The organism is Limnohabitans sp. G3-2 (genome assembly GCF_002778275.1).
Classification (GTDB): Bacteria; Pseudomonadota; Gammaproteobacteria; order Burkholderiales; family Burkholderiaceae_C; genus Limnohabitans_A.
Window position 1 is genome coordinate 54,813 of the sequence record NZ_NESG01000003.1, and the last position, 222,857, is coordinate 277,669.

A 222,857-nucleotide genomic window follows, 5' to 3' on the forward strand; every position below is an offset into this window, starting at 1 on the left:
CCGTATTGCGCACCGTAATAGATACCGGCCAACATGATCAGGGCCGCCACGGGGGGCAGCGCGTAGGTGGCGGGCAAGAGCATGGCGATGGTGGCCACAGGGCCCACGCCCGGCAACACGCCGATCAAGGTGCCCAGCAAACAGCCGATGAACGCGTAAATCAGGTTTTGGAAGGTGAAAGCCACCCCAAAACCGAGCGCCAAGTTGTCAAAAAGTTCCATGAATTATTTCTCCTCAACCGGTGATGAAGGTGGGCCAGACGGGGAACTGCAACTTGAGCAGAAGGACGAAAGCCGCGTAGCAACCGATCGACAAGATCGTCGCCAGAACCAAGACTTCTTTGAGCTTGAAGGTGTCACCCGCCAAACTGACCACCAAGGTGGTGCCAAAAATCGCCACGATCAAACCCATGGCGGGCACACCCAGGCTGGGCAAGCCGCCCAACAAAATACCAAACAACACGTTGCCGGCAATGATGAAGACCAAAGGCTTCCAGGCCCATGCACCGATCTTGTCGCCGTCTTGGGTTTCCACCGTCAAGGCTTTGAACATGACGAAGGCGCCAATGACCGCCAACAAAATGCCCAGCAACAAGGGGAAATAACCAGGGCCCATGCGGGCGCCGGTTCCGACGCTGTAATTGGTCGCGCCAATGGCAAAGGCTGCACCGGCTACGGTGTAAAACAGCCCAGCGAAAAAGTCTTTTTGACTCTTGATGTTCACGAGAAATCTCCTCTGATTTGAGTTGAACCCATTGTGTTGGACTAAACAGGGCTTGTGAATGTGGGTTACACCTACGGCACAGCCCCCACGGCTTCATGGTTTACCCTGATGCCAGGGCCTGCCGCACGGGGTTGGGCGGGCTGCGATTCACTTGACCAAGGGCTTGAACACCTTGAGCCACAAAGAGGCGGGCCAGCCCCACTGGGCTTGCACAGCCTCTGCCGCGCGGGTCATGTCTTCGCGGGATGGGCGACTGGCCGTGCGCTGCGCCAGCACGATCGCATTGCCCTCGCGCGTGGGCTTGAAGGCCCACACCGCGTCCTCGCCAAAGGCGGCGCAAATCTTCTCCACGCTGTCGGCATAACTGGACGAGCGGCCAAACAGGTTCACCGTCATGCAGCCTTGCAGGCTGAGCAACTCGCGGCAATTTCGGTAAAAGCCGGGCGTGTCCAGCACCGGGGCTGCGGCCTCTTCGTCGTACAGGTCTACCTGCAGCGCATCCACGGTGCCGCGCCATTCGTCTTTCTGGATTTCCAGGGACGCATCGGCCAGCACCACGCGCAAGCGCTCATCATCTGGCGGCAGGCGGAACCAACCCCGGCAAGCGTGCAACACGCCAGGGTTCAGCTCCACGGCGGTGCAGGTCATCTTGAGTTTTTTGTAGCAAAACTTGGTGATGGTGCCCGCGCCCAGACCCAGCTGCATGGCGTGTGCACCCTTGACTTCGGCAGGCGGGAAAAACAGCAGCCAGGCAAACATGCGCTGCACATATTCCAACTCAATGTCAAAGGGCCGGTCCAGAAACATCGAGCCCTGAATCCATTCGGTGCCCAGGTGCAGGTAACGGATATCGCCGTCTTCGGAGAAGTTGACTTCGGGCAGTTCGAGGCTTGGCGAGGAAGATTTTTTTCGGGTCATGGGGCGTGATGGTACAGAGCGGCCAGCTGGGGCAACACACGGCAGGCATTGGCGGTGGTGGCGGCTGCCAGCTCGGTGAGCGGCAAACCGCGCAAGCTGGCCAGCACCTGCGCGATGCGCGGCAACTCGGCCGGGCTGTTGCGACCCTGCGCTGCACCCAGCGCCCGCTGCTCGGCCGTTTGGTAGAGCCACTGCGGCGGGATGTCGGGCGCGTCGGTCTCCAGCACCAGGGCGCTCAGGGGCAGCTCGCTGGCCAAGCGACGCAGCTGCAAGGAGCGCTCGTAGGTCAAGGTGCCGCCAAAGCCCAGGGCAAAGCCCATGTCCACAAAAGCCTGGGCCTGCTGAACACTGCCATTGAAAGCGTGCGCAATGCCTGAAGGTATGGGGCACTGGCGCAAACCTTTGAGCAACAGGTCGGCCGAGCGGCGCACATGCAAAATCACCGGCAGGCCATGCTTTTGCGCGAGTTGGAGTTGCGCGGTGTAAAACCACCATTGCCGCTCGCGCAGGGGGGGCGTGCACAACTCGGGCACAAAAAAGTCCAGCCCGATCTCGCCCACCGCCACCAGGCGCGGGTCTTCGCGGCGCTCGGTCAAAGCGAGGTCCAGCGCCAGCAGATCATTGTCTTGGGCCTGCGGCACATACAAAGGGTGGATGCCCAAGGCGTACGCATCGCCATGCCGCAGAGCCAACTGCGCCACTTGGGGCCAGTGGGCGGCGTGCACCGCGGGGATCACACAGCGCGTCACGCCTGCGGCCCGGGCCGCTTGGCGCACCGCATCGCGGTCGGCATCAAACTCGGCCGCGTCCAGGTGGCAGTGCGTGTCGATCCACATGGCGCGTCGCCCCCATCAAACCGGCGCTTGCAGCACGCCCTTGACGAGGTGCAGCTGCCGGTCGCAGCGGGCGGCCAAAGCTTGGTCGTGCGTGACCACCACAAAGGCGGTGCCGCGCTCGCGGGCCAGTTGCAGCATCAAGGCAAACACGCCGTCGGCCGTTTCGCGGTCCAGGTTGCCGGTGGGCTCATCGGCCAGCACGCAGGCCGGGTCGTTGACCAATGCACGGGCCAGCGCCACACGCTGGCGCTCGCCACCCGACAACTCAGACGGCCTGTGGTGCAGGCGCTCGCCCAGCCCCACGCGCTGCAACCACCCACGGGCCACGGCAGCCGCTTCGGCGCGGTCTTGGCGGCGAATCCACAGCGGCATGGCCACGTTGTCCAAGGCACTGAACTCGGGCAGCAAGTGGTGGAACTGGTAGACAAAGCCCAGGTAACGGTTGCGCCACTGGCCTTGCTCGGCCGCGCTCAGGGCAGACAGCAACTGGCCCTTCAATTGCACCGAACCTTGGCTGGGGGCGTCCAGGCCGCCCAGCAGATGCAGCAAAGTGCTTTTGCCCGAGCCAGAGGCCCCCACGATGGCCAACGTTTCGCCCGCGTACACCGTCAGATCGACGCCTTGCAGCACCGTCACATCCAAGCGCCCTTCGGTGAAACGCTTGGTCAGCCCCTGCGCCAGAAGCACCACGGGTTTTGTCGTGTCATTCATAGCGCAAGGCCTCCGCCGGGTTGACCTGGCTGGCGCGCCAGCTGGGGTAAAGCGTGGCCACAAAAGCCAGCGCCAAAGAAATGATGGCCACAGGCAGGATGTCGCTGGCCAGCGGCTCGCTGGGCATGCGGCTGATCAGGTAGATGTCGCGCGGCAAAAAGCTGGCGTTGAACAGCGTCTCCAGCGCGGGCACGATCACATCGATGTTGAAGGCCACCAGCAGCCCCAGCCCCAATCCGCTCAGGGTGCCGATCACGCCCACAGTGGCGCCCTGCACCACAAAAATGCCCATGATGCTGCGTGGGCTGGCCCCCAGCGTGCGCAAGATCGCGATGTCGGCGCGTTTGTCGGTCACGGTCATCACCAGCGTGCTGACCAAATTGAAAGCGGCCACCGCCACGATGAGGGTGAGGATGATGAACATCATGCGTTTTTCGACTTGCACGGCGGCAAACCAGGTCTTGTTTTGCTGCGTCCAGTCGCGCACAAAAAAGCCGGGGCCCAAGTTGAGCTGCAGATCCCGCGCCACCTCTCTGGCCTGGTGCAGGTCGCGCAACTTGAGGCGCACGCCGCTGGGGCCTTCGAGTCGGAACATGCGGGCCGCGTCGTCGACGTGCATGAGGGCCAGCGCCGAGTCGTATTCATAATGCCCCGAAGAAAACGTGCCCACCACGGCCATCTGCTTCATGCGCGGCACCACACCCGCAGGGGTCACCTGGCCCGATGGCGACACCAGTGTCACGGGGTCGCCGGACTGCACACCCAGGTTGTAGGCCAGATCGCGGCCCAACACCAATTTGAATTCGCCGGCTTGCAAACGCATCAACACACCGGCTTGCGTGTCACTCGACAGGTCGCTGACCTCGGGCTCCAGCGCTGGATCGATGCCGCGCACCAGCACGCCCTTCATGTCCTCGCCGCGGGCCAACAAGGCTTGCGCGGTGATGAAGGGCGCCGCCCCCAGCACCTGGGGATGGGCTTTCAATCGAGTCAGCAGTGCGGGCAAGTCGGCCACGGCTGCGCCATCGGCGGCGTACACCTCAATGTGCGACACCACACCCAACATGCGGTCACGCACCTCTTTTTGGAAGCCATTCATCACGCTCAGCACGATGATGAGTGCCGCCACGCCCAGGCCAATGCCCATCATGGACACCCCAGAAATGAAAGAAATGAAGCCGTTGCGCCGAGTTGCACGGCCTGCACGCGTGTAGCGCCAGCCCAACAACAACTCATAGGGGATGTTTTTGAAAAAAGACATAGGTCGCTATTGTGACCAATTGACCAAAGCCGGGAAGCACTCGGCCCAACTGGGTGGCCCAGGGTGTTGGATTTCAAAAGTCACCGCCGAGACGGCATGAAGGTTTCAGGGGCGCTGAAATAGAGCCTTGTCAGATTCAAAGACCCGCTTGGAGAGAGCATGAAAACCCGTGTCACCGCTTCCATCACCTTGACAGCAGCCGTGTTGCTGAGTGCTTGCCAGACAGCGCCCGTCAAAACGCCGGAGCCACCGACTTCACCCGAAGTGGTGGGTGAATTCCGCAAGGGCACGGGCTATCTGAACGGCTATCTGGACCGCAAGGTCCTGCCCGACAGCCTGGCCCTGGTGCCACCGCCGCCCGCCGCAGGCTCAGCCCGCCATGCGGCCGATGTGCAGTGGCACCAGCAAACCCGCGCCCTGCGCAACACGCCGCGCTGGGATCTGGCCTACAAGGACGTGAACCTGAAGTTTCCTGAAGCGGCCGGGGTGTTCTCGTGCGCCCTGGACATGCCCATCTCGCAAGAGGCGACGCCCCACCTGAACATGCTGCTTCGCCGCAGCCTGATCGACGCGGGCTTGGCCACTTACAAAGCCAAAGACCATTACCAGCGCAAGCGGCCTTTTGCCGAGCTCGGTGGCACCACCTGCTCTCCCCAAGAAGAAGCCCATTTGTCCAAGGACGGCGCCTACCCCTCGGGCCACGCGGCCCTGGGCTGGGCCTGGGGCTTGATTCTGACCAGCGTGGCACCCGACAAAGCTGATGCCCTGCTGCAACGCGCCCATGCCTTTGGCGACAGCCGGATGGTGTGTGGCGTGCACTGGCAAAGCGACCTGGAAGCCGGGCGCGTGGTGGGCGCAGCCGCTGTGGCTCGGCTGCAAGCCGACCCGGTGTTCCAAGCCCAAGCCCAACTGGCCAAGGGTGAAATTGCTGCCGCCCGGGCCAAAGGCCTGAAATCAGACCGCCAGGATTGCGCAGCCGAAGCTGCCGCCCTCAAGCGCTGAGAAGCCAGGCGGATTTGTCCTCAGGGGCATCGCTCTGAGCCCCCCACATGGCCTTTCAGCGGCTGGCCTTGTCCAGTGCCTGGTCGATGTCCCACAGGATGTCGTCCAGGTTCTCAAGGCCGACCGAGATGCGCACCATGTCGGGCGGCACGCCAGCGGCCAGTTGCTGGGCCTCGTCGAGCTGCCGGTGCGTGGTGCTGGCGGGGTGGCTGATCAGGGTGCGCGTGTCGCCAATGTTGACCAAGTGGCTCATGAACTGGGCCGACTCGATGAAGGTCACGCCCTGCGCCAAGCCGCCTTTCACGCCGAACGACAGCAGGCCCGAGGCGCCGCGCATCTGGCGCTGCATCAGGGCGTGCTGCGGGTGCTCACTCAGGCCGGGGTAGTTGACCCAGGCCACGCGCGGGTCGGCTTGCAAAAACTTGGCCACACCCAAAGCGTTGTCGCAGTGCTTGTGCATGCGCAGGGGCAGCGTCTCGACGCCTTGCAGAATTTGCCACGCGCTCATGGGGCTGAGCGATGCGCCAAAGACGCGCAGGCTCTCCATGCGGCAGCGCATGGAAAAGCCAAAGTCGCCAAAAGTCTCGTAAAACTTCACGCCGTGGTAGCCCTGCGAGGGCTCGGTCATACCGGGGAACTTGCCATTGTCCCAAGGGAATTGGCCCCCCTCCACCACCACCCCGCCCAAGGTGGTGCCGTGGCCCGCCAAATATTTGGTGGCCGAATGCACCACGATGTCGGCGCCCAGCGCCAGCGGGTTGCACAGCAGCGGGCTGGGCACGGTGTTGTCGATGATGAGCGGCACGCCGTGCGCATGGGCGACCTCGGCCACAGCGGCGATGTCCAGCACCACCATGCTCGGGTTGCCCAGGCTCTCGGCATACACCGCCCGGGTGTTGGGGCGCATGGCCGCGGCAAAGGCCTCGGGCCGTGTCGCGTCGACAAACGTGGTGTCGATGCCGAACTTGGCCAAGCTCACGGCCAGCAGGGTGACCGAGCCGCCGTACAAAGCCCCGGCCGCCACCACATGGTCACCCGACTGGAGGATGGTCATCAGCGCCATGGTTTCAGCCGCCATGCCCGAGGCACTGGCCACGGCAGCGCGCCCGCCCTCGAGCGCGGCCACACGCTCTTCGAGCACCGCCACCGTGGGGTTGCTCAGGCGCGAATAGACATTGCCAAAGGTCTGCAGGTTGAACAGGGACGCCGCATGCTCGGCGCTGTCAAACACAAAGCTGCTGGTTTGGTAAATCGGCAGCGCGCGGGCGCCGGTGGCCGCATCGGGGATTTGCCCCGCGTGAATGGCCAGGGTCTCGGGGTGGAATTGGCGGTCGGTCATGGTGTTCGGTCGAGAAAGTTGGCTTGAATGTGGAGGCGCCCACCCGCGTGGGCGAGGGCTGGTTTCACACCAGCCGCCGCGCAGAAATGATGCCCGTGTTCACGCCCACCCAGTTCAGGCCACCGAACAGCCGGGCGTGCTCGATCTTGACGCAGCGGTTGTGCACCGAATCCATCCCGGCCTGCCGAGCCAGAGCGTCGGCCTCGGGGTTGGCCACGCCCAGTTGCTGCCAGAGACATTGGGCGCCGATCTGTATGGCCTGCTCGGCAATGGGCAGCACGTCTTCGGCGCGGCGAAACACATCCACCATGTCCACCTGGAAGGGGATGTCGCCCAGGCTGGCGAAACAGGCTTCGCCCAAAATCGCTTGCCCCGCGTAACGCGGGTTGACCGGCACGATCTGGAAACCGTGCGACTGCATGTACTTGGCGGCGAAATAGCTCGGCCGGTGCCACTCGGCCGACAGCCCCACCACGGCGATGGTGCGGCAGCTTTTGAGGATGCGCCGCAGCGCGTGCAAATCGTTGTGCATGAGGTGCCTCTTTCTCCCAAATCAGTAACGCGCTTGGCCGCAGCGTTTCATTTTCCGTGATGCCCAGGTGGCCAAGAGCGACAGCAAGCCGCACACCGCCATCACGCCCCCGTAATGCCCGCTCAGGTCAAATGCCGCCCCGGCCAGCACCGGGCCCAGCAAATTCCCCAAGGCTGCCCCGCTGTAGAGCGTGCCCACCACACTGGCCACCGAGCGGCCGCCAAAGTAATCCATGCAAATGGCGGGCAAGAGCGAGACGATGGCGCCATAACTCAGGCCAAACCACAGCGCAAACACCACCAGCAGCCCCTGCCCGCCCGCGGCGCCCCAAAGCACATAAGACGCCCCCATGGACAGCTGCATCAGCACCAAGGTCTGCGCCCGGCCCAAACGATCGGCCAACAAGCCAATGGCAAAGCGCCCAACCAGACTGCCCACGCCAATCAGGCCCACCAGCCCCACGGCAAAGGCTTCGCCCAGACCCAAATCGCGTGCCGAGGCCGACACATGGGCAAAGGGGATGAACATCACAGGAGAGGCCAGGACAGTTGCCAAATAGAGCCAGCGAAAAGTCGGGCTGCGCAAGGTCTCGCGCAAGGTGTGGCCTGAAGCCGAGCCCCCAGCAGGGCTTGCACCGGTGGCGGCTGCCGCAGGGGCGCGGCGCAGCAAGGCGGCCGCCATCAAGCCCAGCACCAACACACCCAAGGCCAGCCACTGCATGGCCTCACGCCAAGGCATGGCGCCAATCGCCATGGCCACCAGCACCGGCACCAGCAAGGTGCCTGCGCCCACGCCCGAACTGGCGATGCCCCCCGCCAGTCCCCGGCGGGTGCTGAACCAGGGCTGCACGCTGGCAATGGAGGGGGTGTACACCAAGGCGATGCCCAGCCCCACCAGCAAGCCGTAGCTCAGGTACACCGCCAGCAAGGAGCTCGCCCAGCTGGTGGCCAGCAGGCCCAGGGCGATGAGCGCCATGCCCGCCGAGCAGACGATGCGCGGACCCCAGCGGTCGGCCAGCATGCCGCCGCCCGCACCCAGCACAAAATAAACAAAACCCGAAAGGCCGAAGATCCAGGACACATCGGCCCGCTGCGCTGAGAATTCGGTCGCAAACGACTCGAAAAATGCCGCAAACGAATAGGACACGCCAAAGATCAGCGCCAGGCACACAAAGGTGGCCCACACCACCACCCATGCGTCAGGGGTCTCTTTCATCGCGTCTCCGGTTCTTTTTGTCAGGGATCTCATTGTGCCTTTGAAGCCCTGCGCCCGGGTCCTGGGCTTGTCGGCCCTTGGCGTTCAGGGGCGCGGCCACCCGAACCCAGGCCAACCCTCGTGAATCAGCGGATTCAAATCCGCCCTGCACCCGGCCCATTGTGTTTACCCATAATGAACCCACCACTGCCACAAAGGCTCTCCCATGAACGCCACCGAACGTGACCAATTGCAGCAATTTTTGAGCGCTTTGCGCCAGACCCGTGCTGACCCGAAAGACAGCACGGCAGACGCGCTGATCCGCGAAGCAGTCCGTTCGCAAGCCGATGCCCCCTATTTGCTGGTGCAGCGGGCCATGGGCTTGGGCTTGGCGCTCGATGCGGCCCAAAGCCGCATGGCGCAACTGGAGGCCCAATGCGCTCAGCAGTTGGACCAATTGGCCCAGCTGCAAAGCCCCCCGACCACTGCAGCCACTGCAGCGCCAGCCAACGGCTCATGGATGTCTGGCGCACAGGCCTGGGGCCGAGGGGCAGACGCACCGCCACAGCCCTTGCCAAGCGCCACAGCCCGCTTCACCAGCCCTGCGCCTGTGGCGGCACGGACAGCGGCCATGCCTGCCCCAGCCCCCGCGAGCGCTTGGGGCGGCGGCATGATGGCCCAAATGGCAACCACCGCAGCGGGCGTCGTGGCCGGCGGTTTGTTGTTTCAGGGGGTGCAAAGCCTCATGGGCGGCCCCAAACCCACGCCCGAGTCCAACGCCGCGTCCCCTCTGGGCGAGGCCCCAGATGACACGCTGCCCGGCCTGGTGAACCCGCAGGCTTTGGCAGACGATGCGATCGACGACAGCGCTTGGGACACAGGCGAAGACTGGGCTTGATCCCCCACATGGCAAGCCCCCCTCACCGGAAGACGCAAATGGAACCCCATCGCCCCCCGCACACCTCCAAAAGCCTGGAGGACGTGGTGCTCAAATTCATCGAAAAAAACAACCGCGCCATTTGGGCGGTGATTTTTGCCATCGCCTTGGCGGTGATCTACGGCATGAACGCCGCCTGAAACGGCGCCTCAAGCTCACCCCTTGCGGCCGAGCAAGGTCATTGGGGGGCCTGCGACAATGCTGGCCCATGCACCTGATCATTCCTTACGCAGCCAGCCACACCCTGAACGACCCCGAAATGTGGGCCCGTTTGCAATGGCCCCATTTGCAAGCGCTGCTCGGCCTGATGAAGCGACAGCAGGCCTTGCCAGCGCCCGAGGGCACTGCACTGCACCTGCCGCATGAACGCCTGCAAGCCCAAGCCTTGGGCTGGCCTTTGGATGCCCAAACCTTGCCCTGGGCCGCTTGGCACCAAGCGCAACAAGGCTTGCACAGCACCGCCCCCCAAGCCTGGATGACGCCCTGCCACTGGCAAGTCGGCATGGACCAGGTGGTGATGGCCGACCCCGCGCATTTGCACCTCTCAGACGAGGAGTCGCAGCAACTGCTGCAAGCCATGCAACCCTTTTTGCAAGAAGACGGCTTGCAAGTGACGTGGCACAGCGCCTTGCTCTGGCATGCCCAAGGCGCATTGCTGTCCGAACTGAGCACCGCATCGCTCGACCGGGTGATCGGCCAAAACGTGAAAGACTGGATGCCGGAGCAGCCTGCGGCCCGGCCGCTGCAACGCCTGCAAAGCGAGATGCAGATGCTGCTCTACAACCACCCGGTCAACGACGCCCGCGACGCCCGCAGGCAGCACACCGTGAACGCCTTTTGGCTGCATGGCGCAGGGCTGCTGCCCGAGGGCAACGCGGTCACGGCGCAGTCCGTCACCCTGGCCACCGACTTGCGGTCCAGCGCCCTGCACGGCAGCGAGCAGGCTTGGTGCCAGGCTTGGCAACAACTCGATGCCACGGCCGTGGCCGAGCTGCTGCACCACGTCCAAGCCACAGGCCAAGGCCAGCTCAGCCTGTGCAGTGAGCACACGGCCCACACCTACACCGCTGCACCGGCCGCCTGGCACCACAGCATCACCCGGCTGTTCAAAAAACCTTCTCCTGCAGCGGCTCTTCAAGCCCTCATCACCCTCTGATCGCCCCATGAATTTGCTCACCCGAGATGTGCCCCCCCGCAGCGCCTGGGCGCTGGAACAAGCGGGCATCCACCCGCTGCTGGCCCGCCTGTATGCCGCCCGCGGCGTTCAGTCCAAAGACGAACTGGACGATGCGCTGGGCCTGTTGTTGCCGCCGGCCGGCATGTTGGGCACGCCAGAAGCGGCCAAGCTGCTCGCGGATGCCATGGCGCAAAACAAGCGCCTGTGCATCGTGGCCGATTACGACTGCGACGGCGCGACCGCTTGTGCCGTGGGCGTGCGTGGCCTGCGCATGCTGGGGGCGCAAAACGTCAGCTACTTGGTGCCCGACCGAGTGGTTGACGGCTATGGCCTGACCCCACCGATTGCCGAGCGGGTGCACGCGCAAGGGGCCGATGTGCTGATCACCGTGGACAACGGCATCGCCAGCGTGGCGGGCGTGCAAGCGGCTCAAGCCTTGGGCCTGCAGGTGCTGGTGACCGACCACCACCTGCCAGGCAGCGAACTGCCCAGCGCCGAAGTGATCGTCAACCCCAACCAGCCCGGCTGCAGCTTCGCCAGCAAATCCATCGCCGGCGTGGGCGTGATGTTTTATGTGCTGCTGGCCCTGCGCGCCGAGCTGCGCCAGCGGGGGGTGTTTGACGCCAGCCATCAGCCGAGGCTCGACGCGCTGCTGCCGCTGGTCGCTTTGGGCACCGTGGCCGACGTGGTCAAGTTGGATGCCAACAACCGCCGCTTGGTGGCGCAAGGGCTGCGCCGCGTGCGGGCAGGCGCTCTGCCGCCCGGCATGTCGGCGCTCATGCGTGCAGCCAGCCGCGAAACCGCCAAAGCCACCACCTTTGACTTTGGCTTCGCTTTGGGCCCGCGCATCAACGCCGCAGGCCGCTTGGCGGACATGACGCTGGGCATCGAGTGCCTGCTGACCGACGACGCAGGCCGCGCCGACGAGCTGGCCCGGCAGCTGGACGCCATCAACCGCGAACGCCGCGTGATCGAGGGTGACATGCGCGAGATGGCGATGGAGATGGCCGAGTCCTTGTTTGACGAGGGCGACGAGCCGCCGCCCGCCATTTGCGTGTTCGACCCGGATTTTCACGAGGGCGTGGTGGGCATCGTGGCCTCGCGCATCAAAGACAAACTGCACCGCCCCACTTTTGTGTTTGCGGCCAGCAGCGCGCCGGGCAAAGAGCACGAACTCAAGGGCTCGGGCCGCTCGATTGCAGGCTTTCATTTGCGCGACGCGCTCGACTTGGTGGCCAAACGCGCCCCGGGCGTGCTGCTGCGCTTTGGCGGCCACGCCATGGCGGCGGGCTGCACGATCGCCGAAGAGCACCTGGATGTGTTTGAAGAAACGCTGAACCAGGTGGCCCTGGAATGGCTGGACGCCGCCACCCTGCAACGCCGCCTGGACACCGATGGACCCCTGCCTGCCGAATACCGCCGCGTCGACCTGGTGGACATGCTGCACCACGAGGTCTGGGGCCAAGGCTTTGCGCCGCCCGTGTTTTGCGAAGAGATCGAGGTGGTGTCGCAGCGCCTGGTGGGAGAAAAACACCTGGCCCTCAAAATGAAACACCAAGGTCAGCCAGTCGACGGGATCTGGTTTGGCCGAACCGAGCCTTTGCCCGCACGCGTCAAACTGGCCTACCGGCTCGACGCCGACGAGTGGCAAGGCCAAAAGCGGGTGCGCTTTTTGGTGGAAGGCGCTGAGCTTTGACGGCTGGGCGCTGCGCTTTGGTGGCTTAACGCTGAACTTTGATCGCTGGGCACTGAAATTTGAGGCTGGGCGCTGAAATTTGAGGCTGGGCGCTGAACTTTGATCGCTGGGCGCTGCGGCCCTCTTTGTAGGAGGCCGCCCCTGCGGCCGAATGGCGGCTTGGCTTTTGGCGACCTTTCGCGAGCAGGGGCTCGCTCCCACATGGACACCACCTCAGCTGGCTTTCGTGGCGAAGACCCGCTCTTTGTAGGAGGCCGCCCCTGCGGCCGAATGGCGGCTTGGCTTTTGGCGACCTTTCGCGAGCAGGGGCTCGCTCCCACAGAAATCCGAGATGCTTGGCGCAAGAAGTGGCTCGCTCCCACATGGATACCGCCTCAGCTGGCTTTCGTGGCGAAGACCCGCTCTGGGTGGGAGGCCGCCCCTGCGGCCGAATGCACTTGGCAGCCCAGGCCATCCCTTCGCGAGCAGGGGCTCGCTCCCACTCAAATCCAAGGTGCTTGGTGCCAGAGGGCTTCAGTGCTTGGTGGCGACCTTGGCTTGCAAGGCGTTGAGCACGGGCGTCGAGACCAAGCCCGACACATCACCGCCGAGCTTGGCAATTTCACGCACCAGGGTGCTGCTGATGTGTTGCACGTCCGCGCTGGTGTGCAAAAACACGGTGTCGATTTCCGGGGCCAGGTGTCGGTTCATGCCCGACATCTGGGTTTCGTAGTCGTAATCGGTCACCGAGCGCAAGCCGCGCACGATGACCTGGGCGTTTTGCGCACGCACAAATTCCACGATCAATCCGTCAAAAGGCAGCGCCTTCACATTGGGGCAATCGGCCAAGGCCGCTTGGGCCAGCGCCAGCCGCTCGTCCAAGGTGAACAGGGTGTTCTTGTGGTGCGCCCGGGCCACGGCGATGATGACCTGGTCAAACATCTGCGCGGCGCGGCGGATGGCGTCTTCATGTCCCAAGGTCAGTGGGTCAAAGGTGCCGGAGTAAACAGCGGTCACAGCGGTGTGGGCAGATCGGCTCATGGCGTGTCTCCTTCAGCAGGGATGGCAGTCAATGTGACAGTCGGGTTGGGCACAGACTCGGGCGCAGACGCGAGGCCGGTGCGTTGCAACAAATGCGCATGCACGGCACCGGCTTTGAGGTGGCGCTCGCACTGCAGCCCCAAAGCCCCCAGCGCATCGGCAGGCCAGGCCACCGGCGCTTCCAGGTAAATCCAGCCGCCTACAGGCACTGCCCGGGTGGCCGCTTTCAGGGCAGGTTCGAACCAAGGGCCGTCAAAGGGCGGGTCGAGGAAGACCAAGTCCACACTGCCAGACGGCAGGCGCAGCAATGCGGCCACGCCATCGCCGCGCTGCACACTGACCATGCTGGCTTTGAGGCGGGTGGCGTTGTCTTGCAAATCGCGCACCAGCACGGCGTCTTGCTCGACCATGAGCACATGGGCCGCACCGCGCGATGCGGCCTCTAGGCCCAGCACACCTGTGCCCGCAAACGCATCTGCGCAGCGCCAGCCGCTCAGGTCCTGGCCCAGCCAATTGAACAGTGTCTCACGCACCCGGTCGGGCGTGGGCCGCAAGCCCGGCTTGTCCAGCACCTTCAGCCGCGTGCGCCGCCACTGACCGCCGATGATGCGCACCTCGTTCGAAGGCGGCCCCTTGGGCACCGGGTTCTGGGGCTTTTTGGCCGCAGCATGGCGGGCTGCACCGGTCAGCGGGGGTCGTTTGGATGAGGCGGAGGACATAGCTTGCGAGTGTAAAGGTCCTGGCCGCTCAGGGCTGGCCACCCACCACCACCGTGACCATGCGCTCAGGCTGCAGCACCCGGGCCATGGCGCGCTGCACATCGGCCGCGCTGACGCGCTCGATGTGACGCGTCCAGCTGCTCAGATAGTCCAGCGGCAGCCGGTTCCAAGCGATGTTGGCCACGTTGTCCAGCAGCTTGCGGTTGCTGTCGATGCGCAGCGCAAAACCGCCCACCAGGTTGGACTTGGCCGCTTGCAGCTCGGCCTCGGTCGGGCCCTGGCGCACAAAACTGTGCACCACCTCTTGAGCCACGGCCACGGCTTGTGTGGCTTGGTCAGGTCGGGTTTGCAGCCCCACCGTGAAGGCCCCGGCGTGCAGGCCCGGTGCAAAAGCGCTGTAGACGCTGTAGCTCAGGCCCCTTTTTTCGCGCACCTGCTCCGTCAGGCGCGAGACAAAACCGCCACCGCCCAAGATGTGGTTGCCCACCAGCAAGGCAAAAAAGTCAGGGTCGGTGCGCTTGTAGCCGGGCTGCCCGATCAGCACATGGGCCTGGGCCGAGTCAAAGGGCAAGTTCAAGGTCTGCGCGGCGGCCAAAGGGGCCACTTCGGGCACGGGCGGCAAGCTGGGGCAGCCCGACTCCCGGGGCCACTGGGCCAGCAGGCCTTGCACCAAGGCGTCGGCCTGCGCCCGGGTCAAAGCCCCCACCACGCTCACCGTGGCGCGGCAAGCGCGCAGGGCCTGGGCATGCAGGTTTTTCAGGTCTTGTACACCGATGCGCGCAAGGGTCTCGGGCGTGGCGCGTTGCCCATAGGGGTGGGTGCCATACACGGCCTGGGCAAAGCGCTGCTGCACCAACGTGCCGGGCTTGGTCAGCGATTCGCGGATGGAGGCGCTGATGCGTTCGCGGTCGCGCAGCCACATGGCTTCAGGGAAAGCCGGGTGCGCCATTTGACGCGCAGCCAGCGCCATGGCTTGACCCAGCAAGTCGGGGTAACTCAGGCTGCGCAGGCCAAAGCTCATGCGGTCACTGCCCGCACTGGCCCCAAAACTCGCGCCCAAGTCGGCCCAAGCTTCACCGATCTGGTTTTCGTCCATGGCCTTGGGGTAAGGGCCTTGGCCTTGCGGTTCGGCCCGCGTGCCATTGGCCAGTTGCCCAGTCATGACCGAGGCCAGGCCCGCCTGCGCGGCCGGGTCACGGCGGCTGCCCGCGTCGATGTCAATTTGCACATCGACCATGGGGATGGCGTGGCTCTCGACCAAGTACACGCGGGCACCGCTGGGCTGGACCCAGTGCTGGATGGGCAAAGAGGCGTGGGCCCAACTGGCAGCGGCCCAGCAGGCCAGTGCCAGGGCCGGTCGCCGCAAAGCCAGGGCGTTCAATGAAGGAAACAAAGACATGGGGTGTTGAACTTTCTTGACAAGGCGCTTGAACGGCCAAGCACTTCAATGGCGGGCGCCGGGCAAGGCGCGACGCGCCCGGGGCTGGCCCGACAAAGGCTGGGGCAGCAAAGTGGCCACAGTCAGGCTGTCGTCACCAAAATACTTTTGCGCCACGGCCTGCACCTGGGCGGGTGTGACCTGCCGCAACCGGGCGATCAGCTGAGCCCCGTAGTCCGGCGGCAAGCCCAGCGTCCAGGCGACACCCAATTCGCGTGCTTGGTTGAAAACCGAATCGAGCTTGTAAATCTCGCTGGCCACCCATTGGGTTTTGACACGCTGCAACTCGGCCTCGTTCACGCCTTCGGTGGCCACGCGCTGCACCTGGGCCCGCAAAGCGGCTTCCAGCGCTTGCGGTGTTTGACCTTGCGCGGGCACGCCCTCCAGATAAAAGAACTGCGGCCCTCGGCCCATCAGACCGTTGTAGGCCCCGGCACTGTCGGCCAGCCGGTTCTCACCTTGGGTCAGGGCCCGGTCCAGGCGCGCGCCGCTGTAGCCGTCGAGCACGGCGGCCAGCACCGTCAAGGCCAGGGCATCGTCGTGCTCAGGCGAAGCCGCAAGGCTGGCCAAGCGCGGCACCTTGAAGGCCAGGGCGACATACGACTGCTCGGCCGGCGCTTTGAATTCGAAGCGGCGCAGGCCTTGCTGCGCGGGCTCTTCCCGGGGTTTGCGCTCAGGCACGGCGCGGGTCGGGATGGCGCCGTAGTACTTCTCGGCCAGTGCCTTGACTTGCAAGGGGTCCACATCGCCCGCCACCACCACCACGGCATTGGCCGGGGTGTACCACTTGCGGTAAAAGTCGCGCGCGTCTTGCGCCGTCATGGCCTCCAGATCGCTCATCCAGCCAACGATCGGACGGCGGTACGGGGATGCGGTCAAGGCGGTGGCCGAGAGCATTTCGTGCAACTGGGCGCGGGGGTTGTCATCGGTGCGCAGGCGGCGCTCTTCTTTCACGACCTCCAGCTCTTTGGCAAATTCGGCATCGGGCCATTGGTTGTTGGCAAAGCGGTCCGACTCCAGACGCATCACCGCTTCGAGTTGATTCGACGGAATCTGCTGGTAGTAGCCGGTGTAGTCCTTGGCGGTGAAGGCGTTTTCGCGCCCGCCCAAAGCGGCCACGCGCCTTGAAAATTCACCCACGGCCAGAGTGGGCGTGCCTTTGAACAGCATGTGCTCGAGCACATGGGCCACGCCGCTGGTGCCGTCCACCTCGTCCATGGCGCCCACGCGCAGCCACACCATGTGCACCGCCGTGGGGGCACGGCGGTCGGGCTTGACCCACAAACCCATGCCGTTGGCCAAGGTGAAGGTGTGCACCCGGGCCTCGCTGGCCGCTGGGGGCTTGGCCGTGGCTTGTGCGCTGGCCGGGCCTTGCGGGGCCTGCGCGGCGGCGTTGAAGCTGCTGGTCAACAAGGCTGTTGCCAAAGAAAGTCCCAAGAGAAAGTTCGGTTTCATAGAATGCATGATCCTTGAAATCCACGCCATGTTCAGTTTCTTCAGAAAAAAATCCCCCGCCCCAGAGGTCCAATCCGCCGCCGCGCCTGTGGCTTCGCCTGAATCGGCCCCTGCCCCAGGTGTGATCGCGTCGGCACCCGCCCCGGCCACCACGCCTGAACCGGCCGCTCGCCAAGGATGGCTGGACCGCCTGAAGACCGGCCTGCGCAAAACAGGCGCCAACATCACCACCGTCTTCACGGGCACCCGCATCGACGACGCGCTGTACGAAGAATTAGAAACCGCGTTGCTCATGGCCGATACGGGCGTCAAAGCCACCGAGCATTTGCTGCAAGACCTCAAGCGCCGCGTCAAAGACACCAAGGCCACCGAGCCCTCACAGGTCAAGACCTTGCTGGCCGACGCCATCACCGATTTGTTGCGCCCTCTGCAAAAACCCTTGGCCATTGGCGACCACCACCCCACGGTGATCATGGTGGCAGGCGTCAACGGCGCGGGCAAAACCACCTCCATTGGCAAACTGACCAAACACCTAGCGGACGAGGGCCTGAGCGTGCTCTTGGCCGCAGCCGACACCTTTCGCGCAGCGGCCAAGGAGCAGCTCGCCGTGTGGGCCGACCGCAACACGGTGGAAATCGTCAGCCAACAAGGCGGCGACCCGGCCGCCGTCAGTTTTGACGCGGTCACCGCGGGCCGCGCCCGGGGGCGCGACGTGGTGTTGGTGGACACGGCGGGCCGACTGCCCACGCAAACCCACCTGATGGAAGAGCTGAAAAAGATCAAGCGCGTGGTGCAAAAGGCCGATGGCACTGCCCCGCACGAGGTGCTGCTGGTCATCGATGGCAACACCGGACAAAACGCTTTGGCCCAGGTCAAAGCGTTTGACGACACACTGGGCCTGACCGGCCTGATCGTGACCAAACTGGACGGCACCGCCAAGGGCGGCGTGCTGTGCGCCATTGCCCGCGAAAAGCCGGTCCCCGTGTACTTCATTGGGGTGGGCGAGAAGCTCGAAGACCTGGAAACCTTCGATGCCCGCGAGTTTGCCCAAGCCCTGCTCAGCTGAGCCTGCAAAGCTTCCCCGTTCCCAAGCGCACAGACGCGCCAACTGCGATCCTTAAAATCAGGGAAAACCCGAAGATCCAACGGCGCCCAACGCCGTCCTTTAGCACTCTTCACCAGAGAGTGCTAATATTGGGGTATTCTGAAAGGAGTTCTGGTATGAACATTCAAACTGGTTCGCCCGCCACAGCCATCGCGCTGAGCAACCCTTGGGCGGTCGTGCCCTCGCTCGGCCACTTGGACGCCTACATCTCTGCGGTCAACCGCATGCCCATGCTCACCCTCGAGGAGGAGCAAGAAGCTGCACGACAGCTCAAAGCCAACGACGACTTGGAAGCCGCCCGCAAACTGGTGCTCTCGCACCTGCGCTTGGTGGTCTCGGTATCGCGCCAATACCTGGGCTATGGCCTGCCCCACGGCGATCTGATTCAAGAAGGCAATGTGGGCCTGATGAAGGCCGTCAAACGTTTCGACCCCGACCAAGGCGTGCGCTTGGTCAGCTACGCGCTGCACTGGATCAAGGCCGAAATTCACGAGTACATCCTGAAAAACTGGCGCATGGTCAAGGTGGCCACCACCAAGGCCCAGCGCAAACTGTTCTTCAACCTGCGCTCCATGAAGCAAGGCTACAAAGCCGATGCCGACGAAGGCACGCACCGCGACACCCTGACGCCTGACCAAGTCGATGCCATGGCGCACAGCCTGAACGTCAAGCGGGAGGAAGTGCGGGAGATGGAGATGCGCATGTCCGGCGGCGATGTGTTGCTGGACCCGGCGCCTTCCGACGACGGCGAGCAGGCTTTTGGGCCGATTGCCTATTTGGCCGACGTGAACCACGAACCCACCGCCATGATCGAAGCGCATCAGCGCGATGTGATGGCCAGCGATGGCCTGGCCACGGCCCTCAATGCGCTGGACGAACGCAGCCGCCGCATCGTTGAAGAGCGCTGGCTCAAGGTCAACGACAACGGATCAGGCGGCATGACGCTGCACGACTTGGCCGACGAGTATGGCGTGAGCGCCGAGCGCATCCGCCAGATCGAAGTCGCGGCCATGAAAAAGATGAAGAAGGCGCTGGTCGAGTTCGCTTGACGGCCAACACCTTTTTGCGCGTCTGACGCGCCCGTACCCGGCTCCGACCGGGTATTTTTTTGCCCGCTTTGCGCTAAAGTGCCTGTTGCTTGATTGGAGATTTTTGACCATGTCCCAGCCCACCCCCTCTCGTTTTTCTCGCCGTCTGCTGGCACAAGCCATGGGGACTGTTTTGATGCTGGGCGCCATGCCCACATGGGCTGCCCAATGGCCCACCCAAACCGTGCGCTTGGTGGTGGGCTTCCCGGCCGGCTCCAGCCCCGACCTGACCGCGCGCGCCCTGGCCGAGCCTTTGTCAAAAGCCTTGGGGCAGAACGTGATCGTCGACAACAAAGTGGGTGCAGGCGGCAACATTGCCGCTGACTTCGTGGCCAAGTCCACCGACGGCCACACCCTGGGCCTGATGATCAACGGCAACATGACGATTGCCCGCATCTTGAACCCCAAGGTGCCCTACGACCCGCTCAAAGACCTCGCGCCCATCAGCCTGATCGGTAAAGCGCCACTGGTGCTGACGGTGCCCGCCTCAGGGCCTGGCGTGCCCCCCGGCCAAACCGCCGCCGAATGGCTGAGCCAGGCCCAAAAAGCAGGCAATCAACTGAGCTATGCCTCGCCGGGCGTGGGCACGGTGGCGCACCTGGGCATGGAGTTGCTCAAGACCAAGGCGGGCATTGCCCCCGTGCATGTGCCCTATCCCGGCAACCCGCAAATCATCACGGCCATGTTGGGAGGCCAGGTGCAACTGGCCTTGCTGCCTCCAGCGCTCTCTGCGGCGCAAGTGCGCGGCGGCAAACTGCGGGCCATCGGGGCCTCCAGCACGGGCCGCAGCCCCGTGGCAGCCGAGGTGCCCAGCCTGTCAGAGATCGGCGTGAAGGATTACCAACTTGAAATCTGGAACGCGGTGGCCGCCCCCGCCTCGATGCCCGCGGCTGTGGCCACCAGGCTGTCGGCCTTGGTCAGTGACATCGTGCGTTCACCCGACATGCGCGCCCGTTTGTTCCAGCAAGGCTGGCAGGTGGTGGGCTCTTCACCCGAAGGCTTGCGCAACCGGATTGAGTCCGACACCCAAGCGCTGGGTGACATCATCCGCAACCAGAAAATCGAACAAAACTGAGGCGTCGTCACGGCGTGTGCAAGATCTGGCCATGAGGCCAGGTCTCACTTGCCGCTGAGCAAGATCTTCACGTCGGCGGCCAGCGCCTCGGCACCACTGGCGTGGCGGTTGTACAGCCTGACCCGGCCTTGGGGGTCGAAGGTGAAGCTGCCCGCGGAATGGTCCATGGTGTAGCTGGTCGGGGTTTTGCCCTCCACCTTTTTGAAATAGATCTTGTAGTCTTTGGTCACTTTGGGCAGTTGCGATGCTGTCGGGTGCAGGCCCACAAAGTCTGGGCCAAAATTGGCCATGTAGGCCTTGAGCAACTCGGGTGTGTCGCGCTCTGGATCCACCGTGATGAAAACACCTTGCAATTTGTCTGCATCGGCGCCCAAAAGCTGCTTGGCCTGAACCATTTCCTGCAAAGCAGTGGGGCAGACATCGGGGCATTGCGTGTAGCCAAAAAACACCACCACCGCCTTGCCCGCAAAATCTTTGAGCGTGCGCACTTGGCCGTTTTGGTCGCTCAGCTCAAAGCCTTGGGCGTAATCGGCGCCGGTGATGTCCACCCCCCGAAAAGCCGGTTTGTCTTGGCCACAAGCGACCAAACCGCCCAAGACCGCGGCCACACCCAGCGCCACAGCGGCTCTTGCAAAAACTCTGCGCGACATGTTCGGGCCTTAAAAAATGTAGTGATCCAGCAGCAAGGCAGCAAACAAAGCGCTCAAATGGATCAAGGAAAAACGGAATGTCTTGCGGGCCAACTCGTCAGAGTAAGCACGGTACAAAGCCACGGCATAGCCCATGAAGCCGATGCTCAGCACCACCGCCGCCGCCAAGTACAGCCATGAACTCATGCCATACACAAAAGGCATCAAGCAGGAGGCCATGAGGACGATGGTGTAGAGCAAGATTTGCAAGCGCGTGAATTCATTGCCGTGTGTCACCGGCAACATAGGCAGACCCGATTTGCGGTAATCCTCCACGCGGTAAAGCGCCAAGGCCCAAAAGTGCGGCGGTGTCCACAAAAAGATGATCAAAAACAAAATGAGCGCCTCAGGCCCGACCTGTCCCGTCATGGCAGCCCAGCCCAGCACCGGCGGCATGGCCCCACTGGCCCCACCGATCACAATGTTTTGCGGCGTCAGCGGCTTCAGGATCACGGTGTAAATGATGGCGTAGCCCACGAAGGTGGCGAAGGTCAGCCACATGGTGAGGGGGTTGACCAAGACGTACAGCACGGCCGAACCCAATGCACACAGCACGGCCGAAAACAGCAGCGCCTGGCGGTCGCTCAGCTCCCCTTTGGCGGTGGGGCGCCAAGACGTGCGCTTCATTTTGGAGTCGATGGTTTTTTCAACCAGACAGTTGAATGCCGCGGCCGCCCCCGCCACCAACCAGATACCGATGCAGGCCCACAAGCCCAGCACCAACTCCGGCAGGCTCGGCACACCTGGCACCGCCAAGACCATGCCGATCAAGGCACAAAAAACAATCAACTGCACCACACGCGGCTTGGTCAGTGCGTAGTACTGACGCCATGCGGAATTGGGCAACGGAGCGGTGGCGGCGGTCATGGAACAGACTTTTTGAAAGGGGAAGGAGAGCGTGGATTATCGGTGCGGCTGATGCTCAAGGCCCAGGTCAAGGTGAGGACCATGGCGGCGGCGCCGCCCGTGTGCATCACGGCGGCAAGCATGGGCCAGCCCAGCACCACATTGCTCAGACCGGTGATGAATTGCAGGGCCGACAAACCCAGCAACCATTGGCCAGCGCCAGACAAGCCCGGTTGCCGACGCAAACGCCAACCCAGCCATACCAACACGCCCAGCACCAGCCAAGCGGCCGAGCGGTGCACAAAATGAATCGACGACAAGGCGATGAAGGGCAACAACTCACCCGCAGGGGTATGGCCCAACTCGCGCCAAACACTGAAGCCTTGCCAGTTCATCTCGGGCACCCACTGGCCGTGGCAGGTCGGGAAATCCGGGCAGGCCAGCACCGCGTAATTGGTACTGACCCATCCGCCCAAAGCGATTTGCAGCCACAGCAAGCCGAACCCGAGCCACAAACCCGTGCGCAAAGCCACAGGCAAAGGCCGCGTTCCGGCACCGTCATAGCGCACGGCTTGGGCCATCAACAAAGCCAACAAGCCGATGCCGAACATCAGGTGCAAGGTGACGATCGCCGGAAAGAGCTTCATGGTCACCGTGAGGGCCCCAAAAGCCCCTTGCAAACAAACCCACACCAGCGTGAAGGTGGGCCACCATGGACTGACCGTGTCGCTTCGGCGGCGCAGCCACCACGTCATGCTGGCCAGCGTCAAGATCAGCACCCCCACGCCGGTGGCCAAGTAGCGGTGCACCATCTCAATCCAGGCTTTACCGTGCGTGACCGGCCCGCTGGGCATGGCAGTCTGCGCAGCGGAGATCTCGACTTGGGCCCCGATGGGGGTGGCGCTGCCGTAGCAGCCTGGCCAGTCGGGGCAACCCAAGCCGGAATCGGTCAGACGGGTGAAGGCCCCAAAGAGCACCAAATCAAAAGTCAGGAACAAGGTGATCAGGGTCAAGGCCTTCAAGCGGCTGGCAGAGGTGGCGCCTTGTTGGAGCCAAAACCACCAAGCCAGCGGCAAGGCCGCCACGGCCAAGCCCACCGCCATGAGCTGGAAAACAGGCGCCCAGTTGTACAGGTCCACTTCCGTCATCGTTCAGCGCCCCGCCTGGTCCCAGGACGCAGAGGCTTTGAGCAAGCGCTCCAGGTCACGCTTGGCTTTGGAAGCGCCGGAGACATCCATGTTGGCGGGAAAACGCATCATGAAGTTGCCCATGGGATCGATCACATACAGATGGTCTTGCAACTGTTGTCCGGCGGCCGGTTGAATCCAGCTTTGCACCGTGGCCACATCGAGGCGCAGCACATGGGCCATGTTGAGCGCTGGCAGCAGGGTTGTCGCCACGGGCGCGTCGTCGGTGACAAGCCAAACGCGGTCCAGTCGGTCTTTGTCTCGGCCCAATATTTCGCGCAGCTGTCGCTGGAAATACAGATTTTCTTGGCAACGCTCGGCGCATGCCCCCGAGCTCACCGTCACCAGCAACCACTGTCCTTTCAGACTCGACAAGGGCACCCCCTCGCCTTGCAGGTTTTTGGCCGCCCCTGCAGGCATGTCTTTCTGAGGCTGGATGAGTTCACCATGGTTGCGGCGACCCTCAGGTCGGATCACGTAATAGGTGAAATACGAGGCGATGACCGGCGATGCGCAAATCAGCATCATGGCGATCATTTTCCACCGGCCCATGCGGGTGCGTTGGGCGTCGGCCTGCACCACATCGCCTGGCGAAGGCATGTCGTGCACGGTCATCGCCAGCGGGCTGTCAGTCAAGTCTTTTTTGGCGGCGGGGTTGGACAATTTGGAACCAGACATAAAGTAAAGCGATCAGGCCACTCAGGCCAAACCATTGAAAAGCGTATCCGTGGTGCTTTTCAACACCACTGGCCACCACGGGCCATTCGCGCAGCAAGCCTTCAGACGCGGCGCCCGACTGCAACAAGGTGACTTCGAGCACGGGCAAGCCCGTGACTTGGCGGTACGCCGTCAAGTCGAGATTTTGCCGTATCGGGCCTGTCTCGGTACCGCCGAAGTCATAGAGCCTTGAAGGCCATGGGGCCAAATGCCCCTGCACCTCCACCCCACCTTGGGGCGTGTGCAATTCAGGCAAAGCTGTGCGGTCAGTGAACGAGCGCTGTGCCCATCCGCGTTGCACCAACACCACCGCACCCGTGTCCTCCAACTGCAAAGGGGTCAACGCAAAAAAGCCGGGCTTGCCGTTCATCTGCCGGTTGTCCAAAAACACCGTGTGCGCGGGCAACCACTGGCCTTTGAGTGTCATGCGCCTGTGGATCAAGGCTTGGCGTTGCAGCGCATCTTTCTCGGCCGAACCCAGGCTGCGGCCATCCAGCACGACTTGCGCGGCTTGCTCTTGCTTGGCATTTTGCAAGGCCGTTTTCTCAGCGGCTCGGCCCAACTGCCAAAGCCCCAGTGAAAACGTGATGGCCACGCCCAAAGCGGCCATGCCCAGGACCAGCCATCTTTGCCAAGCTGGGGATTTGTCAGTCATAAGATAATGGGGCCATGAAAATACTGGTTGTCATCGCCTTCATAGGCATTGTGCTGAGCTTGGGCTCGGCTTTGGTTTACATGATGCGTGGCAACACGCCACCTGTTGAGGGCCAAGCGCCCAAAAAAGGCAGCATGGCCACCGCCCTCGCCTTTCGGGTCGGGTTTTCAATTGTCCTCTTCATTTGTGTTCTTGTTTCTTGGAAGATGGGTTGGATCCAGCCCACTGGCATTCCCGCTGGCGCTTGAGCCTTCTAAGCTGCTGAAAAGCTTCCAGCAACCGCCTGCAATCGGCCGCCATTGAATGGCCCATCGCCCAACAAAAAAGCGCCTTTGGGCGCTTTTTTGTTGGGCTGCGGCCAGATCACATCCAGTAAACCAGGATGTACAAGCCGAGCCACACCACGTCCACAAAGTGCCAGTACCAAGCGGCGCCTTCGAAACCGAAGTGACGGTCTTTGGTGAAGTGGCCTTTTTGCAAGCGCAAGGTGATGAACAACAGCATCAACATGCCCACGAAAACGTGGAAGCCGTGGAAACCGGTGAGCATGTAGAAGGTCGAGCCGTAAATGCCAGAGGACAGTTTCAGGTTCAAGTCACTCCAGGCGTGTGCGTATTCGTAACCCTGAACAAACAAGAAAGCCACACCCAACAAGACCGTCATCCACATGAACTTGATGGTTTTGCTGCGATCGCCAACCTGCAAGGCATGGTGAGCGATGGTCAAAGTGACGCCCGATGTCAACAGCAAAGCGGTGTTGATGGTGGGCAACCAAAATGGACCCATGGTTTGGAAGGGCTCCACAAAGCCAGCGGGCGAAGTGGTCGCGCCCGCCACCACGCTGGGCCATGCCGCCTTGAAGTCAGGCCAAAGCAGTGCGTTTTCAAGGCTGCCCAAAGCCGGCACAGAGTGCGAACGGGCCCACCAGAGTGCGGTGAAGAAGGCACCGAAGAACATGACTTCGGAGAAGATGAACCAGGTCATGCTCCAACGGAACGACAGGTCGATCTTGCGGCCGTACATGCCGCCTTCACTCTCTTGAATCGCTTCAGAGAACCACTGGTACAAAACAATCAACCACCAGGCCATGCCGAAAAACAGGCAATACATGCCCCAATCCGCGCCGTTGATCCACTGACCTGCGCCCAGGATCAGGAAGAACAAGCCGATGGCCGCCATCACGGGATGACGCGACGCGTGGGGTACGTAGTAATAAGGCGTGGTGCCGTGTGCTGCTGAACTCATAGGAACTCCTGCTCTCTCTAATTCGAAATCAAACTCTGGGGCTCAAAGGCCGGTCGGTTGGACAACCACCCAATTGACCAAGGCAATCAAACCCAAAACAAACAACAATGCCGCCCCGATGGCCACACCGATGATGTGGAAAGGGTTGAGCTTTTCAATGTCTTGCTGGGAATCGGAATTCTTGCGAAGTCCGACAAACGACCACAGCACCGCCTGAATGGTGCGCAGCCAAGAGGTTTTGTGAACGGGCGCGTTCATGAACCCCATCCTGTCTTGGCGGGCAGTGTTTGCACCGCTGCGGCCAAGGGCGCTGTGGGCGCTGCCGGTGTTTTGCCACCCACTTCAAAGAAGGTGTAAGACAGGGTGATGGTCGTCACGTCTTTGGACAACTTGGGGTCGATCACAAAGGCCACTGGCCAAGACTTTTTCTCGCCCGGCTCCAAGGTGTACTGGTTGAAACAGAAACACTCGAGCTTGTTGAAATGGTTGGCCGCTTGACGGGGTGCGTAACTCGGAATGGCTTGGGCCGCCATCCGGCGGTTTTGCACATTCTGAAATTCGTACATCACCGTGCTCAGTTCACCGGGGTGAACTTGCATGGAACGCTTTTCAGGCTTGAATTCCCAAGGACCACGCACGTTGGCGTCAAATTCGACGGTGATGGTGCGGCTGGTATCGACCTGGGTGTTGCGCAGCACTTCGGCCGCTTTACCCGACTTGGCACTGCCTGGAATTTGGGTTTCGGCAATCGACAGGATGTTGATCCCTGTCATCTCGCAAATGGCCTTGTAGATGGGCACCAGCGCGTATCCGAAGCAGAACATGCCTGCGGTCACAACCGCCAGCTTGCCCACCATGCTCAGATTTTCACCACGCAGGTTCATCTTGGGTCTTTCAGGAATTCAAGAGCATCAACTTGGCCACAAAACCAATCAGCACAGCACATGCGACCGACGCCAAAATCAGGCCCAATCGCACATTGCTTTTTCTTTGTTCAGGTGTCATGGCCATGTCGATCAACCGATCACGCGGGTTGCGGTAGCGTCCAGCTTGGGTGGGTTCTCGAAGGTGTGGAAAGGTGCAGGCGAAGGCACTTCCCATTCCAGACCTTCAGCCGCTTCCCAAGGCTTCTGGGAAGCTTTCTCGCCCTTGCCCATCATGGTTGGCAAGACAACGAACAGGAAGAAATAGACCTGGGCAAAACCGAAGAAGAAGGCACCCACCGAAGCGATCATGTTGAAGTCGGCGAATTGCATGGGGTAGTCGGCGTAGCGACGTGGCATACCGGCCAGACCCAAGAAGTGCATCGGGAAGAAGGTCACGTTGAACGAGATCAGGGACCACCAGAAGTGGATCTTGCCGCGGCCTTCGTGGTACATCACACCGGTCCACTTGGGCACCCAGTAGTAGAAACCGGCAAACAAGGCAAACAAGGAGCCAGCCACCAAGACATAATGGAAATGCGCCACCACGTAGTAGGTGTCTTGCAACTGGATATCAATCGGGGCCATGGCCAAGATCAAACCCGTGAAGCCACCCATGGTGAACACAAAGATGAAGCCCACTGCAAACAGCATGGGGGTTTCAAAAGTCATGGAGCCGCGCCACATGGTGGCGATCCAGTTGAAGATCTTCACAGCGGTCGGCACAGCGATCAGCATCGTGGCGTACATGAAGAACAACTGACCGGTCACAGGCATGCCGGTCGTGAACATGTGGTGCGCCCACACAATGAACGACAAAATAGCGATGGACGAGGTGGCGTACACCATGGAGGCATAGCCGAACAATTTCTTGCGCGCAAAAGCGGGCACGATCTGGCTGATGATGCCGAAGGCCGGCAAGATCATGATGTACACCTCGGGGTGACCGAAGAACCAGAAAATGTGCTGGTACATGACCGGGTCACCACCACCCGCGGGGTTGAAGAAGCTGGTGCCGAAATGGCGGTCTGTCAATGTCATGGTGATCGCGCCAGCCAACACGGGCATCACGGCAATCAGCAAGTAAGCGGTGATCAACCAGGTCCAAGCGAACATGGGCATCTTCATCAAAGTCATGCCAGGCGCGCGCATGTTCAAGATGGTCACGATGATGTTGATCGAACCCATGATGGACGAAGCACCCAGGATGTGCATGGCGAAAATACCAGCGTCCATCGAGGGGCCCATTTGCAGGGTCAGGGGGGCATACAGCGTCCAGCCGGCAGCGGGTGCGCCGCCAGGCATGAAGAAGGAGCCCACCAACATGGCGCCTGCAGGAATCATCAGCCAGAAGCTGAAGTTGTTCATGCGGGCGAAGGCCATGTCAGACGCGCCAATTTGCAGAGGCAGCATCCAGTTCGCAAAGCCCACAAAGGCCGGCATGATCGCGCCGAACACCATGATGATGCCGTGCATGGTGGTGAATTGGTTGAACAACTCAGGGTTGACCACTTGCAGGCCAGGCTGGAACAACTCGGCGCGGATACCCAAAGCCAACACGCCGCCAATCATGAGCATGGCGAAACTGAACAGCAGGTACAAAGTACCGATGTCTTTGTGGTTGGTGGCATACACCCAGCGACGCCAGCCCGCAGGCGCGTGACCGTGGTCGTCATGGGCGTGATCGTGATGGTCGAGAACGGCACTCATCTTGATTTCCTTTGATTTGAATACGGTACGGCTTATTTGCGAGCGGCCAAAACTTCAGCCGGTTGCACGATTTGCCCGGTCTTGTTGGACCAGTTGTTCTTGGTGTAAGTGATCACAGCGGCAATTTCGGTGTCCGACAACTGCTTCCATGCAGGCATGGCGCCATTGTTCTGGCCATTGAGCAGAACCGCGATTTGCTTGGATTTGTCGGCATCCAACACCACAGCGGAACCGTCAACAGCTTTGATCGCGCCAGCACCCTTGCCGTTGGCTTGGTGGCAAGCCGCGCAATTGGCTGCATACACTTTTTCACCGCGCTTGGACAGGTCGTCCAAAGCCCAGACTTTGGCAGGATCGTCAGCTTTGGCCGCTTGTTTTTTCTTCTCACCCACCACCCAAGCCGCATAGTCTTGTGCAGACAACACTTTCACATGGATCGGCATGTAGGCGTGCTCTTTACCGCACAGCTCTTGGCACTGGCCGTAAAAGTCGCCGGTTTTCTCAGCGCGGAACCATGTGTCGCGCACAAAACCGGGGATCGCATCTTGTTTGATGCCGAAGGCTGGCACCGCAAAGGCGTGGATCACGTCATTGGCCGTGGTGATGACGCGCACTTTTTGGCCCACTGGGACCACCAATGGGTTGTCCACTTTGAGCAAATAGTTGTCGCCTTCTGGCTTGCCCGCATCGGACATGGCGCGCTGGCCGGAATCCAAGGTCGAGATGTAGCTCAGGCCTTCGCCCTCACCCTTGATGTAGTCGTAACCCCATTTCCACTGGTAACCCGTGGCCTTGATGGTCAGATCGGCGTTGGTGGTGTCTTTTTGGGCCACCAGCACTTTGGTCGCTGGCAGCGCCATCAAAATCACGATCAGGAAGGGAACGGCCGTCCAAATCACTTCGACCGTGATCGACTCCGTGAAGGTGGCGGGCTTGTGACCGACCGATTTGCGGTGCTTCCAAATGGAATAAAACATCACGGCAAAAACCGCAATGAAGATCACCGTGCAAATGATCAACATGAACCAATGCAACCATTGCTGCTCTTCAGCAATTTTGGTGGCTGCCGGATGCAAATTGAGCTGATTGACCGCAGGGCCGCCCGGCAAATCGTTGACCGCGTAGGCCGCAGTGGCTGCCCATGCGCCTGCAAAGATGCCCGCGCGGGATAGCAGCGAAGCCAATTGGTTGGAAATATTCTTCATGGTTCTCACTAACTTCCAAGACACTGTTGAACTCACACCTCAGGCAAACCGGGCTTCGCCCCTTTTGCCACCAGACATCACGCCGAGCGCAATGCCTTTCTGATTTCTCGCGCCAACACTTGGCGCAACTCGGGCCGCACAAAGCGCCCCACCTGAATCGATCGACCTTGGCCTGACAACTCGATCAAGCTGTGGTCACCCGATTTGGGCTCGACCCTCACCCATTGACGCGCAAACTCTGCACGCTCCAAGCGGCCCGCAGACTCACACTCCACCACCAGCTGGCCACCTTGGATCGAAATCTTTTCACCGTCGGTGGCATGGCGCGCATACATCAAAAATGCCACACCCACCACCGCGATTTCAAGACCTGCAAACGCCAAAACCAGCGTCGCACCCAGATACCAAAAAAACAAACCAATGGCCAAAGAGAACATGCACAAGGACAGGTAGAACCAACCCAGCTGGGTAGGCGTGACCGAACAATTGCGCCGTAACTGCCAATGGATGGCAGGTCCAGACTCTTGAGCAAACTGATAAGTTGGATTTGACACGCGTCAACTTTCAATAAACTAACACGCTGGGAGGCACCAAATGCCTCTGAAACCCGCCGGATTTTACCCGAGAACAAAGGGGGTTTTGATTCATCTCAAACTTTGTCGGAAATCCGGGCACCGCTGCGCAGCATTTGCCGCATCTGATCGAGCCCAATGGCCGCTTGGGCACTGACGGGGACGCGGGGGGATGGCTTGAGGGCGTGCCCGTACACAATTTCAAAGCTCAGCGTCAAACGTCCACCCTCCTCGGGCTTGGCCAAAGTCATGAGCACCTGCTTGAGTTGCGCCAACCACCTGCGCCCACGCAAACCTGAAAAACGCTGCACATGCAGATTTCTCCCCCAACTGCGCAACTCGGCCAGCAGGCGCTCGGGCGTTTCATAGGTGAGCGTGATGCGCTCCATGTCCATCACCGGCTCGGCAAAACCCGCTTCCACCAGCATGTCACCCCAATCGTGCATGTCGGTGAATTCGTGAGCGGGAGCGGGCCAACCCTGTTGTGCATAAGCGTCGCGCAACTCCCGCAAGGTATCGGGCCCCAGGCATGAAAACATCAAGAACCCATCCACCGCCAAAGCTCGGTGCCATGTTTTCAGCAGGTTTTGAGGCTGGGCTGCATGGTGCAACTGCATGTTGGCCCACAACATATGGGCTTGACCTTCTGGTGGCATGCCCGAATGAAGGCGCGGACCGAACCAGCGCTTGGCTTGCCACCATCGGCCTTGCAACAAAGCCTCGGCCGCCAAATCCTGCTCGGGATGCTCGCTGCTGAGCCAGGCTTGTGCCTGGGGGTAGCGCTTTTGCAAAGCCGCGTGGGCGAGCATGCCGCCCTGCCTGGCCCCCCAATGGACCCAGCGCGTGGGCTGCAGCTTGATGAATTCCAGCCGCTCTTGCATGCGCGAGGCCACTTCTTCGTGCAGCCAGGGCGACGCCTCCCCCACACAGCACCTCGCCCACCGGGCAGCGGCAACAGGGTCCAACGAGGGGGGGCGGTCAGGTGCAGACATGGCCAAGGCAAAGAAGGGAAAAGGCCTGCAAACAGCCAGCGTGGTGGTCGGCTTGTGGTCAGGGGCAGGCCGCAGTATATTGATTTCATGCGGTCTCCATGGTTTCAAAGGGTGGTTTCAAAGCTCCGCCGGCTCGGGCCAATGCCATTTGGCTCTGCCTTGCCCAGTCGCTGCGCCATTTGCCAAAACTGGCCCCATGCGCCGGTGTGTGAGGCCTGCATCAGCCGCTTTGCACAACCCCAGCACCGATGCCTGAGCTGCGCCCTGCCCTTGGCTTTGGGCCTCCAACGATGCGGCGCCTGCCTGCGCACACCTCCCCCCTTAGACCTGTGCCTCACCGCAGTCAGCTACGAATGGCCGTGGATCGATCTGATCACGCGCTTTAAATTTCAAGAACAAGCGGGGTGGGACGGCCCGTTGGCCACCTTGATGCTGAGCGCATCAGGGGCCGAAGACGCGCTGGACGCGGCAGATTGGGTGGTGCCCATTCCCTTGTCAACACAACGCTTGGCGCAGCGCGGTTACAACCAGTCTTGGCAATTGGCCAAGCAACTGAGCCCCAGCAAGGCCGATGCCCACTTGTTGCTGCGCACACGGGACACGCCTTCCCAGCGCACCCTGCCCCGAGCCGAACGCTTGGCCAATCTGGTGGGGGCCTTTGCGGTGGAGCCCTTGCGGGCCTCGGCCTTGCGCCACAAAAACGTGGTCTTGATCGATGACGTCATGACCAGCGGCGCTTCCTTGCACACCGCGGCGCGGGTTTTGCGCCAAGCGGGCGCAGCCAAAGTCAGTGCTTTGGTGCTGGCACGCACCGAGGCGCCCGAGGACTATTGAGCGCAGGCACAATACCCCGCATGTTCCATATCGTCCTGGTTGAGCCCGAAATCCCCCCGAACACCGGCAATGTCATTCGCTTGGCGGCCAACACCGGCTGCACCCTGCACCTGATCGAACCCTTGGGTTTTTCCATGGATGACAAACACATGCGGCGCGCGGGTTTGGACTACCACGAGTACGCCGAGCTGCGTCGCCATGCCGACTGGGCCACTTTTTTGGCCACCGAGCGGCCCGCGAGCGAGCGCATGTTTGCCCTGACCACACGCGGCAGTCGCCCGGCACACCAGGTTCATTTTGAGCCTGGCGACTGGCTGGTGTTTGGTTCGGAAACCCGGGGCTTGGCGCCCGAGCTCAGGGCGCAGTTCGCGTCAGAGCAACGCATCAAACTGCCCATGCGCGAGGGGCAGCGCAGCCTGAACTTGTCCAACGCCGTCGCGGTGACCGTGTTTGAAGCCTGGCGCCAAAACGGCTTTGCGGGCGCCTCGGTTCAGGCGTAAATGCGCACCAAGGATTCGGCAGCGCAGACAGGTTTGTCACTGCCTTCCCGCTGCACCGTGACATTCCACTGAAACTGCATGCCATTGCCTTCGATGGGCGTGGCCGAATGCAGGTGCAAATGCCCACGCAAACGGCTGCCCACAGGCACGGGCGACATGAAACGAACCTTGTTGAGCCCGTAATTGACACCCATGCGTTTTTGAGTGACCAAGATGGTTTTGTCAAAAAACTGGGGCAACAAGGACAAGGTCAAGAATCCGTGGGCAATGGGGCCGCCAAAAGGCCCTTTTTGGGCCTGCTCGACGTCGACATGGATCCACTGGTGGTCACCCGTGGCGTCGGCAAACAGGTTGACCTGCTGCTGGGTGATTTCGACCCATTCGGTGATCGCGACATCCTGACCGACACAGGCGGCCAGATCGGCCAAAGTTTCAAAGGTTTTCATGGGGATCACTTTATCCAGCCTGCGCGCGACAGGCTGTCCATGCTGTGACACCTCAGGCGCCAGGGGTTGGGCCACCAGCTGTTGCAGCTGCAAACGCAAATGCGCCAGTTGTTCACGGTAGCTTTGCGCATCGCCATAGTCTGAAAAGCCGTGGTAATGAGGATGGGCATGCACCACACGGCGTGCGTGCTTGATGGGGCACCAATACTGCTCGGTCAAGCCCACCACCTCCCGGGCATACGCCATCAAACCATTGCCATACGAACAATAGGCGCAGTTGATCTTTTCGATGATGTTCAGATAAGCCAAATGGGTTCGGTCGTACACAAAATAATCCGAACGCCGCACCCGCGGCATGTTGTACAGGGGAAAACAAACCCACTGGTACAGCGTGACCATGCCGTCGAGCAGCACCATGGGCAAGAGCACCGGGTAGATCAAAGGGATGGTCAGCAAGTGCCGCCAGTCCGAGGTCAAGACATAGCGCACCACGCCCTCTTTGAACCGCCGCTGCTGGTCCAGCACTTCGTGCTCAAATTTCACTTTGCGCTGGTCGAAATCGGCTTGAAATTGCTGTCGGCGCCTTTGCACCTCTTGCTCAATGTCCGCCTCCAATTGGCGGATGCGGTCCAAAAATTCATTGATTTGAGCGTTCATGATCGACTTTCAGCCAGGGTTGAGGTGCTCGCTGCCCAGCATGGCATGCCCGAAGCCCACAGCTGCATCAGACCACAAGCCCGAAGAGGGCCGTGAAACGCTCAAAGGGCTGGCCAAGTCAAGCTGACCCGCAAGCCGCCCAAGGCCGGGCTGCCATCGACTTGGACCTGTAAAGCGTAACGCTGAGCCACGCGGCGCACGATGGACCACCCCAATCCACTTCCGTCCGCACCATTTCCGGGTACCCGGAAGAAACGGTCACCCAAACGCGCCAAATCGCGGGCGTCCATGCCGGGGCCACTGTCCTCCACCACCAAAGTGGGGGCAGGCGACGCCGCCCAGTGCACGCGGATGGTCGATCCCACCGGGCTGTAGCGCTGGGCGTTGTCCACCAAATTGCCCACCAGCACCCCCACCAAACCCGGCGGCATGGGCAAGGGCAAGGCGTCGGGCGCGTCCAAACTCAAGGTCTGCTGCTTCAAGACGGACTGCGGGCCCAAGTCGGCCAAGGTGTCACGGGTGTCGGCCACGGCGTCACACTGCTCCGAACCCAGCGAAGGCCCATGGGCATCCAGGCGGGCCAGCTGCAGCAACTGGGTCACCAGGCGGGTGGCACGGTCACACCCCTGCAGCACGGCGTCAAGGGCTTGCGCACGCTCTGGGTCTGAGGCCGCGCCCCGGGCGACCTGGGCCTGGATGCGGATGGCTGCCATGGGCGTGCGCAGCTCGTGGGCGGCGTCCGCCGTGAAACGGCGCTCGCCCTCCATTTGCAAGGTCAGCTGGTGAAAGAGCTGGTTCAGGGCTTGAACCAGCGGTCGAACCTCGGCAGAAACCGCTTCGCTCAAAGGCTGCAAGGCCTGTGCGTGGCGCTGCGAAACCGACTGGCTCAATTGCCGAAGCGGCGCCAAGGACTTGAACACCGCGCCCCCAATCAGCAAGGCCAAAACGGGCAAAGCCAAGAGCAGCGGCACGATGGCAGACTTCAAGCCCGCCTTCAAGATGTCTTGCCGCGCCGACTCCATTTCAGCCACCACCACCCGCACACCGCGATCGCGTCCCGCCGTGGCGAAAACCCGCCAAGTTTGACCCGCTCGGTTTTGGTCAGACATGCCGTTTTGCCCCCACGGCGCCAAAGGCTCGAGGGGGGCCTCAGCAGACCGAGACACCAACTCGCGCTCGTGCCAAATTTGAAATGCGACACGCGGCTGGTATTTGTGCAGCACTTCAGCGGTGGTGAAGTCGTCATCGTGTTCGTCGCCGCTTTGCACGGCCAGTACCGCGGCTGTTTGCGCCAAATGGGCGTCCAACAGTTCGCTCAGCTCGTGCGCCGTTCTCTGCCAGGTCAGTACCAAAACCAAGGCCCAAAACAAACCCGTCGCCAGCAGCAGGCTGAGCGTCAAGCGCCACTGCAATGAAGAATGACGCCAAGGTGTCATGGTGCGCTGACGCCTGCCTTGGGGGCATCGGGCTTGACCTGCTGGGGAAGCAAGTAACCGACTCCCCGCAGGGTTTCGATCACATCGGCGCGGAGTTTTTTGCGCAAGTTGTAAATGTGGACTTCCACCGTGTTGCTGCTCACCTCGGTGCCCCATTGGTACAGGTGCTGTTCAACCTGGCTTCGGGTCAACACACGGCCCGCGTGGAGCATGAAAATTTGCAGAACCTCGTATTCCCGCAGCGACAACTCCACCAAGCGCTCACCCAACCAGACTTGGCGTGATGCAGGGTCCATGCGCAAGGCACCCGCCTCCATGATGGGCTCGGTGACCCCATGGGCGCGGCGCACCAAAGCGCGCAGTCGGGCCGCCAGCTCCAGCAGGTCAACTGGCTTGACCAGGTAATCGTCAGCCCCCGCGTCCAGTCCGGCAATGCGGGCAGGCACCCCCTCGCGGGCCGTCAGAATCAAAATGGGTGTGCCCATTTTTTGGCGCCGCACAGCTGCCAAACACTGCATGCCATCTTGGCGAGGCAAGCCCAAGTCGAGCACACAGGCTTGGTAGACACCGGTCAACAGCTCGCGTTCGGCAGCCATGCCGTCACGCACCCAGTCCACCCAAAAGCCCTGCTGCTGCAATCCGGCCTTCAGCCCTGCGCCCAAGAGGGCATCGTCTTCAACCAGTAAAACCCGCATGTTCCCTACCCGTGTGTGTGTTCATCGCTTCAATCGTCATCGGTGCTCGATTGTGGCTTGCCCAGCCCGGGCTGAAGCCAAGCGACGGCCCCATCGGTCTGTACCCGCTCTGAACCTTGCCACTGCAGCGCCCAAAAAGCCAAGACGGCAGCGAAAAGCGATGCAGCCAAAACCCCGTGGTTGGACTTGATCAAATCAGGCCCTGCGCCATCGACACGCCCGGTCAACATGGGCTTGGCCAAATTGCGCCGACGCCCCAGACTGAGCAGCACCACGCCAGCGATATGGGCCAGCACCGCCGTCAGCATGAAGTTGCCGAAGAACTCATGGACGTCCTCCATCCACTCCCCCGTCCATTCTTGGTAGACGGCATAGCCCGACAACACCACCGGCGCAATGGCCAGCAGGACCAGCGCGACCGTCCAGACCATGTAAAGATTTTGCGCCTGGCGCCACTGGATTTGACCTGTGCGCAAGCCCCGCAGCCCATCACCCACACCCCGCAACTTGCCCCACATGGCGGACCAACGGGCATAGCGGGGGCCCATGAAGCCCCACAGCAACCGAGCCAGCAACAAGCCCCCCATGGTGTAACCCAAACTGACATGCACCCGTCTGAAAACTTCACTCTCGGCGGTGATGTAAGCCCCCGCAAAACTCAAAGCCAACAGGGCATGCCAGGTGCGGGTGAAAGCATCCACCGTGCGGCGCGACGGCACAGGCGCGGGCGCACCAGAAACGGTGGCGGTGGCAGTGTTCGACATCGTGTTCAACTCCTCAAATTCAGACCGCATTGCTTGGGCACGCGCTCGTCCATCAGCGCGGAATTCGCAGCTGACGCTCGTCAAATCGACCCGCGTCGGCTTGGGTGTGGCAGGCACTGCATTGGGCGGCGCTTTGGATGCTGCTCCGCTTCCAGACCGCGGCCTCTACTTCCCGGTGTTTTCGGACAAACCAGGCTGAACGCGTGATTCGGTCTTCGGGCGGCTCTTCTCGCACCCGTTTGTAGGTGCCCGCGTGGGCTTTCAACCAAGTGGCAATTTCTTGCACCTGTGCGGGCTCAAGCGATGCGTCGCTGCCGTAATGGTGCGCCAGACCCTTCATGACACGCTGCCAAGAGGCCGCAGGCAACATGCCCGGTGGATAGGGGGTGTGGCAAGCCGCACACTCTTGCTTGTAGATGGGGGGAATTTGGACAGGCATGGTGGGGCCATCGGCACAGGCCGATGCCACCACGAAGCAGGCCAGCCAAGCTGCAAAGCCCTTGTTCACACCGCGCTGTGGGATCATTTCAAGCCGATCAAAAAGGCCAGCACATCGGCTTTTTCAAGCGCCGTGCACTCTCGGGACAACACATCTTTGCAGTTGCGCTTGAACCATTTGTCCGCCTTGGCGCTGTCGGTGAAACGCTCCGCATGGAATGCCGGCGCCAAAGGCGCAATGCTCTTGCCGGTCGAAGCGTGTCGGTTGGGCACGGTGGGCACCTGTCCATGACACGACGCGCAAGACCACTCGCCGCCATGCCGGCGGCCAAAAAATTCTTGCCCGCGGGCGGCTTGCCCGGCTTGTCCAGCCGCTTCTTGCCACCGCTGCAATTGGGCTTGTGGCGTCGTCGCTTGAGCGCTGAGACCGCCCAAAGCCAGGGCAGCACCCAGCAGGGCAGCGCCACACTTGGTTTTTCTGAACTTCATCATGGATTCGACCTTTCTTGGCATCTTCCATCCAAGATTAAAGGTCGAAACTGAAGCGGCCCTGAAGGGACAAGGCACACCAGGGGCCGGCAAACACACCTTGTTTGACGCAGGTCAAACTTCAGGCGGGATCACAGACGGGATCAGGCAGGATCATGCCGCCCACTGCGCCCAGGCCTTTGCGGCCCAAGCGGCAAGAACTCAGGCGGTAGGCGAACGGTCCTGAGGGTCTTGGTAAATACGGCCACCAAACTTCAAGGCCGTGTGCTCACGTTGGGACTGCAGCAAAGGGAACAACATCTGGTGGTACCAACGTTCCTGTCCAAACAATTGGTCATCGACCAAACCCACTTGCTCCGGGTAACGGCGGGTGATGTGCGCACTGCCAAAAATGATGTCCCACAAAAACAGCAAATTGCCAAAGTTGCCTTTGTAGTGGCCAACGCCATCCGCATTGGTGATGGCGTGGTGTGCCCAGTGCGTGGCGGGTGTGGAAATGGTTCGCTCCAGGACCCACATGAGGGGGTGCAAGGCCCGAATTCGGTACAACGGTTCATCCCAACGCCATGCGCAGTGGGCGCCCAAAATCACCAACAACTTCACCACGATGTAGCCCGCATACACCAAGCCACCAAACCCCAAGAAAAGCAAGGCCCCCGCAAACCACAGGCCAGGCATCATCAGGTAATAGAAGAAATTGTTGCGGAACGTGATGCGAATGCTCATGTACTCGGCCGAGTGGTGCGCACGGTGCAAAGGCCACAGGAATGAGGTGTGCGAGAGGCGGTGCCACCAATACTGCGTCATGTCGTCCAGCAGCAGCAAAATACCCACCATGCCCCACCAAGGCAAATCGGCCAAGGCACCTTTGTATTGAGGAAACCAGGCGGCGCCCATTTTGCTGGTCACAAAAATGGCCAAGGGCTGTGTCACGGCCAACACGCTCAGGAACATCAAAATCTCGAGTTTGGTGTCGTTGCCCGTGGCATTCACGTTGTTTTGGTAGCGGCGACTGGCCCACTCCATGGTGGCAAAACCCAAAATGGTGCACAACACCAATGCGTTTTGAATTTGGACAGCGGTCATGTTTTTCCTTACTTTTTCTGTCGCCCAGATGCGCATCATGGGCAGCAGTCAGAAAGGTAACAAATCAATCACTTGGGAAATATCGGTGTATTCCCTCTGGTTTCCTGAATTGCGCCTCTGCCGTTTCAGCCTCTGAGGTAGCGTTTTTTCCAAAACAGGACCGTCAAGCCGATGGCCACCAAGCCCATGAAAAGTTCGGTCATCAAAAGGCCGTTCTCAGAGTGCAGAACCGGGAAATTCTCAAAGTTCATGCCAAAAAAACCGGTGATCAGGTTCAGCGGCAAGAAAATCGCTGTCAACACCGTCAAGGTCCGCATCACTTGATTGGTTCGGTTGCTTTGCGCATTGAAATGCATTTGCACGGCCGTTTCAGCGTTTTGCTCCAACCTGCCCACATGGTGAACCACCCGCTCGATGTGCTCGAGCACATCGCGGCTGCGGATTTTCAGCAATTCCAGACTGTCTGGTTTCAAAAGGTCGTCGGCAGGCCAGGCGTTCAGGGCTTCAATCCAGTCGGAGATGGCGGCCCGCTGGTCTTCACAAATCTCGTCCAGGTAATGCAGCGTCAAACGGGCATTGAGCAAGGCGCTCCAGTCGTTGAAACGGGTATTCGGGTTGAGCAACTCACTTTGCCAATGGTCCAATTGGCGGGTCAGTTCCCGGCGCAGGTTCAAATAACCGTCCACCACACTGCTGACCATGCGCAGCATCAGATCGGCTGGATGGGTCGGCAAACGGTGGAGCGCCTGAGCCGATGACAAATGGGAGGAATTCATCACCTTGCCCACAAAGGCCTTGAGCACGGCGCAATCCACGGGATGAACCGAAATGACCACGCGGTCAAACACCACAAAAGCCACCGGACTGGTGTCGATTTTGCGCAAGATGCTGGGCCCTGAATGCGCATTGGCCCTGTGCAAAATTTCGCCCGGTTTGGACAAATCGGTTTCTGACCGGCCTTGCGCCAGACGGCGAAACACCAACACGTCGTAATCCCCTGTGAAGTCGTAATGCGAAGGCAACTGGTTGTTCAGCACGTCCTGCAGGTGCAGTTCGTAAATTTGGACATCGCACAAGCGATGCAACATCTGCTGGACTTGAGCTTGCATGATTTCAAACTCACGCCTTGAAAACGCGAGCCACACAAAGCCTTGGTCTGGCAAAACGGTGGGCAAAACCGCTGTTTCGGTGATTTGATCCGCGTGAATTGAAAATACTTGCATATCCGTCCTTGACTGCTGACCCACCTGGGCCACAGCCTCTTTTAAGGCAAAGTCATGAAAGTGTCATGACAACTCCGTCCAACTGGCCCCAATTTGTCATCACAGTTTCATGTTGAAACGCGAAATTGGCCCTTTGCTTACTTTTCCGGACCATCATGACCCAAGAAATCACCGAAGAACAGTTGCGCCAATTGCGTGAAGACTTGCTCGACAGCATGGACGAAGAGTTCGAGCTTGAACTCGATGACCGCCTGCTCGATGGCCCCAGCGCCTCCCCGGGCGATGCCCAGGCCCGGATGAGCTACTTCCGTGAACTCCTGCGTCTGCAGTCTGAGCTCGTGATGCTGCAAGACTGGGTGGTCAAAACCGGACACCGCATGGTGATTTTGTTCGAGGGCCGCGATGCAGCGGGCAAAGGTGGCGTGATCAAGCGCATCACCCAGCGCTTGAACCCACGTGTGTGCCGAGTTTCTGCCCTGCCCGCGCCCAACGATCGCGAAAAAACCCAGTGGTACTTTCAGCGCTACATCTCCCACCTGCCGGCCGCAGGTGAAATCGTGTTGTTTGACCGCAGCTGGTACAACCGCGCGGGGGTTGAAAAAGTCATGGGTTTTTGCAACGACGAAGAGTACGAAGAATTCTTCCGTTCAGTGCCCGAATTTGAAAAAATGCTGGTGCGCAGCGGCATCCAGCTCGTGAAATACTGGTTCTCCATCACCGACGACGAACAACACACCCGCTTTTTGGGCCGCATCCACGACCCGCTCAAGCAATGGAAGCTCAGCCCCATGGACTTGGAAAGCCGCCGCCGCTGGGAGGATTACACCCGCGCCAAGGAAACCATGATCGAGCGCACCCATATTCCCGAAGCCCCTTGGTGGGTGGTGCAAGCTGTGGACAAGAAAAAAGCCCGCCTCAATTGCATCGACCATCTGCTCAGCCAAGTCCCTTACCACGAGGTCGAGCATCCGCATGTCGAGTTGCCAGGTCGGGTGCGCAACCCGGACTACATCCGCCACCCCGTGCCCGCTGACATGATCGTGCCTGAGAAATACTGAGCGCCCACATCGTTCAAAGTGGCTGGGCCAGCCTGCTGGTCGAAAAAATCGCCATGGGCTGAGAACTGCCCGATGTCAAAAAGTCACTCAAGTGGTCTGGACCTGCGTGAGGGTCCAGACCATGTTCCCCTCTGCGGTTGGGGTGGTGGGCCATGGCGGTCTAGGCCCGGGTGCTGTGATCTCCCTTGCCCAATGGCTCCCAACCCTGCAACCACTGCACGAACCGCCCAAGCCCTTCTTTCAGGGGCGTGTCGGGCCAAGCGTCCACCAGACTCAAAAGACGGGACTCACTGGCACAGGTCAGAGCCACATCTGCAGTTTGCATGGGCGCGTTTTCTATGATGGGAGGAGTCTGCAAAAGTTCGGACAGCACTTGCACAAAATCGATGACACGAATCGGCCGCTGATGGCCCACATTCACCACTTGCGCACCCAGCCATCGGGCATCTTGATGGGCCAAGGCGGTCACGGCCGCAACGGTGTCGTCCACATAGGTGAAATCGCGCATCAGTTCCCCGGCAGCAAACAGCGTCACCGGCTTTTGTCGCCGAATAGCTTGTGCAAACAGGTAAGGGGCCATGTCAGGCCGTCCCCAGGGTCCATAGACCGTGAAAAATCTCATCCCCAAGCTTTGCAAACCATATTGGGCATGAAAGGAAAAGGCCATGGCTTCATTGGCCTGTTTGGTGGCTGCGTAAAAAGACTGGGGGCGGTCGGTCCTGTCAGCCTCCTCAAAAGGTGCCTCTGATCGCATCCCGTAAACGCTGGATGAGCTGGCATACAGCAAACGCGCAACTTGGTGCCGGTGACAGGCCCATAGAACGTTGGCAAACCCCACCAGATTGGATGCCACAAAATCCTGCGGCGCTTGCATGGAGTGTCGGACGCCGGCCTGAGCGGCCAAATGGATGACACGCTCGGGCCGAACACTTGCCATCCAGTCCAGCAGCGCGGTGGGATGCGCCACGTCGAGCCGTTGCCATTGCACGCCCGACGCTTGTCGCACTGCCGCCATGCGGGCCGCTCGCAGCCGCGAGGCCGTGCTGTTGGGATCAGGCTCCAGGGGGGTGCACCCAGAGTCGTCAGCCCAATCGCAGGCGTGCACGGTGTAGCCCCTTTGCGCCAGGTGCAAGGCCAGCCGCGAGCCAATAAAGCCAGCCGCACCCGTGACCATCCATGGAATTGTCATAAAGATGTGTTTTGATTATTTCCATGGATTTTCAAATGCAAATATGACAGTTGTTCGAGAGCGCCCCGATTCATTGGCGGTTTATTCACCGTTGGTGACACAGACGGCCTGGCTGACTGCTCTGATGTGTATCGCTTGTGGTGTTGGGCTGCACCATTCATCACTCAACCAAGAATGGCTCATCCAGGGACATCAACAGTCCTGGCTGCCTGGGCAATTTTGGCTGTTTGTGACGCAATGGGGTGATGCAGGGCAATGTTTGCTCTTGTTGCTCCTCCTCTTTGCCCACGACAGCGGCAAGCTGGCCTTGGTCTTGAAAACCTGGCTGCTGGGGATCCCAGTTTCGCTGGTGCTCAAGCAAACTTTGAACTTTCCGCGTCCACTGAACGTGCTCGAAACCCAAGTGCTGCACGTGATTGGCCAGCCTCCGCTGTCAGGTCACTCGATGCCCTCTGGCCATGCGATGGCTGCTGGCTCTGTCGCTGCGTTGATGTTTATTTTCATGCGGTCTGATCGAGCTTGGCGCCAAGGGGTGGTGGTCTTGCTGTGCTTGCTGGTGGCGCTTTCGCGGCTGTCGGTTGGCGCACATTGGCCGGCCGATGTGGTCACGGGTTTCGGCCTGGGCGGACTGCTGGTGATCTTGGCCTGCCATTGGGAACGGGTTCAAGCGTGGAGGTTGGATCCCGACTCGCTACGCACGCGTTTAGGGCTCCTCGCTTTGCAAGCCATTGCGCTCTTCTTGGTGTGGATCCCGCCCGTGGAAGGCGTCGGTATGGCCCTGGCTCGCTGGGCCATTTCAGCAGGCGTGCTGGTGGCCGTTCTGACTTCATGGCCGCGAAGCCGGGCCTGAGGACATCGGTGCGCAAAATATCCGCCCAGTTTCGGAAATTCATGGCCGTGCTCCTGGGGCTGGCGTTGGCGTTGAGCCTGTTTGTTTGGGCTTGGCAACAACTTGACCGACCCGATTTGTCGCAATGGTGGCGCGCAGTGCCCCCATGGCTTTGGGCAACCGCAGCGGCGGTCTGGGCATGCACCTTCATTTTGCGCGCCATCAGGCTGCGCCAAGAGTGGCAATGGAAGCGTCAGATCAGCCTGCGCACAGCCTTGCACGTGGTGTTGCTGCACAACTCAGCAGCCTTGCTCATGCCCCTGCGATCGGGTGAATTGGGCTACCCACTGCTGGTGCGAAAAGTCTTTGATGCCAGCTGGCCGGAGTCCTTGCGCAGTCTGCTGTGGTTGAGGTTCCAGGACGCTGTGGTGCTCGCGCTCCTGGTGCTCTTGTTTTGGCCTTTCACGCCCCCGATCGCGGCTGCCTTGATCGCTGCACCCGTGCTCGTTGCCCTGCTCGCTTCTCGCCAGCATTTGGAAAAGTTTGTGCTCATCTGCCACGGCCGGGTGGAGTGGTTGGGCTTTATCTGGCACGGTCGGGACCGTCACGCGGGTTGGCTGCTGAGCCTTGGCAACTGGTTGCTGAAGATCGCGGTGGTCGCCATCTTGTTGCAGGTCATCTTGGCGGAATCGGTCAGTTTGGGCATGCCAGCGAGCGTGTCCGCGGCTTTGGGGGGCGAAATCGCGGCCTTGTTGCCGCTACAAGGCCCGGCCAGCTTGGGCACTTACGAAACAGGGGTCTGGCTTTTTTCCGGCCTGCCACTTGAGCAAGCCCCTTTGCTGGGCATGGTGGCTTTGCTGGTCCACCTGTTTTGCCTGGGCGTCTCCTTGTTGCTGGCCTTGCTGGTGGCGGCTGTGGACGGGCCCGCCTTTTGGCGTTTGTCACATGGAAAAAACCGGCCCGATTCGATTCAAAACTGAACCCTTATGCTGCTTCAAACACCCCCTCACCGCCTGTCTGTGGTGGTCCCCATGTTCAACGAGGAAGAACTGGCGCATGACCTGATTGATGCGGTCCAAGCCGCCCTGATGCACTACCCTCATCCGTGGGAACTTTTGGTGGTCGACGACGGCAGCACTGACGAGACCTGGAAACGCTTGCGCCAGCGTGCCCAACAAGTGGGGCCACACATTCGGATCATCCGTTTGCTGCGTAATTTTCGTCAAACCGCAGCCATGCAGGCGGGCATCGACATGGCCCGAGGCGATGTGATCGTCACCATGGATGGGGATTTGCAAAATGACCCCCTGGACATCCCGAATTTGGTCGACAAATTGCTCCGAGAAGATCTGGACTTGGTCGCCGGCTGGCGGCAATACCGTCAGGATGGACTCTTCTTACGCAAAATTCCCTCCAGACTGGCCAATCGGCTCATCAGGCGTGTCAGCGGACTGCAATTCCAAGACCTGGGGTGCAGCCTGAAAGCCTTTCGCACCAGCGTTTTGCGCAAGATCCGGCTTTATGGCGAGATGCACCGCTTCATTCCCGCTTGGATGGCTACGGTCACCTCCCCTGATCGCATGGCCGAGTTGGCTGTCAGTCATCGCCCTCGAACCAAGGGTCAATCCAAATACGGCATCTCCAGAACCATTCGGGTCCTGGTTGACTTGCTGTCGATCCATTTCTTTTTGAATTTCGGCACACGCCCAGGACACTTTTTTGGCGGATTGGGCTTGTTGGTCAGTGCAGTTGGCACGCTGATCCTGACTTACCTGGCAGCCATCAAATGGATGGGCGAAGACATCGGCACCCGGCCTCTGATGTTTCTGGGTTTTTTCTGCATCGTTTCTGGTCTGCAATTCATCACCACGGGGGTGTTATCGGAAATGTTGATGCGTACATATTTTGACGGGGGACAGTCCCTGGCCTACCACACCAGAGACTTGACAGCCTTGGACGACGAAGCAGGATGGTATGACACACCTTGAATTCGCACCAGGCTGGACTGCCAGGCCACCCCGCTGGGCGATCGCTCTGGCCTTGGGATTGCTGGCTTTCCTTCTGATGGGGCTGGGCCAGGCCCCTTTGTTCGATGTCGACGAAGGGGCTTTTTCCGAAGCAACCCGGGCCCTGCTGTCATCGGGTGATTGGGGCCACACCACCCTCAATGGTTTGGACCGCTTTGACAAACCGATTGGCATTTATTGGCTGCAAGCCCTCAGTGGGGTCCTGTTGGGGCCGACCGAGCTGGCCATGCGACTGCCTTCGGCATTGGCCACCTGGCTGGCTGCGCTCGCCTTGTGGAAATTCATCGCTGGCCCATGGGGCGTTCGGACGGGCGCTTGGGCCGCCATCATCCATGTCACCAGTTTTGGCAGCTGGGCCATGGCCCACGCAGCCACAGCGGATGCGGTGCTGGGCATGTTCTTGATGCTCAGCGCCATCGACCTTTGGCGGTACCTCGAAACGGAAGACTTGAAGGCATTGCGTCGTCTGGCCTTGTGGGTAGGCGCGGGGATGTTGGTCAAAGGGCCAGTTGCCCTCTTGATCCCAGCAGCCAGCCTGCTCATCCATTGCCTGGTATCGGGTCAATGGGGTGTTTGCCGCAAAGCACTGTCCGATTTGCGCGCTTGGATTTACATGCTGGCCATTGCCCTACCGTGGTATGCCTACGCCGTCTGGCGGCACGGCGAGGAATTCGTGAAGGGCTTCATTTTGAAGCACAACATCGAGCGTTTTACCGCACCAATGGAAGGGCATGACGGTCATTGGCTTTACTTCGCAATCGTGGCACCCATTTTGTGGATGCCCTGGACGCCGCTGCTTTTGGCATGGCTGGGCCGCTGGCGAGCACTGTGGGGTCATGCGCTGACCCGGCAGGCTTTGATATGGACTGTTTTTGTGTTGGTTTTTTTTAGTCTTGCCGGAACCAAACTGCCGCACTATGGCATCTATGCCGCACCTGGGGTCGTGCTGTTGTTGACGGCCGCATTGGAGCGCCTGCGCTCTTGGCATGCCGGGCTGTGCGCGTTGTCACTGCTGGGTTGGCAGGCCCTGATGGTCGGACTTCCTTGGTATTGGATAACTTTTCCTGATCGGGTTCCACAAGCACTGACGCACATCTTTCGCCATACCCTAGAGCCTTTGCCTTTGGCCACCATCGCCACAGCCTGGGGTCTGCTGGCGCTGACCCTTCTGATGGGCCACGCCCGAATGGCCCAAATGGCCCGCTTGGGCTTGGCCGACGTACTGTCTGCCATGGCCTTGGTCCAAGGCTCGGTTATGGCTTTGGCCGTCTGGCCATGGTGGGCCAACACCCTGCAGGGGCCCATCAAAACATTGGGGCTAGAAGCGAGGAATTGGCCATCCACAGTGGGGCAAATCGGCGGCAACTGGCCTTCATTTGCCTTTTACAGGCAACAAGCCCTGACACCCAAAGGCAGTCCTGCGAGCTTGTTCTTGGCGCCTGAAGCGCAGCTCCCACCTGGGGCCCAGGTGTGGGCCAAGGACAAGGGCATGGTTTTGTTCCAAACCGAAAAAACAACCACGCCATGAGCATGTCGACCACCCCCAGTTACAACCGCAACCACCGCGCGCAAGCTTGGTCACCCGCCGAGGCGCCTGCTCCATCGGCACACCGAGGCAGGCAGAACCGATGACCTTTGGAAGCTGGATACCCCATGAAACTCCGCCATCGCTCCTGGATTCAATGGGCAGCCCTGTTGCTGGCCTCGTGCCTCAGTGTCTTGCTCTGGCCAGAAATAGACCTGTGGGTGGCACAGCTCTTCCATGAAGAAGGCGGGCTTTTTCCTGCCAGTGATTGGGTTTGGGTCAGGGCCGTTTACGTGGGGGCACCCCGCGTTGGCATGGCCATAACACTTTGCGCACTGGTCGTGATGGCGGTTCGCTGGATCAAACCCGGTCGGGTCAACAGGGGCGTCTGGCGAAAATCTCTTGCTTGGATTTTGGTGGTCACACTGGGTGTGGGGCTCCTGGTCCATGAAGGACTGAAAAATCAGGTCGGTCGACCCCGTCCTGCCCACACCATCGGCTTGGGTGGAGACGCCCCGTTCATACCTGCACTACAAAGCAGTGACCTGTGTCAACGCAACTGCTCCTTCGTCAGCGGTCACGCCGCCATTGGCTTTTGCATCATGACCCTGGGACTGTGGTCAGCGCCCGCATCACGCAGGCGTTGGTGGATTCTCGGGGCAATTGCGGGCACCTTGATTGGTCTGGGGCGGATCATGCAGGGCGGGCACTTCCTGAGCGATGTGATTTTTTCCTTGCTGGCCGTATGGGGCGCCCATTTGTTGATCCGCCAAGTTTGGCTCCATTGGCGCTTTTACCAATTAAGACGCACCTGAATTTTCGAGATTCAAACTGCGTCCAAAAGCCCCCGATGGGATGCCTCAAAGTTTGCTGAGCAATGCTTGACCCATTTGGATGCGCTGCCCCTGCTGGATGCCTTGCGCCAAAGCAAAGCCTTTGGGCACAAAGACCAAAATGGTGGAGCCGTGCTCAAACCAGCCCATTTCTTGGCCCTTGGCGTAATGGGCGTCACAGGCCATTTCGTTCGGGCCTTTGTAGCGCAGGTTGAGCAACACATCCACCGCATGAAAGCGCATGCTGGCCACCAACACCGCTGCCACGGGCACGATCAAGAAAGGCACGCCCTCTTGAGTTTGCAGGTGCAAGACCGCCCGTTCGTTTTTGCAAAACAGCTCTTGTACGCGTGCCAATGCCACGGGGTTCACATTCCAGGTGTCCCCTGAGATGTAGGTGACATGCTGGAGCTGCACAGCATCAGGCGCATGGAAGCGGTGGTACATGCTGCTGGTCAGGCGCAAGGTCAGGTAGGTGCCCCCTTCCAGATCGGCAGGCCAATGCTGGCAGCGCGGGGATGAGCCCAGCAAAGTTTCCAATTGGTAGGGAAACCCTTTGGCCTGAAAAACCTGACCTTGCTTGATCGTGCCGCAGGCCCCCACGATCGCATCACAAGGCGAGGTCATGTAAGCCGGATCTGGGTTCACCACCCGTGCACCGGGCCTGAGTTCGCGCGTGAAACACGCATGCAAGCTGTCAAATTTCTGCGTCTTGGCTTCGCTCAAATCCAAATCACTGAACATGCGCCAAACCGCCATAGACGCTTGAACGACCCAAGGGTGGCGAATTTGGCTCCACCAGCCCATGAATCGGGTCAAGGTGATGCGAGGGATGCGGTTGGTCAGCAAGAAATTCAGGTCTTCTTGCAGCATCCATTTTTGAAAAATTTGCCGAATCTTCATCGTGTTGTCACTCAATTTGAATAAAAAGAAATTTTGTTGTCACAAGGAATTCGACCGTGAACCCCACTTGGATCAGTTTGGGCGTACTGGCGGCCATGGCCCCAGCGCTGCATCAACGACTTCAACTTTCGCGCGCGAAACACCGCTCGCTCGCTGGCCACTCCCGCATGGCCAAGCGCTTGGCGCGATGGCTGCCTGGCTACAGTTTTGATGAAACCGAATTTTTCGGGTGTGATGGCGCGCCTGCCGACATACAAGCGCAGCGGCGCGCCGCTTTTATGGGGGTGGCCGACACCCTGCAAACACGCCATCGCCTCAGCATCGAGGCCACTGCGGCGGCACGCGAGAACATTTCGGACATGCAGTTCATCGCGGCCTACCGCGTCCCGTTTCAGTTCAGTCCCTTGGTTCGAAAGCATTTGAAAGTGGGCTCGTTTTTGCAATCGGCCCAAGGCGTTCAGGTCACTGACTTGGATGGTCAGGTGTTTTACGACTTGACCGGCTCTTACGGCGTGAACGTGTTCGGTGCAGACTTTTACAAAAAGACCATGGCCGAAGGCATGTCGCGGACGCAGAGCCTGGGTCCGGTTCTGGGCTCCTACCACCCTGTGGTGGCGAGCAACGCAGAAAAGCTCAAAGCCATCTCCGGCTTGGATGAAGTTTCTTTTCACATGTCGGGCACCGAAGCCGTCATGCAAGCGGTTCGCCTGGCGCGCTACCACACCCGGCGTAAAAACATCGTGCGCTTTTGCGGTGCGTACCACGGTTGGTGGGAAGACGTTCAACCGGGCCCGGGCAATCCCATGCCCCCGCGCGAAACCTACACCTTGAGTGACATGAGCGAACGCAGCTTGCAAGTGCTGCGCAGCCGCAAAGACATTGCTTGCGTGCTCATCAATCCTTTGCAGGCCTTGCACACCAATGCCAACGCACCGGGGGACTCGACCCTGGTCGACAGCAGCCGCCGAGCCGCATATGACCGTGCGGCTTACACGACTTGGCTCAAAGCCCTTCGTCAGGTCTGTACCGAGCGCGGCATTGCCCTGATCTTTGACGAAGTCTTCTTGGGATTCCGTTTGGCAGCTGGCGGAGCGCAAGCCTACTTTGGCGTGCAAGCCGACCTGGTCACTTACGGCAAAACACTGGGCGGCGGATTTCCTGTGGGCGTGGTGTGTGGCCAAAGCAAGTGGATGCGGCGTTTCGATGAGAAGCACCCGGCTGACATCTGCTTTGCAAGGGGCACATTCAATGCACACCCCGCGGTCATGGGGGCCATGTCGGCATTTTTGGACGAATTGGAAACGCCGCAAGTGCAAGCCATTTACGAAGGCCTGGACGAGCGCTGGAACGCCCGGTCCGCCTTGTTCAACGAGACCATGAACACCCATGGATTGCCCTTGCAAGCGGCCAATATGTCCAGTGTCTGGACGCTCTTTTACACACAGCCCAGCCGATACAACTGGATGCTGCAGTACTACCTCAGGCTGCATGGATTGGCACTCAGTTGGGTGGGAACAGGTCGTTTGATCTTCAGCCTCAACTACAGCGACGCTGACTTTGATGCCGTGCTGCAAAAGTTTGTCTTGGCTGCGCAAGAGATGAAGCGCGATGGTTGGTGGTGGCATGCCCCAGACATCACCAACAAATCGATCCGCCGGAGCATCTTGAAAGAAACCCTGTTTGGCTGAAACAAAAAACCCCGAAGTGCCTGATGAGGGCATTTCGGGGTTGGGCCTTCTCAACGGTTGACGTGCAGGCTGCGGTCCGCGAACCGTTCACCACGCAACAACTGCCAAGGTGCCTTGTGGTACAGGTAAATGTCGTGGAAGGGATCGGTCAGGATTTTCGTCATCCAAACCAAGCCGGTTCGCACATCTTTCAGGAAAAACAAATGCACTGTGCGAAACAGCAAGGCAGCGGCACCTAAAAACAACCACGAGTAACCCACCGCACGAATGAATTCATAGAAGGTTTCGTGCTCAGGAAACACCCCCATCCAACCAGGATTCATGTAAATGGCCAAGGGCAACAAAGCCCAGATGCTGAGCAGCACCACTTTGCGACGCAGGTTATAGCCCACCTTGATCTCTTCCTTGTGGTCGTTGGTGGCTTGGTTGACATGGTCATAACCCAAGGGCTCAAAGAAGAAGTGACCCGCTTGTCTGGACGTCATGGACACCATCCAAGCCAGCAATGCGGCGATCGCGGGATCAATGAACAACAGCCCGTAGGACACCACAAAGGCCATGGCACTCAACAGGTGCAAGGATTGGTTGATCCGACAGTGGTGGTAGTACCGATGATCATCCCAACGCTGAACACGCAATTCTTCAAAAAATTCTTTCACGCTATCACCTTAAGAACAATGGGAATGTCCATCATGCTGAATTCGTGTGAAAAAACAGTGACATCCGCGGCGTATTCAAACGGACATGAAATGTTTACAAATCTGACTTTGTCATCAAGTTGTTAAATGTGAAAGTCAAGATGAGGGCCATGGAAAAACTCATGACCGACCGCATCCTGGTAGAGAATATCGAGCCAGAAAACCCCTCCATGCGCATCGCTGTGGTCACAGAGACTTGGCCGCCAGAGGTCAATGGCGTGGCACTGACCTTGTCCAAACTGATTCATCAACTGAGTCTGCGCAAGCACACCATTCAACTCATCCGGCCAAGGCAAGACAAGTTCGACACCGGCGCTGAGCATGCAGGGTGGTCCGAGATCTTGCTCCGAGGCTTGCCCATCCCCAATTATCCGCAACTCAAATTGGGTTTCCCCAGCAAAAAATCACTCATCAAGGCGTGGACGGCCAAGCGACCTGACCTCGTGCACATTGCCACCGAAGGCCCTTTGGGCTGGTCGGCACTGCAAGCGGCTCGGGTGTTGCGCCTGCCGATCACATCCGACTTTCGCACCAATTTTCACAGCTACAGCAAGCACTATGGCGTGGGGTGGCTGAGCAAACCCATCGTGGCTTATTTGCGAAAATTTCACAACCGGACCCATTGCACCATGGTGCCCACGCGTGCACTGAAAGCTCAGTTGCAAGCCGCTGGGTTTGAAAACTTGCGCATCGTGGCCAGAGGTGTTGACACGCAGCTGTTTCATCCCGGACAGCGCAGTGACACTTTGCGTTCACAGTGGCAAGCCGACGAGAACACGCTGGTGTTGCTGTCCGTAGGCAGACTGGCTGCCGAAAAAAACCTGGATTTGATCGTCAGCGCCTACCAAGCCCTGGCGCAAAACGGACGCCGGGTGAAGCTGGTGTTTGCGGGTGATGGCCCCTACCGCAGCAAACTGGAGACAGATTGCCCAGACGCCGTTTTCATGGGCATGTGCACGCACGCGGAGTTGGCCCATGTGTATGCCAGCGCAGACCTTTTTCTCTTCCCCAGCCTGACCGAAACCTTTGGCAACGTCACCCTCGAAGCCATGGCCAGCGGCACGCCGGTTCTCGCCTTTGACTGTGCAGCAGCCACGGAAGTGATTGAAGACGGCCAAAATGGCTGGTTGGTCCAGGGTGAAGACGCTCAACGCTATGTGCTCAAAGCGCTGGAAATCACGCAAAAGAAATCGACTTTGCACACCGCCAAGTCGCATGCGGCCCAAAGCATTCGACCTTGGGATTGGCAGGAAATTGTTTCCCAAGTGGAAGTGATTTTCCGCAACGCGCTGACCACAGGTTCCAAAGTCTGAAGCGACTGTCAGGCCCTTCGCCGCAGCCAAGGCAGAACGGCCCCCAGCAAAGGCAGCGCCAGCAGCAGCATGATGGGCAGCAAGGGCAATTCCCAAGCCAGCAATGCACTGTACAGGCCCAACATCACCAGAACGCTCAAGTTCTCATTGAAGCCTTGGACCGCGATCGATTGGCCAGGATTCATGATCCTCAACCCCCGATGCTGCAGCAAGGCATTCATCGGCACCAACAGCATGCCACCAGCCCAACCCGACAACAGCAACAAGGGCAAAGCCAAGGGCAAGGCATGAACCAGCGCCATCGTCGGTAAAACGGCTGCCAGAACCAGCCCCCATGGCAATGCGCGACGCGCATTGAATATGCGGCTTTGGTAAGCGGCCATGGTGGCGCCGCCCATCACACCCAAGGCGACGACCGCTTGCAAATAGGCCCCTTGCTGCAAAGTCAGTTCTGCGTTGGTTTGCGCCCACCGCAAAACAGCAAATTGCAAAACAGCACCAGAACCCCAGCACAAGGTGGTGACATGCAAAGACATCCCTCCCAAAGGGTCTGCCCACAGCTGCCGGTTGTGCTTCCAAAAAACAGACCATTGCAGGCCACGCCAGGTCAAGGGGATGCACCGACGCGACTTCAATGGCGACACGCCCATGTTGAGCAAGGCCGACACGCCATAAATGCCGCACACCACCCCAAAGGCGTCACGGACCTGTGTACCCACCCACCACTGCGGTCCTGCGCTCCATGAAAGCCATGACGTTTGACCACTGCCCAACTGCCATTGGATCAAGCCCCCACCCAAAGCGACACCCAGCATCACCGACAAAACCACCGAGACTTCCAACCAGGCATTGGCCTTGACCAGCAAACGGGTAGGAACGGCCTCACTGACCAGACCGTATTTGGCGGGCGCATACAAAGCAGCCGCCAAACCGGTCATGGCAAAGGACAACAGCGGGTGAACGCCCGCCAGAAGCAAAAAGACACCCGTGAACTTCAAGAGGTTCATGGCGGCCATCAAGCGGCTTTTAGGAAACGCATCCGCCACTGAACCGGCCACACTGGCCAAAACGACATAAGACAGGGTGAAAGCGAACTTCAGCAAGGGCGCCCACCAAGCCGAGTACCCTTGCTCCTGCAAAAAAAACACGCCCAAAATCATGAACGCGTTGTCGGCCAGCCCACTGGCAAACTGGGCCAGAATCAAAAAATAGAAACCTTTAGGCATGCAGCGGCGCTGGCAACGCCGAAGCTTCGGTCAATTCGTCTCGAACCAATGAAAAGGACAAGGCCAGGTCATTGCGGCGACCCACGCCTTGGTAGGCAATGCCCCAATCGAGCAGGGCCTCTGGGTTATACAAATTGCGGCCATCCAATATGAGCGCATGCCGCATCACCGCCTTCATGGCCGCGAAATCCGGGTTGTGAAAATTCTTCCACTCGGTGAGCACCATCAAGGCGTCCGCGCCTTCCAGCGCCTGCATGTCGTTGGCAGCCAACTCAAATCGCGCCAACTCACCCTCTTCACCTTCAAAATCAAGGCGCAAGGCTTTCATCGCTTCGTGTGAAGCCACAGGGTCATACGCCGTGACGTGGGCGCCACGCTTCAACAACTGGCGAATCACCACCCGACTGGGGGCTTCGCGCATGTCGTCGGTGTTGGGTTTGAAAGCCAGGCCCCAAATGGCAATTTTCCGTCCCGTCAAATCTTCGCCCATGCGCTCAACCAAGCGTTGCACCAGAATCAACTTCTGGCGCTCATTGACCTGCTCTGTCGCACTGACCACGGCCATGCTTTGCCCATGCGCTTTGGCCGTGCTGACCAAGGCTTGGGTATCTTTTGGAAAGCAGCTGCCACCGTAGCCACTGCCTGCGTACAAGAAGCTGTGGCCGATGCGCGTGTCAGCACCAATGCCTCGGCGGATGTGGTCAACGTCGGCACCCAGCACATCGGCCAAATTGGCCATTTCGTTCATGAAAGAGATGCGCGCGGCCAGCATGGCATTGGCAGCGTACTTGGTCAGTTCGGCGCTGCGCACATCCATCCAAACGGTGCGCGCATGGTGGCGGTTGAAACTCGCATACAGATCGCCCATCATGCGCTGGCTCAGTGCTCGGTGCGGGCCGTCGTCCACGCCCACCACAATCCGGTCTGGCCGCATGAAATCGTCAATCGCAGCACCTTCCTTCAGGAACTCCGGGTTGGAAATCACATCAAACTGGTCGGTTGACATGCCACGATGCAGCAATTCGTGTGAAATGGCTGCGCGCACCTTGTCGGCTGTGCCCACTGGCACCGTGGATTTGTTGACCACGAGCTTGAAACTTTTGAGGTGACGGCCGATGGTGGCCGCCACAGACAGCACATGCCCCAAATCGGCAGAGCCATCTTCGGATGGGGGCGTGCCCACGGCGATGAACAAAATATCGCCATGCTCGACGGCGTCGCACGCGTCGCTGGTGAAACGGATGCGTCCGTCAACCCGGTTACGGGCCAACAATTCTTTCAAGCCAGGCTCGAAGATTGGAACTTCACCGTCTTGCAAAGACCGGATTTTGTCTTCATCTTTGTCCATGCAAACAACTTTGAAGCCGAGGTCTGCCAAACAAGCGCCCGTGACCAAACCCACATAACCGGAACCAATGACTGTGACACGCATGACAACTCTCCTGTAGTTGACTGCATGTTCAATTCGGACCGTGAAATGCCCGTGTCAATTCGATGAAATTGCTGTGAAGCTTGCGTCAATCCAAGCTGTTGGACACGCGGCTGAGCGGTAAACACAACTTGAATGTGGCGCCCTGCCCCACCACACTCTCGATGCGGAGCTCTCCGCCATGGCGTTGCATGACGTGTTTGGCGATGGCCAGTCCCAAACCTGTACCACCCGTTTCACGCGAGCGGCTGCGGTCCACCCGGTAAAAACGCTCAGACAAGCGTGGCAGGTGCTCGGCCGCAATGCCAGGGCCTGAATCTTTCACAGCAAACACAGCCCCTTCGGGTGTCAATGACCACTGCAAATGGATGAGCCCACCCAATGGGGTGTAACGGATGGCGTTGTTCACCAGGTTGGACACCGCGCTGAGCAACTCCGAGCGGGAACCGAGCAAGGCCACTTCTGGCACAGGGTCCATCACCAACTGGTGCACCGGTCCATCGGATTTAGACGCCAACAATTCCGTCAACGCCAGGGCATCGTCATGGACATGGTCCATCAATGGGGGCAAGGGCACCTTTTCCTGAACGCTGGGCGCTTGGCTGCCTTCCAGCTGAGACAAGGTCAGCAAATCGGCCACCAAGGACTGCATGCGCTCGGACTGGACCGACATGAGCTGAAGGTACTGCTTCGTCTCGGCAGCATCCAGTGGAATCGATTGCAAGGTTTCCACAAAGCCGCTCAGCACCGTCAAAGGGGTGCGGATCTCGTGCGACACGTTCGCCACAAAATCCCGACGCATCGCATCGGCTTGTGCCAGCGCGGTGATGTCGCGGGTCAAGAGCAGTGAACGGCCTTCGCCATACGCATGCAGCTGCACCGAGAGTTTCTTGACATTGACCACGGAGTTGGTACGGCCCTCGATGATGACCTCGGAGCTGTGCTCGTCTTGCGCGAAGTACTTGGCAAAGACCGGATCTCGCACCAAATGGACAATGTGTTGCATGCGGTCTTTTTGCGCATCCAAACCCAAGTGGGAGGCCGCCGTGTCATTGCACCATTCAATGCGGGAATCCCCATCCAGCAAAACCACGCCATTGGGCGAGGCTTGGATCGCCAGCAAAAAGTCTTTCAGGCGTTTTTCGTGCAAAGCCGCCTGCTTTTCTTGCAGGCGCAATATACGCTGGATGCGTGAGGCCATCTCCAACCAAATCCCTTGCCATGGGGGGTCGCGTTGCAGGTGGGGGGCACTGAGCCACTGGTCAAGGCGGTGAATGCGCCACACCAAAACCACCGCATGCGCGAACAAAGCCAAAGCCGCTGCAGACAATGCACCGACCGTGCCACCCAAGAACCAGCCGGGCACAGCGGCCACCGCCACACCCATCAAGAGATCAAAAACCGAGAAGATCATTCAAGCCCGAATCAAACGGCGGGGGTGTGTGTGAACCTGTAACCTGCACCGCGCACGGTTTCGATCATGGTGCCGGCCTCACCCAAGGATTCGCGCAAACGCTTGACATGCACGTCCACGGTGCGCTCTTCGATGTACACATGGTCACCCCAGACCTTGTCGAGCAAGGCGCCCCGGCTGTGCACGCGCTCTGGATGACGCATCAGGTAATGCAGCAACTTGAACTCGGTGGGACCCACTTTCAAAGGCTTGTCGGCCCAGTTGACGCGGTGCGTGTCGGCATCCAATTGCAGCTCGCCCATTTTGACGACACCGCCCGAAGCCTCAGGGACGCGACGGCGCAACACGGCCCGGATGCGCGCCAAAAGCTCACGCGGAGAAAACGGTTTGACAATGTAGTCGTCAGCACCCGCATCCAGACCTGCAACGCGATCGGCCTCATCGCCACGTGCGGTGAGCATCAAGATGGGCACCGTTTTGGTACGGCTCGAGGCACGCCAACGGCGTGCCAAAGTCAGACCACTTTCACCGGGCAGCATCCAGTCGAGCAAGATCACATCCGGCAAGATTTCATCGAGCTCACGCTGCGCGGTTTCGGCGTCAATGGCCCACACAGGCTGAAAGCCGTTGTGCCGAAGGTTGACCGCAATCAACTCGGCAATCGAGGGTTCATCCTCGACGATCAAGATGCGAGGAGTGGATCTCATTTCACCGCTTTTTCGATCTCGGTCAGGGCGGTGTGTCGGACATCTGCACCCTTGACAACATAAATGACAAATTCGGCAATGTTCTTGGCATGGTCGCCGATGCGTTCAATGGCTTTGGCCACAAACAACAGATCGAGACTGGCCGAGATGGTGCGTGGGTCTTCCATCATGTAAGTGACCAACTTGCGCACAAAGCCATTGAATTCGGCGTCGATCAAGTCGTCTTCTTTTAAGATGACCAAGGCGGTGTTGACATCCAAGCGGGCAAACGCATCCAGGGCTTTGCGCAGCAAACCCGTGGCCAAATCGGCGGCAATCCGCAATTCAGAGGCTGGCAGGTTACGGGGTGTGCCCTGCTCCAAAATCTGCTTAACCATGCGGGCGATGCGCTCGGCCTCATCACCGGCACGCTCCAGGTTACCGGTGATTTTGGAGATGGCCATCAACAAACGCAGGTCGATGGCCGTGGGCTGACGACGTGCAATGATGGACGCCAACTCGGCATCAATTTCCACTTCGAGCTTGTTCACTTGCTTTTCTGTGTCGATGACCTGATCGGCCACCTCCAGGCTGAACTGTGCCAAGGCATAAACGGCATGACGGGTTTGCGACTCCACCAAACCACCCAACTCCAAGACGCGCGAAGACACGCTCGTCAGGTCGGCATCAAATTGACTTGAAATGTGCTTTTCCATTTTTTGCTCCTGATCAGCCGAAACGGCCAGTGATGTAGTCTTCGGTTTCCTGACGGGCAGGCTTCATGAAAATTTGCTCGGTCTGACCAAATTCCATCAATTCACCCAGGTACATATAGGCCGTGAAGTCCGAGACACGTGCCGCTTGCTGCATGTTGTGCGTCACGATGGCCACGGTGTAGTCCTTCTTCAACTCGCTGACCAACTCTTCGACCTTGGCGGTCGAGATGGGATCCAGCGCAGAGGTGGGTTCATCGAGCAAGATGACTTTGGGCTTGACCGCGATGGTGCGGGCAATGCACAAACGCTGCTGCTGTCCGCCAGACAGGGACAAACCACTTTGACCCAATTTGTCTTTGACTTCGTTCCAGATGGCGGCTTTGGTCAAAGCCGACTCGACGCGCTCGTCCATGTCGGCGCGGCTGAGGTTTTCGTACAGGCGCACGCCGAAAGCGATGTTGTCGTAAATCGACATCGGGAAAGGTGTGGGCTTTTGGAACACCATGCCGATTTGGGCGCGCAGCAAGTTCAGGTCTTGCCCTTTGTCCAGGATGTTTTGGCCATAAAAGTTGATTTGACCCTCTGCGCGCTGACCTGGGTACAGGCTGTACATGCGGTTGAGCGTGCGCAACAACGTGGATTTGCCACAACCCGATGGGCCGATGAAGGCCGTGACACGGTTTTCTGCGATGTCCAGGTTGACGTTTTTCAGGCCCTTGAATTTGCCGTAAAAAAAGTCAAGGTTACGGACCTCAAGTGCGTTCTGCGTTGGTTTCTTGTCAGGCATATGGATTCCTGTGAATACGAAAATGATTTTTGGAATTCGGGGGGGCAATCTGCTTCAAACAGATGTCTTTTCCCTGAAGAACACGCGTGCCAAGATGTTGAGCAACAAAACGGCCAAAGTGACCAGCAATGCGCCGCCCCATGCCAATCGGATCCAGTTGTCGTACGGGCTCATGGCGAACTGGTAAATCACCACAGGCAAGTTGGCCATGGGTTTGGTCATGTCGGTGCTGAAAAACTGGTTGTTCAAGGCTGTGAACAGCAGGGGCGCCGTCTCGCCACTGATGCGGGCGACCGCCAGCAACAAGCCAGTGATCACACCACTTTTTGCCGCACGCAAAGTGACAGAAATAGAAACTTTCCAGCGTGGTGCACCCAATGCAAAAGCTGCTTCACGCAAACTGCCAGGCACCAAGCGCAACATGTTTTCTGTGGTTCGCATGACCACAGGCACGGCAATCAAGGACAAAGCCATGCTGCCGGCATAACCCGAGAACTGACCCATTGTGGCCACTGCGATGGCATAGACAAACAAGCCGATCACAATCGATGGCGCGGACAACATGATGTCGGTCACAAAACGCGTCAACTCTGCGGTTTTGCTGGTGTCACCATATTCGGTCAGGTAAATGCCGGCCAAAATACCCACAGGTGTGGCCACCAAAACCGACAAACCCACCATCATCAGACTGCCGACAATCGCATTGCGCAGACCGCCTCCGTCTGTGCCAGGAGCAGGTGTGTCTTTGGTCAACATGTTCCAGTCCAAGGCGGCAAAACCATTGGAGAACAGCACCAGCAAAATCCACATCAACACCGCGATGCCCAGTGCCATCGCCAACATCGAAGTGGCCATGCCCACAGAGTTGGCCACTTGTCGGCGGCGGTAAAGCCCTTGATCCATGTTCATGGCCATATCAGAACCCCTTGGCTTTTTCAGCCCGATTGATCATCCACTTGGCGAGCGCCAAGACCACGAAGGTGATCACAAACAGCAAGAAGCCGAGTGCAAACAACGAAGACATGTGCAAATCGGCTGCCTCGCCAAATTCATTGGCCAATGTCGAAGCGATCGATGTGCCCGGTGAGAATAGTGAAGTGGGCATGCGGTTGGCATTGCCAATCACAAAGGTCACCGCCATGGTCTCACCCAAGGCGCGGCCCAAGCCGAGCATGATGCCGCCGATCACCCCTTTTTGGGTGTAGGGCAACACGATCGCGCGGACAACTTCCCAAGTGGTGCAGCCCAAACCGTAAGCCGACTCGCGCAAGATGGGGGGCGTGATCTCAAACACATCACGCATCACAGCAGCTACAAAGGGCAAAACCATGAACGCCAACACAATGCCTGCAGCCAAGATGCCCATGCCGTTCGGAGCGCCACCAAACAAAAAACCCACCAAAGGCATGCCGCTCATCAAGTCACGCACAGGCACTTGAAAGTAGTCGGCAAACAAGGGGGCAAACACAAACAAACCAAACATGCCGTAAATGATGGAGGGCACAGCGGCCAGCAATTCGATGGCTGTGCCCAAGGGGCGGCGCAGCCAAACTGGGCAGGTTTCGGTCAGAAAAACGGCAACACCGAAGGCCAAGGGCACAGCCAGCAACAAGGCAATACCGGCACTGGTCATGGTTCCTACGATGGCAAATGCTGCGCCAAATTGCTCATTGTTCACATCCCACTCTGCAAACCAGAGAAAGGGCAAGCCAAACTTGGCAAACGTGGGCCAAGCGTTGACAAACAAAGAAATGATGATGCCTGCCAGCGCAGTCAGCACGATCAATGAAAAAAGCTGCGTGGACCTATGAAATACAGCATCTTGCAGCCTTTGCCGCTTGGCCACGACCAGCATTTGACTGCTGTCTTTTGCTGAAGAAAGGGAGGTTTGCATGCGAGAGCCTATCCAACTATGACCATCAATTTGAAAAGGAAATCCGCCGATTGATCACTGGGTCAACCGACGGATACCTGAACTCAAGGAGCAGAATTACTTCTGAATTTGCGACCAGACTTTGGAGCGGATCTCGTTGGTCAAGCTGTCAGGCAAAGCCACGTAGTCCAGATCGTTAGCCAATTTTTTGCCATTCTTGAATGCCCAATCGAAATACTTCAGGGCTTCAGCAGAGGCAGCTTTGTCGGCTGGGTTCTTGTACATCAAGATGAAGGAAGCCGTGCTGATGGGCCAGCTGTTGGCGCCCTTGGCATTCACCATCGAGATGCCCATGCCTGGCACGCTGAACCAGTCGGCGCTGGCGGCAGCTGCAGCGAAAGTCAGGTCATCTGGGCTGACGTATTTGCCATCGGCATTTTGAACTTGCATGAAGTTCATGTTGTTCTTTTTCACGTAAGCGTATTCCACATAACCCACCGAGCCTTTGACGCGGTTGACGTTGGCCGCAACACCTTCGTTGCCCTTGCCGCCCACGGAAGTAGGTGCTGGCCACTTGACGGTGGCGTTTTTACCAGGACCGTCAGCCCACTCTTTGCTCACAGCGCTCAGGTAATCGGTGAAGTTGAATGTGGTGCCAGAGCCATCGGCGCGGTGCACCACGGTGATGATGTCGTTGGGCAGGTTCTTACCGGGGTTCAGAGCGGCGAACTTGGGGTCGTTCCACTTGCTGATCTTGCCGGAGAAAATATCGGCCAACACAGGGCCAGTGACGCGCAACTCACCTGGCTTGAAGCCATCCAAGTTCACGACCGGCACAGTGCCGCCAATGATCATGGGGAACTGAACCATGCCGTCTTTGTCCAAGTCAGCGCCGGACAAAGGTGCGTCGGTGGCACCGAAAGTCACGGTTTTGGCACGGATCTGGCGAATGCCGCCCGAAGAGCCAATCGACTGGTAGTTCAAGCCGACATTGGTGGCCGCTTTGTAGGCTTCCGCCCACTTGGCATAGACCGGGAATGGGAATGTCGCGCCAGCGCCAGTGATGTCAGCGGCCAAGGCCGATGCAGCCATCACGGTGACACCGACCGCTGCAATGAATGATTTCAGTTTCAACATTTGAACTCCTAGTTCAGAGGGGGGGGATTGGGGTTTCTGGTTGTGCAGAAACTCAGCCGACTTTAAAGGCGAATTATGACAATTTGATGTCACACATACGGCGGCCTTGTTTCAGGGCGCGGCAAATGCCTAACCCGACGGGTCACTGGTTGGGCCAAGATGCCAATCCTTGCAGGGCCAGCAGCAAAGCCTGCCCCGCTTGCTCCAAGGTGCCGTTGTTCAAAATCTCAATGGCCCCAAGTGGCACGTCAAAGGCGCTGGCACGCGCCACCCGCTGTTGGATGTCCTCGGGCGTTTCGCGCCCGCGCTGGGTCAAGCGCTGCACCAGCGTGGCCGGATCGGCGGTGATGTGGACCACTTGCAAACCCGAATGGCTTTGCAGGGCCTGGGGCCAGTGGCCGCGTGAGCCATTCACCATCACCCAGTGGCCTTGCTGCAAGGGGGCCAATTCGGCGTGGCGCACGCCGTAGTGCAAACCGTTGGCTTGCCACGCCATGGCAAATGCCGCTTGGTTTTGCAAGCGCTCAAAACCCTGCGCATCGACTTCTTCATGCGCTTCCCCACCGGCAGATGCGGGTCGGGTGATGGTTCTGCGCGCCCAATGCACGGGCATGTCCACAGGCAAATGATCTCGCAACCAGCCCAGCACACTGTCTTTGCCCGCCCCCGAGGGGCCCATCACATAAATCAACCGTGTGTTCATCCGTGCAAATCCATGGTTACTACCAACTCAAAATCGGCGCCTCGCCGAGGCTCGATGAACAGGGCCATCTGCCCAAAACGGCACACAGGCAGTGTTTCAAAACGCGCTTGTGCGGCTTGGAAAAAGGCCGCTTTAACCTCTGGCGGAGATGTGCCCAGTGGCCCGGTCAACGAGAGGTGAAACTGAAAATGGTCCAGCACCCACGGGTAGCCCCATGCCAGCAGCAAGCGGTCTTGTTCGGGCGTCAGGCGGGCTTGGCGGCGGCGCGCCAACTCGGCATCCGGCAAGGGCTGGGCCAGTGGGTGCAACTGCTGCACACAGGCTGCGGCCATGGCATTCAACTGGGTCACGTCGCCTTGTGGGCGCAGGGCCAAAAACCCGCCGTGGTCGCTCACCTGAAGCGGTGGGAGGTCAAAAGCGGGCCATTGGCTGGCCAGTGCCTGCATGGCGCTGCGCAGTGCGGCCAGGCTTTGCCCATTGGCCAAGGTGAACGGCGCTTTGAGGGTGGCGTGCCAGCCGTAGCGGCGCGGGTCGGCGGTCAGGGCTCGCCATTGGGCCGGGTCTAGGCCTGGCATATCGGGCGGGGCATAAGTCGCCCCACTGGCCGCGCATCGCCCCAACCATTGGCTGCCCGCTTGCCACCAGTCGCTGTGGACCTCGGGCACAAAATACACCGCACAGCGGTAGGGCAACAGCTGCTCAGAGTTCATCGTTTTTCACCGTCAAAGTCACGCGGTCACCTGCAAACCAGGCCAAAGCAAATTCAATGGGCACGCCCTCAGGGTCCACGTTCACACTGCTGACCAACAGCACGGGGCGCGTGTTCACTTGGCGCAGCAGAGTCGCCACTTCGGGGCTGGGCATGCGGGCGCTGATGCGGCTTTCTTGCCGCTGGTAGTCGCTCACGCCATGCTGGGCAAACGCTTCGGTGATCGAACCACTTCGGCCCACAGCATCGGCCAGGCCCGCAAAGCGCGGCAGCGGAAAGTAGCGTTCGCTCACATGCAGGGGTTGTCCGGCGCCCTCCCCCAGCACCTGCAGGCAAAGCAAGGGGCTGCCCACACCCACCTTGAGCGCCTGGGCTTGGTCGGCCAGGGCCAAGACGTGGCGCGACTGCAAAATTTGCAAGCCCCCCCGCACACCCGCTTGTGCCAGGCTGTGCCGGTGGCGTGTGCGTTTGCCCAAAGCCAAATCGACCGCAAAGGCCTCAACAAATGTGCCGCGCCCTTGCGTGGAGCGCACCAGGCCACGTTGGCCCAGATGGGCCAAGGAGCGGCGAATGGTGTGCCGGTTGACGCCAAACTGCTCGGCCAATGCGTGTTCGGATGGCAAGCGTTCACCGGGCGTGTACTGGCCTTGCCCGATCGCATCGGCCAATTGCTGGGCGATGCGCGACCAAAAACTGTCGCGCTCGGGCGGCTCTGAGCCAGTGGCATCGATCTGCGGCAAAGTCAGCACCCCAAAAACAGAACCGTTTGTCATGAAAGCTACACATGGATTGCCTAAGCTGGCCAGGTGTTTAAGTTGTATAGACAAGCTACAGGGTGCCACAGCGATGTTTCAATCATTTGACAATGCCGGCGGGCAACGGCCGACCACACGTCCCGAGTGGATGGCCTTGTTGGCCCGAGCGCCGCAGAAATTGCTCGACGGCGCATTGCCCCAGCAAGGCCGCGCAGCCCCGCAGTGGCTGCGCAAACCCGAAACAGGCTTGATGATGGTTCAGGGCCGCGCAGGCGGCACGGGTGAGCGCTTCAACCTGGGCGAAATCACCGTGACCCGCTGTGCTTTGCGCCTGCCCGGCGCGGACGCACAGGCCCCGGTGGGGGTGGCCTATGTGCTGGGTCGCAACCACCGACAAGCGCAACTGGCCGCGATGGCCGACGCCCTGCTGCAAGACCCTGCAGAGCGGGAGTTGCTGGAAGAAAAGCTGTTGAAACCCGTGCGTGAGCACCTGCAGCAGCACCGGGCCGAGCGTCATGACCGAGCCCAAACCACCAAGGTGGACTTTCTCACGGTGGCCCGTGAAGCCGGCAGTGGTGATGACGAAGGAGAAGACGCATGAACGCCCCCATCATCAAAACCCCCGATTTGCAAAACATCGTGGCCGGCTTCGACCACGAGGCCTTTGGCAGCCAAGCGGTGTTTCGTGTGGCGCTGGATGCCTTGTCGCACCCAGGTCGCGTGTTCGACATGCCCCTTGACACGGCGCTGCCGCGTCAAGGTCATTGCGCCGCCGCGGCATTGCTGCTGGGCTTGCTCGACGCCGACACCACCTTGTGGCTGTCGCCGTCGCTGGCCAGCAGCGATGCGCCTGCTTGGTTGCGTTTTCACACCGGTTGCCACATCGTGACCGATGCGGCGGCTGCGCAGTTTGTGTGGGTGGCGCAAGGTGACGACATGCCGCAGCTGAGCAGCCTGCAGTTGGGCAGCGACGCCTACCCCGACCAGTCGGCCACCTGTGTACTCGAAGTGGACAGCCTGCACAGCGATGGCGGTACTTGGCGCTTGCAAGGCCCCGGCATTCCCACAGAGCGAAGCTTGCGCGTGCGTGGCATGGCACCTGAATTTGCCCTGCAATGGGCCGACAACCACGCCAGCTTCCCCAGGGGGGTGGATGTTTACCTTTGCACCGCCACACACATTGCGGGTCTGCCGCGCACCACCCGCATCTTGCCAGCCACGGAGTCCTGACATGTACGTTGCCGTCAAAGGCGGAGAAACCGCCATCCTCAACAGCTACAAGTTGCTCGCCGCACAACGCCGGGGTGACCCTTTGCAGCCCGAACTCACCGTGAGCCAGATCTGCCAGCAGCTCAAGCTCTCGGTGGACCGCGTCATGACCGAAGGCTCGGTCTACGACCCCGAACTGGCCGCGCTGGCCATCAAACAAGCCAGTGGCGACTTGGTCGAGGCCATCTTTCTGTTGCGTGCCTACCGGGCCACCTTGCCGCGTCTGGGCAGCACCTGTCCGCTGGACACCAGCCACATGCAACTGGACCGCCGCATTTCGGCCACTTTCAAAGACTTGCCCGGTGGGCAGGTCTTGGGCCCGACTTACGACTACACCCAGCGCCTGCTCGATTTCAGTTTGTTGGCCGAGGCCCCAACGTTGGACAGCCCAGCCCCAGAAGTGGCCACGGCACCCCTGGCTGACACAGCCGCTGAAGCGGTGCCTCGCGTGGTGGACCTGCTCAACCAAGAAGGCTTGATTGAAAAATTTGAGCCCCAGGCGGGCGACCCCGCGCCTTCTGATTTGACCCGTGAGCCCCTGCGCTTTCCGGCGGGTCGCGCCACCCGTTTGCAAAACCTGGCGCGGGGCGACGAAGGCTTTTTGTTGGCCATGGCCTATTCGACCCAGCGCGGTTATTCACACACCCACCCCTTTGTGGGCGAGGTGCGCTTGGGGCAGGTGGCGGTCGAGATCGAACCCGAGGAGCTGGGGTTTGCCATCTCGATCGGTGACATCGAGATCACCGAATGCGAGATGGTCAACCAGTTTGGCGGCAGCAAGACCGAGCCACCGAAATTCACCCGTGGCTACGGCTTGGCCTTTGGCCACAGCGAGCGCAAAGCCATGGCCATGAGCTTGGTCGACCGCGCTTTGCGCGCCGACGAATTGGGTGAAGCCATCGAGTCACCCGCCCAAATGCAGGAATTCGTGCTCTCGCACAGTGACAGCTTGGAGGCCTCGGGTTTTGTGCAACACCTGAAGTTGCCGCATTACGTGGATTTTCAGTCGGAGCTGGAGCTGGTGCGCAAGATGCGCGCGCAGGGCCATGCGCCTGAAATGGCTTGCGCCACAGCACCCACAGCCGACACCCGCCTGAAGGAAACACCATGAACGCCCCCAGCGAATGGTCAGCAGTGACTGACCTGCGCAACGCCTTGCCGCAGAGCACCGCACCCGATGTGAACTTCGCTTACCTGGACGAGCGCACCAAACGCATGATCCGCCGCGCCATCTTGAAGGCTGTGGCGATTCCGGGTTACCAAGTGCCGTTTGGTTCGCGCGAGATGCCTCTGCCGTACGGATGGGGCACAGGCGGCATCCAGGTCACCGCCTCGGTGATTGGCCCGCAAGACGTGCTCAAGGTCATTGACCAAGGCTCGGACGACACCGTCAACGCCGTCAACATCCGCCGCTTTTTCGAGCGCACAGCGGGTGTGGACACCACCACCCGAACGCACGAGGCCACGCTGATCCAGACGCGCCACCGCATCCCAGAAAAGCCCCTGACCGAAGGGCAAATCATCGTTTACCAAGTGCCGGTGCCCGAGCCCATGCAGCGCCTGGAGCCCCGCGAGACCGAAACCCGCACCCTGCATGGTTTGGCCGAATACGGCTTGATGCATGTGAAGCTGTACGAGGACATTGCGCGCTACGGCCACATCGCCACCACCTACGACTACCCGGTCATGGTGAACCAGCGTTACATCATGTCGCCTTCGCCGATCCCAAAGTTCGACAACCCCAAAATGCACATGAACCCGGCGCTGCAGCTGTTTGGTGCGGGCCGCGAAAAACGCATCTACGCGGTCCCGCCTTACACCCCGGTGGAAAGCCTGGCCTTTGACGACCACCCGTTTGAGGTGCAACAGTGGAACGCCGCTTGTGCGCTGTGCGGCGCCACCGACTCGTTTTTGGACGAAGTCATCACCGATGACAAGGGCGCACGCATGCATGTCTGCTCCGACTCCGATCACTGCCAAACCCGTCAGGACGAAGCAGGCATCGTAGGCACCCCAGCAACGGACGAGTTGGCGCCATGAGCCTGTTGATCCGCGAAGCCACCGAGGACGACTTGCCCGCTGTGCTGGCTTTGTACGCGCAGCCTGCCATGGACAACGGCAAGGTGTTGACACCCGATGAGGCCCAAAGGGTGCTGGCCCAATTTCGCCAATACCCCAGCTACCGTTTGTGGGTGGCGTGTGAGCTTGCATCCGATGCTGCCAACGACGGCGCCGTGGTCGGCACCTACGCCTTGCTCATCATGCACAACTTGGCGCACCAGGGCACGCCCTCGGCCATCGTAGAAGACGTGGTGGTGTGCGCCGCGCGGCAAGGCCAAGGCATTGGCCAGCAGATGATGCAGCACGCGCAGCAGCAAGCGCGGTTGGCCGGTTGTTACAAGCTGGTGCTGTCGTCCAACCAAAAGCGCGAACGCGCACATGCCTTTTACGAGTCGCTGGGTTTTCAGCGGCACGGCTTCAGTTTTGTGATCGGGATTTGAGATGGACACTCTGGACAACCCCTTGCCTTTGCTGCGCGTGCGCGGTGTGGGCAAAAGCTATGGCGAGCGCGTCGCCCTGCACAGTGCCAGCTTCGACCTCTGGCCAGGTGAGGTCATGGCCGTGGTGGGTGAATCGGGCTCGGGCAAAACCACCTTGCTCAATGCGATTGCCGCACGCAGCCGCCCCGATGTCGGGCAGGTCGAGTTTTTGAGCCGCGACGGTCAGCTGCAAGACATTTACCGCATGACCGAAGCGCAGCAGCGTTTGCTGGCCCGCACCGACTGGGGCTTTGTGCACCAAAACGCAGCCGATGGCTTGCGCATGGACGTGTCGGCCGGGGCCAATGTCGGCGAGCGCCTGATGGGCCTGGGCGAGCGGCACTATGGCCAACTGCGCAGCACGGCGCAAGACTGGTTGCAACGGGTCGAAATTGACGCGGCCCGCATCGACGATGTGCCCCGCACCTTTTCGGGCGGCATGCGCCAACGCCTGCAGATTGCACGCAATTTGGTGACACGGCCGCGTTTGGTGTTCATGGACGAACCCACCTCCGGGCTGGATGTGTCGGTGCAAGCGCGCTTGTTGGATTTGCTGCGCCAGCTCACACGCCAAATGCAATTGGCGGTGGTCATCGTCACCCACGATCTGGCCGTGGCCCGCTTGTTGGCCCACCGCATGATGGTCATGCAGCGTGGCCAAGTGGTGGAAGCCGGCCTCACCGACCAGGTGTTGGACGACCCGCAACACCCCTACACCCAATTGCTGGTGTCATCGGTCTTGCAACCTTGAACCTCAGAGAGCTTTTTATGCTGCACATGAAACAGGTGTCCAAGCGCTTCACGCTGCACAACCAAAATGGGGCCGAGCTGCAAGTGCTCCACCAAGTGGACTTGTCGGTGGGGGCGGGCGAGTGCGTGGTGCTGGACGGCCCCTCCGGCATGGGCAAGAGCACATTGCTCAAACTCATTTATGCCAACTACCGTGCCACCAGTGGTCAGATCGAAGTGCGCCAAGCCAGTGGCGGCGTGCTGGATCTGACGCAAGCGACCCCCCGCGAGTTGGTGCGCATGCGCCGCGACACGGTGGGCTATGTCAGCCAGTTTTTGCGCGTCATTCCCCGGGTGTCGGCGCTGGATGTCGTGGCCGAGCCCTTGATCGAAGACGCGGCGGACCAGCCCGAGGCGATCGAAGCCGCCAGGGCACAAGCCCGTGTGTGGCTGACCCGCTTGCGCATTCCTGAGCGCTTGTGGCACTTGCCCCCCGCCACCTTCTCGGGTGGTGAACAGCAGCGCATCAACATTGCACGCAACATGATCAAACCCCGCCCCATCCTTTTGTTGGACGAGCCGACCGCTTCGCTGGATGCGGCCAACACCCAAACCGTGATCGACTTGATCCATGAGGCCGTGGGCCGGGGTGCCGCATTGGTGGGCATCTTCCATGACGCGCATGTGGGCGCTGCAGTGGCCACGCGCCGCATCGATGTGGCCCAGTTCAGGAGCGCCGCATGAGCCAAGCGATGTTGGGTTCCGCCGTCTTCAAAAATGCCCGCTTGGTCTTGCCCACCGAAGTGGTGCAAGGCAGTGTGGCCGCCCAGGGCGGTCGCATCCATTCGGTGGACCAGGGCCCCGCCTCTGACGCGCAAGGCTGGGACCTGGAGGGCGACTACCTCATGCCCGGTTTTGTCGAGATGCACACCGACAACTTCGAGCGCCACCTCATGCCTCGGCCCAAAGTGCAGTGGGCCGAAATGCCCGCCTTGATCGCGCACGACGCCGAAGTGACGGCTGCGGGCATCACCACCGTGTTTGACGCATTGGGCGTGGGCGATGCCGACCCCGACAGCTTGCGCGGCAGCACCTGGGACACGGTGATCAGCACGATCGAGCAGTGCACCCAGCAAAACCTGCTGCGGGCCGACCACCATTTGCATGTGCGCTGCGAGTTGCCTGCGCCCAACACCATCGATTTGTTCAAGCCCTTTCAGGGTCATCCACGACTGTCGCTGATTTCGCTGATGGACCACACGCCAGGGCAGCGCCAATGGGAAAACATCGAGGTGGCCCGGGTGTACTACACCGGCAAAAAAGGCTGGTCCAACGAAAAGTTTGAACGCCAAGTGGCCTTGTCTGCCGAGTTGCAAGACCGTTATGCCCAGCCGCACCGTGCCTATTTTGTGGATTACTGCCGCAGCCACGGCATCGCCTTGGCCAGCCATGACGACACCACCGTGGCCCATGTGGAACAGGCCCACGCAGAAGGCGCGAGCATGTCGGAGTTTCCGACCACTTTGTTGGCGGCGCGTACCGCGCACACGCATGGCTTGCTCAATGTGATGGGTGGGCCCAACGTGGTGCGGGGCGGCTCGCATTCCGGCAACGTGGCCGCGTCCGAGTTGGCCCGTCACGGCCTGCTTGACATTTTGTCGTCCGATTACGTGCCCGGCAGCATGCTGAGCGCCGTGCTTCGGTTGGTGGACGACGGCATCTTGACCCTGCCGCAAGCCGTCGCCACTGTCTCGCACAACCCGGCGCAAGCCACAGGCCTGAAAGACCGGGGCCAGATTGCCCAGGGCTTGCGGGCTGATTTGATCCAGGTGCGTGTGGTGGAGATGGCCCAAGGCCAACGCCATGCGGTGGTGCGTGCGGTGTGGCGAGAAGGCATTCGGGTCCTTTGACCGCCTGATGCACGCGACCCCAAATGTTTGTCACGCATTTTTCATGCACTGTACATAAACTGACATTTTTCTCGGATGCCCATCTTGATTGATCTCATGCGCCTCATCAGGTGTACGGCCCTGCTGGTGTTGGCTTTTGGCTTGAGCGCTTGTGTGCCACGTCAATTGCTGGTCAATGGTGCGGCCGACGCACTGTCGGCGCAAGGCCAGGCCGAAGAACAAGACATCGGTCTGGCCCGTGAGGCCAGTGCTTTTTATCTGAAGTTGTCCGAGTCTTTGCTGCGACAGTCGCCGGGGCATTTGGCTTTGGCCGAATCGGTGGCTTCAGGTTTCACGCAATATGCCTATGCCTTTGTGGCCTCGGAAGCCGAGCGTTTGGTGAGTCAAGACGCCAAAGCTGCACACCAACTCAACGAACGTGCCCGTCGCCTTTACCAGCGAGCGCACCGCCATGCCATGGCCGCCTTGGTCCTTTCTCAGCCTGGATTGATGGCGGCTTTGGCCCAACCCACGGGCCTGCCCGCTGGGATGATCAAACCCGAACAATTGGGCGTGGCCTATTGGGCAGCGGCGTCTTGGGGGGCCTGTATTGCCTTGTCCAAAGACGATCCGGATGCCGTGGCCGACTTGCCTTTGGCGGTTCGTTTGGCGGAAGGTGTTTGGCGCACCTCGCCCAGCTTTGGCCAAGGCGCTGCGGCCAGCCTCATGGGCAACTTCGAGGCGGCACGGCCCGGTGGTTCCATGGTCAAGGCCGCCGCCTACTTCGACCAAGCCATTCAGGCCGGTGACGGCCAAAACCCAGCCCCTTATGTAGCCAAAGCCGAGGCGATAGCGCAGCCCGCGGGTGATCGTCAAGCCTTTGAAGCCCTGTTGCAACAGGCCTTGTCGGTGAGTGCTCAGCGCATGGATGTGTCCAGCCAAGTGATGCGTCACCGTGCGCAGTGGCTGCTGGACAGTGCAGATGATCTTTTTTGAATGGACTCAATGATGCGTTGGATGCATGGCCCTGTATGGAAAAAATGTGCGAGCGCCTTGCTGCTGGGCTTGCTGCTCCTGAATGCTTCAGGGTCTCAAGCTGCTGAAAAATCCTTGCGCATCGGGTCTTTGGTCCCGAAAAATTCTTTGTACCACCGCCAATTGCTCGACATTGCTGAGAGCTGGCGGACGGCGCAAGGTGCGGGCGCCAAGTTCCTGGTCTACCCCGATGGCAGCCAAGGCGGCGAGGCCGAAATGGCACGCCGCATGCGCATTGGACAGCTGCAAGGGGCCTTGTTGTCGGTGGTGGGTTTGCGTGAAATTGAACCCTCCATCGCGGCCCTGCAGTCAATGCCCCTGTTGTTTCGCAACTGGGAAGAGCTGGACTACGTGCGCGAGAAAATGCGCCTGGCCATGGAAAAGAAGTTTTTGGACAAAGGCTTTGTGGTCTTGGCTTGGGGCGACGCGGGTTGGGTGCGGTTCTTCTCCAAAGAAGCGGCCGTCAGACCCGACGATTACAAGCGCATGAAGTTCTTTGCATGGGGCTCCGAGCCCGACCAGCAAGCCATCATGAAAAGCCTGGGCTACACCCCGGTGCCCTTGGAGACCACAGACATCTTGCCCGCGATCCAGACGGGCATGATCAATGTGGTCCCCTCCACGCCTTACTTTGCTTTGGCCACCCAGGTGTACAACACCGCGCCGCACATGCTGGAGATCAACTGGGCACCGATTGTGGGCGCTTTGGTGGTGACCCGAAAAGCCTGGGACGACATGTCGCCAGCAGTTCAGCAGGCCGTACGCACGGCCAGCGACAAAGCCGGTGCACAAATTCGCACCAAGGCTCGCCAAGAGGTCGAAGAGGCCGTTGACGCGATGAAAAAGCGCGGCCTCACCGTGCACAAGCCCAACGCCGATCAAATGAAAGAATGGAACGAGTTGGCCGACAAGCTGTATCCGCGCATCCGCGGCACCATGGTGCCTGCCGAGACTTTCGATGAAGTCATGGCCCACATCAAAACCTTCCGCACTGGCAAAGCCAAGTGAAGCGTTTGCTGAGCATGGTGCAGCGCCCAAAGCACTGGGCACCGCTGGACGAGACGCTGTCTTCGACCGCATTGCTGTTGATGGTGCTGATCCCGGTGTTTGAAATTCTGATGCGACCTTGGATGGGCCGTGGCATCGAAAACGCCCCGGTGTTGGTGCAGCACTTGGGGCTGGTGCTGACCATGTGGGGCGCACTGGCCGCTGAGCGGCATGGCCACTTGACGACCCTGGGGGGTGGTTTCAGTGGCAAAGCGGTGCATCGGGCATGGGCCGATGGACTGGGCCATGGCCTGGCTGCGGGGGTCTGCGGCATGCTGGCCATGAGCAGCTGGCGACTGGTGGACAGTGAGCGCGAGGTGGCGCAAGTCTTGGCCTACGGTGTACCCACATGGTGGATACAGGCGAGCATGCCGGTGGGTTTTGCCTTGTTGGGTTTCAAGTTGGGTGCCCGCATTGCCCGGGGTACTGTGCTGCGCGGCGTGTTGGGTGTGCTCTTGCCCTTGTGCGGTGCCGGCTTGGCCGCGCAATTCGACGGTGCCTCCGTCCCTTTGTGGCCCTGCGCCTTGTTGTTGGGGGCGGCCTTGCTGGCTGGCGCGCCCATCTTCGCAGTCTTGGGGGGTTTGGCTTTGGCCTTGTTTTGGCAAGACGGCATGCCCCTGGCAACGGTGGCGCTGTCCCATTACCAAATCACCGTGAACCCTTCCTTGCCGGCATTGCCCTTGTTCACCTTGGCAGGCCTGGTGTTTGCCCGCACAGGTGCGGCCCAACGCTTGGGGCAATTGTTTGTGGCCCTCATGGGGCAAGGCACCACCGGCACCGTGGTGGCCAGCGCCGTGCTGTGCTCCTGTTTCACGGCATTTACGGGGGGCAGTGGCGTGACCATCTTGGCCCTGGGCGGTTTGCTGCTGCCTTTGTTGCGCAACGCCGGTTACCCCGAGGGGCGTGGCATCAGCTTGGTCACCAGTGCCAGTGCGCTGGGGGTGTTGTTGGCGCCTTCGGTGCCGCTCATCATGTACGCCATCATTGCCCGTGTGCCCATCAACACCATGTTCTTGGCGGGTTTGTTGCCGGCCTTGGTGATGGTGGTTTTCTTGTTGGTCTTTGGCGGCTATTTGCGGCGTGCGCCTGGGAGCCGACCAAGCGCTGTCCCTGATCCTGCAGCACCCGCGGCCAACACCCTTCGGTTTTGGCCTGCGGCCTGGGCTGCCAAATGGGAAATTTTGGCGCCCGTGGTGGCCATCGGTTCTTTGGTCAGTGGCTTGGCCACACCCACCGAAAGTGCTGCCGTCACCGCCTTGTATGCCATCTTGACGCAAGCTTGGGCGCACCGGGAGTTGGGGCTGCGCTTGCTGGGCAAATGCTTGAGCGAATCAGCCCAAATCATCGGCGGTGTCTTGCTGATTTTGGGCATGGCTTTGGCGTTGACCAATTACCTGATTGACGCGGGCATCCCGGATGCGGCCATAGAGGCGGTGCAAAGCGCCATCCCCAACCAATTCATGTTCATGCTGGCACTGACAGTCTTTTTGCTGCTGGCCGGAGCGCTCATGGAGATCTATGCCGCCATCGTGGTGCTGGTGCCCTTGTTGCTGCCTGTGGCCATGAGCTATGGCATCGACCCGGTGCATTTCGGCATTGTGTTCTTAGCGGCCATGGAAATGGGCTTCTTGTGCCCACCCGCTGGCATGAACATCTTCTTTTCGTCCGCCATGTTTGGCAAACCCGTGCGCGAGGTGGCAACAGCCGTCTTGCCCGCTTTGCTGGCCATCTTCTTGGGCACTTTGGCCATTGCTTCGGTGCCCTGGTTGGCAACGGGCTTGCCTGAATGGTTCAGGGCGTGACATTCAATCTTCCCAAAGGTGTCAAAAGCCTGTCACAAAGCCTGTTCAAACTGCGCTTGTATAGACATCTTTCGGAGTCATCATGGCCTTGCGCATCCAAAATCTCAACAAGCATTTTGCCAACGGCAAACATGCTCTGCGCGACATTGACCTGAACATTGCAGACGGGGAAATGGTGGCCCTGATCGGTGCGTCGGGCTCGGGCAAATCGACCTTGTTGCGCATGGTGGCGGGCCTCTTGGCGGCCGATGCCGGACCGGGTTCTGTGATCGAAGTGAACGGCCATTGCGTGCAAAAAGAAGGCCGCATCGTCGGTGACATCCGCACCATCCGCTCCCAAGTCGGCTTTGTTTTCCAGCAGTTCAATTTGGTGGACCGTTTGCCGGTCTTGGTGAATGTGCTGGTGGGGCGCTTGCATGCCATGCCTTGGCTGCGCGGCGTGATGGGCTGGTTCAATGCGCAAGAGCGTTCGGCCGCCTTGGCCGCCTTGGAGCGCGTCGGCATTTTGGATTGCCACCCACAACGCGCCTCCACCCTGTCGGGCGGCCAGCAGCAACGCGCCGCCATTGCCCGCACCTTGGTGCAGGGTGCCAAGCTGGTCCTGGCGGATGAGCCAATTGCGTCACTGGACCCTGAATCTTCGCGCAAAGTGATGGAAATTTTGTCCACCATTCAGCGCGAAGACGGCCGCACGGTCATCGTGTCCTTGCACCAGGTGGACATGGCCATTCGCTATTGCCCCCGCGTGATCGCCTTGAACCAAGGCCAGGTGATTTACGACGGCCCTGCAGCTGCCCTGACACCCGCTTTGCTGCGTGACCTCTACGGCATGCAGGCCGACGAGTTTTTGAGTGGCAGCGAGCTGCTCGTTTCTGCCCAAGCACAGACACCTGCCCCAACTTTGGCGTGGTCCAACACCTTGGCCCACGCCGCCTGATTCATTCTTTCAACCTCACTGGAGCTTTTACATGTTCAAGAAAACTTTCGCTGCTTTGGCCATTGGCCTGAGCTTCACAGCCGCCATGGCGCAAGAAGTCAATTTCGGCATCATTTCTACCGAAGCCACGCAAAACCTGAAAGCCGACTGGCAGCCCTTGCTGGACGACATGGAAAAGCAAACTGGCCTCAAGGTCAAGGCATTTTTCGCCCCTGACTACGCCGGCATCATTGAAGGCATGCGCTTCAACAAAGTGCAAATCGCCTGGATGGGGAATAAGTCGGCCATGGAAGCTGTGGACCGCTCCAACGCAGAAGTATTTGCCCAGATGGTCAACGCCGACGGCACACAGGGCTACTACTCGCACCTGATCGTGCACAAGGACAGCCCCTTGAAGAACCTGAACGACCTGTTCAGCAACGCCAAAAATCTGAGCTTCGGCAATGGCGACCCCAACTCGACATCGGGTTTCCTGGTTCCAGGCTTTTATGTGTTTGCCCAAAACAAAGTGGACGCCAAAACGGCTTTCAAAATCGCACGCAGTGCCAACCATGAAGCCAATGCCTTGGCAGTGGCCAACAAACAAGTCGATGTGGCCACCAACAACAGCGAAAACCTGGACAAAATCAAAGAGCGTCAACCCGCCAAGTTCAATGAAATCAAAATCATCTGGACTTCACCTTTGATTCCCTTGGACCCCTTGGTCATGAGCAAGAACTTGCCCGAAGCAACCAAGACCAAAATCAAGACCTTCTTTTACAACTACGCCAAGACCGATGCCCGTGAAAAAGACATCGTGATGAAGATCTCCAAATTTTCTGGCTTCAAGGCTTCCACCAACGAACAGCTCAAGCCCATTCGTCAGCTGGACTTCTTTGGCCAGCGTAACAAAGTCGAAAGCGACACCACCTTGTCTGCCGCTGAAAAGCAAACCAAGCTGGCCGACATCGACCAAAAATTGGCTGCACTGAAGTAATTTGACCGCCCTTGATGTTGGCTTCGCCGTGCACCACCTGTGCATGTCGAAGCCACATTTTTATGGACCGCATGTTGGGTCCATTTGATGTGAATTGAGTCCCATGTCCACTGTCACCCATCCCCCACTGCACGATTTGGCCAAAACAGCGTCGCCCAAGCGAAGCTTGACTTGGTATTTTTCGTGGGCACTTTTGCTCTTGTTGCTCGCTGCGTCTTGGAAAGGGGCGGACATGCGCCCTGCCGAGTTGTTCAGAGACTCGGGCAACATGAGCCAGTACGCCGCCGAATTTTTTCCACCCAATTTCCGGCAATGGCGCATGTACGTGGACGAGATGGTCATCACCTTGCAGATTGCTTTGTGGGGCACGGCGCTGGCGGTGGTCACGGCTGTGCCTTTGGCTTTGTTGGCGTCATCGAACATCGTCCCATGGTGGGTGTACCAGCCTGTGCGTCGCTTGATGGATTCATTTCGTGCCATCAACGAAATGGTGTTTGCCATGTTGTTCGTCGTGGCGGTGGGTTTGGGCCCTTTTGCGGGGGTACTGGCTCTGTGGATTCACACCTCAGGCATTTTGGCCAAGTTGTTTTCAGAGGCTGTTGAGGCGATTGATCCACAACCCGTGGAAGGCATTCGTTCGACCGGTGCATCGGCCATGCACGAAATTGTGTATGGCGTGATCCCGCAAGTCATGCCGCTTTGGATTTCTTTCACGCTCTACCGCTTTGAGTCCAATGTGCGTTCTGCATCGGTCGTGGGCATGGTGGGTGCAGGTGGCATCGGGGTGGTGCTCTGGGAAATCATTCGCGGCTTTCAGTACGCCGAAACCTGTGCCGTGATGCTCATCATCATCGTGACCGTGAGCGTGATTGATCTGGTATCCGCACGCATTCGCCAATTCTTTGTTTGAGGTGCACCATGTCCTTGTCTTTGTCGGAAGTGATCACTTTGTTAGAAAGCCGTGGCCAAAACCAGTACGGCATGGAGGCCATCAACCAGCTGGAGCACGCCCTGCAGTGCGCTGACCTTGCTGAGAGAGCCGGCGAATCGCCAGAAACCGTGGTGGCGTCCTTGCTGCACGACTTGGGGCATTTGCTGGCGGCCGAACGAGACGGCCTGAAAGAGCACAACACCCAGCAAGACGATTTGCACCAGTTCATGGCCCTGCCGTTCATTCGCAACTTGTTTCCAGATGCGGTTCTGGAGCCGATCCGCATGCACGTCGATGCCAAGCGCTACCTGTGCTTGATCGACCCCGGGTACTGGGCTGATCTGTCCCCCGCATCCAAGCACAGTTTGGAACAGCAAGGCGGCGTGTTCACCGAGGCCGAAGCCGAAACCTTCATCGCCCAACCCTTCGCAGAAGAAGCGGTGCGCCTGCGCCGCTACGACGACCTGGCCAAGGTGCCCGCCAAGGTGGTGCCCGACTTGGCCCACTACAACACCCACTTTCAACAGGTGGCATTGAGGGCTTGACCTTCTAGATTCACCTGGGCTGGCGGGGCCTGGGCGCAGACGCCGCTCGGTGTCGCGACTTTGTCAAATGGCGTTGATAAATTCAGGCATCCAACCGGAGGTGAAGTTCATGAACAGCGCCCATCACACCTGTCAGACCTGTGCATTTCTGATGCTTTCAGATGCGTCAGATACGCAATTCAAATGTGGTTTTGAGCCTCATGGCCGGTCGGTCCAAGTGCGCCATGTCGCCCTTTACCGTCCCGTTCAACCCAGTGACAGCTGCAGACAATGGCAAGAAAGCGGTTCATCCGCGCTTTCGGAAAAATTCATTTGAATGATCAGCCCCCATTCAAGCGCGGGGCTTGATCACTTTCGGGGTGCATTCTTGGCATAAAAACATGCGCTGGTTCAGCAAGCGTGTGAACGTTCCCAGCGCCCGGGGTCGGTGTTGCCCGCACCGGAAACAACTCATGGTCGACATATTGGCCGAGTCCTGAAATGGCGAGCCCCCCCCTTTGAACTTGTAGCGAAGACCATCTGTCGCCAATATGGAATCGGGTGCAAGCGGGATGACGCGTTTGGTGGGTGTTGGCATGGAGAGACTCCTGGAAAATTCGTGGATGAAGTCAAGCCGCATGGCAGGCGGTGGCCAGCCAAAGTGAATCAATGGCGCGCAATTTCTCGCGATCAAATTTTTCGGACTCTTCCCAATACCTGCCCGATTCAACCCAATAGCCAAGATCATTTTCGGCCTGCAGTGCAAGGCGAACCGCCGCCTGATCGATGCCTTGAGGGTGGAGTGGCTGGTTCATTTGTTCGAGCACGTCAAGCGACATGCGCGGAACAGACAGTCTGGAATGGGGTTGCTGAGACAAATTGACAATTGCACAGCCATCCCGGCTGGCCAAGGCTTTCAATCGCAAAGACTTTGCTTCAAGGCTTTGAAGGGTGACATCGGATCGCAGTGGGTCGGCTGTACCGGTGCCGTAAAAGTGTGTGGCTTGGCCAGACCCATGGTTGTAAACCATGTCGCAACCCACATAAGCAATGACATCTGGGCGCAATGCGCCAAGTGCCCAATAGCCAGCCGTGAAAGACATGGTGCCACCGGCATAGACAAAGCCCCCGAACTGATTTTGAACAGGCACAAAATCTTGGGCCGTGACCACTTTCTTGTTGCCCAGATCCTGCGCATCGGGGTGCTTGTCTGACGGGAAATCTTCTGGATAGATCCAACAATTCCAAGAAGAGCAAGCTTTCCAAGCATTGTTGATCACGACCGTGTGAGAAAACCACGAGGTGTCCCAGTCGGCAACCTGAATCGCATCGGGGGCGCTGCCCACGATCAAGACTTTTTTCAACGTTGACTTCATGAGAATGGCTGTAAAACCCAAATACTGCATGGTCCGACATCAAGATGACACGCCGATGAACTTTGCGTTGCAAATTCGTGCGGCCAAGTCATACAAAAATTCCAATAGAACCCTAAGAGATGGGCAAATAACTGTCATGCCTCCTTCATAAAAACTTCATAAGTGACCGCTGAGTCACCAGGAAAATGGTTTCTTTGTCAAAAAGGTCAGTAGATGCGTGCCATCAAAAAAGTTCGACTCGTCATTGAGCAAAATCCTCAGGAGCAAACGGCTCAAATTTTTTCGCGTTTGATCCTCTCATTGGTAGAGGAAGTGGACTTTTCGATGAAGGACCTCTACCTGTTGGATTCGCCCGATTTCCAATTGGCCATGGACATCCTGCAAGAGTGGCGCTTGGACCGCTATTACATGGGCAAGGCCAAGACCTTCGACATGGCGCAGCAAGCCTTGTCATTGGCCAAATCTAAAAAATAACCTCAAACCATTGCTGGTGAACCAAGGAAACCAGGCCATGCGCATTGCATCGTTTGTGGGACAAAAGGGCGGTGTGGGCAAAAGCACTTTGGCCCGTGTTTTGGCGGTTGCCGCTGCGAGAGAACAGCACAAGGTCTTGATCGGTGATTTCGACCTGGAGCAGTTGACGTGTCTCGAATGGAGTGCCATGCGAATGCGACATGGCATTGAGCCCGACATTGAAGCGCGTGCCTTCAAAAGCTTGAAGAAACTGCGCAAAACGGTCACTGACTTTGACTTGGTGGTGGTGGACACAAGAGGTTTTGCGGACGAGTTGACCGAAGATGTCAGCAAAGAAAGTGACGTCGTTTTCTTGCCTACGGGCACGTCCATGGACGATCTGCGCCCCACCTTGGCCTTGGCCCGTCGACTGGCGAAGACCCGGTCGGTGAGCAACAAGATCGTGATTGTGCTGTCCAAAACAGGCCGCTCTGAACGCCTGCTTGAGCAAGCCGAAGCCACCATTTCAGAAGCAGGTTTTGACATGCTCAATGCCGTTTGGCCTGAACGAGATGGTTTTCAAGCCGACCTGGATGTGGGACGGGCTGGCAGCGAAACCCGCAACCCGCACCTCAAGCAAGCCGCCAAAGAGGTCGAAATGGCCATGATGACATTGGCATTGGGCCAGTCATAGAACGGCTGGCTTTGTCATGCCCCTTTCATTCGGGGCATGGACAATGGTATTTTGGCTTTTTGGTGGGAGAGGATGCGCATGCTGCGTCAAGTCATTGGGGTTTGTTGGCTCTGTTTCGTCGCCACCGTCCAAGCTCAGTCTGCGTTCAGCTTTGTCGCCTTGGGTGATTTGCCTTACGGTTCGCCTGAAAAAGCCTACGGGCCTTACCGGTCCTTGATTGACCGCATCAATCAGGAGGCACCGGCGTTTTCAGTCCATGTGGGTGACTTCAAATCAGGGTCGACGCTGTGCAGCGACGAGGAATTCGCCCATCAGCTGGCGCACTTTCAGCGGTTCAAGGAGGCTGTGGTCTACACACCGGGTGACAACGAATGGACCGATTGCCACCGAAGTAACAACGGCTCGTTTGATCCCTTAGAAAGACTTGCCGCATTGCGGCAAAGGTTCTTTTCACCTGGCCAATCCTTGGGCACAAAGCCCCTGCCCGTGCACAACCAGTCGCTGGACAAGGCGACCCCATTTGCACCATTTGTTGAGAACGTCCGGTGGATGCACCAAGGCGTGTTGTTTGCCACCTTGCACATTGTGGGCAGCAACAACAACTTGGAAAGCCGCCATATCGCTGCAAACCGAGAGTTTTTTGAGCGCGATGCGGCCAACGTGGCGTGGATCACTTCAACGTTTGAACAAGCCCGCCTTCAAAACGCATCTGCCGTGGTCTTTTCGTTCCAAGCCGATGTGTTGGAAAACAAAACACCGTGGGAAGATTTTCCGGCTTGGTCAGGATTTCGAAACAGCATAGGCCAAACCCTGCTGCCGATGGCCAACAACTGGGGCAAGCCGGTTTTGCTGGTCCACGGTGACAGTCACCAGTTCAGGATTGACCAGCCGTTCCAGCTCGACAAGAAACCTCTGAAAAATGTGACACGCCTGATTGTGCCGGGTGCCTCAGATGTCCGCGCTGTCAAAGTGACTGTCCAAGACGCCAGCTTTTCATTTGCCTTGATTGCTCCAGCCCGCTGACCCAACCAGTTTGTGCTTGACGTAGAGAGGCACGAGGGGTGTCTGTCAAAGGCCTTGCTTTGACAGACACACCAAGGCACATGCCTTAGACCGAGAAAGCCAGTGCTGAGACGTCATCGCGACGGGTTTCTTGGCCACGCCACTGGTCCACCACCGTTTTGGTTTGCATCATCAAGGCCTCAGCGCCCAAATGGCGGTTTGACTCCAAATGCTGCAACAAACGGCGCGGACCGAAGGCGCGGCTGTATTCACCACCGGGTTGGTCGAGCACGCCATCGGAGGCCATGAAGAACGTTTGGCAGTTGTCCAAAGGCAATTCGTATTCTTCCAAAGCCGTGTACGGCACTTGACCGGGATAGCCCAAGGCTTGCTTTTCGCCCAACAAACGGACGATGGACGTGTTTTCTTTGGGAACGATGAAGCAATTGGTTCGCGCGCCCGAGAAGGACACGGTCTTTTTCTGCATGTTGATTTTGCACAAACCCGCGTCAAAGCCGTCGTTGGACTGGCAGTCTTCACGGTCTTGGTTGAGCGCGGTGCGCACCAAGTTGCCCAATTTGGCCAGGGCTTCGCCCGGCCCGATATCGGGTTTTTCGGAGTAGATGCGGTTGAGCACGCTCACGACCAACATGGACATGAGCGATCCTGGAACGCCATGGCCCGTGCAATCGATCAATGCCAGGGTGAAGCAACCCTCAAAGTCTTCTTCGGTGCGCCAATACACGTCACCGCCCACCACATCGCGCGGCTCCCACAAAACACCCACCGAGCGCAGACCGTCTTGCAGCGCAACACGGTTGGGCAACAAGCTCGATTGGATGCGACCGGCGTAGTTCACGCTGTCCATCATTTCGGTGTGCAGTTCGGCCAAGGCTTCTGCCCGTGCATGGTTGGCCTCCACCAGGTAGTTGAGCATGTCGGTGTTGATGCCGATGCCGGCATATGCCCCGTTTTCGGTGATGAGAAAACCACCTGTGCTCAGGGACAGACCCATTTCCAACATTTTTTGCGACGCCACGTCGATGCTGGTTTCGATGTCAAAAATCGGAAAGACTTCTTGCACCAGCATCTTGGCGCTGCGGTTTTGGTACACCGAGAAGTGCAACGGGTTCGACGCTGTGGACAACGCCGATTGACGGTCAATCAGGCCAATGGCTTGTTTGTTGGCGGTAAAGACGGGCACGACCAACAGGTCATCGTCTTTTCTGAAGTTGGCGATGATGACACCGCACTTTTCAGTTTCAAGAATGCCCTCTTGCTGGCGCAAGATGGATCGGACTTTTTGCTCAATCATGGGACTGGATTCCTTCTAAAGTGTTGGCCATATCGCGAAGACGAGCCACGAGGCTCAAACGGTCGGGCATGGACAAGTTGCCGGGTTTGATGATCATTTTGTCCAGGCCCTTTAAATCGAGGCGTAATTCAGAGGTGTGTGAGCGGTTGGTGTCGCTCACTTTGACGACGGCATAAGTTTTCACAGGCAAGGCAATGCCTTTGAGTTCCAACAAATCGCGCTCAGACACCTCCACAAAATCCTTCACTTGTGCGTAGGTCTCGTGCGAAATCAAAACGCCACCAGGTTCACATTTGCTTTCAATTCGGGCGGCCAAATTGACCTCGCCACCCAAGATGGTGTACGCCATGCGACTGTGGCTACCAAAATTGCCCACATTGCAGTAACCCGTGTTGATGCCGATGCGCGTGATGAAGGGGTGTTGCAGACCTTCGCGCTCCCACTGGATGTGCAACTCTGCCAAGCGCTCCTGCATTTCGTAGGCCATGCGCACGCAGGCCAAGGCGTCTTCTTGGGGGCCACGGCTGTCTGGATCGCCAAAAAAAACCATCATCGCGTCACCGATGTATTTGTCGATCGTGCCCCCGTACTTGGCGGCGATGTCGGACATTTCCGAAAAGTACGCGTTGATGTAGTGGGTCAAGACCTCAGGCTGGATGACCGAGGAGATGTGCGTGAACCCTTGGATGTCTGAGAAAAATACGGTCAGCAGTTTTCGTTGGGTTTTGATTTCCAAGGACTGGTCGCCTTTGAAAATCGAATCGTAAATTTGCCGGGGCAAATATTTCGCCAACTGGTCGGCCACGCCTTCCAGTTTTTTCTTCTCAATTTCCAGCTCATCTGAAACGGCCTGAAGGCGAAGCTCATTCCTGTCGCTGATCCGGATCATGCGTGAAAAGTTTTTCAGCAATCGGCCGTAATCAGCAATCAGTTTGGCATAGACATCAGGCGTGACCTGCTCAGGCGTATCGGTCAGAAGTTTTTCGCTTTCGATCAATACCGACTGTTCTTTGGCCAAAAAAGAATCGGTCACGCCAGCCTTTCAGTGAGGTTCAAAAAGCCACCATGGCGAACTCGGCTTTGTCGAGTTCTTCCGCGAACTCTTCACCCAGTTCTTGCATGTTGTCGTCGTCAGAGGCGTAGTGCCATTCGATTTTGAATTCGTTGCCACGGGCTGCGGATTCTTCGACCGCCATGAACAAGTCCATCAGCACTTTGGCCGATGAGCTGTTGAAATACTTGAGCTTGAAGGAGAAGACCGCTTTGACATCCACCTTCGTGTCCAAAAAACTGTAAACATGGGACAAGGGGGTGTCGTAAAACTTCTTGGTGTCCTCAGGGTATGACTCACCCTCGAGCACAAAAACGCCAGTGGCAGGGTCAAAGCTCAAATGGGGTGTGCGTGCAGTGGCTGCGATGTCGATTTTTTCCATGTCGGACTCTCTTAAAAGTAGGCTTCGAGGCAAAAGAATGTGAACTCACCGTCCGGCATGGGGACCATGTCGTATTCCCAGTTGCCATTGGCTTCGCGTGCAATGGAGATGAAACCCACACCTGCCCCCTTGGAGCCTTCGGGCGGGCCGGCCTTCAGATGCTCGCGCATCAAGGTGGTCAGTTCTTTGCGGTTGAGTCCGCGAATGCTTTCAAGCGACGCAGAAACACGCTCGACGTTTTCGTTTTTGATGAGGTTGGCGCAGGTGACGAAGCGGGTGCCGTCGGGTGTTTCGCCGATGGTGATCAGACCGTAACGGAGTTCGCCGTCGTCCACTTCATTTTCCGAGCGCCCCTCCGCCAACGCGGCCTCTCGCTCTAATTTGGCACGCTCTTCAGGGCCAATCGTCTCGGCCGAATAACGGATGACGTTTTGCACTTGCTCTACAAAGGTAGAGAAGATGCCGCGCGAGATTTTTTGGTCCGTTTGGTCAATGGCCATCTTGCTTTGCAAGGCATTGCCAATGCCAGACAAGATGCTCTCATTCAAATAACCGCAATAGGAAAACACGATGCCCCGTGATTCCAATTGATGGCGAAGCTCCAAGAAGGAGGCGCCGTTGAGCTTGTGTGCAGTTGACATGGGTTGATCTCATAAACAATGAAGACCCATCAAATTTAATTGTCAAAAATGACACGAAGGTGAAGGGGATATGTCAAAAATAATATGCCCATCTCCTCAGACTGGGCCGTCATGGGACACGTTCGCGCAAGCCTTGTGGCAGTCGACAAAAAGCGAAGCCTGCGCATCCCGGGCTTGTCCATCGACAAAAATCCCAAGGATGCGCAGGCTGATCTGACAGCGGTGTCAGGCCGGTCCCTGACTTCACAGACCGATCACACCACCATCTGTGCGGGTGATCACGATCGTGGCCGAACGGGGGCGACCGGCTTGGCCATAGCCTTGGTTGCCCGGCCACATGCTTTGGGGTGCTTGGCCCGAGGACAAAGGCTTGGACAGTTCACCCGGATGCTGGATGTTCACGAACAAAGTGCGGCCATCTGCGGTCTCGGTGATGCCAGTGACTTCTGCGCCCTTGGGGGCCACCAAAAAGCGGCGAAGTTTGGCTTCTCCCAAAGCCGCACCCACAAAGGTCTCTTGGGTGCCGGATTGCGCCACGCCACCCACCACCATTTTGTTTTTCACGGTCACTTTGCCGCCGTCGCCCACCTGGCCCGGAATGGCCGCCAGCATCATGCAGTTGGTCTCGTCGGTCATGGCGCCATCGTCGGTTTGGATCCAGCAAATGCCAGTGGCCTTGCTGAACCACAAGCCGTCTGGGGAGGAGAACGCATTTTTGGCCGTGAGTCCGGAGATATTGGCGTCGCCCGCATCTTCTTCTGCGCCAAACAAGAAGATGTCCCAAGCAAAGGCTTTGGCGCTTGACTTGTTGTCGGCTTCTTTGAAACGGATGATGTGGCCATTGGGGTTGCCCATGCCTTTGTTGCCATCCAGGTCCATGTAAGCACGTGGGTTGGCCGCGTCCACTTGGGTGGGAGTGCGGTTGGCAGCATTGTTGTTGGTCAATGCGAAATAGATTTCGCCATTGCGGTGGTTGACAGCGCCCCACTCCGGACGGTCCATCTTGGTGGCACCCACCGCATCGGCGGCCAAGCGGGCGTTGACCAGCACATCGCCCTGATTGGAAAACTTGTAGGCACTGTGGTTGGCAATGCGCGGGTCGGCGATGTTCAACTCCAACCATTCGCCTTGGCCTGTGGCGTCAAAACGGGCCGCATACAGCTTGCCTTCGCTCAGGTATTTGTCGCCGGCCAACATGCCGCCGCCCACATCGCGGGGATCCCAGACGGCGGTGCTCACGAACTTGTAGATGTATTCGTTGCGCGAGTCGCAGCCCATGTAAAACGCCAAAGGCTCGCCCGCCTTGGGCACGCCACAAACAGCGGCTTCGTGCGCGAAGCGCCCCATGGCCACACGCTTGGCGGGTGTGGCGTTGGGGGCCAGCGGATCGATCTCAAAGTTGTAGCCAAAGGTGTTGGCTTCGTTGCGGAAATCACGCTCGGCATTGGCACCGGTGGCCGCCAGGTTCCAACGGGCGAAACGGTCGTCGGTGGCCGATACGGTGTGCCAGCCTTGGCTGATGGCTTTTTGCACACCCGCCGCAGGAGCGGCCGATGCAACGCCATAACGGCGGCGAGCAGCGACTTCTTTGGCAGACAGCCCCGTGCCTGTGCCTGTGGCCTGGAAATAAAACGCCCAGTTTTCTTCGCAACCCAAATAGGTGCCCCATGGGGTTTTGCCATGGCCACAGTTGTTCAAAGTGCCGCGCGACATGGCACCGGCAGTGTCCCAGCGTGTGACCATGAAGCTGCGAATTGCATCGATGTGCGCGCGGGGGCCGCTGATGCGCGCAGGCGTTTGGGCGGTGAAGCGGCGGTTCAGCGGTGAGTCTTGCTTGATGCGCCAGCCCTGAGGGGTTTTGACGATCTCCACCACAGAAATGCCGTGGTGGTTGATTTCTTTGAGCACTTCCAATTCCGGGCGTGAACCCAAGTCCCAGGACCCAAACTGGTCAAATTTCTTGCCACTCACGCCATTGGACGTCTGACCGTTGGGGTGCATGAAATGCGCGTCGGCAGAGCTCTCGTGGTTCACACACAGCACGGCACGGCCTGTTTCTTTCTCGGAGTAGCGGCCGTTGGCGTCGATGTAATAAATGTCCATGCCATCGTGGTGATCGCCCACCCGGCGCGACCAGTCGTCGGCTTCGGTGCCCTTGTTGGAGTAAGCGGCCAAGGCCGAATCGAGCGCATCGCCTGTGGCGTGCAAAACGCTGTACTGGTAACCAGGCGGCAGCATCACGTTGTCGAGCAAACTCTTTTCGACAGAGGGGAAACCCAAAGCCGATGGCGAAGCCGCCATGCCCGAAGTCAAGCTGGCACAGCCTGGCAGCATGGCCAGACCTGCCAAACCCAGACCACCGCGCAACAAACCGCGGCGGGCGGGGTTGTGCAGCGATTGGGCCAAGACGTCTTGGAAATGGGGGTTATCAGACGTGTTGAAAACATCATCGGCATGGTTGTGCGACATGGGTACACCTTTCAAAAATAACCATTGGATGTGAGTTCGGTGAAGAAATGATGACAAGGGCTGAGCGCATCAGCCATCGAAAACCCCCTGAAACAGATTGGGAATTTTGACCGTCATCAAACCATCACGGTTCATAGCAAGCATCAAGCTTTTCAACCCAGGAGATCCCGATGTCCAACGACATGAACAACCCGTCCGTTCACTTTGAAGATGTGCTGAAAAAAGCCATCGACAACCCCGCTCGCCGCAACATTTTGCGTGGTGGCTTGGGCCTAAGTGCCCTGTCCTTCTTAGGCCTGGCAGGTTGCGGCGGAGACACCATTGTGAATGCAGCGGCCAACCCAGCCAATGCCCTCAATTTCACAGCCACGCCATTGAATCAAAGCTACGACGGCGTATCCGTCGCCAACGGGTACAAAGTTGAGTTGTTGTACAAACTCGGCGACCCGATCAATGCCACCACCTCCGCTTATTTGAACAATGGCAGCGAAACACCCGCGTCGTTTGATTTTCGCTCTGGCGATCACCACGATGGGATGTACTTTTTCGGTATGGGCAGCAACAGCAAATGGAGCGAAAGTGTTTCGGACAAAGGCATTCTGTGCATCAACCACGAAGCCATCACGCCTTTGTTTTTACACGCCAATGGACCAACCCCTGCGACGGGTAACCGCACCGTGCCCGATGAAGTTCAAAAAGAGTTCCGCCTGCACGGTGTGAGTGTGGTGGAAGTGAACAAGGTCAATGGTGCGTTCCAGGTCAACCTGGCTTCCCCATTCAACCGCCGCATCACCACCTTGACCCCGATGGACATCGCCGGACCTCTGCGTGGCCACGACTTGCTGAAAACCAAGTACTCGCCCACCGGCGTCATGACACGCGGCACGGTCAACAACTGCGCCTCGGGCTACACCCCTTGGGGCACCTACCTGACTTGCGAAGAAAACTACGCGGGTTATTTCAAGCGCAGCAACGTGACGGGCCGCAGCCCCAATGAATTGGCCAGCGAAGCTCGCAATGGTCTCACCAGTTCATCTGGGCGCGAGCGTTGGACTTCGGTGAGCACAGCGGACGATGACTACAACCGCTGGGACATCACCATCACCGGTGCAAGTGCTGCCGATGATTTCCGCAATGCGGGCAACACCTACGGTTTCAACGTGGAAATCGATCCGTTTGCAAGTGGCAGCACACCCAAAAAACGCACGGCCATGGGCCGCTTTGCGCACGAAGGCGCTTGGGTTGCCCCCGTCACTGTGGGCAAGCCTGTGGTGTTTTACATGGGCTGTGATTCGGAAGGCGAATACATCTACAAATTCGTTTCTGCAAACAACTGGAGAGCATCGGACATCAACGGCGGATTGGCAGCAGGTGACCGGTATTTGGACGCTGGCAAGTTGTATGTGGCCAAGTTCAATGAAAACTTCACGGGTCAGTGGTTGGAATTGACCGTGAGCTTGAGTGGCACGGTCTCTGCGCCTTCTTCGACCACATTCACCTTCGGTGACGCATCCGACCCTTACCTCAACACACGTTTGTGCGCAGACAAAGTGGGCGCCACCAAAATGGACCGTCCTGAGTGGGGAGCGGTGAACCCAGCCAATGGTGAGGTGTATTTCACACTCACCAACAGCCGAAGCAAGCGCCCCGTTGCAGACACCAATGCATCCAACCCACGTTCTTACACAGACAATGCTTCGGGTACAGGCAGCACCGCAGGAAACTGGAACGGTCACATCATCCGCTGGCGCGAGAACAACAGCAATCCTGCGGCGCTGACATTTGACTGGGACATCTACGTTTTTGGTGCTGAAAGCGATGACCTGAACAATGCCAACGTGAACCTGTCGGGTTTGACCGCCGAGAATTATCTGTCGAGTCCTGATGGTTTGTGGTTCTCGGAAAAGACCGGCATCATGTACATCCAGACCGATGACGGCCAATTTACCAACGAAACCGACGGCCAAGGCACGACGTGCATGCTTTTGGCGGCCATTCCCGGTCAAGTGGGCGACGGCAGTTCTGTCGCTGTTGTCAACACCGTGGGCGCAGCAACACAGACCGTCACCACCCGCGTGGGCAAAGTGGGCCAACTCAAGCGTTTGCTGACTGGGCCACTTGATTGTGAAATCACTGGCATCACCGAAACCCACGATGGCAAGGCCCTGTTCATCAACATCCAGCACCCAGGTGAGGGCACAGGCAGCTCGTCTTACCCGGGAACGTCTATCAGCAATCCTGTCAGCAGCTGGCCTTACAGCAGCACCGGTAATGGCAACCCCGCCACGCCCACCACCGCCAAAAGCGGACGTCCTCGTTCGGCGACCATCGTGCTGACACGCATCGACGGCGGTGTGATTGGCACCGACTTCACCTTGTCTTGAACCACATCACCATGAGGTGAAAAACCAGCCCCCATCTCGTCTGAGGTGGGGGCTTTTTTCAGAGGCTCACAGGTTTGGTGCATTCACTTCATCGAAACCGCCACTTGACCCCCACTTGCAGCCTGGTGTTTTCTGGCTCGTAAGAGACCACGCGTTGTCCTGCCGCGTGCATGATTTGCACATTGGAATCATCCACCCAAGTCCAGCGCGCATAGGGTTCGAGTTCGCCCTGACTGGTGATGAATTTTTGACTTATTCGAACGTAAGCGCCTTTGCGCTGGGTATGGGTCACATCTTGGAAACGTGAACTCGCTTGCGACAACCGGGACACATGCTCCCCCCACAAGAGCCAACCTGCATCGACAATCCATCGCTGATCACCGACCGATTGCCAACGAACTGGCAACCACCATTGGGTCGACAGTCGGTCATAGCCGACAAAACCCAAACTGCTTGTGCCACGCAAAAAGTTGGCGTGTGTGTGCAATGCCAAGCCGTACTGCCACTGCAGTTGATTTGAAGGTGCTCTGAACGCACGCCATCGGGTGTCAATATTGGGCACGCGGTTCATGCGACCCGATTCCGCACTGCTGTAATCTTGCAGGCCAAGTAGCGCATCGGCCTCCAAGCTGTAGGGACCCCAACTCTGGCTTTGCCAGTGCAAGCCCAACTCAGGGCCTTTCAATTGCATTTTCGCTTCGCTGTAATTCTGCCAACCTGCACTCAGCTGCCAATCGCCCAAAGTGCGATCCGTCTGCGCTTGGGTCGCACCTGCGCAAGCGAGCAACAAAACAGTTGTGCAAAACCTCCGTGACGGATGTACGCCCAACCGACCCACACACCGAACGCAGCCCACCATTGAGAACATGGCTCCCCTTTCAACACCGTTAAACCATTGTGGTGCTTGTCTTTGACCGCTTGACGACAAAGGCCATGCCATACATCGGCAAGGCCTTTGTCCCACCAGTGCACTTTGTCATCCGAATGTCACATTCACCCCTCACAATTCGACTGTCATCGAATTGAAGAAATGGAGTTGCCATGAAAGTCGGAATCAACGGAATGGGCCGCATTGGCCGTTTGGCCTTGCGTGCGGCCATGGGCGCTGCCGAGCGCCAGTCGGACGACCCCCGCGCCGGCAACCGCTTGGAGGTGGTGCACCTGAACGAGCTCAAAGGCGGCGCAGCGGCCACCGCGCACTTGCTGGCCTTTGACAGCGTGCAAGGCAAGTGGCGCGAGCACATCGAAGCCGAGGGCGACAGCCAAATTCGCATCGGCGATCGCACCTTGGGTTTCTCGTCTCACGCCAACCCGGCCGACATCCCTTGGGGTGACCTGGGCGTGGACGTGGTGCTCGAATGCACGGGTAAATTTTTGACGCCCGAAACGATTCAAGGCCACTTGGACCGGGGCGCCAAGCGCGTGATCGTGGCCGCGCCCGTCAAGGTGGGTGATGTGCTGAACATCGTGGTGGGCATCAACCACACGCTGTACAACCCGGCCAAAGACCGCATCGTCACGGCCGCGTCCTGCACCACCAACTGCCTGGCCCCGGTGGTCAAAGTGGTGCACGAGGCCATTGGCATCAAGCACGGCCAAATCACCACCATCCACGACCCGACCAACACCAACTTGGTGGTCGATGCGCCGCACAAAGACTTGCGCCGCGCCCGCAGCGCCATGATGAGCCTGGCACCCACCACCACCGGCAGCGCCACGGCCATCGCCCTGATTTACCCCGAACTCAAGGGCAAACTCAACGGCCACGCGGTGCGCGCCCCGGTGCTCAATGCCTCGCTGACCGACTGCGTGTTCGAGATGAAGCGCGAAACCAGCGCCGAAGAAGTCAACGCCTTGTTTGCCGCTGCAGCCCGTGGCCCCTTGGCGGGCATCTTGGGTTATGAGCCCCGCCCCTTGGTCAGCGTGGATTACGCCCGCGACACGCGCAGCGCCATCGTGGACGCGCTGTCGACCCTGGTGACCGACGGCACGCTGCTGAAAATTTACGCTTGGTACGACAACGAGATGGGCTACGCCTGCCGCATGGTCGATCTGGCCTGCCACATGAACGAGGTCGGTATCTGAGATGAACGCTGCTGAACGCCCCCAGGGCGGCATCACCGCCGCTGAACGCCAATACGGCATCGTCACCGCGGCGTATTGGGGCTTCACCCTGACCGACGGCGCTTTGCGCATGTTGGTGCTGTTGCACTTTTACAAGCTGGGCTACTCGCCCTTCACCTTGGCCTTTTTGTTCTTGCTCTACGAAGGTGCGGGTGTGTTGGCCAACCTGATTGGGGGCTGGCTGGCCACGCGCTTTGGCATTGCCCGCATGCTCACCGTGGGCTTGGTCACGCAGATCATCGGCTTTGGTTTGCTGTCGGCCTTGCAACCGGAGTGGACCGCGACCCTGTCGGTGGCCTGGGTGGTGTTGGCGCAAGGCGTCTGCGGCGTGGCCAAAGACCTGACCAAAACGGCCAGCAAGTCGGCCATCAAGATCACTCAAGCGCAAGCCAAAGACCAAGGCAACGGCCAGCTGTTCAAGTGGGTGGCTTGGTTCACTGGCAGCAAAAATGCCATGAAGGGCTTTGGCTTTTTCTTGGGCGGTTTGCTGCTGGAGACGCTGGGGTTTCAGGGTTCGCTGTGGGCCATGTCGGGTCTCTTGGCGCTGGTGCTGGTGGGAGTGGTGAGCAGCTTGCCACCCATGATGGGCAAGAGCAAGGCATCGGGCTCGGCCAAAGAGCTGTTTGCCAAAAACCCGGGCATCAACGCCTTGGCGGCCGCCCGCGTGGCTTTGTTTGGGGCGCGTGATGTGTGGTTTGTGGTGGGTGTGCCCGTGTTTCTCTACTCCGTGGGCTGGACCTTCACCATGGTGGGCGGCTTTTTGGCGGCTTGGACGATTGGTTATGGCTTGGTGCAAGCGCTGGCGCCACAGATCGTGCGCCGCAGCGCCGATGGCCTGAGCCGCGAGGTGCCCGCAGCACGCTGGTGGTCGGCGGTGCTCACGCTCATTCCGCTGGGCATTGCAGCGGCCATGTATTGGCAAGCGCCGCAGCTGCCCTGGTGGGTGGTGGGGGGCCTGAGTTTGTTCGGCTTCGCTTTTGCCATCAACTCTTCGGTGCACAGCTATTTGGTGCTGGCCTATGCGGGCTCTGAAAAAGCAGCCGAAGACGTGGGTTTTTATTACGCCGCCAACGCGCTGGGCCGCTTCATGGGCACGCTGCTGTCAGGTTTGCTGTACCAATGGGGTGGCCTCCTGTACGCACTCCTTGGCTCAGCCTTGATGCTGCTCTTGTGCTGGCTGGCGACACTGCGTTTGCCCATGGGCTTGCTCACACACACGTCAAACCAAGAAGTCACACCATGAACCCTATTTCTTTGTTCAACGCCATGGACGAAGACGTGGCAGTGAAGGCCTTGGCGGCTTTGGCGCAAAGCTCGCGCCTCAAAGTGTTTCGCGCCATCGTGGGCACAGGCCCCGAGGGCATTCAACCCGGGCAGTTGTCTTTGGCACTGGACATTCCAGCCAACACGCTGTCTTTTCACCTCAAAGAATTGCACCACGCGGCACTGGTCAGCGTGCAACGCGAAGGCCGCTTTTTGCGCTACCGCGCCGATCTGGCCGCCATGCAAAGCCTGATGGATTTTTTGACCGCCCATTGCTGCCAAGGGGTGCCCTGCGGCGACCCCCTCAATCTGACTTGCGAATCGGACAGTTGCTGAGCACCCATCACCCCAACAGGGCAGCGACCAGGGCAGGCTGGAACAAGGTGGAACAGCCCACCCTGTCATCACACCTTCACAATTCCGTCACATAATCTGGCCTTTATCTGTCAACGCTGGTCCCACTGCATGCAAACCAAGTCTCTTTACGCCGCCATCGACCTGGGGTCGAACAGTTTCCGGCTGGAGATAGGTCAGATGGATGCCGGTCAATTGCGGCGGGTGGAATACATCAAAGAAACCGTGCGGCAGGGCAATGGCTTGGATGCAGAGCGCAACCTGACCGAAGACGCCATGACGCGGGGCTGGGAGTGTTTGGCCCGCTTTGGCGAGCGGATTTCCGGGTTCAAACCCAACCAGGTGCGCGCAGTGGCCACCCAAACACTGCGCGAAGCACGCAACCGCGACGAGTTTTTGGCCAAGGCCAAACGCATGCTGGGCTTTCCCATCGAGGTGATTGCCGGACGCGAAGAAGCACGACTGATTTATTTGGGCGTCTCGCACTTGTTGCCTCAGTCCAATGAGCGTCGCTTGGTGGTGGACATTGGCGGTCGGTCGACCGAAATGATTTTGGGCCAGCATGAACACGCGACCACCTTGGAGTCTTACAGGGTGGGCAGCGTGGGGTGGTCCATGAAGTATTTCCAGGATGGTTTGTGGACAAGCGCCGCTTTCAAAGCCGCTGAGATTGCGGCCAAAGCGGTGTTGGACGAAGCCCAGTTGTTGTTCAACCGCCAGCATTGGGACAAGTGCTACGGCTCCTCTGGCACCGCAGGGGCCGTGTCCGATGTGTTGACCGCTGCAGGCTGGCAGGAAGGTTTGATCACACGGGAGGGTTTGGCCTGGCTGAAAGACCGTTTGCTCAAAGCACAAAAGCCCGACAACCTGCGCCTCGATGGCGTCAAAGAAGACCGCAAACCCGTCATTGGCGGTGGTTTGGCCGTTTTGCAAGCGGTGTTTGACTTGCTGCAAATTGACGAGATGCACGTGGCACAAGGTGCGCTTCGCCACGGCGCCTTGTTTGACCTGATTGACCGCGAAGGCATGCACGATGTGCGCTCGTCCATGGTGGACGCTTTGGCGCAGCGCTTTGGCACAGACAAGTTGCAGGCTGAGCGCGTTTCGCGAACCGCCCAACACCTGCTGCAAACGCTGATTCCAGAAACCACGGTCACCCCCGCTGCAGAGCGTCAGCGGTATATGCAAAAGCTCCATTGGGCTTGCCAATTGCACGAAATTGGCATGCGCATATCGCACAGCGATTACCACAAGCACGGTGCCTACATTTTGGACAACACCGACTTGCAAGGTTTCACCATGGACGAATTGCACCGCCTGAGCCAATTGGTCTTGGGGCACCGTGGCAAGCTGCGCAAACTGGAGTCCGAACTCGAGGACGCCAGCTTTGTGCTGCAACTCATGGCGCTGCGCATCGCGGTCATTTTGTGCCATGCCCGCCGCGATCCAGACCTGTCAGGCCTGAGCATGGCGTGCGATCAGCATCGACGCACCACGCATTTGACCCTCCAGTCGGACTGGGCCGAACTGTGGCCGCAATCGGCGCACCTGCTGCGTGAAGAGAAAAATGCCTGGTTCAAAACCGACTGGGGCTTGCAGGTTCAAACGGATTGAAGGTCTGCGCGGCGGCGCCTGCGAAGGCTTGGTGGGTACTGGGGCACGGGGCACTTGCCAAAAATGGTACAACTGTATAAACTGTATGCACCGTTAATTTCGAGAGTTTTTTGATGAACACCCCTACCCCCGCCAAAGCCAAGGTCGCCACAACAACCCAAAAAGCAGCCCCACGCCAAGCCGCACCGCTCAAAGCCGCGAGCCCAGCCACGCCCAGCAAGGCCGTGCGCAAAGCTGCTCCCAAAGCTGCTCCCAAAGCTGCTCCCAAAGCTGCTCCCAAAGCTGCTCCCAAAGCAGCAGCACCCGCCAAAACCACTCAAGCGGCCACAGCACCTGCCACTGCGCCAGTCAAAGCAAAAACGGCTGCACCCAAGCCCTCCGCCAGCCCAGCCAAGCCTTTGAAAGACAAAAAAGTCAAAGTGGTGCGCGACAGTTTCACCATCCCCAAAAGTGAACTTCTGCAAATCGGAGAGTCCAAAAAGCGTGCGCTGACCTTGGGCGTGGAGATCAAGAAGAGCGAATTGATCCGCGCAGGCTTGCAAGCGCTGACCAGCATGAACGATGCCGCCTTCAAGAAAGCGCTGGCCAGCGTGCCCACCATCAAGACAGGGCGTCCTGCCAAGTCCTGATACTCAGAGGCGATCGGAGCAGAGCACGGCCTGCAGCAATGTTTGGCCTTGCCCTTCCCGGTTTCGTCTGCGCACCCACCACACAGCCCCCTTGCGGATGCTGCAAGCGGGCTCTGACATGCCCAGCAGTTGGGCCATCACCGCCCCCAATGTGGGTTGATGGCCCACCACCAACACGGGGTATTTGGCATCCGGCCAACCGGCTGTTTCCAACACATCGGCCACCGAAGCGCCGGGTGACAAAGCATCGCGCACTTTGTATTTGCGCCCCAATACCCGCACTGTTTGTTCGGCCCGCACCGCGGGACTGCTGAGCACGCGCGTGCCTTGCGGCAATTGGCTTTCCAGCCACACCGCCATGCGCTCAGCTTGCTTTTTGCCGCGCGGGGTCAAGACCCTGTTCATGTCATCCTCGCCGGGTTCCGCCTCGAAGGCTTCGGCATGTCGCCAAACAATCAGGTCCATGGTCTTCAGTCCTTGAGGGGGGCTGCACTGTAGCGTTGCATCAAAGCGTTTTGTGCGCCATGGCCCGGACCGGTCAAATCCACGCGGTGGTACTGGCCGTCAGAGGCCAAGTCCCAAGCGTCACGGCGGTCGTGCAGGTAGGCGATCAAACATTCGTCGATGATGCGCTGGCGCAGGGCAGGGTCATTCACCGGCCACGCCAACTCGATCCTGCGCGTCATGTTGCGGCTCATCCAGTCGGCACTCGACAGGTAGAGCGATTCAGTTTGCCCCGCGCAAAAATAGAACACACGGGAGTGCTCTAAAAAGCGGCCGATGACCGAGCGCACGCGGATGTTCTCACTCAAGCCCGCCACACGGGCAGGCAGCATGCAAGCACCCCGCACAATCAAATCGATCTTGGCGCCTTGTTGGCCTGCCTTCAAAAGCGCTTCAATCAAAGGCACGTCGGTCAAGGCATTCATCTTGATGACGATCCGACCGAGCAAGCCACGCGAGGCGGCATCACCCGCCGCTGCAATGCGCTCAACCATGTCCGCGTGCAAATGGAATGGGGCCACCAGCAGGCGTTTCATTTTGGGCAAGCGGCTTTGGCTGGCCAAGTGGCTGAACAACTGGTCCATATCGGCCGTGATCAAGGGATCGGCCGTGAGGTAGCTGATGTCGGTGTACAGCGAAGCCGTGCGGCGGTTGTAGTTGCCGGTTGACAAATGGCCGTACCGCTTGAGGGCGCGGCCCTCGCGACGGGTGATCAACAGCATCTTGGCGTGGGTTTTGAGGCCCACAATCCCATACACCACCTGCACGCCAATCGATTCGAGCTTCTCTGCCCAATTGATGTTGGCCTCTTCGTCAAATCGGGCTTTGAGCTCCACCACAGCGGTGACTTCTTTGCCTCGGCGCACCGCTTCTCGGAGCAAATCCATCATGGTCGGATCACTGCCTGCACGGTAAATGGTTTGCTTGATGGCCAAGACGTTGGGGTCCATGACGGCTTCACGCAAAAAGGCCAGCACACCATCGAAGGTCTCAAAGGGCTGGTGAATCATCACATCGCCCGCTTTGAGGCGCGTGAAAATTGAACCGTGCTGCGGCAGCTGTGCCGGGAAGCTGGCTTTGTAGGGCGGAAAGAGCAACTCGGGGGCGTTGACCAAATCAATCAGCTGCATCAACCGGACAAGATTGACGGGGCCGTTGACCTTGAACACTGACGATTCGGGCAGTTGGAATTCTTTGCGCAAAAATTCGGCCAATTTGGGCGCGCAGTTGGCCGAGACTTCCAAGCGAACCGCTTGACCGTAATTGCGGTGCTCCAAGCCTTGACGCAAAGCCATGCGCAAGTTGGCGATCTCGTCTTCGTCGACCGCCAAATCTGAATTGCGTGTGACCCGGAATTGAGAAAACTGACCCACTTCTCGCCCAGGGAACAACTCAGCGAGGTGGGCCCGAATGACACTGGAGAGCAGGACAAAAGCAGTTGTGCCATCGCAGACGCGTGCAGGCAATGGGATCAAGCGAGGCAAGACGCGAGGGACTTTGACAATGGCAATTTCGTTCGAGCGGCCAAAAGCGTCTTTGCCCGACAACTGCACAATGAAGTTCAAGGACTTGTTGGCCACCTGAGGAAAGGGGTGCGCAGGGTCCAGACCCACAGGCACCAGCAAGGGCTGGACCTCGCGCTGAAAGTAACTGCGGACCCATTGGCGCTGGGCAGCGCTGCGCTCGTTGTGCGACAGGATTCGGTAACCATTGCGCTGCAAGGTGGGCAGCAGTTCGTCGTTGTACAAGGCGTACTGCCGCGCAATCATGGCACTGGTTTTGTCTGCCAACGCAGACAAAGAAGCTTGGGTGTACGGGCCCGATTTGATGCCCTGCAAACTGCCCATCACATGGGGCTCTGCCCGCACTTCAAAAAACTCGTCCAAATTGGAGGACACAATGCACAAATAGCGCAAACGCTCGAGGACAGGCACTTCCGGACGGTGCGCCCAATCCAGCACACGTTCGTTGAATGCCAAGATGCTCAGATCCCGATCCAGCAGTGCGGCGTGGTTGTTTTCGGAGTTTGTCACGTGTGTTGAATGAGGCATGGCTCAGTATGAATGAATTTGAAAATCATTCTAAGAAAGCGTCATGTCAATTTGATGACAAATTTGTGAATCAGCGCCCTGTCTGATTTGTCGAAATGGGAACCAGGTTTTTCACAAAGAGTTCGACCGTCTTGGGCCAACCAAACGCTTCGGCTCTTTGCCTGGCTTCAGACCGGCTCACCGCTTGACACCCCTCCACGGCCGCCCTCAGGTCTTCAGAGAGCACACCGCCCTGCACTTGGCCCTCAGACCCCCCCAAGACCTGCAGGGGACCATCGACCGGGTAGGCGGCCACCGGCGTGCCACACGCCATGGCTTCGAGCATGACCAAACCAAACGTTTCGTTGCGCGATGGAAACACGAACACATCGGCAGCCGCGTAGACCTTGGCCAACTTGTGACGAGGCAGCACACCCATCCACAACACCTTGGGGTAACGCGATTTGAGTTGCTCTTCCAAAGGCCCCACACCACAAACAATCTGGGTGCCGGGCAACTTCAGGTCCAAATAGGCATCGATGTTTTTTTCGTAAGACACACGGCCCACATACAGGGCGTAAGGCCGCGCATGGCCTTTCAGTTCCGGGATGTCCAAGGGTTGCGCGTGGTGTTCGAACAAACCCAGGTCGACGCCGTGCGTCCATGGCTTGAGAGCTTGAAAGCCTCGACTTTTCAGCATGTCGAGCACACCGTGTGTCGGCACCATCACCCCTGAGGACGGTCGATGGAAGTGTCGAAACAAGCCATACCCCACAAACAAGGGGACGCGAAGTGCGGCTTTCAAGATTTCAGGAAACTTGGTGTGAAAAGCCGTGGTGAATTTCCAACCCCTTTTCAGGCAATGCTTGCGGGCGGCCCAACCCAAGGGGCCTTCGGTGGCAATGTGGACCGCCTCCGGCTGCAAGGCATCGAGCATGGCTGCCAAGGCTTTGTAAGGGCGAACCGCCAGGTCTATGCCCGCATAGCCGGGGCATGGACGGTTTTTGAATTGCCCGGGATGCAACACACTGACCTGCACACCCATCGGGCCCAAAGCCTCCACCAGTTCATGCAGCGTGGTCACCACGCCATTGATCTGCGGGTGCCAAGCGTCGGTGATCAGGGCCAACTTCATGCCGCCACCGCCTCCACGGCAGGCGCGCGGTTCACGACCACCGCCTGTGCGCCCCAATAGACGATTTCCAGACGGCCATCCATGTGTTCAACCAAAGCGGTTCGACTTTCGACCCAATCGCCATCGTTGCAATACAAGGTGCCGTTCACATCCCTGATTTCAGCATGGTGAATGTGTCCGCAGACCACGCCATCAAAGCCCCGGCGTTTGGCCTCTTGGGCCACGGCCACCTCAAAGTCGCTGATGAAATTCACCGCTTTTTTGACTTTCAACTTGAGGTAGGCCGACAAAGACCAGTATTCGAGCCCGATGCGCGCCCTGAAACTGTTCAGGTGCCGATTGAGCCGCAAGGTCAACTCGTACAACCAATCGCCCACATAGGCCAACCACTTGGCGCACTGGATCACGCCATCAAAGTGGTCGCCATGCACCACCCAGAGTTTCATGCCCGTGGCGGTGATGTGGGTGGTGTCATGCTCGACCTCCACGCCTCCGAAAGCATGGCCGACAAAGTGCCGGGCAAACTCATCGTGGTTGCCCGGGACATAAATCACACGGCAACCTTTGCGGGCGCGGCGCAACAATTTTTGCACCACATCGTTGTGGCTTTGCGGCCAAAACCAACGCCTGCGCAGCTGCCAGCCGTCCACGATGTCGCCCACCAAATACAGCACATCGCTCGGGTGGTGCTTCAAAAAATCCAGCAAAGCCTCGGCCTGAAACCCGGGCGTGCCGATGTGCAGGTCTGAAATAAAAATGGCACGCAGCCTGGGCTGGCCAGGCGGCACATCGTCATCGTCGTGCGATGCGGGCTCCTGCCCGCTGGACAAAGATGCACCCAAAAATGCCTCGGGCAAACTGGCCAAAGGCGTTTTCAGCAGCATCTGCTGGGGTAAGGGGCTGAGCGAGGCCATCAGGGCATGTCCGGGAAAAAATGCTTGCGGTAACGCGCGGGCAAATCTGCGGTTCTCATCATCATCGGCAAGTCGGCCGTGTTGAAGTCGGGATCCCAAGCGGGTGCACCCAGGACTTTGGCACCCAGTTTCAAATAGCCGCGAATCAGCGCGGGTGGGGCGATGGGCAGCTTGTGGTCCAAGGCCTCCACCGGCAGCGGCAAGCGGGGGCGCACATGGTATTGGATGTCTGCCAAATGGGTCTGGCGCAGTTGGTGCCAGATGCTGGCCGCCACGTCGCCACTGACGACACCGTTGTGCAGCATGGGAATGCTCGCGCAACCCATCATGGTGTCCAAACGGTTGCGGTCCATGAACTCGAACAAAGCACCCCAAAGGGCCATGACCACACCCCCGTGGCGGTGATCCCTGTGCACACAGCTTCGGCCCAACTCGACCATGCGCTTGCGCATGTCGCGCAAGCGTGTCAAGTCAAACTCTGTATCGCTGTAGGTGCTGCCCACCCGCTTGGCCTGGGCTGGGGTGAGCACGCGGTAGGTCCCGATCACTTGGCCCGTCTGCGCTTGCTTGACGAGCAAATGCTCACAGTAGTCGTCGAACAAGTCCACGTCATGACCTGGCACCAGGGTGGACAAACGGGCACCCATTTCGGTACCGAACACTTCAAAGCGGAGTTTTTGTGCTTCGCGAACTTCGTCTTGGTGACGGGCCCAGGTCACGACCAGGGCTTTTTTGTCGGGTCGCGCCGAAAATTCAACGCCCGGGCTGAGCTGCCCGGATGAACCCATGGGCTGGGGCGCACTGGCTGGCGCAGATACGAATACAGGATGGGTCAACTCTTTCACGCTCGGGCCTCCTTGGAATCCATGCGCTGATGGTCCCCAAAGGCAGTGACATGAAAAAGTCTTTTTCGTTAAATTTCCGTGACGGTGAAAAAGGCGAGAAGGCTTTCCACAGGCATCAAAGCATCATGCTCAACTGGAACACCGAGTTGGGCGCTTTGGGCATGACCGGTGCAGGCAGCGGTTTCAAGCGGAACTGGCCGAGCATGGAGGACACGCGGGCGTCGCGGGGCATGAAGGGGATGGCCACATCGTCCAAAGTTTGGGAAGCCAGTGCCTGTTGCAGGTGGCGCTGAATGTCGGCCTCCAGGGCTTTCATCGGATGGGTGTCGTCGGGGTACACCTCATCAAAACTGTGCAGCACTTCAAAGTGTTTGACCACATCCCACAGTGTGATGTCTTCAGGGTTGCCGCGAATTTGGTAGCCGCCCCCAGGTCCACGGTGAGCCCGAATCAAACCGGCTTCGCGCAACTCTTTCAGGATGGACTCGGTGTAAGAAGAGGACAAACCCAGACCCGAGGCAATTTCCTCGGTGGTCACCGGCTCCACCGCCGAACGCGAAGTGATGAAAACCGCAATGTCGACGGCTTTGGCTGTTTTCTTCAAGATCATGGGGTGCTCCTCTGTTGTGTGGCCATTGTATAACTTCACGCATTTAAATCCACTCAAAATGTAATTTATTTGAATTTTTTCTGAATTTAATCTAAAATATCTACTCAATACATAAACAAAACTCCCACATGCTCGCCACTCCTCCCGCGCTTTACCGCATTGGTGCGGTCTCCAAGATCAGCGGTGTCCCTGTTCCCACGCTGCGCATTTGGCAGACACGTTACAAGGCCTTCTCCCCCGCTACGTCGCAGGGACAACACCGGCTCTACAACGACGAGGATCTGCACAAGGCGGCTTTGTTGAAGACACTGACCGGGCAGGGCCACGGCATTCGCTTGATCGCGGGCTTGGACAACGCTCAACTGCAACAACTGTTGCAAACCAGCGCCGACCTGGGCCGCACGGCGCAACACCGCAGCACGCCCGCCCAAGCCATGCCCGCACCTTCGACCCTCGCATGGGGCGTGGTGGGTCTTGCACTGGCCGAACGGCTCCAATCTGCGCAATTCCAAACGCACAGAACTGGTCAAGCGCTCCCCATCCAGCAGATCGGGGCCAATCTGGAGGAGGCCAGCCAATGGCGCTTGGAGGCCCCTCTGGATGTGTTGATGGTGTCGGTCAACAGCTTGAACGATCAGGCTGCCCAAAAACTGGTGGCGCTCGCTGAACGACTCGGCGTCAGGCGCACGGTGGTGCTTTACGGTTTTGGTCAGAAGAATGCCCTGGCCTATTTGTCCAACGCTTCGTGCCTGGTCCACCGCAACACCTTGGACGATGCGACTTTGGCAGAGATTGTCCAAAGCGCTCGGCCTGCGCCTGTCGCGCACGTGCGTGCATGGGGGGACAACAACCAGCCCATTCCAGCGCGGCAATTTTCAGATGCGGTTTTGCAAAGGGTGGCAAACATCCCCAGCCAAGTGCTGTGCGAATGCCCACGCCATGTGGCGGAACTCATCGGTCAACTCGGGCGGTTTGAAGACTACAGCCGCGAGTGCCTGAACCAAAGCCCCAAAGACAAGGACTTGCACGCTCAGTTGAACACCATGGCGGCCACGGCCAGGGCGCTCTTCGAAGACGCTTTGCGCATGGTGGCGACACACGAAGGTATTTCTCTGCAAGACCTGCCTTGAAAGAGGCGCGTCACAGCCCGCCATGAAACGCCACGTTGCCGCCACCCTTTTGAGCATTTCGGGCCTGTTGGTCTTGGACAGCCACATCCACTGGGTGCCACATGACCACGGCACTTTGCTGGAGGTCAGTGGCCGGGTGGTGGATGCCCGGGGATGGGCGTCCGAGCAATGGCGCCGTTGGCGCACCCCATGTCCAAGGCCTGAAAGAAATGAAGCGCCAGACCCTGCCATGGGCGAGTTGCTGAGAACCATCCAACAACACAGTCTGCCCGACTCGCTGGAGGCACAACTTGTGCAAGTGCAAACGCAAGGCGACTGGGCCATGGCCGAGGTGACTTTCAAAACCCTGAACCCCAGCATCGTGGTGCTGCGCCAGTCGGCGGGCGCATGGCGCATTCAGGACCGCGCCGTTTGGAGCGGCTCTACCGCGCCTTGGCATGCGGCTGACTTCGTGCGCCGTTACTTGCGGCAGCAAGCGCCTGATGTGCCCGAAACCCTGTTGGCTTGCTTTGCGATCGACCAGAGCCGCTACGGCCAAGGGCCCGGTGGCTTGGGCCCGGTGGATGTGACCAGGACAGACCGTCCATGACGTACCGGCTTGTTTGGTTCAAACGCGACTTGCGCGTGCATGACCACGCGGCACTGGCGCATGCGGCGGCAGGTGGACCCGTGCTGGCCCTCTACATCGTCGAGCCCGGTCTTTGGGCGCAGCCCGATGCGGCCTTGCAACACTTTGAGTTTGTGCGCGAATCTCTGACCGAGCTGGACCGTGCGCTTCAAGCGCTGGGCGGCGGCTTGCAAGTGCGTGTGGGGCCTGCGGTGCAGGTGCTGGCCGCCCTGCACACGCAAGCGCCGTTCACAGAATTGGTGGCACACGAAGAAATCGGCAACGCCTTCACCTACGCGCGCGATCTGCAAGTGGCCGCGTGGTGCCGCAGTGCGGGTGTGGGTTGGACCGAGTTGCCGCAGTTCGGCGTGGTGCGGCGCTTGAAAAGCCGCAGCACCTGGCAAGCCCGCTGGGAGGCGCACATGGCGGCACCGCAAGCGTTTGTGCCTGCGGTGCAATTTTTCAATCCCCCCCTCAGCCAAGGGCCCGAGCGCATGACGCCGCCGCCCGGCCTGCAGCACAACCCGCCTGAGCGTCAACGGGGTGGGCGCAGCCAGGCGCTCGAGACCTTGCACAGTTTTTTGGATGCGCGGGCGCTGGGTTACCGGGGCGGCATCTCGTCGCCACTGTCATCGCCCACGGCGTGTTCTCGCTTGTCGGCTTACCTGGCTTATGGCTGCATCAGCCTGCGCGAAGTGGTGCAAAGCACACGCGCTGCGCTCGATGCCCTGCCCCCACAAGCCAGCAGGCACCGCGCCGGACTCATCGGCTTCATCAGCCGTTTGTATTGGCATTGCCATTTCATCCAGAAGCTCGAAAGCGAGCCCGAAATCGAGTGGCGCAACATGCACCGGGGTTACGACGGCTTGCGCGAAGACGGCTGGAACGATGCCCACTTTGCGGCCCTGACCTCGGCCCGCACCGGCTGGCCCATGGTGGATGCTTGCGTGGTCATGCTCTACCAAACCGGGTGGCTGAACTTCCGCATGCGTGCCATGCTGGTGTCGGTGGCGGCTTACCCGCTGTGGCTGGACTGGCGGCCGGTGGGCCAGTGGCTGGCCACGCAGTTTCTGGACTACGAGCCCGGCATCCACTGGAGCCAGCTGCAAATGCAGTCGGGCACCACCGGCATCAACACCACACGGGTGTACAACCCCATCAAGCAAGCGCAAGACCACGACCCCAAAGGCATTTTTGTGCGCCGCTGGCTGCCCCACATGCGCCGCGTGCCCGACACCTGGCTGTTTGAGCCTTGGCGCATGCCGCCTGAGGTGCAACGCCACTGTGGCCTGACCGTGGGCAGTGGGCCAGACGATGACATTCCCCTGCCGGTGGTGGATTTGGCAGAGGCCACGCGCAACTCCAAAGCCGCGCTGCACGAGCGCCGGGCCGAACCCGGTGTGAAGGCAGGCAAAAAAGCCATCGTCGAGAAACACGCTTCGCGCCAACATGGCAACGGCGCACAACGTGACGTGTTCATCCGCGACCCGGACAACCCCAAGACCGGCCGCCGAAAGTCGGCCATGTCCTCTTCAGACAAGACCCCAGCCAGCAATCAGCTGGGCTTTGATTTTTAAAAATCATGCGCACCACCCTCTACTGGTTCCGAAACGACTTGCGCTTGCATGACCAACGCGCCCTCCAGCAAGCCATTGCGCACGCCCAGGCCCATGGCCAAGCCCTGCTGCTGGTGTACGTGCACGAACCCGTGCAAGACGAGCCCACTGCCTGGGGCTTTCGCCGCATGGGCGCGCACCGCAGGCGCTTTCTGGCCGACACGCTGCAAGACCTGCAAACTTCATTGCTGGGCCTGGGCCAGCGCCTGGTGCTGCTGCACGGTCACGTGGCCGAGGTGTTGCCCACCTGCGCACGCGCAGTGCAAGCCGACACCGTGTTTTGCGAAGACATCCCAGCGCCCGAAGAGCAAGCCCAGGTGCAGGCCCTGATCGGTGCGGGCCTCAGCGTCCAAAGTCTGTGTCAGTCCAGCCTGATCGAACCGGGCGCCCTGCCCTTTGCGGCCGCAGACATGCCGCAAGTCTTCACCGAGTTTCGCCAGCGCATCGAATCCAAGGGGCTCAAACCCTTGACGCCGCTGCCCGCGCCCACCCAGCTGCCTGCGCCGCCGATCGACAGCTTGACCGCTTTGCCTGGCTGGACAGACAGCCCATTCACCCTGCTGCAAGCCCACACCGGTGACGACGCACATGGGCGTTCGAATTTTCCGTACACGCAAGCACCATGCCGTGGTGGCGAGACCCGCGCTTTGGCCCACCTGCACAACTACCTGACGCCGCCTTGGCCCGACCGCTACAAACAAACCCGCAACGCCCTGCAAGGCCAGCACACCAGCAGTCACTGGTCGCCCTGGCTGGCCACGGGTGCGGTGTCGGCCCGCCGCATTTGGGCCGAGCTCCAGGCCTACGAACACACACACGGCAGCAACGACGGCACGTATTGGCTGTGGTTTGAGCTGCTGTGGCGCGACAACTTCCGCATGCTGCATTGGCAACACGGCCCCCAACTCTATGCGGCGCGGGGTCTGTCCAACTTGCCCCAGCCCTCGCACTTCCCCAAGGACTTTGCACGCTGGTGCAGCGGCCAAACCGGCGAGCCCATCGTGGACGCCGGCATGCGCGAGCTGGCCGCCACCGGCTTCACCTCCAACCGCATGCGACAAATCGTGGCCAGCTTTTTGGTGCACGACTTGTCTTGCGACTGGCGCGCGGGAGCCGCCTGGTTTGAGTCGCAACTGGTGGACTTTGACGTGTGCAGCAACCAAGGGAACTGGCTGTATGTCAGCGGCCGGGGCACCGACCCAAGGGCCGGACGACGCTTCAACCCCAGCAAACAAACCCAGGACCACGACGCACAAGGGCGCTATCGGCAAGTCTGGCTGGCCTGATAATCGTGCGCATGTATGCCATCCAATCTTGGGGAGACACCCTGCGCCTGCTGGTCGAGCTGTCGGCCACTGCAGCATTTGCACTTTCAGGTCTGATGGAAGCGGCTCGCAAGCAACTCGATGCGGTGGGCGTTTGCGTCGTGGCTTTCCTGGCCGCATTTGGCGGTGGCACGCTGCGCGACCTGCTGCTCGACCAACGCCCCTTTTTTTGGGTGCAACACACCGAAATGCTTTGGGGTGTCTTCGCGCTTTGTGTGGTGGCCATGCTGTTCATGCGCCAGCGGCATTTTGAAGTGACCGAAAAAGCCATCCTCTGGCCCGATGCTGTGGGCCTGGGTTTGTTCACGGCCACCGGGGTGCACCACGCTCTGCAAGCGCTCATGCCACCGGTGGTGGCCGTGCTCATGGGCCTGATCACCGGCGTGTTTGGCGGTGTGCTGCGCGACATGGTGTGCAACGAAATCCCCACCGCTTTCAAAGACCACCGGCCCTACGCGGTCTGTGCCTTTGCGGGAGGGTGGACCTATGTGGGCTTGTGGTTCACCGACGCCCCGGGCTGGGTGGCTTTGCTGGCTTGCCTGCTGGTCACCGTCGGTTTGCGCGCCCTGGCGCTTTGGCGCAATTGGCAACTGCCCGCTTGGCGCACCTGAACCCTTTGAACTCCCAAGACATGCCCAACAACACCAGCGCTTTTTGGGGTGGCATTTTCTTTTCATTGGCCGCCGGCATGATGTGGGGCCTGGTGTTTGTCGGCCCGCTGATGCTGCCCGAATACCCCGCCGCGCTGCACACCTTTGGCCGCTACCTGGCCTTTGGCCTGATCGCCTTGCCCTTGGCCTTTGTCGACCGCGCTGAGGTCCGTCGGCTCACGCGGGCGGACTGGTTGGCCGCGCTCAAACTGGCCGCCATCGGCAATGTGCTCTATTACCTGTTTCTGGCCAGCGCCATCCAGCGTGCGGGCGGCGCATTGCCCACCATGATCATCGGCACGCTGCCCGTGGTGATCGCCGTCTCGGCCAACCTGCTCAACCACCAGCGCGACGGGCGTTTTCCGTGGCCGAAACTCGCCCCGCCCTTGGCCCTCATCTTGGCGGGGATCGCTTGCGTCAACCACGTGGAGTGGAGCGCGCTGCTAGAAAACCCAGCCGCGGACACCACGCGTTACATCACGGGCGCCGCGCTGGCGGTGGGTGCGGTGGTCTGCTGGACCTGGTACCCCCTGAAAAACGCCGACTGGCTGCGCGGCCACCCTGACCGCCATCCCCGCGTTTGGGCCACGGCACAAGGCATCGCCACGCTGCCCCTGGCTTTGTTGGGTTATGCCGCCTTCTGGCTGTGGAGTAACGCCACGAACAACCCGCTGCCCATGCCCTTGGGGCCGCGCCCGCTTGAATTCATCGGCCTCATGGTGGCCATTGGCCTGTTCGCCTCCTGGCTGGGCACCCTGTGCTGGAACGCCGCCAGCCAACGCTTGCCCACCGCCCTGGCAGGTCAGTTGATCGTGTTCGAAACGCTGGCTGCGCTGGCTTACGCCTTTTGGCTGCGCGGCCAGTGGCCAGAGCCTCTCACGCTGGCGGGCATTGCGCTGCTGGTGGCGGGGGTGATGGGTGGAGTCAGGGTCAAGGCGGTGTGATGCGCGTTCAATGCTGTGGCCGCAGAGCCACGGCGCCTTGCCGACAGGCCCGGCCCGCCTGAGCCTCAATACACCGGCTGATGCTGCTTCAAGCTGGCCATCACATCGGCGGTCAGCACAAAACCCGCGCCATATTTCTCGGCCAATTCAGCGCAGCGTTTGGCAAAAGCATCCAGCCCTTGGCCATAGATGAACTGCAACGCCCCACCCGTCCAAGCCGGAAAGCCGATGCCGAAGATGGAGCCGATGTTGCCGTCGTGCACCGAAGTCAGCACGCCTTCTTGCAGGCAGCGGGCGGTTTCCACGGCTTGGCGGTACAGCAGGCGGTCTTTGATGTCTTGCAGATTGAAAGCCACATCCGCTTTTTCAAAACGGGTTTTGAGTTCGGGCCACAGCACTTTTTTATGGCCTGCGGGGTAGTCGTAAAAACCACCGCCTGCGGCGCGGCCGGGGCGCTTGAGTTCTTTGACCATGCGCTCGACCAGCAACTCGCCGGGGGTGGCGGTGTGGGTTTTGCCTTCTTTGGCCAAATCTTCACGGGTCTGGTCCAGCACATGCACCGACAGCGACAGCGCTGTTTCGTCCAGCACGGCCAAAGGGCCCACAGGCATGCCCACTTGCATGGCCAGGTTCTCGATCACGGGGGCGGGGATGCCCTCGCCCAGCATGGCCGCGCCTTCCATGACAAAAGTGCCGAAGGTGCGGCTGGTGTAAAAGCCGCGCGAATCGTTCACCACAATCGGCAGCTTGCCCAGCGCCTGCACATAGTCGAAAGCCCGGGCAATGGTCTCGTCGTCGGTCTGCGCGCCGCGGATGATCTCCACCAGCTGCATCTTGTCCACCGGGCTGAAGAAGTGGATACCCACGAATTTCTCGGGCTTAACGCTGGCCGTGGCCAAGCCGCTGATGGGCAGCGTGGAGGTGTTGCTGGCAAATAAACCGCCCTCAAGCAGCATGGGCTCGGCCTCTTGCGTGACGCGGGCTTTGAGCTCGCGGTTTTCAAACACGGCTTCGATGATCAGGTCGCAGCCCTTCAGATCTGCAGCGCTGGCCGTGGGCTGGATGAGTGACAACAAGGCCGCTTGTTTGTCTGCGGCCATGCGGCCTTTGTCCACCCGTTTTTGCGTGAGCTTGTGGCTGTAGGCCTTGCCTTTTTCGGCGGCTTCCACACTCACATCTTTGAGCACCGTGGCGATGCCCCGGCTCGCTTGCGAATACGCGATGCCCGAGCCCATCATGCCCGCGCCCAAGATGCCCACTTTTTGCGGCTTGTAGCGGGGTGCAGCTTTGGGGCGGCTTTGACCGCCCTTGATGCTGTTCATGTTGAAGAAGAAGGTGTTGATCATGTTGCGCGCCACCTGGCTGGTCATGAGACCCGCCAGGTAACGGCTTTCGATGCGCATGGCGGTGTCAAAGTCCACCATCGCGCCTTCCACCATGGCGGCCAGCGCCGCTTCGGGCGCGGGGTACAGGCCGCGTGTTTTTTGCTTGAGCACAGCCGGGGCCACGCTCAGCATGCCTGCGATTTTGGGGTTGCTCGGCGTGCCGCCGGGCATTTTGTAGTCCTTGCGGTCCCACAGGTGTTGGGCGGCTTCGGGCTGGCCTTGGGCTGCCGAAATGTGCGCCAAAGCGCGGGGGCGCAGCTGCTCGTCGTTGGCCACGATCTCGTGCACCAGACCGAGCTTTTGCGCTTCTTCGGGGCCAAAGAGTTTGCTCTCCAGCACATAAGGCTGCGCGGCCAGCAGGCCCAGTTGGCGCGTCATCTTGGTGATGCCGCCGCCGCCAGGAATCAAACCCAACGTGACTTCGGGCAGGCCAAATTGGGTTTTGGGGTTGGCCGTGGCGATGCGGTGGTGGCCGATCAGCGCCACCTCCCACCCGCCGCCCAGCGCCGTGCCGTTGAGGCAGCTGACCACGGGCACGCCCAGCGTCTCGATGGTGCGAAACGCTTTCTTGATGCCTTCGATCTCGACAAAGACACGCGGGCCGTCCGAGGCTTGCGAGCGCATCACGCCCTTGAGGTCGGCCCCTGCAAAAAAGGTGGACTTGGCCGAGGCCAGGATGACGCCCTTGATCTGGGCTTTGTCTTGTAGGACTTGCTCGGCCGCCTGGGTCAGATCGGCCTGCCATTGCAGGCACATGGTGTTGACCGGCGAGCCTTGCTCGTCAAAGGTGATGGTGGCGATGCCGTCGGCCAGTTCATAGCGCAGTGTTTTCAAAATGATGGTGCTCATGGTGCTCTTTCCCCGGTCAAACGCGTTCAACGATGGTGGCAATGCCCATGCCGCCGCCCACACACAAAGTGGCCAAGCCGTAACGCAGCTGTCTGCGGTGCAGCTCGTCAATCAAGGTGCCCAAAATCATCGCGCCCGTGGCTCCCAGCGGGTGGCCCATGGCGATCGCGCCACCGTTGACGTTGACCTTGTCGTGCGGCACATGCATCTCTTGCATGAACTTCATGGGCACGGCGGCAAAGGCTTCGTTCACTTCAAACAAATCGATCTGATCGATCGTCAAACCCGCCTTGGCCAGCGCCTTGCGTGCGGCCGGCATGGGGCCCGTCAGCATGATGGTCGGGTCGGCCCCTGACAATGCCACCGACACAATGCGGGCGCGAGGCGTGAGGCCGTGTGTTTTGCCTGCGGCCTCGGAGCCGATCAGCACCGCCGCTGCACCGTCCACGATGCCGGACGAGTTGCCCGCGTGGTGCACATGGTGGATGCGCTCGACCTGCGGGTAGCGCTGCAAGGCCACGGCGTCAAAGCCCATGGCGCCCAGTTGTTCAAACGACGCTTTGAGGCCGCCCAGTGTTTCCACCGTGGTGCCGGGCTTGATGAATTCGTCTTGCGCCAAGATCACTTGGCCCAGCTTGTCTTTCACCGGCACGACCGAACGATCGAAGTAGCCGGCCGCACGCGCTGCTGTGGCGCGCTTTTGCGACTCGACCGCAAAGGCATCGACATCGTGGCGGCTGAAGCCACTCATGGTGGCGATCAGGTCAGCGCCAATGCCTTGCGGTACAAAGAGTGTCGCGCTGTTGGTTTCGGGGTCTTGCGCCCAGGCGCCGCCGTCCGAGCCGATCGGCACGCGGCTCATGCTCTCGAGGCCACCGGCCACCACCAGGTCTTCCCAGCCGCTGCGCACTTTCATGGCGGCCATGTTGACGGCCTCAAGGCCCGAGGCGCAAAAGCGGTTGAGCTGCACACCCGAGCAACGCCAGTCCCAGCCCGCCGCCAGCGCCGCCACTTTGGGGATGACCGAGCCTTGCTCGCCAATGGGCGAGACCACGCCCATGACCACGTCGTCCACGGCCGAGGTGTCGAGCTGGTTGCGGCTTTGCAGCTCGCGCAAAAGCCCTGAGAGCAGGCTGATCGGTTTGACCTCGTGCAGGCTGCCGTCTTTTTTGCCTTTGCCACGCGGGGTGCGCAGGGCGTCATAAACAAATGCTTCGCTCATGAATGTCTCCTGGGGGTCATCAAGGGGTTTGCCCTGTGTTGTGGGGTTCTGCATTCAGTATAGACTTTTACCAAGCAAACGCTTTGTATAAATCAAACTTTCAGTCCAACAGGTGACAGCCATGATCGAACGCACCCTCTTTACCGCCGACCACGAAGCCTTCCGCGACAGCTTTCGCCGCTTCATGGACAAAGAAATCGCCCCCCACCACGAGGCCTGGGAAGAGCAAGGCTACGTGGACCGCGCTGTTTGGAACAAGGCCGGGGAGAACGGCTTTTTGTGCATGACCTTGCCCGAGGCCTATGGCGGCTCGGATGCGGACAAGCTGTATTCGGTGGTGCAGATGGAGGAACTCGCACGCGCCGGTTTTTCCGGCATTGGCTACGGCTTGCACAGCGAGATCGTCGCCCCCTACATCCTGCACTACGGCACCGAGGCGCAAAAGCAAAAGTACCTGCCCAAGCTGGCCAGCGGCGAGATGGTGAGCGCGATTGCCATGAGCGAACCCGCAGCGGGCTCGGACCTCCAGGGCGTGAAAACCACCGCCATATGGCAAGCAGGCCCCTCCGGTAGCGAAGCCGACGGCCACTATGTGATCAACGGTAGCAAGACCTTCATCACCAACGGCTGGCACGCCGATTTGGTGATCCTGGTGGCCAAGACCGACCCGGCCGCCGGGGCCAAGGGCACCAGCCTGTTCCTCATCGAGCGCGGCATGCCCGGCTTTGAAAAAGGCAAGCGCTTGAAGAAGCTGGGCCTCAAAGCGCAAGACACCTCAGAGCTGTTTTTTGACAACGTCAAGGTCAGCGCCGACCAGCTGCTGGGCGGCACCGCCATGCAAGGCAAGGGCTTCATTTGCCTGATGGAGCAACTGCCTTGGGAACGCCTGCAAATCGCCATTGGCGGCATTGCGGCGGCGCAAGCGGCCATCGACTGGACGGTGCAGTACGTGAAGGACCGCAAGGTGTTTGGCCAGGCCGTGGGCAACTACCAAAACACCCGCTACACCCTGGCCGAATTGCAAACCGAGGTGCAGGTGGCGCGTGTGTTTGTGGACAAGTGCTCTGAACTGTTGCTGAAAGACCAACTCGACACCGCCACCGCCAGCATGGCCAAGTACTGGTGCTCGGACCTGCAATGCAAGGTGATGGACGAGTGCGTGCAGCTGCATGGCGGCTACGGCTACATGTGGGAATACCCCATCACCCGCGCCTATGCCGACGCCCGCGTGCAACGCATTTATGGCGGCACCAACGAGATCATGAAAGAAGTGATTTCGCGCAGCATGGGTTTGGCGGGGCGCTGAATGACAGCCTTTTCTTCCGCCTTGTGGGCGCGACGCCCGCGTCGTGATGGTTCAGTCCGATGACCGAGCTGGCCGAACCCAAACGCGCACGCGGTCGCCCCAAGAAAACAGAAGGCGAGCGCGACGATGGCAACCGACGCCAGGCGCTGATCTCGGCGGCAGCCCAGTTGTTCAAGCGCCAAGGTTACGACGCCACCAGCACACGCGAAATCGCCACACAAGTGGGCATGCAGTCGGGCTCGCCCTTCTACCACTTTGGCAACAAACAAGACCTTTTGTTGGCCGTGATGGTCGAGGGCATGCAGCAAGCCATTGCGCGGCAACAAGCGGCCTGCACACACACCACCGCCGACAGCGCCCGCGCGCGCTTGCGCCAACTCATCCGCCACCACTTCGATGTGCTGCTGGGCCCCGACAGTGACTTTATTCCGGTGATGCTTTACGAGTGGCGCTCGCTCGCACCCGCGCAACGCCAAGCCATCACCGAACTCAAAGACGACTACGAGGCCGCCTGGATGCCCGTGCTGCAAGACCTGCATGACACGGGCCAACTGCAAGCGCCGGTGGGCCTGGCGCGCTTGATGATTTTTGGCGCCCTCAACTGGTCGGTGCAGTGGTACGAACCTGCCCGCAAAAACAACACTGCCAAACGCGCCTCACTCGACGAGCTGACCGAGACCGCCTTGCAACTTTTTTTAAAAGACAGCCCATGAGCACAACGCCTGCCAACACTTACCAATCGGTTTTCACGCCCGGCTTGCTGGCGGGGCAAGTGATGCTGGTCACCGGCGGCGGCTCGGGCATTGGCCGCTGCACCGCGCACGAGCTGGCCAGCCTGGGCGCACACCTCGTGCTGGTGGGCCGCAACCCCGAAAAGCTCGCCAACACCACACAAGAGATCGTGGGTGACGGCGGCCAAGCGAGCTGGCACAGCTGCGACATTCGGCGCGAGGACGATGTGAAAGCCATGGTGGCGCAGGTGGTGCAGCAGCACGGCCGCATCCACGGCCTGGTCAACAACGCGGGCGGGCAATACATCTCGCCCCTGGCCAAGACCAGCGCCAAAGGCTGGCAAGCGGTCATCGACACCAACCTCACCGGTGGCTTTTTGGTGGCGCGCGAGTGCTTCAACCAAAGCATGCAGCAGCATGGTGGCGCGGTGGTCAACATCGTGGCCGACATGTGGGGCTCCATGCCCGGCATGGGCCACAGTGGGGCGGCGCGGGCGGGCATGGTCAGCTTCACCGAAACGGCGGCGCTCGAATGGGCGGCGCAAGGCGTGCGTGTGAATGCCGTGGCCCCGGGCTACATCGCCAGCAGCGGCATGGACCACTACCCGCCCGAGGCCGGAGACATGCTGCGCGCCATGCGCGCCACCGTCCCGCAAGGCCGCTTTGGCACCGAAGCCGAAACCTCAGCCGCGATCGTGTTTTTGCTCTCACCCGCCGCCAGCTTCATCAGCGGCACCGTGCTGCGTGTGGACGGTGCGCGTCCGCAAATGCGCATGGGCTGGCAACAAGCCGTGGCCCAAGCCGATGTGCAAACACGCGACGCCGTCAAAGCCTTTGACGGTTTTCACCGCGCCGTGACCCCCAAGGTTTTCCAATGACTTTTGAATCCACCTGGAACCCGCACAGCCCTGTGGCGCAGCAGCGGCGCGAAGCCGCACTGGCCCGCCTGGCGCAGTGGCATGCCCTGCAAGAGCGTGCAGCGCTTGCCTCGGCCCAGTCCAAACCCGTGTTCGACAAACGCGGCCAGTTGCTGCCGCGCGAACGCGTGGCCTTGCTGCTCGACCCCGGTGCGCCCTTCTTGCCGCTGTGTGCGCTAGCAGGCTTCATGCAGGACACCCCCGACCCGGCCAAATCGGTGCCCGGTGGCGGGATGATCGCGGGCATGGGGTTCATCAACGGCGTGCGCTGCATGGTGGTGGCCAGTGACTCGGGCATCGAGGCTGGGGCCATTCAGGCGCGGGGCCTGGAGAAGATTTTGCGGGTGCAAGAGTTGGCCCTCGAAAACAAACTGCCTTTTGTGCACCTGGTCGAAAGCGCCGGGGCCAATTTGATGCAGTACAAGGTCGAAGGTTTTGTGCTGGGCGGCAGCCTGTTTCGCAACTTGGCGCGCCTGTCGGCGGCGGGCCTGCCGGTGCTCACGGTGCAGCACGGCTCGGGCACCGCAGGCGGGGCTTACATGCCGGGGCTGTCAGACACGGTGATCATGGTGCGCGGCAGGTCGCGTGCCTTTCTGGCCGGGCCACCTTTGCTCAAGGCCGCCACCGGTGAAGTGGCCACCGAAGAAGAATTGGGCGGGGCAGAAATGCACACCAGCGTCTCGGGCCTGGGCGAATACCTGTGCGAAGACGACCGCCACGCGCTGGGCACAGCCCGCGATGTGGTGGCACGCTGGAACTGGCCTGCGCACGCAACACAAAGACAAGCCAAGCCCCCGCGCTGGGATGCCGAAGAACTGCTGGGCCTGATGCCCGCGCACCACCGCGAACCCATCGACATGCGCGAAGTCATCTTGCGTCTGGTGGACGATTCGGATTTTCTGGAATTCAAAGCGCTGTTCGGCGCGGCCACGGTGTGTGCGCAAGCCCGCATCGGCGGGCATGCGGTGGGCATCATCAGCAACAACGGGCCGATTGACGTGGCCGGTGCCAACAAGGCCACGCACTTCATCCAGTGGATGTGTCAGCTGGGCCACCCCATCATTTACTTGCAAAACACCACCGGCTACATGGTGGGCAAAGACAGCGAGCAAGGCGGCATGATCAAACACGGCTCCAAGATGATCCAGGCCGTGACCAGTGCCACGGTGCCGCAAATCACCATCCAGTGCGGTGCATCGTTTGGTGCGGGCAATTACGGCATGTGCGGGCGGGGTTATGCCCCGCGTTTCTTGTTCAGCTGGCCGGGAGCCAAGACAGCGGTGATGGGCGGCGAGCAAGCCGCCCGCACCATGCAGATCGTGGCCGAAGCGGGCATGGCCCGCAAAGGCATCACGCCCGACCCCGAAAAAATGCAGGCCCAGTTCGACAAGATCGTGGCCTTGTTTGAGGCCCAAGCCGATGCCTTCTACACCAGCGGCCTGGTGCTGGACGACGGCGTGATCGACCCGCGTGACACCCGCAGCGTGCTCAGCTTTTGCCTGGACACCTGTTTTGAAGCCGCTGCCCGCCAGCCCCGCGCCACCTCATTTGGCGTGGCCCGCATGTAACACCACCCACGGAGACACACCATGCAATACACCCACGAGCACCGCGAGATCCAGAACACGCTCAAGCGCTTCATCGAGGCGGAGATCAACCCCCATGTGGACGAGTGGGAAGCGGCCGAAATTTTTCCGGCGCACGAGGTCTTCAAAAAGATGGGCAACTTGGGTCTGCTCGGCCTGACCAAGCCCGAGGCCTATGGGGGGGCAGGCCTCGATTATTCCTACAGCATGGCCATGGCCGAGGCGCTGGGCCACATCGACTGCGGCGGCATTCCCATGGCCATTGGCGTGCAAACCGACATGGCCACGCCAGCGCTGGCGCGTTTTGGCAGCGATGAGCTGCGCGCCCAATTTCTGGCCCCAGCCATTGCGGGCGACATGGTCGGCTGCATTGGCGTGAGCGAGCCCGGTGCGGGCAGCGATGTGGCGGGCATCAAAACCGTGGCCCGCAAGGACGGTGACGACTACGTGATCAGTGGTCAAAAGATGTGGATCACCAACAGCCTGCAGGCCGACTGGATGTGCATGCTGGTCAACACGGGGGAAGGTCCGATCCATAAAAACAAAAGCCTGGTCATGGTGCCCATGCGCGAAAACGGCAAGCTGCTGCCCGGCATCGAAGTGGGCAAGAAGATCAAAAAAATCGGCATGAACAGCAGCGATACCGGCTTGATTTACTTTGACGAAGTGCGTGTGCCCCAGCGCTACCGCATCGGGGCCGAAGGCCAAGGCTTCATCTACCAGATGCAACAGTTTCAAGAGGAACGCCTGTGGTGCGCGGCCAGCACGCTGCAGTCACTGAGCAACTGCATCCAGTGGACCGTGGACTGGGCGCAAGAGCGCAAGCTGTTTGGCAGCACATTGGCCGACCAGCAATGGGTGCAGTTCAAGCTGGCCGAGCTCAAAGCCGATGTGGAATGCCTGCGCGCCCTGACCTACCAGGCCTGCGAACACTACATCGCAGGCGAAGACGTGACCGAATGGGCCACCATGGCCAAACTCAAGGCCGGTCGCCTGAACCGCACCGTGCCCGACACCTGCCTGCAGTTTTGGGGCGGCATGGGCTTCACTTGGGAGAACAAGGTCTCGCGCATGTACCGCGACGGGCGTCTGGCCTCGATTGGCGGCGGCGCGGACGAGGTGATGCTTGGCATCTTGTCCAAGATGATGGGCATTGCCAAACGGCCCCAAAAATGAGCACGCCCGTGAGCCACACTTTGCTGATCACACGCCAAGGCGCGGTCGAAACCTGGACGATGAACGACCCGGCCACGCGCAACGCGCTGAGCGATGCCATCGTGGATGGCTTGCTGAGCGCCTGTGCGCGTGCGGCGCAAGACAGCACCTTGCGCATCGTGGTGCTGACCGGTGCAGGCGAGGCCTTTTGCGCGGGCGGCAGCTTGGGTGGCTTTGCCAGCCTGATCGGGCAGCCCCTTCAAGAGGGACAAACCGACCCGCTGCTGGCTATGAACCAGGGTTTTGGCGACCTGCTGCATGCGCTGTGCGCCCTGCCACAGCTGCTGGTGTGCCGGGTCGATGGCGCGGCCATGGGCGGTGGTTTTGGCCTGGTGTGCTGCGCCGACCATGTGGTGGCCACAGCCCGTTCGGTGCTGGGCACGCCCGAGGTCACGCTGGGCTTGCCGCCTGCGCAGATTGCGCCTTTTGTGTGGCAGCGCTTGGGCGAGAGCGCGGCACGCCAGTGCCTGCTGCAAGGCCTGAGCTACAGCGCTGCCCAAGCGCAACAAGTGGGCTTGGTGAACGAGGTCATCGAAGAGGACAGCGATGCGGCTTGGCAAGCCACACTCGCGCGCCTGCTGCGTGCAGCGCCTGGCGCGGTGGCCAGCACCAAAGCATTGCTGCGCAGCTTGCGCGGGCCTGTGCCCGACTTGCGCCATGCCGCCGCGCAAGCTTTTGCCAGCGGCTTGCGCAGTGCCGAAGCGGCCCAAGGCCTGGCCGCTTTTGCGCGCAAACAGCCCGCCCCCTGGACACTTTCTGACAAGGACACGGCATGAAATACCCGGTCACCCGCCTGCTGATCGCCAACCGGGGCGAGATCGCCCGCCGCGTGATCCGCACCGCGCAGCGCATGGGCATCGCGACGGTGGCGGTGTATTCAGACGCGGACCAGGGCGCCCTGCATGTACAAGAAGCCGACACCGCCGTTGCCCTGGGCGGCACGCTGTCGGCCGATTCCTACTTGCGCACGGACAAGCTGCTGCAAGCGGCGCGCGACACGGGTGCCGATGCGGTGCACCCGGGTTATGGTTTTCTGAGCGAGAACGCCGACTTCGCCCAAGCGGTGATCGACGCGGGCCTGACTTGGGTCGGCCCACCACCCGAGGCGATTCGGGCGCTGGGCAGCAAATCGGCTGCCAAAGCGCTGGCCCAGCAGCATGGCGTGCCTTGTCTGCCGGGCTACTTTGGCGCAGACCAGAGCGATGCCACTTTCACGGCGCATGCGCAGCGTCTGGGTTTGCCGCTGATGGTCAAAGCCGTGGCCGGGGGCGGCGGGCGCGGCATGCGCCTGGTGACCGAGATGGCGCAGCTGCTGCCCGCACTGCACAGCGCACGCTCGGAAGCGCTGGCCGGTTTTGGCCATGGCGATTTGCTCATGGAACGCGCCTTGCTGCAGCCCCGCCACATCGAGGTGCAGGTCATGGCCGACATGCACGGCCATTGCATCCACCTGGGTGAGCGCGATTGCTCGGTGCAGCGCCGGCACCAAAAGATCATCGAAGAGTCGCCCAGCCCGGCCGTGGATGCTGCACTGCGCGCGCAACTCGGGCAAGCGGCCATGGCCCTGGCGCAATCGGCGGGCTATGTGGGTGCGGGCACGGTGGAGTTTTTGCTGGACGAGACCCTCAGCGACAAGCCCTTTTATTTGATGGAGATGAACACCCGCTTGCAGGTGGAACACCCGGTGACCGAGATGCTCACGGGCCTTGATTTGGTGGAATGGCAACTGCGCATCGCTCGCGGCGAGGTGCTGCCACTCCAGCAAGCCGATGTGCAGCTGCAAGGCCACGCCATAGAGGTGCGCCTGTGCGCCGAAGACGAACATTTCACGCCGCAAACCGGCACGGTCTTGGCCTTTGAAGAGCCAGCAGGTTTGCGCTTTGACCATGCGCTGTACGCCGGGGCCAAGGTCACGCCGCATTACGATTCGATGCTGGGCAAGCTGATCGCGCATGCGCCGACTCGCCTTGAAGCCATTGAGCGCCTGAGCGCAGGCCTGCAGCGCACCACCTTGCTGGGCCTGCCCACCAACCGCGCTTTTTTGGCGGCGTGTTTGCAGCACCCGGTGTTCCGCGCGGGTGAGGCGTTGATCCCTTTCCTGGCCGAGCAGGCCGAGACCGTGCGCGCGCGCTTGCACGCCAGCAGCGAGGCACAGACCGTGGCCGCGCTCGCGATGCTGTATGCCCAACAAGCGCCCGCGCAGCACATGGCCAGCCCCTTCGCGCGCCCGGTGCGCATGGGCTTTGAAGGCCAGGCCACGGTTTGGCAAGCGGCGGTGCACGAGCTCGGACAAGGCCAGGTGCGGGTGCACCAAGGCGGTGACATGCACACAGCGCAGGTTCGACATGCCCCCACGCAGCAGGCCAACGGTGCATGCCATCACGCGCTCTGGATCACCCTGAACGGTGTGCAATGGCCCGTGCAGGCCGCCACAAACGGCGGCACACCCGCGCGTTGGCATGTGCAAGTGCAAGGCCCCCACCACGCAGAGATGTGGCTGAGCGAGCAAAGCCACTGCGCCCCGGCCAGCGGCCCCAACGCACAAGCGCCCACCCTGCTGCGTGCGCCCTTCAATGGCAAGCTGCTCGCGCTGCATGTGCGCGAGGGGGACAGCGTCAAGCAAGGTGACACGCTGCTGGTGATTGAATCCATGAAACTCGAACACACCCTGACCGCAGCACGCGACGCCGTGGTGCAGCGCATTCCGGTGTCGGCAGGCCAGCAAGTGGGCCCCGGCCAGGTGCTGGTGCAATGGCAGGAGGCTGCATGAACGACGCTGATTTCACCGCCGAAGACCTGCAAAGTCTGCACACCACGGTGGCGCGCTTTGCCAAGCAAGCCATTGCTCCCCATGTGCCCGCTTGGGAAGACGCTGGACTGATCGACCGCAGCCTCTACACCCAAGCCGCGCAGTTGGGCCTGCTGGGCCTGGGCTACCCCGAGCACTTGGGCGGCACACCCGCACCTTGGCGTGCGCGCAACATGCTGTCGCAAACGCTGGCGCGTTATGGCGGCAGTGGCGGGGTCATGGCCAGTCTGTTCTCGCTCAACATCGGCCTGCCGCCGGTCATGGCGCACGGCAGCGCCGAACTGCAGGCCGAAGTGGTGCCGCCGGTGCTGCGCGGCGAGCGCATCGCTGCGCTGGCCATCACCGAGCCCGGTGGCGGCTCTGACGTGGCCAGCCTGCGCACCACGGCCCGAGCCGACGGGGCGGACTATGTGATCGATGGGGACAAGACCTTCATCACCTCGGGCCTGCGCGCCGACTGGATCACGCTGGCGGTGCGCACCCAGCCTGCCAGCAAAGGGGCCAGCGGCATCTCGATGCTGGTGGTGCCGGGCGACACGCCGGGCATCACGCGCACACGGCTGCACAAAATGGGCTGGCACAGCTCCGACACGGCGCAGCTGCGCTTTGACGGCGTGCGCGTGCCCCAGCGTTATCGGCTGGGTGAGGAAGGCGCGGGCTTCAAAATGATCATGGGCAACTTCAACGGTGAGCGCTTGGCCATGTCGGCCATGGCGCTCGGTTTTGCGCAGGCTTGCTTTGACGAAGCCCTGACTTGGAGCCTTCAGCGCCAGACTTTTGGTGCGGCCTTGGTCGAGCGCCAAGTGATCCGCCACAAGCTCATGGACATGCAGATGCGCATCTCGTCCACCCAAGCGTGGGTGGATGCGGTGACGCAGCAAGCCGACGCAGACCAAACCGGGGCCGAGTGGGTGGCGCAGGTGTGCCTGCTCAAAAACCACGCCACACAAACCATGCAGTTTTGCGCCGATGCCGCCGTGCAGATGCTGGGCGGCATGGGCTACATGCGCGGCACCGTGAGCGAGCGGGTGTACCGCGAAGTCAAAGTGATGATGATCGGCGGCGGGGCCGAAGAGATCATGAAAGAGCTGGCGGCCAAACAACTGGGCATCTGAGCGCTGTGCGAACCTGGGCGGCAGGCCCCAACGAGAACGCCTTCAAAACGCCAGCAGTGCCCGCTGGAAGCTCAGTCAAAAATCTCATGCAGCCAAGACTTTTTGCGCTTGTATGGATCCCGGTCGCCGTGGCCGTAACGCCCGTCCCCATGGCTCTGTGGGCGATGCATGCCCGCAGCGGCCTGGGCAGGTTGATGCTGCACTGCAGCGGCCGCAGGGGCTGCAGCCAAAGCACGGTCCAAGAGCTTGTCCAGCTCGCCCCGGTCCAGCCAGATGCCTCGGCAAGCCGGGCAGTAATCGATTTCCACGCCCTGGCGTTCGGCCATGACCAGAGGGGTATCGCTGCAAGTGGGGCATTTCATGGTGATTCCTTCAAATTTAGACAAGCGCAACATGGGGATCTGTCCTTCACCCATGGCCGCGCACCGTTGCGCAACCCACACGCGTTAACCCCAGCTGAAATGAAGTGGCCCAAGCGCATCCGGTGCGGGTGAAATGTGAAGCGACTTTAAGGCGCCAATGGCTCTTGTAAAAGCAGATAATGGCTGAACAACACTCCTAAAAAATCTGCCCATGCGCACCACCTTCAATTACAAGCACTTGTATTACTTCTGGGTCGTGGCCAAAGAGGGCGGCATCACCCGGGCCGCCGACAAGCTCGACATGGCAGTGCAAACCGTGAGCGCCCAAGTGCGCGAACTCGAGCGCTCGCTGGGCTATGCCCTGCTCAAACCCGCTGGGCGCGGCCTGGTGTTGACCGATGCCGGGCTGGCGGCCATGCAGCAAGCTGACCAGATTTTTCAATTGGGTGAAAACCTGCCTGCGATTGTGCGTGATGCCGTGAGCTCACCCACCGTTCGCTTGGCAGCAGGCATTTCGGACGGCCTGCCCAAACTGGTGGTGCGCCGTCTCATGCAACCGGTCATGGGCGAACCACATTTGCGCTTGCTTTGCCACGAGGGAGAGTTCGACGACCTGCTCGGTGACTTGGCCCTGCACCGCTTGGACGTGGTGTTGTCCGACCGGCCTGCCCCGGGCAATGCCAACATCAAACTCTACAACCATGCCTTGGGCAGCTCTCCTGTGTCCTGGTATGGCACAGCCGCCTGGGTCAAATCGGCCAAAAAGAAATTTCCGGCCAGCCTCGCCGATGTCCCGGTGCTGCTGCCCACCGGACACACCGCGGTGCGCACCCGCTTGGACCACTGGTTTGAACAGCATGGCATCCGACCACGCATCGTGGGCGAGTTCGAAGACAGTGCCTTGCTCAAAACTTTTGGCGAAAGCGGCATGGGGGTGTTCCCGGCTGCGGAGTGGGTGCACGAGGAACTGCTGGCGCACTACGATGTGCAGCGCCTGGGTCCCTGCGAAGGTGTGAAAGAGAACTTTTTCGCGATCGGCACCGAAAAGAAAGTGCATCACCCCTTGGTGCAACGGCTTTTGCAAGCCAGCGACGCCGCCCATTGAGACGCCTTGACTGCGCAGCTTCAGACATGAATAAGCCCCCAGGGTTTGTGACCCTGGGGGCTTCATCAAGACAGCAGCACCTCAGGTTTTGGCCGAACGCACACTCAGCAGCATGGTCACGGCCAAGATTCCAACCACAACACCCAGCGAAACACCCACTGGAATCTTCAACACATCGATCAGGCACATCTTGGTGCCGATGAACACCAGGATCACGGCCAGGCCGTAGTTGAGCAGGTGGAACTTGTTGGCCACGGCCGCCAGCAGGAAGTACATGGCACGCAAACCCAAAATCGCAAACACGTTGCTGGTCAGCACGATGAAGGGGTCTGAGGTGATCGCGAAAATCGCCGGAATCGAATCCACTGCAAAGATCACATCGGTCAAGGCGATCAAGCAGATCACCATGAACAGCGGGGTGGCGATCTTCTTGCCGTTTTCCACCGTCCAGAAGTTTTCGCCGTCGTAGTTTTTGCTGACGGGCAAGAGCTTGCGCAGCAGCTTGAGCGCCGGGTTGTCCTCGAGGTCAGGCTCTTTGCCAGCAGCCCACCACATCTTCACACCGGTGAGGATCAGGAAAGCACCGAACACATAGAGCACCCAATGGAATTCGGCCAACAACCAGCCCCCCACCAAAATCATCACGGTGCGCAAGACAATGGCACCGATGATGCCAATCATGAGCACACGCTTTTGGAAATGGCTCGGTACAGCGAAGTAGGTGAAGATCATCAGGAAGACGAAGATGTTGTCCACCGCCAAGGATTTTTCAATCAGGTAGCCGGTCAGAAACTCCAGTGATTTGGTGTTCGCCATCTCCACCGAACCGGTGGTGTCCTTGATCGCCCACCAGAACAGCCCATTGAACAGGAAACTCAATGCAATCCAGATCAAGGACCAGTTGAGCGCCTCTTTGACACCGATGTCGTGGGACCCCTGCTTTTTGAGCACCACAAAATCCACAAACAAGGACACCAACACAATGGCCACAAATGTGGCCCATAACCAAAGGGGAGCGACGGTTTCCATGAAGACCTTTCCATTCTTGCTTGTTTGATTCAACACTCCGACTCGTCACGCCGTATGAACGACAAACCGGCAGATGGTTTGAAGTCTAGGGCAGAAGCATCATCTTTTTTCTGTTCAAAATGGTTTTTTACTTCGTAAAAAATGGAGTATTTCACTGGAATTTTCTGCCCTCTCTGTCATTTCCCCATGAAAAAACCGCCTGCCCCTCGCGGGTTCAGGCGGTTTCCAACAAGCAGTGGGTGCTGCTGGCTTTACTTCTTGTCGCTGAAGTAAGCCGAGGTCACTTTCCAGCGGCCGTCGGTGATCTGCGACATGCGCGAGGCGTTGCTGCCCAAACGCTTGGTGGCGGTGAAGGTCATCTCACCCGTGCCGAAAATATCGGCGGGGATCACCATGGTGTCCATGGCCTTGATGATGCTCTCGGTGGTCACGTTGTTGCCGGACTTCTCGACCGCACGCAAGAACGAATCAATGGCGTTGTAACCATAGACCGAGAAAACGGTCGGATCTTCGTTGAACTTGGTCTTGTACTTGTTGGCCCAGAAACGGATGGGCTGCGAGGCCTCGTCCAGATAAGGGTGCTGGGTGGACATGGTGGCGTAGAAACCATTCATGGCGGGGCCGCCCAACTTGTGGATCAGGTCGGTGTAGGCTGCGCTCGAACCCAAGAAGGTGGGGTTGAAGCCCAGGCGGCGTGCGGTGGCAATGCCACCAATGGTTTCGCGGATGATGGTGCCCATGACGACGAAATCGCACTTGGACGAGGCCAGTTTTTGCATCTGCGATGCGAAGTCGGTGGCGCCACGCTTGTAGGTAGTCACTTCGGCAAACTGCATGCCCATGCTCTTGAGGCCTTCTTCGGCACCACGGAACACTTCCAGGCCGAATTCATCGTCCTGGTGCATGGCACAAATTTGCTTGGCGTTCTTTTCCTTCACCAAAATTGGCACACCCAAACGCATCTGGTCGTAGTAGGTGGCGGCAAAGGAGTACTTGAGCTTGTGGAAGGGCTCGTACATTTCACGCGCAGCGGTGACAGGGAAGAAGTTGATCACGTTCTTCTGGAACTGCACGGGCATGGCGGCCATGTTTTGCGCCGTGCCGATGTGGCCGATCATTGCAAAAATCTTGTCCTGGTTGACCAGCTTTTGCGCGGCCAAAACGGCGCGGCGTGGGTCATAGGCCGAGTCTTCGACCAGCAGCTTGAACTTGCGGCCGCTGATGCCGCCTTGTTCGTTGGCTTCATCGACGCGCAGCATCATGCCCAGGCGCACTTGCTTGCCAAAGCCAGCCAGGGGGCCCGACAAATCCTGGATGGAGCCGAGCGTGATTTCGGTTTTGGACACGCCTTGCGTCTGGGCCATGGCCGCGCCGGCGGTCAGGGCCATCGCCGCGGCGACGAGGCTGAGTTTGATTTTCATGGTGCAGGTCTCCTGTTGTAGAAAAGGGTGAGGTGAATCAGCGGTACATCGCCTCGATCTGGGGCGCATATTTCTTCTCGACCAATTTGCGCTTGAGCTTCATGGTCGGGGTCAGTTCTTCGTCTTCGGCGCTCAGCTGGGTGTCGAGCAGCCAGAATTTCTTGATCTGCTCCACGCGGGCAAACTTCTTGTTGACGCGGTCGACTTCGGCCTGGATCAAACCTTGCACCTCGGCGCTGTGCGTGAGGCTGGCGTAGTTCGAGAAGGGCACGTCGTTGTCCTGGGCGTATTTCTCCACGTTTTCCTGGTCGATCATGATGATCACAGTCAAATAGGGCCGCTTGTCGCCAATCACCACCGCATCGGTGACGTAAGGCGAGAATTTCAGTTCGTTTTCCAGCTCGCTCGGGGTGATGTTCTTACCCCCGGCTGTGATGATGATGTCTTTCATGCGATCGGTGATGCGGAAAAACCCTTCCTCGTCCACCACGCCCACGTCACCCGTGTGCAGCCAGCCGTCGGCATCGATGGTCTCGGCGGTTTTTTCGGGCAAATTCAGGTAACCCATGAAGACGTTGGGGCCACGCACCAAGATCTCGCTGGTCACCGGGTCCAGGCGCATTTCGTTGTACTCGGCAGCCGGGCCGATCGAGCCCGGCTTGATGCGGTCAGCGGGCACACCCGTGGCCGCACCGCAGGTCTCGGTCATGCCCCAAACTTCGAGCATGGGCAAGCCCAGCGCCAAATACCATCGCACCAAATCGGGGGAAATCGGCGCCGCACCCGTCACCAAAAAGCGCGCACGGTGGATGCCGATCATCTTGCGCACGTTGTTCAGGGCCAACAAACGCGCCACATGAAAGCGCAGTTTGAGACTGGCAGGCACCGGCTTGTGCGCCAGCACCAAATCGGCCACTTGATGTCCCACGCCAATCGCCCAGCCATAGACCGCTTGCTGCAAGCCGCCCGCCTCCTTGAGCGCGATCATCACGCCCGAGTAAAACTTTTCCCAGACACGGGGCACGGCGGTGAACACGGTGGGCGCGATTTCGCGCACGTTTTCCGGCACGGTTTCGGGGTTCTCGACAAAGTTGAGTTTGGCCCCGGTGTACATCGAGAAAAATTCGCCGCCCATGCGCTCGGCGATGTGGCACAAAGGCAAAAAGCACATGCACTCGTCGCGCTCATCGCGGGCAATCAAGGTGTTGTAGCCGCGCACGGTGTAGACCAAGCCATGGTGGCTGTGCATGCCGCCCTTGGGCTTGCCGGTGGTGCCCGAGGTGTAGACCAAAATGGCCAACTCTTCCGGTTTGCAAGCCGCACTGCGCTGCGTGAGCATGTCGGGGTGTTGCTGGGCGTGTTCGCGGCCCAAGGCCTGCAGCTGTTTCAAACTGATGACCATCGGGTCGTGGAAGTCGCGCAAACCGTCCATGTCGAACACCACGATCTTTTGCAACAAGGGCAAGGTCTCGCGCACCGCCAGCGCCTTGTCCAGTTGCTCGTCGTCTTCGACAAACAGCACCCGGGTGCCGGAGTCTTCGCACAGGTAGTGCACCTGCTCGGCCGCATCGGTCGGGTAAATGCCGTTGGACACGCCACCGGCACTGAGCACCGCCAGGTCACACAACACCCACTCGATGTTGGTGTTGGCCAAGATGGAGGCGGTGTGACGGGCCTCGAAACCCAGTGCCATCAGGCCGTGGCCGATCTCGCGCACGGCTTGCGCGGTCTCGTTCCAGGTCCAGCTGCGCCAGATGCCCAGGTCTTTTTGGCGCATCCAGACATTTGGGCCGCGAGCGGCGACGGCGTTCCAGAAGATGGCGGGGATGGTCTCGCCCGCCATGACGACATTTTTTTGCGGCGCAATGCCGGAGGTGTCCCAGAGTTGGCTCATGTCTTATCTCCAGGTTTTCTTCTTTTTCCAGCGGCGGTCAGCGCGCACGCCCTCTTCCTTCATGCCCAAGTAGAACTCCTTGATGTCGTCCTTTTCACGCAAACGGGCGCAGCTGTCTTCCATGACGATGCGGCCGTTTTCCAGCACATACCCGTAGTCCGAAGCGTTCAGCGCCATGTTGGCGTTTTGCTCGACCAACAAGATGGTGGTGCCGCGTTCGCGGTTGATGCGCACCACGATTTCAAAAATCTCTTTGGTCAGCTTGGGCGACAGGCCCAGGCTGGGCTCGTCCAGCAAGATCAAATCGGGGTTGGCCATGAGGGCGCGGCTGATCGCCAGCATCTGCTGCTGCCCACCCGAGAGCAAGCCCGCGTCCTGCGCTGAGCGCTCGCGCAGGATGGGGAAGTAGTTGAACACGGCCTCCATGTCGCGGGCCACGCCATCGCGGTCCTTGCGGGTGAAGGCGCCCATGAGCAGGTTGTCGCGAATTGACAGCAGCGGAAACACCTCACGCCCTTCGGGCACGTGCATCAGGCCGCGCTGCACGATGATGGCCGGGTCTTGCGCGGTGATGCTCTGGCCCTTGAACTCGATCGAGCCCTTGCGCGGGTCGATGATGCCGCTGATGGTTTTGAGGATGGTGGTCTTGCCAGCGCCGTTGGAGCCGAGCACGGTGGCGATCTCGCCTTGGCGCACCTGAAGGCTCACACCACGGATCGCCTTGATCGGACCGTAGGCGCTCTCCACGTTGAGCAGCTTGAGCATCACGTTGTCAGTGGCGGGCTCAGCGGCCGCGTTCAGGATGGGGTTGACTGCGCTCATGCGGCACCTCCGGGCACGTGGTTTTCGCGGCGCAGGCTGGAGACATCGTCGACCGAGCCCAGATAGGCCTCGATCACGCCCGGGTCGCTTTGCACCTGGCTGGGCGTGCCGGTGGCGAGTTCTTCGCCTTGGCTCATGGCCAGCACACGGTCCGACACTTTGGAGACCAGGCTCATGTCGTGCTCGACCATCAGCACGGTGATGCCCAGCTCGTTCTTGATGTCGGAAATCCAGAAGGCCATGTCTTCGGTTTCTTCGACGTTCAGGCCCGATGAAGGCTCGTCGAGCAGCAGCAATTTCGGCTCGGTGCACAAGGCCCGAGCCAGCTCAACCACTTTGCGCACGCCGTAGGGCAGGCCCGCCACCATCGAATCGCGGTGGTGCTGCAAGTCCAGAAAATCGATGACCTCTTCGACCTTTTCACGCGCCTCGATTTCGGCCGCGCGGGTTTTGGCGCTGAAGAACATCTCGCTCCAGACGCCCGTCTTGCGGTGCGTGTGGCGGCCAATCAGCAGGTTTTGCAGCACGGTGGCGTGCTCGAACAACTCAATGTTCTGGAACGTGCGGGCAATGCCCAGGCCGGCGATTTGGTGTGGCTGCTGGTCGGTCAGGCGCAAGGTGCCTTGTGGCCCAGCGTAGTCGATCACCCCTGTGGTGGGCGTGTAGATGCGGCTGATCAGGTTGAACACGGTGGTCTTGCCAGCGCCGTTGGGTCCGATCAGGGTGAAGACCTCGCCGCGCTTGACGTCGAAGCTGACCTTGTTCACGGCCAGCACGCCGCCAAAGCGAACGCTCAGGTCTTGGGCGGATAAAAGGATGTCTGCGTTCATTTCAGGCGGTCCGATTTCTGGAACGATTTCTGGCGCTTGAACAGGCCACGGCGGTAAAACGGGAACAGCTGGAACCAGGTGCGCACCTTGAGCCAGCGGCCGTACAGGCCCATGGGCTCGAACAGCACAAAAGCGATCAGCACCATGCCGTACACCGTGCCCTGCAGGCCGGCGGCCCCCCCAATGGCGGCCGGCAAAAAGTCCTTGCCCAGCGCAATCAGTTGCGGCATGACGATCAGGAAAATCGCGCCCAAGAAGGCCCCGTGGATCGAGCCCAAACCGCCAATCACCACCATCAAGAGCAAGTCAATCGACTGGATGATGCTGAACTGCTCGGGCGAGAGGAACTGGATTTTGTGCGCGTACAAAGCGCCGCCAATGCCTGCCAATGCGGCCGACAAAGCAAACGACAAGGTCTTGTAGCGCGCCAGGTGAATGCCCATGCTTTGCGCCGAAATTTCAGAATCGCGGATGGCCACAAAGGCCCGACCGGTCGAAGAGCGCAACAGGTTGACGATGGCCAGCGTGGCGCCCACCGTCACCAGCAGGCACAAAAAGTAAAACTCTTCGGTGCTGTCCAGCGTCCAGCCGCCCAACTTGGGGTAGGTGACCATCAGGCCCGCGTTGCCGCCGGTGACGCTTTCCCAGCGGGCCATGCCCTCTTCGACGATGAAGCCAAAAGCCAGCGTGGCCATGCCCAGATAAATGCCTTTGACGCGCAGCGCCGGCAAGCCCACGATCACGCCCGCCATGGCCGAGAACACGCCCGCGCACACCAGTGCCAACGGAAACGGCACCCCGGCATTGACCATGACGGCCTGGGTGTAGGCCCCCACACCCAAAAATGCGGCGTGCCCCAAAGAGAACAGCCCCGTGAAACCCGCCAGCAACATCAGGCCCAGACCCACCACGGCGTAGATCAACACAAAGGTCAGCTGCGCGAGCCAGTACTCGGGCACGGTCCAAGGTGCCACCACCAAAAAGATGGCGAGCAAGCTGTACCAGAACACATGGCCGCCGTGTTTGGCCAGGGTGATGTCCTGGTTGTATTCGGTTTTGAAGATGAAACGCATGCCGGGGCCTCAAACTTTCTTGCGCAGTTGCTCGCCGAACAAGCCATTGGGCTTGAGCACCAGCATGAGCAACACCACGATGTAGGGCGCAATGTCCTTGAAGCCTTCGGGCAGATAAAAGCCCGAGAGCGACTCGACGATGCCGATCACCAAGCCACCCACAATGGCGCCGGGCAAGCTGCCAAAGCCCCCCACCACCGCAGCGGGGAAAGCTTTGAGGCCAATGAAGCCCATGTTGGCGTGCACAAAGGTGATGGGGGCCAGGAGCAGACCGGCCACCGCCGCCACACCGGCCGCCAGACCCCAGACCAGACCGTTGATGCGCTTGACCGGGATGCCCATGTAATAAGCGGCCAACTGGTTTTGCGAGGCCGCCTGCATGGCGATGCCCAGCTTGCTGTACTTGAACAGGGCAAACAGGCCCAGGCACAAGATGCCTGTAGCGCCAATCACCACCATTTGCTCGGCGGCGATCACCAAGCCGCCCAAACGCAACACCTCACCCGCATAGGGCACAGGCATGGTGTGGGTGTCGGTGCCCACATCCGGGATCATGGTGATCAGACCGCGCAGCACATAGCCCACGCCAATGGTCAGCATGACGATGGAAAAAGCCGGTTGCCCGAGGATGGGGCGAATGACCAAGCGCTCGAGCAAAACGCCAAAAATACCCATGGCCACGATGGCCGCTGGCACGCCAATCCAGAAAGGAAAGCCCAACAGCGTCATGGCGGCCAGGCCCGAAAAAGCCCCCACCATCATCAGGTCGCCCTGGGCAAAGCTCACCGTTTCGGTGGCCTTGTAAATCAGCACAAAACCCAGGGCAATGAGTCCGTAAATACAGCCCTGGGCCACACCGCTGATCAGCAGTTGCAGCAATTGCACACCTGTCTCCTCTTTGTTCTGTCGAGCCCAGTTCGCTGCGCTTGTGGGTGCACTGTTTCAGCACCGTGCAAAGCATTTGCGAACGACCGTGCGATTGTGCATGTCTTACACGAGACTTTCCCTAGGGGTTGACCCCCATTCGAACTCACACGCAAGGCTTCAATATCCCTTCATGACACATGCCATACGCATCGGATCCGGGCTCGGCTTCTACGGGGACAACTGGGAGCCCGTGATCGCCAGCATCGAACGCGGTCAGGTGCAATTCATCGCCAGCGACCACCTGGCCGAATTGACGCTGGCCATCTTGCAAAAAGACCGGCAACGTGACCCAGCCCTGGGTTACGCCCGCGATGTGCTGCCCATGCTTTTGCGCCTGTGGCCCCTGATGCAGCCGCGTGGTGTGCGCTTCGTTTGCAACGCGGGTGGCCTCAACCCCATGGGTGCGGCGCTGGCGGTGCAAAAAGCCTTGGCCGGCGCAGGCTGGCACCCGCGCATTGCGGTGGTGAGTGGCGATGACGTGCTGCCCCTGCTGCAAGACCCTGCCGCACGTTATGACCACATGATGAGCGGCGCTGACGTGGACAGCGTGCGCGAGCGCTTGGTGTTTGGCAATGCCTATCTGGGCGCACAGCCCATCGTGGAGGCACTGGACCTGGGGGCCGACATCGTGATCACCGGACGCGTGGCCGATGCCGCGCTGTTTCTGGGCCCGCTGGTGCACGCGCTGGGTTGGAAACTCGCCGATGCCAGCACCCCCGAGGACTTCCACCGCCTGGCGCAGGGCCTGACGGTGGGGCACTTGCTCGAATGCTCAGGCCAGGGCAGCGGCGGCAATTTCGGCAGCCAAGGCAGCTGGCAAAACATCCCGGACTTGGCGCACATCGGCTACCCCATTGCCGAGGTTTGGCCAGACGGCACGGCCTTCATCACCAAGGCACCGGGCACAGGCGGCCTGGTCAACTTCGACACCGTGCGCCAGCAACTGCTCTACGAAGTCCACAACCCGCATGCGTATTTCTCACCCGATGTGGTGCTGGACATGGGCCAGATTCAGTTGCACGACGAGGGCCAGCACCGCGTGCGCTTGACCGGCGCCCAAGGCAGCGCACCCACCGACCAGCTCAAAGTGGTGGCCGGCTTTCAAGACGGCTTCAAGGCCGAGATCAGCTGGGGCTTTTCTTGGCCTGATGCCTGGGACAAGGTGCAGGCCGCAGAGGCCATGGTGCGCAGCCAACTGAAAGAGCGCCACATGCCTTTTGACGAGCTGTTTGTGGAATACCCCGGGCTGAATTCCGCGCATGGTCCGCTGGCCCCCTTGCCGCCTGCGGCCGAGCTGAACGAACGCGCCGAGATCTGGGTGCGCATGGTGCTGCGCACCCGCTCCAAAGCGGTGGCCGATGGCTTTGGCAGATTGTTCCCCTGGATGGCACTGAGCGGGCCGGCCTACACCTGCGGCTTTCAAGGCTTGAACGCCTCCAGCGCCTTGCTGGGCATTTGGCCCACCTTGATGGCGCGTGACCGTGTTCAAGCCCGTGTGGAGATTTTGGAGACCGGCGCATGACCACAGCACCTCTTGTGACGATCCCCTTGGCCCGCATTGCCCACGCCCGCAGTGGCGACAAAGCCGACTGGGTGGACTTTGGCCTGTTCGCCTGGAACGAGGCGGGCTATCGCCTCTTGGCGCGCGAAGTGACGGCGGCCAATGTGCAGGCGCACTTTGCGCCATGGTTGCCGGGGCAAGTGGACGCCTGGCCTATGCCCAACATTCTGGCCCTGAAGTTCGTGCTGCACGGCGCTTTGCAAGGCGGCGGCGCACGCAACCTGCGCCTCGATAACCTGGGCAAAGCCATGGGCGCAGCACTGCTGCGCTTGGAGATCGACGTCGGTGCCGAAGAACTCGAGCAGGCACAAAAAAGCCCCCGAAAGGGCTGGTGGCCGCAGGGGTCAGCCCAGACCTGACGGCAGGGTCACCCCGGACGGGATCCGGGGTCCAGGCCTCAAACGCGCTCGATGATCAAGGCAATGCCTTGACCCACGCCGATGCACATGGTGCACAGGGCGTAGCGACCGCCTGTGCTGTGCAGGCGGTTGATGGCGGTGGTGGCCAAACGCGCACCCGATGCACCCAGCGGATGACCCAGGGCAATGGCGCCGCCCCAGGCGTTCACGCGGGCATCGTCGTCTTTCAGGCCCAACATGCGCAGCACGGCCAGGCCTTGCGCGGCAAAAGCCTCGTTCAATTCGATCACGTCGATCTGCTCCAGCGTCAGGCCTGTTTGGGCCAACACTTTGAGCGTGGCAGGCGCAGGGCCAATGCCCATGACACGCGGGGCCACGCCCGCCGTGGCCATGCCCACAATGCGGGCCTTGGGGGTCAACCCGTTTTTGGCAGCGGCGGCTTCGTCGGCCAGGAGCAATGCACAAGCGCCATCGTTCACACCCGAGGCGTTGCCCGCGGTCACCGTGCCGTCCGGGCGCACCACGCCTTTGAGCTTGGCCAGCGCTTCCAGACTGGTTGCGCGGGGGTGTTCGTCGGTGTCCACCAAAATGGCATCGCCCTTTTTCTGAGGAATGCTCACGCCCACAATCTCGCGGGCCAGGTGCCCGGCTTGGATGGCGGCCACCGCACGCAGCTGGCTGTTGTAGGCCATCAGGTCTTGCGCTTCGCGCTCGATCTTGTAGTCGGTGGCCACGTTCTCAGCGGTCTCGGGCATCGAATCGACGCCGTACTGGGCCTTCATCAACTTGTTGACGAAACGCCAGCCAATGGTGGTGTCGTACACCGCGTTGTTGCGGCTGAAGGCCGTTTCGGCTTTGGGCATCACAAACGGGGCGCGGCTCATGCTTTCCACACCACCGGCAATCATCAAACCGGCTTCGCCAGCCTTGATGGCGCGGGCCGCGGTGCCAATGGCGTCCAGACCCGAGCCGCACAGGCGGTTGAGGGTGGCACCGGGCACATCGATCGGCAAGCCCGCCAACAAGCTGCTCATGTGGGCCACATTGCGGTTGTCTTCACCGGCCTGGTTGGCGCAGCCGTACAGCACGTCGCTCACTGCCGCCCAGTCCACTTGGGGGTTGCGCGCCATCAAGGCGCGCAGGGGCACGGCACCCAGGTCGTCGGTGCGCACGCTGCTCAAAGCGCCACCGTAACGACCAAAAGGGGTACGGATCGCGTCGCAAATGTAGGCTTGGTTCATGTTTTGAGTCTCCGAATTGGTGTGGCATGCATTTTATTGCATGTTTTGACGTTTCACTGGATCAATTCTAGGTGTTGAATCCGCAAGGGTCGTGTGCGGCGCTGCCCGGGCTCAGAGGCGCTTCGCTTTGCCACATCGCACGAACAGTGACCGCCTATGCTCAAACTGCATGGCGGCTGAATCGACGGCCATGCCTGCGATCGGGCCTGGGGGATGGGGCGATGTGGCAAAGCGAAGCGCCTCTGAGCACCGGCGCCCAGGCCCGATCGCAGGCTACCCCAGGCAGACATGAGGGACAATGACATCCATGCTGATCCAACCTTCACAAGCCGATGTCCGGCGCTTTTTTTGTGGCGTCTACGCCAAGGCCAAGACCGCTGCCCCACTCGAGCCCATGGAAATGCTGGTCAGCCAATGGATGGATGAACACCCCGAGTACCACGCCGAACTGGCCGACGTGGATGCGGCCCTGGCCGCCATGCACCAAGCCGACCCGAACCGGGAAAATCCTTTTTTGCACTTGTCGATGCACCTGTCGATCAGCGAACAATGCAGCATCGACCAACCACGGGGCATTCGGCAAGCTGTGGAATTGCTGACACACAGACTCAACTCCCTGCACGATGCCCACCATCAGGCCATGGAATGCCTGGGCCGCATGGTGCATGAAAGCCAACGCTCGGGGCGCATGCCCGATGGGGAGGCCTACATCGCCTGCGTGCAAAGGCACGCCACGAAAGACTGAGGCGAATCAGGCCGCCATGCGGCCTTGGATATGCGACAAGATGTCAGAAACGGCCACTTTGGTCGCTTCGGCATCGCGGCGGTGCTGGTATTCGACCAAGCCGTCTTTCAGGCCCTTGTCACCAATGGTGATGCGGTGCGGGACACCGATCAGCTCCCAATCGGCGAACATGGCGCCGGGTCGCTCGCCACGGTCGTCCAAGATCACGTCCACACCGGCGGCGAGCAGGCCGTTGTAAATGCGCTCGGCTTCCAGCTTGACCGCTTCACTGCGGTCCATGCCGATGGGGCAAACCACGGCGGTGAAAGGGGCAATCGCGTCAGGCCAGATGATGCCGCGCTCGTCGTGGTTTTGCTCGATGGCGGCAGCGGGCAAGCGCGTGATGCCGATGCCGTAGCAGCCCATTTCCAGAAATTGCGGCTTGCCGGTTTCGTCCAGAAACGTGGCGTTCATGGCCTTGGAGTACTTGGTGCCCAGGTAGAACACATGGCCCACTTCGATGCCGCGCTCGATCGCCAGCTCGCCTTGGCCGTCAGGCGACTTGTCGCCCGTCACCACATTGCGGATGTCGGCCACCAAGGCAGGCTCGGGCAGGTCGCGGCCCCAGTTGACGCCGGTGATGTGGAAGTCTTCTGCGTTGGCACCGCAGATCCAATCGGCCATCACGGCCACCTCGCGGTCGGCCACCATATGAACCGGCTTCTTCAAATTCAGCGGACCCAGGTAACCCGGCTTGCAGCCAAAGTGCTCTTCGATCTCGGCCAAGGTGGCAAAGCGGAAACCGCCTTCCATGCCAGGCAATTTGCCGACTTTGACTTCGTTCATGTCGTGGTCACCACGCAGCAGCAAGAGCCACACTTGCGACTTGACGATCTCGCCTTGCTCGTTCAAGGTGTCGGTGGCCAGCACCAAGGACTTGACGGTGGTGGACAGCGGCACGTTCAGCAAGGCGGCCACGTCCTCGCAGGTGCTCTTGCCGGGCGTGGGGGTCTTGGTCAAGGCTTGCGTGGCAGCGCCGCGCGGCTGGCTGGGTGCGAGCGCCTCGGCCTTTTCCATGTTGGCGGCATAGCCGCTGGTGGGGCAGTACACGATGGCGTCTTCACCCGTGGCGGCAATCACCTGGAACTCTTCGGACAAATCGCCACCGATGGCGCCGCTGTCGGCCGCAACAGCGCGGTAGGTCAGACCAAAGCGGTCAAAAATCTTGCGATAGGCCCCGGCCATGACTTGGTAGCTGGCCTTGGCGCTCGCCATGTCGCGGTCAAAGCTGTACGCGTCTTTCATGGTGAATTCACGGCCGCGCATCAGGCCAAAGCGCGGGCGGCGCTCGTCGCGGAACTTGGTCTGGATCTGGTAGAAGTTTTTGGGCAGCTGTTTGTAACTGCGCACTTCTTGGCGCACCACGTCGGTCACCACCTCTTCGCTGGTGGGCTGGATCACGAAATCACGACCATGGCGGTCCTTGATGCGCAAAAGCTCTGGGCCCATCTTGTCAAAGCGCCCCGTTTCCTGCCACAGCTCGGCCGGTTGCACCACCGGCATGGTCATCTCGATGGCGCCTGCGCGGTTCATCTCTTCGCGCACGATGGCCTCGACCTTGCGGATCACACGCAGGCCCATGGGCATGTAGTTGTAGATGCCAGCGCCCAATTTTTTGATCAGGCCAGCCCGGGTCATCAGCTTGTGGCTGACCACCTCGGCATCGGCGGGGGCTTCTTTGAGGGTGGAAATGAGGAACTGGGAGGCTTTCATCGCGTCAAACTAACTCAGGCAGGGGCATCAGGGAAACATCCAAGTGCCAGCGGCGGTGCGCCGTGCATAATGGACACAATTTAAAAATTTGAGGTTGATTATGCTTGACCGTGAAGGCTTTAGGCCGAACGTCGGCATCATTCTGCTCAACCAGAAAAACCAGGTTTTCTGGGGCAAACGCATCCGCACCCACAGTTGGCAGTTTCCGCAGGGTGGCATTGACCGGGGTGAGAGTCCCGAACAGGCCATGTTCCGAGAACTGCACGAAGAAGTGGGGCTCCATCCAGAGCATGTGCGCATCGTGGCCCGAACCCGTGACTGGTTGCGCTATGAGGTGCCAGACCGCTTCATCCGCAGGGATGCTCGCGGCTTTTACAAGGGCCAGAAACAAATCTGGTACTTGCTGCAAATGGTCACGCACGACCACCACTTGAACCTGCGCGCCACAGACCACCCAGAATTTGACGCTTGGCGTTGGAATGACTATTGGGTGCCGCTGGATGTGGTGGTGGAGTTCAAACGCGGCGTCTACGAGATGGCACTGACCGAGTTGGCCCGTTTTTTGCCACGTCAAGACAGGCAAAACCGCTATTTGCGCGGCGCCAACCGTGGGCCTCGGGACAACCTGGATCCCGATGGCGGCACCCCGGAGATGCAGCCACCGGTGCACATGGAGCTGCCGCCCGGGGCCAGTTTCGACCCCAATCCGCAAGGCTAAAACAACCCGCCCGCATGGGCGGGCTTGATCGGCTCAACGGCTGAGGATCAGGTTGTCCCGGTGCACCATTTCGGGCTCGGCGGTGTAGCCCAGCAAAGCCTCGTAGTCGTGAGAGGGTTTGCGACAAAGCAAGCGGGCTTCGGCACTGGCGTAATTGGCCAAGCCCCGAGCGATTTCCGAGCCTTGCTCGTCTTTGATGGCGATCACGTCACCGCGTGAAAAATCACCCGCGACCCCCGTCATGCCAATGGGCAACAAGCTCTTGCCCTCCGTCATCACTTTGTGGGCAGCGCCAGCATCGACCGTGACCGAGCCACGCAGTTGCAAATGATCGGCCATCCATTGCTTGCGGGCCTGTTGCTTGGCGGTCTGAGCCACCAGCAATGTGCCCATGTTGTCGCCTTGCGCCAAGCGCAGCAGGGCGTCGGGCTCACGGCCCCAGGCGATCACCGTGGATGCACCGGAGCCCGCAGCCCGTTTGGCCGCCAGGATTTTGGTGATCATGCCGCCCTTACCAATGCTCGAGCCTGCGCCGCCCGCCATGGCCTCCAGCGCAGGGTCGCCCGCATGGGCTTCGTGCACAAAAGTAGCCCCAGGGTCTTTGCGCGGATCCGCGCTGTACAGGCCCTTTTGGTCGGTCAAAATGACCAAGAGGTCGGCCTCAATCAAATTGGCCACCAAGGCACCCAAGGTGTCGTTGTCACCAAATTTGATTTCGTCGTTGACCACCGTGTCGTTTTCGTTGATCACAGGCAGCACACGGTGTTGCAGCAAGGTCAGCAAGGTCGAGCGGGCATTGAGGTAACGCTCACGATCGGCCAAGTCCGCATGGGTGAGCAAGACCTGGGCACTGCCCATGCCGTTTTCGCGCAACTTCGTCTCGTACATTTGGGCCAAACCCATCTGGCCCACCGCGGCAGCGGCTTGCAAAGCGGGCACCTCCATCGGGCGGGTGGTCCAACCCAAACGTTTCATGCCTTCGGCAATCGCCCCGCTGGACACCATCACCACCTCTTTGCCTTGTGCACTGAGCAGCGCCATCTGACGGCACCATTCACCGATCGCGCCTTCGTCCAAGCCGCGGCCCTCGTTGGTCACCAGGCTAGAGCCGACTTTGACAACGATGCGGCGGGCATCACGCAACAGGGTGGAAACAGCGGCAGAGGTCATTCAGGGCTAGGGGCTTGGCGTTGAAACAGCTTTTTGTCAGGGACTGGGAACGACCGCGTCAATCGGCGTCGGAGGGCATGGGCTTGAAGCGGGGATCGTCTGCATCCGGCGCTTGCGGCTTGTCTTGCTCCTTGAAGCGCGGATCGATGTCCACCACACCTTGTTCAATGATCTGTTGGGCACGGATGTGCTTGTAGATGTCCTTGATCAAGGGCTCGCAGCCTTCGCGGGTCAGCGCCGAAATTTGGAACACAGGGCCTTTGTAGCGCATGCGCTTGATGAAATCCTTGACACGTGCCTCGCGCTCGTCAGCGGGCACCATGTCCAGCTTGTTGAGCACCAGCCAACGCGGCTTGTTGTACAAGCCCGGATCGTATTTTTTCAGCTCCGCCACAATGGCTTTGGCTTGCTGCACCGGGTCGACGTTCTCGTCAAAGGGCGCAAAGTCGACCACATGCAGCAGCAAACGGGTGCGCTGCAAGTGGCGCAAAAACAAATGCCCCAGGCCTGCGCCTTCGGAGGCGCCTTCAATCAGACCCGGCACATCGGCCACCACAAAGCTTTGCTCGGGGCCCACGCGGACCACGCCCAAGTTAGGGTGCAAGGTGGTGAAGGGGTAATCGGCGATTTTGGGGCGGGCGTTGGAGACGGCCGCAATGAAAGTGGATTTGCCGGCATTGGGCATGCCCAGCAGACCCACATCGGCCAGCACCTTCAGCTCCAGCTTGAGTTCTTTCTTTTCACCCAGCCAGCCCGGTGTTTTCTGACGCGGGGCACGGTTGATGGCGCTCTTGAAGCGCATGTTGCCAAAACCGCCGTCACCGCCCTTGGCGATCATGATGGTCTCACCGGGCACCAGCAATTCATACAGGACTTCGCCCGTTTCGGCGTCGCTGATGATGGTGCCCACGGGCATCTTGAGGGTGACGTCGTCGCCCGCAGCGCCGAACATGTCCGAGCCCATCCCGTGCTGACCGCGCTTGGCATCGTGGCGCCTGGAATATCGGTAATCCACCAAGGTGTTGAGGTTGATGTCGGCAAAAGCGAACACATGCCCACCCCGACCACCGTCGCCACCATTGGGGCCACCGAATTCTTTGTACTTTTCGTGGCGGAACGAGACGCAGCCGTTCCCGCCGTCGCCTGCGGAGATGTCAATATAGGCTTCGTCAACGAACTTCATGAGATTTCCAGTGTAGCTTGGGGCCCCACCGTCCAGGCGTCACAGGGCCAGAAAAGCAAAGAGCCCCGTCTTGCGGGGCTCCTCTTCGCCATGGGCGCGACAGGCTTAAACAGCCGGTGTCACGTTGACCATGTGCTTGCTCAGTTCGCCTTTTGTGGAGAACGACACGTGGCCATCCACCAGGGCAAACAAAGTGTGGTCTTTGCCAATGCCGACATTGTTGCCCGCATGGAACTTGGTACCACGTTGACGAACAATGATCGAGCCAGCGCTGATCAGTTCACCACCGAAAGCCTTGACACCCAGCATCTTTGGCTTGGAATCACGACCGTTGCGCGTAGAGCCGCCGCCTTTTTTCTGTGCCATGACCTATTCTCCTCAGGCAGAGATCGCGCCGATTTGCAGTTCGGTGAACTGCTGGCGGTGACCCTGACGTTTCTGATAGTGCTTACGACGGCGCATCTTGAAGATGTGCACTTTGTCGTGCTTGCCATGCGCCAAAACTGTGGCTTTGACTGTGGCGCCGGACACCAGGGGCGTGCCGATCTTGAGTTCAGCGCCGGTACCGACGGCCAAAACTTGATCAATCACGATTTCCTGGCCAACGTCCGCAGCAATCTGTTCTACTTTAATTTTTTCGCCAGCGACAACACGATACTGTTTGCCACCGGTTTTTATGACCGCGTACATAAATGACCTCTTTGAATGGAAGTTTCCAAGGGCTAATCCCCAAGGAACCCGAGATTCTAGCACGGACAAGTCCATCCGGCAAATCATTCGGCTCAAGCGGCCACCTCCAGCTTGGGGCGGCAAACACGGTCTCTATAATGGGTTCAGAATCCAACCACCCCCTTCACTCGCCCTTTTTGGACTTGGCCCAGCCAAGTCACCAGCCGGATACCCCACTTGTCTGCCACTGAACACAGCACCGCCGCCGTTCTCGAATTGGTGGCCTCCGACATGGCCGAGGTCGACCGGGTGATCGCCCATCGGCTCGATTCTGGCGTGCCCTTGGTGGGCGATGTGGCGCGTTACATCATTTCTGCAGGCGGAAAGCGCCTTCGCCCGGTGCTTTTGCTGCTGACATGCGGCGCTTTGGGATATGCCGGGACACAACGCCACAACCTGGCGGCCGTGGTGGAGTTCATCCACACGGCCACTTTGCTGCACGACGATGTGGTGGACGAATCCACCTTGCGGCGCGGCAGGCCCACGGCCAACGAAAACTTCGGCAATCCGGCCAGCGTGCTGGTGGGCGACTTTTTGTACTCCCGGGCCTTTCAGATGATGGTGGATGCCCAAAGCATGCGGGTCATGCAAATCTTGGCCGATGCCACCAATGTGATCGCCGAAGGCGAAGTGCTTCAGTTGATGAACATGCATGACGCCTCTCTCGACGAAGAGGGCTATTTGCGGGTCATCCGATCCAAAACAGCCAAGCTGTTTGAAGCCAGTGCCCGCCTGGGCGCCATCTTGGCCGCCAGCCCTGTGGCCATCGAAAACGCTTGTGCAGACTACGGTCAGGCCCTGGGCACAGCATTTCAGGTCATCGACGATGTGCTGGACTACGACGGCAATGCCGCAGAAATGGGGAAAAACCTGGGCGATGACTTGCGCGAAGGCAAAGCCACCCTGCCCCTGATTTTGGCCATGCAACGCGGCAACGCGGCCCAGAGCCAAACCGTGCGCGAGGCGATTGAAACCGGCAGTGTGGACCGGCTCACCGACATCGTGGCCATCGTGCGAGAAACCGGGGCCTTGGAGGCCACACGGGATGCTGCCGCAGCAGAAGCCCAACGGGCCATCGATGCCGCCATGCAGTTGCCCGACAATGCCCATCGCCAAGCCATGGTGGTGTTGGCCTCACAACTGCTCAAGCGCAGAACCTGATGGCTTTGGGCCTCGTTCGGCAAGCCCTGTCCGGCTCAGTCTCTTTCTCTCCAACCTGAACATGAAACTCAACCCATTCATCTCTTTGGCAGTTCTGGTCTGGGCTTGTGGTGTGAGCGCCGGGGTGCATGCCAGCCCCAAGTGGGAGCCCATCATGAACAACCCCGATGGTTTGTTCTACATCGATGCCAAATCCGTCACCGAGGAAGATGGCATCAAAAAGGTCTGGAGCGCCTTGGATTACAAAAAGCCTCAGAGCACCAGCAATGGCAAAACCTATCTGTCGCTGCAGTCTCAAGTCCAAGTCAATTGCAAACGCAAGATGGCCCGCGTTCTGCACATGACTTATTACTCCGAAGCCATGCTGAAGGGGGATACGGTGTTCCGCCAAGGCATGCTGCACGAATGGTTAGAGATCGATCCCAGTTCGCCCATCCACAAGATTGCACGCAAGATTTGCTGAGGCATGCCTCAATGGGGCCACTGAGCATCGCTGGCATCGCGCAAACGGATCACATCTTCGCGCAGGTCATGGGCCCAGGTCCGGCGATCACGGCCATCGGCCTGCTGCAAGTCCCCAAAATGAACCACGGCCGTGATGCCCGGCGCTTTGAGCGTGCGCCACATGGAGCCAATCAGGGTGTCGTCGCCGATGTAACAGGGCGCTAGGGTGATGTCGCCTGTTTGAGAATCCAAAAACTGAAGCGCCATGGGTTGGACCGGCGCTTGGGCTTGGATCGCCGACTGGATCAAGTTGGCGTGGAAAGGCAGCAAATCCAGACCATCGCTGGTGGTTCCTTCAGGAAAAATAGCCACCACATCGCCTTCTTGCAGGGCATGGGCCATGTCTTTGACCATGCGCAGTGCGTCCTTTCGGTTGGTGCGCTCAATGTAAAGCGTTCCCGCTCCGGTGGCCAACATGCCAACGAGCGGCCAGTCCCGAATGTCGGACTTGGACACAAAGCGGCAATGCCGCGCCGCATGGATGACCATGATGTCCAACCAAGAAATGTGGTTGGACACCAACAGCGCCGGGCCACTGCGCACGGGCTGCCCCACCACCTTCAATTGGATGTGCCAAAGCGCCAAAAACTGCAAGGCCCAAGCTTGCACACGCATCTCTCGCTGCTCGATGCTGAGCTGGGGGAAGCGGACATAAATCGTCCACATGCCGCCAAAGACATGCACCAGTCCTCGCCAAAATTTCCAAATGGCACGCCAGCTGTGCATCATGTCCTCAGGCTTGGGCATGAGGGCAAGGGGACGCGTGAGGTCATGGCTTGAGCACCTCAGGCTTCGAACGCCAAATGGCCGCCCACCACCGTGGCCAAGACACGGCCAGGCAGTTCATAGCCAGAAAACGGCGTGCTCTTGCCTTGGCTGCGCAAAGACTCGGCCGTCACAGGCCAGTGGTCCTCGGTCGTCAAGACGCACACATCGGCACCCCCCCCCACGGCCAGATGGCCCACCGAGTCTTGCAAGGGGCCCAAGGCAGCGCCCAGCACCCGCGCAGGGTCGGCGGTGATGCGCGACAGCACCTGCGGCAAAGGCAGTTTGGCCTCTTGACCCCACTTGAGCGCCAAGCTCCAGAGCAATTCCAAACCCGTGGCACCAGGCTCAGCCTCTGCAAACGGCAGGGCCTTGGCATCGGCGTCAACGGGGGTGTGGTCCGACACCAGCGCGTCGAGCGTGCCATCGGCCAGACCTGCACGAAGCGCATCGCGGTCGCGTTGTTGGCGCAACACAGGCGTCAGGCGGGCACGGCTGTCGAAGTAGCCCATGTCGGCATCGGTCAGGTGCAGCGAGTTGATGCTGACGTCGGCGGTGACAGGCAAGCCTTCGGCCTTGGCCTGACGCACCAGCTCGACACCTTGAGCGCTGCTGATGCGGCACAGGTGCACGCGGGCCCGGGTGCTGCGCACCAACTCAAAAATCGTGTGCAAAGCAATCGTTTCGGCCGCCACCGACACGCCGGACAAGCCCATGCGCGTGGCCAGCGGGCCACTGGCGGCGACGCCCTTGCCCAAGTGCAGCTCTTGCGGGCGCAGCCAGACGACGAAGCCAAAGGTGCTGGCATATTGCAGCGCGCGTTGCAGCACCTGCGTGCTGGCGATCGGCACCTCGGCCTGGGAAAAGCCCACACAGCCAGCGGCGGTGAGCTGGCCCATTTCGCTCAGCACATCCCCCTTCAAACCCACGGTGAGTGCACCCAGCGGCAGCACGCGGGCTTGGTGCAGCTTTTCGGCGCGGTAGCGCAGCATCTCGACCAAACCAGGCTCATCCAGAACCGGCTCGGTGTCTGGCGAGCAGACCAAGCTGGTCACCCCACCCGCCATGGCCGCGGCCATTTCGCTCTCCAGCATGCCCGCGTGTTCCTGGCCAGGCTCACGCAGGCGCGCTGCCAGGTCGACCAGGCCGGGCGCCACCAGGCAACCTTTGGCGTCGATCACCCGGTCAGGGCTGAAGTCGGCAGGTGCTGCGCCCATCGCCACGATGCGCCCGGCAGCGATAGCCAGGTCGGCAGTTTGGTCAAAGCCGCTGGCGGGGTCGATGACGCGGCCGTTTTGAATCAGGATTTTCATGTTCTTGTTCCCCTCAGGCTTCGTTGCCAGCCACGATGCTCATCACCGCCATGCGCACGGCGATGCCAAAGGTCACCTGCGGCAGGATCACGCTTTGCTGGCCGTCGACCACCGCCGAGTCGATCTCGACCCCGCGGTTGATCGGGCCGGGGTGCATGACGATGGCATCGGGCTTGGCCAGTTGCAGCTTCTCGGGCGTGAGGCCAAAGCTCTCGAAGTATTCCTGGCTGGAGGGCAGCAACGCGCCGCTCATGCGCTCGTTTTGCAGGCGCAGCATGATGACCACGTCACAGCCTTGGATGCCTTCTTCCAGCTTGTTGAAAACGCGCACGCCCATCTGGGCCATGTCTGCGGGCACCAGCGTTTTGGGGCCCACCACACGCACTTCGGCGCAGCCCAGCGTGGTGAGCGCGTGGATGTCCGAGCGGGCGACACGCGAGTGCAGCACATCGCCCACGATGGCCACGGTGAGGTTGGCGAAGTCTTTTTTGTAGTGCCGGATGGTGTACATGTCCAGCAGCGCCTGGGTGGGGTGGGCGTGACGACCGTCACCCGCGTTGACCACATGCACATGGGGCGCCACGTGCTGGGCGATCAGGTAGGGCGCGCCCGACTCGCTGTGGCGCACCACAAAAATGTCGGCGGCCATGGCGCTGAGGTTGGCAATGGTGTCGAGCAGCGACTCCCCTTTGCTGGCGGAAGAGCGCGCGATGTCGAGCGTGTAAACGTCGGCTGACAGGCGGGTCGCCGCGATGTCGAAGGTGGTTCGGGTGCGGGTGCTGTTCTCGAAGAACAGGTTGAACACGCTCTTGCCGCGCAAGAGAGGCACCTTCTTGACCTCGCGGTCGTTGACACTCACAAAGCCCTGCGCGGTGTCGAGGATGTGGGTCAGGATGTCCTTGGACAAGCCTTCGGTGGAGAGCAGATGGATCAGCTCGCCGTGCTTGTTGAGTTGGGGGTTGTTGCGTTTGTAGAGCATGTTGTTCTCACCTCGGTCAGGCTTTGTTCTCCACTTCAAAACTGAAACGGCCCTCTGCGTCTCGGGCCAGCGCCAGCGATTGCGTCTCGGGCAGCGCCACGCGGGCTGCGGCGTAGTCGGCTTGCACCGGCAATTGGCGGCCACCGCGGTCCACCAGCACGGCCAACTGAACACAGGCAGGGCGGCCGTAATCAAACAGTTCGTTGAGCACGGCGCGGATGGTGCGGCCCGTGTAGAGCACATCGTCAAGAATCAAGATGTCCGCGCCATCGACCTCGAAGGGCAGGCTGGTCTGGCCCCCTGCCGAAAGGCCTCGCTGGGCAAAATCGTCTCGGTGCATGACCGACGACACCTGCCCGGCTTCACCGCTCAGGCCCAAATCACGTTGCAAACGCTGCGCCAACCAAGCGCCGCCCGAGGTGATGCCCACCAGCCGGGTGTCCGCCTTGCACAGGCTGCGCACGCCTCGCAACAACTCCAAATACAACGCTTCCGCGTTGAGGGCCAAAGCGCTCATGGGATATTCCTTAAAAACTGTTCCAAGATGATCGCCGCCGCCGCCGCATCGGCGTCTTTGGCGCCCTGCGAATGGGCTTCGGTGGTGGTGTAACGCTCGTCCACCTCGTACACCGAAAGGCCAAAGCGACCGCGCAGCTGGCGGCCGAACTTGCGGGCACGCAGGGTGTTCTCGTGCTCCCCCCCATCGGGGTGAGTCGGCACGCCAATCACCAGCGCATCGGGCTGCCACTCTTGGATACGCTTGGCAATGTGCTCGAACCGCGCATCGCCCTCGGCGGCAATCGTGCCTTGCGGTGTGGCACTTTTCATCAAACGGTTACCCACCGCCACGCCTGTGCGTTTGAGGCCGTAGTCAAAGGCCAAAAAGGTTTGCTGGTGGGCTGGAACGAGGTTCTCTGCTGCGCTGCTCATGCGTGCCCCGCGTCCGGTGACAACATCCAGCTTTTGAGGCCCAGCAGGTCCAAGGCGCGGTCGTAACGCTCAGACATAGGCACTTCAAAAATCACATCGGCAGAGGCGGGCACGGTGAGCCAAGTGTTCTCGCCCAACTCCGATTCCAGCTGACCTTCCCCCCAAGAAGCGTAACCCAGGGTGATCAACACCCGCCGTGGGCCCACCCCGGAAGACAGGGCCTCGAGGACATCTCGCGAGGTGGTCATCTCCAGGCCACCCGGCACCACAAGGGTGGAGGCATACACCGACCCACCATCCTCTTGGGGCTTGTCCATGCGGATCGGATCGTGCAAGACAAATCCCCGCTCGGTTTGCAAGGGGCCGCCGTGGGACACGGCGTTGTTGATCAGGTCTTCCCGGCGCAAAGGCAGCTCCACTTTGTCAAACAGCAGGCGCATGCTGATGTCGGCGGGCTTGTTGATGATCAGACCCATGGCGCCGCGCTCACTGTGCTCACACATGTAGACCACACTGCGGGCGAATGTCTCATCTTCCAACCCGGGCATGGCGATCAGGAAATGATGCTTGAGGTCGATGGAGGCACAATCTGTCATGCGCCGATTTTAACGGTCTGGCCTGGGTTCATCTCCAGCCGACAGCATCCCCCACCGCCCCGACGGGGCAACGATACCCACGGAAACACCCGCTCTCATGGCACCCTCCTTTTCTTGTGGCCTGGTTTGGCTGCGCCGCGACTTGCGTGCCAGCGACAACGCCGCCCTTCACCAGGCCCTGAAACACTGCCAAAGGGTCCATGTGGCCTTTGTCTTTGACGACGAGATTTTGAATGCGCTGCCCCGCGCTGACCGCCGGGTCGAGTTCATCCGGGAATCGCTGGTCGAGCTGGACCAAAGATTGCGTGAACTGGCAGGACACCCCCAGGCCGGTCTGATCGTGCGACACGGTGTCGCCAAAGACAAAATTGTGAAATTGGCGCAACACCTGCAGGCGCAAGCCGTTTTTGCCAACCACGATGACGAACCCCACGCACTCGCGCGCGACATTCAGGTGCGGGGCCACTTGGCTGACCACGGCATCGTGCTGCACACCTTCAAAGACCATGTGGTTTTTGAACGCAACGAGGTGCTGACCCAGATGGCCAAGCCCTTCAGCGTCTTCACGCCCTACAAAAACGCCTGGCTGAAAAAAGTCACGCCGCAAGACTTGCAGGCTTTTGACGTGTCCCCCTTGGCCCCCCACTTGGCCCCCCGCCCGGATGAGTTGGCGCACCCGGTGCCCAGTCTGGCCGAAATTGGCTTTGAGGCCACCAACCTGAAGGCGCTGAAAATCCCCACGGGCGAATCGGGGGCCCAAGCCTTGTTGAAAGACTTTTTGACCCGAATCGACGCGTACGAAGACACCCGGAACTTTCCTGCCGTCAAAGGGCCGAGTTATTTGAGCGTGCATTTGCGCTTTGGCACCGTGTCGATCCGCCAATTGGCTCGCGAGGCGCACCCTCGCATGTTGGCCGGCAGTGTGGGGGCCAGTGTGTGGCTGTCGGAGTTGATTTGGCGCGATTTTTATGTGCAGGTGTTGCACAACTTCGCCCATGTGGGCCAAGGCAAGAGCTTCAAGCCCGACTACGACGCCATCCGCTGGGAGCACGGCCCTCACGCCCACAAACTCTTTGATGCCTGGTGCGAAGCGCGCACCGGCTACCCGCTGGTGGACGCGGCCATGCGCCAACTCAACCAGACTGGCTACATGCACAACCGGCTGCGCATGGTGGTGGCGAGCTTTTTGGTGAAGGATTTGGGCATCGATTGGCGCTGGGGTGAAAAGTACTTCGCCACGCACCTGAACGACTTTGATTTGTCAGCCAACAACGGCGGTTGGCAATGGGCCAGCTCCAGCGGCTGCGACGCACAGCCCTATTTTCGGATCTTCAACCCGATCAGCCAAAGCGAAAAGTTCGATCCGGAGGGCAAGTTCATTCGGCGCTACCTGCCCGAATTGGCGGCCTTGCCCACCCCAGACTTGCATGCCCCTTGGCTGGCGAAACCCCTGGCTTTGCAGGCAGCAGGTGTGGTGATCGGCAAAACCTACCCGGCACCCGTGGTTGACCACGCTCAGGCCCGCGAAAAAACGCTGACCCGCTATGCCGTGGTCAAGAAAACCGCGGACTGATCAGATCGCCACCATCTCAAAGTCTTCTTTGCGCGCTGCGCACTCAGGGCAAGTCCAGTTCATGGGCACGTCTTCCCATTTGGTGCCGGGTGCCAGGCCGTGCTCAGGGTCGCCCTCGGCTTCGTCGTAGATCCAGCCGCAAATCAAGCACATCCAGGTTTTGTGTTCCATCACAGTATCGCAATCAGAGAGTCGAATAGAATGAATTGATTGTATCGGGCACCACCGAGCGCCCGGCTGAAGACCGTCTGAAGCCCTTCTTCAACCTGCTGTCATGACCGCCCCACACTCCGAAACTGCGCCCGAAACCGATGAAGTTGATGCCGAAGGGTCAGAAGGCTTGGCTTGTGTGTTGTCCTTCAACGCCAATGACCCCAGTGGCGCCGGTGGCCTGAGTGGCGATGCCACAGCCATGGCATCGGTCGGCGCGCACTGCATGCCGGTCTGCACGGGCAGTTATGTCCGTGATACCAGCGGCATCACCGATTTTTTCCCACTCGACGAAGAAGCTGTGCACGACCAGGCTCGGGCCGTGGCCGAGGATGTGCCGGTTCAAGTCATCAAAGTGGGTTTTGTGGGCACCCCTGAAAGCATCGCCACCATCGCCGAACTGGCCGATGACTACGACGGCGTGCCTGTGGTGGCCTACATGCCCAATTTGTCTTGGTGGGAAGAGGACAAGATCGACGCCTATCTGGATGCTTTTCGGGAGCTCTTGTTGCCGCAAACCAGCGTTCTGGTGGGCCATCACAGCACACTGCGCCGCTGGTTGTTGCCCGAGTGGACCGGCGAACGCAACCCTGGCCCCCGGGACATTGCCAAAGCGGCATCCGCGTTGGGGGTCCCCTATACATTGGTCACGGGCATCCCCTTGCCTGAACAACACATTGACAACGTGCTGGCCTCCCCCGAAACCGTGATGGCACACGAAAAATTCGAGCGCATCGAAGCGGTTTTTGCCGGTGCCGGAGACACCCTGACCGCCGCACTGGCCGCTTTGCTGGCCACCGGCATGGACTTGCCCGAAGCCAGCAGCGAAGCACTCCATTACCTGGACCGCTGTCTGGACGAAGGTTTCCGCCCCGGCATGGGCCAAGTCATTCCAGACCGCTTGTTTTGGGCGCTGCCCGAAGGCGAAGACACCGACACCGAAGAAGGACCCGAGACACTGCCGGGGCCCGACTACTTTGAAATGCCTTTCAACGAAACCAAACATTGACACGAGAGACAAAGCCATGACCGATCGCAACCAAGCCCTTTTTGACCGCGCCGCCCAAGTGATACCGGGTGGCGTGAATTCGCCTGTGCGCGCTTTTCGCGCGGTGGGCGGCACGCCCCGCTTTGTGCAGCGTGCACAGGGGGCCTATTTTTGGGACGCCAATGGCCAAAAATACATCGACTACATCGGCTCTTGGGGGCCGATGATCCTGGGACACGGCCACCCAGCCGTGCTCGAGGCCGTGCAAAAAGCGGCACTGGATGGCTTTTCTTTCGGCGCACCCACCGAGCGGGAAATTGAACTGGCGGAGGAAATTCTGAAGCACGTCCCCTCCATGGAAATGGTGCGCTTGGTCAGCTCGGGGACCGAAGCGGGCATGAGCGCACTGCGTTTGGCCCGCGGCGCCACAGGCCGCAGCAAGTTCATCAAATTTGAGGGCTGCTACCACGGCCACGCCGATGCCCTTTTGGTCAAAGCCGGCTCGGGCCTGGCCACCTTTGGCAACCCGACCAGTGCAGGCGTTCCGCCCGAAGTGGTGCGCGACACCCTGGTGCTCGAGTACAACAACATCGCGGCGCTGGAAGAAGCCTTTGCCCTGCACGGCAAGGACTTGGCCTGCGTGATGATCGAGCCCATTGCCGGCAATATGAACTTTGTTCGCGCCAGCGTCCCCTTCATGAAGCGCTGCCGGGAGCTGTGCTCTGAGCACGGCGCACTGCTGGTGTTTGACGAAGTCATGTCCGGCTTTCGCGTGGCTTTGGGCAGCGCGCAAAGCGTTTACGCCAAAGCCATTCCAGGCTTCAAGCCCGACATGACGGTGCTGGGTAAAGTGATTGGCGGCGGCATGCCCTTGGCGGCCTTTGGAGGCCCGCGGGACATCATGCGGCAATTGGCCCCCACGGGTCCGGTGTACCAAGCTGGCACGCTCAGCGGCAACCCCGTGGCGACCGCCTGCGGCCTGACCACACTGCGCGAGATCGCCAAACCGGGCTTCTGGGATGCTTTGAGCGCCCGCACCCAAAGCTTGGTCGATGGCCTGACGGGTGCTGCCGCAGCAGCGGGTGTGCCCTTCAGCGGCGATTGCCAGGGCGGCATGTTCGGCTTTTTCTTGCTGCCCGAGTTGCCGCAAAACTACGCCAAGGTCATGACCAGCGACAGCCCCAAGTTCAACAAGCTGTTCCACGGCCTGTTGGGCGGTGGCGTGTACATCGCGCCCGCTTTGTACGAAGCCGGTTTTGTGAGCGCTGCCCACACCGAGGCGGACATCGCCGAAACCGTGCGCGTGGCAGGCGACGTGTTCAAAACCCTCTGAGTCGGGCCATGAAACAGCTCGCTTGCCTCTTGTGTGCCGGTGTCGCCGGTCTGATGTCGCCCGCCCACGCCCAATTCGATGCCAAGCGCCTGTGGGTCAACGCCGGTTTTTATTCTGCGCACTTTGACACCGACCAAGGCCTGCGCAATGCGAACCCGGGACTGGGCTTTGAATACCGCCTCGACGACACCTGGAGCGCCACGGCCGGCCGCTTCATCAACAGCAACAACGCAAACTCCAGCTATGTGGGCGCCTACTACCAGCCGTGGACCTTTGCAGGTGTGAAACTCGGCGTGGTGGCCGGCGCCTTCAACGGTTACCCCAACGCTTTCAACGGCGGCTGGTTCCCGGCTGTGCTGCCTGTGGCCACGCTGGAGTCGGGCCATTGGGGCTTGAATATCGCTGCCGTGCCCCCGATGAAAGACCGGCTCTATGGTGCCGTGAGCTTCCAACTGAAGTTCCGGCTCCAAGACTGAAGCCGACCGGCCATCACCCCAAACCAGCGATAATTCCCCCCTGCATTCACGTCCAGACCGGGCGCTTGCCCATTCCCTTGGACCCCTCATGAAAAAGAATTTCCCACTGCAAGCCGAAGGCAAGCACCCCGACCGCGTGCTGGAAGCCGTCAAGCACGAAATCCGCAAATACTTCAAGCGCGAGCGCAACCGCGACGTGCCCAAAGGCGTGGACTTTTGGGACTTTGACTGCAAAGTGGGTTTGACCGCCGACAGCGCCGAAGTGGTGCGGGTGAGCGGCGTGATCGAGGCGGTGGACCTTGCAGCCAAGGCCGGTGCAACGTCGGTCTATGTGGAAATTTTGAGCAAGCACGGCGTGCGTGTGATCAAGGCGCAAAACCAAGAGGGGGGTGAAGAGCCCTTCGACGGCGCCCATCCAGGCTGATCCGGGTCTGAGCGGGCTTGGGCCCGATCAGGTGCGCTGACCTGGCGTTACTGGGGCCCCAGCGCTGCCGCAGCCGCCGCCCGCAACTTGTCTTTCTTGCTCAAGCGTGAACCTTTGATGCCGCCGTTGCCGGGTGATGGCGGTGGCGGGGTTTCGGTTGGCTCAAAGCCTGGCACTTGCTCCAAAGCGAGTTCCAGGCTTTCGCGCTTTTGGATCAGCTGCCAATGCGCGAGCGCGGCGGCCGTGACAAAGCTCACCGCGTCGCCATGCGCACCCGCCCTGCCCGTGCGGCCAATGCGGTGCGTGTAATCCGTAGCCGAGCGCGGCAGATCGTAGTTGACCACCACGGGCAGCATGGCGATGTCGATGCCGCGTGAGGCCAGATCGGTGGTCACCACCACGTCCCAGCGACCGGCTTTGAATTCGCTCAAAACCTCTTGGCGCGCGCCTTGGCTCATCTCGCCGTGAAAAGGGGTCGCAAACACGCCCGCCTTGTACAGCTTGTTCGCCACGTGCTCGCAGGCGTAGCGCGTGGCCACAAACACCAGCACCTGCTTCCAGCCGTTTTCTTGGATCAGGTGGCGCAGCAAGCCCGTGCGGCTTTTTTCGTCCACGGCAATCGCCCGCTGGGTGATGTCGGGCTTGTGGCCTTCAAAAGCTTCCACCGTGATGCGCAGCGGATCGCGAAGCAACTTGGCCGCCAAAGCTTCCACCTCGGGCGCAAAGGTGGCCGAAAACAGCAGGGTCTGGCGCTGGGCGGGCAGCAGCGCCAGCACGCGCTGCAATTCATCGGCGAAACCCAAGTCCAGCAGGCGATCGGCCTCGTCCAGCACCAGATGCTGCACATCGGCCAGGCGCAAGGCGTTCTGGTCGATCAAATCGAGCAAGCGACCGGGTGTCGCGACCACGATGTCGGCCCCCCCGCGCAGCGCCATCATTTGCGGGTTGACCGAGACGCCGCCAAACACGGTGTTCACCTTCAGCGACTGCGGCAACTTGTAGGTCAGATGGGCCAACACCTCGCCCACTTGCACCGCCAGCTCGCGGGTGGGCACCAACACCAGTGTGCGCACGGGTCGGCGAAAGTTGGTTTGGCGCGGCGTGGCCAGCAAGTGCTGCAGCAGCGGCAAAGCAAAAGCCAGCGTCTTGCCAGAGCCGGTGGGCGCGGTGGCCCAAACGTCGGCAGATTTCAAGGCCGCAGGAATCGCCCCGGCTTGGATGGGGGTGGGGGCGTACAAGCCCATGTCACCCACGGCGCGCAAAAGCGCAGGGGTCAAGCCGAGTGAATCAAAGGCCATCAGGGGCTTTCTGTAGGAGGCCGCCCCTGCGGCCGATGAACTCTGACAAAACTCCTGTGCGCGAGCAGGGGCTCGCTTCCTCAGGACATGCCGATGGGTGAGCCATCAATGGCGGAAATGGCGCACGCCAGTGAACACCATCGCCACGCCACGCTCGTTGGCCGCATCAATCACTTCCTGATCGCGCATCGAGCCACCGGGTTGGGCCACGCAAGTCGCGCCTGCGTCCACCACCACGTCGAGGCCGTCGCGGAAGGGGAAGAAGGCGTCGCTGGCCACCACGGTGTGTTGCAAACTCAACTTCGCCGCTTCGGCCTTGATGCTGGCGATGCGCGCCGAGTCCAGACGGCTCATTTGGCCTGCGCCCACGCCACGGGTCTGTCCGTTTTTGCAGAACACGATGGCGTTGGATTTGACGAACTTGGCCACTTTCCAGGCGAAAAGCAGGTCGTTCAGTTCTTCATCGGTGGGTTGTTTGACGGTGACGATCTTCAAGTCAGCCAAAGCCAACTCGTGGTTGTCGGCGCTTTGCAGCAACAAGCCCGAGCCCACGCGCTTGGTTTCAAGCGCGTTGCGCACGTCGCCATAGTCGGTGGGCAAGGCGATTTTCATCAAGCGCACATTGACTTTGCTCTTGAACACTTCCAGCGCTTCGGCGCTGAAGTCGGGCGCCATGAGAACTTCCACAAACTGCTTGCTCACCGCTTCGGCGGCCGCTTTGTCCACGGGGCGGTTGAAGGCAATGATGCCGCCGAAGGCGCTGGTGGGGTCGGTCTGGAAAGCCTTGCTGTAGGCTTCCAGCGGGTTCGCGCCCACGGCCACGCCGCAGGGGTTGGCGTGTTTGACGATGACGCAGGCTGTGGTGTCAAAGCTCTTGACACACTCCCATGCTGCGTCGGCGTCAGCGATGTTGTTGTAGCTCAGCTCTTTGCCTTGCAACTGCACGCCGGTGGCGAGCGATCCGGCAGCGGGGGCCAGGTCACGGTACCAGGCCGCTTGCTGGTGGCTGTTTTCGCCGTAACGCAGGTCTTGCACCTTGACGTATTGCTCGTTGAACTGGCCGCTGAACTGGGCGCGCTCGGGCACGTAGGCCTCGCTCAGTTTCTCGGCTTCAAAGTTCACGCTGGAGAGGTAGTTGCTGATCGCGCCGTCGTACTGGCTGATGCGGTTGAACGCGGCCACCGACAAGGCAAAGCGCAGCTTGTCGCTGAGTTTGCCGTTGGCTTTGAGTTCAGCCATCACGTCGGCGTATTGGCTGGCATCGGTGACGATGCCCACGTCTTTCCAGTTCTTGGCGGCAGAGCGCACCATGGCGGGGCCGCCGATGTCGATGTTCTCGATCGCGTCGGCCAGTGTGCAACCGGGCTTGGCCACGGTGGCTTCAAACGGATACAAGTTGACGATGAGCAAATCAATGGTGTCGATGCCATGCGCCTGCAAAGCCGCCATGTGCTCGGGCGTGTCACGGCGCGCCAGCAAGCCACCGTGCACTTTGGGGTGCAGGGTTTTCACACGGCCGTCCAGCATTTCGGGGAAACCGGTGACTTCGGCCACCTCGGTCACGGGCAAGCCCTGTTCGGCCAAGAGTTTGGCGGTGCCGCCCGTGGAGATCAGGCCCACGCCCAAGGCGTGCAGTTGTTGGGCCAAATCGACAATGCCGGTTTTGTCAGAGACAGAGATGAGGGCTCTCATGGACATACTTTCTTCAAAATTCATTTCAGCAAATCGTGTTCAAGCAATTTCTTGCGCAAGGTGTTGCGGTTCAGACCCAACCATTCGGCAGCTCGCGACTGGTTTTGGCCCGATTGGGTCATCACCACGTCCAGCAGAGGCTTTTCGACCAACTTGACCAGCATGTCGTACAGGCCTGTGGGCTCGGTGCCGTCCAGGTCGCGAAAGTAAATGTCCAGGTTGTCACGGATGCAGTTTTCGATGGATTGGGATTCACTCATGGCGTGGTCTCTAAATCAGGGCAAACCTCCAGCCGTTGGGGCAAGCGCTCCATCTGCTCGGCCAAGCCGTCCAGATAAGCGGCCACGGCGGCCGTTTGTTGGGCTGCGGTCTCCAGGGTGTTCATGTGTTCACGGAATGTGTCGCCCCCAGGCAGCGTGCGCACATACCAAGCGATGTGCTTGCGTGCCGAGCGCACCCCGGTGTATTCGCCATACAGGCCATAGTGGTCCTGCAGGTGCGCCAGAAGGGCGCGGCGCACTTCGGCCAGCAAGGGCGTCGCAAGGTGTTCGCCCGTGGCCAAAAAGTGAGCAATTTCTCGAAAAATCCAGGGACTGCCTTGTGCAGCGCGGCCGATCATCACGGCATCGGCCCCGGTGAATTTCAAGACCTCACGGGCTTTCTCGGGCGAATCGATGTCCCCATTGGCCACCACCAGGATGTTCAACGCCGCTTTGACAGCCGCCACGGTGTCGTATTCGGCCAAGCCTTTGTAGCCCTGCTCACGCGTGCGGCCATGCACGGTGACCATCTGAACACCCGCGTCTTGCGCGGCGCGGGCCAGGCTCAGCGCATTTTTTTCAGCCTCGCACCAACCGGTGCGCATTTTCAAGGTCACAGGCACACCATGGGGCAAGGCTGCTTCCACCACCGCGCTGATGATGTCCAAGGCCAGCGGTTCGTCTTGCATGAGCGCTGAGCCCGCCCACTTGTTGCACACCTTTTTGGCGGGGCAGCCCATGTTGATGTCGATGATTTGCGCGCCCCGGTCGATGTTGTAACGCGCGGCATCGGCCATCATCTGCGCTTCGGTGCCAGCGATCTGCACAGCAATCGGACCGGGTTCGCCATCATGGTTGGCGCGGCGAGAAGTTTTGAGCGAATGCCACAAATCAGGCCGCGAGGTCACCATTTCACTCACGGCGTAGCCCGCCCCGAACTGTCTGCACAGCTGGCGAAACGGCCGGTCGGTCACCCCCGCCATGGGGGCAACAAACAAGTTGTTCGGCAATAGGTAAGGGCCAATCTGCATGACTGGTAGCGGGGTATTTTGTGGGGGGAGCCGGTTAGGAAGCGAGATTGTAGTTGCTTAATATTTCAGCACCTGACATGGGAATGTGCTAAGGAAATACGGGGCCAGTCGCTGGCGAGGCGGGGCGACTGGACAAGCGCTAAACTGCTTTGATGGACATTTGGATGGAACATTTGCTGCAATGGCTGGCGCTGCCTCAACATGGCTTGAGCACCGTGTTTGTTGTGGCTTTCATCTCGGCGACCTTGCTGCCCATGGGCTCAGAACCGGTGCTGTTTGGCCTGGTCAAACTCAACCCCGAGTTGTTCTGGCCTGCCATTTGGGTGGCCACAGCGGGCAACACCTTGGGCGGCATGTTCAGCTGGTGGATGGGCTGGGGAACCCACCAGGCGGTCGACCGACTGAGGCCTTCCACCTCTGACCAGCAAGCCCTGAAATGGCTGCAGAAGTTGGGCCCCAAGGCTTGCCTGCTGTCCTGGCTGCCCGTGGTGGGCGATCCGATTTGTGCCCTCGCGGGTTGGCTCAAAATGCCGTTTTGGCCTTGCAGCTTGTACATGGCCATTGGCAAATTCTTTCGCTACTTGATCATGACCGCCGCATTGCTGTGGGTTTTCCCTGCGCAATGGGCATGGATTTGAGCCGCGCCATGCGGCGCTGCATTTGGCCCGACCCCACGCGTGCAGACAGTCCAAGAAGCTGACCGCCTGAACATGGCCATGGCCTGTGGGGCTGCGAAACCAGACGCATGCGCCAGGCATGAAAAAACCGCTCCGAGGAGCGGTTTTGGCTTGGGTTTTGGCAGCGGTCAGGAGCTGAACAAAAAGTTCATCACGTCGCCGTCTTTGACCACGTAGTCCTTGCCTTCGGCGCGCATCTTGCCCGCGTCTTTGGCGCCTTGCTCGCCCTTGAAAGCGATGAAGTCGTCAAACGCGATGGTCTGGGCGCGGATGTAGCCTTTTTCAAAGTCGGTGTGGATCACACCCGCCGCTTGCGGTCCGGTGTCGCCCACATGGATGGTCCAGGCACGCACTTCTTTCACCCCTGCAGTGAAGTAAGTTTGCAGGCCCAGCAAGGTGTACGCCGAGCGGATCAGGCGGTTCAGACCCGGCTCATCTTGCCCCAGCTCCTTCAAGAACTCCAGGCGATCCGCATCTTCCATTTCGGACAACTCGGCTTCGATCTTGGCGCAAATGGCCACCACCGGTGCGTTTTGCTTGGCCGCAAAGGCCTTGAGGCGGTCGAGGAAAGGGTTGTTCTCGAAGCCGTCTTCCGACACGTTGGCCACGAACATGGCGGGTTTGGCGGTGATGAAGAAAAATTGCTTGAGTTCCACCCGCTCTTCTTTGCTGAAGTCGATGGTGCGCACCGGCTGGGTGTCGTTCAGGGCGGTCTGGCATTTCTCCAGAATGGCCATTTGCTTGACGGCTTCTTTGTCGCCAGAGCGGGCAATTTTGCTCACGCGGTGGATGGCTTTTTCCACCGCAGCCAGGTCGGCCAGGCACAGCTCGGTCTGAATGACCTCGATGTCTGCAATCGGGTCCACCTTGTTGGCCACGTGGATCACGTTGTCGTCTTCGAAGCAGCGCACCACATTGACGATGGCGTCGGTCTCACGGATGTGCGCCAGAAACTTGTTGCCCAGGCCTTCGCCCGTGCTGGCCCCGGCCACCAGACCGGCAATGTCCACAAATTCCACAATGGCAGGCACGATGCGCTCGGGCGTGATGATTTGGGCCAACTGCTGCAGCCGAGGGTCAGGCACCTCGACCACGCCGGTATTGGGCTCAATGGTGCAAAAGGGGTAGTTTTCAGCGGCGATGCCGGCTTTGGTCAGGGCGTTGAAAAGGGTGGATTTGCCCACATTGGGCAAACCCACGATGCCGCATTTGAGGCTCATGGGGGAACTTTCGGTGATTCGGGAATTGACCGGCAATTTTAACGGGTGGCCTCAGGCCGCACTTGAGCGTCGCGCTGACCGTTATGACGGACGCTTTTGTGGGAGCGAGCCCCTGCTCGTGAATGGGAGGGTCAAGGCAGCGCTGACATTCGGCCGCAGGGGTGGGCTCCCACGAGGGGGCCAGCATCGGCGCGGCCATTGGCTTGCAGCCCCACAGTCATTGGGCGGCCCCTACAATGCGTGCATGGCTTTCAACCCTGATATTTGCATTCGTGGCGCTGGCATTGTGGGTCGGACCTTGGCCCTTTTGCTGGCCCGCGAGCGGCTCAACGTGGCCTTGGTGGACTCCCCCCCAACGGGCGGGGCCGATGTGCGCGCCTACTCGCTCAATGGCGCGGCCATGGCCTTGCTGCAAGACCTGCGTTGCTGGCCCAACAGCCCCACCGTCACGCCTGTGCACCACATGCACATTTTTGGCGACCACGGCGCAAGGCTGAACTTTGGTGCCCGCGAACAAGGCGTGGGGGAACTCAACTGGATGGTGGACGTGCCGGTGCTGCAAGCGCTGCTGGCGCAAGCCGTCCAGTTTCAGCCGCACATTGAGGTGGTGACAGCCCCGGTGTCTGCGCCCCTCACGGTGGTGTGCGAAGGCCGCGCCAGCCAGACCCGGGCTGAGTGGGGCGTGGGGTTTGAGATCACGCATTACGAGCAACACGCGGTGGCCACCCGCGTGCAATGCGAACGCCCACACGGGGGCATCGCCCGCCAGTGGTTTGGCTGGAGCCCAGTGCCCGGTCTGTCGCAGCAGCAAGCCCATGTGCTGGCCTTGCTCCCTATGGGCGGTGAAGGCGGGCACGAAGTGGCGCTGGTCTGGTCGGTGCACCCGCTGCGGGCACAAGAATTGATGGCCCTGCCCGCAGACGTTTTTGCAGCCGACTTGGCCCTCGCCTGCGACCACGCTTTGGGCGGCATGCAACTGTCGGCCGAACGCGCCGTGTGGCCGCTGCAGCTGGCGCGTGCCGAACGCTGGATTGGCGCCGTGCCCGGCGTGGCCCAGCAATCGTTTGCCTTGGCAGGCGACGCGGCCCACGCCTTGCACCCCCTGGCGGGCCAGGGCCTGAACGTGGGCTTGGCCGATGTGGCCGAACTCGTGAAAGTGATCCGCGCCAAAGAATTTTGGCGACCCTTGCACGACCTCAAACTGCTGCGCCGCTACGAGCGCGCCCGTCAAGCCGATGTCAAGGCCATGGGCTTCGTGACCGATGGCTTGCAACGCCTGTTTGCCCAACCCGGCCCCGTTTGGCAAAACCTGCGCAACTGGGGCATGCGCGGCTTTGACCGCAGCGGCCCTTTGAAACACTGGATGACGCAACGCGCCATGGGCCACAGTGCCGATGGCGCTATGGCCCCATCCCCAGCCGAACCTTCCTGAATTTTTTTGAACCCGAAAGCGCGCCCGATGAAGACTGCCCTGTCCAAACTGACCCTGTGGGTGGCCACCGCCGCCTTGTCTGTGAGTGCCGTGATGGCCCAAGAGGCCACCATCCGCAAAAACCTGAGCGATCGGCTGAGCAACTTGCCCAAGATCGATGAAGTGAGCAAAACACCCATGAACGGTTTGTACGAAATCCGCATGGGCAACGAAGTGATGTACAGCGATGCCGAAGGCAACTTCCTGATTCAAGGATCGCTGATCGATGTCAAACAAAAGCGCAACCTGACCGAAGAGCGCATGGAAAAGCTGTCCTCGATTGCGTTCGACCAATTGCCTATGAAAAGCGCCTTCACCCAAGTGCGCGGCAACGGCAAGCGCAAACTGGCGGTGTTTGCCGACCCCAATTGTGGCTACTGCAAGCGCTTCGAAAAAGACCTGCAAAAGCTCGACAACGTGACGATTCACCACTTCCTGTACCCCATCTTGGGCGAAGACTCGAAAACCAAATCCAAAAACATTTGGTGCGCCAAAGACAAGGCCAAGGTCTGGAACGACTGGATGATCAACGGCACCACCCCGGCCACCGCCAACTGTGATGCATCGGCTGTGGACACCATCGTGGCCTTTGGCCAAAAGAACCGGATCACCGGCACGCCCATGATCTTGTTCGCCGATGGCACCCGAGTGCCCGGCGCTGTGTCGATGGCCCAGGTCGAGAAAATGCTGGCTGAAATCAAATGATGAACACCCCCCCAACCGAAGACCCGACCTGGCACCTGATCCGTCGCTTGGGCTACGCCGGACTGATTCCTTTTGTTTTTTTCGCACTCTGCTTGTGGCTGGTCGGCCCCGACCTGCACCCCTATGTCGCGCTGTCGATGCAGGGCTACGGCGCGGTGATCGTGTCATTTTTAGGGGGTATCCACTGGGGCGTGGGTTTTCGCAACGCCTTGGTCACGCCCAACGCGCCGCGCATCCATTTCACCTGGGGGGTGGCGCCCTCTTTGCTGGCTTGGGTGGGCGTGATGATGCCCGCCTTTGCCGGTTTGCCATTGCTGGGCTTTGTGTTGATCGGCTGCTACTTGATGGACCGACGCACTTGGCCCGCCGCTGGCCTGGCCCCTTGGCTGCCCATGCGTTTGCAGCTGACCATCGTGGCCAGCCTGAGCTGCTTTTTGGCCGCAGGCGCGACATGACCGCCATCCTCTACGCCGTTGAAGCGGCCGACCTGCATGCGCATTTGTTTCGGGTCACCCTCACCGTCCCCCAACCGGCAGCGCAGCAAACCGTGTCGCTGCCGGTGTGGATTCCGGGCAGTTACCTGGTGCGCGAATTTGCAAAAAACCTGCAAAACCTTCAGGCCCGACAAGGCCGCCGCAGCGCCGCCATCCACCAACGCGACAAATGCACCTGGGCCATCGCTTGCAAGCCAGACCAAGCCCTGGTGCTGAGCTACGAGGTTTACGCCCTTGACAACTCGGTGCGTACCGCCTGGCTGGACAGCCAGCGCGGCTTTTTCAATGGCACCAGCCTGTGCCTGCGCGTGCACGGCCAAGAAGCCCAGCCGCACCAACTGCAACTCCAAGCTGTCAAGGGCCAGGCCGACTGGCAAGCCGCCACAGGCCTCACGCCAGTCAAAACCGACCCCCATGGCTTTGGCCTTTACCAAGCCGCCGATTACGACGAGCTGGTCGACTGCCCGGTGGAGCTGGGCCATTTTTGGAGTGGCTGCTTTGTGGCCTGTGGCATCCCACACCGCTTTGTGGTGGCCGGGGCTTTGCCTTCATGGGATGGCGACCGTCTGCTGGCCGACACGCAAAAAATATGCGAAGCCGAAATCCGCTTCTGGCACGGCACAGGCTCCAAAGGCGGCGGCAAGGCGCCGCACACAAATTACCTGTTCATGCTCAACGCTGTGCACGAGGGCTACGGCGGGCTGGAACACCGCAACAGCACCGCCCTGATTTGCAACCGCGCCGACCTGCCTCGGCAAACCAGCCCACACACCAACGAGGGCTACACCACCTTGCTCGGCCTGATCAGCCACGAGTACTTCCACACCTGGAACGTCAAGCAGCTGCGCCCCGATGCCTTTTCCCGCTACGACTACACCCAGGAAAATTACACGCAGCTGCTCTGGTTCTTTGAAGGCTTCACCAGCTATTACGACGACCTGCTGCTGCGCCGGGCTGGGCTGATCGACGACGCGACCTACCTCAAGCTGCTGGGCAAAACCATCGCCCAGGTTCAGCAAACCCCTGGCCGTCATGTGCAAACCGTGGCGCAAGCGAGCTTCGACGCCTGGGTCAAGTACTACCGACAAGACGAAAACACGCCCAATGCGACGGTGAGTTACTACACCAAAGGTTCTTTGGTGGCGCTGTGCCTGGACTTGACACTGCGAAATGAATTCAAGGCCGAAGGCCACAGGCTGGATGCGGTGATGCGCGGCTTGTGGAAACGCTGCAAAGCTGGACCGATGCGCGAGCAAGACCTGCTGGATGAATTGCAAGCCCTCACGGGCCGCAGCTGGCAAGCGCAAATCCAGGCCTGGGTGCACAGCACCACCGACCTGCCCCTGCGCGAACTGCTGGCAGGACAAGGCATTGAAGTCAGCGCCGAGCTCGCCAGCATGGCCCAGCGCCTGGGCCTGCGCGTGAGCGAAGCCGGCGGCAGCGTCCAAATCAAGGGCGTGCTGCGCGGCAGCGCCGCCGAAGCCGCTGGACTGGCGGCAGGCGATGAATGGCTGGGGCTGGATGTGGGTGCAAGCCCTGCAGCGCATGCCCAAGGCGGCAGCTGGCGTCTGAACAAACTCGACGACCTGCCCGCCCTGCTGGGCAAGGAACACCGGCTGGTGGCGCTGGTCTCACGCGACAAACGCCTGCTGCGCCTGCCCCTGAAAGTGCCCGAACAGGCCAGCAGCTGGAAACTGGCGATGCGCCCGGGTCGGGAAAAGGGCTGGCCATCGGCCTGATGCCATGCCTTTGGGGAATTCTGTGGGACCTCGGCCGGTTCTCTGAGACATTCCTGTGGAGTCCCTGTGGGATTTCAGTGGGATCTGGGTGGATTCTCAGTGGGACCTGGGTGGGTTCTCGGCAGGACCCCTGTGGGAGGTCGCCCCTGCGACCGAATGCACGCCAAACGGCCAACCACCCTCCGCAAGAAGGCGCCCGCACCGCCACAGCCATGATCACCGTTGGCAGGCAAGCGCCTGCCATACCGCCTGTCGCCAGCCCCCTGGCGGTGCAGCGCCTCACTTCTTGCGCAAGTCCACCACGCGTTTGGCCTTGCCTTGGCTGCGCTCGACACCGCCTTCGGCCTTGAGCTCGATCGCCACGCTCGAGCCAATGTAGACCTTGATGTCGTGCTGCAGTTGCTTGGCCGCGGCGCGGGCTTGAAGGCTTTCCGGAGAAATCCCGGGCTTGGTCTCGATGACCACTTTCAGATCGTCCATCGGTCCTTCACGGGTCAGCACGCACTGGTAGTGCGGGGCCAGTTCGGCGCGTTTCAAGATCAGCTCTTCGATCTGGCTGGGGAACACGTTCACGCCGCGGATGATCATCATGTCGTCGCTGCGGCCGGTGATCTTTTCCATGCGGCGCATGCTGCGGGCGGTGCCGGGCAAGAGGCGCGTGAGGTCGCGCGTGCGGTAGCGGATGATGGGCAGCGCTTCTTTGGTCAGGCTGGTGAAGACCAACTCACCCATCTCGCCATCGGCCACGGGTTCGCCCGTTTCGGGGTGGATGATCTCAGGGTAGAAGTGATCTTCCCAAATGGTCGGGCCGTCCTTGGTCTCGATGCATTCGCTGGCCACGCCCGGGCCCATCACTTCAGACAGACCATAGATGTCGACCGCATCGATGGCCATGCGTTTTTCGATGGCGGCGCGCATGTCGTTGGTCCAGGGCTCAGCGCCAAAGATGCCGATGCGCAGCGAAGAGGTCTTGGGGTCGATGCCTTGGCGCTCAAATTCGTCGGCAATCGCCAGCATGTAGCTGGGCGTGACCATGATGATGTTGGACTTGAAATCCTGGATCAGCTGCACCTGGCGCTCGGTCTGGCCACCACCAAAGGGCACCACTGTGAGGCCGAGTTTCTCTGCACCGTAGTGCGCGCCCATGCCGCCCGTGAACAGGCCATAGCCGTAGCTCACATGCACCATGTCACCGGGCCTGGCCCCGCCTGCCCGGATGCTGCGCGCCACCACAGTGGACCAGGTGTCGATGTCTTTGAGGGTGTAGCCCACCACCGTGGGTTTGCCGGTGGTGCCACTGGAGGCGTGGATGCGGGCGCAGTTTTCGCGTGGCACGGCGAACATGCCAAAGGGGTAGCTGTCGCGCAGATCCGACTTGGTGGTGAATGGGAACTTGGCAATGTCGGCCAAGCTCTTGCAATCGTCCGGGTGCACGCCGGCGGCATCGAACTTGGCGCGGTACACGGGCGAGTTGGCATAGGCGTGCTGCAAGGTCTGCTGCAGGCGCTTGAGCTGCAAGCTGCGCAACTCGTCGGTGCTGGCCTTTTCAATCGGCTCCAGGGCAAAGGCTTTTGGGCTCATTCAAAACTCCACTTGATCAGCGGGGACAGGGCGCAAGACCTCACCCCCATTCATTGACTTATTCCGGCACCACGGTGCCCGGGATCTGCGCACTCTTGCCACGGAACATGGCCATCACGTCGCCATTCTGGTTGGTGACTTTCATGTCGTAGATGCCGTGGCGTCCGCTCAGGGTCTGCTCAACACCTTCGCAGGTCAGCACATCGCCCAGCTTGCCGGGCTTCAAAAACTCAATGCTGCAACCGGCAGCCACCGCGTTCTTGTTGTAACTGTTGCAGGCAAAAGCGAAGGTCGAATCGGCCAGCGTGAAGATGAATCCGCCGTGGCAAATTTGGTGACCGTTCAGGTGCAGTGCTTTGACCGTCATGCGCATCACGGCCCGGCCGGGCTCGCAGGCCAACAATTCCATGCCCATGGTGTCTTTGGAGGCCACGTCGACGGCGAACATGGTCTCGCCGACCAACTGGGCCAGTGCTTGGGGGTCGCTCATCATTCGCCTTTGAATTGGGCTGGACGCTTGTCGAGGAAGGCCTGCACCCCCTCGAAATAGTCGTGCGTGCGGCCCAAGGCCGACTGGGTGTCGCGCTCTGCATCCAAATGCGCGGAGAGGGTGCGGGTGGTGGCCGACTGGAGCAAGGCACGGGTGGCGACCAGTGCTTGGGTGGGCATCTGCGCCAAGCGCTCGGCCATGGCGAGCGCCGCGGCCAAAGCATCGTCGGACACCTCCCAAATCATGCCCCAGTCCTTGGCCTGCTGCGCACCGAGTTTGTCTCCCGTCATGGCCAATGCCATGGCACGGGCCAAACCCAGACGCTCCACCAGCAGCCAGCTGCCGCCGGCATCCGGAATCAAACCGATCTTGCTGAACGCCTGAATGAAGCTGGCGTTGGGCGCTGCGATGGCGATGTCACAGGCCATGACCATGGATGCGCCAGCCCCCGCAGCCACGCCATTGACTGCCGCGATGGTCGGCATGCGCAGCGTCTGCAAACGGCGCGTGCTGGGGTTGAAAGCCTGGTCGATGATGGGGCCCGGATCGGCACGTTCAACGCGGTTGGGGCCGGGGGTGAAATCAAAGTCTGACAAATCAGCACCGGCGCAAAAGCCACGACCAGCGCCGGTGATGACCGCCGCCCGGATGGCCGCATTGGCCTCTGCATGGTCCAGCGCAGCCCACAAATCGTGGTGCATGGCGCGGGTGAAACTGTTGAGGGCTTGCGGGCGGTTCAGGGTGATCAGCGCCACTGCGCCTCGCTCTTCGTACAACACCGTGGGGGTCGATTCGGTCATCTTCGGTCTCCTGGATGCGTGACTGTATCATTAGCCGACCGCCCGGTTGGTGAATGTTTTCCCTATGCAAGCCCCGCGCCAGAGGGACAGGCTGGGCTCAGCGGGCATGGTTATAGTCCTTGCTTGATTTGTCCCCACTGCAGGAGAAAACCTTGAGTTACGAAAACATCGAAGTCCGCACGGAAGGCGGCCAAGTTGGCATCATCACCCTGAACCGCCCCAAAGCCCTGAACGCGCTCAACGGCGCCCTGATGGATGAGCTGGGTGTCGCCCTCAAGGCTTTTGACGCCGACGAGGCCATTGGCTGCATCGTGATCACGGGCAGCGAAAAAGCTTTTGCAGCGGGCGCCGACATTGCCGCCATGGCGAAGTTCACTTTTCATGAGGTCTACAAAAACGACTTCATCACCCGCAATTGGGAAACCATCCGCAGCATTCGCAAGCCCGTGATCGCCGCCGTGAGTGGCTTTGCTCTGGGCGGCGGCTGCGAGTTGGCCATGATGTGCGACTTCATCATCGCCGCCGAGAATGCCAAATTCGGTCAACCCGAGATCAAGATCGGCATCATCCCCGGCGCAGGTGGCACACAGCGACTGCCCCGCGCCATGGGCAAGTCCAAGGCCATGGATTTGGTGCTGACGGGCCGCATGATGGACGCCGCAGAAGCCGAACGTGGCGGCCTGGTCAGCCGCGTGGTGCCGCTGGACAAGCTCATGCAAGAGACCCTGGGTGCGGCCTTGATGATTTGCAGCTACGGCCAACTGGCCACCATGGCCGCCAAGGAAAGCGTCAACCGCGCTTTTGAAAGCGGACTGAGCGACGGCGTGATGTTTGAGCGCCGGCTGTTCCATTCCTTGTTTGCAACCGCCGATCAAAAAGAGGGCATGGACGCGTTTTTGAACAAGCGCGCACCGAAGTTTGTGAACGGCTGAGGCAAGACGGCTTGGGCCCAAAACCAAAAAGCCCACAGTCGCAAAACTGTGGGCTTTGGGTTTGGTGGTGATAGGTGGATTTGAACCACCGACATCAGCATTATGAATGCTGCGCTCTAACCAACTGAGCTATATCACCAAGAACTGGGCACATGCCAACAAACTGCTGGATGTGGGTGACAGGCGTCACCAAGCCAAAAATTATACACAAATTTCAATGCATCACCGCTTGAAAAGCGCAACAATTCACAAATGACAACACCGACCAACGCGCCCTTCAGTGACCTCACGGCCAGCCAGCAAGCCGCTCAATGGGTCTGGGAACAATGGCAATCCGGGCAAGCATGCCCGGCTTTCCCCGAAACCTGCCGACCTTTGAACGCGGTCCAAGGCTACCAAGTGCAGGCCCAATTGCCGGCGGTGTCGGGGCGCCAGGTCGTCGGTTGGAAAATCGCGGCCACCAGCCGCAATGGGCAAACCCACATCAACGTGAGCGGCCCTTTGGCTGGGCGCTTGTTGTCTGGCCAGGTGTTTGAGAGCGGTGCCACCGTCCCTTCATCCGGCAACCGGATGCGCGTGGCCGAACCCGAGTTCGCCTTCACCATGGGGCAAGATTTGCGGCCTCAAAACTCGCCCTTTGGCCTGCCAGAGGTCATGGCCGCCGTGGCCACACTGCACCCGGCCATTGAGGTACCGGACTCACGGCTGGCGCCCTTCACTGAGGCGGGAGAGGCACAGTTGTTGGCCGATAACGCCTGCGCACGCCATTTTGTGCTGGGCCCTTCTGCGCCAGAGGGCTGGCGCCAGATGGACTTGAGCACCCATGCGGTTGAGGCGCAAGTGCAGCAGGGCGACACCGATCGGTACACCCGAACAGGCTCAGGCGCCTGGGTCCTCGGAGACCCCCGCATCGCCCTGACCTGGCTGGCCAACCAGCTCTCGGGGCTGGGCATCACGCTGGAAAAAGGTCATGTGGTCACCACGGGCACCTGCATGGTTCCGCTGGAATTGGTTCCCGGTGACACGGCCAAGGCCGACTTCGGCGTGCTGGGTCAAGTCAGCATGCATTTTTCGGCCTAGGACCTGTGCAGCCCAAGGCCAGACCAAAACCCCGCCCGACTACGGGAGCCGCCGAGCGGGCCTTTGCGTCCAGAACAAGACGCTGCCGCTGATGCAGGCCATCACCATCAAACCTACAAAACCCGCACGGTAAGTGCCGAACAAGCCCGACAAGGCGCCGAACATGGGCGGCCCCAAAACAACGCCCAAAAAAGTGAAGGCCAAAGTCCCACCCGTGGCCATGCTGGCCATGCCTGCGGGCGCACGGCGAGCCACTTCGGCCAGGTACACCCCGTTCCAGCCGATGGCCGATGCGCCAAAGGCCACCAAAATGCCGATCACCACACCTTGGGGTGTTTCTGGAGTCAAAAATGCCGCCGCCATTGCCCCCAAAGCCATCATGCTGGCCAGCAACAACAGCATGCGCCTGGCCCCCAACCAACGGTCTGCCACGTAACCCCAAGCGACGCGCCCGCCAATGCCGCCCAGCTGCGTCACCGACAAGGCCAAACCTGCGGCCACCAAGCCATACGACAAGTCTTCGTGCAAAAAAGTGACCAAATAGGTGGTCAGCGACAACTGAACCATGGAAAACATAAAGGAGCATGAAGCCATGGTGAACAAGGCTCGGTGCGCCAAGACCAGGCGAATGGGCTGAACCAAACTGCCCCAGTGAATGGCCGCGCCGGCTTGGCGGTCACTGTCGAGCTCAGCGCGCAATGCCTGTGACACCCCAGCGCACACCAGGCAAAGAACCGCCACGAACACCATGCTGAGCTGCCAGTCAATGCGCAAGGCCAGCGGTGGCACCACGGCACCGGCCAGCATGCTGCCCAAAGGCACACCGGTTTGCTTGATGGAGAAGACCAAGGACATCTGATGCGGGGGTGTGGTGCGGGCGAGCAGGTGTGAACTGGCCGGGGTGATCGGGCCATAACCCAAACCAATGAGCACGGCCCCCACAAACATGGCCGGCAGCCAAGGCACGGCGCACAAGAGCAAGCCCAAAGCACACAACAACAAGCCCCACTGGCTCACTCGAATGGCCCCCATGCGAGCCACCGTGGCGCCGCCCATCAAGGTGGCCAGCATGGCCCCGGCATATGTCACCGAAACATACAGGCCCACCAGCGCAGGCGACACATCAAGGGCTTGGGCCACCACAGGGGCGATGACCGGCAAGGTCAACAAAGCCATGGCCACCATCGCTTGGATGACCAAAGTCAGCAGCAAAGGCCACCAGTTATTCACGGTTTCATCTCCTGAACAAGCGAGACGCACAACCATGGGCCCCTTGTGCTCCAACAAGGCTCAATTGGCTTTGACACCCGCTTTGACCAACAAACCGCCCAAGGTGTCGATTTCATTTTTCAAGTGGGCACGCAGTGCTTCGGGGCTGGCTTGGTCCACGCTCACCGCGGAAATGCCCATGGACTCCAATCGTTGGCGCACCTCTTGGTCACCCACCGACTTTTGCAAAGCGGCCGTCAACTGAGCCAACACGGGCTTGGGGGTGCCTTTGGGGGCATACAGCCCAAAGGAAATGTTGATGTCAAAACCTTCCACGCCCGCATCGGTGATGGCAGGGACCTCGGGCAGTTGCGGCAAACGGGCCTTGCCCGCAGCGGCATAAGCCTTGATCTTGCCGCTCTTGACCGAAGGCACCGTGCCAGAGGTCTGGTCACACAAGATGTCCACTTGACCGCCCATCAAATCGGTGAGGGCCGGTCCTGTGCCTTTGTAGGGAATCTCGTTGAGCTTGACGTTCAGGGCATTCATCATCATCAAACCACACAGGTGCGACGCCGATCCCACGCCCGCATGCGCCAAGCTGACCTTGGGGCCATTGGCTTTCACGTAGGCCACAAATTCATTCAGGTTCTTGGCCGGAAAATCGTTGCGTGTCACGATCACCATGGGTCCACTGGTGGCCCGGCCAATCGGGTCAAAGTCATCCACGGGGTGGTAGGGCAAACTTTTGTACATGGCCACATTGGTGGCGTGGCTCACATGGATCATCAGCAAGTTGTAGCCGTCTGGCTTAGAGCGAGCCACTTTGGCCGTGCCAATCGAGCCCGAAGCCCCTGCGGTGTTGTCCACCACGATCTGCTGGCCCAAATGCTTTTGCATGGCCCCGGCAAATACGCGGGTGATGGTGTCGCCCGGGCCCCCTGCCGCGTAAGGCATGACCATGGTGATGGTGCGGTTTGGAAAATCTTGTCCCGAAGCTTGCAGTGCAGCGGCGGCCAAAAGCACCCCGAAGGTGCTGCGCATGAAACGAATGGGCATGGTTGTCTCTCGGTTATCGATTAAAAAAACCCATCACGCCAACAGACGTTGGCGAATGGTCAAAGGATCCAACACCTGCAGCGGCTCTGGGCCACCGTTTGGGATGCCCACTTGGGTGGCATTCAACAGCATGGACACCATGACGTAGGTCCCAGACAACACGGTGAGATCGACCACCGCCTGCTCACCCATGCTGGTCACGGCCTCTTGCCACAGGTCATCGGGCACGCGGTGGTTCAGCGACAGTTGAATGCAGAAGTCATAGACCAAGCGTTCATCCTCTTGCATGGCGGTTGGGCGAATGCATTGCTGCAAATCGCGCATCACGGCATCCGACAAACCCGCTTTGCGGGCAATGGTCTCGTGTGCCCACCACTCATACTGCGCATTGGAAATGCGCGCCTGAATCAAGATGGCGAATTCGTTCAGGCGCTTATGGACCGAGGTTTTAAAACGCAGGTAATCCAAAAAATCAAAGGCGCGCCGCGCCATCTCAGGGCTGCGGAGCAAGGCGTTGTAAGGCCCCCCCAATGCGGCGCTGGAAACTTTCAAAATGTCATCGGCCAAAGGCCTGACATCGCTTGGCAAGTCGTCATAAATGATCTGTGACAATCTTTCTGTCATGTGGAAACCCCGGTGGATGCAAGCACTGAAAAATCTGGGGTGAAGGTAACCACAAGCCCTGGCCAGCACAGTCGCCGAAATGACTGCAAACAAGGACGCACCCCGGCCGAACTCGGTCAAACTCTGGCGCTGATCAGCCGTTCAAGCCATCACCCCTTAACCCAGGAAACCACCATGCTGAAATTTTTCTTCAACGCCGCCCCCAACCCCATGAAGATTGCCCTGCTGCTCGAAGAGCTGGGCATCCCTTTTGAGGCTGTCCCGGTGGACACGCGCAAGGGCGAGCAATTTGCGCCCGCCTTCTTGGCCGTCAACCCCAATGCCAAAGTGCCCGCCATCACCGATGGCGATGTCACCGTGTTCGACAGCAACGCCATCTTGCTGTACTTGGCCGATCGCGAGCAGAAGTTCATGCCCGGCATCGCACAGGCCAAGGAGCGCGGCGCCGCCTTGTCGTGGCTGCTCTTCATCGCCAGTGGCATTGGCCCGTTTTCAGGCCAATCGGTGCACTTTCGCCACGCCGCGCCAGAACCCAAAGAATACGCCCTGAACCGTTACGACTTTGAAGCCCACCGTCACTGGACCGTGCTGGAAAAGCACTTGGCACACAACACCTACATGCTGGGCGACCACTACAGCGTGGTGGACATGGCCCTGTGGGGCTGGGCCCGCATGCTCCCCTATGTGCTGGGCACGGGGGAGGCCACCTGGACGCAATACCCCCACATCAAACGCCTGCTCGATCTGGTCAACGCCCGCCCAGCGGCGCAGCGTGCCGAAGCCTTCAAAACGACATACACCTTCAAAACCGAGATGGACGCCGACGCCAAGAAATTCATGTTCCCGCAAAACGAACGCCTGAACAAAGCCTGAGGCCGAGGATGAATCTGACGGGCGGTTGGCACTGGCATTGGCGCGCCTGGCGTTCGCGAGAACGCTGGGCGCCTGCTGCGGCTGAAATTGAAGCGTGGCTGCTCGCTCAAACCATGCCACGAGATCAGCTCGTGCTGATCGGTGCGAGTGCAGGCTGGATGCTGCCCTCCGCTTGGTTGATCCAATTCAAAGAAGTGCATGCTTGGGACATCGACCCTTTGGCTGCGCCTTTGTTTCGCTGGCGGCACGGCCGGGCCTTGCGACAACATGGCGTCGCCCTGCACCTGCACACGGGTGATGGCTTGGCGGCCTTGACTCGCTGCATACCCCGTCTGCCCAACGCTTTTTATTGGTTTGACAATGTGTTGGGGCAATTGCGCTTCTCAGGCCAAGACCTGCACAGCGTCGAGCAGCAATTGGGGCATGTGAAGCACCGCATGCGATCCGTGGCGTGGGGCAGCGTGCACGACCGCATGTCGGGCCGCTGCTCACCCCGTGGTGCCTTGCCACCACCCCAGACGGGTTTGGCGCCTGCGGCCATGGACAGTGCACAGGCCCAAGCTTGGCTCCACCGCATGGGGGCGATCAGCCCTTGCTTGGACCACCTGACCGAGCAGGTCTTGCCCGAGGCAACGCCTGTGCAGCACACCGCCTGGGACTTCAAGCCAGGCTACGCGCATTGGCTTGAAATGGGCTGGTGCTCCCCCAGCGTTCAGCGCTCAGCGCCCAATCTTCAGCCTTTGGCGGCCATGGCATCCAAAGAAAATCCAGCGATTTTTTTGTAATCGTCCGAGATCTGACGCAGCTCGGCTTGGCTGATCACGTCATCGATGTGGCGAAACGGTTTGCCTTGCGTCAACTCGTCCACCTTGATGTTGATGAAATCGGGCGGCGTGCTCCGGTTGGTCAACACCACTTGGGTGGTCAATGGTCTGCGCACAGCCTCATAACGATGCAAGGCCTGCACCCGATCAACGCCTGCCGGGACCTGGGCCAATTCGTCGGCCAAAGTGCGGGCATCGACCAAGGCTTGCGCCGAGCCATTCGAGCCACGCGGGTACATGGGGTGCGCCGCATCGCCCAGCAAGGTCACGCGACCAAAGGTCCATTGAGGAATGGGGTCCTTGTCCACCATCGGGTATTCCAAAATGGATTCGGCCTTGGCGATCAATTCGGGCACATCCAGCCAGTCGAAGGTCCAATCCTTGAACAAAGGCAAAACATCTTCCACACGTCCTTGGCGGTTCCAGTCGTTTTGCGACACACCCTCCATGCGAATCTCGGCCATCCAATTGACCAACTGCCGCCCTTGCGCGTCCACCTTGTCCACGATGGGGTAAATCACCATCTTGCCGGTCTCAATCGACCCAATGCGCATGTAGGTCTTGCCGGTCAAGATCGGCGGGAAATGCGTGACGCCTCGCCAGGTGTTGATGCCCGTGAACACCACCTTTTCATCGGGGTAGAAAAGACGGCGAACCGCTGAGTTCACGCCATCGGAGGCGATCAAGACCTGCGCACGAACTTCGGGCCGAGGCTGACCTTCTGGATCGTTGAATTGAATCGACACATGGTCATCCCCCTGTGTCAAACCCACGAAACGGTGGCCGGTGTGGATGCGATCAGCGCCCAACCGCTGGACCGCCGCCGCAAACAAAATTTGGTGCAGCTTGCCACGGTGGATACCGACCTCCGGCACCGCATATCCTGCATGCCGGCCACGCAACTCGCTGTAAATGAATTGACCATGCCGATTGAAAAATGCACTTTCATAATTTTCAATCCCTGCCGCTTCCAGTGCGGGCTGCAGGCCAAGGGCGGCCAACTCGCGCATGGCGTGGGGCAAGAGGGTGATCCCGACCCCCAGCTCCCGCACCTCCGCCACCGCTTCAAAAACCTCACAGGCCACGCCTCTTGCATGCAAGTGCAAAGCCAAGGCCAGGCCACCCACGCCACCGCCCACAATGGCAATGCCGCCCATTTGCTTGTTCATGATGCGAGTCCTGTGCGCCGCTCAATCGGCCGAAATTTGCTTGCTGCGAATCACCGCACCCCAACGCGGATAGTCCTTGGCGCTGATGGCAGCGAGCTCCGCTGGCGTGGAAGGCACGGCATCCATGCCGGCTTTGCCCAAAATATCTTTCACATCGTTTTGCCGCAAGATGGCCGCCATCTCGGTGTTCAAACGTGACACCACAGCGCCGGGTGTTTTGCTGGGCACGAAGAAGGCGTACCAGAGGTCGACATCCACACGCTTGACACCCACCTCATCGAACGTGGGCACATCCGGCGCGACGGGGTGTCGCTTGGGGCTGCCCACAGCCAAGGCGTTCAAGCGACCATTCTTCACAAAGCCCTGGGCGATGTGAACAGGCAAGAAACCCACGTTGAGTTCCCCACCCAAAAGGTCCTGGGTGTAACCGGCCGAACCCCGATACGGCACATGCAGCATGAACGTGTTCGACTCCAGCTTGAACAGCTCCATGGCCATGTGGTGCGGCGTCCCGACGCCCGGCGATCCAAAGCTGATCGAACCGGGGCGGGCTTGCGCTTGCTTGACCAGTTCCGGTAAAGACTTGATGCCCGTCTTGGGATGGGCGACCAGCATCAGCGAACCATAGGCGGCCATCGAGACAGGCGCGAAATCCTTGATGGGATCGAAGCTGACGCTTTTGTACATTTGCGACGCCATCAACATGGTGTTCGCACCCATCAAGACGGTGTACCCATCGGGCGCTGACTTGGCCACGGCCTCAGCACCAATGTTCCCGCTGGCGCCAGGCTGGTTTTGCACCACCACGGCTTGGCCCAAGCGTTCACTCAAACGGGGCGCAACCACCCGTGCAATCGTGTCCATACCGGTCCCCGGCGTGAACGGGACGATGATTTTGACCGTCTGGCTGGGGTACGCACCTTGAGCCAAAGCCGTGCCCGCAAGGGTGAAGAAGGCGGCCGTCAGTGCCAGAGATTGAAGTCGGCGAAGGGTGATCATGCAATTGTCTCCTTGTTGCTTGTATGGGGATTTCTAAACTTGACCCGGTGCTTGGACAGGTGGAATTTTGAACAAACGCTGCGCATTGTCTTGAAAGAAGGCTTTGCGAACTTGCGGGGCCATATCGAGGTTTTCGAGCATGGCCACCTCTTCAGGGACATATTGGTAAGGGTAGTCCATGGCGTAGAGCACACGGTCTGGTCCCATGAAGTCTTGTGTGAACTTGAGCGCGGCACCCCATGCCACACCGCTGTTGGTGATGTGGAAGTTCTCTCGCAGGTAATCACTGGGTTTTCGCTGTGTGGCTTGCACACTGGGGTAGCGCTTGGAGCGCACGGTCGCGGCATGCATGTAATCGAGTCGGTAGGCCCAAAACGGCAAGGCCTCGCCCATGTGCCCCAAGATGATCTGCAACTTGGGAAAGCGGTCAAAAACGCCTGAGGTGATGAGCCGCAGCGCGTGCAAACCCGTCTCAACGCCAAATCCATAAATCGCACCATCAAGGCCTGCCTCAATGAAGTGTTGAATCATGCTGGCGGGCATGGCATTGGGGTGCAGGTAAATCGGCGTGTCCATCGCTTCAGCCGCTTCAAAAATCGGCCAAAATTTGGTGTCAGACAGGTACTCACCCTGGGTGTGCGAGTTGATCACCACCGAGTGCATACCCAGTTGGTTCACGCCGCGCTGGATTTCTTTGGCCGCGGCAGCCGGGTCTTGCGGCGCCACGGCAATCATGCCCACCAAGCGATCAGGGTGACGGCGCGTGGCAGCGGCCAACACATCGTTCGCCTCTGGGGCAAAGGCGACCGCCGTTTCCTTGTCCATGATCTGCACGCCAGGCGAGGTCAAGCCAATCACCTGAACATCCACACCGGCAGCGTCCATGTGCTGCAGCCGCAATTCATCCAGATCGACCAAACAGCGCATGATGTGCTGGGCGCGCTCACTGGGGCTGCTCATGTAAAAGCCCATCAGGTGTTTGAAACCCACATCGACATCGTCTTTGGCCAAGATCCGTTTGTAGATCTCCAGCATTTCGGGCGGAGAAAAAGCTTCTTCGGTGGCAATTCGCCGATAGGGGCGCTGGGGCAAGTGGTGAGCGGTGGTCATCGTCGGTTCTCCTGAGGTCAATTCAGCGTTGTGGGGTCCGTGGGGGCGCGGCCTGCAAGTCGAGGTTCCAATTTTGGCCCACCAATTCGTGGCCAAAAGACCGGTGCTTTTCTTCAGCCACCAAGACAAAACCAGAGGCCTGGTAAATGCGCAGAGCGGCCAGCAAAATGTCGTTGGTCCACAGCGTCAAGGTCTGGTACCCCTTGGCGCGGGCAAAGGCGATGCATGCCTGCGTCAGGCCCTGACCCAAGCCCTGTCCGCGTGCGTGGGGTTCGACATACAACAGGCGCAGCTTGGCCACTTGCTCAGAGACCTTGACCAGAAACACCGAGCCCACGATCTGGCCATCGATTTCGGCGATCCATGCGTTCTCCCAGGCAGGGTCAAAGTTTTGAACAAACTGGGCACCGATCTCTGCCACCAGGGCCTCGAAGGTGCCGTCCCAGCCGTATTCCTGCGCGTACAAAATACCTTGCCGATGCGCCACCCATCCGATGTCGCCCACTTGCAGGCCGCGCAATGTCCATGAGGGGGTCATGTGGATTTTCCGTCTTCGTAGCGTTGCCCAAGGGCCAGCAATTGGGGCGTTTCAATGGCGGCGTTCAGCCCATCGAAGTCCAGCATCTTGTCTTGCCAAGGGCGCGTGGTCTGGTGGGCATGCAAGCTGGCATAGTAGCCCTGAAGGGTGTGCAGCACCGCCCTCGCCGTGCCACCGGGAAAAATCACGATCTTGAACCCGCGCTCGCCCAACTCGGCGGCGCTTTGCACCGGCGTTTTGCCACCTTCGACCATGTTGGCCAACAGGGGCACACGCCCAGCAAACTGGGCGCAGGCGCGGTTCATTTGTTCATCCGAACGCAGTGCTTCGATGAACAGCGCATCGACCCCGCATTCCAAATACCGCTCGGCTCGTTCCAACGCCGCGTCCAGTCCTTCCACGGCCACCGCATCGGTGCGGGCCAAGATCAATGTGTTGTGGTCATGGCGGGCATCCAGGGCTGCACGCAGCTTGCCTTGCATTTCCGCCACCGGCACCACGCCCTTGCCATCCAGGTGACCGCAACGTTTGGGGAAAGTCTGGTCTTCGATTTGGATCATGGCAGCCCCTGCCCGCTCGAAATCTCGCACCGTGCGCTGGGTGTTGAGCGCATTGCCAAAGCCGGTGTCGGCGTCCACGATGACCGGAATGCGCACCCGGTCGGTGATGTGCGCCAAGGTCTGTGCCACTTCGGTGGCGGTGGTCAGACCAATGTCGGAGCGGCCCAGGCGCGTGTAGGCCACCGAAGCACCCGACAAATAAACCGCCTCAAACCCCGCTTGCTGGGCCACCAGCGCGGTGAGCGCGTCGTAAACACCGGGCGCCAGCAAGGCCTGCGCTTGCTGCAGGCGCTGCGCCAAATTGTGCGGCTGGTTCATGCTGCCGAATCCTTCAAAATTTGTTGTGCCGTGTGGGCTGCGATGTGCCCGCCCGCGATGGCGCTGAGCAGGCCATTGCCCGACAAATAGCCCCACACCGCTGGCCCGGACACGCCCCGCGCTGCGCCGCCTGCGGCCAGCAAGTTGGGCAAGGGCGTGCCGTCTTGGCGCAGCACACGGGTGTGCGCGTCGATGTCCAAACCGCCCTGGGTGTGGAACAAAGCGCCCGTCACCTTGATGGCATGGAACGGGGCTTGCAGTGCGCGCTTGAAGGTGCGGCCTGTGGCCGGATCGGTGCCGGTCTGCACCGCGTTCAAGGTGGCTTGCAAAGCGTCTGCTGGGCAGCCGATCAGTTGGGCCAGGGCCGCCGCATCGCTCGCGTGCTGCACCGCACCCGCGCCTTGCGCCGCCACAAAATCCGGAAAGTCCTGCGCAAAATTCAAAAGCGCATCGTCCAACACGTTCCAGGCCACACCGCCCGGCTGCGCCAGCACATGCACCGCTGCCTCCGAGTAACCCTGGGTTTCGTCGTGAAAGCGCTGGCCTTGGGCGTTGATCTGCACACCGCCCTCCATCATCAGCGCCCATGAAATCAAAGCCCCTTGTGGCACAGCCCATGAGCCGTGGCCTTGGTACGCCCCCAAGTCGGCCAGGCGTGCGCCCAGCTGCTGGCCCCAAGCCAAAGCGCTGCCGTCGTTGCCCACATGGCCCGCATAGGTGGCCTCGGCCATCTCGGGCAGCATCTCTTTCACCATGGCCGAAGCGCCACCAAAGCCATTGCAGGCCAGCAGCACGGCGTCGCACCGGATGCGCTCGGTCTGGCCATCGGGCCTGACAAATCCCACACCATGGATGCGCTGCGCGCCATCGGCCCACAGCTCTGTGACCTGCGCCTGGGTGAGCACCACCACGCCCAGGGCATCGGCCGCCGCTTGCAGGCGGCTCATCAAGCCTGCGCCGGTTTTTTCAGGCACGGCGTGCATGCGGTGGGCGCTGTGGCCTGGGTACAAAAAATTGTCCAACACTTGCCAGGGCAGGCCGTGGTGTGCGGCCAGCGCGTCCATGGCGGGGCCGATGTTTTGGGCATAGGCTTGCACCAAGTGTGGGGCGGCCTGACCGTGGGCCTTGGCCTGGATGTCCGCAGCGAACGCCTCGACACTGTCGGTGATCCCTTGGGCCTGTTGCACCTGCGTGCCAGGCGCCGGAATGAAACCTGAGGACAAAGCCGTGGAGCCGGCTGCAAACGCATCACGCTCCAGCACCACACAGTCCACACCCAAGCGGTGCAAGGCCAGCGCGGCAGTGAGACCACAAGCGCCTGCGCCCACGATCACCACGGGGGTGTGGTCCTCGGCTTGCAAATCAGCAGCCCGGCGAACTTGCGGCAGCGGCACGCGCATGGTGTCAGCCCAGTTGTTGCAAAAAAGTGGCGCTGTCCATCACATCGGCCACCGAGCCCATGTCGGCCAGTGCCGCTTGGTGCGCGGCTTCGCTGAAGGCGGCACAACCGTCCGACAACACAATGGCGTGGTAGTCGCGCACATGCGCATCGCGCACCGTGCTCGCCACGCCGCCGTTGGTGACAATGCCGCACACCACCAGGGTGTCGATGCCCGACTTCTTCAGCACCCAATCGAGCTGCGTGTTGAAGAAGGCCGAATACGCCACCTTGAACACCGACACATCGACCAGCGGTGCCAGCAGGTCCACATTGGCCTGCCCTCGGCTGCCGGGTGCGAAGTCACCCTGGCGCAAAAATGGACGCCGCTCTTTCAGGTGTGCCGAAATCATCGGCTCGCCCTGCGCGTTGGGCCACAGCGTGAACAGGCTGGCCGTGACCAAACCGCCATGGGCTTTGATGGCGCGTGCCACCGGGGCCATGCGCTCGGGCAACTTGACCGCCTCGGCGCTCAAGGTGTTGCCCCGGGCATACGCACCATCGGGGGCCAGAAAATCGTTTTGCAGGTCCACCATGACCATGCCCAGTTTGGCGGTCTTCAGGTTCATGCGCTGCGCTCCACCAAGAGGTTGCCCAGTTTGTCCACACGGCCTTCAAAACCGGGTTCGAGCCACACGGTCGTGTCGGGCTGCTCCAAAATCGCCGGGCCCTGCACCACCGTGCCCACGGGCAGGCTCAAGCGCTCGTAGCGCTGCGCCGTCCACCATTGGCCTTGGTGGTACACCTGCTGATCGCCCACGGGGGTGGTGCGGCCCTCGCCCTGCGGCGCCAGCACCGCCAGGTCGAACTTGGGGCGCCGGCCAATGCGGGCGTAGCGCAGGTTCATCACGCGAATGACCGGGCCTTGCAGCACACGGCCAAAAGCGTGCTGGTAAGCCGCTTCAAACGCAGCCAACAAACCCGCCGCATTCAGAGCTTCGCGCTTGACGGGCACTTGCAAGGTGTGCGTCTGGCCCATGTAGAGCATGTCAAAGCTGATGACTTCGTCCACCCGCACAAAGTTGACTCCGGCGGAATCGAGGCGCAACTGGCAAGCTTCGGCCAGGGTGTCCACGCGCTGCAGCAAAGCAGGCCAAGCCACATCGGCCAAAGCCACGTTCAGGGTTTGCACCGCGTCGTGGCGCATGTCGGCCATGACGCAACCCAGCGCCGACGTGACGCCTGGGTAACGCGGCACGATGCCGGTGGTCACGCCCACCTCGCGCATCATGGCGCAGACATGCAATCCGCCGCCGCCGCCAAAGGGCATGTAGGCAAACTGGCGTGGATCGTGGCCGCGCTCAATCGACACCACGCGGATGGCGCCTGCCATGCGGGCATTGGCCACCGTCAAAATCGCTTCGGCTGCGGCCAGCGCCGTCAAGCCCAAGGGCTCGGCCACATGCTGGGCAATCGCTTGTTCGGACAAACCTGAGTCGAGCTTTTGCAGCAGACCGCCACCCAAAGGGCGGTCGGCTGCGATGCGGCCCAACAGCACATTGGCATCGGTCACCGTGGGGCGGGTGTTGCCGCGCCCGTAGCAGGCGGGGCCGGGAATACTGCCCGCCGACTCGGGGCCGACCTGCAACATGCCGCCCGCATCGACCGAGGCGATCGAGCCGCCGCCGGCACCGATGGTCTCGATCTGGATCATGGGCGAGCGCACCACCAAGCCAAACTCGATGGAGGTTTGCGCAGCGAGTGCCGCTTCGCCTGCGGCCACCAGCGACACGTCAAACGAGGTGCCGCCGATGTCGCCGGTGATGACGTTTGCAAAACCCGAGGCGCGCGCAATTTCGGCGCAGGCCATCACACCCGCAGCCGGCCCGGACAGCGCGGTGCGCACCGGCACATCGCAAGCGGTCTGGCGCGACATCACGCCACCATTGCTTTGCACAATGAGCAGCTCTCCGCCAAAGCCTTGGGCACGCAAATCGCCATCGAGGCGCTGCAAATAGCTGCCCACCACGGGTTGCAAAGCGGCGTTGAGTGTGGCGGTGGAGCAGCGCTCAAACTCACGGATCTCGGGCAGCACTTCACTGGCCGCGGTCACATAGCTGTTGGGCCACATCTCGCGCACTGCGGCCACCGCAGATTGCTCGTTGCCCGGGTTGGCATAGGCGTGCACAAAAAACACGCACACGGCCTCACACCCCTCGGCCAAGAGCGCGCGGGCCTGTTCACGCACCTGGTCCAGATTCACAGGCGTGTGCAACTGGCCGTCGGCCAGCACACGCTCGTCCACCTCCAGCCGCCAAGCGCGGGGCACCACCGGGGTGTAGCTGCCGCGCAGGCCCCAGGTTTGGGGTCGGTCGCGCCGGCGCATTTCCAGCACGTCGCGAAATCCGCGTGTGGTGATGATGCCCGTGCGGGCGATCTTGCGTTCCAGCAAAGCGTTGGTGCCCACCGTGGTGCCGTGCACGATGGTGGCAATCTCTTGGGCCCCATCGGCTCCGGTGTTGCCGGTCACCTTGGCGATGCCGTTCATGAAGCCTCGGGCTTCTTCGCCCCGGGTCGAGGGCACTTTCACGATGCGCGCTTGGCCGGTTTTCTCGTCCAGCACAAACAGGTCGGTGAAGGTCCCACCCACATCCACGCCCACCACCCAATGGGGTTGGTTCAATATTGGCTCACTCATGCTTGTTCCTTGGTGTATCCCAGTGTGGTGTCGCGGGCACGGTCATGTTCTGTGCGCTGCGCCGGTGCACCCCAGCCTCCGCCACCGGGCGTTTGCAGGCGCACGCGGTCGCCTTTTTTCAGGTGAATGCCCAGCATCTTGGAGACCATGGGCGGTGTTTTCCACTCGCCGTTCTGGCAGTACTCGAACACATTGGGCAGTGCAGGCTGACCGCCGTGGATGCCCTTGGGGGCCGACTTGCCACGCTCGCCAAAGATGAAGGCCTCGGCGCTGTCTTCGAGCAACTCGATTTCGTAAATCGCACCCAAACCGCCACGGTGCTGACCGTCGCCACCCGAGCCGGGGCGCAAGGCCCACTGCGTGAAGCGCACCGGGTAGGCCGCTTCCAGAATTTCCATGGGCGGGATGGTGGCGGTCGAGATCGGTGCGTTGCCGTGCGACAAGCCATCGCCGTCTGAGTGGCCGCCATGTCCGCCGCCAAAGAAGCTGAACATCACCCAGCGCTGGCCTTGGCGTTTTTCATCGGTGCGATGGCCCGCGATCGACAAGGCGTTGATGGTGCCGTAGGCATGGGCCACAGCCCGCTGCGGATCGGCCAAGGCCGTGGCGCTGAAAATCACGTCGATCATGCGCAAAATGGTTTCGGTGTAGCCGCCCACCGGACGCGGACGCGAAGCGCTGATGACCAGGCCATCGGGGATCACGAAGTCCACCGCATCGAGCACGCCCGCGTTGGCCGGCACATCGGGGAACACATGCTTCAAGGCCACATAGCAAGCCGCCACCGCTGTGGCGCGCGAGATGTTCACCGGGCCTGCGCACTGCGCCGAGGTGCGGGAAAAGTCCAAGGTCAGACGGTCACCGGCCACGGTCATGTCCAGCGCAATCGTCAGCAACTCGTCTTTCACGCCGTCGTTGTCCAGCACGTCCTCAAAGCTGTAGCAACCATCGGGCAGGCTGCCGATGTGCGAACGCATCAAGCGCACAGCGCGGGTGCGCAGCTCCACCAGCGCCTGGGCCACTTTGGTGTCGCCGTATTCATCAAGCAAGCCGTCCAGGCGGCGCGCGCCCAATTCGAGCGCGGCCAGCTGGCCGTTCAGGTCGCCCCACAGGCTGTCGGGCAAGCGGGTGTTGGCACGCAAGATGGCCAGCACATCGTCGTCCAGCACGCCGCCTCGCAAGATGCGCACCGGTGGGATCTGCACCGCCTCTTGCCAGCACTCGGTGGCCGCCGGGTTGTAGTTGCCGGGCACCGCGCCGCCCACGTCGTGCCAGTGCGCAGCCGATGCCAGAAAACAATACAGCTGACCGTTGCGAAAGCAAGGCTTGACCAACTTGAAATCGTTGGCGTGCGTGCCGCCTTCGTAGGGGTCGTTGAACAGCCACACATCACCCGGCTGCATGCCGCCGCGCTCAGAGGCCACGCGCATGGCCGCTCGCACGGCAAACGCCATGGCCCCCACAAACACGGGCAGACCAGACTTGCCCTGGATCAGGGTGTCCCCTGTGAGCGCGTCGTACAAGCCGTGGCACGCGTCGTGCGCCTCGGCAATGATGGGGTTGAAAGCACTTCGGTACAGCGTCGCGTCCATCTCGTCGGCGATTTGCTCTAAGCGGCCGCGCAGCACGGCCAAAGTGACCGGGTCCATCACAGGTTCAATCGGGTTCATGCAGACTTTCTTTGTTTGAGCAGCGGCAACAAGCCACCGGCATCGACCATGTCCATCAAAAAATCAGGGATCGGCGCACAGGCCAAGCGTTGACCATTGGCGCGAATCACCACCGGGGTCTCGCCTTCAAACGACACCCCCACACGCTCACCCTCTTCGATCAGATCGGCTTGTGGGCATGTCAACAGCAACAGCCCCAAGTTGAAGGCGTTGCGGAAATACAGGCCGCTGTAAGACGGTGCGACCACCGCAGCCAAGCCCAAATGCCGCAGCACACCGGCAGCCTGCTCGCGGGAAGAGCCAATGCCAAAATTGGCCCCGGCCACGATCACATCGCCCTCGCGCACCCCGGATGCGAAGTCGCTGCGCACCGCTTCCAGGCAATGCCAGCCAATCACTTCCAGCCCATGCTTCATGTAGGCACCTGGGGCCAAGGCATCGGTGTCCACATCGGCACCCAGACGCCACACCCTGGCCTTGTCCAATGTGCGCTGTGTCATGCCAGCACCTCGCGTGCATCGCTGATGCGCCCGCGCAAAGCCGAGGCTGCCACGGTGTAGGGCGAGGCCAAATACACATTCACGCTGGCCGGACCCATGCGGCCTTTGAAGTTGCGGGCAGTGGTCGAGATCACGGTGGCGCCTTCCGGGAAAGTGGCACCGTAACCGGCACACGCACCGCAGCTGTTGGGCAGCACCGTGGCCCCCGCGTCCAGCAAGGTTTGCATCACACCTTCTTGTGTGGCCTGTGCTTGCTCGCGGGCGCTGGCGGGCGCCACCATGAGCTGCACCCCTGAGGCCACACGCTGGCCTTTGAGCACGGATGCGGCGGCCCGCAGGTCTTCCAATTTGGCACCGGTGCAGGCGCCGATGTAGGCAATGGAGGGCATCACCTCCGAAAAATCGGCCACGTCCCGCGTGTTGGCGGGGCTGTGCGGCGCGGCCACTTGGGGGCTGAGGGTGCTGGCATCAAAGCTGTGCTGTTCAAACTCAGCGTCTTCATCGGTGTGACAAGGCTCGGACCCCGACCCATGCGCCGGCTCCACGCCCACACCCCGCAGGTAGTTCAAAGTGGTCTCGTCCGCCGCGATCAAACCCGCCTGCGCGCCCATCTCGGCGCTCATATTGGACAGCGTCATGCGTTCGGCCATGGACAGGGCCTGCACCGCTGGCCCTGCAAACTCCACCGCCTGGTATTGACCGCCGTTCATGCCAAAGCGCCCCACCATGTGCAGCATCATGTCTTTGGCCGAGACGCCGCGGCGCAAGCGCCCTGACCAGTGCATGCGCAAAGTGCGCGGCACCTGGACCCAGATCTGACCGGTGACGCAAACGCCCAGCATTTCGGTGGCGCCAATGCCGAACATGTAGCAACCAAAAGCGCCCCCCGTGGGCGAATGCGAATCGCCGCCCACACAAAACATGCCGGGCTTCAAATGGCCCCGCTCTGGCAGCACCACATGGCAAATGCCTTCGCTGTCGATCACATGCGGCAGCTTCCACTGCTTGGCCGTGTCGCGCGTCATCTGGATGATTTTTTGCGCGTCGGCATCTTGTGCGGGCACATAGTGGTCCAGCACCAGCACCACTTTGTTTTTGTCCCAAATCTCGGCCCCCAACTCGTCGAGCATGGGCTTCAAACGCCTGGGCCCGGAAGAGTCGTGGAACATGGCCAGGTCAACCTTGCAGGTGACCACCTCGCCCACGGCCACATGGCTGCGCCCTGCAGCACGGGCAATCAACTTTTGAGCCAGGGTTTGAGGCTGAAGTGCGGTGGTGCTCATTCGGGTTTGGCTCCGGCGTACTGGACCACCGCGCGCCAGCGCACGATCTCGCTGTCCACAAAGCGGGCGAACTCTTCTGGGCTGTTGCCCACGGGCGTCGCGCCCTCGTGTTCGATGCGGCGCCTGACTTCGGGTGACTGCACCGCAGCGCGGGCGGCATCGGCCAATCGGCGGGTCAATTCGGGGCTCATGCGGCCCGGGCCAAACAAACCAAACCAGGCGCTCGACTCGTAACCCGGCAAGCTCTCACCAATGGTGGGCACCTGGGGAAATGCCGCCAAACGCTTGGCACTGGTCACCCCCAGGGCCTTGAGCTTGCCCGCCTTGATGTGCGACTGCACATTGCCAATGGCCGCGAACATCAACTCCACCTGCCCGGCCAAAACGTCTTGGACGGCAGGGGCTGTGCCGCGGTAGGGGATGTTGAGGATGTAGGCGCCCGACTTCATCTTGAATGCGTCACCCGCCATGTGCAAGGACGAGCCCAGTGCGCCAATCGCAAAATTCAATTGGCCCGGCTTGGACTTGGCCAGCGCGATCAATTCCTGCACATTGTTGGCCGCCACCTTGGGGTGCGCGACCAGCACAGAGGGCGACGTGGACACCATGGTCAGTGGCGTGAAGTCCTTCACCGGATCAAAAGGCAAACTGGGATACAGCGAAGCGTTGATGGCATGGCTGGTAAAGCTCATGAGCAGCGTGTTGCCATCGGGAGCGGCCTTGGCCACGGCGTCGGCGGCCAGATTGCCACCCGCGCCGGGCTTGTTCTCGACCACCACAGTGCGGCCCAGCTGCGTGCCCATGACCTGCGCCAACGTGCGGGCCATGGTGTCGGTGGTGCCGCCTGCGGGGGCGCCCACCAAGATTTTGATGGGCTGCTGTGAGGGGGTCTGGGCCCAGCCATGCGTGGCCAGACAGACCACGGCCGAGCTCCAAACCCAAGCGCGGCGTGAAATCATCGGGGTGCGTCTCATCCAAATTCCTCTGTGTCCCATAGTCAAACAGGCTGCTCGTTTCCAATCGCTGGCCCGCTCATGGCCGGCTGCGCACCAGGGCCTGCAGCCAGCGCAGTCGATGCGCCTCACATGCCCAAATAAGCCTGCCTGAGCGTGTCACTCGCCAGCAACTCGGCCGGTGTGCCCGTGAACCGAATCTGTCCGTTTTCCATCACATAAGCGCGGTCGGCAATGTCCAGCGACTGCCCGACGTTTTGCTCGACCAACAAGACCGCCAAACCACTGCTGCGCAACTGCGCAATGAGGCCAAACATTTCTTCCACCAGCAAAGGCGACAAGCCGAGCGATGGCTCATCCAAAATCAGCAAACGCGGCTCGGCCATCAATCCCCTGCCAATGGCCAGCATTTGCTGCTCACCACCGCTCAAAGTGCCTGCCAACTGGGCCACGCGCTCTTTCAAGCGCGGGAAGGTGTCGTAAACCTTGGCCAGGTTCTGGGCGCGGCGTTCGCGTCCGCGGGTGAAGGCCCCCAACTCCAAGTTTTCATGAACACTCAAGTTGGGGAAAACCTTGCGGCCCTCGGGCACCTGAATCAAACCTTGTTTGACCACCTCTTGGCTGTGCAGGCCGGTGATGTTCTGCCCGTCAAATTCCACCTGACCCGCGCGTGTGACCACGAGACCACTGAGGGTGTGGTTGAGGGTGGTCTTGCCTGCACCGTTGCTGCCCAAGAGCGCCACCAACTCGCCCGGCATGACCTGCAGGTCCACGCCCCGCAAGACCTCGACCACGCCGTAGCCGGACTTGAGGCCCTGCACTTTCAACAAAGCGTTCATGCCTGTGCCTCCTGCGCTGTTTTGGCTTGGGCCACGTTCTTTTGCAAGCGCTCGGCCGTGCCATGACCCAGATAAGCCTCCACCACGGCTTTGTTGTTGGTCACTTCAGCGGGGCTGCCTTGGGCAATCAGCTGCCCCTGCGCCAGCACCCAGACCTCTTGCGCCAAGCTCATGACCGCTTGCATGACGTGCTCGATCATCAGCACCGTCACGCCACTTTGGGCAATGCCTTGCACCACCGGAATCATCTCGGCAATCTCTTGCGGGTTAAGGCCTGCCAGCACCTCGTCCAGCAGCAGCAAACGGGGGCGCGTGGCCAGCGCACGGGCCAGCTCCAGGCGTTTGCGTCCTGCCACCGTGAGGTCGCTGGCCAGTTTGTCCAGTTGCGGACTCAGGCCCACTTGCTGCGCCACCGACTCGGCAAATTCCAGCGCTTGGGCGCGGCGCGGCAAATGCAGGTGCGCGCCCACCGCGATGTTTTCGCGCACCGTTTGCGCAGCAAAAGGCTGCACGATCTGGAAGGTGCGCGTCAGGCCCATGCGGGCGTTCAGGTGGGGTGCCTGGCCCGTGATGTCCTGGTCCGCGTACACCACACGGCCGGTGTCGGGCATGAGAAAGCCCGACATGAGTGCGAACAGGGTTGTTTTGCCCGCACCGTTGGGGCCAATCAAGGCACTCAGACGCCCCTCGGTCACCGACAGACTCACGTTTTGCACGGCCTTCAAGCCACCAAAGGACTTGCCCACGCCCTCGATCTGCAGCAGCGTGCTCATGATTTTTCTCCATCCGACTTGCTGCCGCGCAGCCATTGCATCGGTGTGATGGTGCCCAGCCCGGCAATGCCACGCGGCAAGAACATCACGATCACGATCAGCACCACGCCATAGATGACCATGTTGATGCCGGGCAGTTGCCCAAACAAATTGCGCGTCAGGTCGGCCAGAATGTGCAGGCTCACGGCGCCCAAAAGCGGCCCCCACAGCGTGCCCAAGCCCCCCACAATCGCGCCCACCAAGGCCTCGACCGAAGTGTGCGAACCAAAGGCGATACCCGGGTCGATGTACTGGAACACCTGCACATAAAACGCACCGCCAGCGCCCATCAAGCCGCCAGAGATCACCGTGGCCATCAACTTGACGCTGAAAGGATTCACGCCAATGGCGCGGGCCGCGTCTTCGTTGTCTCGCACCGCCTGCAGGTAAGCGCCAAAACGGGAGTGGCGCAGCCAAGCGGTGATGCACAGCGCCAAGGTGACCAGCGCCAGCATGAGCCAGATGAAGCCAGCGCGGTTGCCAAACTGCATGTTGGCCGCAGACTCTTTGAGCGGCAGCATCAGCCCCACGCCTGCACCGGTGAAAGGCACCGAAGTGGCCAGAATGCGGAACACCTCGGCAAAGGCCAAGGTGACCAGCGCGAAATAAGAACCCTTGAGGCCATAACGGAACGAGGCTGCGCCCACAAACGCCCCCACGCCCGCCGCGAAAGCCATGGCCAGCGGCAATGCCACCCAGGGGCTCAGGCCCCACTGCATTTGCGCAATGGCCTGGACATAAGCACCCGTGCCAAAGAACAGGGCGTGGCCGAAGGAGAACTGCCCACCAAATCCGCCCAACACGTTCCAGGCTTGTGAGAGCAAACAGGCGTAGAGCGCCGTCATGACGAAATTGAGCGCAACGCCCGACTGCGTGAACAAGGGCACGGCCCCCACCAGCAGCACAAACAGCGCAATGTGGCGAAAGTCTTTCATGCCTTCGCTCCAAAAAATCCTTGCGGCCTGAACATGAGCACCACAATGAAAATCACAAAAATACCCACTTGACCCAGCGACTCACCCAGCAGCAAGCCCCCGAGCGATTCGACAACGCCAATGAGCAAGCCGCCCAGCAAAGCGCCGGCAAAGCTGCCCATGCCGCCGAGCACCACAATCGTGAAAGCCACCAGCACAAAGCCGTTGCCCACTTGCGGGTTGACGTAATAGGCGGGCATCAAGAAACAAGCCGCCGCGCCCAGACTGGCCAGGCCCAAACCAAAGCACATGGCATAAACATGGTCCACATCAATGCCCATCAAACGCGCACCTTGCTTTTCTTTGGACACCGCGCGGATGGCGCGGCCCAAATCGGTTTTTTGCACGATGAGCAGCAGCACGGCTGACACCACCAAGGCACCGGCAAAAGACACCAACTTGGGCAGCGCAATGAAGGCGGGCCCGATCTCGACGGTCGTCAAGGTGTAGGCGGTCTCGATGGTGCGGGTGTCGGACTTGAAGAACAAAAGCGCCAGGTTTTCCAGCACGATGGAAATGCCCAGCGTGACCAGCAGGATGTTTTCATCCTTGCCGTGACTGGCGCGGTTGATCACACCACGCTGCAGGGCATAACCCAGCACAAACATGGCGGGCACCATGATGGGCAGGGCCATGTAGGGGTCGACCCCGAAGTGTTGCTTCAGCATGTAAACGCCATACAGCGCCACCATCAAAGACGCGCCGTGCGCGAAATTGATGATGTGCAGCACGCCATAGATCAGCGTGAGGCCCAGCGCGATCAGCGCATACACGGCACCGGTAGTGATGCCGTTGAGCACCGAAGGAAACAGGATGTTGAAGTCCAGCATCGGGGTCTTTCAGGTCAGCGCAGATCAGCCCTTGAGCGGGAACACGGGTTCCACTTCGCGGTAGTCGCGTGGCACGATCACCTTGATGTCGCCTTTGGTGACTTGGGTCATCAAAGGCTGTGCGCCCATGTTCTGGCCATTGACGAACTGCGTCGGGCCGTAGGGCATGATGTGGTTCGCAAATTTGCTCGAAGCCAATGCGTCCGTGATGGCAGCGCGGTCGGGCGACTTGGCGCGTTCAATCGCATCGGCCAACAGCATCATGGCGGTGTAGGTCATGAACACTTCGTAGCTGAAGAACTGGCCTTGTGCTTCGACGCGCTTTTTGAGTTCGGCCGAACGCTTGTCCTTGGGATTGAACCAGTGGTTGCAGTCAATGATGCCGTTGGCCGCTTCTGGAAATTCCTTGACGAACTTGTAGCTCGATGCCGCGCCACCCAACACCGAGTAGATGGCTTTGGGTGTGATTTTTTGCTGTTGCAAAGTGCGCACCAACAAGGCGTATTCGTTGTAGTAGTTGGCCGGAATCAGGATGTCTGGGTTGACCTGCTTGATGCGCAGCGCGATGTTGTTGAAGTCACGCGTGGGGTTGGCGTGCTTGATGATCTCTTTGACTTCGTAGCCGTAACCGGGCAGCTCTTTGGCCAGCAAGTTGGCCGTGCCTGTGCCAAACAGCGACTCTTCGTGCACGATCATCACGGTGCGGGCGGGTTTGCCAGCGGCGGTGTTGAGGGCGTGCAGGCTGGCAACAGCCACTTCAGCGCACTTCTTGTAACCCGGACCAAAGCGGAAGGTGTTTTTCAGGCCGCGCTCGACGATCTGATCGGCCACGCCGACGTCCACCACATGGGGCAGGTTGTATTTGGCCGCAGCCTGTGTGGTGGCCAGGCAGATGGCGGATGCAAAGGCACCCACGACGGCGCTCACGCCCGCTTCGTTCATTTTCTCGATCTCGGCCGTACCGGCTTGCGGGCTGGACTGCGCATCACCCAACATGGCTTCGATCTTGGCGCCACCGAGCGACTTGATGCCACCGGCCTTGTTGATGTCCTCAATCGCCATCAAAGCGCCCATGCGGCACTGCTGACCCGAATAAGCCAGGGCACCGGTCACGGGGTGCAAAACACCCACTTTGACAGGCTTGGGTTGAGCCCCACCCACCAGTGGAAACGCGAGCGCCGAGGCCGCAGCAGCGGACTGGCCCATGAAAGTGCGACGTGAGGTCATGAAAACATCCTTTAAGTAGGTCAATGAAAGTTAGCGGACAACTCTTGGCTTACCCACACCTTGGCATCGATGCTGCCAACGCGGGATAACTGCATCTGGTATTCGTACCGGTCCGGTCGGTACAAGCCATGCAGCCATTGGACGGGACGGTCGTCCTCGTCATAAATCAAACGCCGCACCGCCAACAAGGCCGATCCGACGGACACATCCAAATGCTGGGCCATGCCCACATCGGCCAGTCGGGCCGAAATGGTTTGCTCGGCCCGCCCCACCTTGACACCCGACTCCTCGAGCAGCACCAAAATGGGTTTTTGCGCCAACTCTCGCTTGCCAAAGCCAGCAGAAATCGAATGGGGCACCCACGTGGTGATGTGCGACAAAGGGCCCTCGGGCGTGCTGCGCACGCGCTCGGCTTTTTGGACCGTGGTCATGGCGGGCAACTTGAGCGCTGCAGCGACGTCCACCGGTGCACGCATGTGCTCCACACTGAGCACTTTGACCTTGGTGCGCATGCCCATGGTGACCAGGTTTTCCAGCAAACCCGTCAAGCGCGCCTGCTGGCCCGTGGCCATGGTGGAGGCCTGCATCTGCACCTGCTGCGAACGTGCCGACACAGGCCGCGTCCCGCGTCCAGGCTCTCGCTGAATCAGACCCTCTTCGGCCAGTTGCGACAGGGCCCGGCGCACCGTGACGCGGGCCACACCAAACTGCCCCATCAAGGCCATCTCACCGGGCAAGCCCTCGTCAAACCGCCCCTCGCGCAATTGCTCGCGCAGCACCAGATAGACCTGGTGGTATTTGGGCAAAGGCAGATGGGCATCCATGACCTGCATCGTGGAACAGTCCCATTGTCCTGTCAATAGGACATTCAGGTCTTATGCATAGGACATTTCATCAGGGATTTCCCTTGGTGCTGGATTTGTATGGGTATCGGCCTCGCTCCGCTTCTTTCAAAGCCTTGACCCGCGTCCTCAAGACGCGTAGCGCACCCGCAAATCCCGCTTGAGCAGTTTGCCACTCGGGTTCTTGGGCAGGGTGTCGGTGAAGACCACGCGCTTGGGGCACTTGAAGCCGGCCATGTGCTGGGCACAGTGGGCGATCACGGCCGCCTCGTCCAGCGTCTGCCCGGCCTTGACCACCACCACCGCGGTCACCGCCTCGACCCACTTGGGGTCGGGCAAACCAATCACCGCCACTTCGCTGACCTGGGGCAGGCGGTAGATCATTTCCTCCACCTCGCGGCTGGCCACGTTTTCACCGCCGGACTTGATCATGTCCTTCTTGCGGTCCACCACGGTGATGTAGCCTTCCTCGTCGATGAGCCCCAAATCGCCGCTGTGGAACCAGTCCCCTTCAAACGAAGCCTGGGTGCGCTCGTCGTCATGGAAGTAGCCCAGCATCAGGTGCGGCGAACGGTGCACGATCTCACCCACCTCGCCCACGGCCACGTCCTGCATGGCGTCGTTGACCACGCGCGTTTCGACGTTGCGCACGGCCTTGCCACACGAGCCCGGTTTGCGCAGCTGGTCGTCGGGGCCGAGCAGGGTGGCCAGCGGTGCGATCTCGGTCTGGCCATACAAATTCCACAAGCGCACTTGGGGCAGGCGCGCGGCCAGCTCTTTGAGCACCTCGACCGGCATGATGGACGCGCCGTAGTAGCCCTTGGCCAATTTGGAGAGCTTGCCTGCATCCATCAGCGGCGAGCGCAGCAGCGCAATCCACACGGTTGGGGGCGCAAAGAAGCTGGTGATGCCGAACTTCTCGAGCATGGGCAGCAGGTTGTCGGGCGTGGGCTTGGCGGTGATCACATTGGTGCTGCCCATGTAAATGGCCGGGCCAAAGAACACATCGAGCTGGGCGCAGTGGTACAGCGGCAGCGCGTGCAGGGCCACGTCCTGCTCGGCGATCTCGGCGTCGATCACGCAGCTGACGTATTGCCACATCACCGCATCGTGCGTGAGCTGTGCGCCCTTGGGGCTCGACTCGGTGCCGCTGGTGTAGACGATCTGCGCCACGTCGTAGCTGCCCAAGCGCAAATCGGGCAAGGGGTCGGTGCAAGCGGCCAGCACATCCAAGCTGTGCATGCCCGCCACAGGCTGGCTCGGGTCTTCGGACGGCAGCCAGATGAACTGCTCGACTTGCGTGTCCAGTTGGGAGGCCGACTGCGCCAGCTCGGCCAGGCCGCTGTCGGTGGCCAGCGTTTTGGCGCCGGCGTGCCGCAGGATGTAAGCCACTTCTTCCGCTTTGAGCATGAAGTTGATCGGCACCATGACCGCGCCCCGGCGCGCCAGCGCAAAGCGCAGCGCCGCAAAGCCGTGCGAATTGCGCGCCAGCACCGCCACCTTGTCTCCCTCGGCCACGCCGATGCGGGCCAGGCCTGCGGCCAGGCGCGTCACCAGGGCATCGAACTCGGCATAGGTCCAGGTGGTGGCACCGCACACGATGCCGGTTTTGCCAGGCAAACGGATCGCCGTGCGGCGCAGGGCATCGGCAATGGTCTGACGGCGAACGGCGGGGTGGATGGCGGTGGACATGTGGAGGGCTCCTGCATCGATATGATCCACACATTGAACATCAGACCCGCGAGATTTCCATTGGCACTTCCACCACCCTCCCCCCGAAAACTGTCACATACGCGAACCGTGGTGTACCAAGGCTTTGACCGCGAAGACGGTCTGTGGGACATCGAAGCCGAACTGACCGATGTGAAAACTTACGGCTTCATGGTGCCCAACGAGCGGCCTTTTCCGGCCAACGAGCCGATCCACGGGCTGAAAATCCGCGTCACGCTCAACAACAAGATGGTCATCCAGGACATCGCCACCGCGATGGACGACATCCCTCACCCCGAATGCGCCGGCGCCCCACACGGCATGCACAAACTGATTGGCCAAACCATGGGCCCGGGCTGGCGCAAGATCATCAACGAACACATCGGCGGCACCGAAGGCTGCACCCACTTGCGTGAACTGCTGTTCAACATGGCGACTGCCGCCTACCAGACCCTGCCCGCCGGCCAATGGCAGCGCCGCGAACAAGCCGGCCAGCCCCACCCCGACATCACAAAACCGCCCTACCACTTGGGCCAATGCCACAGCTGGGCCTATGACAGCCCCACGGTGCAAAGGGCGTATCCGATGTTTTTCAAGCCGAAGGCCGCTGAGGGTGCGGAAAACTGAGCTGGGGCCCGCCTGCGATAATCTGTACCTCCTGAAGCGCATTCGCGCTTTTCTTTTTCACAGCCTCTGGATCGACACCATGAACCGCTGCACTTTGGCCCCTCGTGGGCTTGCTTTGCTTTGCCTTGACTTCATCACCTCCCTTGAATCCGTGGAGGCCGCATGAGCAAGAAGGTCTTCATCAAAACCTTTGGCTGCCAGATGAACGAGTACGACTCGGACAAGATGGCCGATGTGCTGGGCGCGGCCCAAGGCTACGAGCCCACGCAGGACGTGGACGAGGCCGATCTGATTTTGTTCAACACCTGCTCGGTGCGTGAGAAGGCGCAAGAAAAAGTGTTCAGCGATCTGGGCCGGGTGCAGCACCTCAAAGCCAAGGGCGTGCTGATTGGCGTGGGCGGCTGCGTGGCCAGCCAGGAAGGCGCCGAGATCATCAAGCGTGCGCCCTATGTGGACGTGGTGTTTGGCCCGCAAACCCTGCACCGCCTGCCCGAATTGCTGGCCGAGCGCGAGCGCAAGCAGCGCCCGCAGGTGGACATCAGCTTTCCCGAGATTGAAAAGTTTGACCACTTGCCGCCCGCCAAGGTGGAAGGCGCCACCGCTTTTGTCTCGATCATGGAAGGCTGCAGCAAATACTGCAGCTATTGCGTGGTGCCCTACACCCGAGGCGAAGAAGTCTCGCGCCCGTTTGACGATGTGCTGGTCGAGGTGGCGGGGCTGGCCGCGCAGGGCGTGAAAGAGATCACCCTGCTGGGCCAGAACGTGAACGCTTACCGGGGCAAGATGGGCAGCACCGCAGACATTGCCGACTTTGCACTGCTGCTGGAATACGTGGCCGACATGCCGGGCATCGAGCGCATCCGCTACGTGACCAGCCACCCCAACGAGTTCACCCAGCGCCTGATCGACGCTTACGAAAAGATCCCCAAACTGGTGAGCCACCTGCACCTGCCGGTGCAACACGGCTCGGACCGCATCTTGATGGCCATGAAACGCGGCTACACCGCCATGGAATACAAGAGCACGATCCGCAAGCTGCGGGCGATCCGCCCCGACATGTCGCTCAGCAGCGATTTCATCGTGGGCTTTCCCGGCGAGACCGAGGACGACTTCAACAAGATGATGAAGCTGATCACCGATGTGGGTTTTGACACCAGCTTCAGCTTCATCTTCAGCCCCCGCCCGGGCACCCCTGCGGCCAATTTGCACGACGACACGCCACACGCCGAAAAATTGCGCCGCCTGCACCACCTGCAAGCGACCATCGAAGAGAATGTGCAGCGCATTGGCGACAGCCGCGTGGGCACCGTGCAGCGCATCTTGGTGGAGCGCCCATCACGCAAAGACGCCACCGAGCTGGCCGGCCGCACCGAGTGCAACCGGGTGGTCAACTTCCCTGGTGGCCCCCACATGGACCGCCTGATCGGTCAGATGGCCGATGTGCGCATCACCCAAGGCCTGTCGCATTCGCTGCGCGGCGAGTTGGTGGTCAAGGACTGATCCGCTGGGTTTTCAGGATTCACGCCCGACTTCGCGGATGTAGCGGCGGTAGTCGCCGTGCGGGATGGGCGTGCAGCCTTGCACTGGGCGGTTATAGACATAGGTCTGCACAGAGCGGCCATGCAGCGGGCCGCCCACCACCGTGACCTCCTCGCGCCAGTATTGTGAGGCGGCGCGGTCCCCGAGCACCATGGCTTCGACCACGTCCAGCCGCGCCAGGTGCGCGTCATCGACTTCATAGACCTCGCCGGTGACTTGGCCTTCGCCCAGCAGCAGACCGGGGTAGCGGCCCACATCGACCAAGCGACCCGGCACCTGGGCGGCCCCGATCCATCGGGCGCCGTGCATTTCGGCCTCAAGTCGCAAACCGGGCATCAGGGTGCCGTAGATGAACAGAGCATTTGTCATGCGCCTGATTTTGCGTCAACAAGGTCCATGTTGTCTGCCGCGCATTGGACAGCCATCCACACCCCTCTGCCCTGTCGCCTGTTGGCGGCAAGCACCCACGGCGGCCGTATAAACTGCCCTCCAGAGACTGGGCATCCCTCCCGCACCGAGGTCGACGCCCAACCACAGACACAAGGCACAGAGGCGCCCATGAAAGCAGAGCAAAACGAGTTGATCACCCGCATCGGGCCCGGCACGCCCTGCGGCGCGGTCATGCGCCACTACTGGCAGCCCGTGGCCCTGGTGGACGAGTTCAACCCCGCGCTCGATCCGCGCATGGCGATTCGCCCCGTCAAAGCCGTGCGCATTCTGGGACAGGACCTGGTGCTGTTTCGCAACGCGCTGGGCGAGTACGGTTTGCTCGATCGCGACTGCCCGCACCGTGGCGCGGACCTGGCCTATGGGCGCAACGAAGGCGATGGCCTGCGCTGCCCCTTTCATGGCTGGAAGTTCGACGTGACGGGCCAATGCATCGAAACGCCTGCCGAGCCCACGGGCAGCGCACTGTGCAAGCGGGTGCGCCAGCGCAGTTACCCGGTCATGGAGCGCAGTGGCATCCTTTTTGGCTGGTTCGGCCCCGAAGGCCAGACGCCCCCGCCCTTGCCGGGCATCGACGCCTTCAGCGCCCCGGCAACGCACACCTTTGCTTTCAAAGGGCTGTGGCATTGCAACTGGCTGCAGGCCTTTGAGGTGGGCATTGACCCGGCGCACGCTTCGTACTTGCACCGTTTTTTCCAAGACGAATCGCTCGAAGGCAGTTATGGCCGCCAGTTCCGGGGCGCGAGCGCGGGCGATGTGCAAGGCGAGCGTTGGCCCATGACGCGCGTGATGCGTGAACTGGACCAGCCCGAGATTTCATTTGAGCCCACCGATGCGGGCATGCGCCTGACGGCGCTGCGCCCGATCCACGAGGCGCTGACCCATGTGCGGGTGACCCACGCGCTGTTCCCGCACACTTTTGTGATTCCGCTGTCCGAGACCATGACCATCACGCAGATGCATGTGCCGGTGGACGACACGCACACCTATTGGTATTCGGTGTTCACCAGCTTTGACAGCCCGGTTGACAAAGAAGCCATGCGCCAGCAGCGCCTGCCCTCGGTCACCCTGCCGGACTACATCCCCAAGGCGGGCCGACACAACCACTGGGGCTTCAACCCCGAAGAGCAAGTGGCGCGCACTTACCTTGGCATGGGCGAGGACGACATCAATGTGCACGACCAGTGGGCCTGCGAAAGCATGGGGGCGATCCAGGACCGCACCCGCGAGCACCTGGGCACCAGCGACAAGGTGATCATGGCCCATCGGCGCATGCTGCTCAAAGCCATCGAGGTGGTGCAAGCCGGGGGCTCGCCACCCGGCTTTGCGCAAGCGGCTGTGGCCAGCCAGCGCGTGGGCCCCGACACGGTGGACGGCATCGCCCCCAGCGGACAGTGGCCGCAGTGGTGGCGCCAGGCGTGTGATGCCAAGCGCAGCGGCGCACCGTGGGACGCGGCACTGCCGGGCCCTGTGGCCGCTTCAGCCGACACGGGTGCGGCATGAGTTTCGCTGAACGCTGCGGCCTGCAAACCCGCGAACGGCAAGCCGCTTGCGAGCACTTGCTCCGGCAGGTGCAAGCCTCGGGCATCGAGCTGATCCGCCTGGGATGGTGCGACCTGCACGGCGTGGTGCGCGGCAAAACCATTGTGTCTTCGCAGCTGCGCCAGGCCTTGAGCCAGGGCATCGGCATGGTCAGCACCTTGCTGCTCAAAGACAGTTCAGACCGTACCGCCTTCAAGGTGTTCGAGCCAGGCATCGAAGAGACCCTGCCCGGCTTTGCCGGGGCCAGCAACCTCACGCTCATGCCCGACCCGGCCAGCTGGCATGTGCTGCCTTGGACCGAAAAAACCGGCTGGCTGCAGTGCCAACCCTATTTGGCGGATGGCCGCATCGTGCCGCTCGATTCGCGCCATGTGCTGCAGCAAGCCGTGCAGCGACTGGCCGAGCGCGGCTGGCAAATGCGCTGCGGGCTCGAGATCGAGTTCCACATCTACCGCCTCAAAGACCCGCTGCACGGCCAGGATCTGGACCCGAACCGCGCCGCATGGCCCGGCCCTGCGCCGGAGGTCAACCTGATCCACCCGGGCTACAACCTGCTGACCGAAGGCTGGTTTGACCGGGCCGAAGAGCCGCTGCGCATCGTGCAGCGCACCGCCCAAGCCCTGGGCCTGCCGCTGATTTCCCTCGAAATCGAACTGGGCCCCAGCCAGGTGGAGGCGGTGTTCGACGTGAGCGATGTACTGACCGCCGCCGACAACATGGTGCTGTTTCGCAACGCCACGCGTCAGGCCCTGCGCCGCGCCGGCTACCACGCCACCTTCATGTGCCGCCCGCCGTTTGAGCACATCATGTCCAGCGGCTGGCACCTGCACCAGTCCCTCTGCGAAGCGCGCTCGGGACGCCATGTGTTCATGCGCGATGCCGCAGCACCGGGCTGCGGTGTGCGCGATGCGCGGCAGGTGCTCAGCGACGTGGGGGCATCCTGGCTGGCGGGTCTGCTCTCGCATGCCCCGGCCTTGACGGCCTTGTGCACCAGCACCAGCAATGGCTATGGGCGTTTCAGGCCCAACGCGATGGCGCCTCAGTCCATGGTGTGGGGACGTGACAACCGGGGCGCCATGCTGCGTGTCATCGGCACACCCGGCGACAGCGCCACCCGCATTGAAAACCGCCTGGGCGAACCCGCGGCCAACCCTTACCTGTACATGGCCTCGCAAATCCACGCAGGGCTCGATGGCGTGGACGCGCAGCTGCAAGCGCCCCCCGCCACCGAAAACCCTTACGCGCCAGGCCCGGCCACCATCCCGACCAGCCTGGCCGATGCGGTGCAGGCCTTGCAATCCGACGCCGCCTTGTGCCAGGCGCTGGGGCAGCCCTTTGTCGGCTACTACAGCACCCTCAAACTGGCCGAGCACCAGCGCATGGTGCAGGCCGAAGACGTCCAGGAATTCCACCGCCGCGAATACTTCGGGCGCATTTGACCCGCTTTTGAATCAGAACGCCCAAGGGCGAAGCATTGAACATGATCACGATCCACCTGCACCCCCACGACACCACACAAGCGGCGCGCACCCTGCAAGCCCTGCCCGGCCAAAGCCTGATGCAGGCGGCTGTTGATGCGAATTGGCCCGGCATTCAAGCCGATTGTGGTGGGCTGCTGACCTGCGCCACCTGCCATGTGGTGGTGCACAGCGACTGGCAGGGCAAGTTGCCGCCGGTGAGCCCCGACGAAGACGGCATGCTGGCCTTCACCGCCCAAACGCGCGAGGTGGGCAGCCGCTTGTCGTGTCAGATTGAACTCACACCCGAGCTGGACGGCCTGCAGGTCACGCTGCCCGCCAGCCAGTACTGAATCAGCGCGGCATGCCGGGGAAGCCCCCGCCGCCGCCCATCATGCCTTTCATGGCACCCATGCGTTTCATCATTTTCATCATGCCGCCGCCGGACATTTTTTTCATCATGTCCTGCATTTGCTCAAACTCCTTGAGCAGGCGGTTGACATCCTGCACCTGAACGCCTGCGCCTGCTGCAATGCGGCGCTTGCGGGTCGCCTTGATCAACTCGGGCTTGCTGCGCTCCTTGGGGGTCATGCTGTGGATGATGCCCTGCTTGCGACCGATGTCTTTTTCGACCTTGTCCATGTCCATGGCGCCGGCTTTGGCCGACAGCTGCGACGGCAATTTGTCCATCAAACTCGACAAACCACCCATCTGTTTCATCTGCTGGATCTGAGCCAAAAAGTCATTCAGATCAAACCCACCACCGCTCTTGACCTTGGCGGCCAGCTTTTGTGCAGCCTCCATGTCCACGCCAGCCGTGACCTGCTCGACCAAGGCCACGATGTCGCCCATGCCCAGCACACGGCCCGCGTGCCGTTCGGCATCGAACACTTCAAGGCCGTCAATTTTCTCGCTCGTGCCCGCAAACTTGATCGGCACGCCCGTGATCTGTCGCACTGACAGGGCCGCACCACCGCGTGAGTCGCCATCGAGCTTGGTCAACACGATACCGGTCAAAGGCAGTGCATCACTGAAAGCCTTCGCCGTGTTGGCCGCGTCTTGGCCCTGCATGGCGTCGACCACAAACAAGGTTTCAACCGGCTTCAATTCGGCGTGCAAGGCCTTGATCTCGGTCATCAGCGCTTCGTCAATCGCCAGCCGGCCAGCGGTATCGACCAGCAGCACATCAAAGAAGTGCTTGCGGGCGTAGTCGATGGCGGCACGCGCGATGTCGATCGGCTTTTGGTCGGGCGTGCTGGGGAACCATTCGGCCCCGGCCTGAGCGGTCACCGTCTTGAGCTGTTCGATGGCGGCGGGGCGGTACACGTCACCTGAAACCGTGAGCACTTTTTTCTTGCGCTTGTCGATCAGATGCTTGGCCAGCTTGGCCGTGGTGGTGGTTTTACCCGCGCCTTGCAAACCCGCCATCAAGATCACGGCCGGGGGTTGGGCCGCCAGATTGATGTCCGAGACGCCCTCGCCCATGGTGGCGGCCAGCTCGCGGTTGACCACGCCCACCAAAGCCTGGCCGGGCTTGAGAGAACCCATGACCTCTTGGCCCAGGGCTTTTTCCTTCACGCGGGCAATGAAGTCGCGAACCACCGGCAAGGCCACATCGGCTTCGAGCAAGGCCATGCGCACCTCGCGCAGCATGTCGGCCACGTTCGATTCGGTGATGCGGGCCTGCCCGCTGAGGGTCTTGACGAGGCGTGAAAGTTTGTCGGTCAGGGCGGAGGCCATGGGGGGAATCCAGATATTTCAGGTCCAGCCTGTTGGCGCCACCCCATTGGCAGCGCCTGAAAGGCTAAACTCGGTGTCATGATTTTAGCGAGTCCCCCATTTTGGACGCTGCCCGCCACCGTGCTGGCGGCTTTGGCCTACGGCCTGCCAGCCTTGGCGGGTGAGCGTCTGTCCCACGCGCATGCACGTCGCCTGCTGGGGATCGCTTGGGCCGCCCATGCCGTGGCATTGTTGAGTTTGTGGGTTGGCCCTGCGCACTTTGGTTTTGCGCCCGCGATTTCGGTGACCGCTTGGCTGGTGGTGAGCGCCTACATATTAGAGAGCCAGTTTTTTCCCAAATTCAAAGCCCGCTGGACCATGGGCAGCCTGGGGGCCCTGGCCGTCGTGCTGGCTTGGTTCTTCCCCGGCAGCCCCCTGTCAGCGCAAGCCTCCGCTTGGCTGCCTTTGCATTGGGCTTTGGGTTTGTCTGCTTACGGCATGTTTGGGGCCGCCGTGGTTCACGGCTGGATGATGACCCGCGCTGAGCGGGACATCCGGCAAGCCCACGATGCCAGCAGTGGCGTGCCCCTCTTGACGCTCGAACGCCTCACCTTCCGCTTCGTGCTGGCCGGTTTTGTTTTGTTGACCGCCACCTTGGTCGCTGGCGTTTTGTTTGGTGATGCGCTGTATGGTCAAGGCCAAGGCCACTGGCGCTGGGATCACAAAACCATTTTTGCGTTGCTGTCTTGGCTGACTTTTGCCGTCTTGTTATGGGGCCGCAGCCAGTGGGGCTGGCGAGGTCGTCGGGCCGTTCGGGTGCTTTACATTGGCGCGAGTTTGTTGCTGCTGTCTTATGCAGGCTCCCGATTTGTCATGGAAATTTTGCTGGGGCGCATGGGATGAAATACTTGCTGATTTTGCTGCTGGTGTTGTTCGTCATTTGGGCCGTCAAGCGAGGTCGGGCGCCCAAGCCCCCTCAAACGCCAGCCAAACAGGAAGGGGCTGCGCCATCCGAGATGGTCTCTTGCGCCCATTGCGGCATCCACTTGCCACAAGAAGAAGCCGTCGCGGGTCAACAAGGTCTTTACTGCAGCACCGACCACCGCTCTGCGGCACAAGACCGCAACCCGGTCTAAGGCCAGCGCGCGGCACATGCCTTCCGAGCCCACTCTTGCGCCTTGGCACCAAGGCTGGCACAGACAAGCTCAGCACTTGAAGTCTCCCAATTTTGGGCCCCGCCCTGGCGGCGTTTGCATCGATTTGATCGTGGTCCATTCGATCAGCCTACCGCCAGGTCAATATGGTGGCGATGCGGTACAGCGCCTGTTCACCAACCGGCTCGACTGGGATGCCCACCCTTACTTTCAAAGCATTCGTGGCCTGGAGGTGTCCTCTCACTTCTTCATCCGGCGCGACGGCGCCTTGTGGCAATTTGTCAGCTGTGATGAACGCGCCTGGCATGCGGGGGCCTCTCAATACCAAGGCCAAAGCAATTGCAACGACAACTCTGTGGGCATCGAACTGGAAGGCTTGGAGGGCGAGACCTTCGAAGATGCCCAATACCACGCATTGGCCCAGTTGTGCCGCGACCTGGCGCAGCACTACCCCATCGCGCATGTCGCAGGGCATGAGCACATTGCACCGGGCAGAAAACTGGACCCCGGTCCCGGCTTTGATTGGACACACCTTCAAAAGTTGCTGGACTTTCCAGCCCAGGCCTTCCCTGAGCGCTGAATTTGACCGTCTGTCAAAAAAATAGCGTTGGGCCACGCCCGCTGTTTTTATCTGCCACCGGCCGGAAATCCGCCCATGTCCCCATCCAGACTTTCGCCTGCCATCAAGGCGCGCTGCAACAAAGTGCTTGGCAGGCCTCTACTGGCTTGAAATGACAAGTTCAAATCGCACCAAATCAAGCCTTCCCAGCCACTTTTTCAGCAAGTAAAAAAGTGCACCACAACGGCGGCGCCAAGAATAATTCCAGGGCGTCGCAAGAAACAGACAAAACTGGCCAGTACACTACCTGTAGTGGCTTGTGCAGTTGTCAGACACCAGATATAGTGTCTCTTACAAATTTTCACAACTGCACAAAGCGCTGATTTGCGCGCTTCGCCCAAGCCTTCAGAACCGAAAAAAATCACAGAAATGACCATGCAAACAGACCTGAACATCGCCACGTCTTCTCCCGCCTTGATGCGCCAGCCAGAAGCGTCTGCCCACGGCACGCCCAGCCTGCAAGCGCTGGCCCATTACCAGATCATTCGCCGCAATGGCGGCGTGGTGCCGTTTGAGCCGAACAAAATCGCCGTGGCCCTGATGAAAGCCTTTTTGGCGGTTCATGGCACACAAGGTGCCGCGTCTGCCAGTGTGCGTGAAGTGGTCGAAGAATTGACCCAAAACGTGGTCCGCGCTTTGGTGCGTTCACGCCCAGGTGGTGGCACGTTCCACATCGAAGATGTGCAAGACCAGGTCGAACTGGGCCTGATGCGCAGCAGCAACCACGAAGTCGCTCGGGCTTATGTGCTTTACCGCGAGCGCCGCACACAAGAGCGCGCCCAACACCAGCAAGAAGCCGCACCACAGCCCAGCGCCCCCAGCTTGCATGTGATCGATGGTGGCCAACGCGTCGCCTTGGACGTCGACTACCTCAAATCGCTCATGGTCAATGCCTGCGCCGGCTTGGGCAAAGACGTCAGCCCCGAACCCATCGTGGCCGAAACCATGCGCAATCTGTACGATGGCGTGCCGATGGAAGAGGTGTACAAAGCGTCCATCTTGGCGTCACGCACCCTGATTGAGAAAGACCCGGATTACACCTATGTGACCGCCCGCTTGCTGATGCACACCATCGCCAAGGAAATTTTGGGCCAAGAAGTGCCACAAAGCGAAATGGGCGAGGCTTATGTCAACTACTTTCCACAGTTCATCAAAAAAGGCGTGGACAACGACCTGCTCGATGAAAAATTGTTGCAGTTTGACCTGAAACAATTGGCCAATGCGCTCAAGCCTGAACGCGATTTGCAGTTCGATTACCTGGGCTTGCAGACCTTGTACGACCGCTACTTCCTTCACGTGCGCAAGACACGCATCGAAATGCCCCAGGCTTTCTTCATGCGCGTGGCCATGGGCTTGTCTCTCAACGAAATCAACCGCGAAGCGCGCGCCATCGAGTTCTACGAGATTCTGTCGTCGTTCGACTTCATGTCGTCCACACCCACCCTGTTCAACAGTGGCACCTTGCGCTCACAACTGTCGAGCTGCTACCTGACCACCGTGCCCGACGATTTGGACGGCATTTACGAATCCATCAAGGAAAACGCCTTGCTGTCCAAATTTGCTGGCGGCTTGGGCAACGACTGGACGCGCGTGCGGGCCATGGGCTCTCACATCAAGGGCACCAATGGTGAATCTCAAGGTGTGGTGCCTTTCCTCAAAGTCGTGAACGACACGGCCGTGGCTGTGAACCAAGGCGGCAAGCGCAAAGGCGCCGTCTGCACTTACCTGGAAACCTGGCACCTCGACATCGAAGAATTCCTGGAACTGCGCAAAAACACCGGCGACGACCGCCGCCGCACGCACGACATGAACACGGCCAACTGGATTCCAGACTTGTTCATGCGCCGCGTGATGGAAAAAGGCAACTGGACACTGTTCTCGCCTTCCGACGTGCCCGATTTGCACGACCTCTTCGGTTTGGCTTTTGAAAAAGCCTACGTGGCTTACGAGCAAAAAGCCGAGCGCGGCGAGATCAAACCCAGCAAGACCGTGCCTGCCACCGACCTGTGGCGCAAGATGCTGTCGATGCTGTTTGAAACCGGCCACCCCTGGATCACGTTCAAAGACCCTTGCAACGTGCGCTCGCCTCAGCAACACGTGGGCGTGGTGCACTCATCCAACCTGTGCACCGAGATCACACTCAACACCAGCGACACCGAAACCGCGGTTTGCAACTTGGGCTCCGTCAACTTGTCCCGCCACTTAAAAGACAGTGCCAACGGCAAAGTGCTGGACCACGACAAGCTGAAAAAGACCATCACGATCGCCATGCGCATGCTGGACAACGTGATCGACATCAATTACTACGCCGTCAAGAAGGCCCGCGACTCCAACATGCGTCACCGTCCTGTGGGCTTGGGCCTGATGGGCTTCCAAGACGCCTTGTACGAGATGCGCACGCCCTATGCCTCGCAGGCAGCTGTTGAATTCGCCGACCAGTCGATGGAAGCCATTTGCTACTACGCTTACTGGGCCTCCACCGAATTGGCCAAAGAGCGCGGTCAATACGCCACCTACAAAGGTTCTTTGTGGGACCAAGGCATCTTGCCTTTGGACACGCTCAAACTGCTGGAGCGAGAGCGCGGTGGTTATGTTGAAGTGGACCGCTCGTCCACCTTGGATTGGGACGCGCTGCGCCAGAAAATTGCCAAAGACGGCATGCGCAACTCCAACTGCGTGGCCATTGCGCCAACCGCCACGATTTCCAACATCATTGGCGTGGACGCATCCATCGAGCCTTGCTTTGGCAACCTGTCGGTCAAGTCCAACTTGTCGGGCGAGTTCACCGTGATCAACGGCTACCTGGTGCGTGACCTCAAGCGCTTGGGTCTGTGGGATGACGTGATGGTCATGGACCTGAAGCACTTTGACGGTTCTTTGCGCCCCATCGATCGCGTACCGCAAGAAATCAAGGCCTTGTACGCCACGGCGTTTGAAGTGGAAACCACTTGGCTGGTGGAAGCCGCAGCGCGCCGCCAGAAATGGATTGACCAAGCCCAGTCTCTCAACATTTACATGGCTGGCGCATCGGGCAAAAAGCTCGACGACACCTACAAACTTGCTTGGTTGCGTGGCCTCAAAACCACTTACTACCTGCGCACATCCAGCGCGACGCAAGTGGAAAAATCCACGGTGAATGCAGGCTCACACAATGCGGTGTCGTCCTCGGGCATGAATCCAGCAGAGACTGCGGCTGCCGCTGCACAAGCGCCAATGAACACGTCGCCTGCGACCGACGTCAAGTTTGTGGCCATTGACGATGTCGGCTGCGAAGCTTGTCAGTGAATTGAAAAGCATTGCACTTTGCTGTGACAAGCCAAGTGCGATGCAATCGCACAACACTTCTCGTGTGTTCGCATCGAAATAGTGAATCGTTTCTTTGAATTTCTCACGCTTGCTTTCATAATTTGAGAACTGGAATTTTTTATGTTGTCCTGGGACGATCAAGTCAAACCTGCATCACCATCGGTGATGCCTTCTTTCTCCGGCGCTGATGCACCCGCAGCGTCTGCCGCCGCATCTCCTGCCGCCGCTCCCCGCCGCATGAATGCCGCCGACAAACGCATCATCAACGGCCAGACCGATGTCAACCAACTGGTGCCGTTCAAGTACAAATGGGCTTGGGAAAAGTACCTCGCCACTTGCGCCAACCACTGGATGCCGCAAGAAGTGAACATGAACCGCGACATCGCCTTGTGGAAGGACCCCAACGGTCTGACCGAAGACGAGCGCCGCATGGTCAAGCGCAACCTCGGTTTCTTTGTCACGGCCGACTCTTTGGCGGCCAACAACATCACCTTGGGCACTTACCGCCACATCACGGCCCCTGAGTGCCGCCAGTTCTTGCTGCGCCAAGCCTTTGAAGAAGCGATCCATACCCACGCTTACCAATACATCACAGAGTCCTTGGGCTTGGATGAGAGCGAGATTTTCAACGCCTACAACGAAGTCAAATCCATCCGCGACAAGGACGAATTCCTGATCCCGTTCATCAACGTGATCATGGAGCCCAACTTCAAGACCGGCACGCTCGAAGCCGATCAGACACTGCTCAAGTCTTTGATCGTGTTTGCTTGCTTGATGGAAGGCCTGTTCTTCTATGTGGGGTTCACACAAATTTTGGCTCTCGGCCGCCAAAACAAGATGACGGGTGCCGCTGAGCAGTACCAGTACATCCTGCGCGACGAATCCATGCACTGCAACTTCGGTATTGACATGATCAACACCATCAAGCATGAAAACCCCCAGTTGTGGACCGCTGAATTCAAAGCAGAAATCAAAGAACTCTTCCTCCACGCAGTGGAGTTGGAATACCGTTATGCCGAAGACACCATGCCGCGTGGCGTGCTGGGCATGAATGCATCCATGTTCAAAGGCTATTTGCGCTACATCGCCAATCGCCGGGCCACCCAGATCGGTTTGGAGGCACTCTTCCCGAATGAAGAGAACCCATTCCCCTGGATGAGCGAGATGATCGACCTGAAAAAAGAACGCAACTTCTTTGAAACCCGGGTCATCGAGTACCAAACCGGCGGGGCTTTGTCCTGGGACTGATCTTCTGAACACCCCGTCAATGTCCCCCCACTTCAAGCCATACTTGCCATTGCCTCAGGGCCATGGAAGGTATGGCTTTTCTGCGTTCATGGTGTTGAGGGATTCCTCAGCACCATGGATCGCTTTGTGCAATCCAACAAGCACCAAGCGTTCCCTTTCCGTTGAGTTCTCAACTTGATCAAGGAGAAAATCATGGCAACTGCAAAAAAAGTAGCGGCAAAAAAAGCTGCTCCCGCAAAGAAGGCCGTCGCGGCCAAGAAACCTGCTGCTAAAAAAGTAGCCGCAGCCAAGAAGCCCGCTGCTAAAAAAGCCGCTCCAGCCAAAAAAGCTGTTGCTGCCAAAAAGCCAGCAGCTAAAAAAGTAGCCGCCAAAAAGCCAGCAGCCAAAAAAGCCGCTCCAGCTAAAAAAGCAGCTCCTAAAGCCTTAGCCGCCAAAAAGCCAGCAGCCAAAAAAGCCGCTCCAGCTAAAAAAGCAGCGCCTAAAGCCGCAGCAGCCAAAAAGCCAGCAGCTAAAAAAGCCGCTCCAGCCAAAAAGGCCGCCGCTAAGAAAACAGCCGCCAAAAAACCAGCAGCCAAAAAGCCTGCTGTGAAAAAGGCTGCTAAAAAGCCTGCTGCAAAGAAGGCATCCAAAGCACCCGCTGCCCCCGCTGCACAAACAACGCTGAATCCTCAAGCTGCGTGGCCGTTTCCTTCGGCCGCCAAGCCCTGAGTCAACATCGTTCGACGCACGTAGCGCAAAGCCCAACACTGGCAACAGTGTTGGGCTTTTTTACGGCCACCCGTCAACGCAGCTGATGGTGGATGACTTGGGGGATCAGGGGTAAAAATTCACCAAGCGGTAACCCATGGGTTGCAAGCCTTCGGCCGGCAGCAGCTGAAGCTGGCCCTGCCAGATTTGCCCAGGCGTCAAGGCAGCGGGCGCATCTTGCTCAGTTGGCCGAAAAACCCTGCGCAGCAGGACCTTGTCTTGTGCATCCAGCCAAGTCAGCTCCAATGCAGGCATTTCCAAAGTCTGCCGGGTCACGTTGCGTACCGACCAAAGCAAAGCCAGGCCCCCATCGCGCGGCGCCATGCTGGAGTTCTCAATCACCACGCCATCACGCACCGCGGGTGGCACCATCTCGCAGCCCAAGAGGCGACAGGCCGCTTGCAAAGGCGGGGCGAATGAGGGCTCTGCCGCCACCCACTTGTCTCGTCCGGCGATCCCCCATTGAAGCAGCAGTGCCAGCAACAGCCCCCAAGCCAGCAGCGTTGACCACCAAGACGATGCTTTGGGGGTGAGCACGGCAGGCTCCTCCTCAGGCGCCATGTTGGGCGCCGTGTTGGGCGCCGTGTTGGGTGCCAGCAAGTCGCCCAAAGGCACCGCCCAAACTGCGGACGATGGCGCGGTCGCGGTGGTCGGCAAAGGCTGGGGTTTGAAGGTAGACAGGGCTTCTTCAAAAGCCGCCACAGGCGTCTGCAAGGCAGACTTGTCTTCGTGTTGGAGAAAATCGTTCAGGTCCAAGCGCGCCGATGGCGCTTCGGTCGGCAAAGAAGGCTGGGGGGCCTCGACGTCCACAGGCCAGGGCAGGACCATGCCTGTGCTGTCAAAGGCTTGCTGGCATTGCCCGCAACGCAACCAGCCTTGGGCCACTTTCAACTGGTCTGGGACCACCGCGTAGGTCACACCGCAAGCGGGGCAGCGGGTGAACCAGCTCATGGCACTGTGAACCGCATGACAGGACGCACCAAGGCTCAGGGCGAAACTGGGGCAGAGGCCGACGAAGTGGCCGTCATCAGTATCCAGCCATCTTCGCTGTCGGCCACTTCCAGGGCGATCCACGGTGCGTAGGCCGCTTTGAGCTCGTCAGCTTGCCGCTCCAAAATGCCGGCCAACACCAACGACCCCTGGGGTGCCACATGGGCGCAAAGCAATGGCGCCAAGACCTTCAGGGGCGTGGCCAATATATTGGCCAAAACCGTTTGGTAATGGCCTTGTGCCTTGTCGGGCAAACCGGCTTGCAACTGCACATGGTTGGCCTGCGCGTTCAGCTCAGTGGATGTCACGGCCGCGTCGTCAATGTCCACCGCATCAATTTGATGGGCACCATATTTGGCCGCTCCGATGGCCAAAATACCCGAGCCACAGCCATAGTCGAGCACGCGCTGGTTTTGGACGCCGTGCTGCGCAATCCAGCGCAAACACATGCGGGTGGTGGGGTGTGTGCCCGTACCAAAAGCCAATCCCGGATCGAGACGGATGATTTGCCGCGCCTGCGCTGGTGGCTCATGCCAAGTGGGCACAATCCAGAAATCAGAGGTGATCTCCACAGGCGCAAACTGTGACTGCGTCAAACGCACCCAATCTTGGTCAGCCACTGCCACAACGCCCAGCATGTGGCAATCGTCAAAGAAGTCCTGAGCCTGCAGCAAGGCCACCGCCTCCTGGGCTTGCGACTCTTGCGCGAACAGCGCCACCATGCGAGAACGCTGCCAACCGTCTTTGGGTGGCGGCATGCCGGGCTCGCCGAACAAGGCTTGCTCGGCAGGCGTCTGGGCGTCGGCATCTTCGACCGAAACGCTCAAGGCGTCCAAGGCATCGAGCGCATCGCTCAGGAGATCCACCCGGTCTTCGGGGCACAGCAAGCTCAGTTCAAACATAGAGGTTCAGCGCTTGTGCTGGCTCAGCCAGTGTTCCAAATAGTGGATGTTGGTGCCGCCTTGCATGAACTTGGCGTCCACCATCAGCTCGCGGTGCAATGGCACGTTGGTGTTGATCCCTTCGATCACGGTCTCGTTCAGGGCCGTCTGCATGCGGGCCAAGGCCTGCTCGCGGGTATCGCCATGCACGATCAGCTTGCCGATCATGGAATCGTAATTGGGCGGCACAAAGTAGTTGTTGTAGACATGCGAGTCCACGCGCACGCCAGGGCCACCAGGCATGTGCCAGGACGTGACACGACCCGGCGAAGGCGTGAATTTGAAAGGGTCCTCGGCATTGATGCGGCACTCAATGGCATGGCCCCGGATTTGAATCTGCCTTTGAGTAAAGGGCAACTTCTCTCCTGCTGCCACCATGATCTGTGTCTTGACGATGTCCACACCCGTGATCCATTCGGTCACGGGATGCTCCACCTGCACGCGGGTGTTCATCTCAATGAAGTAAAACTCGCCGTTTTCAAACAAAAACTCGAAGGTGCCCGCACCGCGGTAGCCGATTTTCTTGCAGGCGGCGACGCAGCGCTCCCCGATCTTCTCGATCAGTTTGCGAGGGATACCGGGAGCCGGCGCTTCCTCAATCACTTTTTGGTGACGACGCTGCATGGAGCAGTCGCGCTCGCCCAAGTAAACCGCGTTCTTGAACTTGTCGGCCAGAATCTGGATTTCAATGTGCCGCGGGTTTTGCAGGAATTTCTCCATGTACACCGCAGGATTGCCAAAAGCGGCTCCGGCTTCGGCCTTGGTCATTTGCACGGCATTGACCAAAGCAGCCTCGGTGTGCACCACACGCATGCCTCGGCCACCACCACCACCGGCGGCCTTGATGATGACGGGGTAACCCACCGACTTGGCAATTCGGCGAATCTGGACAGGGTCATCGGGCAACTCACCCTCAGAGCCTGGCACGCACGGCACACCCGCACGGATCATGGCTTGTTTGGCGGAAACCTTGTCGCCCATGATGCGGATCGATTCCGGGGTCGGACCAATGAACTGGAAACCGCTTTTTTCGACGCGCTCGGCGAAGTCGGCGTTTTCACTCAAAAAGCCGTAACCCGGATGAATCGCCTCAGCGTCGGTCACCTCCGCCGCAGAAATGATGGCGGGCATGTTGAGGTAACTGAGCGACGACGCCGCTGGACCGATACAGACCGCTTCTTCAGCCAATTTCACGTATTTGGCTTCTTTGTCGGCCTCGGAGTAAACCATGACCGCCTTGATTCCCAACTCTCGGCACGCGCGTTGGATCCGCAATGCGATCTCACCACGGTTGGCCACCAGGATTTTCTTGAACATGAAATCCCCGTTGGCTTATTCGACGATGAACAATGGCTGACCGTATTCCACGGCCTGACCGTTTTCACACAGAATCTGCGTGACGGTACCGGCCTTGTCGGACTCGATCTCGTTGAGGATTTTCATCGCCTCGATGATGCACAAGGTGTCACCCTCTTTGACCACTGAGCCAATCTGAATGAAAGGCGCAGCGCCTGGGCTGGAAGAACGGTAAAAAGTGCCCACCATGGGCGATTTGACGGCATGACCGACAGGCGCAGCGCTGGCTGCTGGCGCCTCGGCCACCACAGGGGCGGGAGCTGGTGCAGCCACCATCGCCACAGGAGCGGCTTGCTGCATCACCATGGGCGCAGCAACGCCCATGCTTTTGACAATGCGGACTTTGCCTTCCGCTTCGGTGATTTCCAACTCCGAAACGTTGGAATCGGACACCAAGTCAATCAGTGTTTTAAGTTTGCGCAAATCCATAAATCCTCCGATGCGTTGAGCACATGCAATGAATCGAATTTACACCAAATTTCGGTAAAACCCCTCGAAATTAACTTTACGCATCACAAATGAAGCCCAAATGCGAAGCCATCCCGAACAAAAGCAGCGCCTGAACGGCGAGGGCCCTGTTGGACGTGCTGCTCAGTCGCTTCAGGCGGTGGCGGCTCGCCATTGGTTCAAATCATCTTGCGTGAGTTGCCCCATCTTTTGTCGCCAAATGCTGCCATCTCCCTTGAAAAACACCGTGAAGGGCAGGCCTCCTGCGGCATTGCCCAGCGATTTGGCCAAGTTCGTGCCCTCCAGACCCGCCAAGCCCACGGAAAAGCCCAAAGGCTGTCGCTCCAAAAATCGGCGCACCGCACTGGGTTGATCAATGGCCAAGGCCACCACTTGATGCCCGTTGGCTGCATTTTCTCGCCAGAAGGCCTGGATCATGGGCAACTCCTCGATACAGGGAGGACACCAAGTCGCCCAAAAGTTCAGCAACAGCGGCTTGCCTTTGAATTTGGCCATCGACAGACCTTCGCCTGCAGGGGTTTCAAATTGCTGGCTCCAAAGTGGGTGCATATCAGCTGGGGCCACAGCCTGGGGCTCAAAACGCCACAAGGCCACGCCCACACCGGCCACGGCTGCTGCGGCCCCCGCCCCTAAAACCAGATTGCGCCGAGAAGCGCCTGAGCTTGCGTTGTTCATGCTGGGATTGTCTTTCATGCCGCAAGAAGGCGCTGCAGGGCCGTCAAATCGCCCCGCGGTGAACGGCCTTGGGCATCTGGCAAAAGCGCACCGCGCAAATCGTCCAAATCGTAAATCCGCAGGTGCACGCCCACATCTTCGTTCAATGGCTGGCAAAAACTGTGCAAACTCAGCACATCCACGTCGTCGCCATGCAAACCGCGCACAGTTTGGACCTCGAAACGCTGATTTTGGTTGATCAGGGCGATTTCGGCCGATTTGGGATCGTCACAAAACAAGGCCAGATCCACATCGCACAGGCGCGTGGCCCAGCCTTGCCAGACCGCCCCACCCAAATGCGGGCGAAATTCGGACAAGCGCTGCATCCAGACAAGCGCCAATTCGCGCAAAGCCTGCAACTGAGCAGGCTGCGTATCGGCGCAAAACAAGGCAATGTAGTCACGCACTTCGGCTTCCACCAGCTCATTGCTCGGCATGGCCGTTCGCGCGGGCAAGCCCAGCTCTTTGAGGGCGCGGTGTTTGGCCGGGCCAAAAGCCAAGCCTTCTTCCACCACCAAACGGGCCGCGGATGCGGCAACTTCAAGGGCAAGGTCGTTCATGGGCACCCATTGTGACCGAGCCACCAGGGATCACCGCCCTGCTGGATGGGGGTTGCTTTCATTGGCACCCTAAAATCCGGGCATGCATATACATATTTTGGGCATTTGTGGCACCTTCATGGGGGGCCTGGCCGCGCTGGCCCGCGAGGCAGGGCATCGGGTCACAGGGTGTGACGCGGGCGTTTACCCGCCCATGAGCGATCAACTCCGCGCCTTGGGCATCGACCTGATCGAAGGTTTTGATGCCGGGCAGATGGCCCTGAAACCCGATGTGTACGTGATCGGCAACGTGGTCAGCCGAGCACGCCTGGCCGACGGCAGTCCCAAATTCCCGCTGATGGAAGCCATTTTGGAATCCGGTGCACCCTACACCAGCGGCCCGCAATGGCTGTCTGAGCATGTTTTGCAGGGCAAACATGTGCTCGCTGTCGCGGGCACGCACGGCAAAACCACCACCACCTCGATGCTCACTTGGGTGCTGGAGCAAGCGGGTTTGCAGCCGGGCTTTCTGGTCGGTGGTGTGCCACTGAACTTCGGCATCTCGGCCCGCTTGGGTGGCGGGCAATATTTCGTGATCGAGGCCGACGAATACGACACCGCCTTCTTTGACAAGCGCAGCAAGTTTGTGCACTACCGCCCGCGCACCGCCATCCTGAACAACCTGGAATTCGACCACGCCGATATTTTTGACGACCTGGCCGCCATCGAGCGCCAATTCCACCACCTGGTGCGCACCGTGCCCGGCACGGGCCGTGTGGTCGTCAACGGCCTGGAAGAGAGCCTGACACGCGTGCTGGCGCAGGGCTGCTGGAGTGAAATGCGCACCTTTGGCAGCGCCGTGAGCGACTTCGTGGCGCAGGGCGAGCCGTCCCACTTCACGGTGCTGCAGGGGAGTCAAGCTGTGGCCGATGTGCAATGGGCCATCGGCGGCGTGCACAACCAGCTCAACGCGCTGGCCACCATCGCCGCCGCCGAACATGTCGGGGTGAGCCCGGCTGTGGCGGCGCAAGCCCTGGCCACGTTTGAAAACGTCAAAAGGCGCATGGAAGTGCGCGGTACGGTCAATGGCATCACCGTGTACGACGATTTTGCCCACCACCCCACCGCGATTCGGACCACCGTCAACGGGCTGCGCCGGCAGGTGGGGGATGCGCGCATCTTGGCCATCTTCGAGCCGCGCAGCAACACCATGAAGCTCGGCACCATGAAGGCCCAACTGCCCTGGAGCCTGGAGGAAACCGATCTCGCGTTTTGCCACTCGGGTGGTTTGGGCTGGGAGGCTGCTTCAGCACTGGCGCCCATGGGAAGCAAAGCGCAGGTGGGCGCCAACATTGACGAGGTGATTGCACAAGTGCTGGCCCAAGTCCAGCCCGGCGACCACCTGCTGTGCATGAGCAATGGCGGCTTTGGCGGCATCCACGCCAAGCTGCTGGAAGCCTTGGCAACCCGCTGACGTCTGCCCCTGATTGGGAGCGAGCCCCTGCTCGCAAATCCAAGCACCGAGGCGATGCATGCATTCGGCCGCAGGGGCGGCCTCCCACAAGGGGGTCAAAGGCCTCGCCTAAAAATCAAGCGTCGCGGCGCGCCTTCACCGCGTCTGACAGCACCTGCAACACGCCCACGCTGTCGTCCCAGCCGATGCAGGCGTCGGTGATGCTCTGACCGTAGGCCAGCTTCGTCATATCGTCTTTGCCGGGTGTGAACTTCTGAGCCCCGTCCACGATGTGGCTTTCGACCATGACGCCGAACACCTGGCGTGAGCCAGCGCTGATTTGCGCGGCAATGTCTTTGGCCACGTCGATCTGGCGCTCGTGCTTTTTGCTGCTGTTGGCGTGGCTGCAGTCGACCATCAAGGTGGCCGGCAACTTGGCGGCTTCGAGTTCCTTGCAGGCAGAGGCCACGCTGTCGGCGTCGTAATTGGGCGCTTTGCCGCCGCGCAAAATCACATGGCAATCCTTGTTGCCTTGGGTCTGAACGATGGCGACTTGGCCGTTTTTGTGGACCGACAAAAAGTGGTGGCCACGGGCAGCGGCCTGAATCGCATCGGTCGCGATCTTGATGTTGCCGTCCGTGCCGTTCTTGAAGCCGATGGGCGCAGACAAGCCCGAAGCCAGCTCGCGGTGCACTTGGCTTTCGGTGGTGCGCGCGCCAATGGCGCCCCAGCTGATCAGGTCGCCGATGTACTGGGGCGAGATCACGTCGAGGAACTCGCTGCCCGCGGGCAGGCCCTGACGGTTGATTTCGATGAGCAACTGGCGTGCGATGCGCAGGCCTTCGTCAATGCGGTAACTCTCGTCCAGGTAGGGGTCGTTGATCAGCCCCTTCCAGCCCACGGTGGTGCGGGGTTTTTCGAAGTACACGCGCATCACGATCTCCAGCGTATCGGCGTACTTCTCGCGCAAGGGCTTCAAGCGGCGGGCGTAATCCAGGGCGGCAGCCGGATCGTGGATCGAGCAAGGGCCGATGATGACCAGCAGGCGGTCGTCTTGTCCGTGCACGATCTTCTGAATGGCTTGGCGGGTTTTGGCGATCAGGGTTTCCGTCGCCGTGCCGGCGATCGGGAAGAAACGGATCAGGTGCTCAGGAGGCGGGAGCACGGTGATGTCCTTGATGCGTTCGTCGTCGGTCTGACCGGTGCGGTCGGCTGCATTCGGGTACCAGCTTTCAGGGGCGGTGGTTTTGGGGTTCATCGTGGGCTCCTTGGATTTGAAAAAAAGGTGAAAAAAAACCGCCGGGCTTTGGGGCTCCGGCGGTGTGTATCGAGATGTTCGGGTGCTTATGCGCTCGCCTCTCGTCCGCCGGGGACTGAGAACCAAAAATAAAAAAAGTAAAAAGCGGTGCGCAAAGACATGGCTTCAATGTATCACAGCTCCATGACAGCACCTGACAGGCCGATCCGGGGACAAACCCGGAGGGCCGGTACAGGCTTCAGGCCGTGCCCCCAACGGTCAGGCCGTCGATGCGCAAGGTGGGCTGCCCCACGCCCACCGGCACACTCTGGCCTTCTTTGCCGCAGGTGCCCACGCCCGAGTCCAGCTTCATGTCGTTGCCAATCATGCTGATTTTCTTCAGCGACTCGGGGCCGCTGCCAATCAGGGTGGCCCCCTTGACGGGGTATTGGATCTTGCCGTTTTCCACCCAGTAAGCCTGGCTGGCCGAAAACACGAACTTGCCGCTGGTGATGTCGACCTGGCCGCCCGCAAAGTTGGTGGCGTAGAGGCCTTTTTTGATGCTGGCCACGATTTCTTCGGGGCTCTTGTCGCCACCCAACATGTAGGTGTTGGTCATGCGCGGCATGGGCACATGGGCGTAGCTTTCGCGCCGTCCGTTGCCCGTGGGCTTGACGCCCATAAGACGTGCGTTCATCGCGTCCTGGATGTAGCCGCGCAGGATGCCGTCTTCGATCAGCACATTCTTCTGGCTGGCGTGGCCTTCGTCGTCCACATTCAAAGAGCCCCGGCGGTCAGCGATGGTGCCGTCGTCCAAAACGGTCACGCCCTTGGCCGCCACGCGTTGGCCGATGCGGCCACTGAAAGCGCTCGAGCCCTTGCGGTTGAAGTCACCTTCCAGACCGTGCCCCACGGCTTCGTGCAGCAGCACGCCTGGCCAGCCATTGCCCAGCACCACCGTCATCTCGCCGGCGGGTGCAGGGCGGGCGTCAAGATTGATGAGCGCCGCCGAGACGGCTTCTTGCACATAGCTTTCGACCATGCCATCGTCAAAATAAGCCAAGCCAAAGCGGCCACCACCACCTGCACTGCCCACTTCGCGGCGGCCATTTTGCTCGGCGATCACCGTGACCGACAGGCGGATCAAGGGGCGCACATCGGCCGCCAAGGTGCCGTCGGCACGGGCCACCATGACCACGTCGTACTCGGTGGCCAAACCGGCCATGACCTGCACCACTCGGGGATCTTTGGCGCGGGCGATCTTCTCGACGCGGCCAAGCAGATTGACTTTGGCCGTGCTGTCCAAAGTGGACATCGGATCGAGCGATGGGTAGAGCGAACGACTGGCCGAAACCTTGCGGGTGGGCACTTTGATGCGCTTGTTTTGTGTGGCCTGTGCGATGGTGCGCACCGTCAGGGCCGCATCCATCAAAGAAGCTTCAGAGATGTCGTCTGAATAGGCAAAGGCGGTTTTTTCCCCCGACACGGCCCGCACGCCAACCCCTTGGTCAATGCTGAAGCTGCCGGTTTTGACAATGCCCTCCTCCAAGCTCCAGCCCTCAGAACGGGTGTACTGGAAATACAGATCGGCATCGTCGACCTGGTGGGCCTGAATGGCGGCCAGCGCACGACTCAGGTGGGTCTCGTCCAAGCCAAACGGCTCAAGCAAGAGGGACCGGGCTGTGGCCAAGCGTTCAATGGTGGGTTCGCGTGAAATCATGGGGGACATTGTAGGCAGGCTTCAAGACCCTTGCCCGCAGCGGACTGCGCCAACAAGTCAAGGACCGAATCGGTCAGGGCCCTGACGCATCAGTTTGAGCAAGGCCGCATCGTCATGGCCCTGCAAGCCTTGCGCCATGGCTTGTGCAAAAAGATCCCTGGCCAAACGGCCCAAACCGGGCTCAAAGGCCACATCTTCGGCCGCCTGCAGTGCCAAACCCGTGTCTTTGGCCAACAAACTGACATGGGCACGCGGCGCAAAGTCCCCAGCCAAGGCCCGGCGCATCCGGTCTGAACCAATCCAGCTTTGCCCACTGGAAGCCTCGATCACCGACAAGGTCGCGGCCGGGTCAAGCCCCAGGCGCTCGGCCAAGGCCAGGGCCTCTGCAGCGCCGGCCAAATTCACCGCCGCCAACAAATTGTTGACCAACTTGGTGCGGGCACCATCCCCCACTCTCGTGCCCACACGGAACACTTGTTGGCTCAAGGCTTTCAGAACAAGCTGGTGCCGCTGCCAAGCGGTTTCGGAACAGGCCACCATCAAGCTCATGCTGCCGTCCCGGGCCCTCGCAGGGCCACCCGACATGGGGGCATCGATGCAGTCCACGCCAATATGCGCCAAGCGCTGCGCTTGCGAGACCACGGTCTCGGGCCCCAAAGTGGGGCACAGCATCACCGTTTGGCCCGGCTGCAAGTGCGCGCCAGCACCCTGCCCAAGGCCCTGCTCGCCGCTGCCCCACAGCACCGCTTCGGTTTGCGGGGCGTCGACCACGGCCACCAAAAGCAAGCCATGGGGCGCCAGAGACTGCGCTGCCTGCATCGGCGATTCAAAGGGGAGAGCGCCCGTTCCAACCGCCCGTGCTTGGGCTTGCGGATCGCGGTCGTGGACTCCCACCGACCACCCCAGAGCACACAAGCGGGCCAGCATGCCGCCGCCCATATTGCCGGCACCGACCACCACCACAGGCAAGCCTGCGCTCATGTTTGCACCCATTGTTTGGAACGCGCGATCGACATCAATATCCCCAAGGCCAGGCCCAAAGTGACCATGGCGGTCCCGCCATAGCTGACGAATGGCAAGGGCACGCCCACCACCGGCAAAATGCCACTGACCATGCCCATGTTCACAAAAGCGTAGGTGAAGAAAATCATGGCCATGCTGCCCGCCAACAGACGGCTGAACAGCGTGGGCGCCTCTGCGGCGATGACCAGTGCCCGGTAAACCAGGAAAAAGAACCAGAAGATCAGGAACAAGCCCCCCACAAAACCAAACTCCTCACCATAGGCCGCAAAAATGAAGTCGGTGGTCCGCTCGGGAATGAATTCAAGGTGGGTCTGGGTCCCTTGCATGAAGCCTTTGCCCCAAAAACCGCCAGAGCCGATGGCGATCATCCCCTGAATGATGTGAAAGCCCTTGCCCAAAGGGTCACGCGCGGGGTCAAGCAAGGTGCAGACCCTTTGTCGCTGGTATTCGTGGAGCACACGCCAATCGACGTCTGGCTGACACAAGGTGGGCTCCATGACCACCAGCACCACCATGCCCACCAAACCCAAAACAATGGGCGGCAAGATCCAGCGCCACTTCAGTCCGGCAAAGAAAATCACGGCCAACCCGGCGGCCAACACCAACAAGGAAGTGCCCAGATCAGGCTGCTTCATGATCAAGCCGACCGGGAGTCCCAAAATCATCAAAGCCACGGCAAAGTCAAAGGGGCGCAGCTGGCCTTCCCGCTTTTGAAACCAAGCCGCCAGCATCAGGGGCAAGGCAATTTTCAATATTTCACTGGGCTGGATCACCACACCCAGGTTGATCCAGCGTTTGGCCCCTTTTTTGGTGATGCCAAAAATCGCCACCGCCACCAACAAAATGACCCCCACGGTGTAAATCGGCACCGCCCAAGCCATGAGTTTTTGCGGTGGCAACTGGGCCACCACAAACATGATGAATCCGGCCAAGAGCATGTTTCGCCCATGGTCCACGAAACGGGTGCCGTGGTCGTACCCGGAAGAAAACATGATCAACAAACCCGCGCAGGCGAGCATGAACACGGCGAACGCCAAAGGGCCATCGAAGCCCTTGAGCAGGTGCCGCAGGCGATGCAACAGCGTTGGTGTTTGAATGACGGGACCCATGGCGGTGATTATCTCAGGGCGTGGCCCCGCCTATCGCTTTGCCCATGCCTCAGTGGCTGCGGCCACTGCGGAACATGCCATGCGTTTTGCGCTGAAGCACGCCTTGCGCGGCCAGTTTGTTCATGGATGGGCTGGCATGCGCATGGGTGATGGCCATGCCCAGCGCATCGGCCGCATCTTGACGCGGCAGGACGGGCAACTGCAGCAAACGTTTGACCATTTCTTGGACTTGCGACTTGGCTGCTCGGCCGTGCCCGGTGACGGATTGCTTCATTTGCAAAGCGGTGTATTCGGCGACCGGCAAGTCGCACGACACCAAAGCCGTGACACAACAGCCCCGCGCCTGGCCCAGCAGCAAGGTCGCTTGCGGGTTGACGTTGACAAAAACGATTTCGACCGAAGCGACATCGGGTTGATAGCGGGCATGGATCTCACGCACCCCGTCGTAGATGACTTTCAGACGGGCTGGCAAATTGCCCATATCGCCGCGCGTGGTCTCGATCACGCCACTGGCCACGTATTGCAGGCGCGAGCCCGTCATGTCGAGCACACCAAAACCGGTGGTCTGCAAGCCAGGATCGATGCCCAAGATGCGCACAGTTTGGGGTGCAGCTGTGGTCAAGGAACTCATGGCAACACCACATCACCCATGCGGGCCGTGATCGTGTCTGCACGGCTTGCCAAATAAGCCGATTGGGCCTTTTGCTCAAAATACCGGGGGCGCGGCAACATGACGGCCAAACGCGCCGCCTCCCAGTCGTTCAAACGGGCCGCCGATTTTTTGAAGTAGTGCTGCGCTGCAGCTTCGGCCCCGAAAACGCCCTCGCCCCATTCGACGCTGTTGAGGTAGATCTCCAAAATGCGGCGCTTGGACAGGCAAGTTTCCAAGGCCAATGTGATCAGCATTTCTTGGCCCTTGCGCAGCAAAGTGCGCTCGCCCGACAAAAACAGGTTTTTGGCCAACTGCTGGGTGATGGTGGAGCCGCCCACGATTTTCACAGGCGGTGTTTTGCCATCCGCTCGTCGCTGGGCGCGTTGCTCGGCCAAGGCTTTGGCCTTGGCGTTTTTCTCCCAGGCTTTTTCCAAAGACTCCCACCACACACCGCCGTGCTGCGCGAACAAACTGTCCTCCGAGGCGATCACCGCCCGCTGCAATTTGGGCGAGATGTTGGGCAAATCAACCCATTCCTGACGCCAAGGCAATTGGCCTTGACGGCTCACAATCTGCCACATCTGCGAGCGCTCGAAGCTGGTGGATTGCGGCGCCCAAACGGCCATGCTGGCAATGCGCAAAGCAAAAAAGAGCTGCAAACACAGCCCTGCCAACAAGACCAGTGCACACCAACGTCCGAAAGCACGCATCAAATTCCTTTTTTCTGAGATTCAAGGGCCAAGCCCCTCAGGGCGGCAAGACACCCGGGGTCAACATGCGCATGTCCAGCGTTCCCTCATTGGAAAACTGAAAACGGGTGACCACCACGATCTGGTCGGCCTGACGGCGCATGTTAGCGCTGAACACATCAAAAGGTGCAGCACTGCGCACAATCGCTACCGCCCTTTGGTCCAACAAAGGCAGGCCCGAGGTTTTCGCCACTTCGGTCTGAACCAGACGCCCACGCGCGTCCACCGTGATCACCATGGTCAACTGCCCATACAGCTTTTGCCCACCCACTTGGGGGAAATTGAGCGTGCCACGGGTTTCAATGGTGCGCCGCAGTTTGTCGTAATACAGCGCGTACACCGCTTCCCGCGTGGCAGGCCCGATGAACCTTTTGCGTGGGCCCGCCTGGTTTTTCTGCAGCTTGGGCTCGATCTCGGCCAAATGGCGGGTCAATTGTTGCTGCCTCTCTTGACGCGCTTGGCGCTCAGGTGCATCGGTGCTCTCACCCGACGGGTCGTTCGTCAGGGCCGATAGCTCTTGCTTGAGTTGCGTGAGCAAACGCATCTGCTGCAGCTTGAGCGCCTCGATTTGGCGCTGCATGGCCCCGATATCGGCCCCCCATTCTTGAACCGCCGATGGCGGCAAAGGGGTGGTGGCGCGCTGATGGCTGGGCATGGCACCCCCGCCGGCCAAATGGACTTGGGCCATGGCCTGCGCCCGATCGGGGGGCGCATCACTGCGGCCATTGACCAGCACCACCTCTAAGGCGGCGTCTTCAAAGACACGTTGGAAACTCTCCGGGTCGGCCCAGCGCCAGGCCAACAGCGCCGCATGCAGCAGCAGCGAAAAACCCAATGCCCACACCAGGGTGTGGCGATGCAACACCCGATGGAGCCAAGCGCTGGGGCGTGGCCGTGGCCACGCCGGCTGAGCACCCTCAAGACCCATCGCTTTGCGTGCTGTCACTCAGATCGACCGCAATGGTGAGCGGCCCTGCGGCCATGGCCTCGTCCTCATCGGCCTCTTCGGTTTCGGCATCAGCGCCCACCCCAGCGGCATCGCTCGGGGCGTCCAGGTGCGCGGTCACGGTACCGTGCACATCGAGGGCCATCAGGTCCACCTCGCCCAGCTTGACACGCACACGCGCCCCCCGCATCAGGCCATTTGCGCCCATCACACTGAACATCAAAGGCAAAGTGTCAGCGCGCACCAACCAGCTGCCGCCCCCCATTTCCTTGACCAAACTGGCTTCCAGTTCTTGGATGTTTTGCTGCTGCACATGGCGCAGCGTCCAATAGCGCTCCATGCTCGACTGCACGCTGTTGTAGGCGCTGTAAGCGGCATCAAAACCGCTGATGATGGAGAACAGCTCCGCATCTTTGGGCTTGAATGGCGCGGCCAATGCCGCTGTGGCGCCATGTTTGGCGCAGGCGATGATTTGCCACTGGTTCACCAAGTCGGTGTAACGGCGCAAGGGCGAAGTGCTCCAGGCATAGCTGGGCACGCCAATACCGGCATGCGGCAGCGCCTTGGTGCCCATGCGCACCTTCACACCGGGGGCCATGCTGGCTTGGCTGCGGTAAATGCCCGGCACGCCCAACTGGGCCATCCACTGGCCCCACGTGCTGTTGGCCAGGATCATGGCCTCGGCCACCATCAAATCGAGTGGGGCACCGCGCTTGCGGGTGCCAATGACCACCGTCTCCTCGCCCGTGGGTGGGGCTTCGTTGCTTTCACGTTCGAGCTTGAAGCTGTAGTCCGGGCGGTTGAAGTTTTCGGGTTTGCCCCGCACCACTTCGCGCCGAGCCTTGAGGGTTTGCGCCAGGCGCCAGAAAAAACCCAAGGTGGCCCGGCTCACGGGCACATCGGCGTGGTCGCTGGGGTCTTCGCCTTCCAGCCATTCGCGGGTGATGCGTTCGTCCAATTGGTCGTGGCGCAGGTTGACCAAAATCGGCACCCGCTCCAAACGGGTCACAGCGCTTTGCACCTCGAGCGTGTCCTCGCTGAAGGACACATACAGCGACACCGCAGGGCAGTCTCGCCCCTCCATCAAGGTGTAGGCCTGCACGACGCTGTCGGGCAGCATGGTGATTTTGTAGCCCGGCATGTAAACCGTGGACAAACGGGCGCGGCCGAGTTGGTCGATGGCACTGCCTGGCGTCAAAGCCAGGCCCGGTGCGGCGATGTGGATGCCCACCGTGACCGTGCCACTGCCCAGACCTTGCAGTGACAAAGCGTCGTCGATTTCGGTGGTGTGCGAGTCGTCAATCGAAAAGGCTTGCACCGGCGCCAGGGGCAAGTCGTCCACGATGGCGGGCGCCTGCAAAACCGGAAACCCCGTGCCTTTGGGGAACAGGTCAAACAAGAACCGCTGCCAATGGAAGTCCCAAGCCGAGGCGATGGCCCCGGCGTTTTGCAGCAAGTCCAAAGGCGCCCTGTGGCTGGCCTTGCTGGCCTCGACCACAGCCTTGTATTCGGGGGTGTTTTTGTCAGGCCGAAACAGGATTTTGTAAAGCTGCTCGCGGATCGGCGCGGGACAAGTGCCCGCCACCAATTCGGCCGACCAAGACTCGATTTGGGCTTGGACCCGCTTCTTTTTTTCAATCGCCAACAATGCCTGTTGCACGATCTCGGCCGGGGCTTTGCGAAAACGACCTTTACCGGCACGGCGAAAGTAATGGGGGGCTTCATGCAGACGCAGCAAGGCCGCCACTTGCTGCACCGTGCTGGCCGAGTTGAAATAGTCTTGCGCCAAGTCGGCGAAGCCAAACTCTTCTTCGGGTGCAAATTCGTAGGCTAACGCCAACTCGATGCTTTGGCTGAGCGCTGTGGCCTCGGCCAACAAGACGGCTGGGGTGGGTTTGTCAAATTGAAGCAACTGGGCTGCGGCTTTGACTTTGACCCGTTTGCCCGAATCGAGCTCCACCTGTGCGGAAGCCTCGGCTTCGGACAAGATGCGACCGGCCATGAACTTACCGGCTTCTTCAAATAATGCGTACATGGCTTGATTTTCCCACGTGCCGCTGGCGCGGAGGGTTCCCGCCATCAGGCCAGGTGAAGAAATTCCATTATTTCGGTCAGGTACAAGTCGAAATCACTCAGGGCGTGGTCGCTGCCCTCGATCAAGCGCACTTGTCCGCCGCCATGGCAGGCCAGCATTTCCCGCCAATCCAGCACCTCATCGCCTTGGGCAATGAACGCCAGGGTGCGGGGCTTTGCCAAGGGCACATCTTGCATTTGAGCCTCTAAGCGGCTCAACGCTTGCACGTGAGAAGGTTCAAAGAAAATGCGCTGCGAAGGGTCATGCCAAACAGGGTGCTCGCCAAGGTGACGCGCCAAATCGCGGGCGGGATGCACCGCCGGGTTGAGCAGCACGGCGGGGCATTGCCACTGCCGCGCCAGCCAAGCGGCATAAAAGCCCCCCAAGGAAGAACCCACGATGGCGGTGCGGTCCAAGGGCCAATCGGCAGCACCGGCTTGCAACAAAGCCATGGCTTCTCGGGGGGATGCGGGCAACTGGGGGCACCACCACGTCACGCCTGGGGCCTGGGTTTTGACGCGATGGGCCATTTTTGTGGCCTTGACAGAGTTCGGCGAAGACCGAAACCCGTGCAAATACAAAAGGTGCGTGGTGCGCTGCATCACCAAGCGGGCTGCAAGGCGGCAAAACCCCGTGGCGCTTGGGCCGTGTTCTCAAAAGTCACAACTTCGTAAGCGTCGGGCTGCGACAACAACTCGCGCAGCAAACGGTTGTTCATGGCGTGGCCCGAACGGAAAGCGCTGTAGGCCGCCAACAGGGGTTTGCCCAAAATGTACAAGTCGCCCATGGCGTCCAGAATCTTGTGCTTCACGAACTCGTCATCGTAGCGAAGGCCATCGGTGTTCAGGACTTTGTAATCGTCCATCACGATGGCGTTGTCCAAGCCCCCCCCCAACGCCAAGCCATTGGCGCGCAGCATCTCCACATCTTTGGTGAAACCAAAGGTTCGGGCGCGGGCAATGTCGCGGGCGTACACCCCATCCGACATGTCAAACACCACCTGCTGCCCGGTCGAATCCACGGCGGGGTGCCGAAAATCGATTTCAAAGCTCAGCTTGTAGCCGTGGTAAGGCGCCAACCGCGCCCATTTGATGTTTTCGCCCTCACCTTCGGACACTTGCACAGGCTTGAGCACGCGAACAAAACGCTTGGGGGCAGACTGTTCAACCACCCCGGCGCTTTGCAGCAAGAACACGAACGACGAAGCCGAACCGTCGAGGATGGGAACCTCCTCGGCCGTGATGTCCACGTACAGGTTGTCAATCCCCAAACCCGCGCAGGCCGACATCAGGTGCTCCACCGTCAGCACTTTGGCTTGGCCCGCCGAGATGGTGGAGGCCAAACGGGTGTCGGTCACCGCCTCGGCGTTGACCGGAATGTCCACCGGCTCGGCCAGGTCAATCCGGCGAAACACAATGCCGGTATCCGGCGCAGCGGGGCGCAGGGTCAGCTCCACACGCTGACCGCTGTGCAAACCCACGCCGACGGCTTTGGTCAAGGTTTTGAGGGTGCGTTGAGCAAGCATGCGTGTATTTTAGTTGGCCAATAGGTTGATGCACCACAAGTCCTGTGGCATGGCCTGGAGCTGGCGGGCGATATGGAGGCGCGAAGCGACGAGGAGCCCGACGGCTGCGGGCCGTGACACAGGACGTTTGGGCTGTGAATGCACGTAAAAAGGGGCCAGACAGGCATCCACCTGTCTGGCCCCAAAGCACCAGAAACGAAACTCAACTGAGCAGATCAGTCCGCTTGCTTGCGCAAGAATGCGGGGATCTCGATGTCGTCCATGCCCGCATTGGCCATGCCATCAACACGCGCAGCCGCATGGGTGCGGTTGCTGCGCCAGTAAGCGGGCACATTCAGACCGCTGTTGTTCATCGGCGCGGCAGCTTGGCCAGCAGCAGCGACGGCGTCTTGACCCCCCATGGTGA

The 222,857-nt window shown here is 60.4% G+C and carries 225 protein-coding genes and 1 tRNA gene (2 of these 226 cut by a window edge); 91 read left to right on the forward strand and 135 right to left on the reverse strand.

Annotation, left to right across the window (positions count from 1 at the left end; all coding sequences use genetic code 11):
* The 6 genes from B9Z31_RS04670 to B9Z31_RS04695 form a co-directional block, all read right to left on the reverse strand.
* Positions 1-221, reverse strand: the beginning of a protein-coding gene (locus tag B9Z31_RS04670) for a tripartite tricarboxylate transporter permease (protein WP_100118415.1). 1,291 nt of this gene lie to the left of the window's left edge; the window shows 221 of its 1,512 coding nt (coding positions 1-221); it begins with the start codon at positions 219-221; its stop codon lies beyond the left edge, outside the window.
* A gap of 13 nt (positions 222-234) precedes the next feature.
* Positions 235-723, reverse strand: a complete 489-nt coding sequence (locus B9Z31_RS04675) for a tripartite tricarboxylate transporter TctB family protein (protein WP_100118416.1) — start codon at positions 721-723, stop codon at positions 235-237.
* Between the two features lie 147 nt (positions 724-870).
* Positions 871-1,641 (reverse strand): spermidine synthase, encoded by a 771-nt coding sequence (locus B9Z31_RS04680; protein WP_100118417.1) that lies wholly within the window; start codon positions 1,639-1,641, stop codon positions 871-873.
* On the reverse strand, positions 1,638-2,477 hold the full coding sequence (locus B9Z31_RS04685) for a TatD family hydrolase (RefSeq protein ID WP_100118418.1): 840 nt from the start codon (positions 2,475-2,477) through the stop codon (positions 1,638-1,640). Before B9Z31_RS04685 ends, B9Z31_RS04680 begins: the two co-directional genes overlap by 4 nt.
* Before the next feature lie 15 nt (positions 2,478-2,492).
* The gene (lolD, locus tag B9Z31_RS04690) at positions 2,493-3,188 is read right to left on the reverse strand and encodes a lipoprotein-releasing ABC transporter ATP-binding protein LolD (protein ID WP_100118419.1); all 696 of its coding nucleotides are present in this window, start codon (positions 3,186-3,188) and stop codon (positions 2,493-2,495) included.
* Entirely contained in the window at positions 3,181-4,449 is a 1,269-nt protein-coding gene (locus tag B9Z31_RS04695; protein WP_100118420.1) for a lipoprotein-releasing ABC transporter permease subunit, read from the reverse strand. Before B9Z31_RS04695 ends, lolD begins: the two co-directional genes overlap by 8 nt.
* Before the next feature lie 159 nt (positions 4,450-4,608).
* Here B9Z31_RS04695 and B9Z31_RS04700 point away from each other — a divergent pair, with 159 nt between their 5' ends.
* Positions 4,609-5,451 (forward strand): phosphatase PAP2 family protein, encoded by an 843-nt coding sequence (locus tag B9Z31_RS04700; protein ID WP_100118421.1) that lies wholly within the window; start codon positions 4,609-4,611, stop codon positions 5,449-5,451.
* Positions 5,452-5,506: 55 nt separating this feature from the next.
* On the opposite strand, the gene B9Z31_RS04705 is transcribed toward B9Z31_RS04700, so the two are convergent.
* The 3 genes from B9Z31_RS04705 to B9Z31_RS04715 form a co-directional block, all read right to left on the reverse strand.
* A complete protein-coding gene (locus tag B9Z31_RS04705) occupies positions 5,507-6,790 on the reverse strand; it encodes an O-acetylhomoserine aminocarboxypropyltransferase/cysteine synthase family protein (RefSeq protein ID WP_100118422.1) in 1,284 nt (427 codons plus the stop codon).
* A 64-nt stretch (positions 6,791-6,854) separates the two neighbouring features.
* A complete protein-coding gene (locus B9Z31_RS04710; RefSeq protein ID WP_100118423.1) occupies positions 6,855-7,322 on the reverse strand; it encodes a CoA-binding protein in 468 nt (155 codons plus the stop codon).
* 21 nt (positions 7,323-7,343) lie between these two features.
* Entirely contained in the window at positions 7,344-8,537 is a 1,194-nt protein-coding gene (locus B9Z31_RS04715; protein WP_158235653.1) for an MFS transporter, read from the reverse strand.
* Positions 8,538-8,742: 205 nt separating this feature from the next.
* Here B9Z31_RS04715 and B9Z31_RS04720 point away from each other — a divergent pair, with 205 nt between their 5' ends.
* The 4 genes from B9Z31_RS04720 to recJ all read left to right on the forward strand — a co-directional run bounded on the left by B9Z31_RS04720 (position 8,743) and on the right by recJ (position 12,326).
* Positions 8,743-9,414, forward strand: coding sequence for a DUF2076 family protein (locus tag B9Z31_RS04720; protein ID WP_100118425.1), 672 nt, complete (start codon positions 8,743-8,745; stop codon positions 9,412-9,414).
* 38 nt (positions 9,415-9,452) lie between these two features.
* Positions 9,453-9,593: a hypothetical protein gene (locus B9Z31_RS15470; RefSeq protein ID WP_158235654.1), complete on the forward strand. Its 141-nt coding sequence runs from the start codon at positions 9,453-9,455 to the stop codon at positions 9,591-9,593.
* A gap of 68 nt (positions 9,594-9,661) precedes the next feature.
* Complete coding sequence (locus B9Z31_RS04725; RefSeq protein ID WP_100118426.1) at positions 9,662-10,609, forward strand: hypothetical protein; 948 nt, start codon at positions 9,662-9,664, stop codon at positions 10,607-10,609.
* A gap of 7 nt (positions 10,610-10,616) precedes the next feature.
* Positions 10,617-12,326, forward strand: coding sequence for a single-stranded-DNA-specific exonuclease RecJ (recJ, locus tag B9Z31_RS04730; RefSeq protein WP_100118427.1), 1,710 nt, complete (start codon positions 10,617-10,619; stop codon positions 12,324-12,326).
* Between the two features lie 513 nt (positions 12,327-12,839).
* Here the strand turns inward: recJ and coaD are convergent.
* From coaD to B9Z31_RS04750, 4 genes are read right to left on the reverse strand one after another with little or no spacing between them, the layout of a single operon-like run.
* Positions 12,840-13,346, reverse strand: coding sequence for a pantetheine-phosphate adenylyltransferase (coaD, locus tag B9Z31_RS04735; protein WP_100118428.1), 507 nt, complete (start codon positions 13,344-13,346; stop codon positions 12,840-12,842).
* Positions 13,343-14,065, reverse strand: coding sequence for a 16S rRNA (guanine(966)-N(2))-methyltransferase RsmD (rsmD, locus tag B9Z31_RS04740; protein WP_100118429.1), 723 nt, complete (start codon positions 14,063-14,065; stop codon positions 13,343-13,345). Before rsmD ends, coaD begins: the two co-directional genes overlap by 4 nt.
* Before the next feature lie 28 nt (positions 14,066-14,093).
* A complete protein-coding gene (locus B9Z31_RS04745) occupies positions 14,094-15,464 on the reverse strand; it encodes a pitrilysin family protein (RefSeq protein WP_100118430.1) in 1,371 nt (456 codons plus the stop codon).
* 45 nt (positions 15,465-15,509) lie between these two features.
* Entirely contained in the window at positions 15,510-16,958 is a 1,449-nt protein-coding gene (locus B9Z31_RS04750) for a pitrilysin family protein (RefSeq protein WP_100118431.1), read from the reverse strand.
* A 28-nt stretch (positions 16,959-16,986) separates the two neighbouring features.
* Between B9Z31_RS04750 and ftsY the strand changes: the two genes are divergently transcribed.
* The 3 genes from ftsY to B9Z31_RS04765 all read left to right on the forward strand — a co-directional run bounded on the left by ftsY (position 16,987) and on the right by B9Z31_RS04765 (position 20,226).
* Positions 16,987-18,024, forward strand: a complete 1,038-nt coding sequence (gene ftsY / locus B9Z31_RS04755) for a signal recognition particle-docking protein FtsY (protein WP_100118733.1) — start codon at positions 16,987-16,989, stop codon at positions 18,022-18,024.
* 155 nt (positions 18,025-18,179) lie between these two features.
* Complete coding sequence (rpoH, locus tag B9Z31_RS04760; RefSeq protein ID WP_100118432.1) at positions 18,180-19,112, forward strand: RNA polymerase sigma factor RpoH; 933 nt, start codon at positions 18,180-18,182, stop codon at positions 19,110-19,112.
* A 109-nt stretch (positions 19,113-19,221) separates the two neighbouring features.
* Entirely contained in the window at positions 19,222-20,226 is a 1,005-nt protein-coding gene (locus B9Z31_RS04765) for a tripartite tricarboxylate transporter substrate binding protein (RefSeq protein WP_100118433.1), read from the forward strand.
* 44 nt (positions 20,227-20,270) lie between these two features.
* Here the strand turns inward: B9Z31_RS04765 and B9Z31_RS04770 are convergent, their stop codons facing one another.
* The 5 genes from B9Z31_RS04770 to B9Z31_RS04790 are packed head-to-tail and all read right to left on the reverse strand — an operon-like array spanning position 20,271 to position 24,320.
* Positions 20,271-20,876: an SCO family protein gene (locus B9Z31_RS04770; RefSeq protein ID WP_100118434.1), complete on the reverse strand. Its 606-nt coding sequence runs from the start codon at positions 20,874-20,876 to the stop codon at positions 20,271-20,273.
* Positions 20,877-20,885: 9 nt separating this feature from the next.
* Entirely contained in the window at positions 20,886-21,782 is an 897-nt protein-coding gene (gene cyoE / locus B9Z31_RS04775; RefSeq protein ID WP_100118435.1) for a heme o synthase, read from the reverse strand.
* Entirely contained in the window at positions 21,779-22,909 is a 1,131-nt protein-coding gene (locus B9Z31_RS04780; RefSeq protein ID WP_100118436.1) for a heme A synthase, read from the reverse strand. Before B9Z31_RS04780 ends, cyoE begins: the two co-directional genes overlap by 4 nt.
* 3 nt (positions 22,910-22,912) lie before the next feature.
* Positions 22,913-23,626: a hypothetical protein gene (locus tag B9Z31_RS04785; protein ID WP_100118437.1), complete on the reverse strand. Its 714-nt coding sequence runs from the start codon at positions 23,624-23,626 to the stop codon at positions 22,913-22,915.
* Positions 23,577-24,320, reverse strand: a complete 744-nt coding sequence (locus tag B9Z31_RS04790; RefSeq protein ID WP_100118438.1) for an SURF1 family protein — start codon at positions 24,318-24,320, stop codon at positions 23,577-23,579. Before B9Z31_RS04790 ends, B9Z31_RS04785 begins: the two co-directional genes overlap by 50 nt.
* A 14-nt stretch (positions 24,321-24,334) precedes the next feature.
* On the opposite strand from B9Z31_RS04790, the gene B9Z31_RS04795 reads away from it, so the two are divergent.
* On the forward strand, positions 24,335-24,568 hold the full coding sequence (locus B9Z31_RS04795) for a twin transmembrane helix small protein (RefSeq protein WP_100118439.1): 234 nt from the start codon (positions 24,335-24,337) through the stop codon (positions 24,566-24,568).
* A gap of 115 nt (positions 24,569-24,683) precedes the next feature.
* Here the strand turns inward: B9Z31_RS04795 and B9Z31_RS04800 are convergent, their stop codons facing one another.
* The 8 genes from B9Z31_RS04800 to B9Z31_RS04830 all read right to left on the reverse strand — a co-directional run bounded on the left by B9Z31_RS04800 (position 24,684) and on the right by B9Z31_RS04830 (position 30,967).
* Positions 24,684-25,565: a cytochrome c oxidase subunit 3 gene (locus B9Z31_RS04800; RefSeq protein WP_100118440.1), complete on the reverse strand. Its 882-nt coding sequence runs from the start codon at positions 25,563-25,565 to the stop codon at positions 24,684-24,686.
* A 42-nt stretch (positions 25,566-25,607) separates the two neighbouring features.
* Complete coding sequence (locus B9Z31_RS04805) at positions 25,608-25,823, reverse strand: DUF2970 domain-containing protein (RefSeq protein ID WP_100118734.1); 216 nt, start codon at positions 25,821-25,823, stop codon at positions 25,608-25,610.
* Complete coding sequence (locus tag B9Z31_RS04810) at positions 25,820-26,449, reverse strand: cytochrome c oxidase assembly protein (RefSeq protein ID WP_100118441.1); 630 nt, start codon at positions 26,447-26,449, stop codon at positions 25,820-25,822. The genes B9Z31_RS04805 and B9Z31_RS04810 overlap by 4 nt, the downstream gene beginning before the upstream one ends.
* A gap of 10 nt (positions 26,450-26,459) precedes the next feature.
* The gene (locus B9Z31_RS15720; RefSeq protein WP_369804634.1) at positions 26,460-26,666 is read right to left on the reverse strand and encodes a cytochrome oxidase small assembly protein; all 207 of its coding nucleotides are present in this window, start codon (positions 26,664-26,666) and stop codon (positions 26,460-26,462) included.
* The gene (gene ctaD, locus B9Z31_RS04815) at positions 26,582-28,198 is read right to left on the reverse strand and encodes a cytochrome c oxidase subunit I (RefSeq protein WP_100118442.1); all 1,617 of its coding nucleotides are present in this window, start codon (positions 28,196-28,198) and stop codon (positions 26,582-26,584) included. The genes B9Z31_RS15720 and ctaD overlap by 85 nt, the downstream gene beginning before the upstream one ends.
* A gap of 32 nt (positions 28,199-28,230) precedes the next feature.
* Complete coding sequence (gene coxB / locus B9Z31_RS04820; protein WP_100118443.1) at positions 28,231-29,403, reverse strand: cytochrome c oxidase subunit II; 1,173 nt, start codon at positions 29,401-29,403, stop codon at positions 28,231-28,233.
* Positions 29,404-29,480: 77 nt separating this feature from the next.
* Positions 29,481-29,957, reverse strand: a complete 477-nt coding sequence (locus B9Z31_RS04825) for a DUF2244 domain-containing protein (protein ID WP_100118444.1) — start codon at positions 29,955-29,957, stop codon at positions 29,481-29,483.
* 95 nt (positions 29,958-30,052) lie between these two features.
* Positions 30,053-30,967: a biotin synthase gene (locus B9Z31_RS04830; RefSeq protein ID WP_100118445.1), complete on the reverse strand. Its 915-nt coding sequence runs from the start codon at positions 30,965-30,967 to the stop codon at positions 30,053-30,055.
* Between the two features lie 141 nt (positions 30,968-31,108).
* Between B9Z31_RS04830 and B9Z31_RS04835 the strand changes: the two genes are divergently transcribed.
* Positions 31,109-31,801: a ComF family protein gene (locus B9Z31_RS04835; RefSeq protein ID WP_233200744.1), complete on the forward strand. Its 693-nt coding sequence runs from the start codon at positions 31,109-31,111 to the stop codon at positions 31,799-31,801.
* A gap of 20 nt (positions 31,802-31,821) precedes the next feature.
* Positions 31,822-32,301 (forward strand): tRNA (uridine(34)/cytosine(34)/5-carboxymethylaminomethyluridine(34)-2'-O)-methyltransferase TrmL, encoded by a 480-nt coding sequence (gene trmL / locus B9Z31_RS04840; RefSeq protein WP_100118447.1) that lies wholly within the window; start codon positions 31,822-31,824, stop codon positions 32,299-32,301.
* Here trmL and B9Z31_RS04845 read toward each other — a convergent pair.
* The 8 genes from B9Z31_RS04845 to B9Z31_RS04890 all read right to left on the reverse strand — a co-directional run bounded on the left by B9Z31_RS04845 (position 32,292) and on the right by B9Z31_RS04890 (position 39,535).
* Positions 32,292-32,747, reverse strand: coding sequence for a MaoC family dehydratase (locus tag B9Z31_RS04845; RefSeq protein ID WP_100118735.1), 456 nt, complete (start codon positions 32,745-32,747; stop codon positions 32,292-32,294). The genes trmL and B9Z31_RS04845 overlap by 10 nt on opposite strands.
* 758 nt (positions 32,748-33,505) lie before the next feature.
* Complete coding sequence (locus tag B9Z31_RS04855) at positions 33,506-34,840, reverse strand: histidine kinase dimerization/phospho-acceptor domain-containing protein (protein WP_100118448.1); 1,335 nt, start codon at positions 34,838-34,840, stop codon at positions 33,506-33,508.
* A complete protein-coding gene (locus B9Z31_RS04860; protein WP_100118449.1) occupies positions 34,837-35,535 on the reverse strand; it encodes a response regulator in 699 nt (232 codons plus the stop codon). The genes B9Z31_RS04855 and B9Z31_RS04860 overlap by 4 nt, the downstream gene beginning before the upstream one ends.
* Before the next feature lie 29 nt (positions 35,536-35,564).
* On the reverse strand, positions 35,565-36,299 hold the full coding sequence (locus B9Z31_RS04865; RefSeq protein ID WP_233200745.1) for a cytochrome b/b6 domain-containing protein: 735 nt from the start codon (positions 36,297-36,299) through the stop codon (positions 35,565-35,567).
* Between the two features lie 52 nt (positions 36,300-36,351).
* Positions 36,352-36,825 carry a diheme cytochrome c gene (locus B9Z31_RS04870; RefSeq protein WP_100118451.1) on the reverse strand — a complete coding sequence of 158 codons (474 nt, stop codon included), beginning with the start codon at positions 36,823-36,825 and terminating at the stop codon, positions 36,352-36,354.
* Entirely contained in the window at positions 36,822-37,229 is a 408-nt protein-coding gene (locus tag B9Z31_RS04875; RefSeq protein ID WP_100118452.1) for a DUF1924 domain-containing protein, read from the reverse strand. Before B9Z31_RS04875 ends, B9Z31_RS04870 begins: the two co-directional genes overlap by 4 nt.
* A 198-nt stretch (positions 37,230-37,427) precedes the next feature.
* Positions 37,428-38,312 (reverse strand): sterol desaturase family protein, encoded by an 885-nt coding sequence (locus tag B9Z31_RS04885; protein WP_100118736.1) that lies wholly within the window; start codon positions 38,310-38,312, stop codon positions 37,428-37,430.
* A gap of 125 nt (positions 38,313-38,437) precedes the next feature.
* Positions 38,438-39,535, reverse strand: coding sequence for a magnesium transporter CorA family protein (locus B9Z31_RS04890; protein WP_100118454.1), 1,098 nt, complete (start codon positions 39,533-39,535; stop codon positions 38,438-38,440).
* 155 nt (positions 39,536-39,690) lie between these two features.
* Between B9Z31_RS04890 and ppk2 the strand changes: the two genes are divergently transcribed.
* A complete protein-coding gene (gene ppk2, locus B9Z31_RS04895; RefSeq protein ID WP_100118455.1) occupies positions 39,691-40,593 on the forward strand; it encodes a polyphosphate kinase 2 in 903 nt (300 codons plus the stop codon).
* A gap of 160 nt (positions 40,594-40,753) precedes the next feature.
* On the opposite strand, the gene B9Z31_RS04900 is transcribed toward ppk2, so the two are convergent.
* Complete coding sequence (locus B9Z31_RS04900; protein ID WP_100118456.1) at positions 40,754-41,782, reverse strand: NAD-dependent epimerase/dehydratase family protein; 1,029 nt, start codon at positions 41,780-41,782, stop codon at positions 40,754-40,756.
* On the opposite strand from B9Z31_RS04900, the gene B9Z31_RS04905 reads away from it, so the two are divergent.
* The 5 genes from B9Z31_RS04905 to B9Z31_RS04925 all read left to right on the forward strand — a co-directional run bounded on the left by B9Z31_RS04905 (position 41,760) and on the right by B9Z31_RS04925 (position 46,978).
* Positions 41,760-42,632 carry a phosphatase PAP2 family protein gene (locus B9Z31_RS04905; RefSeq protein ID WP_143473812.1) on the forward strand — a complete coding sequence of 291 codons (873 nt, stop codon included), beginning with the start codon at positions 41,760-41,762 and terminating at the stop codon, positions 42,630-42,632. The two genes, B9Z31_RS04900 and B9Z31_RS04905, sit on opposite strands and share 23 nt — an antisense overlap.
* 41 nt (positions 42,633-42,673) lie before the next feature.
* Positions 42,674-43,591: a lysylphosphatidylglycerol synthase domain-containing protein gene (locus tag B9Z31_RS04910; RefSeq protein ID WP_158235655.1), complete on the forward strand. Its 918-nt coding sequence runs from the start codon at positions 42,674-42,676 to the stop codon at positions 43,589-43,591.
* Between the two features lie 6 nt (positions 43,592-43,597).
* Positions 43,598-44,599 (forward strand): glycosyltransferase family 2 protein, encoded by a 1,002-nt coding sequence (locus tag B9Z31_RS04915; RefSeq protein WP_100118459.1) that lies wholly within the window; start codon positions 43,598-43,600, stop codon positions 44,597-44,599.
* The gene (locus B9Z31_RS04920; protein ID WP_100118460.1) at positions 44,586-46,166 is read left to right on the forward strand and encodes a glycosyltransferase family 39 protein; all 1,581 of its coding nucleotides are present in this window, start codon (positions 44,586-44,588) and stop codon (positions 46,164-46,166) included. Before B9Z31_RS04915 ends, B9Z31_RS04920 begins: the two co-directional genes overlap by 14 nt.
* Before the next feature lie 125 nt (positions 46,167-46,291).
* Positions 46,292-46,978, forward strand: a complete 687-nt coding sequence (locus tag B9Z31_RS04925; protein ID WP_100118461.1) for a phosphatase PAP2 family protein — start codon at positions 46,292-46,294, stop codon at positions 46,976-46,978.
* A 45-nt stretch (positions 46,979-47,023) separates the two neighbouring features.
* Here the strand turns inward: B9Z31_RS04925 and asd are convergent, their stop codons facing one another.
* Positions 47,024-47,899 carry an archaetidylserine decarboxylase gene (asd, locus tag B9Z31_RS04930; RefSeq protein ID WP_100118462.1) on the reverse strand — a complete coding sequence of 292 codons (876 nt, stop codon included), beginning with the start codon at positions 47,897-47,899 and terminating at the stop codon, positions 47,024-47,026.
* Positions 47,900-47,955: 56 nt separating this feature from the next.
* Here asd and B9Z31_RS04935 point away from each other — a divergent pair, with 56 nt between their 5' ends.
* A complete protein-coding gene (locus tag B9Z31_RS04935; protein WP_233200747.1) occupies positions 47,956-49,587 on the forward strand; it encodes an aminotransferase class III-fold pyridoxal phosphate-dependent enzyme in 1,632 nt (543 codons plus the stop codon).
* A 50-nt stretch (positions 49,588-49,637) separates the two neighbouring features.
* Here B9Z31_RS04935 and B9Z31_RS04940 read toward each other — a convergent pair whose 3' ends face one another.
* Positions 49,638-50,246 (reverse strand): hypothetical protein, encoded by a 609-nt coding sequence (locus tag B9Z31_RS04940; RefSeq protein ID WP_100118463.1) that lies wholly within the window; start codon positions 50,244-50,246, stop codon positions 49,638-49,640.
* 161 nt (positions 50,247-50,407) lie between these two features.
* On the opposite strand from B9Z31_RS04940, the gene B9Z31_RS04945 reads away from it, so the two are divergent.
* Positions 50,408-51,598, forward strand: coding sequence for a glycosyltransferase family 1 protein (locus tag B9Z31_RS04945; protein WP_233200748.1), 1,191 nt, complete (start codon positions 50,408-50,410; stop codon positions 51,596-51,598).
* 8 nt (positions 51,599-51,606) lie between these two features.
* Here the strand turns inward: B9Z31_RS04945 and lplT are convergent, their stop codons facing one another.
* The 12 genes from lplT to phnF all read right to left on the reverse strand — a co-directional run bounded on the left by lplT (position 51,607) and on the right by phnF (position 63,051).
* On the reverse strand, positions 51,607-52,824 hold the full coding sequence (gene lplT, locus B9Z31_RS04950) for a lysophospholipid transporter LplT (protein WP_100118464.1): 1,218 nt from the start codon (positions 52,822-52,824) through the stop codon (positions 51,607-51,609).
* Positions 52,817-54,256 (reverse strand): UDP-glucose/GDP-mannose dehydrogenase family protein, encoded by a 1,440-nt coding sequence (locus tag B9Z31_RS04955; protein WP_100118465.1) that lies wholly within the window; start codon positions 54,254-54,256, stop codon positions 52,817-52,819. The genes lplT and B9Z31_RS04955 overlap by 8 nt, the downstream gene beginning before the upstream one ends.
* A gap of 85 nt (positions 54,257-54,341) precedes the next feature.
* Complete coding sequence (gene phoR / locus B9Z31_RS04960; RefSeq protein WP_100118466.1) at positions 54,342-55,667, reverse strand: phosphate regulon sensor histidine kinase PhoR; 1,326 nt, start codon at positions 55,665-55,667, stop codon at positions 54,342-54,344.
* 11 nt (positions 55,668-55,678) lie between these two features.
* Positions 55,679-56,374, reverse strand: coding sequence for a phosphate regulon transcriptional regulator PhoB (phoB, locus tag B9Z31_RS04965; protein ID WP_100118467.1), 696 nt, complete (start codon positions 56,372-56,374; stop codon positions 55,679-55,681).
* Positions 56,371-57,069: a phosphate signaling complex protein PhoU gene (phoU, locus tag B9Z31_RS04970; protein WP_100118468.1), complete on the reverse strand. Its 699-nt coding sequence runs from the start codon at positions 57,067-57,069 to the stop codon at positions 56,371-56,373. Before phoU ends, phoB begins: the two co-directional genes overlap by 4 nt.
* A 13-nt stretch (positions 57,070-57,082) precedes the next feature.
* Entirely contained in the window at positions 57,083-57,856 is a 774-nt protein-coding gene (gene pstB / locus B9Z31_RS04975) for a phosphate ABC transporter ATP-binding protein PstB (protein ID WP_100118469.1), read from the reverse strand.
* Positions 57,857-57,910: 54 nt separating this feature from the next.
* On the reverse strand, positions 57,911-58,765 hold the full coding sequence (pstA, locus tag B9Z31_RS04980; protein WP_100118739.1) for a phosphate ABC transporter permease PstA: 855 nt from the start codon (positions 58,763-58,765) through the stop codon (positions 57,911-57,913).
* A gap of 7 nt (positions 58,766-58,772) precedes the next feature.
* A complete protein-coding gene (pstC, locus tag B9Z31_RS04985; RefSeq protein WP_100118470.1) occupies positions 58,773-59,750 on the reverse strand; it encodes a phosphate ABC transporter permease subunit PstC in 978 nt (325 codons plus the stop codon).
* Between the two features lie 96 nt (positions 59,751-59,846).
* On the reverse strand, positions 59,847-60,866 hold the full coding sequence (gene pstS, locus B9Z31_RS04990) for a phosphate ABC transporter substrate-binding protein PstS (RefSeq protein ID WP_100118471.1): 1,020 nt from the start codon (positions 60,864-60,866) through the stop codon (positions 59,847-59,849).
* A gap of 142 nt (positions 60,867-61,008) precedes the next feature.
* Entirely contained in the window at positions 61,009-61,569 is a 561-nt protein-coding gene (gene phnN, locus B9Z31_RS04995; protein ID WP_100118472.1) for a phosphonate metabolism protein/1,5-bisphosphokinase (PRPP-forming) PhnN, read from the reverse strand.
* On the reverse strand, positions 61,566-62,279 hold the full coding sequence (locus tag B9Z31_RS05000) for a DUF1045 domain-containing protein (protein ID WP_100118473.1): 714 nt from the start codon (positions 62,277-62,279) through the stop codon (positions 61,566-61,568). The genes phnN and B9Z31_RS05000 overlap by 4 nt, the downstream gene beginning before the upstream one ends.
* A complete protein-coding gene (phnF, locus tag B9Z31_RS05005; protein WP_233200750.1) occupies positions 62,269-63,051 on the reverse strand; it encodes a phosphonate metabolism transcriptional regulator PhnF in 783 nt (260 codons plus the stop codon). The genes B9Z31_RS05000 and phnF overlap by 11 nt, the downstream gene beginning before the upstream one ends.
* A 73-nt stretch (positions 63,052-63,124) precedes the next feature.
* Here phnF and phnG point away from each other — a divergent pair, with 73 nt between their 5' ends.
* From phnG to B9Z31_RS15475, 16 genes are all read left to right on the forward strand, one after another.
* The gene (gene phnG, locus B9Z31_RS05010) at positions 63,125-63,634 is read left to right on the forward strand and encodes a phosphonate C-P lyase system protein PhnG (RefSeq protein WP_100118474.1); all 510 of its coding nucleotides are present in this window, start codon (positions 63,125-63,127) and stop codon (positions 63,632-63,634) included.
* Positions 63,631-64,263 (forward strand): phosphonate C-P lyase system protein PhnH, encoded by a 633-nt coding sequence (gene phnH, locus B9Z31_RS05015; protein ID WP_100118475.1) that lies wholly within the window; start codon positions 63,631-63,633, stop codon positions 64,261-64,263. The genes phnG and phnH overlap by 4 nt, the downstream gene beginning before the upstream one ends.
* Before the next feature lies 1 nt (position 64,264).
* On the forward strand, positions 64,265-65,413 hold the full coding sequence (locus tag B9Z31_RS05020; protein ID WP_100118476.1) for a carbon-phosphorus lyase complex subunit PhnI: 1,149 nt from the start codon (positions 64,265-64,267) through the stop codon (positions 65,411-65,413).
* Complete coding sequence (locus tag B9Z31_RS05025) at positions 65,410-66,342, forward strand: alpha-D-ribose 1-methylphosphonate 5-phosphate C-P-lyase PhnJ (protein WP_100118477.1); 933 nt, start codon at positions 65,410-65,412, stop codon at positions 66,340-66,342. The genes B9Z31_RS05020 and B9Z31_RS05025 overlap by 4 nt, the downstream gene beginning before the upstream one ends.
* The gene (locus tag B9Z31_RS05030) at positions 66,339-66,803 is read left to right on the forward strand and encodes a GNAT family N-acetyltransferase (RefSeq protein ID WP_100118478.1); all 465 of its coding nucleotides are present in this window, start codon (positions 66,339-66,341) and stop codon (positions 66,801-66,803) included. Before B9Z31_RS05025 ends, B9Z31_RS05030 begins: the two co-directional genes overlap by 4 nt.
* A 1-nt stretch (position 66,804) precedes the next feature.
* Positions 66,805-67,593 (forward strand): phosphonate C-P lyase system protein PhnK, encoded by a 789-nt coding sequence (gene phnK / locus B9Z31_RS05035; RefSeq protein ID WP_100118479.1) that lies wholly within the window; start codon positions 66,805-66,807, stop codon positions 67,591-67,593.
* Between the two features lie 17 nt (positions 67,594-67,610).
* Positions 67,611-68,315 (forward strand): phosphonate C-P lyase system protein PhnL, encoded by a 705-nt coding sequence (gene phnL, locus B9Z31_RS05040; RefSeq protein ID WP_100118480.1) that lies wholly within the window; start codon positions 67,611-67,613, stop codon positions 68,313-68,315.
* Complete coding sequence (locus B9Z31_RS05045) at positions 68,312-69,481, forward strand: alpha-D-ribose 1-methylphosphonate 5-triphosphate diphosphatase (protein ID WP_100118481.1); 1,170 nt, start codon at positions 68,312-68,314, stop codon at positions 69,479-69,481. Before phnL ends, B9Z31_RS05045 begins: the two co-directional genes overlap by 4 nt.
* Before the next feature lie 96 nt (positions 69,482-69,577).
* Positions 69,578-70,456, forward strand: coding sequence for a TRAP transporter TatT component family protein (locus B9Z31_RS05050; protein ID WP_233200752.1), 879 nt, complete (start codon positions 69,578-69,580; stop codon positions 70,454-70,456).
* 12 nt (positions 70,457-70,468) lie between these two features.
* Positions 70,469-71,503 carry a TRAP transporter substrate-binding protein DctP gene (gene dctP / locus B9Z31_RS05055; protein WP_233200754.1) on the forward strand — a complete coding sequence of 345 codons (1,035 nt, stop codon included), beginning with the start codon at positions 70,469-70,471 and terminating at the stop codon, positions 71,501-71,503.
* Positions 71,500-73,344 (forward strand): TRAP transporter large permease subunit, encoded by a 1,845-nt coding sequence (locus tag B9Z31_RS05060; RefSeq protein WP_233200756.1) that lies wholly within the window; start codon positions 71,500-71,502, stop codon positions 73,342-73,344. Before dctP ends, B9Z31_RS05060 begins: the two co-directional genes overlap by 4 nt.
* 82 nt (positions 73,345-73,426) lie before the next feature.
* Positions 73,427-74,281 (forward strand): phosphonate ABC transporter ATP-binding protein, encoded by an 855-nt coding sequence (gene phnC, locus B9Z31_RS05065; RefSeq protein WP_100118484.1) that lies wholly within the window; start codon positions 73,427-73,429, stop codon positions 74,279-74,281.
* Between the two features lie 31 nt (positions 74,282-74,312).
* Positions 74,313-75,257 (forward strand): phosphonate ABC transporter substrate-binding protein, encoded by a 945-nt coding sequence (gene phnD, locus B9Z31_RS05070; RefSeq protein ID WP_100118485.1) that lies wholly within the window; start codon positions 74,313-74,315, stop codon positions 75,255-75,257.
* A 103-nt stretch (positions 75,258-75,360) separates the two neighbouring features.
* Positions 75,361-76,167 (forward strand): phosphonate ABC transporter, permease protein PhnE, encoded by an 807-nt coding sequence (gene phnE, locus B9Z31_RS05075; RefSeq protein ID WP_100118486.1) that lies wholly within the window; start codon positions 75,361-75,363, stop codon positions 76,165-76,167.
* Between the two features lie 8 nt (positions 76,168-76,175).
* A complete protein-coding gene (locus B9Z31_RS05080; RefSeq protein WP_100118487.1) occupies positions 76,176-76,733 on the forward strand; it encodes a phosphonate degradation HD-domain oxygenase in 558 nt (185 codons plus the stop codon).
* Between the two features lie 109 nt (positions 76,734-76,842).
* A complete protein-coding gene (locus B9Z31_RS15475; RefSeq protein WP_158235656.1) occupies positions 76,843-77,049 on the forward strand; it encodes a hypothetical protein in 207 nt (68 codons plus the stop codon).
* Positions 77,050-77,341: 292 nt separating this feature from the next.
* Here B9Z31_RS15475 and B9Z31_RS05090 read toward each other — a convergent pair whose 3' ends face one another.
* Positions 77,342-78,118 carry a hypothetical protein gene (locus tag B9Z31_RS05090; protein WP_100118489.1) on the reverse strand — a complete coding sequence of 259 codons (777 nt, stop codon included), beginning with the start codon at positions 78,116-78,118 and terminating at the stop codon, positions 77,342-77,344.
* Between the two features lie 183 nt (positions 78,119-78,301).
* Here B9Z31_RS05090 and B9Z31_RS05095 point away from each other — a divergent pair, with 183 nt between their 5' ends.
* The 3 genes from B9Z31_RS05095 to B9Z31_RS05105 all read left to right on the forward strand — a co-directional run bounded on the left by B9Z31_RS05095 (position 78,302) and on the right by B9Z31_RS05105 (position 80,258).
* Positions 78,302-78,562 (forward strand): hypothetical protein, encoded by a 261-nt coding sequence (locus B9Z31_RS05095; RefSeq protein ID WP_100118490.1) that lies wholly within the window; start codon positions 78,302-78,304, stop codon positions 78,560-78,562.
* A gap of 37 nt (positions 78,563-78,599) precedes the next feature.
* Entirely contained in the window at positions 78,600-79,235 is a 636-nt protein-coding gene (locus tag B9Z31_RS05100; RefSeq protein WP_143473813.1) for a ParA family protein, read from the forward strand.
* Between the two features lie 78 nt (positions 79,236-79,313).
* Positions 79,314-80,258: a hypothetical protein gene (locus tag B9Z31_RS05105; RefSeq protein WP_100118742.1), complete on the forward strand. Its 945-nt coding sequence runs from the start codon at positions 79,314-79,316 to the stop codon at positions 80,256-80,258.
* Positions 80,259-80,343: 85 nt separating this feature from the next.
* On the opposite strand, the gene B9Z31_RS05110 is transcribed toward B9Z31_RS05105, so the two are convergent.
* From B9Z31_RS05110 to B9Z31_RS05130, 5 genes are all read right to left on the reverse strand, one after another.
* Complete coding sequence (locus B9Z31_RS05110) at positions 80,344-81,552, reverse strand: SpoIIE family protein phosphatase (RefSeq protein WP_100118492.1); 1,209 nt, start codon at positions 81,550-81,552, stop codon at positions 80,344-80,346.
* On the reverse strand, positions 81,545-82,585 hold the full coding sequence (locus B9Z31_RS05115; RefSeq protein WP_100118493.1) for an adenylate/guanylate cyclase domain-containing protein: 1,041 nt from the start codon (positions 82,583-82,585) through the stop codon (positions 81,545-81,547). Before B9Z31_RS05115 ends, B9Z31_RS05110 begins: the two co-directional genes overlap by 8 nt.
* Positions 82,586-82,604: 19 nt before the next feature.
* Positions 82,605-82,985 (reverse strand): DUF1987 domain-containing protein, encoded by a 381-nt coding sequence (locus B9Z31_RS05120; RefSeq protein WP_100118494.1) that lies wholly within the window; start codon positions 82,983-82,985, stop codon positions 82,605-82,607.
* 11 nt (positions 82,986-82,996) lie between these two features.
* Positions 82,997-83,626, reverse strand: a complete 630-nt coding sequence (locus B9Z31_RS05125; protein WP_100118495.1) for a SiaB family protein kinase — start codon at positions 83,624-83,626, stop codon at positions 82,997-82,999.
* A 243-nt stretch (positions 83,627-83,869) separates the two neighbouring features.
* Positions 83,870-86,095: a PhoX family phosphatase gene (locus B9Z31_RS05130; protein ID WP_100118496.1), complete on the reverse strand. Its 2,226-nt coding sequence runs from the start codon at positions 86,093-86,095 to the stop codon at positions 83,870-83,872.
* A gap of 170 nt (positions 86,096-86,265) precedes the next feature.
* Here B9Z31_RS05130 and B9Z31_RS05135 point away from each other — a divergent pair, with 170 nt between their 5' ends.
* Positions 86,266-88,479 carry a PhoX family phosphatase gene (locus B9Z31_RS05135; protein WP_100118497.1) on the forward strand — a complete coding sequence of 738 codons (2,214 nt, stop codon included), beginning with the start codon at positions 86,266-86,268 and terminating at the stop codon, positions 88,477-88,479.
* A gap of 88 nt (positions 88,480-88,567) precedes the next feature.
* Here B9Z31_RS05135 and B9Z31_RS05140 read toward each other — a convergent pair whose 3' ends face one another.
* The gene (locus B9Z31_RS05140; protein ID WP_143473814.1) at positions 88,568-89,170 is read right to left on the reverse strand and encodes a hypothetical protein; all 603 of its coding nucleotides are present in this window, start codon (positions 89,168-89,170) and stop codon (positions 88,568-88,570) included.
* A gap of 350 nt (positions 89,171-89,520) precedes the next feature.
* On the opposite strand from B9Z31_RS05140, the gene B9Z31_RS05145 reads away from it, so the two are divergent.
* From B9Z31_RS05145 to B9Z31_RS05165, 5 genes are all read left to right on the forward strand, one after another.
* Positions 89,521-90,564, forward strand: coding sequence for an ArsJ-associated glyceraldehyde-3-phosphate dehydrogenase (locus B9Z31_RS05145; protein ID WP_100118499.1), 1,044 nt, complete (start codon positions 89,521-89,523; stop codon positions 90,562-90,564).
* A 1-nt stretch (position 90,565) separates the two neighbouring features.
* Positions 90,566-91,846: an organoarsenical effux MFS transporter ArsJ gene (arsJ, locus tag B9Z31_RS05150; RefSeq protein WP_100118500.1), complete on the forward strand. Its 1,281-nt coding sequence runs from the start codon at positions 90,566-90,568 to the stop codon at positions 91,844-91,846.
* A gap of 23 nt (positions 91,847-91,869) precedes the next feature.
* A complete protein-coding gene (locus B9Z31_RS05155) occupies positions 91,870-92,202 on the forward strand; it encodes a helix-turn-helix transcriptional regulator (protein WP_100118743.1) in 333 nt (110 codons plus the stop codon).
* A 129-nt stretch (positions 92,203-92,331) separates the two neighbouring features.
* Positions 92,332-93,834: an exopolyphosphatase gene (gene ppx / locus B9Z31_RS05160; RefSeq protein ID WP_100118501.1), complete on the forward strand. Its 1,503-nt coding sequence runs from the start codon at positions 92,332-92,334 to the stop codon at positions 93,832-93,834.
* Positions 93,835-93,947: 113 nt separating this feature from the next.
* On the forward strand, positions 93,948-94,463 hold the full coding sequence (locus tag B9Z31_RS05165) for a hypothetical protein (protein WP_233200758.1): 516 nt from the start codon (positions 93,948-93,950) through the stop codon (positions 94,461-94,463).
* Positions 94,464-94,466: 3 nt separating this feature from the next.
* Here the strand turns inward: B9Z31_RS05165 and B9Z31_RS05170 are convergent, their stop codons facing one another.
* The 6 genes from B9Z31_RS05170 to B9Z31_RS05195 all read right to left on the reverse strand — a co-directional run bounded on the left by B9Z31_RS05170 (position 94,467) and on the right by B9Z31_RS05195 (position 100,501).
* On the reverse strand, positions 94,467-94,928 hold the full coding sequence (locus B9Z31_RS05170) for a histidine phosphatase family protein (protein ID WP_100118502.1): 462 nt from the start codon (positions 94,926-94,928) through the stop codon (positions 94,467-94,469).
* A 5-nt stretch (positions 94,929-94,933) separates the two neighbouring features.
* Positions 94,934-97,018: a polyphosphate kinase 1 gene (gene ppk1 / locus B9Z31_RS05175; protein ID WP_100118503.1), complete on the reverse strand. Its 2,085-nt coding sequence runs from the start codon at positions 97,016-97,018 to the stop codon at positions 94,934-94,936.
* A gap of 70 nt (positions 97,019-97,088) precedes the next feature.
* Positions 97,089-98,132 (reverse strand): glycosyltransferase family 1 protein, encoded by a 1,044-nt coding sequence (locus B9Z31_RS05180; RefSeq protein ID WP_100118504.1) that lies wholly within the window; start codon positions 98,130-98,132, stop codon positions 97,089-97,091.
* A complete protein-coding gene (locus tag B9Z31_RS05185; RefSeq protein ID WP_233200760.1) occupies positions 98,129-99,046 on the reverse strand; it encodes a UDP-2,3-diacylglucosamine diphosphatase in 918 nt (305 codons plus the stop codon). The genes B9Z31_RS05180 and B9Z31_RS05185 overlap by 4 nt, the downstream gene beginning before the upstream one ends.
* Entirely contained in the window at positions 99,046-99,834 is a 789-nt protein-coding gene (locus B9Z31_RS05190; RefSeq protein WP_100118505.1) for a GNAT family N-acyltransferase, read from the reverse strand. The genes B9Z31_RS05185 and B9Z31_RS05190 overlap by 1 nt, the downstream gene beginning before the upstream one ends.
* Positions 99,835-100,006: 172 nt before the next feature.
* Positions 100,007-100,501 (reverse strand): Rrf2 family transcriptional regulator, encoded by a 495-nt coding sequence (locus tag B9Z31_RS05195; RefSeq protein WP_100118746.1) that lies wholly within the window; start codon positions 100,499-100,501, stop codon positions 100,007-100,009.
* A 128-nt stretch (positions 100,502-100,629) separates the two neighbouring features.
* Here B9Z31_RS05195 and B9Z31_RS05200 point away from each other — a divergent pair, with 128 nt between their 5' ends.
* From B9Z31_RS05200 to B9Z31_RS05225, 6 genes are read left to right on the forward strand one after another with little or no spacing between them, the layout of a single operon-like run.
* Complete coding sequence (locus B9Z31_RS05200) at positions 100,630-101,631, forward strand: MerR family transcriptional regulator (RefSeq protein ID WP_100118506.1); 1,002 nt, start codon at positions 100,630-100,632, stop codon at positions 101,629-101,631.
* A gap of 22 nt (positions 101,632-101,653) precedes the next feature.
* The gene (locus tag B9Z31_RS05205) at positions 101,654-102,220 is read left to right on the forward strand and encodes a hypothetical protein (RefSeq protein WP_100118507.1); all 567 of its coding nucleotides are present in this window, start codon (positions 101,654-101,656) and stop codon (positions 102,218-102,220) included.
* Complete coding sequence (locus B9Z31_RS05210; RefSeq protein WP_100118508.1) at positions 102,217-103,815, forward strand: cryptochrome/deoxyribodipyrimidine photo-lyase family protein; 1,599 nt, start codon at positions 102,217-102,219, stop codon at positions 103,813-103,815. Before B9Z31_RS05205 ends, B9Z31_RS05210 begins: the two co-directional genes overlap by 4 nt.
* Before the next feature lie 5 nt (positions 103,816-103,820).
* On the forward strand, positions 103,821-105,140 hold the full coding sequence (locus tag B9Z31_RS05215; protein WP_100118509.1) for a DASH family cryptochrome: 1,320 nt from the start codon (positions 103,821-103,823) through the stop codon (positions 105,138-105,140).
* 11 nt (positions 105,141-105,151) lie between these two features.
* Entirely contained in the window at positions 105,152-105,790 is a 639-nt protein-coding gene (locus B9Z31_RS05220) for a trimeric intracellular cation channel family protein (protein ID WP_100118510.1), read from the forward strand.
* Between the two features lie 20 nt (positions 105,791-105,810).
* Entirely contained in the window at positions 105,811-106,773 is a 963-nt protein-coding gene (locus B9Z31_RS05225; RefSeq protein ID WP_100118747.1) for a DMT family transporter, read from the forward strand.
* Positions 106,774-106,838: 65 nt separating this feature from the next.
* On the opposite strand, the gene B9Z31_RS05230 is transcribed toward B9Z31_RS05225, so the two are convergent.
* Positions 106,839-108,992 carry a 3-hydroxyacyl-CoA dehydrogenase NAD-binding domain-containing protein gene (locus tag B9Z31_RS05230; RefSeq protein ID WP_100118748.1) on the reverse strand — a complete coding sequence of 718 codons (2,154 nt, stop codon included), beginning with the start codon at positions 108,990-108,992 and terminating at the stop codon, positions 106,839-106,841.
* Positions 108,993-109,023: 31 nt separating this feature from the next.
* The gene (locus tag B9Z31_RS05235; protein ID WP_100118511.1) at positions 109,024-110,229 is read right to left on the reverse strand and encodes an acetyl-CoA C-acetyltransferase; all 1,206 of its coding nucleotides are present in this window, start codon (positions 110,227-110,229) and stop codon (positions 109,024-109,026) included.
* Between the two features lie 121 nt (positions 110,230-110,350).
* Between B9Z31_RS05235 and B9Z31_RS05240 the strand changes: the two genes are divergently transcribed.
* From B9Z31_RS05240 to B9Z31_RS05275, 8 genes are read left to right on the forward strand one after another with little or no spacing between them, the layout of a single operon-like run.
* Positions 110,351-111,535: an acyl-CoA dehydrogenase family protein gene (locus tag B9Z31_RS05240; protein WP_100118512.1), complete on the forward strand. Its 1,185-nt coding sequence runs from the start codon at positions 110,351-110,353 to the stop codon at positions 111,533-111,535.
* A gap of 59 nt (positions 111,536-111,594) precedes the next feature.
* Positions 111,595-112,248 carry a TetR/AcrR family transcriptional regulator gene (locus B9Z31_RS05245; protein ID WP_100118513.1) on the forward strand — a complete coding sequence of 218 codons (654 nt, stop codon included), beginning with the start codon at positions 111,595-111,597 and terminating at the stop codon, positions 112,246-112,248.
* On the forward strand, positions 112,245-113,144 hold the full coding sequence (locus B9Z31_RS05250; RefSeq protein ID WP_100118514.1) for an SDR family oxidoreductase: 900 nt from the start codon (positions 112,245-112,247) through the stop codon (positions 113,142-113,144). Before B9Z31_RS05245 ends, B9Z31_RS05250 begins: the two co-directional genes overlap by 4 nt.
* A complete protein-coding gene (locus B9Z31_RS05255; RefSeq protein WP_100118515.1) occupies positions 113,141-114,751 on the forward strand; it encodes an acyl-CoA carboxylase subunit beta in 1,611 nt (536 codons plus the stop codon). The genes B9Z31_RS05250 and B9Z31_RS05255 overlap by 4 nt, the downstream gene beginning before the upstream one ends.
* Before the next feature lie 21 nt (positions 114,752-114,772).
* On the forward strand, positions 114,773-115,945 hold the full coding sequence (locus B9Z31_RS05260) for an acyl-CoA dehydrogenase family protein (RefSeq protein ID WP_100118516.1): 1,173 nt from the start codon (positions 114,773-114,775) through the stop codon (positions 115,943-115,945).
* Positions 115,946-115,953: 8 nt separating this feature from the next.
* Positions 115,954-116,760 carry an enoyl-CoA hydratase/isomerase family protein gene (locus tag B9Z31_RS05265; RefSeq protein WP_369804639.1) on the forward strand — a complete coding sequence of 269 codons (807 nt, stop codon included), beginning with the start codon at positions 115,954-115,956 and terminating at the stop codon, positions 116,758-116,760.
* The gene (locus tag B9Z31_RS05270; RefSeq protein ID WP_100118518.1) at positions 116,757-118,754 is read left to right on the forward strand and encodes a biotin carboxylase N-terminal domain-containing protein; all 1,998 of its coding nucleotides are present in this window, start codon (positions 116,757-116,759) and stop codon (positions 118,752-118,754) included. Before B9Z31_RS05265 ends, B9Z31_RS05270 begins: the two co-directional genes overlap by 4 nt.
* On the forward strand, positions 118,751-119,908 hold the full coding sequence (locus B9Z31_RS05275) for an acyl-CoA dehydrogenase family protein (RefSeq protein ID WP_100118519.1): 1,158 nt from the start codon (positions 118,751-118,753) through the stop codon (positions 119,906-119,908). Before B9Z31_RS05270 ends, B9Z31_RS05275 begins: the two co-directional genes overlap by 4 nt.
* A 71-nt stretch (positions 119,909-119,979) precedes the next feature.
* Here the strand turns inward: B9Z31_RS05275 and B9Z31_RS05280 are convergent, their stop codons facing one another.
* A complete protein-coding gene (locus tag B9Z31_RS05280; RefSeq protein WP_100118749.1) occupies positions 119,980-120,270 on the reverse strand; it encodes a zf-TFIIB domain-containing protein in 291 nt (96 codons plus the stop codon).
* Positions 120,271-120,481: 211 nt separating this feature from the next.
* On the opposite strand from B9Z31_RS05280, the gene B9Z31_RS05285 reads away from it, so the two are divergent.
* Positions 120,482-121,375, forward strand: a complete 894-nt coding sequence (locus B9Z31_RS05285) for a LysR family transcriptional regulator (protein ID WP_100118520.1) — start codon at positions 120,482-120,484, stop codon at positions 121,373-121,375.
* Between the two features lie 81 nt (positions 121,376-121,456).
* Here B9Z31_RS05285 and B9Z31_RS05290 read toward each other — a convergent pair whose 3' ends face one another.
* From B9Z31_RS05290 to B9Z31_RS05320, 7 genes are all read right to left on the reverse strand, one after another.
* Positions 121,457-122,404, reverse strand: coding sequence for a TerC family protein (locus B9Z31_RS05290; RefSeq protein ID WP_100118521.1), 948 nt, complete (start codon positions 122,402-122,404; stop codon positions 121,457-121,459).
* Between the two features lie 251 nt (positions 122,405-122,655).
* Positions 122,656-123,825, reverse strand: coding sequence for an ABC transporter substrate-binding protein (locus tag B9Z31_RS05295; protein ID WP_100118522.1), 1,170 nt, complete (start codon positions 123,823-123,825; stop codon positions 122,656-122,658).
* A 37-nt stretch (positions 123,826-123,862) separates the two neighbouring features.
* Positions 123,863-125,719, reverse strand: coding sequence for a long-chain fatty acid--CoA ligase (locus B9Z31_RS05300; protein WP_100118523.1), 1,857 nt, complete (start codon positions 125,717-125,719; stop codon positions 123,863-123,865).
* 3 nt (positions 125,720-125,722) lie between these two features.
* The gene (locus tag B9Z31_RS05305; protein ID WP_100118524.1) at positions 125,723-126,541 is read right to left on the reverse strand and encodes an ABC transporter ATP-binding protein; all 819 of its coding nucleotides are present in this window, start codon (positions 126,539-126,541) and stop codon (positions 125,723-125,725) included.
* Complete coding sequence (locus tag B9Z31_RS05310; RefSeq protein ID WP_100118525.1) at positions 126,538-127,371, reverse strand: ABC transporter ATP-binding protein; 834 nt, start codon at positions 127,369-127,371, stop codon at positions 126,538-126,540. Before B9Z31_RS05310 ends, B9Z31_RS05305 begins: the two co-directional genes overlap by 4 nt.
* A complete protein-coding gene (locus tag B9Z31_RS05315) occupies positions 127,368-128,444 on the reverse strand; it encodes a branched-chain amino acid ABC transporter permease (RefSeq protein WP_100118526.1) in 1,077 nt (358 codons plus the stop codon). The genes B9Z31_RS05310 and B9Z31_RS05315 overlap by 4 nt, the downstream gene beginning before the upstream one ends.
* Before the next feature lie 9 nt (positions 128,445-128,453).
* Positions 128,454-129,329, reverse strand: coding sequence for a branched-chain amino acid ABC transporter permease (locus B9Z31_RS05320; RefSeq protein ID WP_100118527.1), 876 nt, complete (start codon positions 129,327-129,329; stop codon positions 128,454-128,456).
* Positions 129,330-129,501: 172 nt separating this feature from the next.
* Here B9Z31_RS05320 and B9Z31_RS05325 point away from each other — a divergent pair, with 172 nt between their 5' ends.
* Positions 129,502-130,893 (forward strand): acyclic terpene utilization AtuA family protein, encoded by a 1,392-nt coding sequence (locus tag B9Z31_RS05325; RefSeq protein ID WP_100118528.1) that lies wholly within the window; start codon positions 129,502-129,504, stop codon positions 130,891-130,893.
* The gene (locus tag B9Z31_RS05330) at positions 130,890-131,291 is read left to right on the forward strand and encodes a hypothetical protein (protein ID WP_100118529.1); all 402 of its coding nucleotides are present in this window, start codon (positions 130,890-130,892) and stop codon (positions 131,289-131,291) included. The genes B9Z31_RS05325 and B9Z31_RS05330 overlap by 4 nt, the downstream gene beginning before the upstream one ends.
* A gap of 38 nt (positions 131,292-131,329) precedes the next feature.
* On the opposite strand, the gene pcaF is transcribed toward B9Z31_RS05330, so the two are convergent.
* The gene (pcaF, locus tag B9Z31_RS05335; RefSeq protein ID WP_100118530.1) at positions 131,330-132,532 is read right to left on the reverse strand and encodes a 3-oxoadipyl-CoA thiolase; all 1,203 of its coding nucleotides are present in this window, start codon (positions 132,530-132,532) and stop codon (positions 131,330-131,332) included.
* Between the two features lie 310 nt (positions 132,533-132,842).
* On the opposite strand from pcaF, the gene B9Z31_RS05340 reads away from it, so the two are divergent.
* Positions 132,843-133,277, forward strand: coding sequence for a DUF1841 family protein (locus tag B9Z31_RS05340; RefSeq protein ID WP_199174449.1), 435 nt, complete (start codon positions 132,843-132,845; stop codon positions 133,275-133,277).
* Positions 133,278-133,283: 6 nt separating this feature from the next.
* Here the strand turns inward: B9Z31_RS05340 and B9Z31_RS05345 are convergent, their stop codons facing one another.
* A complete protein-coding gene (locus B9Z31_RS05345) occupies positions 133,284-135,029 on the reverse strand; it encodes a proline--tRNA ligase (RefSeq protein ID WP_100118532.1) in 1,746 nt (581 codons plus the stop codon).
* A gap of 100 nt (positions 135,030-135,129) precedes the next feature.
* Here B9Z31_RS05345 and B9Z31_RS05350 point away from each other — a divergent pair, with 100 nt between their 5' ends.
* A complete protein-coding gene (locus tag B9Z31_RS05350; protein WP_100118533.1) occupies positions 135,130-135,747 on the forward strand; it encodes an RNA pyrophosphohydrolase in 618 nt (205 codons plus the stop codon).
* Between the two features lie 33 nt (positions 135,748-135,780).
* Here the strand turns inward: B9Z31_RS05350 and proB are convergent, their stop codons facing one another.
* The 4 genes from proB to rplU all read right to left on the reverse strand — a co-directional run bounded on the left by proB (position 135,781) and on the right by rplU (position 138,790).
* Positions 135,781-136,917, reverse strand: a complete 1,137-nt coding sequence (gene proB, locus B9Z31_RS05355) for a glutamate 5-kinase (protein ID WP_100118534.1) — start codon at positions 136,915-136,917, stop codon at positions 135,781-135,783.
* Between the two features lie 58 nt (positions 136,918-136,975).
* The gene (gene cgtA, locus B9Z31_RS05360; protein WP_100118535.1) at positions 136,976-138,100 is read right to left on the reverse strand and encodes an Obg family GTPase CgtA; all 1,125 of its coding nucleotides are present in this window, start codon (positions 138,098-138,100) and stop codon (positions 136,976-136,978) included.
* A gap of 105 nt (positions 138,101-138,205) precedes the next feature.
* A complete protein-coding gene (gene rpmA / locus B9Z31_RS05365; protein WP_019430604.1) occupies positions 138,206-138,466 on the reverse strand; it encodes a 50S ribosomal protein L27 in 261 nt (86 codons plus the stop codon).
* 12 nt (positions 138,467-138,478) lie between these two features.
* Positions 138,479-138,790, reverse strand: a complete 312-nt coding sequence (gene rplU / locus B9Z31_RS05370) for a 50S ribosomal protein L21 (RefSeq protein ID WP_019426390.1) — start codon at positions 138,788-138,790, stop codon at positions 138,479-138,481.
* 216 nt (positions 138,791-139,006) lie between these two features.
* Between rplU and B9Z31_RS05375 the strand changes: the two genes are divergently transcribed.
* Together B9Z31_RS05375 and B9Z31_RS05380 are read left to right on the forward strand one after the other, a co-directional pair.
* Positions 139,007-139,990, forward strand: coding sequence for a polyprenyl synthetase family protein (locus B9Z31_RS05375; protein WP_100118536.1), 984 nt, complete (start codon positions 139,007-139,009; stop codon positions 139,988-139,990).
* Positions 139,991-140,051: 61 nt separating this feature from the next.
* Positions 140,052-140,453 (forward strand): surface-adhesin E family protein, encoded by a 402-nt coding sequence (locus tag B9Z31_RS05380; protein WP_100118537.1) that lies wholly within the window; start codon positions 140,052-140,054, stop codon positions 140,451-140,453.
* A gap of 8 nt (positions 140,454-140,461) precedes the next feature.
* On the opposite strand, the gene B9Z31_RS05385 is transcribed toward B9Z31_RS05380, so the two are convergent.
* Genes B9Z31_RS05385 through B9Z31_RS05410 form a run of 6 tightly spaced genes read right to left on the reverse strand, consistent with a single transcriptional unit; the run spans position 140,462 to position 145,077 of the window.
* Positions 140,462-141,241: a lysophospholipid acyltransferase family protein gene (locus B9Z31_RS05385; protein WP_369804640.1), complete on the reverse strand. Its 780-nt coding sequence runs from the start codon at positions 141,239-141,241 to the stop codon at positions 140,462-140,464.
* A 38-nt stretch (positions 141,242-141,279) separates the two neighbouring features.
* Positions 141,280-142,572, reverse strand: a complete 1,293-nt coding sequence (locus B9Z31_RS05390) for a dihydroorotase (protein ID WP_100118538.1) — start codon at positions 142,570-142,572, stop codon at positions 141,280-141,282.
* Between the two features lie 13 nt (positions 142,573-142,585).
* The gene (locus tag B9Z31_RS05395) at positions 142,586-143,551 is read right to left on the reverse strand and encodes an aspartate carbamoyltransferase catalytic subunit (protein WP_100118539.1); all 966 of its coding nucleotides are present in this window, start codon (positions 143,549-143,551) and stop codon (positions 142,586-142,588) included.
* A gap of 16 nt (positions 143,552-143,567) precedes the next feature.
* Complete coding sequence (pyrR, locus tag B9Z31_RS05400; protein WP_100118540.1) at positions 143,568-144,068, reverse strand: bifunctional pyr operon transcriptional regulator/uracil phosphoribosyltransferase PyrR; 501 nt, start codon at positions 144,066-144,068, stop codon at positions 143,568-143,570.
* On the reverse strand, positions 144,065-144,481 hold the full coding sequence (gene ruvX / locus B9Z31_RS05405; RefSeq protein ID WP_100118541.1) for a Holliday junction resolvase RuvX: 417 nt from the start codon (positions 144,479-144,481) through the stop codon (positions 144,065-144,067). Before ruvX ends, pyrR begins: the two co-directional genes overlap by 4 nt.
* The gene (locus tag B9Z31_RS05410; RefSeq protein WP_100118542.1) at positions 144,478-145,077 is read right to left on the reverse strand and encodes a YqgE/AlgH family protein; all 600 of its coding nucleotides are present in this window, start codon (positions 145,075-145,077) and stop codon (positions 144,478-144,480) included. The genes ruvX and B9Z31_RS05410 overlap by 4 nt, the downstream gene beginning before the upstream one ends.
* Before the next feature lie 97 nt (positions 145,078-145,174).
* On the opposite strand from B9Z31_RS05410, the gene B9Z31_RS05415 reads away from it, so the two are divergent.
* Positions 145,175-146,650 (forward strand): deoxyribodipyrimidine photo-lyase, encoded by a 1,476-nt coding sequence (locus B9Z31_RS05415; protein WP_100118543.1) that lies wholly within the window; start codon positions 145,175-145,177, stop codon positions 146,648-146,650.
* Here the strand turns inward: B9Z31_RS05415 and B9Z31_RS05420 are convergent, their stop codons facing one another.
* Positions 146,651-146,821 (reverse strand): rubredoxin, encoded by a 171-nt coding sequence (locus B9Z31_RS05420; RefSeq protein ID WP_100118544.1) that lies wholly within the window; start codon positions 146,819-146,821, stop codon positions 146,651-146,653.
* Positions 146,822-146,924: 103 nt separating this feature from the next.
* On the opposite strand from B9Z31_RS05420, the gene B9Z31_RS05425 reads away from it, so the two are divergent.
* The 4 genes from B9Z31_RS05425 to B9Z31_RS05440 all read left to right on the forward strand — a co-directional run bounded on the left by B9Z31_RS05425 (position 146,925) and on the right by B9Z31_RS05440 (position 150,081).
* Positions 146,925-147,869, forward strand: coding sequence for a bifunctional hydroxymethylpyrimidine kinase/phosphomethylpyrimidine kinase (locus tag B9Z31_RS05425; protein ID WP_100118545.1), 945 nt, complete (start codon positions 146,925-146,927; stop codon positions 147,867-147,869).
* A 16-nt stretch (positions 147,870-147,885) separates the two neighbouring features.
* Positions 147,886-149,181: a glutamate-1-semialdehyde 2,1-aminomutase gene (gene hemL / locus B9Z31_RS05430; RefSeq protein ID WP_100118546.1), complete on the forward strand. Its 1,296-nt coding sequence runs from the start codon at positions 147,886-147,888 to the stop codon at positions 149,179-149,181.
* Between the two features lie 8 nt (positions 149,182-149,189).
* Positions 149,190-149,657, forward strand: coding sequence for a hypothetical protein (locus tag B9Z31_RS05435; protein ID WP_100118547.1), 468 nt, complete (start codon positions 149,190-149,192; stop codon positions 149,655-149,657).
* 88 nt (positions 149,658-149,745) lie between these two features.
* Complete coding sequence (locus tag B9Z31_RS05440) at positions 149,746-150,081, forward strand: DUF6172 family protein (RefSeq protein WP_100118548.1); 336 nt, start codon at positions 149,746-149,748, stop codon at positions 150,079-150,081.
* Positions 150,082-150,128: 47 nt separating this feature from the next.
* Here B9Z31_RS05440 and B9Z31_RS05445 read toward each other — a convergent pair whose 3' ends face one another.
* From B9Z31_RS05445 to dusB, 4 genes are all read right to left on the reverse strand, one after another.
* Complete coding sequence (locus B9Z31_RS05445) at positions 150,129-151,379, reverse strand: DEAD/DEAH box helicase (RefSeq protein WP_100118549.1); 1,251 nt, start codon at positions 151,377-151,379, stop codon at positions 150,129-150,131.
* Positions 151,380-151,484: 105 nt separating this feature from the next.
* The gene (gene purH, locus B9Z31_RS05450) at positions 151,485-153,071 is read right to left on the reverse strand and encodes a bifunctional phosphoribosylaminoimidazolecarboxamide formyltransferase/IMP cyclohydrolase (protein WP_100118751.1); all 1,587 of its coding nucleotides are present in this window, start codon (positions 153,069-153,071) and stop codon (positions 151,485-151,487) included.
* Positions 153,072-153,091: 20 nt separating this feature from the next.
* Complete coding sequence (locus B9Z31_RS05455) at positions 153,092-153,331, reverse strand: Fis family transcriptional regulator (RefSeq protein WP_100118550.1); 240 nt, start codon at positions 153,329-153,331, stop codon at positions 153,092-153,094.
* Complete coding sequence (gene dusB, locus B9Z31_RS05460) at positions 153,328-154,362, reverse strand: tRNA dihydrouridine synthase DusB (protein WP_100118551.1); 1,035 nt, start codon at positions 154,360-154,362, stop codon at positions 153,328-153,330. Before dusB ends, B9Z31_RS05455 begins: the two co-directional genes overlap by 4 nt.
* A 164-nt stretch (positions 154,363-154,526) precedes the next feature.
* Between dusB and B9Z31_RS05465 the strand changes: the two genes are divergently transcribed.
* Positions 154,527-155,000, forward strand: a complete 474-nt coding sequence (locus B9Z31_RS05465) for a YqaA family protein (RefSeq protein WP_369804641.1) — start codon at positions 154,527-154,529, stop codon at positions 154,998-155,000.
* Positions 155,001-155,167: 167 nt separating this feature from the next.
* On the opposite strand, the gene ychF is transcribed toward B9Z31_RS05465, so the two are convergent.
* Positions 155,168-156,259 carry a redox-regulated ATPase YchF gene (gene ychF / locus B9Z31_RS05470; RefSeq protein ID WP_100118553.1) on the reverse strand — a complete coding sequence of 364 codons (1,092 nt, stop codon included), beginning with the start codon at positions 156,257-156,259 and terminating at the stop codon, positions 155,168-155,170.
* A 244-nt stretch (positions 156,260-156,503) separates the two neighbouring features.
* On the opposite strand from ychF, the gene B9Z31_RS05475 reads away from it, so the two are divergent.
* From B9Z31_RS05475 to B9Z31_RS05490, 4 genes are read left to right on the forward strand one after another with little or no spacing between them, the layout of a single operon-like run.
* Complete coding sequence (locus tag B9Z31_RS05475) at positions 156,504-157,691, forward strand: FAD-dependent monooxygenase (RefSeq protein ID WP_100118554.1); 1,188 nt, start codon at positions 156,504-156,506, stop codon at positions 157,689-157,691.
* Positions 157,692-157,718: 27 nt separating this feature from the next.
* Positions 157,719-158,435 carry a DsbC family protein gene (locus B9Z31_RS05480; protein ID WP_100118555.1) on the forward strand — a complete coding sequence of 239 codons (717 nt, stop codon included), beginning with the start codon at positions 157,719-157,721 and terminating at the stop codon, positions 158,433-158,435.
* A complete protein-coding gene (locus B9Z31_RS05485) occupies positions 158,432-158,890 on the forward strand; it encodes a DUF3429 domain-containing protein (protein WP_100118556.1) in 459 nt (152 codons plus the stop codon). Before B9Z31_RS05480 ends, B9Z31_RS05485 begins: the two co-directional genes overlap by 4 nt.
* Positions 158,887-160,668, forward strand: coding sequence for a M61 family metallopeptidase (locus tag B9Z31_RS05490; protein WP_100118557.1), 1,782 nt, complete (start codon positions 158,887-158,889; stop codon positions 160,666-160,668). Before B9Z31_RS05485 ends, B9Z31_RS05490 begins: the two co-directional genes overlap by 4 nt.
* 279 nt (positions 160,669-160,947) lie before the next feature.
* On the opposite strand, the gene paaK is transcribed toward B9Z31_RS05490, so the two are convergent.
* Genes paaK through B9Z31_RS05505 form a run of 3 tightly spaced genes read right to left on the reverse strand, consistent with a single transcriptional unit; the run spans position 160,948 to position 163,539 of the window.
* The gene (paaK, locus tag B9Z31_RS05495; protein ID WP_100118558.1) at positions 160,948-162,249 is read right to left on the reverse strand and encodes a phenylacetate--CoA ligase PaaK; all 1,302 of its coding nucleotides are present in this window, start codon (positions 162,247-162,249) and stop codon (positions 160,948-160,950) included.
* Between the two features lie 58 nt (positions 162,250-162,307).
* Positions 162,308-162,742 (reverse strand): hydroxyphenylacetyl-CoA thioesterase PaaI, encoded by a 435-nt coding sequence (gene paaI / locus B9Z31_RS05500; protein ID WP_100118559.1) that lies wholly within the window; start codon positions 162,740-162,742, stop codon positions 162,308-162,310.
* Positions 162,739-163,539: an enoyl-CoA hydratase-related protein gene (locus B9Z31_RS05505; RefSeq protein ID WP_100118560.1), complete on the reverse strand. Its 801-nt coding sequence runs from the start codon at positions 163,537-163,539 to the stop codon at positions 162,739-162,741. The genes paaI and B9Z31_RS05505 overlap by 4 nt, the downstream gene beginning before the upstream one ends.
* Positions 163,540-163,691: 152 nt before the next feature.
* On the opposite strand from B9Z31_RS05505, the gene B9Z31_RS05510 reads away from it, so the two are divergent.
* Positions 163,692-164,471 carry an enoyl-CoA hydratase gene (locus B9Z31_RS05510; protein WP_100118752.1) on the forward strand — a complete coding sequence of 260 codons (780 nt, stop codon included), beginning with the start codon at positions 163,692-163,694 and terminating at the stop codon, positions 164,469-164,471.
* A 62-nt stretch (positions 164,472-164,533) separates the two neighbouring features.
* On the opposite strand, the gene B9Z31_RS05515 is transcribed toward B9Z31_RS05510, so the two are convergent.
* A tRNA-Met gene (locus B9Z31_RS05515) sits at positions 164,534-164,610 on the reverse strand.
* 113 nt (positions 164,611-164,723) lie between these two features.
* On the opposite strand from B9Z31_RS05515, the gene B9Z31_RS05520 reads away from it, so the two are divergent.
* On the forward strand, positions 164,724-165,551 hold the full coding sequence (locus B9Z31_RS05520; RefSeq protein WP_100118561.1) for a 2-keto-4-pentenoate hydratase: 828 nt from the start codon (positions 164,724-164,726) through the stop codon (positions 165,549-165,551).
* 39 nt (positions 165,552-165,590) lie between these two features.
* Here the strand turns inward: B9Z31_RS05520 and B9Z31_RS05525 are convergent, their stop codons facing one another.
* The 3 genes from B9Z31_RS05525 to B9Z31_RS05535 are packed head-to-tail and all read right to left on the reverse strand — an operon-like array spanning position 165,591 to position 168,443.
* Positions 165,591-166,781 carry an MFS transporter gene (locus tag B9Z31_RS05525; RefSeq protein ID WP_233200762.1) on the reverse strand — a complete coding sequence of 397 codons (1,191 nt, stop codon included), beginning with the start codon at positions 166,779-166,781 and terminating at the stop codon, positions 165,591-165,593.
* Positions 166,782-166,841: 60 nt separating this feature from the next.
* On the reverse strand, positions 166,842-167,819 hold the full coding sequence (locus B9Z31_RS05530; protein ID WP_233200763.1) for a tripartite tricarboxylate transporter substrate-binding protein: 978 nt from the start codon (positions 167,817-167,819) through the stop codon (positions 166,842-166,844).
* Positions 167,820-167,852: 33 nt separating this feature from the next.
* Positions 167,853-168,443, reverse strand: coding sequence for a carboxymuconolactone decarboxylase family protein (locus B9Z31_RS05535; protein WP_100118562.1), 591 nt, complete (start codon positions 168,441-168,443; stop codon positions 167,853-167,855).
* Between the two features lie 174 nt (positions 168,444-168,617).
* Here B9Z31_RS05535 and B9Z31_RS05540 point away from each other — a divergent pair, with 174 nt between their 5' ends.
* Both B9Z31_RS05540 and B9Z31_RS05545 read left to right on the forward strand, forming a co-directional pair.
* Positions 168,618-169,316, forward strand: coding sequence for a glutathione S-transferase family protein (locus tag B9Z31_RS05540; protein ID WP_100118563.1), 699 nt, complete (start codon positions 168,618-168,620; stop codon positions 169,314-169,316).
* An 8-nt stretch (positions 169,317-169,324) separates the two neighbouring features.
* A complete protein-coding gene (locus B9Z31_RS05545) occupies positions 169,325-170,101 on the forward strand; it encodes a hypothetical protein (RefSeq protein WP_199174436.1) in 777 nt (258 codons plus the stop codon).
* On the opposite strand, the gene B9Z31_RS05550 is transcribed toward B9Z31_RS05545, so the two are convergent.
* The 19 genes from B9Z31_RS05550 to B9Z31_RS05640 form a co-directional block, all read right to left on the reverse strand.
* Positions 170,050-171,309 carry a flavin-dependent oxidoreductase gene (locus B9Z31_RS05550; RefSeq protein ID WP_199174437.1) on the reverse strand — a complete coding sequence of 420 codons (1,260 nt, stop codon included), beginning with the start codon at positions 171,307-171,309 and terminating at the stop codon, positions 170,050-170,052. The genes B9Z31_RS05545 and B9Z31_RS05550 overlap by 52 nt on opposite strands.
* Positions 171,310-171,330: 21 nt before the next feature.
* Positions 171,331-172,308, reverse strand: coding sequence for a tripartite tricarboxylate transporter substrate binding protein (locus B9Z31_RS05555; protein ID WP_100118564.1), 978 nt, complete (start codon positions 172,306-172,308; stop codon positions 171,331-171,333).
* A gap of 33 nt (positions 172,309-172,341) precedes the next feature.
* Entirely contained in the window at positions 172,342-173,418 is a 1,077-nt protein-coding gene (locus B9Z31_RS05560) for an amidohydrolase family protein (RefSeq protein ID WP_100118565.1), read from the reverse strand.
* Between the two features lie 22 nt (positions 173,419-173,440).
* Positions 173,441-173,956: a GNAT family N-acetyltransferase gene (locus B9Z31_RS05565; RefSeq protein WP_100118566.1), complete on the reverse strand. Its 516-nt coding sequence runs from the start codon at positions 173,954-173,956 to the stop codon at positions 173,441-173,443.
* Entirely contained in the window at positions 173,953-174,834 is an 882-nt protein-coding gene (locus tag B9Z31_RS05570; RefSeq protein ID WP_100118567.1) for an oxaloacetate decarboxylase, read from the reverse strand. The genes B9Z31_RS05565 and B9Z31_RS05570 overlap by 4 nt, the downstream gene beginning before the upstream one ends.
* The gene (locus B9Z31_RS05575) at positions 174,831-176,234 is read right to left on the reverse strand and encodes an FAD-dependent oxidoreductase (protein ID WP_100118568.1); all 1,404 of its coding nucleotides are present in this window, start codon (positions 176,232-176,234) and stop codon (positions 174,831-174,833) included. Before B9Z31_RS05575 ends, B9Z31_RS05570 begins: the two co-directional genes overlap by 4 nt.
* 4 nt (positions 176,235-176,238) lie before the next feature.
* Positions 176,239-176,841 carry a cysteine hydrolase family protein gene (locus B9Z31_RS05580; protein ID WP_100118569.1) on the reverse strand — a complete coding sequence of 201 codons (603 nt, stop codon included), beginning with the start codon at positions 176,839-176,841 and terminating at the stop codon, positions 176,239-176,241.
* Positions 176,838-178,910: a hydantoinase/oxoprolinase family protein gene (locus B9Z31_RS05585; RefSeq protein ID WP_100118570.1), complete on the reverse strand. Its 2,073-nt coding sequence runs from the start codon at positions 178,908-178,910 to the stop codon at positions 176,838-176,840. Before B9Z31_RS05585 ends, B9Z31_RS05580 begins: the two co-directional genes overlap by 4 nt.
* Positions 178,907-180,580, reverse strand: coding sequence for a hydantoinase B/oxoprolinase family protein (locus B9Z31_RS05590; protein WP_233200765.1), 1,674 nt, complete (start codon positions 180,578-180,580; stop codon positions 178,907-178,909). Before B9Z31_RS05590 ends, B9Z31_RS05585 begins: the two co-directional genes overlap by 4 nt.
* Positions 180,577-181,080, reverse strand: coding sequence for a 3-isopropylmalate dehydratase (locus B9Z31_RS05595; protein WP_100118571.1), 504 nt, complete (start codon positions 181,078-181,080; stop codon positions 180,577-180,579). Before B9Z31_RS05595 ends, B9Z31_RS05590 begins: the two co-directional genes overlap by 4 nt.
* The gene (locus tag B9Z31_RS05600; protein WP_100118572.1) at positions 181,077-182,363 is read right to left on the reverse strand and encodes a 3-isopropylmalate dehydratase large subunit; all 1,287 of its coding nucleotides are present in this window, start codon (positions 182,361-182,363) and stop codon (positions 181,077-181,079) included. Before B9Z31_RS05600 ends, B9Z31_RS05595 begins: the two co-directional genes overlap by 4 nt.
* On the reverse strand, positions 182,360-183,337 hold the full coding sequence (locus B9Z31_RS05605; RefSeq protein ID WP_100118573.1) for a tripartite tricarboxylate transporter substrate binding protein: 978 nt from the start codon (positions 183,335-183,337) through the stop codon (positions 182,360-182,362). The genes B9Z31_RS05600 and B9Z31_RS05605 overlap by 4 nt, the downstream gene beginning before the upstream one ends.
* A gap of 107 nt (positions 183,338-183,444) precedes the next feature.
* Positions 183,445-184,155 (reverse strand): ABC transporter ATP-binding protein, encoded by a 711-nt coding sequence (locus B9Z31_RS05610; protein ID WP_100118574.1) that lies wholly within the window; start codon positions 184,153-184,155, stop codon positions 183,445-183,447.
* Entirely contained in the window at positions 184,152-184,928 is a 777-nt protein-coding gene (locus tag B9Z31_RS05615) for an ABC transporter ATP-binding protein (RefSeq protein WP_369804642.1), read from the reverse strand. The genes B9Z31_RS05610 and B9Z31_RS05615 overlap by 4 nt, the downstream gene beginning before the upstream one ends.
* Complete coding sequence (locus tag B9Z31_RS05620) at positions 184,925-185,902, reverse strand: branched-chain amino acid ABC transporter permease (RefSeq protein ID WP_100118575.1); 978 nt, start codon at positions 185,900-185,902, stop codon at positions 184,925-184,927. The genes B9Z31_RS05615 and B9Z31_RS05620 overlap by 4 nt, the downstream gene beginning before the upstream one ends.
* The gene (locus tag B9Z31_RS05625) at positions 185,899-186,771 is read right to left on the reverse strand and encodes a branched-chain amino acid ABC transporter permease (RefSeq protein ID WP_100118576.1); all 873 of its coding nucleotides are present in this window, start codon (positions 186,769-186,771) and stop codon (positions 185,899-185,901) included. The genes B9Z31_RS05620 and B9Z31_RS05625 overlap by 4 nt, the downstream gene beginning before the upstream one ends.
* Before the next feature lie 24 nt (positions 186,772-186,795).
* A complete protein-coding gene (locus B9Z31_RS05630; protein ID WP_100118577.1) occupies positions 186,796-187,998 on the reverse strand; it encodes an ABC transporter substrate-binding protein in 1,203 nt (400 codons plus the stop codon).
* Between the two features lie 20 nt (positions 187,999-188,018).
* Positions 188,019-188,822, reverse strand: coding sequence for a GntR family transcriptional regulator (locus B9Z31_RS05635; protein WP_199174438.1), 804 nt, complete (start codon positions 188,820-188,822; stop codon positions 188,019-188,021).
* Positions 188,823-188,969: 147 nt separating this feature from the next.
* On the reverse strand, positions 188,970-190,532 hold the full coding sequence (locus B9Z31_RS05640; protein ID WP_199174439.1) for an acyl-CoA synthetase: 1,563 nt from the start codon (positions 190,530-190,532) through the stop codon (positions 188,970-188,972).
* A 60-nt stretch (positions 190,533-190,592) separates the two neighbouring features.
* On the opposite strand from B9Z31_RS05640, the gene B9Z31_RS05645 reads away from it, so the two are divergent.
* Both B9Z31_RS05645 and miaB read left to right on the forward strand, forming a co-directional pair.
* Entirely contained in the window at positions 190,593-191,177 is a 585-nt protein-coding gene (locus B9Z31_RS05645) for a DUF2889 domain-containing protein (protein ID WP_233200767.1), read from the forward strand.
* 162 nt (positions 191,178-191,339) lie between these two features.
* Positions 191,340-192,677 carry a tRNA (N6-isopentenyl adenosine(37)-C2)-methylthiotransferase MiaB gene (gene miaB / locus B9Z31_RS05655; protein WP_100118580.1) on the forward strand — a complete coding sequence of 446 codons (1,338 nt, stop codon included), beginning with the start codon at positions 191,340-191,342 and terminating at the stop codon, positions 192,675-192,677.
* A gap of 12 nt (positions 192,678-192,689) precedes the next feature.
* On the opposite strand, the gene B9Z31_RS05660 is transcribed toward miaB, so the two are convergent.
* Positions 192,690-193,085 carry a gamma-glutamylcyclotransferase gene (locus B9Z31_RS05660; protein ID WP_100118581.1) on the reverse strand — a complete coding sequence of 132 codons (396 nt, stop codon included), beginning with the start codon at positions 193,083-193,085 and terminating at the stop codon, positions 192,690-192,692.
* A 189-nt stretch (positions 193,086-193,274) separates the two neighbouring features.
* On the opposite strand from B9Z31_RS05660, the gene B9Z31_RS05665 reads away from it, so the two are divergent.
* Genes B9Z31_RS05665 through B9Z31_RS05675 form a run of 3 tightly spaced genes read left to right on the forward strand, consistent with a single transcriptional unit; the run spans position 193,275 to position 196,515 of the window.
* Positions 193,275-194,666 (forward strand): Rieske 2Fe-2S domain-containing protein, encoded by a 1,392-nt coding sequence (locus B9Z31_RS05665; RefSeq protein WP_100118760.1) that lies wholly within the window; start codon positions 193,275-193,277, stop codon positions 194,664-194,666.
* Complete coding sequence (locus tag B9Z31_RS05670; RefSeq protein ID WP_100118582.1) at positions 194,663-196,144, forward strand: glutamine synthetase family protein; 1,482 nt, start codon at positions 194,663-194,665, stop codon at positions 196,142-196,144. Before B9Z31_RS05665 ends, B9Z31_RS05670 begins: the two co-directional genes overlap by 4 nt.
* Positions 196,145-196,185: 41 nt before the next feature.
* Complete coding sequence (locus B9Z31_RS05675; protein ID WP_100118583.1) at positions 196,186-196,515, forward strand: 2Fe-2S iron-sulfur cluster-binding protein; 330 nt, start codon at positions 196,186-196,188, stop codon at positions 196,513-196,515.
* A gap of 1 nt (position 196,516) precedes the next feature.
* Here the strand turns inward: B9Z31_RS05675 and ffh are convergent, their stop codons facing one another.
* Positions 196,517-197,902, reverse strand: coding sequence for a signal recognition particle protein (ffh, locus tag B9Z31_RS05680; RefSeq protein WP_100118584.1), 1,386 nt, complete (start codon positions 197,900-197,902; stop codon positions 196,517-196,519).
* A 78-nt stretch (positions 197,903-197,980) separates the two neighbouring features.
* Between ffh and B9Z31_RS05685 the strand changes: the two genes are divergently transcribed.
* The 6 genes from B9Z31_RS05685 (at position 197,981) to B9Z31_RS05710 (ending at position 204,916) form a co-directional block, all read left to right on the forward strand.
* Complete coding sequence (locus B9Z31_RS05685; RefSeq protein WP_100118585.1) at positions 197,981-198,784, forward strand: inner membrane protein YpjD; 804 nt, start codon at positions 197,981-197,983, stop codon at positions 198,782-198,784.
* Entirely contained in the window at positions 198,781-199,017 is a 237-nt protein-coding gene (locus tag B9Z31_RS05690; protein ID WP_100118586.1) for a PP0621 family protein, read from the forward strand. The genes B9Z31_RS05685 and B9Z31_RS05690 overlap by 4 nt, the downstream gene beginning before the upstream one ends.
* A gap of 16 nt (positions 199,018-199,033) precedes the next feature.
* A complete protein-coding gene (gene ampD, locus B9Z31_RS05695) occupies positions 199,034-199,615 on the forward strand; it encodes a 1,6-anhydro-N-acetylmuramyl-L-alanine amidase AmpD (protein WP_100118587.1) in 582 nt (193 codons plus the stop codon).
* A 414-nt stretch (positions 199,616-200,029) separates the two neighbouring features.
* On the forward strand, positions 200,030-202,939 hold the full coding sequence (locus B9Z31_RS05700) for a ribonucleoside-diphosphate reductase subunit alpha (protein ID WP_100118761.1): 2,910 nt from the start codon (positions 200,030-200,032) through the stop codon (positions 202,937-202,939).
* A 141-nt stretch (positions 202,940-203,080) separates the two neighbouring features.
* A complete protein-coding gene (locus tag B9Z31_RS05705; protein WP_100118588.1) occupies positions 203,081-204,208 on the forward strand; it encodes a ribonucleotide-diphosphate reductase subunit beta in 1,128 nt (375 codons plus the stop codon).
* Between the two features lie 192 nt (positions 204,209-204,400).
* The gene (locus B9Z31_RS05710) at positions 204,401-204,916 is read left to right on the forward strand and encodes a histone H1-like repetitive region-containing protein (protein WP_100118762.1); all 516 of its coding nucleotides are present in this window, start codon (positions 204,401-204,403) and stop codon (positions 204,914-204,916) included.
* A gap of 105 nt (positions 204,917-205,021) precedes the next feature.
* Here B9Z31_RS05710 and B9Z31_RS05715 read toward each other — a convergent pair whose 3' ends face one another.
* The 6 genes from B9Z31_RS05715 to B9Z31_RS05740 all read right to left on the reverse strand — a co-directional run bounded on the left by B9Z31_RS05715 (position 205,022) and on the right by B9Z31_RS05740 (position 209,984).
* On the reverse strand, positions 205,022-205,906 hold the full coding sequence (locus tag B9Z31_RS05715; protein WP_100118589.1) for a zinc-ribbon and DUF3426 domain-containing protein: 885 nt from the start codon (positions 205,904-205,906) through the stop codon (positions 205,022-205,024).
* Positions 205,907-205,941: 35 nt separating this feature from the next.
* Positions 205,942-206,847 carry a 50S ribosomal protein L11 methyltransferase gene (gene prmA / locus B9Z31_RS05720; protein WP_100118590.1) on the reverse strand — a complete coding sequence of 302 codons (906 nt, stop codon included), beginning with the start codon at positions 206,845-206,847 and terminating at the stop codon, positions 205,942-205,944.
* Between the two features lie 6 nt (positions 206,848-206,853).
* A complete protein-coding gene (accC, locus tag B9Z31_RS05725) occupies positions 206,854-208,203 on the reverse strand; it encodes an acetyl-CoA carboxylase biotin carboxylase subunit (protein ID WP_100118591.1) in 1,350 nt (449 codons plus the stop codon).
* A gap of 15 nt (positions 208,204-208,218) precedes the next feature.
* Complete coding sequence (gene accB / locus B9Z31_RS05730) at positions 208,219-208,671, reverse strand: acetyl-CoA carboxylase biotin carboxyl carrier protein (RefSeq protein WP_100118592.1); 453 nt, start codon at positions 208,669-208,671, stop codon at positions 208,219-208,221.
* 171 nt (positions 208,672-208,842) lie between these two features.
* On the reverse strand, positions 208,843-209,403 hold the full coding sequence (locus B9Z31_RS05735; RefSeq protein ID WP_100118593.1) for a TlpA disulfide reductase family protein: 561 nt from the start codon (positions 209,401-209,403) through the stop codon (positions 208,843-208,845).
* Positions 209,400-209,984 (reverse strand): hypothetical protein, encoded by a 585-nt coding sequence (locus tag B9Z31_RS05740; RefSeq protein ID WP_100118594.1) that lies wholly within the window; start codon positions 209,982-209,984, stop codon positions 209,400-209,402. Before B9Z31_RS05740 ends, B9Z31_RS05735 begins: the two co-directional genes overlap by 4 nt.
* Positions 209,985-210,066: 82 nt before the next feature.
* On the opposite strand from B9Z31_RS05740, the gene mpl reads away from it, so the two are divergent.
* Positions 210,067-211,437, forward strand: a complete 1,371-nt coding sequence (gene mpl, locus B9Z31_RS05745; RefSeq protein WP_100118595.1) for a UDP-N-acetylmuramate:L-alanyl-gamma-D-glutamyl-meso-diaminopimelate ligase — start codon at positions 210,067-210,069, stop codon at positions 211,435-211,437.
* A 115-nt stretch (positions 211,438-211,552) separates the two neighbouring features.
* On the opposite strand, the gene B9Z31_RS05750 is transcribed toward mpl, so the two are convergent.
* The 11 genes from B9Z31_RS05750 to ftsZ all read right to left on the reverse strand — a co-directional run.
* The gene (locus tag B9Z31_RS05750) at positions 211,553-212,674 is read right to left on the reverse strand and encodes a 3-deoxy-7-phosphoheptulonate synthase (protein WP_100118596.1); all 1,122 of its coding nucleotides are present in this window, start codon (positions 212,672-212,674) and stop codon (positions 211,553-211,555) included.
* A gap of 238 nt (positions 212,675-212,912) precedes the next feature.
* A complete protein-coding gene (tldD, locus tag B9Z31_RS05755) occupies positions 212,913-214,373 on the reverse strand; it encodes a metalloprotease TldD (protein WP_100118597.1) in 1,461 nt (486 codons plus the stop codon).
* 57 nt (positions 214,374-214,430) lie between these two features.
* On the reverse strand, positions 214,431-215,354 hold the full coding sequence (locus tag B9Z31_RS05760) for an NAD(P)-dependent oxidoreductase (protein WP_100118598.1): 924 nt from the start codon (positions 215,352-215,354) through the stop codon (positions 214,431-214,433).
* Positions 215,351-216,505, reverse strand: coding sequence for a rod shape-determining protein RodA (rodA, locus tag B9Z31_RS05765; RefSeq protein WP_100118599.1), 1,155 nt, complete (start codon positions 216,503-216,505; stop codon positions 215,351-215,353). The genes B9Z31_RS05760 and rodA overlap by 4 nt, the downstream gene beginning before the upstream one ends.
* Positions 216,506-216,554: 49 nt before the next feature.
* Complete coding sequence (ruvC, locus tag B9Z31_RS05770) at positions 216,555-217,103, reverse strand: crossover junction endodeoxyribonuclease RuvC (protein WP_100118763.1); 549 nt, start codon at positions 217,101-217,103, stop codon at positions 216,555-216,557.
* A 29-nt stretch (positions 217,104-217,132) separates the two neighbouring features.
* Positions 217,133-217,867, reverse strand: a complete 735-nt coding sequence (mtgA, locus tag B9Z31_RS05775) for a monofunctional biosynthetic peptidoglycan transglycosylase (RefSeq protein ID WP_100118600.1) — start codon at positions 217,865-217,867, stop codon at positions 217,133-217,135.
* Positions 217,868-217,904: 37 nt separating this feature from the next.
* On the reverse strand, positions 217,905-218,771 hold the full coding sequence (locus B9Z31_RS05780; protein ID WP_369804643.1) for an energy transducer TonB: 867 nt from the start codon (positions 218,769-218,771) through the stop codon (positions 217,905-217,907).
* 52 nt (positions 218,772-218,823) lie between these two features.
* Positions 218,824-220,887, reverse strand: coding sequence for a ribonuclease catalytic domain-containing protein (locus B9Z31_RS05785; protein WP_100118764.1), 2,064 nt, complete (start codon positions 220,885-220,887; stop codon positions 218,824-218,826).
* A 44-nt stretch (positions 220,888-220,931) separates the two neighbouring features.
* Positions 220,932-221,528, reverse strand: coding sequence for a YqiA/YcfP family alpha/beta fold hydrolase (locus B9Z31_RS05790; RefSeq protein ID WP_100118602.1), 597 nt, complete (start codon positions 221,526-221,528; stop codon positions 220,932-220,934).
* Positions 221,528-222,451, reverse strand: a complete 924-nt coding sequence (gene lpxC / locus B9Z31_RS05795; RefSeq protein ID WP_100118603.1) for a UDP-3-O-acyl-N-acetylglucosamine deacetylase — start codon at positions 222,449-222,451, stop codon at positions 221,528-221,530. The genes B9Z31_RS05790 and lpxC overlap by 1 nt, the downstream gene beginning before the upstream one ends.
* A 215-nt stretch (positions 222,452-222,666) precedes the next feature.
* On the reverse strand, positions 222,667-222,857 hold the 3' end of the coding sequence (gene ftsZ / locus B9Z31_RS05800; protein WP_100118604.1) for a cell division protein FtsZ. 1,024 nt of this gene lie beyond the right edge of the window; 191 of the gene's 1,215 nt are visible here — the last part of the coding sequence; its start codon lies off the right edge, out of view; it ends in the stop codon at positions 222,667-222,669.

Bases quoted from the DNA above. Each gene is read 5' to 3' on its own strand.
- B9Z31_RS05285 (WP_100118520.1), top strand. From the start codon at position 120,482: ATGCGCACCACCTTCAATTACAAGCACTTGTATTACTTCTGGGTCGTG.
- B9Z31_RS05310 (WP_100118525.1), bottom strand. From the start codon at position 127,371: ATGAACGCAGACATCCTTTTATCCGCCCAAGACCTGAGCGTTCGCTTT.
- B9Z31_RS05305 (WP_100118524.1), bottom strand. From the start codon at position 126,541: ATGAGCGCAGTCAACCCCATCCTGAACGCGGCCGCTGAGCCCGCCACT.
- asd (WP_100118462.1), bottom strand. From the start codon at position 47,899: ATGAAGATTCGGCAAATTTTTCAAAAATGGATGCTGCAAGAAGACCTG.
- B9Z31_RS05165 (WP_233200758.1), top strand. From the start codon at position 93,948: ATGAACACCCCTACCCCCGCCAAAGCCAAGGTCGCCACAACAACCCAA.
- B9Z31_RS05445 (WP_100118549.1), bottom strand. From the start codon at position 151,379: ATGGCCTTTGATTCACTCGGCTTGACCCCTGCGCTTTTGCGCGCCGTG.
- B9Z31_RS05440 (WP_100118548.1), top strand. From the start codon at position 149,746: ATGAAAAAGAATTTCCCACTGCAAGCCGAAGGCAAGCACCCCGACCGC.
- arsJ (WP_100118500.1), top strand. From the start codon at position 90,566: ATGAACGCTGCTGAACGCCCCCAGGGCGGCATCACCGCCGCTGAACGC.
- paaI (WP_100118559.1), bottom strand. From the start codon at position 162,742: ATGATGAGCGACCCCCAAGCACTGGCCCAGTTGGTCGGCGAGACCATG.
- B9Z31_RS05600 (WP_100118572.1), bottom strand. From the start codon at position 182,363: ATGAGCACCACCGCACTTCAGCCTCAAACCCTGGCTCAAAAGTTGATT.
- B9Z31_RS05560 (WP_100118565.1), bottom strand. From the start codon at position 173,418: ATGACCACCGCTCACCACTTGCCCCAGCGCCCCTATCGGCGAATTGCC.
- B9Z31_RS05625 (WP_100118576.1), bottom strand. From the start codon at position 186,771: ATGCTGGACTTCAACATCCTGTTTCCTTCGGTGCTCAACGGCATCACT.
- B9Z31_RS05415 (WP_100118543.1), top strand. From the start codon at position 145,175: ATGGCACCCTCCTTTTCTTGTGGCCTGGTTTGGCTGCGCCGCGACTTG.
- proB (WP_100118534.1), bottom strand. From the start codon at position 136,917: ATGACCTCTGCCGCTGTTTCCACCCTGTTGCGTGATGCCCGCCGCATC.
- B9Z31_RS05455 (WP_100118550.1), bottom strand. From the start codon at position 153,331: ATGAGTGAATCCCAATCCATCGAAAACTGCATCCGTGACAACCTGGAC.
- B9Z31_RS04910 (WP_158235655.1), top strand. From the start codon at position 42,674: ATGGCCGTGCTCCTGGGGCTGGCGTTGGCGTTGAGCCTGTTTGTTTGG.
- ffh (WP_100118584.1), bottom strand. From the start codon at position 197,902: ATGGCCTCCGCCCTGACCGACAAACTTTCACGCCTCGTCAAGACCCTC.
- B9Z31_RS05125 (WP_100118495.1), bottom strand. From the start codon at position 83,626: ATGTCAACTGCACACAAGCTCAACGGCGCCTCCTTCTTGGAGCTTCGC.
- B9Z31_RS05385 (WP_369804640.1), bottom strand. From the start codon at position 141,241: ATGCCCAAGCCTGAGGACATGATGCACAGCTGGCGTGCCATTTGGAAA.
- B9Z31_RS05615 (WP_369804642.1), bottom strand. From the start codon at position 184,928: ATGAGCACGCTGCTGCAGATCGAGGGCGTGGGCAAGTCCTTTGGTGGC.
- B9Z31_RS05575 (WP_100118568.1), bottom strand. From the start codon at position 176,234: ATGCGCGTGCCGCTGCCGCAAGTTCGCCGGGCTGCTGATTTGCAAGCC.
- B9Z31_RS04765 (WP_100118433.1), top strand. From the start codon at position 19,222: ATGTCCCAGCCCACCCCCTCTCGTTTTTCTCGCCGTCTGCTGGCACAA.
- ppk1 (WP_100118503.1), bottom strand. From the start codon at position 97,018: ATGCCTCATTCAACACACGTGACAAACTCCGAAAACAACCACGCCGCA.
- pstA (WP_100118739.1), bottom strand. From the start codon at position 58,765: ATGAACATGGATCAAGGGCTTTACCGCCGCCGACAAGTGGCCAACTCT.
- B9Z31_RS05195 (WP_100118746.1), bottom strand. From the start codon at position 100,501: ATGATCTTGAAGAAAACAGCCAAAGCCGTCGACATTGCGGTTTTCATC.
- B9Z31_RS05665 (WP_100118760.1), top strand. From the start codon at position 193,275: ATGAAAGCAGAGCAAAACGAGTTGATCACCCGCATCGGGCCCGGCACG.
- B9Z31_RS05270 (WP_100118518.1), top strand. From the start codon at position 116,757: ATGAAATACCCGGTCACCCGCCTGCTGATCGCCAACCGGGGCGAGATC.
- mtgA (WP_100118600.1), bottom strand. From the start codon at position 217,867: ATGCGTGCTTTCGGACGTTGGTGTGCACTGGTCTTGTTGGCAGGGCTG.
- B9Z31_RS05140 (WP_143473814.1), bottom strand. From the start codon at position 89,170: ATGCAATTGAAAGGCCCTGAGTTGGGCTTGCACTGGCAAAGCCAGAGT.
- B9Z31_RS05705 (WP_100118588.1), top strand. From the start codon at position 203,081: ATGTTGTCCTGGGACGATCAAGTCAAACCTGCATCACCATCGGTGATG.
- pstC (WP_100118470.1), bottom strand. From the start codon at position 59,750: ATGCAAACCTCCCTTTCTTCAGCAAAAGACAGCAGTCAAATGCTGGTC.
- phnC (WP_100118484.1), top strand. From the start codon at position 73,427: ATGGCCTTGCGCATCCAAAATCTCAACAAGCATTTTGCCAACGGCAAA.
- B9Z31_RS04715 (WP_158235653.1), bottom strand. From the start codon at position 8,537: ATGAAAGAGACCCCTGACGCATGGGTGGTGGTGTGGGCCACCTTTGTG.
- B9Z31_RS05435 (WP_100118547.1), top strand. From the start codon at position 149,190: ATGAAACAGCTCGCTTGCCTCTTGTGTGCCGGTGTCGCCGGTCTGATG.
- B9Z31_RS05580 (WP_100118569.1), bottom strand. From the start codon at position 176,841: ATGAACCTGAAGACCGCCAAACTGGGCATGGTCATGGTGGACCTGCAA.
- B9Z31_RS05240 (WP_100118512.1), top strand. From the start codon at position 110,351: ATGATCGAACGCACCCTCTTTACCGCCGACCACGAAGCCTTCCGCGAC.
- dctP (WP_233200754.1), top strand. From the start codon at position 70,469: ATGCGTTGGATGCATGGCCCTGTATGGAAAAAATGTGCGAGCGCCTTG.
- B9Z31_RS04685 (WP_100118418.1), bottom strand. From the start codon at position 2,477: ATGTGGATCGACACGCACTGCCACCTGGACGCGGCCGAGTTTGATGCC.
- B9Z31_RS05425 (WP_100118545.1), top strand. From the start codon at position 146,925: ATGACCGCCCCACACTCCGAAACTGCGCCCGAAACCGATGAAGTTGAT.
- B9Z31_RS05660 (WP_100118581.1), bottom strand. From the start codon at position 193,085: ATGACAAATGCTCTGTTCATCTACGGCACCCTGATGCCCGGTTTGCGA.
- B9Z31_RS05760 (WP_100118598.1), bottom strand. From the start codon at position 215,354: ATGAGCGCAGGCTTGCCTGTGGTGGTGGTCGGTGCCGGCAATATGGGC.
- B9Z31_RS05245 (WP_100118513.1), top strand. From the start codon at position 111,595: ATGACCGAGCTGGCCGAACCCAAACGCGCACGCGGTCGCCCCAAGAAA.
- phnE (WP_100118486.1), top strand. From the start codon at position 75,361: ATGTCCACTGTCACCCATCCCCCACTGCACGATTTGGCCAAAACAGCG.
- phnH (WP_100118475.1), top strand. From the start codon at position 63,631: ATGAACGCCCCCATCATCAAAACCCCCGATTTGCAAAACATCGTGGCC.
- B9Z31_RS05710 (WP_100118762.1), top strand. From the start codon at position 204,401: ATGGCAACTGCAAAAAAAGTAGCGGCAAAAAAAGCTGCTCCCGCAAAG.
- B9Z31_RS05180 (WP_100118504.1), bottom strand. From the start codon at position 98,132: ATGAAGTTGGCCCTGATCACCGACGCTTGGCACCCGCAGATCAATGGC.
- B9Z31_RS05120 (WP_100118494.1), bottom strand. From the start codon at position 82,985: ATGGAAAAAATCGACATCGCAGCCACTGCACGCACACCCCATTTGAGC.
- B9Z31_RS05235 (WP_100118511.1), bottom strand. From the start codon at position 110,229: ATGAGCGAAGCATTTGTTTATGACGCCCTGCGCACCCCGCGTGGCAAA.
- B9Z31_RS05100 (WP_143473813.1), top strand. From the start codon at position 78,600: ATGCGCATTGCATCGTTTGTGGGACAAAAGGGCGGTGTGGGCAAAAGC.
- B9Z31_RS05345 (WP_100118532.1), bottom strand. From the start codon at position 135,029: ATGAAAGCCTCCCAGTTCCTCATTTCCACCCTCAAAGAAGCCCCCGCC.
- B9Z31_RS05465 (WP_369804641.1), top strand. From the start codon at position 154,527: ATGGAACATTTGCTGCAATGGCTGGCGCTGCCTCAACATGGCTTGAGC.
- B9Z31_RS04890 (WP_100118454.1), bottom strand. From the start codon at position 39,535: ATGCAAGTATTTTCAATTCACGCGGATCAAATCACCGAAACAGCGGTT.
- phnL (WP_100118480.1), top strand. From the start codon at position 67,611: ATGCTGCACATGAAACAGGTGTCCAAGCGCTTCACGCTGCACAACCAA.
- B9Z31_RS05740 (WP_100118594.1), bottom strand. From the start codon at position 209,984: ATGAACGACCTTGCCCTTGAAGTTGCCGCATCCGCGGCCCGTTTGGTG.
- B9Z31_RS04955 (WP_100118465.1), bottom strand. From the start codon at position 54,256: ATGCGTGTCACAGTCATTGGTTCCGGTTATGTGGGTTTGGTCACGGGC.
- B9Z31_RS05610 (WP_100118574.1), bottom strand. From the start codon at position 184,155: ATGAACGCTTTGTTGAAAGTGCAGGGCCTCAAGTCCGGCTACGGCGTG.
- B9Z31_RS05690 (WP_100118586.1), top strand. From the start codon at position 198,781: ATGAAATACTTGCTGATTTTGCTGCTGGTGTTGTTCGTCATTTGGGCC.
- paaK (WP_100118558.1), bottom strand. From the start codon at position 162,249: ATGAGCCCAAAAGCCTTTGCCCTGGAGCCGATTGAAAAGGCCAGCACC.
- prmA (WP_100118590.1), bottom strand. From the start codon at position 206,847: ATGTTTGAACTGAGCTTGCTGTGCCCCGAAGACCGGGTGGATCTCCTG.
- B9Z31_RS05475 (WP_100118554.1), top strand. From the start codon at position 156,504: ATGGCTTTCAACCCTGATATTTGCATTCGTGGCGCTGGCATTGTGGGT.
- B9Z31_RS05000 (WP_100118473.1), bottom strand. From the start codon at position 62,279: ATGAACTCTGAGCAGCTGTTGCCCTACCGCTGTGCGGTGTATTTTGTG.
- B9Z31_RS05700 (WP_100118761.1), top strand. From the start codon at position 200,030: ATGCAAACAGACCTGAACATCGCCACGTCTTCTCCCGCCTTGATGCGC.
- B9Z31_RS05480 (WP_100118555.1), top strand. From the start codon at position 157,719: ATGAAGACTGCCCTGTCCAAACTGACCCTGTGGGTGGCCACCGCCGCC.
- B9Z31_RS05520 (WP_100118561.1), top strand. From the start codon at position 164,724: ATGACAACACCGACCAACGCGCCCTTCAGTGACCTCACGGCCAGCCAG.
- pstS (WP_100118471.1), bottom strand. From the start codon at position 60,866: ATGTTGAAACTGAAATCATTCATTGCAGCGGTCGGTGTCACCGTGATG.
- B9Z31_RS04875 (WP_100118452.1), bottom strand. From the start codon at position 37,229: ATGATGAAGTTCAGAAAAACCAAGTGTGGCGCTGCCCTGCTGGGTGCT.
- B9Z31_RS04885 (WP_100118736.1), bottom strand. From the start codon at position 38,312: ATGACCGCTGTCCAAATTCAAAACGCATTGGTGTTGTGCACCATTTTG.
- B9Z31_RS05675 (WP_100118583.1), top strand. From the start codon at position 196,186: ATGATCACGATCCACCTGCACCCCCACGACACCACACAAGCGGCGCGC.
- phoR (WP_100118466.1), bottom strand. From the start codon at position 55,667: ATGATCTTCTCGGTTTTTGATCTCTTGATGGGTGTGGCGGTGGCCGCT.
- B9Z31_RS05020 (WP_100118476.1), top strand. From the start codon at position 64,265: ATGTACGTTGCCGTCAAAGGCGGAGAAACCGCCATCCTCAACAGCTAC.
- B9Z31_RS15470 (WP_158235654.1), top strand. From the start codon at position 9,453: ATGGAACCCCATCGCCCCCCGCACACCTCCAAAAGCCTGGAGGACGTG.
- B9Z31_RS05185 (WP_233200760.1), bottom strand. From the start codon at position 99,046: ATGGCCTCGCTCAGCCCCTTACCCCAGCAGATGCTGCTGAAAACGCCT.
- hemL (WP_100118546.1), top strand. From the start codon at position 147,886: ATGACCGATCGCAACCAAGCCCTTTTTGACCGCGCCGCCCAAGTGATA.
- B9Z31_RS05570 (WP_100118567.1), bottom strand. From the start codon at position 174,834: ATGAACCAGCCGCACAATTTGGCGCAGCGCCTGCAGCAAGCGCAGGCC.
- recJ (WP_100118427.1), top strand. From the start codon at position 10,617: ATGAATTTGCTCACCCGAGATGTGCCCCCCCGCAGCGCCTGGGCGCTG.
- B9Z31_RS05300 (WP_100118523.1), bottom strand. From the start codon at position 125,719: ATGAGCCAACTCTGGGACACCTCCGGCATTGCGCCGCAAAAAAATGTC.
- B9Z31_RS05210 (WP_100118508.1), top strand. From the start codon at position 102,217: ATGACGTACCGGCTTGTTTGGTTCAAACGCGACTTGCGCGTGCATGAC.
- B9Z31_RS04810 (WP_100118441.1), bottom strand. From the start codon at position 26,449: ATGAACCTGCGTGGTGAAAATCTGAGCATGGTGGGCAAGCTGGCGGTT.
- B9Z31_RS04860 (WP_100118449.1), bottom strand. From the start codon at position 35,535: ATGCGGGTTTTACTGGTTGAAGACGATGCCCTCTTGGGCGCAGGGCTG.
- mpl (WP_100118595.1), top strand. From the start codon at position 210,067: ATGCATATACATATTTTGGGCATTTGTGGCACCTTCATGGGGGGCCTG.
- B9Z31_RS05225 (WP_100118747.1), top strand. From the start codon at position 105,811: ATGCCCAACAACACCAGCGCTTTTTGGGGTGGCATTTTCTTTTCATTG.
- B9Z31_RS05295 (WP_100118522.1), bottom strand. From the start codon at position 123,825: ATGAAAATCAAACTCAGCCTCGTCGCCGCGGCGATGGCCCTGACCGCC.
- B9Z31_RS05585 (WP_100118570.1), bottom strand. From the start codon at position 178,910: ATGAGTGAGCCAATATTGAACCAACCCCATTGGGTGGTGGGCGTGGAT.
- B9Z31_RS05090 (WP_100118489.1), bottom strand. From the start codon at position 78,118: ATGCAGTATTTGGGTTTTACAGCCATTCTCATGAAGTCAACGTTGAAA.
- B9Z31_RS05130 (WP_100118496.1), bottom strand. From the start codon at position 86,095: ATGTCGCACAACCATGCCGATGATGTTTTCAACACGTCTGATAACCCC.
- B9Z31_RS05220 (WP_100118510.1), top strand. From the start codon at position 105,152: ATGTATGCCATCCAATCTTGGGGAGACACCCTGCGCCTGCTGGTCGAG.
- B9Z31_RS04750 (WP_100118431.1), bottom strand. From the start codon at position 16,958: ATGAAACCGAACTTTCTCTTGGGACTTTCTTTGGCAACAGCCTTGTTG.
- B9Z31_RS05325 (WP_100118528.1), top strand. From the start codon at position 129,502: ATGACACATGCCATACGCATCGGATCCGGGCTCGGCTTCTACGGGGAC.
- accB (WP_100118592.1), bottom strand. From the start codon at position 208,671: ATGGATTTGCGCAAACTTAAAACACTGATTGACTTGGTGTCCGATTCC.
- B9Z31_RS05630 (WP_100118577.1), bottom strand. From the start codon at position 187,998: ATGACCTCACGTCGCACTTTCATGGGCCAGTCCGCTGCTGCGGCCTCG.
- B9Z31_RS05595 (WP_100118571.1), bottom strand. From the start codon at position 181,080: ATGACACAGCGCACATTGGACAAGGCCAGGGTGTGGCGTCTGGGTGCC.
- B9Z31_RS04830 (WP_100118445.1), bottom strand. From the start codon at position 30,967: ATGTCTGCACCTGACCGCCCCCCCTCGTTGGACCCTGTTGCCGCTGCC.
- B9Z31_RS05410 (WP_100118542.1), bottom strand. From the start codon at position 145,077: ATGACAGATTGTGCCTCCATCGACCTCAAGCATCATTTCCTGATCGCC.
- B9Z31_RS05635 (WP_199174438.1), bottom strand. From the start codon at position 188,822: ATGGATGCCCATCTGCCTTTGCCCAAATACCACCAGGTCTATCTGGTG.
- ctaD (WP_100118442.1), bottom strand. From the start codon at position 28,198: ATGAGTGCCGTTCTCGACCATCACGATCACGCCCATGACGACCACGGT.
- phnN (WP_100118472.1), bottom strand. From the start codon at position 61,569: ATGAACACACGGTTGATTTATGTGATGGGCCCCTCGGGGGCGGGCAAA.
- ppx (WP_100118501.1), top strand. From the start codon at position 92,332: ATGCAAACCAAGTCTCTTTACGCCGCCATCGACCTGGGGTCGAACAGT.
- B9Z31_RS05505 (WP_100118560.1), bottom strand. From the start codon at position 163,539: ATGACCGAATCGACCCCCACGGTGTTGTACGAAGAGCGAGGCGCAGTG.
- B9Z31_RS04845 (WP_100118735.1), bottom strand. From the start codon at position 32,747: ATGAAAACCTTTGAAACTTTGGCCGATCTGGCCGCCTGTGTCGGTCAG.
- B9Z31_RS05105 (WP_100118742.1), top strand. From the start codon at position 79,314: ATGCTGCGTCAAGTCATTGGGGTTTGTTGGCTCTGTTTCGTCGCCACC.
- B9Z31_RS04945 (WP_233200748.1), top strand. From the start codon at position 50,408: ATGACCGACCGCATCCTGGTAGAGAATATCGAGCCAGAAAACCCCTCC.
- lolD (WP_100118419.1), bottom strand. From the start codon at position 3,188: ATGAATGACACGACAAAACCCGTGGTGCTTCTGGCGCAGGGGCTGACC.
- rpoH (WP_100118432.1), top strand. From the start codon at position 18,180: ATGAACATTCAAACTGGTTCGCCCGCCACAGCCATCGCGCTGAGCAAC.
- B9Z31_RS04925 (WP_100118461.1), top strand. From the start codon at position 46,292: ATGAAACTCCGCCATCGCTCCTGGATTCAATGGGCAGCCCTGTTGCTG.
- dusB (WP_100118551.1), bottom strand. From the start codon at position 154,362: ATGCAGATTGGCCCTTACCTATTGCCGAACAACTTGTTTGTTGCCCCC.
- B9Z31_RS05080 (WP_100118487.1), top strand. From the start codon at position 76,176: ATGTCCTTGTCTTTGTCGGAAGTGATCACTTTGTTAGAAAGCCGTGGC.
- B9Z31_RS05250 (WP_100118514.1), top strand. From the start codon at position 112,245: ATGAGCACAACGCCTGCCAACACTTACCAATCGGTTTTCACGCCCGGC.
- B9Z31_RS05135 (WP_100118497.1), top strand. From the start codon at position 86,266: ATGTCCAACGACATGAACAACCCGTCCGTTCACTTTGAAGATGTGCTG.
- ruvX (WP_100118541.1), bottom strand. From the start codon at position 144,481: ATGAGCAGCGCAGCAGAGAACCTCGTTCCAGCCCACCAGCAAACCTTT.
- B9Z31_RS05790 (WP_100118602.1), bottom strand. From the start codon at position 221,528: ATGCAGCGCACCACGCACCTTTTGTATTTGCACGGGTTTCGGTCTTCG.
- pcaF (WP_100118530.1), bottom strand. From the start codon at position 132,532: ATGAACCAAGCCTACATTTGCGACGCGATCCGTACCCCTTTTGGTCGT.
- B9Z31_RS04680 (WP_100118417.1), bottom strand. From the start codon at position 1,641: ATGACCCGAAAAAAATCTTCCTCGCCAAGCCTCGAACTGCCCGAAGTC.
- B9Z31_RS04700 (WP_100118421.1), top strand. From the start codon at position 4,609: ATGAAAACCCGTGTCACCGCTTCCATCACCTTGACAGCAGCCGTGTTG.
- B9Z31_RS04920 (WP_100118460.1), top strand. From the start codon at position 44,586: ATGACACACCTTGAATTCGCACCAGGCTGGACTGCCAGGCCACCCCGC.
- B9Z31_RS04855 (WP_100118448.1), bottom strand. From the start codon at position 34,840: ATGACACCTTGGCGTCATTCTTCATTGCAGTGGCGCTTGACGCTCAGC.
- ampD (WP_100118587.1), top strand. From the start codon at position 199,034: ATGCCTTCCGAGCCCACTCTTGCGCCTTGGCACCAAGGCTGGCACAGA.
- B9Z31_RS05670 (WP_100118582.1), top strand. From the start codon at position 194,663: ATGAGTTTCGCTGAACGCTGCGGCCTGCAAACCCGCGAACGGCAAGCC.
- phoB (WP_100118467.1), bottom strand. From the start codon at position 56,374: ATGAGATCCACTCCTCGCATCTTGATCGTCGAGGATGAACCCTCGATT.
- B9Z31_RS05350 (WP_100118533.1), top strand. From the start codon at position 135,130: ATGCTTGACCGTGAAGGCTTTAGGCCGAACGTCGGCATCATTCTGCTC.
- B9Z31_RS04780 (WP_100118436.1), bottom strand. From the start codon at position 22,909: ATGACGGAAGTGGACCTGTACAACTGGGCGCCTGTTTTCCAGCTCATG.
- ftsY (WP_100118733.1), top strand. From the start codon at position 16,987: ATGTTCAGTTTCTTCAGAAAAAAATCCCCCGCCCCAGAGGTCCAATCC.
- B9Z31_RS04790 (WP_100118438.1), bottom strand. From the start codon at position 24,320: ATGACTGACAAATCCCCAGCTTGGCAAAGATGGCTGGTCCTGGGCATG.
- B9Z31_RS04865 (WP_233200745.1), bottom strand. From the start codon at position 36,299: ATGTCGAACACTGCCACCGCCACCGTTTCTGGTGCGCCCGCGCCTGTG.
- B9Z31_RS05420 (WP_100118544.1), bottom strand. From the start codon at position 146,821: ATGGAACACAAAACCTGGATGTGCTTGATTTGCGGCTGGATCTACGAC.
- B9Z31_RS05535 (WP_100118562.1), bottom strand. From the start codon at position 168,443: ATGACAGAAAGATTGTCACAGATCATTTATGACGACTTGCCAAGCGAT.
- phoU (WP_100118468.1), bottom strand. From the start codon at position 57,069: ATGGAAAAGCACATTTCAAGTCAATTTGATGCCGACCTGACGAGCGTG.
- B9Z31_RS05215 (WP_100118509.1), top strand. From the start codon at position 103,821: ATGCGCACCACCCTCTACTGGTTCCGAAACGACTTGCGCTTGCATGAC.
- B9Z31_RS15720 (WP_369804634.1), bottom strand. From the start codon at position 26,666: ATGGGAAGTGCCTTCGCCTGCACCTTTCCACACCTTCGAGAACCCACC.
- coxB (WP_100118443.1), bottom strand. From the start codon at position 29,403: ATGAAGAATATTTCCAACCAATTGGCTTCGCTGCTATCCCGCGCGGGC.
- B9Z31_RS04870 (WP_100118451.1), bottom strand. From the start codon at position 36,825: ATGATCCCACAGCGCGGTGTGAACAAGGGCTTTGCAGCTTGGCTGGCC.
- B9Z31_RS04915 (WP_100118459.1), top strand. From the start codon at position 43,598: ATGCTGCTTCAAACACCCCCTCACCGCCTGTCTGTGGTGGTCCCCATG.
- B9Z31_RS05315 (WP_100118526.1), bottom strand. From the start codon at position 128,444: ATGCGTTTCATCTTCAAAACCGAATACAACCAGGACATCACCCTGGCC.
- B9Z31_RS04835 (WP_233200744.1), top strand. From the start codon at position 31,109: ATGCCATTTGGCTCTGCCTTGCCCAGTCGCTGCGCCATTTGCCAAAAC.
- B9Z31_RS04705 (WP_100118422.1), bottom strand. From the start codon at position 6,790: ATGACCGACCGCCAATTCCACCCCGAGACCCTGGCCATTCACGCGGGG.
- ppk2 (WP_100118455.1), top strand. From the start codon at position 39,691: ATGACCCAAGAAATCACCGAAGAACAGTTGCGCCAATTGCGTGAAGAC.
- B9Z31_RS05050 (WP_233200752.1), top strand. From the start codon at position 69,578: ATGCGCCTCATCAGGTGTACGGCCCTGCTGGTGTTGGCTTTTGGCTTG.
- phnD (WP_100118485.1), top strand. From the start codon at position 74,313: ATGTTCAAGAAAACTTTCGCTGCTTTGGCCATTGGCCTGAGCTTCACA.
- tldD (WP_100118597.1), bottom strand. From the start codon at position 214,373: ATGATTTCACGCGAACCCACCATTGAACGCTTGGCCACAGCCCGGTCC.
- accC (WP_100118591.1), bottom strand. From the start codon at position 208,203: ATGTTCAAGAAAATCCTGGTGGCCAACCGTGGTGAGATCGCATTGCGG.
- B9Z31_RS05565 (WP_100118566.1), bottom strand. From the start codon at position 173,956: ATGACCCCCTCATGGACATTGCGCGGCCTGCAAGTGGGCGACATCGGA.
- B9Z31_RS04800 (WP_100118440.1), bottom strand. From the start codon at position 25,565: ATGAGTTCAGCAGCACACGGCACCACGCCTTATTACTACGTACCCCAC.
- B9Z31_RS04795 (WP_100118439.1), top strand. From the start codon at position 24,335: ATGAAAATACTGGTTGTCATCGCCTTCATAGGCATTGTGCTGAGCTTG.
- B9Z31_RS04710 (WP_100118423.1), bottom strand. From the start codon at position 7,322: ATGCACAACGATTTGCACGCGCTGCGGCGCATCCTCAAAAGCTGCCGC.
- B9Z31_RS05640 (WP_199174439.1), bottom strand. From the start codon at position 190,532: ATGTCCACCGCCATCCACCCCGCCGTTCGCCGTCAGACCATTGCCGAT.
- ychF (WP_100118553.1), bottom strand. From the start codon at position 156,259: ATGAGCCTCAAATGCGGCATCGTGGGTTTGCCCAATGTGGGCAAATCC.
- B9Z31_RS05095 (WP_100118490.1), top strand. From the start codon at position 78,302: ATGCGTGCCATCAAAAAAGTTCGACTCGTCATTGAGCAAAATCCTCAG.
- B9Z31_RS05260 (WP_100118516.1), top strand. From the start codon at position 114,773: ATGCAATACACCCACGAGCACCGCGAGATCCAGAACACGCTCAAGCGC.
- B9Z31_RS04805 (WP_100118734.1), bottom strand. From the start codon at position 25,823: ATGAACGCGCCCGTTCACAAAACCTCTTGGCTGCGCACCATTCAGGCG.
- B9Z31_RS05280 (WP_100118749.1), bottom strand. From the start codon at position 120,270: ATGAAATGCCCCACTTGCAGCGATACCCCTCTGGTCATGGCCGAACGC.
- B9Z31_RS05715 (WP_100118589.1), bottom strand. From the start codon at position 205,906: ATGAGCTGGTTCACCCGCTGCCCCGCTTGCGGTGTGACCTACGCGGTG.
- B9Z31_RS05620 (WP_100118575.1), bottom strand. From the start codon at position 185,902: ATGAAAGACTTTCGCCACATTGCGCTGTTTGTGCTGCTGGTGGGGGCC.
- phnK (WP_100118479.1), top strand. From the start codon at position 66,805: ATGGACACTCTGGACAACCCCTTGCCTTTGCTGCGCGTGCGCGGTGTG.
- B9Z31_RS05155 (WP_100118743.1), top strand. From the start codon at position 91,870: ATGGACGAAGACGTGGCAGTGAAGGCCTTGGCGGCTTTGGCGCAAAGC.
- coaD (WP_100118428.1), bottom strand. From the start codon at position 13,346: ATGAGCCGATCTGCCCACACCGCTGTGACCGCTGTTTACTCCGGCACC.
- miaB (WP_100118580.1), top strand. From the start codon at position 191,340: ATGAGCAAGAAGGTCTTCATCAAAACCTTTGGCTGCCAGATGAACGAG.
- B9Z31_RS05550 (WP_199174437.1), bottom strand. From the start codon at position 171,309: ATGAACAAGCAAATGGGCGGCATTGCCATTGTGGGCGGTGGCGTGGGT.
- B9Z31_RS05395 (WP_100118539.1), bottom strand. From the start codon at position 143,551: ATGCTCTACAAACGCAACAACCCCCAACTCAACAAGCACGGCGAGCTG.
- B9Z31_RS05255 (WP_100118515.1), top strand. From the start codon at position 113,141: ATGACTTTTGAATCCACCTGGAACCCGCACAGCCCTGTGGCGCAGCAG.
- B9Z31_RS05380 (WP_100118537.1), top strand. From the start codon at position 140,052: ATGAAACTCAACCCATTCATCTCTTTGGCAGTTCTGGTCTGGGCTTGT.
- rsmD (WP_100118429.1), bottom strand. From the start codon at position 14,065: ATGTCCTCCGCCTCATCCAAACGACCCCCGCTGACCGGTGCAGCCCGC.
- B9Z31_RS05110 (WP_100118492.1), bottom strand. From the start codon at position 81,552: ATGATTGAGCAAAAAGTCCGATCCATCTTGCGCCAGCAAGAGGGCATT.
- B9Z31_RS05170 (WP_100118502.1), bottom strand. From the start codon at position 94,928: ATGGACCTGATTGTTTGGCGACATGCCGAAGCCTTCGAGGCGGAACCC.
- B9Z31_RS05735 (WP_100118593.1), bottom strand. From the start codon at position 209,403: ATGAAAGACAATCCCAGCATGAACAACGCAAGCTCAGGCGCTTCTCGG.
- B9Z31_RS05685 (WP_100118585.1), top strand. From the start codon at position 197,981: ATGATTTTAGCGAGTCCCCCATTTTGGACGCTGCCCGCCACCGTGCTG.
- cyoE (WP_100118435.1), bottom strand. From the start codon at position 21,782: ATGACCGCCGCCACCGCTCCGTTGCCCAATTCCGCATGGCGTCAGTAC.
- B9Z31_RS05490 (WP_100118557.1), top strand. From the start codon at position 158,887: ATGACCGCCATCCTCTACGCCGTTGAAGCGGCCGACCTGCATGCGCAT.
- B9Z31_RS04745 (WP_100118430.1), bottom strand. From the start codon at position 15,464: ATGTCTTTGTTTCCTTCATTGAACGCCCTGGCTTTGCGGCGACCGGCC.
- rpmA (WP_019430604.1), bottom strand. From the start codon at position 138,466: ATGGCACAGAAAAAAGGCGGCGGCTCTACGCGCAACGGTCGTGATTCC.
- B9Z31_RS05190 (WP_100118505.1), bottom strand. From the start codon at position 99,834: ATGGGTTCATCCGGGCAGCTCAGCCCGGGCGTTGAATTTTCGGCGCGA.
- phnF (WP_233200750.1), bottom strand. From the start codon at position 63,051: ATGACAAACGGTTCTGTTTTTGGGGTGCTGACTTTGCCGCAGATCGAT.
- B9Z31_RS15475 (WP_158235656.1), top strand. From the start codon at position 76,843: ATGAACAGCGCCCATCACACCTGTCAGACCTGTGCATTTCTGATGCTT.
- B9Z31_RS05530 (WP_233200763.1), bottom strand. From the start codon at position 167,819: ATGCCCATTCGTTTCATGCGCAGCACCTTCGGGGTGCTTTTGGCCGCC.
- B9Z31_RS05485 (WP_100118556.1), top strand. From the start codon at position 158,432: ATGATGAACACCCCCCCAACCGAAGACCCGACCTGGCACCTGATCCGT.
- B9Z31_RS05045 (WP_100118481.1), top strand. From the start codon at position 68,312: ATGAGCCAAGCGATGTTGGGTTCCGCCGTCTTCAAAAATGCCCGCTTG.
- B9Z31_RS05030 (WP_100118478.1), top strand. From the start codon at position 66,339: ATGAGCCTGTTGATCCGCGAAGCCACCGAGGACGACTTGCCCGCTGTG.
- B9Z31_RS05540 (WP_100118563.1), top strand. From the start codon at position 168,618: ATGCTGAAATTTTTCTTCAACGCCGCCCCCAACCCCATGAAGATTGCC.
- B9Z31_RS04785 (WP_100118437.1), bottom strand. From the start codon at position 23,626: ATGTCTGGTTCCAAATTGTCCAACCCCGCCGCCAAAAAAGACTTGACT.
- B9Z31_RS05555 (WP_100118564.1), bottom strand. From the start codon at position 172,308: ATGATCACCCTTCGCCGACTTCAATCTCTGGCACTGACGGCCGCCTTC.
- rplU (WP_019426390.1), bottom strand. From the start codon at position 138,790: ATGTACGCGGTCATAAAAACCGGTGGCAAACAGTATCGTGTTGTCGCT.
- B9Z31_RS04900 (WP_100118456.1), bottom strand. From the start codon at position 41,782: ATGACAATTCCATGGATGGTCACGGGTGCGGCTGGCTTTATTGGCTCG.
- B9Z31_RS05200 (WP_100118506.1), top strand. From the start codon at position 100,630: ATGCTCGCCACTCCTCCCGCGCTTTACCGCATTGGTGCGGTCTCCAAG.
- B9Z31_RS05785 (WP_100118764.1), bottom strand. From the start codon at position 220,887: ATGTACGCATTATTTGAAGAAGCCGGTAAGTTCATGGCCGGTCGCATC.
- lpxC (WP_100118603.1), bottom strand. From the start codon at position 222,451: ATGCTTGCTCAACGCACCCTCAAAACCTTGACCAAAGCCGTCGGCGTG.
- B9Z31_RS04725 (WP_100118426.1), top strand. From the start codon at position 9,662: ATGCACCTGATCATTCCTTACGCAGCCAGCCACACCCTGAACGACCCC.
- B9Z31_RS05025 (WP_100118477.1), top strand. From the start codon at position 65,410: ATGAACGCCCCCAGCGAATGGTCAGCAGTGACTGACCTGCGCAACGCC.
- B9Z31_RS05145 (WP_100118499.1), top strand. From the start codon at position 89,521: ATGAAAGTCGGAATCAACGGAATGGGCCGCATTGGCCGTTTGGCCTTG.
- rodA (WP_100118599.1), bottom strand. From the start codon at position 216,505: ATGGGTCCCGTCATTCAAACACCAACGCTGTTGCATCGCCTGCGGCAC.
- B9Z31_RS05605 (WP_100118573.1), bottom strand. From the start codon at position 183,337: ATGAGACGCACCCCGATGATTTCACGCCGCGCTTGGGTTTGGAGCTCG.
- B9Z31_RS04770 (WP_100118434.1), bottom strand. From the start codon at position 20,876: ATGTCGCGCAGAGTTTTTGCAAGAGCCGCTGTGGCGCTGGGTGTGGCC.
- B9Z31_RS05290 (WP_100118521.1), bottom strand. From the start codon at position 122,404: ATGGAAACCGTCGCTCCCCTTTGGTTATGGGCCACATTTGTGGCCATT.
- purH (WP_100118751.1), bottom strand. From the start codon at position 153,071: ATGAGAGCCCTCATCTCTGTCTCTGACAAAACCGGCATTGTCGATTTG.
- B9Z31_RS05545 (WP_199174436.1), top strand. From the start codon at position 169,325: ATGAATCTGACGGGCGGTTGGCACTGGCATTGGCGCGCCTGGCGTTCG.
- pstB (WP_100118469.1), bottom strand. From the start codon at position 57,856: ATGCCTGACAAGAAACCAACGCAGAACGCACTTGAGGTCCGTAACCTT.
- B9Z31_RS05590 (WP_233200765.1), bottom strand. From the start codon at position 180,580: ATGAACCCGATTGAACCTGTGATGGACCCGGTCACTTTGGCCGTGCTG.
- B9Z31_RS05275 (WP_100118519.1), top strand. From the start codon at position 118,751: ATGAACGACGCTGATTTCACCGCCGAAGACCTGCAAAGTCTGCACACC.
- lplT (WP_100118464.1), bottom strand. From the start codon at position 52,824: ATGCCTAAAGGTTTCTATTTTTTGATTCTGGCCCAGTTTGCCAGTGGG.
- B9Z31_RS04720 (WP_100118425.1), top strand. From the start codon at position 8,743: ATGAACGCCACCGAACGTGACCAATTGCAGCAATTTTTGAGCGCTTTG.
- trmL (WP_100118447.1), top strand. From the start codon at position 31,822: ATGTTCCATATCGTCCTGGTTGAGCCCGAAATCCCCCCGAACACCGGC.
- B9Z31_RS05330 (WP_100118529.1), top strand. From the start codon at position 130,890: ATGACCACAGCACCTCTTGTGACGATCCCCTTGGCCCGCATTGCCCAC.
- B9Z31_RS05390 (WP_100118538.1), bottom strand. From the start codon at position 142,572: ATGAAAATCCTGATTCAAAACGGCCGCGTCATCGACCCCGCCAGCGGC.
- pyrR (WP_100118540.1), bottom strand. From the start codon at position 144,068: ATGAGCGCTTTGGCCCTCAACGCGGAAGCGTTGTATTTGGAGTTGTTG.
- B9Z31_RS04695 (WP_100118420.1), bottom strand. From the start codon at position 4,449: ATGTCTTTTTTCAAAAACATCCCCTATGAGTTGTTGTTGGGCTGGCGC.
- B9Z31_RS05205 (WP_100118507.1), top strand. From the start codon at position 101,654: ATGAAACGCCACGTTGCCGCCACCCTTTTGAGCATTTCGGGCCTGTTG.
- phnG (WP_100118474.1), top strand. From the start codon at position 63,125: ATGTTTCAATCATTTGACAATGCCGGCGGGCAACGGCCGACCACACGT.
- cgtA (WP_100118535.1), bottom strand. From the start codon at position 138,100: ATGAAGTTCGTTGACGAAGCCTATATTGACATCTCCGCAGGCGACGGC.
- B9Z31_RS05750 (WP_100118596.1), bottom strand. From the start codon at position 212,674: ATGAACCCCAAAACCACCGCCCCTGAAAGCTGGTACCCGAATGCAGCC.